The following is a 230,686-nucleotide window of genomic DNA, read 5'->3' on the forward strand; positions in this document are numbered from 1 at the left end:
GCTGCTGCGTATGACCGGCATTACCGGACCGGCCTGGCTGTACGATACCCGGCTTGCCATGCCCGTTGTTATCGTGACCAGTCTCCTGAAAAATGTCGGTTTGAATATGGTGTTGTTCATTGCGGCGCTGCAGCAGGTTCCGGCGCAGCTCTACGAGGCGGCCAGGATCGATGGCGCAGGCAGAATGCGGATTTTTTTCCGAATTACCGTACCCATGATCACGCCGACGATTTTTTTGACCGTGATGATGACCATTATCGGCTCGCTGAAGGTGTTCGGACAAATTTACGTGATGACGCAAGGGGGGCCTTCTGGAAGCACCAAGGTGCTCGTCTACAACATCTGGGAACGAGCCTTTAAGCTGTTCGAGTTCGGATATGCTTCTGCGCTGGCTTATGTGCTGTTTGTCATCACCCTGCTGCTTACGCTGGCACAATGGCAGATGAGAAAAAGGTGGGTTCTGAATGAAAGCTAGTCTATTTGCTAAAAGGGGCAACCCGGCAGGCGGGAACCTGTTCCATTATCTGCTGCTGCTTGCCGTTTCGGTGGTCATGATGACCCCGTTCGTGTGGATGGTCTCTACATCGCTCAAACAGCCGGCTGATGTGTTTGTTTTTCCGCCGCAGCTGATTCCGTCGCCGATACGATGGGCGAATTATGCGGAAGTGCTGGAGACGATCCCGTTCCATCTGTTTTATGGCAACAGCGTATATATCGCCCTTCTGGTTACCGTGGGCACCGTGCTTTTCTCTTCCATGGCGGGGTATTCGTTCGCACGAATTCCTTTTTGGGGGAGAAGCCTGGTGTTTCTGCTGCTGCTGAGCACGATGATGATTCCGAACGAGGTCATTGCCATTCCGATGTTTCTGTTTATGCGTGAGCTGGGTTGGATCAATACGCATTTACCGCTGATTATTTTGCCTATATTCGGCGCTGGCGGTGTGTTCGGGGTGTTTGTGATGCGGCAATTTTTTCTGGGGATTCCGAAGGAACTGGAGGAGGCAGCGATGATCGACGGCTGCTCGCGGCTGCGGATTTATTCCACAATCATGTTGCCGTTAGCAAAACCCGCGATCGCCACGCTGATCATTTTCACGTTTTTGACGAGCTGGAACGATTTTTTTGATCCGCTGATCTTTATTAATGACCGTAAGCTGATGACCTTGCCGCTGGGATTATCGCTGTTTACCGACGAGTCGGGAACATCCTGGCATTTGCTGATGAGCGCTTCGGTTATGGCGACATTACCACTGCTCATTGTGTTTTTCTTTGCGCAGAAGCAGTTTGTCGAAGGGGTATCCATGACGGGTCTCAAGGAATAGGGTAAATAACGCTTAAAAGGAGGAGTGAAAAGAGATGGACAGCAGGACAAGGATCATGGAGGCGGACGTGGTAGTTATAGGTGCAGGGCCGGCGGGCATTGCCGCCGCCATTGCTGCCGGCAGGCAGGGGGCAAGCGTCATCTTGATTGAACGGTACGGATTTGTCGGCGGGATGTCTACGGCTGCCGGAGTTTATCCTTGGATGACGTTTCATACGCAGCAAGGGGAACGGGTCATCGGCGGCATTGCACAGGAAATTGTGGAGCGCCTGATGGAGCGCGGGGGCTCGCCCGGCCATCTTCGCGATACCGTCGGTTTCGTGCATACGCTGACGCCGTACCATCCAGAGATTTATAAGGTGCTTGCCGTCGAAATGCTGCGCGAAGCGGGGGTGAAGCTCGTCTCACACAGCTTCGTTGACGAAGTCGGACGTGAAGGCCAATACATCCAGTCCGTGACCCTTACTGGAAAATCGGGGCGAATCAAGGTGGACGGGAAGATGTTCGTCGATGCGTCCGGGGATGCGGATGTCGCTTATCTGGCGGGAGCGCCGACGCTTCAGGGGCGCGAAAGCGACGGGCTGTCGCAGCCGATGACGATGAAATTCCGTATGCGGGGTGTTGACGTGGACGCGATTCGGAAGGCGATGCTTGCTGATCGCGACAACTTTTATCACAAGACGCCGTTTGCCGAACTAGAGATGGAGCGTATTCCGCTCACGGGGGTTTCCGGCTTTTATAGGGAGTGGAAGGCTGCCGAGGTCCCGATCAACCGCGATCAGGTTCTGTTGTTTATCGGACCGGAGAAGGATGAGGTGCTGATTAACTGTACGCGGGTACAAGGCTTAAGCGCGACCGATGTCGAGGAACTGACTTTGGCGGAGGAGGAAGGGCGCAAGCAGGTGCTGATGATGGCGGAATTTTTGAAATCGCGGGTGCCCGGATTTGCCGAGGCCTCCATTTCTTCGGTTGCCCCCCAGATCGGAATTAGGGAGTCGCGCCGAATCGACGGTCTGTATCGGTTAACGATGGAGGACGTGGTGACGGGACGACATTTTGAGGACGGCATTGCGAGGAGCGGTTATCCGGTTGACTTACATGATCCGTCAGGCAAAGGGATCATGGAGGCTACCATCGAGAATGACGGTTCCTACAGCATTCCTTACCGCTGCCTGGTGGCCCGAGGGCCAGTAAATCTGCTCGCGGCAGGGCGCTGCATTTCCACCACGCATGAAGCACTGGCGACCACGCGCTTGACGCCAAGCTGCATGGCTACGGGAGAAGCGGCGGGCACGGCGGCGGCCCTGGCCTGCAAGGCGGGAATCACTGCGGCGGAAGTCGATACATCGCAGCTCAGGGAGATGCTGCACGCCCAAGGGGCGATTGTGTGAAGAGACGCGGGCTAGCCGTTGATTCAGACGAAGAATTCCAAGAGTGTTTGATGATTCAGAAGTTACGAATTGTCTAGAAAATCTATGTAATCGCCATCACCTGTGTTCCGGATTTTTCAATATAGGGTGACTACCCTCCATACATTCAATTAAAAAGCGACCGTGACCGGTCGCTTTTTGTGTGCCAGCTCAATACAATTCGGAAACAAGGGTTGCTGCATATTTATGGCTGAGCGAGCTTCGCGTCAGTCGTGCGGGACATTTCGTCAAGCGGACAAAAAATTTTTCGAAGAAGACGGGTCACCTTTCGTTGTTCAATGAATTTTCATTCTCTTTGTGCTTTTAATCACAAGCCGTGGAGCATGAGGATGCTAGTTTAGAGATGTAAATAGAATCGAACTTCATCTTTATATATTGAAACAAAACAGAGGTGATGAACATGAGTGAACTCATTAATAACCGTGAGGAAGGAATTTCTGCTCATCGAACGGCCCGTATCCATTTGCTCAAGGAAATCATTAAAGAGCTGCACCATGGAAAAAGCGTGGAGGAAGTGAAGTCAAAATTTAATCAAGCTGTAGGCGAAATATCGGTTGATGAAATTTCGGAACTGGAACAAGTACTGATGCAGGAGGAAGGAATACCTGTAACCGAAGTACAACGACTGTGCAGCGTGCATGCTGCGGTATTCAAAGGTTCCATCCAAGACATTCACAGAGCTCATCAACCTGAAGAGCAGCCGGGACATCCTGTGTTTACGTTTAAGAGGGAGAACCAAGAAATCGATCGACTGGCAAATTTCACAATCGCGCTGCATCTGGATCAATTTCTGAAGGATCAAGGGGAGGCCAATCGCCTCAAATTGCTGGAGGATTTCAGTCTCCTCTATGATGTAGACAAACACTACAGCCGCAAAGAGAATTTGATCTTTCCTTTTCTCGAGAAATACGGAATTTATGGACCGACCAAGGTCATGTGGGCAGTCGATGACGGTATCCGAATGGGAATAAAAGAAGTGAAAGCCAAACTCACTGATTTTGAGGGCAATGCGCAGAGCGTAGTGGACCTTGCCAAACGCGTCTTAAATGAAGTAACAGAAATGATCTATAAAGAGGAACATATTTTATTGCCAATGGCTCTGGAGAAGTTGACGGAAGATGAATGGCTTCAAATTGCTGCCCAAAGCGAAGAAGTCGGTTATTGCTTGGTTGCGCCGGATCAACCATGGATTCCTGAAAGGGCAGCTGAACCTGGCGCAGATCAGGGATTGGGGTCTTCTCCGCTGCAAGAAGGTTACATCCGGATGAGTACAGGCATTTTATCGGTCAAACAGATGGAATCCATCTTAAATCATTTACCGGTCGACCTAACCTTTATTGATGAACATGATATCGTTCGATATTTTTCACAGGGCAAAGAACGAATCTTCGTTCGTACCAAAGCGGTGATCGGCCGAAGTGTTCAGAACTGCCATCCTCCGCAAAGCGTTCATGTCGTCAATCAGCTGCTCGCTGATTTCAAAGCAGGTGTCAAAGATGCAGAAGATTTCTGGATCCCGGTTAAAGATAAATTTGTCTACATTCGTTATTTTGCCGTAAGGGATGAAGAAGGAAACTACTTAGGCACGCTGGAATTCACTCAAAACATTAAGCCGATCCAGGAGCTCACCGGTCAAAAGCGGATCCTCTCACCGTAAGTTTCGTATGTTCAATTTAGTCAAAATGCGATCCGGCGAACTGTGGTTTCTAACAGCCACGCTTCGCCATCATACATACTAAAAGGGGCTGTCTCAAAAGTCATCGTAAATGACGGAGACAAGGCCTCTTTTTCATCTAGCCAAACAAAAAGAAACGGCTCTTTGATACAATAGAGGTATCACCACGGCACAGCTTAAGCAGTCGAAAGTGGAGTTAGCTGGATTAAAGGACTGTTCAAATCATTTTAGAAAGGCGCTAAATCATGAACGGGATATCTTATCGAAAATCCGTGGCATGGGGCAAAGCACTTGGTAGTTTATTGTTTGTGCTGGCCTGCCTGTTTCTGCTGTACGCGGCCTTTATTATGGATACTTCCTTTATTCGTAAGTTTTTTTGTATCACATCAGCCATAATAGGGATTCCGTTTTTTGGAGGTTATCTATATGTCAGCTTGCCAAAGGCGCTGAAATCAGACACGCAGCTGTTGATCTACGATCAAAATTCCATTTCAGATGGAACGCGGACCATGGCCTGGACGGAGATTACAAGTGTCAGCTATAGCGGCCCTTCCATTCGGAAGTGGCTGCTTCCGAAATTTCCTGTGCTGATTTTTCACTTGAACAACAGAGAGATCTGGACTGTGAATACGTATTATTTGTTGACCGATACCGAAATTCAGTCTGTCATGAAGCGCCTGCGAGGGTTGATCAGCCGTAACGGAAAGAAAACGAAATAGATCTGATCGAATCAGACCAAGAGAGCATCCTTTCGGTGCTCTTTTTTTGTTTTTCAAACAGACCGTCTTACACCAAGCATCTTCCAAATCAACCCAGCGATGTCTGATTCTGAACTTTGCGCAGTACTAGAATCTCCTCTATAATAATAGGCTAATCTTAAACTGCGTCAGGAGGAAACAATGGACTTTATCAAAAATCAACTAGACGGATATGGCATGAGCGAACAAACCATTGGATATCTCTCGAATATGATCATGGTCGTTTTTATCGCGGTGGTCTCCATACTGGCCAATTTTATTACCAAAAAAATCGTGCTGAAGACGATTATTCATATCGTCAACAACAATCGGTACACATGGGACAATATCATCGTGGAGAAAAAAGTGTTCCACAAGCTGTCGCATCTTGTGCCGGCAATCATTATTTATTTTTCGGCGTCCATCTTTCCGGCGTACCAAATTCTGATTGAAAAAGCGGCCATGACGTACATGATTATCGTCACCATCACGGTGTTGAATGCGCTGCTTAATGCTTTTGATGACATTTATCGTTCATTTGAAGTTTCCAAGATCCGACCGATTAAGGGATACATTCAGGTGGTGAAAATCGTTCTGTTCATCATCGGAGGCATTGTAGTGATCTCGAACCTCATCGGGCAGAATCCGTTGATCATTCTCAGCGGGCTTGGTGCTCTATCGGCCGTTCTTATGCTGGTGTTCAAGGACTCCATACTGGGCTTGGTGGCAGGCGTTCAATTATCATCGAATGATATGGTGCGCGTCGGCGATTGGATTGAAATGCCGAAATACAATGCGGACGGCGACGTCATCGACATTACGTTGAATACGGTAAAAGTGATGAATTTCGATAAAACGATCACGATGATTCCCAGCTATGCCCTCATCTCGGACTCGTTCAAGAACTGGAGAGGCATGCAGGTATCCGGCGGCCGAAGAATTAAGCGAAGCTTCTATGTCGATACGAGCAGCATCTGTTTTTGCACCAAGGAAATGATCGAGGAATTTCAGAAGATACACTACCTTACCGATTATGTCACGACAAGACTACATGAGATTAACGCATACAACATCGAGAATCAGATCAATACGGAAAGCAACGTGAACGGCAGACAGCTTACGAATGTGGGCGTGTTTAGGGAATATATCCATCAATACCTGCGGAATCATCCGAAAATCCATAAGGATATGACGCTGATTGTCAGGCAGTTAGCGCCGGGAGATAACGGACTGCCCTTGGAAATCTATGCGTTCAGCAATGATACCAACTGGGGCGTGTATGAATCGATTCAAGCGGATATCTTTGACCATATCTTTGCCGTTGCGCCGACCTTCGGGCTTCGTGCCTTCCAAAATCCAACCGGCCATGATATCGTCCATCTCAAAGAAAGCCCGGAATATTCCCGGGGATATTGAGAACGATTCCGGGGGTAGTTCAACGAGTTACAAGGATTTCACGCGGGAGGAGATTGGCTATCCGTTGTAGAAGCAATGGTAGAACGAGGCTATCGCTCAATCGAGCGCCATTGGTCGGGGACGATGCCCTCTCGCTCGAACTCGACATTGCCAGCACAGGAAAGGAGTGTCTACCATTGAACATCAACAATCCGATCATACCCGGCTGGTATGCAGATCCCGAAGCCAGAACGTATGAGGGAAAGCACTGGATTTATGCAACGCGGTCCTTCACGGAATATACGATGCAGATGAATTTGGACGCATTCAGTTCCGACGATCTGATCCATTGGGAGAAACACGAAGGCATTATCGAAATGGCGGATTTCCCATGGATATGGAGGGCGGTTTGGGCACCGACCCATATCGAGCACCAAGGGAAATATTATCTCGTGTTTGCATCGAACGATATCCAATCGGACGAGGAAACCGGCGGCCTGGAGATTGCCGTTGCGGACCGTCCGGAGGGGCCGTACAGAGGCTACTTAGGGAAGCCGCTCGTGGATAAGTTCATTCATCAGGCACAGCCGATCGATGCGCATCTATTCAAGGACGAAGATGGAACGATCTATCTGTATTATGGCGGATGGGGGCATTGCAACGTTGCGCGGATGAATGAAGAGATGACGGGATTCGTTCCATTGGCCGACGACGGCAATGAAATTTTCCGTTCCATTACGCCGGAGGGATACGTGGAAGGTCCTTGTATGATTAAGAAGGACGGACTTTATTATCTGATGTGGTCCATGGGCGGATGGACGAATGGAACCTATCGCGTAGCCTATGGCGTAAGCGACAGCCCGCTCGGTCCATTCAAGAATGAAGGCACGATTCTGGAGCGGCAGGAGCCGATTGCCGAAGGACCCGGCCACCATGGCTACTTGCATTTGCAGGAGAAAGATGAATGGCTTATCGTGTACCACCGCCGAATCATTGGGGACACCGAGCCGGGCCATCGCCAGTTATGCATAGATCGAATGCGGATCGGCAACGGCAAGATTGAGCCGGTCATCATGACTTGACTTAGGGGAATCAATGGTGAAAAAGCGACCCGTGCAGTCGGTCGCTTTTTTGCGTCTTCGTGAGGGTTAGGTGTCAGGAAAATACCGGAAATAATCCGTATGCTATAATCTAGTTATATCTTATTTCTTATGACCATGGCAGGAGGAAAGAACCCGAAATGGCGATATTGAAGAATGACTGGGCGACATATTTAGAGCAGGAGTTCACGAAGCCATACTACTTACAGCTGCGGGAATTTCTTATAGAGGAATATCGGACGAAGACCATTTTTCCCGATAAATACGATATTTTTAACGCGCTGCACTATACGCCGCTGGCCGACACCAGGGTGGTCATTTTGGGCCAGGATCCTTATCATGGACCGGGTCAGGCCCACGGCCTAAGCTTCTCTGTCAAAGAGGGCGTCAGCACGCCTCCTTCCTTGCAAAATATGTACAAGGAGCTTCAGGATGATCTGGGCTGCTTCATTCCCAATAACGGCCATCTGATAACATGGGCGAAGCAGGGGGTACTGCTTCTAAATACGGTGCTCACCGTAAGGGCCCATGAAGCGAATTCTCATAAAAACAGGGGATGGGAAAGCTTTACGGATAAGGTTATTGAGACGATCAACCGGAAAAATGAACCTGTCGTGTTCCTGTTATGGGGAAGCCACGCCCAGAAGAAGGCGGAGCTCATTACGAACCGGCAGCATAAACTGATTCGTTCGCCGCATCCGAGTCCGTTGTCTGCGCCTCGAGGCTTTTTTGGCAGCAAGCCGTTTTCTCGCGCTAACGAATTTCTACGCAGTATGGGGCTTCAGGAAGTGGATTGGCAGATTCCGAACTTGTAAGCGGAAGGAGAGGGCATTAGCGAAACCTCTGCATTCCGCAAGCGGTAGTATCTAAACAAAAACCCACATCCGCATGAGGATGTGGGTTTCGTTTACTATTAAGGATGGACTCTTGCTTTTCTAACGGCCCGATTCGAAAGCGTAGGCCCACAGATATCCTTTCGATTCCAATAGAAGGGCCTCCGGCCTTTCTTTCGGCTTCATGACGATGCTGTTGTTCGCATTCATGATATAACCATCATTCACTCGTTCGATGACGATGGGAATATCGAGCTCCATAAACAGCTGACGCATCCGGTAAATCGTATTGTACATATTGGAAAGCGCACGTTTTTCCTCCACGTTCGTCCAGAGATCATCGAGGATTCTCCACTTCGGGCACAATTTATTCTCATGCAGCAGCAAATAGTAAAACAGCTCCTCCGTGATGCGGGTTGGCCATTTGACAAGCTGCTCGCCTTTCATAACGGAAGCTTCCCCATATAACTGGACGTCGAGTTCCTTCTTCTGGGCCTGCTTTGGTCTCTGGCCGTAATACTTCTGAAGGCGTTCATCCAGCTGCTTCACCATATTGATGGTCATCGGTTTTAAGAGATAATCCAGGGCTTGCACGCGAAAGGCTTGCACGGCATATTGCTGGTGAGCGGTCGTGAAGATCACAGGCACGTCGATCCCGTTCTCCACCAAGTTCTGAGCCAGCTGAAGTCCCGTCATTCTCGGCATTTCAATGTCGAGCACGAGTGCGTCCATATCCAGCTTCGGTATTTCCTGCAGCGCATCGAACGGCGATTCGTAGCAGCCTACAACCTGAAACGGGCCGTGCGTTTCAAGCAAACGGGCATGCAGGCCCAGAATCGGTTTCTCATCCTCCACGATAATGATCTTCCACATTACCCTTGTCCCTCCTTCACGGGAATCGTTATTTGAATGGTTGTTCCGTTGCCCGGCGACGAGTGAAGCTCCAGGCTTCCTTGGGTAAGATCATGTACGCGCCGGCGTACATTCGTGAACCCGATTCCGGCATTGGCGGCCGTTCCCCCCATCAACTGAGCGCACTGCGCGGCCGACATGCCAACGCCATCATCGGTGACGCGTATGTTCAGACGGGATGCGTGCAGGGAAATGGTGACCTGGACATGTCCCGGACCTTCCTTGTCGAATAGGCCGTGGCGTATCGCATTCTCGACTAAAGGCTGCAGGAGCAGGCTAGGAATCCGAACATGCTCCGCGGCAATGGACGGATCGATGTCATAAGCGAAGGTTAATCGTTCGCCGAATCTGGCTTTTTCCACCTCGACATAGGCCTCGATAATTTCCAGCTCCTTTTGCAGGGTGGAGAATTGTCCATCCCGGCTCGTTTCAAAGATATAACGCAGGAAAGAACTGAGCATCGTTAGAAGATAGGCAGCACGCTCCCCGTCCGTATAACAAAAGGCAATGATGTTGCTAAGCGCGTTGTATAGAAAATGCGGTTTAATTTGGGTCTGCAGAAAGGCCATTTCATACTCAATCGCCTTCAGCATCGATTGCTTCGTTTGTTCCGCAGCGTTCAAGCGGGCCATCAAGGTCTCTTTGGAAAAAGGCTTCACCAAATAATCATTGGCGCCGGCTGCAAAAATCATTTCAACATGTCTGGGATATTCGGAAGAAATCATCATCAAGATCGGCAGATCCATTAAGGATGCCTGCGCCCGGATTTGCCGAAGCAATTCCAGACTATCCATGTCGCCTGGAATGATGTCATCCATGATCATCATCGCGATTTCCGGATGATTCCTGTAGTAGTCAAGCGCTTCTTGAGCCGAATAAGCGATTCGTACCTTGTAAGCATCCCCCAGCATATCCCTCATGACTTCCGCATGCATCACGTCATCATCCACAATCAGGAGCGTTCCTAACGTCCGATTTTCTGCGTGCGCCGCAGACTCTAGAGCGTATTCATGCTCCGCAGCGTTAACCGGCTCTTTACATTCGCTGAAAGCCAGGGTAACCGTAAAGCGAATGCCGCGTTGCAGGCGTTCATATGCGATGCTTCCGTTCATCTGTTGGACGAGTTCCTCCGTCATCATAAGCCCCGAAGAATGCGGGCGTTCCCGATTCGCTGCCATGGATTCGCCGGTTGACCTCACTCGAAGCAGGACTTCCGTGCCCACCTGTACGGCCTCAATGGTCAGCTGATCATCTGCAGTGTCGTGAGAGATCTCGGTCATGATCCGGATGAATACCTGCGTCAGGCGCTGCTCATCCGCCCATACGTAAAGCTGCTTCGGAATCTGTTCGTTGATTGCGATCTTCTTCTTCGTGAAGGTAAACTGCATCAGCTGAATGACATGGAGCATGACCATCCGAACATTGGTGGACTTGAGCTGGATCGCGTAATCATCAAACCGAATGCGGGTGAAATCATGCAGATCCCTCAATAAATACACCATGTTCCCCATCAGCTGTTCAGCCAAGTACAATTGCTCGCCTTGCTTCTCGCGACGGGGCTCCCGGTTGATGGACCCCACCAGATGAACGGCATCGTGCAGAGGCCTCTGCAGGTCCTGCGTCGTGACCTTCAAGAAGGCATCCTTCGCATCGTTAGCCTTCTGCAGCCTGGTGCTCAGCTTCTCCGATTCCTCGGCCCGGTTCATCAGGCGTATGCCCAGAAAAACATTCATCGTCATGACAAACCCGACCAGCCCGATTCGGTTCATATAGTTGCGCCCGGTGAAGAATAAGCTGTCCGATGAAGCGCTTATCGCGAATACGGCTAGAAACAGAAGCATCGACATGAGAATGACGGCTTCATTCTTACGGATGTTAATTCGCTTCTTCATCGTCAGATAGAAGATGCGAATAATAATGCCTAGGATTAGTCCATCGTTGTAATAAAAGAGCGGATACTGCGTAATCGACATGGTTCTGGCCGGAAGAACCGCATTGAAGAACGCGTAGGCCAGGATCGGCAGAAACAGCAGATACATCGTCTTTCGGCTCATGATGGAAGGAATCATTTTGACGATAAAGACAATCAGCAAGGTGGAGGCCAAGAAGGTCAAGCTGTCCTGCAGGCGAAAATAGAGCTCAAAGGGAAATGACGGAAATTCCCGAATGAACAGCCGCTCTCCTCGCAGCACGATGACCCATGCCAATAGCAGAAAGTGCAGACCGCTGTACAAGAAGGCCTCGTCCTTCGTTCGCAGCATGTAGATCGTGATATGGAACATGCTGAACATCAGCAAACATAAGGTAGCCGTCCATTCCAAGGAAAGATCCCGCTGTACGTCTTCCTTCATCTGCTCGGCGTCGCCGAAATCGATCGGCAGGACGATGCCGCCTCTCGTGTTATAGAAATTGGAGGCATGAATGGTAATCAGCAGCTGCCGGCCCTCCGGTTTAAAATACGCTTCATAGGCAGGATTGTCCGGGGTTGTCGCATGTTTGGTTGCTGCCACGGTCCCTATTTTCGATAGGGGTACGCCATCAATATAGATGGTATGGGCAGACCAGATATTCCGAACACGGAGACCGATCTCATCGGTCCAGTGGTCCGGCAGGTAGACGATTAACTGATAGGATCCCCACTCGACATTCGATGCCCAGGGACCGGGTACTGAAAGATAATCGGTTTCGCTTGAAAAGTCGGCCGGGTCGACAAAAGATTCGGCGGTGAATTTCCAATCGCCGGCTAGCGATACAAACGGCGAATCCTTGAGCTCTCGCAAGTCAAGCACGCCGTCTACGGCTTTGATATGGACGGCACCCGTGTCCCGGTCGCTGAAAATCATATAGAGAATGGCGATTAAGGCGCAAATTGCACCCAGATAACCCATCCACTTTTTCATGTATAGTCACACCCTTATGGACTCTATCATATGGCAAAGATCTCTCAAAAATCTACCTGTCGATAATAGTCGAAATTTGAGAGATTTTTGAGAGATGCTTCTGATATGTTAAAATTAACAATTTTTACAATCTGCTTCGTTGGAGGGAGTTATCCGCACAAATTTATATCTGAATGGGACAAGGGGTCAAGGGTCGTTGTTGGATGTCATACGGTTACTAACTTACAGGATGGGTGAAATAGTTGAAGAAAAAGATAATTTCAATGATCGTGGCAACGCTGTTAATTGTTACGAATATGCCAATGGCATATGCGCTCTCGCCGGTAGCAGAGGTTTACTATAATGCCGGAACGAGCATCTATGATTCCAGTGATTTTGAGAGCCAGTTGAATGATGCAATTAAAGCCCGGTTGAGCGCACAAGGCGTAAATCCTAAATATGTGTCCATCATGGACGCGAGCGCAGACCGGACAACGGTAACGGATACGACGTATGTGCATGCCGGATATGACAGCTGGTATATAGACCAATTTGGCTATGCGATTCCCCCGGCGGTTGAAACTGCCGATTACAATCACGTTCAAGCTTCCAACGGCGGCAACACGTTAACCTTCTATGGTTATACCTCGCCCGCGTATAAGGATTTCATGCTGACGCAGGGAAGCCCTTCAGGCAAGAAGATCATTACCTTCGACATGGATGAATCCAAAGTGGATTACCACAGCATGGAAGGCGGCGGTTTTCTATTTAATACCCAAATCGACGTCAGCGGGAAATTAAGCGGGTATGCGATTTTATATGTTCAAGGTGCCATCAATGTATATAAGATCGATGGCGTAGACGCATCCGCTCTGCACAATGAAACGTGGAGTCCTTTGAGTTCCATGTCAGGCGTTACCTCCATCGGAAGTTTTCCGAAAGGGGCATCCTCCCACCACAGCATTAAAATCGTGGTAACGGATACGACGCTGAGCATGTGGGATAATGGCGACCAGATCATTCGTAATCTAGTCCTTCCGGACGTTTACGGAGATGAATTTGGTCCGATCGTCAGCCATATAGGCCATGGCTGCGAGATCATTTCGATTTTTTCATTCGACAATATGAAATTATATTCAACTTCGAGCAAGCCGTTGGATGTAGCGGTCGATAATATCCTGTGGGGGACGTCGCCGCTGCGCTATGTCGTGAACATTAACGATGACCCTCGCGGGGATTTGGATCAGGGATCGAATCAATCCAAGCTGACGGAAGCGTTCAATAACAAAGGCACACAGTATATCGGCGTAACGGAGTCGACTTATACGGGCACCAACGATGATTTTATCCGCGGTTTGAACGAAGGCGGACTGCATGTCGATTCCGACAAATCAACCGACGACATCATTCAAGAAATTGCGAATCGGATCGCGGATCAACTGGTTTCCGATTATAAAGAAGCCATTCAAGCCATTGAAACGGCAGAGGACAAAACCGATGTCGAGTATCATCCCGGCGACATGAAAAATTCGGTGAAAAACAATCTAACATTCAAGCAAGACGATGACGTCACTACTACCTGGTCCTCCGACCAGCCGTCGGTCATCGCACCTGATGGAACCGTGACGAGACCGGTTACGAACCAGTCGGGAACTTACGTGACCTTGACGGCAACCATCACCAAAGACGGGCTGACAAGCGAGAAGACGTTTACCGTCTATGTTCTTGCCGCAGATCCGGCTCCCTTAAGCACATTGAGCGCTGTTGCGGGCAATGGGCAAGCGACATTGAAATTCCCTGCTTTAACCGGTGCAACAAACATCGTGGTTGAACAGTCTACCGACGGTACCAACTTCACGCAGGTAAGACCATCGGAAACGCTGGATGCGTCTTCAACAAGCGCAACCGTAACCGGATTAACGAACGGTGAAACCTACTATTTCCGACTGAACGTCGAATCCGGACTATATGACGGCGTATCCAACGTAGTCCAAGCCTCGCCGTCGAAATCGTTAACCACGTTATCGGCAGATGCAGGCAATGGGCAAGTGACATTGACTTTCCCGGCATTAACAGGGGCAACGAGCATTGTGGTTGAACAATCTGCGGACGGCACCACGTTTACTGCGGTTAGCCCGTTGGAGACATTAGATGCTGCTTCTACAAGTGCAACCGTAACCGGATTGACGAACGGCGAGACCTATCAATTCCGATTGAAAGTCAAATCGGGTCCATATGCTGGCTTGTCCAATGTGGTCCAGGCTTCCCCTTCGGAACCGATCACCACGTTGTCGGCCGTTGCGGGCGTCGGACAAGTGACATTGAATTTCCCTGCTTTAACGGGGGCAACGAACATCATTGTGGAAAAATCTACGGACGGCGCCACCTTTACGCCGGTCAGCCCGTTGGAGACGCTGGATGCCGGATCAACGAGTGCAATCGTAGCCGGTTTATCGAGCCGCGAAACCTACTATTTCCGACTAAATGTCGAATCAGGTCCACATGCAGGTTTGTCCAATGTGGTTAGCATCAAGCCAAACGCGCCTGCGGTACCGGCTGAAGATCCGCCTGCAGGGAATACAAACGTTGTACAGCAGCCTGCACCTACTATGAAAACGGACGTTGTTGTTTCCGATCAAGCCAACGGGGGCAAAGTCGTTCAGGACAAAATTACAAAGCTCGTCGGAGACAGCCTGAAAGTATCGGGGAAAATAATATCGGCAAACGGTCAAGAATTGAATCTGCCGAATATCGCAATGAACCAGGACGGCAGCTTTACGCTTCCGAAAGTTGTACCTGGCGAATATACGTTGTCGCTGAACGTGATCGCGCCTAACGGGGAGAAGCTGGCTGGTCCTGCCGGCAAGCTGAGCGTCGATAGCAATGGAAATGCCAAGTTATCGGTTGATCTAGTCGATCCATATGGCACGATTCTCGATAAGGTGACGGAACAGCCAGTTGCAGGCGTGAAGATGCAATTGTATTGGGCAGATACGGAGCTGAATCGTTCCAAAGGCAGAGTGCCGGGAACGCTTGTCCATTTGCCTGAGCTTCCGGATTTTGCACCCAACAAGAACCATAACCCGCAAATGAGCTCAGACAGCGGTCAATATGGCTGGATGGTTTACGCCAATGGCGATTACTACTTCTTGGGCGAGAAGAACGGATACGTTGTTTTTGACAGCCGTACCGATAAGCGTGAAGAGCGCTTTGGCGCTGACAGCTATATTAAGGACGGAGTCATCCACGTCGGCGACACGATCGTGAAATTCAGCTTCTCCCAGGAGCCGAAAGTGAAAGCCGCAGGCGATCATCGCGCATACATGGTCGGATATCCTGACGGCACGTTCCAAGCGGATCGTGGCATTGTCCGGTCCGAAATGGCTGCGATCCTGTCCCGTTTGTATACATCCGCAGCGAGCTCGAAGAAAGTATCGTATTCGGATGTGAGTGCGAAACATTGGGCAACGAACGCGATTACGACCGCAACCAACAATAAATGGATGGTCGGTTTCGGCGACAATACATTCAAACCGAAGAAACAGATCACGCGGGCGGAATTTGCACAGATTCTCATGAATTTGTATAAATGGGACGCTGTCCAGGAGAGCACATACACGGACGTAGCTGGACACTGGGCTGAAAAAGCGATTGCAACGGCTCAGGAGCAAGGTGTGCTGTTCGATTTCACGGAGGAGACCTTCCATCCGAATCAGCCGATTACGAGATTAGAGGTTGTTCGAATCCTGAACCAACTGCTGGATCGTAAACCTTGGGATATCAAGGTTGAACCGAAGTTGACCGATGTTCCGGAAAACCACGACTACTATTCAGACATCATGGAAGCTTCGATTCCGCATGGGTTTGAGCAGCTTGAGACAGGAATTGAAGATTGGAAGGAATAGGGGCGTCAGCGAAATGTGGCTGTAAATAGTCACGGTTCGCCTCCACGCATACTTTAAAGACCACCTTTTTAAGGTGGTCTTTTGCCGTTGGATATACATTTTGGTACTGCGAAACGACGTATATATAATTTGAAGACGACAGCATCATAAGGCCGTCGCCTTTAAGTTTTAGAGTTGGATATAGATGCAGATATATTAATATCTTTTTATTCTTATAAATAAGTGATTGGTCCAATACTATGTTCTCCGTCGGTCATATGATACCTAGAATACGATTAAAGGAGGACTTATCATGGCTGAACAGGTTAGAGTGAGCCCGCAATTCAAACGGCTTTGCAACCAATTTGGAAGAATCCTAGGCGGCGAATCGGAAATTGAAGAAGGTCCGGTTTGTTTTGTCACGCGGATGACGAACTTAAGAGAGACGATTTTGGGAAGAAGAACGCGTTCCCCTTTGGTTCAAATGCAAATGTTTTCGTTTGAATCGCTTGATCAGTCGGGCCGCGCGCTTTGTTTGGGTGAGACTGCCGTGCATCAAAACCAGGTGAATCGATTGATGTCGAATCTCCGCAAACGGGGGATTAAAGTAACGGCGCTCCATAATCACTGGCTAAAAGAACAGCCTCGTTTAATGTATATGCATTGGGAATCGATCGACAATCCGGTTGCGTTTGCCAGAAAAACAAAAGAATCCATTGCATTCTTGGGTTAATGCGGTTGAGTCATATCGCTCATATTTCTATCATTTCATGAGAGGATGATTACGTATGGCGGAAGTGCAAGCAAGTCCTCGCTTTAGAAGATTATGTGACCAATTCTCAAGTATTTTAGGCGGAACGGAGCATGAAATTACAAAAGGCCCGGTTTGCTTTGTCTCCAGAAATAGAAGAGTAAACGCATCTATCTTAGGTAGACGTACCACTTCTCCTTTGATCCGTTACCAACTCTTCTCGTTTGAATCGCTGGACAGTTCCGGTCGCGCGCTTTGTTTGGGAGAAACGGCTCTCTTCCAAGGCCAAGTGAATCGATTGCTGTCGAATCTTCGCAAGAACGGGATTAAAGTAACGGCCGTCCACAATCACTGGTTGTTTGAAAATCCCCGCCTGATGTATGTGCACTGGGAGTCCGTCGATGATCCCATTGCATTTGCAAGAAAAGTAAAGCGTTCTATTGCATTTTTAGGTTAACTATCGGATGGGAAAATATTAGAAAAGCGACCGTAATCGGTCGCTTTTTTACGAGTTTATATCTCTAGTGATAGTTCTTGGACTCATTCTCCTTGTATTTGCCGTCGCTGTCATGCAGAGCCTGTTTACGGCGATCATTGCGGGCTTGCTGCTGTTGCTGGGCCTCATGGCTGTTCACGGGTGTCTCTGCCAATTGTTCCACCGTGTTGATCAGGTTCTTGTCCGGTTGGTTCGTGCTCAATGGAAAGGTCCTCCTTATTTACTGGAATCGATTGTGATGTTTATTATGTGCTGGCGGTCATGCACCTATTCGTAACTACACGCTTTGGCTTGAACGAGGGGCTGGACTTGTTCTCTCCAGGCATAGAAAAAAAGACCCGGCGGAAGCCGGGTCTTCTACATATGACATCTTCGATCGTCACAAAATTACATTTGATCTTTCGGGGCAAGCTCAATGGCAGAACGAATCGCAGCGAGCATACTCTTGTCATCGGCGATGTTCTTCCCTGCAATATCGAAGGCGGTGCCATGGTCGACCGAGGTGCGGATGATGCCGCCTTTCAGTCCGACCGTAATGTTCACGCCCTCTTCGATGCCCATGACCTTGATCGGCGCGTGTCCCTGGTCATGGTAGCAGGCCACGACGATATCGAAATCGCCTCGGCCGGCTCTGAAGAATAACGTATCCGCAGGGAGGGGGCCGACTACATTAATGCCTTCCTGCTGGGCGCGTTTGATGCCCGGAAGCAGCTTTTCTTCTTCTTCGCCGTTGCCGAACAATCCGTTCTCGCCCGCATGCGGGTTGATTCCGCAGACCGCGACTCTTGGATTGTCGAAACCGGCCTTCTTCAAGGTATCGTGGGCCAGTTTGACGACGGTATACGTTCTTTCCGGGTTGATGCTCTGAATGGCCTCGATCAATCCCATATGCGTCGTCAGGTGAATGACCCGTAGGTTCGGCGTCGTCAGCATCATCGAGAAGTCTTTGGTATCCGTGAGATCAGCCAAAATTTCGGTGTGACCCGGGTACATATGTCCGCCTTGATGCAGAGCTTCCTTGTTCAGCGGAGCCGTGCAGATGGAATGGATCTTCCGCTGCTTCGCCAGATCGATGGCTCTTGCCAGAAACTGAAAGGCGGCATCTCCCGCAATTGCTGATACTTCGCCGAATGAAAGGTCAGCCGGCACGAGGTCCAGATCGATAACGTCCACGGTGCCGAACTCGTATTTTGCCTCGGCGGGCTCTTGAATGGCGTTCACCTTCAGGCTTGAGCCGATAATCGGCAGCACGCGTTCCAATATTTTGGCGTCGCCGATCACGAGCGGGTTGCAGTTATCGTACATCTCCTGATGGGATAAGGCCTTCATAATGATTTCGGGTCCGATGCCTGCCGCATCGCCCATCGTAATTCCAACCGTCGGTTTCATGCTGGATTACCTCCTTTTATCGTTTGAATCGCGTGGATAAATACGTCCGGCTTGCCGAATCCGCCTGCCTTGGTGACCACATACAGATCGTCGATCCCCAAGAATTTCGAGATCGGCACGCCGATCTCCAGCTCGTCCAGCAATTCGAAGCCGCTAATGCTCCATTGCATGCAGATTTGTTTGGCCGTGTCTCCGCCTGTCATGGATACGCCCTTGAAATAACCCTGCTCCAGCAGTTGGGCACAGATTTCTCCCATCGCGCGGACAATCTCGTTACTGACCTCGGTGTGATTGAGCCCGCGGGCTTCGCCTACGGCACGGGCCTGTTCGATATCGGAAGACTCCGCCGTGGAATAGATCACGATATCTTTGCCTTCCAATGCGTGCAGCTTGACTTCTTGATAGACGCGATCCATTTCTTCCGTGCGCTCCGCCGAATCGGACACAGCCTTATAAGACACGAATTGCACGGGGACCACGTCGGTATGCTCAAGCAAAAGCTTCAGCTGGGCACGGGAGTTCTTGTTCACGCTGCCGACCACGGTAAGGATGGGTCCCTGATTCTGCGCGATAGCAAGCTCCCTCGGTTTGGACGAAATATGATAATGGGCCGGCAGATAATTGGCGATGCCTGCAGAGCCGGCCCATGCGAACTTGTATGGGAGCTGCCCGGTGATGTGCAGGATGAACTCCAGATGAGCTTCTTCCGTGGAATCGATCAGCACATACGGTATGTTATGTTCTTGAAACTCTTTTAATTTGCCTTCAATGCGGCCTGCTCCAGCCTCCAGATCACGGACTGAGATCTCGCCGACGGCATACTTGGTTTGCAGCTTCAGCAAGTCGGGAAGATAGGAGTGGGTGACAGGCGTTTTGGGATCATGGGCAATCTCGGTTTCGGCTAACGGTACTCCATTCAAGTAATGGGTAGCGTTAAGAATGGTTCGATTGTTCTTGGGATAACCCGGAGCGATCATCATAAAGTCCGGCTTCGCCACATCATACAGCGCATCAATTTCGGTCCCGATATTGCCGCGCATGGTGGAGTCCATTTTTTTGAAAATCGTATCAAACCCGGCATCCGTTAAAAATCGAGCGGCCCGGTTTACTCGCTGATAAGCTTCTTCGGGTGTTATGGAACGGCTGTCCGTATCGAAAACAACGGCATCGTAATGACGAATGTTGTCTTTGTCCATATCGAACAGAACGCTTGTTTTAAGGCCATGACGAGCGAGTTGGACCCCGCTGTCATTGGCGCCAGTCAAATCATCTGCAATGATGGCTAATTTCATGCCTTGCGTAAAGGACACTCGTGACTTCAGTCGTGAGAGGAATTGACTTGCTCTATCATCTTACGAAAGATCATAGTTCCCTTACTTCCTCCCTTCAATATAGTGGATAAAGCCTTGGTCTGCTGCTTTAAATAGGAACAAATGTTTGGTATAATTGAAATAAGGATATTTTTGAACTCCGTCCTTATTTCCCTTATTCCAGCGAATCGTGGTGTTTTTTTTGATGGAAAAGGCAAAGGTTACAGTTACGGTGAAAATAAAGCTTACTCCGACTCCCGAGCAATCAGAGCGGATGCTTCAAACCTTGCATGCTTACCGCCAAGCGTGCAACTTTGTCTCACAGCATGTCTATGAGACAAAGAAACGTTCCGTGATTTGTCTGCATAAGCTTCTATATCGCGATTTGCGCGAGGCCTTTAGCCTTCGCTCTCAGATGGCCCAGTCTGTCTTGAAGACCGTGGCTGCTCGGTATCAGTCTATAGTCAGCAATGGACATCCTTGGACGCAAATTCACTTCAAGAAACCTGAATATGACCTGGTTTGGAACCGCGACTATTCACTAAGTAAGCAAATATTCTCTATCAACACCTTAGAAGGTCGCATCAAGGTGCCCTTTGTCATGCAAGGGATGGAGATCTATTTTGATGGTACATGGATCTTTGGCACGGCTAAGTTGGTGAATAGACGCGGGAAGTGGTATCTGCACATTCCAGTGACGAAGGAAGTGGATAGAGTTACTCTACCCTCGATCCATCAAGTTGTCGGTATTGATTTGGGCATTAACTTTGTAGCAACCACCTATGACATAGCAGGGAAGACCGTATTCTACCCCGGCAGACCGATCAAAGATAAACGGTCCCAGTATAAGCATCTGCGCAAAACATTGCAGCAAGTCGGCACACCTTCTGCCCGCAGGAAACTGAAGCGGATCGGTGAACGAGAAAACCGCTGGATGACCGATGTGAACCATCGCATCTCAAAGGCACTCGTGAGTCAGTATGATCCATTCACCTTATTTGTGGTTGAAGATTTAACTGGTATTCGCACGGCTACAGAACGCGTGAGAGTTCAGTATCGCTATGAGAACGTATCGTGGTCATTTCTTCAACTAAGGAAGATGATCGAATACAAGGCAGCGCTACGCGGAGCGAGAGTGGTTGCAGTCGACCCTAGGTATACGTCACAGACTTGCCCGAAGTGTGATCGTAAAAACAAAGCGAATCGGGACAAGAAGAAGCACCGTTTTTGTTGCATGGCTTGCGGCTACCAATCTAATGATGATCGGATCGCTGCGATGAATCTTCAGCGACTTGGAATCAAGTACATCGCTGAAGTGGCTAAGTAGGTATACCTACTTAGTTGGGCAGCAGTCAACCTGCCTCATGTAACGCCATCCAAAGGAAGGAGGTCTAACGGCCGTTCTCACTTCCGGGCAGTTACAAGCTCGTGACTTCAGTCAAGAGTTGTTGATGCAGTTACCTCCTCCTTGAGAAAACTATGCTGCAGGGTTGTTGTATTTTTCGACGCCGCCTGATTTCTCCAGTCGCTTGGACAGGAATCCAATAAAGACAGGCAGCAGTATGGCGGTCGTCACGACGCTCGCGGCGATTTGCACGGTCGCGATTTCGGCAATCGGCGCGAAGGAAGCATTCGCGGCGACGATCGCAGCCGGCGTGCCTACCGCATTACCCGCTGTGGAGCCCTCGGAAGCACCGACAATCGGATTCCAGCCGATCGCCTTGAACAGAAGAAAACCAATACCGCCCGTGAGCAGGACCGTCAGCACGCCAAGCAGAATACCGCTCAGTCCGCCTTGAATGATGGATGAGAAATTGATGCCCATACCGAGCGAGAAGGCAAAGAACGGAACCAGCTTGTCACTGCCTTTATGCAGCCATTCTGCCATATTCCGGTCCAGGTTCCCGATGACGACGCCGACGAGCAGCGGAAGCAGTACGGCAACTAAAGACATCGCCGAGAACATGCCGTTGGCAAAACCCATGGCACCGAAGATCGAGAGCGCGACCATCGTCAAGAACGGTCCGTCGCTTAATGCCAGGAAAGGATAGGCTGCTTTGTCATCCTCTTTTCCGTATTGTCCGGCTAACGCAATATACAGTCCGCCGTTTGAATTCGTCATGGCCGCGATAATGGCCAGAGGGGCAAGGCCCAGGAATAATCCGTTGGAATCCGCAAACAGGATGGCGACCAAGCCTAATAGCGCGCCGATCGTCCACTTAAACACAAGCAGCGTGACGCCTTTTCCCACCGACGAACCCGCCGTTTTGAACGTGATCTGCGTGCCGGCAATCAATAAGAAAAGAGCGATGAGCGTACTCGAGCTGTTCACGAATAAGGCTTCCGTAAACCCGCCGATCCGCAAAGCGTTTGGTGCGAATGTATTGATGCACGCTCCGATGAGGAGGGGAACAACCATCATACCGCCAGGGATACGATCTAATGTCGCTTTAATTTTCATAATGTTAGCTCCTTGTGTAATCGTTTTATTGAAGCGCTTGCAGTAATTATACTAGTTCAAATTGTTTATTTTAGCAACATATAATTTCTGTAAATATGATAAATCTAATAAATTGTTTAAAATTGCAACACTAAAGATGAAAAAAAAGCGTAAACTTAAATTTATTCTTTAAGTTTACGCCAAAGCGTGGCCCGATTAATCCCTAATCGTTCGGCTGCTCTAGATTGGTTATTCTTTTCCTCGTGGAGTACGTATTGAATAATGTCTTTCTCGATCTCCTTCAGAGTCCCTTTCAACGGAATAGGGGTTGAGGCTGGAGGCTGATGATCGAGCAAGCGTGCTAGCGTATCGGCTGAAATCACATAGTCCGTTTCGTTCATCGCAGCCTGTTTAATGAGCTGCTTTAATTGGCCGATCGTCATGTGCGAAGCATTCTGCCTTATCAGCTGCAAGGCCTCTTCCTTTATTTTGACCGCCGCCGTCCCGTATTTTTGATGGTATCGGCTTAAAAAGAGCTGAATAAGCGAAGGCAGATCCTCCAAACGGTCCGAAAGCGAAGGCATGATGATCGTATTCAGGCTCATGTTCGGGGTTTCGTGTAGGTCAATCGCCCGATCGCTAAGTATGAATACGCCAATCCGCCTATTTAGGCAGGTCTCCACAAAGGCTATCAAATTCGGATCCTGTATGCATTCTTCCACATGGATGAATTCCACGGTCCTGGCTTTGGTCAGCGGAAGGGTTCCTAACTGATCCGGGGAAACTTGGGCTAGATCGATCTGGAGCAGCAAACCGCCGTCCGAGTACAATTGATGAATATACTTCACGATGAAGGACTTGCCCGTATCTTCCCGGCCAAGCAGATGGATGGGCTCATGATGTTGATACAGAGCTTGGATGCTAGCCAACGTGGTGCGCATGGCAGCGGATTCGGCAATTATCGGCTCTGCTAATGATTCAGCGTAGGCTTTGATGCCTGACTGCGCAAATTCATAGGGCCGCCCTTTTTCCAAGGAGTATACTTTATAGCTTCTGTTCTCCAATGAGGTTTCATAGGCTGTGACGGAAAGCTGGTAATCGTCCATCGTAAAAACATTCTGCACTTGGGATTTGTGGAATTCCACATTAGTATTGATCAGATAGATATGGTTATCCGTCAAAGGGCTGTGCTCAAAATCGGCCAATTGCTCATATACGATTTCATTCTGATCGTTAAAAATCACGAGATTGGGGTGCTCTTTGGCAACCAGATCGTTCAGAATGGCCGAGACGGTATGGTTGTTGCTCAGGTAGCGGTAGATGAGCTGGGCATCGTCCAGGGCTCGCATGATGGATTCCTTGCCGGAATGGATGAGGAGTCCCTTTAACCCGTAAGCCTCGGCCGTATGGACGGTGATGACATCCCCGACTACCTGCCGGTATCCGGCAGCTTTCAGCTCCAGCAATAACCGTGCAACATCTTCGGAGCTGTGTATGGTATACACTTTTAAAGGCAGATCCATTAAATCAATAATCGATTGGGCGCCCGATGTGATATTGGAAAAGCCGACAATGGCGGTTTTTCCGTTAAACTGGCTCGCCAGCGTCAAGGAACGGATCATGTCGTATCCGGACAGGTGGACGTCAATGACGGGGATCGATACCGCGGCTTTAATCAGCTGGGCCGTTCCGCCGCGGCTGATAATCACCTCGGCTCCGTTGTTTTGAGCCGAAGCTGCCAGCTCGGCCCCTTTTTGCAAGTCGCCGACGGCGTATTGTATGTCTAACTGGGGAAACAGAGGAATGCACTCTTGTATGATGGGAACCATCGCTTCATAAGGAGCGATCATATGGACACGTATACGCATAACTGATCCTGCTTTCATTCAAAATCATCCAATCGCATATCCCGTGATCGCGGAATATCGATGTTTACATTATTATAGCCAACTTCATCGCATCCTGCGAACATTGCACTGTATTCCCCTACGGAATTTGTTACTATGATAGTACATAGATGCCTAATACCTATTGTTGGAATTCGTCAGGCATTTACAATCTTTCTTCATATGGCTTGGTGATTTGGAGAAACAAACAGGAGGGAACATATTGAATACACAGAGAGTGGGAGCTCCTTTGGAAGGCTTTGCGGAGTTCAGCCGAAAAGTCGCCGCCGAAGGTGCCGTACTGTTAAAGAATGAAGGACAGGCTCTGCCCCTGCAGCCGAACGAAACCGTTTCCGTTTTTGGCAGGACGCAGATCCATTATTACCGCAGCGGTACGGGGTCTGGAGGCAGCGTTCATGTTTCCCATACAACGAATCTGCTGGGCGGTCTTCGGGATAAGAAGGGCATCGCCGTCAATGAAGAATTGGCTGCCGTTTATGAGCAGTGGATCGAGCAGAATCCTTTCGATAACGGCGGGGGCGGCTGGGCGGCTGAGCCGTGGCATCAGAAGGAAATGCCTTTGACCGATGAACTGGTCTCCGCGGCAAGACGCGCATCCGACAAGGCGATCGTTGTCATCGGACGGACGGCCGGAGAAGATCAGGACAACGCCAATGAGCCGGGCAGCTACCAGTTAACGTCCGAAGAAAAAGCCATGCTGCAGCAGGTAACCAAGCACTTCGAGCAAACCGTTGTGGTGCTGAATGTGTCCAACATTATCGATATGAGCTGGCTGCTCGATGAAGGTTATGGGCATCCGATTTCTTCGGTCATTTATGCTTGGCACGGCGGCATGGAGGGCGGCAACGCCATTGCAGACGTATTGGCGGGCGAGGTGACGCCCAGCGGCAAACTGACGGATACGATTGCTTATTCCATCGAGGATTATCCATCGACCCGCAATTATGGCAATGAGCTTAGGAACCTGTATCAAGAGGATATTTATGTGGGCTACCGTTTTTTCGAAACGTTTCGACCCGCAGCCGTCCAGTATGAATTCGGGTTTGGATTGTCCTATACGCAGTTCCGAATCGAGCCGCAAGAAGCCAAACTTGCGGTCAGAGAGGGAGCGCCAACCGTTGAGATCGGCGTGAAGGTGACTAATATCGGGACCGCCTATGCAGGTAAAGAGGTTGTGCAAGTTTATTATGAAGCACCGCAAGGATGGCTGGGCCAGCCTGCCAAAGTTCTGGCCGGTTTCGGGAAGACGCAGGAGCTCCAGCCGGGGGAATCGCAGCAGCTAACGCTCCAGTTCCCGGTTCATGCCATGGCCTCCTATGACGATGCAGGCGTGACGGGCCACCGTTCAGCCTATGTATTGGAGGCCGGAACGTACCGTCTGTACGCGGGAACCAGCGTGAGAAATGTGCAGCCTATCGGCTTGGATGGTCAAGAAGGTTATGTTGTAGAAACGCTGCAAGTTGTCGAGCAGCTCCAGGAAGCCATGGCGCCAACGGAGAGCTTCACGCGAATGAAGCCGGGCGATCGCAGGGAGGACGGCTCGTACGAGCTTACTTTTGCGGAGGTGCCGAAGCGCACGATTGCCATGGAAGAGCGCATTCACCAAAACCTGCCGCCGACCTTGGAGCAAACGGGCAATCGAGGCTATACCTTAAGGGACGTCCATGAGGAGAAAGTCAGCATGGAGGCTTTCATCGCCCAGCTTAGCGATCAAGATCTGGCGGTCATCGTCAGAGGGGAAGGGATGAGCAGTCCGCTGGTTACGGCGGGGACGGCATCGGCTTTTGGCGGCGTGAGCGACCGTTTGCTCGACTACGGCATTCCGGTGGCTTGCACCGCGGATGGACCGTCCGGTATTCGGATGGACAGCGGGCAGCAGGCAACGCAGGTGGCGATTGGCACCCTGCTTGCAGCAACGTGGAATACGGAGCTGGTCGAAGAGCTCTATGTGATGGAAGGCCGGGAGCTGCTCAGCTACAACATCGATGCGTTGCTGGGCCCAGGTCTGAACATTCGGCGCAGCCCGCTGAACGGTCGCAATTTCGAGTATTTCTCGGAAGATCCGCTCATCTCCGGCGCCTTTGCTGCGGCGTGCACGCGCGGGATTATGAAGGGCGGCTCCAGCGCCACGCTGAAGCATTTTGCATGCAATAACCAGGAGAAGCATCGGAGCAAAGTCGACGCCGTCGTATCCGAACGGGCCCTTCGGGAAATTTATCTGAAAGGCTTTGAAATCGCGGTGAAGCAAGGCGGGGCGAACTCCATCATGACCTCGTATAACCCGATCAATGGGCACTGGGCGGCATCCAATTATGATCTGAACACCACGATTCTGCGCGGAGAGTGGGGATTCCAGGGCATCGTCATGACGGATTGGTGGGCCATTATGAACGACGTGGTAAACGGAGGCCCGGCCGATCGGAAAAACACGAACTGGATGGTCCGTGCCCAAAACGATTTATACATGGTGGTCATGAACTACGGAGCGGAAATCAACGCCTGGGAAGACAACACGCTGGCATCCTTGGAAAATGGCACGCTGACCCGCGGAGAGCTGCAGCGCAGCGCCATGAACATCTGCCAATTCCTGATGCATGCGCCGGTCTTCTCCAGAAAGCAGGTGATCGAGGAAGCCGTGGGTTCATTTAAAGCCGATCCTTCCCTTGGGTCGGTACCAGCCCAAGCCTTATCGGAGAGCACGCAAGTGAAGCCGGCTGCAGCGGGATCGACTTATGTGAAGGTGGAGCAGTCCGGCGAGTACCGGATCATTGTGCGCATCATGTCGCCGGAATCGGAACTGGCCCAAAGCGCCTGCAACGTCACGCTGAACGATCAGCCGGTAACCACGATTCAAACGAATGGTACCGACGGCAGATGGATTCGGCAGAAGCTTGTCAAAGTGGAACTGGAAGCCGGTTATTACGAGATGAAGCTGGACTTCGTCAAGCCGGGCTTGCAGATCGAGTGGATTGAATTGAAACGAGTTTAGATCTAGAACACAGGGGCATCCGGCAGATCTATGATCTTTGGATGCTCCTTTTTCCACTTACCGGAAATCATCATATATGATTCTCCTGCTGCTCCGCTCCATGCCAACATGTGTGACAAATGTCCTCGAAATTATATTTGAAATTTGAATAATAAGAATGATGTATAAACATAAAAAGATGAAAGGGCGCGGACGCTTGGCCGCAACGTTTCGTGATTGCGTGGAGCAAGATTATGTTATCGAGCACGTGAAACAACGATTTCACTGTACGGTACTATGGTGTGAAGGGCGTGCATGCTTGGAATATAACGGCGAGGAAGAGCTGGGACGAATCTCGGATTACGTCAAACAAACATTTGACAAAGAGCTGCTGGACGTATTTTTCACAGCCGTTGAAAGCCTTCCGCCAGAGGAATGAATCGTGATGAGACCGTGCCATTTTTTTGCCGTCTTCGGAAAGGGGAGACGACGAATCCGCCTTCATGGATTACTTTAAAACCCGTTCAGAGAGCGGGTTTTGTTTATTCATGAACATACTTATGGGGATTAAAGGTACCTGTATAAGTAAAAGAGAGTAAAAGACGAGAATTCATCGCCTTTTACTCTTATCATTTTGCGATTGCAGTTAGTACCATCTCCGTTAGTTGATGAACCGTCAATTGATGTTGAGGACGTTGCAACTGGTATACGTCGACATTGCCTGCCATGCGCGAAGTAAAGTCAAAATGCCACTTGGTTAAACCGCTATCGGCGAGGAGTAAATTTCGGTAGGTATGGCGATATAGAAGCGGGAGCCGTTCTAATTTTTCAACGGAACGCATCTCGACATGACTGCAGTCGCACTTGATAAGCTCAAAGATACCGGCTAGGGGGAGAGTTCCATCAGAAAAGTGGGTGGTCACGGGAATGGCATACTTGGTTTCGCGGTCAAATAAGGGACGGAATCGATCGGAATTCATGCCAAAGACCTCCAAGCTTTCCTGCCAAAGCTTCTGTTGGGGATAAGCTGACGTCACATAGGGAACATTCCGGTGATCCAACGTAACCGCGATTACATCATCCGTTAACAGCTGGTATCCTCGTTGCAAAAAGGCGGAGGCCAGCGTTGACTTGCCGTGCCCGGAAAGGCCGACAAATGCATAAGCCTTACCATTAATGACGACTGCACTCCCGTGCAGGGGGAGTATTTGACGCTGCAATAAAATGGCTCCCATACAAGATCCGAGTATGTATAATCGCATTTTGTCATGAACGGCGCCTGGTTCGGGTGAGACAAGGATGGTCTTTCCCTCTTCTATTGCAAAAACAGCAAGATCAGGGACTCTGAACATGACCATATCTTCTCGGCATACCAGTGTTCTATGCGAAGAATCAGACTTCTCAAGCCATGTATCACTCAAGTCAGCATAACGAATGACAATATCGGCGACATCATTAGGTAGTGGGGCGGGCTGTAACTCAGGAAGAGGAATCTCGCTGTAAATCGAAAATCCGAAGGCCTTATATGCGGTTCGTTTAAACGTTTGAAGCATGGTCCTCACTCCAATGATTAATATGCGAATAAAAAAGATAGCCCGTATACCCAATAAGGCGTATAAGGGCTGCACTTTCAAGTATAAGAGCTTTATGTTAGCTGGTGTGAACCATTTCATCCGGATCCGGTTGTACACCGTCCGGAATTGCACTACCAGGACCGGCCATGGTCATTTTGATGTCAAGAATCTCCAAAGCAGGCACACTCCATTCCTTTTTCATTGGACTTCACCTCCTTTCAGAAGTTTTTTTTGGAGAAATCGGTACAGAATGAGGCTGCGCATGAGCAATTTGATCGAAGGATTATACGCTTGATTCGGGCTAATTCCCTGACGGGCTTCGGCTAAGGCGTCGTGTATGACAGGCATGTTAATGATCTGCTGCATTCGGGAATCTCGGTAGACATGCTCCACTTCATTTATAAACAGAGGCCAGTCATTTAGCATGCGGTGGATGGAATCCGCCGCTTGGATCCCTCTCGTTCGATGATTAAGACGAATAGAATCAGGAAGCCAGCCCTTTGTGGAACGGCGGATTAAAGCACGGTCCATCCCGTTCTGAACGAATTGTTCCATTGGTGTTGCTAGGCAGAAACGAATGACCCTTAGATCATTGGAGGGATCATGGCTCCACAGAGAGTAGCGAAGAGAGAGTTTGCAATTACTTGTGCCGGTTGCGCTCCACATGTTGACTCTTTCGTAATGCACTCTTCTCGCTTCCAAGGGGTCGTCTGGGAGATCGTCCGTTGAGCCGATTCCAGTAAAGGTAAGGTCGTTGAGCTTCTCATAAATACCCACTCGCTTGGCATAATCTGAATTGATTAATTGCGGGAATTCACAGGAAGCGATTGAAGTGCTGCGCTGTTTCAATGCCGGGATGGCCTTACGGCTGACAATGGAATATAGCCGTTTGCGACTTACTCCAACGTTCCTGCTATATCGTTTGATTTCTTGAGTTAGCTGAAGCCACTTCAGGTTTTTCAGAAGTTTGGTGTAATATTCGATCGCAGGCCCCCAAGAGATGCTGTAATTTCCTCTAGCGCCATTAAGCAGAATGCCGATATCCCGTTGTTCGGCCTGTTCGTAAATGCCTCGAAGCCAGAACGAATTATCAAAAAACTTATAGGGTGACTCCAGAATATCAAGCCAATCATCGATTTCCGTGAAGGCACTTCTTCCGGAGAAGTCCAAATAGTGGTCGTTAATGTTCCCCACGAACTGCACTGTTTGCTTAATGAGAGGTCTCTCGTCTGCAAGTCTGTGTTTCGGCGTCCAATCCACAAATCCGGCTTCTGGCACGTAACTGAAGGTTTGGAGCGTACGGTTCTCGTTGTGCAAAGCTCTTGCGGCAAAACTAACCACCGAACCTGAATCCAATCCTCCGCTAAGATGAGCTCCGACATTTCGTTTCGTTCGCCGAAGTCGTGCGGTTACGGCTTTGTTGAATACTTCCCGGAAAGCCTCCTCATACTCTTCTGATGATGCCAATTGCAAAGGAATGACATTCAAGAGGCTATGGTATCGACTAACCGATACTTTATCATTCTGGATGATGATTTTATGAGATGGCGGCAGTTGATGGATGTCCTTATAAATCGTAGTGGATACATCCGGAGGTTCAAAAACGCCATGAATGGCCAGAAACTCAGCCAGCCATGTTTCATTGATCTCTTTATGTATAAAGGGTAATGAAAATAAGGGATTAATAGCCGTACAAAAACAAATCTGCTGTTCATCGCGATGGTAATAGAGTGTCCTAGCGCCTGAGAAGTCCCTAGCTCCAAAAAGAAGCTGCTTTCTCTCGTCCCAAATGATGAAAGCAAAGTCTCCGACCAACCGTTCCGGCATACGATCGGACCATTTCTCATAAGCAAGGAGCAGAACTTCACTGTCTGTCATATGAGGCCTCAGGTGATAAGGTACTTGCAATTGATCCATTAATTCATCTCGATTGTCGATTATGGCGTCAGCTGTTATGGCAAGCCCCCGGTTCGAATCAAAGGAAGGTAACCGTTCTTGGACGGATTGCTCTGTTATCCACTGTGCATGACAACCCAGGATAATGTTATTCTGGATCCATACCATGCTTTGGTTGGCCGGATATTGCCTCAATGCCTCCATTAATAGTCCGCCGTGCCCCGACTGGACCGTCTCCCCATTAAAACGATAAATACCGGCGATAGCACTCATAAGACGTTCCTCCAATTAGACCGAAACCAATCACTAATACTTGATACTTAATGTATCGAAGTCATTATATAACACGATACAATATGTATCAATATTTTTTTTCTTCATGTGTTACATGATTGGAATTGGTTGAAATAACAAGATTGAAGTTTCGTTTCTTCCTTGAGCTTTTACGGAACAGGATGAGACAGCAAAGATAAGCCAGGAGAATGCCGAAGGAGTCGTTCATCACATCATAGATGCGGCCACCTCGAAAGAAGAAGAGCTGGAGGATTTCTGTTAATGCAGCGTAGATGACAGACAAGTAAAATGCGGATTTATATTTACCAAAATTCGATGCGAGCAAGGCAAGAATGAAAAAACCGATAAGATGGCCTATTTTTCGAAGAATCCAGTCATGGCTATACCATTGGAAATCCAGCTTGACCAGTTCCAACCAATCAGGACTTGGATTGAGCTGGAAATCAATAATGTGATATTGGACTAAAAGATTGAAGTTAACGGAGCAAGTGAATATAAATAGGACAATTGCCCAGATAACCGTGAGAACGATACGCATAGGACAGCCCCTTTTTGATAATGCCTCACTTATATAGGTAGATTGTTTTAAAATTCAGGAACCAGTATGGTCCCCGATACATAATGTATCTAATCAAGGATGTATACTATAGCAGCTGTAGACATATTTCAAGTTAAAATAAATGACGGTTGAATGAAAACAGGCATGGAGGAGATCAAAATGGCCAACGATCATACGAATTACATGAAGATGAGTAAATGGTCTCCAAACGATAAGTTGTTACTTGAAGACCTAAGTTTCAACTTCGAATTGTTAGATGAGGAAATGAAGAGCCGCGGAATCAATGTCAAATGGTTCGGAGCTGTTGGTGATGGTAAGACCGATGACACAACGGCATTCCAGGCAGCGATGGCAATGTGCGATATGCGTTACAAGCTGTTTGTCCTTGCAGGTGATTATCGAATCAGACAAACTATCGAGAACAATAGTCGCGGGATTTATGGGATTGGCTCTTATGTGGATAGTGGACAAATGGGCACTAGAATCATCTGGGATCCCCTCGACACTACAACAGATTTGCTCCCTTGTATTAGAATCCGAAACGCTGGGATAAAAGCTGTGTTCGAAGATTTTGGGGTTTACGGAATCGTACAATATAGTTCTAGAAGACTCTCCACTTGGGTTAACAAGCAACTATTTGAAGAAAGCTTATACGATATGTTTTCTAAGGGGACTGTCGCAATCGAAGTGGCGGGTACCGCAACACCAATATTTAGGAATATTATAACCTCCGGTGTAAAGGTAGGGCAGTTGCTTAACAGTACCCATGGGCATGTATCCTCATATGATTGTTCTTGGAACGGATTAATTGGTGTTTATTGTCGTATAAATTCTGTTGATTACTTTTACCAAGGTGGTGGTATATCTGGAGCGTTTTGCGGGATTATGCTCGGCACTATATTAACAGCAGGCCATCGTGGGGGCTTTGATGCTACTCTTCATAGAACACATCTTGGATATTCACCTTATGCAATTTATCAGTGCATTGATAGCGGGCTTGATGATTATAACAAAGCCTCTTCAGTTATGGGGTTAGGCGGTATATACACAAATGCACCGTTCGAACAATGTGGAGAAGCAGCAATTAAACTATTGACCAAATCAACCACATCTAACTTGAGGATATTCGGTTTCGGTTTTACATGGTCCGCACCTAAGTATTCCTCGAACTCCTCTAATTGGGAGTACCCACTTCCAGATGAATTGAAAAATCCAAATGAGAAGCAGCAATTTGCGGTATGGTTTGGAACCATTACAGGCACTACATCATTTAATGATAGTTTAGGTAGATTGAGGAAATCAAATGCTGAGGGTGCGGTCGGAACTGCGTTTATAGAGACTTTAACCGGTGATAAAGAGCCGGATTTGTCTGGATTAACGATTGCAGATACGGTTATTCGTAGGAAAGTCTCACCATTATACAAATCCATGGATTTACAGGCTCGCATGCAGGAAAGAGAACATAGAACGCTTATGCCGGTTTCATCACCGAACTTACTAAGAAACCCAGAAGTACTATCGAATTGGTCGATACTGAATGGGGGAATATTAAGTCTCGTGACTGCAAGTCAAGTCCCAATACCCATCACAAATGAGATGAAGCAGGTTATTGGAAGTAATCCAGTTATATTAAAGGTGTCGCCGGATGGGGTCAATTCACCGAGTATTAGAATTAAATTTAATGCGCAGAGTTTACCATATCAAGGGGATGCAAATAGAAACTTGGCGATGCAATATTTCATTCTGGAGACGGAATATGAAAGTTCATCGATGTTTAAATCGATGGGAAATATTATAGCGCAAGATGCAGAGTATATTTTTAATGATGCGATAACGTGGACAACGAGAGGCTGGAAACATATTCGGGGGAGAGAGTTAGCAAGTAAAACGGGTCTGTTGTATGAATTCAATATAGGGTTTATACCAAGAGTAGGTGATACCTACATTACAGGAGTGATGGTGACATGGGATCACATTGGCTCCTATTCACCATATTCCCATAGTTTTATGACAAGTACTTTGGAGATCGGTGGATCAGGAAATGGAATAATATTAACAGATACAGCTACAGGCAGTAGATATCAATTATCAATTCTCAATGGCAATTTGAATATCACACCAGTAATTTGATCGATCAGTATTTATTTATAGTTACCAGCAAAAAATCGGAATCATTGATACTTCAATATCAATGATTCCGATTTTTTGTCAATACAGAACTTTGTGACTAGAACAAGAATGTAAGCGATTTTAGGAAATGAGTCCATTTTCCCAATGATACAAAATGTCACAATAACAAGGAGGAATATAAAATATTGCCTTGACATGATACAAAATGTATCGTAGATTATGGAATATGAACTATACAAATCGTAGCACTGATCTTAAATGATACATATTTGAATCTAAATATACACTTCAATACTATCCCAGATTTTAAGCAGGAGGTTACAAAGCGAAATGGAACTTAAACAAATTTTTAGAATTGTTCAGAAGAAATGGTGGTTGATAGCGACAATAGTAATTATTTCGATTGTAGCGACTGGAGTGAAAAGCTTCTACTTCACAACGCCGATATACGCAGCAAATGCAAAGCTTATAGTAAACCAGTCTTCGGGGGATGGAGGGGCTAGTCTCAATGCAAGCACGATCCAGACGAGTATCTTTCTAATTAACTCATATAAGGAGATCATAAAGTCTTCTGCCATTATGAATAAGGTAGTAGAGGATTATCCTGATCTAGGTCTGAATGCGTGGCAATTGTCAGCGAAGATATCTGTCACATCAGCTAACAATTCACAAGTTATGAATCTGATCTATGAGGATACATCCTATGCCAGAGCTGCCGAAATTGTAAATGCGGTTTCCACAGTGTTCAAGGAGCAAATCCCTCACATTATGAATGTTGACAACATCACGATCTTGAGTGAGGCTGACATGACAGCATCCCCTGTACCAATTAATGTAAACCCCATTATGAACTTGTTAATAAGTTTCGTTGTTTCGCTCATGCTGGCTACCGGACTTGTATTTATCCTCGATTATTTAGATGACACCTTAAAAACAGAAGTTCAAGTTTCTGAAACGTTGGATGTTCCGGTTCTGGCCGTTGTGGGTACGATCTCGAAAAGTGACCTGAAGAAATCGGCAAGAATGAAGTCTAAAGTAAAAACGAAAGTCGGTGAGAGTCCATATGCGACGATCAATCAATGATAGCAGCCTTATAGCATACACGAGTCCTAAATCGCCTATATCAGAAGTGTATCGGCTGCTTCGCACTAAGATTCATTTCTCGTTAAAGGATCAGGAATCGAAGGCGATAGTGGTCACATCTTCTCAATCAGGAGAAGGCAAAACTACAACGATCAGCAATCTAGCAATCACTTACGCACAAGAAGGCAAAAAGGTGATTCTAATTGATGCGGATCTGCGTAAACCTTCGCTTCACCGTGTTTTCTCCATGCCTAATCACCAAGGCTTAAGTACACTGTTGACCGGACTCACTAATATGCAAGATACGATTCAGGAAACGACTATTAGCCATCTTTCACTGTTGACTTCCGGGCCAATACCTTCCAATCCTTCTGACCTTATAGATTCTTCAGTGATGAAGGAATTACTGAAGGATTTAAAGGAACAATATGATGTTATTCTCATCGATACACCATCGGTGCTTGCTGTAACAGACAGTGTTATTGTTAGCGCTTTGTGTGATGGCGTAATTATGGTGGTTGCTTCAGGTAAGGTGAAGAAAGATCATCTAAAGAAAGCTAAAGAACAGTTGGATCATGTGAATGCTCAAATGCTGGGTGTTGTGCTTAATAAGGAAGCTAGATGATCCTTAACCAATGATAGACGGGTTATCAGATCTCAAGCTGCACAAATAAAGCGAGGGTAAAGGTAATGTCTACTGCACCTTTTTCACTGTAGACACTCGGTCACGCTGTGGGTCTTATGACCTTAGACATTATTGTCGAGGGTGTGATGTGAGGATGGGTTGAATGCCCTTATTTGGGAAATCGAGCTATGTGTTTTTTCGGGTGAAATAGCACATAGCTGGGTTTTCTATCATCACAAAACAGTACTAAAGAAAAAAAAAGGATGGGTAGTGAGAGAAGGATGAAAAAAGTAAAAAAAGCAATTATCCCTGCAGCGGGTTTGGGGACTCGTTTTTTACCCGCAACTAAAGCGATGCCAAAAGAGATGCTTCCAATTGTGGATAAGCCAACTATTCAATATATTGTTGAAGAAGCGGTGGCATCAGGCATTGAGGATATTATTATTGTTACTGGGAAAGGCAAGCGCTCAATTGAAGATCATTTTGATCATGCATTTGAGTTGGAAAACAATTTGTTCAGCAAAGGAAAGTTTGATTTACTTGACGAAGTTCGGCGATCTTCTAATGTAGATATTCACTATATACGCCAGAAGGAAGCGAAGGGACTAGGCCATGCAGTATGGTGTGCCCGAAACTTTATTGGAAACGAACCATTCGCTGTTCTTCTTGGGGATGATATTGTGCAATCCCAGACACCTTGCATCGGGCAACTAGCGGATCAATTCGAACAATTACAAAAATCAATAATTGGTGTTCAAGTTGTCCCTTATGACCAAACATCTCGTTATGGCATAATAGCTCCATTGAATAAATCAGGACGAATGTATGAAGTGGAATATCTTATGGAGAAACCACCTGTAGGTAATGCTCCATCTAGATTAGCCATTATGGGAAGATACATTTTGACTCCTGAGATATTTACATATTTGGAACACCAGGAGGAAGGTGCTGGTGGTGAGATTCAACTGACGGATGCTATACAGAAACTGAATGAGAACCATGGTGTATATGCATATGAATTCGAAGGAATTCGTTATGATGTAGGCGAGAAACTGGGATTTATTATGACTACACTTGATTTCGCATTGCAGAATAAGGAACTTCGAATGCCTCTTCTACAAGGGTTGGAAACCATTCTAGAAAGAGAGCATCTGGGTAAAATTAATCGCTAATGAGGTGAAGGTTAAGTGTCTCTCACACCGCAACGAAATGACGTAGAAGCTGTTCTTGATAAAAATACTATTTATACTAAGTCTGCTCCTGATGAAAAATCTAAATTGGTGTATCTTATGATTAAACGAACAATTGATATCATCTGCGCACTCGTTGGTCTTCTTGTGTTAGCACCTTTCTTTCTAATTGTAGCTATTCTAATTAAGCTGGAGGACCCGAAAGGGTCTATTTTTTTTTATCAGACACGCATCGGTAAGAACGAAAAACCATTCCGGATGTATAAGTTTCGCTCTATGGTTTCAAATGCTGAAGAACTTCTAGAGAAGTTGCTTGATCAAAACGAGATCAGAGGAGCAATGTTTAAGATGAAAGATGATCCTCGGATCACAAGGATTGGTAAATTTATTCGAAAGACGAGTTTTGATGAATTGCCCCAGCTATGGAATGTTATTCGCGGAGAGATGTCGCTTGTAGGACCAAGACCGCCTTTACCAAGAGAAGTTGCGGAATACAGTAACTACGATAAGCTACGGCTGCAGGTTACACCGGGTTGCACTGGATTGTGGCAGGTAAGTGGCCGTAATAACTTAAACTTCGACGAAATGTTGAAATTAGATTTGGAGTATATTGAGCAAAGAAGTTTATGGCTTGATATAAAGGTCATGCTTAGAACAGTAAAAATAATGATACTCCCGAATTCAGCATACTAAATCATACTTGCATGATAAAAGGGGAGAAAACGTAAAGTGGAGAAGGTAAACAGAATAAATACCCTGAACTCCAGTTTGAGAAAGATTATCCCGATCTTCATAACACTCTCAGGAGCTATAATTTTAGGGTTAATAATTGGGATTTTATGTTCGGTTAGTTCATTACATATGAATCTGCTGCAGTTCACAATTCTGCTCTTTATGATTTTAATTTCGCTTTATCTTAGTATCTATAGACAAAATCAGTTATTGCCTTTTATAGTTCTGGTTTGGGCACTGAGTCCAGAGGTTAGGCGGATTATCGATTGGTTGTTTCGCACTTATAGTGAGGTTTCAATTATTTCGATTCTTCCCCATTGTGTCAGTTTAACCCTTTTGATTCCAATTATAAAAAATATTGGATCGATAAATAAAAGAGTTAAAATTATAGCTATTATTATGGGGGTAACACTGGCCTATGGGTTTATCATCGGATTCCCAAGATACGGTATGTCATCCTTGTTTGAATTACTAAACTATGCTGTTCCTTTTCTTATTTTCATTTATATAAGTGTTTGTAATTTAAATATTGATGTGCGCTATAGATGGTTACGAAGCATATCTTTTATAGGAGTATTTGTATCGGTATACGGAATATATCAATACCTCATTCTTCCTGAGTGGGATCAATTTTGGATGCTAAACGCAGGAATGAAATCTATAGGGGCACCCGAGCCACAAAACTTTCGGTTGTTTTCAACAATAAACTCTCCTGGACCAACAGGGGTATTTCTTGGGATTACGTTAGCTATAATGACAGTTAATTCTAGATGGAGAGCGTTTGGTTTAATAGGAACGATGTTAGTTGGCTTTGCATTACTCCTTACTCTGGTTCGTAGTGGTTGGATTGCATATATCGTTATCATTTTAGCCTACTTATTTCGATCGCAATTGAAAAATAAAATGATGTTAATCACTGTTCTTGCAGTCATTGGCTTGGCTTACCAATTTTTACTCCCGCTATTACCTGGAGCTTCGAGTATAACTTCACGTGTCTCAACATTAAGTTCATTAGAAGACGATCATTCCTTTAATGAACGAATTAGCTTCGCAAGCAACGTCCTTTCTAGTATTAAGGAAAACCCAATCGGGAGGGGATTGGGAAGTACTGGGATTTCATCAAAAATTAGCAACAATTCTGATGCGGTTACTTCCTTTGATAATGGTTTTTTAAACATATTCTATACATTCGGCCTACCCTTAGGCTTAGCATTGATAGCGACCTTGTTTTATTTGGCGGTTTACTTTTTTAAGTTAAGTCGAATTGAAAAAGAATTTTCTTCATTGTCTTTTGCAATTATTGTAGCAATCTTGTTTCTATTAACAGGCAGCAACATTATTCCAGGTATTGCAGGAGTTTTACTTTGGCTTATTATAGGACTTACATTTATTTCAACCACCAAGTTGCACAGGAAAACTGAGTTAAGGAGGACTCATTAATTGAGAATAAGTGTAATTATTCCAACCTATAGAAGGGTTGAAGATCTTAAACGTTGTTTAAGATCTCTAAATGATCAGATTAGAAAAGCAGATGAAATCATTGTGGTGGTTAGAGATATCGATAGAGAAACACAACTATTTCTGGAAAACTTCGAATATATTTATGGTGTCTATAACACCATTATTGTTAATATACCGGGGCAAGTGCATGCTTTAAATCAAGGTATTGAACAAGCGACCGGCGATATTATTTCAATAACGGATGATGATGGCGCTCCATGGCCAGATTGGTTGAAAAATGTTGAGGAACATTTTATTCGAGATGCCCGAGTAGGTGGAGTAGGTGGAAAGGATTGGCTTCACAATAACTTTGTATTAGAAACTGGAAAAAGGGATACAGTGGGCAAGATTCAATGGTTTGGAAGAGTTATTGGTAACCATCATCTCGGTCACGGAACATTTAGAGAAGTTGATTTATTAAAGGGTGTCAACATGAGCTTTCGAGCAAATGCAATAAAGAACATCAGATTTGACGAAAGGCTTATGGGTAACGGTGCACAAGTTCATAACGATATGGCTTTCTGTTTAGAAGTAAAAAGAGCGGGTTGGAAATTGATTTATGATCCAAATGTAGCATTGAATCATTATTTAGCGGAACGCCATGATGAAGATAAGAGGAATCAAAGTTTTAATTATGATGCGAACTGTAATGCCGTTCATAACGAAACGCTTGTTTTGCTAGAGCACCTTTCCAAAAACGTAAGGGTGTTTTTCTTAGTATGGGCTGTATTAATTGGTACAAGATCCTCATGGGGAGTGGCTCAACTTGTTCGATTCTATTCGAAGGAGAAAAAGCTTGCTATTTTAAAATTTAACTCCAGTATAAAAGGACGGAGGAATGGCTGGAGAACTTGGAAAAACTCCAATATGCTCAATAAGCGAGGTGTGATTTCAGAGAATGTCAATATCAACAATTAAAATCTCTGTCGTAATTATTGCTCAAAATGAAGAAGATAAGATAAGAAATGCAATAAATTCTTCAATAAAAATTGCTGATGAAATAGTAGTAATTGACGGAGGCAGTACTGATAATACGATAACGATCGCAAAGGATCTAGGATGTAAAGTATTCTGTAATCCATGGCCCGGTTATGCAAAGCAGCGTAATTTTGGAGCTAATGTGGCTGAGAATAATTGGATATTCTTTATAGATTCAGATGAAGAAATTGATGAAGGGCTGCAAACTTCATTATTAAAATGGAAGAGTACTAATGAAGGTGATGTCAAAGCTTATTCTGTATATCGAATAGGCGATTTCCTAGGAAAATGGATGGGGAACGGCGAGTATTTAGTAAGGCTTTACAAAAAAAGTGAAGTTAGAATCAAAGATGTATTGGTTCATGAAGGTCCAGATGTAGAGGCAAATGAGGTGACTGCCCTAGAAGGGATCCTGTGGCATCATGGTTTTAGAAGCATTAATGATCATGTTCAACGCTTTAATAAATATACAGATTTAGAAGCGGAGAAGGATTACATTAATAATAAACGATTTAATTTATTTAGATTATTTTTGAGGCCGCCAGCGAAATTAGTATATGTATTATTTATTCGCGGCCTGATAACCAAGGGCATAGCAGGTATTAGTGTGGCTTTCTTTTGGATGTTTTATGAGTTTCTCAGAGAGATAAAGCTTTATGAAATTTCAAAATATAAAAACAATAAAAAGGCCTTGACTAGGAGCTTTCAGGATGGGAAAAGTGTTAGCTAGGAGAGATAAATGGACTCGGAATTTTATGCAAACCTTTTCGAGTCAACTGGTTATAATGTGTGTTAATTTGTTGTCGGGCGTCATATTATCTCGTGGGATGGGTGCTGAAGGCAGAGGACAATTCATTTCAATAACAATGTGGTCAAATCTTCTTTACTGGGCGTTGAGCTTTGGAGTTTATCAAGCAGTATTGTACTTCATGAAGCAACACAATGGTCAAAAGAACGACATATTTAGAACTTTCCTGGTCTATACATTACTTACTTGTATAATTGCAATTGTAGTTGCGGAGACAATTATTGTTCCTTTAGTTACTGATGGATACGATACTGGAGTGATAATAGCCGCAAGAATATATTTTATAGGAATTGTTTTTGCTGGATTTGCCGATATTCTTATGGCGACTTTAGCGAGTGAAGAGAAGTTCGGTTACTCCAATATTATTCGTATGTTGATTCCAGGATTCACAACATTAATTATGTTAGTTTTATTTTTTTTAGATATTCTTACTGCCCAAACGGCCCTGTATACATCATTCATTACGTCAAGTTGTTTATTTCTTGTAAATGTATTTAAGATGATAAATTTGAAGTATATCGGTGGTAAAGTAGACTGGCCACTCATGTGGCAAGCTTTTAAGTATGGGGCTAAATCACATGGGGGCAGTGTGGCCGGGTTAGCATCTAATAACTCAAGCCAAATGACTATATCTGTATTCTTGTCTTCTGCGTCACTTGGTTTATATTCAACCGCACAAAGTTCAGTTAGCCCTCTAAATACTATAACTTCGACTATAGGCATAACAGCACAGCCTATGTTAACAGCAGAGGAAAAAAACAAAGTTCATTTGCGAGTCGTGGAGATCATTCGAAAAACAGCTTTTGTAATTGGTATATGCTCATTTGCATTAGCATCACTTCTTCCTCTAGCTATCCCGATCGTCTATGGTCAAGAATTCAGAGCCGCTATTATTCCAGCATTAATTATATTACCGAGTGTTATGTTTAATAGTATTTCGAATACGTTTAGGAATGCCTTGAACGGTGCAGGAATGACATTTATTAATACAAAAGCAGAGATTATCGTTCTGGTTTTCACTGCTGTATTTCTTTTTGTATTTTTGAGCCGTTGGCAGCTGGAAGGAGCAGCAATTGCAACGACTTTATCTAGCGTTGTAAGATGTATTATTTTCTATAATGAGTATAAGAGGCGTATATATAGTATTTCAGTGTTAGAGATGATACCAACTTGGAAAGATGCGAAAGGTATTTATGCATCGTGGGTTAATCTCTGGAACAAAAGATTAAATAAAGCAACCGCAAGCAAGGGATGATATCAGAGAATTTTTGGGGTGTTAAATGAAAATTCAAATTTCCGTATGTATATGTACTCGCAACCGGCCGGAGGAACTTGTAAAGGCGATTCAATCAATACAGAAATCATCGTACCCAGTGCATGAAATAATTGTTTCGGACGATAGCACAGATTCAAGAACAAAAGATATCCTTGTAGATTTTCCAGATGTTATCTATGTTCAAGGACCGAGAAAAGGCTTGTGCGCTAATCGGAACAATTCGCTGAACCAAGCCACGGGGACTTACGTAATGTTTATGGATGACGATGTAATAATGAGGGAAAATTTTATTGAAAGCATCACTGGAGCGCTATCCCACGACATGCATAATCAAAATCTTATTATCAGTGGAATTGAATTTAATAACGGGGAACATGTGTATCCCAAAGAGCAAACATTTTTAGGTTTTCAACAGAAGCCGTACAATGATGAGGAATTAATGACTATTGTAATAAATAGCACTATATTTCCAAGGGCATTATTTAATGTAATAAGATTCGACGAACAATTAATATACGGGTATGATGAAGTGGATTTAACTACTCGAGCCACGGGTTGTGGATTTAAAATAGTCCTTTGTAAAGAAGCAGTGAATAATCATTACCCATCTATTCAAAACCGAGATTATTACAAGCCTGTTAAAGAAGCTTCCCGCATTTATGTAACATATAAACGATACAAGAAAACAGAGAAAGCTAATCTAAAAGCATACACTTTTATTTTGTTTGCAAGCTGCCATGTAATATTAAGTAAATTGAAAGCAAATGGCTTCAGAGGGTTGAAGGATGCATTCAATACTATTCAGATTTCTCGTCAATACATTCGGAATATGAATAATTTATAATATTGAGTACTGAACGAGGTGATGGATTGAATATTCTCCATATAGCCAATCATGTCAAACAGTCGGGTAACGGAATCGTCAATGTCATGATTGACTTAGCTTGTGAGCAGGCTAAATTAGGTCATAATGTGGCGGTTGCATCGGAAGGCGGGAAGTATGTAGATCTGCTGCAAAAGAATAGTATTCAACACTATAAACTGAATCAGACTAGAAGGCCGGCACAGATGATGCAGGCCTTTTTTAATTTCCGAAAAGTAGTCAAACAACTTAAGCCAGATATTATCCATGCACATATGATGACTGGAGCATTGCTATCACGTGTCGCAAGGGGGTTCCGAAATTATAAAATTGTGACCCATATTCACAATGAATTTCAGAAGAGTGCGGATATTATGAAGGTTGGTGATTCGGTAATAGCAGTAAGCCAGGCGGTTGCGACAGCGATGTTGAACCGTGGTGTTCAGGAGCAGAAACTGCACATCGTACTAAACGGAACTGTCGGAAGTTCCCGAAAGGAAGCAGCCGAAGAGGTATTACTCGACGGGCTATCTATTGTAACTGTAGCTGGTCTTTACGAACGGAAAGGAATAAATGATTTGCTTGAAGCTTTCGAAATCGTTTCTTCTGGATATCCTGAGGCAAATCTATATCTTTTAGGAGATGGCCCGGACAGATCGAAGTTTGAATTGAAAGCTAAACAATCTATTGCGAGAAATAATATCCACTTCTTGGGATTTAAATCCAATCCACAAAATTACATGAGGGCTGCTGATATTTTTGTATTGCCTTCGCATAAAGAATCGTTCGGCCTAGTATTAATCGAAGCCCGGGAAGCAGGCTGCGCCATTGTCGCAACGAATGTTGATGGAATTCCAGAAGCTCTTGATTTTGGTGAATCAGGTATGCTGGTGCCACCCAAATCACCAGATAAATTGGCAGAAGCCATCATGACAATGATTCAGGATTCCGAAATGAGAAACCAATATCGCAAGAGAGCAATGACAGGTCTGGAGTATTATTCTGTAGAGAGAGTAGCGAAAGATACATTAAAGATCTACGAAGGAGTACTCATTAGTTAAATCCTAGGAGAAAAGAGAGATAATCATGAATGTGCTGTCCACTGGAATGGGCTGGATCGATATCCAGTACGGAGGGCTGAACCGTTATTTTGCCGATTACGCTAACGCTATGAAAGAGCATGGACATTCTGAACTGGGCTTTATCGTAGCACCAAAGGGATCCCGTTTAACAACGGATCTTAACATTAAAAATGTTACACATGATAGCGAAGCCAATCATTATCTGCCTCGAATGCGATTGGTTAAGAAGCATACACATCAAGCGGTGAGATCTTTTCAACCGGATGTGTTCAATCCTCATTTTGCTTTTTATACTACGATGGTTAGTAGGAGAGCAATCCCCCCTCATATACCAATCGTGACACATTTCCACGGCCCTTGGGCGTTGGAAACAGAGGTACAACAGACGAAGACGGCAACGAACGCCATCAAAGAAACCAAGTTTTGGCTCAAAAAGCAAGTCGAACAATTAACCTACCGCCGTTCCGACGGTTTCATCGTGCTCAGTGAATATTTCCGTGATGTATTGACCGAAACCTACGGCGTAGATGAGCGGAAAATACATATCATACCCGGTGCAGTGGATCATAACCGCTTCCGTCCGCACCCAGATCGTAATGAACTGAGACTGCAATTAGGCATCTCCTCCTATCAACCTTTACTCTTCTGTATCAGGAGATTAGTTCGCAGAATGGGGATTGACCGACTGATCCATGCCATGGTGGATGTGGTCCGAGTATTCCCTGAGGTCCGACTGTTCATCGGTGGAGACGGACCGATGCGGGCGGAGTATGAAGACTTGATTCTTCGTCTTGGACTGTCTCCCAATGTGAAACTGCTTGGCAGAATTTCAAATGAAGAACTCGTTCAGTACTATCAAGCTGCTGATATCAGTTTAGTGCCGACACTGACGTTGGAGGGATTCGGTCTGATTACCGTGGAGTCTCTCGCTTGTGGTACGCCGGTACTGGGAACTCCATATGGGGGAACGAAGGAAATCCTGCATCAGATTTCGGATGATTTGATGTTTAAAGACGGTACTGCTGATTCGATAAGCAAGAAAATCATCGATGTTCTGAATAAAGACTCATTCCTTCCTTCACGGGAAGCGTGCAGGGATCATGTATTGAATCGGTATACTTGGAGTCGTGTGGCAGAATCGGTAACCGAAGTATTTACCGAAGAAGTCGACAAAAGAAAGGTGTTCAGAACATGAAAATCGCCTTTTATAACCATACAAGCACGGTAAGTGGTGCGGAGATCAGTCTCTTGTTAACTGCAAAATATGTAACGGAGGCACATCCGATTATATTCGCTCCCGAAGGGGAGCTGCTGCAGAAGGCTCGCAATCAAGGAATCGAGGTTGTTGCTCTACCCAGTTATCGGGCGAGAATGACCAGAAATCCATTTTTGCTTGTTGTCTATATGATGGGGATGCTGTGGGCAGGATGGAAGCTTGCTCTTCTCATGAAAAAAAGCCAAGTGGATCTCATCCATGCGAATTCCATACGAGCAGGTATTATGGCTGGACTATTCAGATGGTACCATCGAGTGCCTGTTGTATGGCATATTCGAGACATGCCTCCCCAAGGCTTTATTGGCAATCTAATAAAAAGGCTTGGAGGGAGTACAGCTAAAGCACTGATCTGTATCTCAGAATCTGTTTTACAAAGTATGGATCATCCTTTCGTAGCTGGGCAGTGTCGCCTTGTTCATAACGGTGTAGAGCTAAAGAGTTTTCATAATGAAGAAAGAGAAAGGATTAATGACCGTATCCGTTCGGAATTACAAACTCCCCAGGAAGCGCGAGTGCTGGCCATTATCGGTCAAATTGCTCCCTGGAAAAGGCAAGAAGATGCCATAGAAGCATTTGCCGGTCTTATTCATGAAGAACGGAATGTCGTTTTATGGATCGTCGGGGAAGCCAAGTTCAGACCAGAGAACGAACGTTATCTGGAAAGATTGAAAGAGATGGTTAAAGCTTTTAATCTTGAAGACAAAGTTATATTTACCGGGTTTCGGGAAGATGTATTGGAGATCTGCTGTGCTGCAGATCTCCTTTTATTATGTTCAGATCATGAACCTTTCGGGAGAGTCATTATTGAAGCCATGTCACAAGGGGTTCCTGTTGTGGGAACCAGAGGAGGCGGTGTCCCTGAGATTATTGAACATGGGATGAGCGGCTTCATGTATGAAATCGGAAATATAGATGAACTCGCACTCTATATCCGTCAGGTACTGGATGATCAGGCCATATGGTCTTTATTTAGTCAAAATGGACAGGAAAGGGCAAGGGAGATGTTCTCCATTAAGCAGACATCTCATAAAGTTCAGCAGATTTATAAAGAGCTCTTGGCGAGACCCGGCGTCGAGTTTAAAGAACGCCAGCAGGCGAAGGAGATTGTATAATGCGGAATTTGAAAGTGGCTATCGTACATGATTATCTCAATCAGATGGGAGGCGCCGAACGGGTTGTGGCTGTATTCCACAAAATGTTTCCCGATGCTCCGATTTATACGACGATCGTCGATCAGAATAAACTGCTGCCCGAATTGAAAGACGCTGTGATTCATACCACCTGGATGCAGCGCATACCTGGGATATTGGGCAAATTCAAACTCTTCTTCTGGCTGTATCCTTTCGCGGTTCGATCCATGAACGTGAAAGATTACGATCTGATTCTAAGCTCCAGCAGCGCTTATGCTAAAGGCGTGCGGAAGGGAAGTCAGAGTGTGCACGTTTGTTATTGCCATGCTCCCATGCGCTTTGCCTGGAATTTTGAAGCCTATATGGACAGTGTGCAAGTGCCCAATCTTGTGAAGCGGGTTGCCAAATGGTTCACCTACCCTCTTCAGGCATGGGATAAAAACAATTCCAAGCAGGTGGACTACCTTATTGCCAACTCCAGCATTGTGAAACAAAGGATCAGGCAATGGTATGGATTAAATGCGTCCATTATATTTCCTCCTGTAGAAATTAGCCGATTTAGCATCGATGAAGAGAAGCCGGAAGATTATTTCCTGATCGTCTCCAGACTCGTATCTTACAAAAGAATTGACCTGGCCGTAGAGGCCTGCACCCGACTGGGCAAACGGTTGCTTGTAGTTGGGGATGGACCGGATCGACAGAGGCTTGAGCAGTTAGCGGGTGATACCGTCACTTTTCTCGGCAGAAAAAGCGACGAAGAAGTTGTCCGATACATGCAGCATTGCCAAGCGCTCATCTTTCCGGGAATTGAGGATTTCGGGATTACACCACTCGAAGTGAATGCATGCGGCCGTCCAATTATTGCTTACCGTGAAGGTGGAGCTTTGGACACGGTTGTAGCGGAGAAGACAGGACTGTTTTTTAACGAACAATCGATAGAGTCGCTCTCCGAAACGATTAGACGCTTTGATTTATATGAATGGAATCCGGAGTCGATTCGGCAGCATGCTGAGAAATTTAGCGAGGATGTATTCGTGAAACGGCTGCAGTCCAGCATCGACGGCCTGATTAGAGCAAGAGAGATTAACGCTAAGCTTATGGAAGTTGAAGGGAGCTATTAATCATGCACATTGTTCTATTGTCTGGGGGCAGCGGCAACCGATTATGGCCGTTATCCAATGAGACACGTTCCAAGCAGTTTCTGAAAATATTGGACGGGGAGTCAGGACGTCGCCAGTCGATGGTTCAGAGAGTATGGAGTCAGTTAGGACAAATGGACCTTCAACAATCCGCGGTTGTGGCAACCGGAAAATCACAGGTTGAGCTGCTCCAAAATCAGCTTGGTTATGAAGTGGAAATTATCGTTGAACCGGAACGGAGAGATACTTTTCCGGCTATCGCTTTATCGGCTGGTTATTTGTATTCCGTTAAAGGTATCGGTCTAAATGAGGTTGTCGTCGTACTTCCGGTAGATCCGTTCGTCGAGGATCATTTCTTCGAGAAGGTGAAGGCATTAGAAGCATTAATGCTGGAAACAAAGGCTGATCTAGGGCTGATGGGGGTTTCGCCTGATCATCCATCTACGAAATTTGGTTATATTGTCCCTCAATCGGCATCCATTTTAGAGGATGGTACGGAGTTCTACAAGGTAAGCCATTTTGTAGAGAAGCCTAAAGCAAAGCATGCACTTCAGCTGCTAGAGCAGAAGGCGCTTTGGAACTGTGGCGTGTTTGCTTTCCGGCTTGAATTTCTCATTCATTACTTAATTGAACACTCGCTTCCTATTCAATACGATGAACTGCTTCATCAATATCGACGCATCGAAAAAACAAGCTTTGATTACGCTGTGGTTGAGAAAGCCAAGGACATTGTTGTTATGCCTTATGCAGGAATGTGGAAAGATCTGGGCACCTGGGATGCGTTGACCGAAGAAATTAATACTACTTTGATTGGAAAAGGGACACTAACCGACGATTCCTCCAATACCCATGTCATAAATGAACTGGATATTCCTATAACGGTGATAGGTGCGCCTAATTTGATTGTTGCCGCTAGTCCGGATGGTATTCTGGTTTCTGAGAAAAGCGCCAGTATGCGGATAAAAGAAGTGCTCCAATTCGGAGATCAACGACCTATGTATGAAGAGCGCCGCTGGGGGCGATATCGCGTGCTGGATTACACGAAATATCCAAACGGTAATGAAGTATTAACTAAACGGATATGCATCTTAGAGGGCAAGAATCTCAGTTATCAATATCATTTGCTGCGCAGCGAGGTATGGACAGTGATTTCTGGTCATGGCGAAATGATATTGGACGGTAACCTTCGCATGATCGAAAAGGGGGATGTCATCGTCATTTCGGCTGAAGCAAGACATAGTTTGCGCGCGATCACGGATATCGAAATCATTGAGGTACAAACAGGCAGTGAATTGATTGAGGACGATATTGTAAGACTGGCGATGAATTGGGACGAAATCAAGGTAAGTGTTTTGAATTAGTAGGTGGAATTTATGAAATCCGCTCTAAGAGGAGTGAAAAAAAGTGAAAATTACGGTCATTGGTACCGGTTATGTTGGTTTAGTCTCAGGGATATGCTTCGCCGAGCTTGGGAACGAGGTCATCTGCGTAGATAAAATAGAGGCTAAGATTGAACAGCTTCAGCGTGGAGAGGTCCCCATTTACGAGCCTGGCCTTCAGTCATTACTAGCCGTTAATATGGAAGCAGGCAATTTAAATTTTACCACCGATATGACTGCTTCGGTGAAGCAATCAGACATTGTTATCATTGCTGTAGGTACCCCATCCATGCCTAATGGGCAAGCTAATCTGAGTTATATCGAGACAGCGGCCAAAGAGATCGGGCAGGCGATGAACGGCTATAAGATTATTGTAACGAAGAGCACCGTCCCGGTAGGAACGAATGAAAAAATCAGAGAAATCATTGCGCAGTACACGCATGAAAACTTTGATATTGCTTCCGTACCTGAGTTCTTGCGGGAAGGCACGGCGGTTTCAGACACCATGAATCCTGACCGTATCATTATTGGAACGGACAGCAAGAGAGCAGAGGAGCAGCTTATTAAATTGCACAAACCTTTGACGGAAAATATGATCATAACAGACGTTCGCAGCGCTGAAATGATTAAATATGCCTCTAATGCTTTTCTTGCTACAAAGATTTCCTTTATCAATGAAATTGCGAATATCTGTGAGCGAGTTGGAGCCGATGTGACGAAAGTAGCCTATGGTATGGGTTATGACAAGCGCATTGGCTCCTCTTTTTTGAAAGCGGGTATTGGATATGGCGGCTCTTGCTTTCCTAAAGACACACAGGCTCTCATTCAAATCGCCGGACAAATGGATTATGACTTCAAGCTTTTGAAGGCCGTCGTAGAAGTCAACCGAGACCAACGCTTCAACATTATCCATAAGTTGGTCTCCTTGATGGGTGATCTAACGGGTAGAACGGTTGGAATCTGGGGCTTGGCTTTTAAACCTGAAACCGACGATGTGCGTGATTCGCCGGCACATGAGATTATAACGGAACTATTGGCACGAGGGGCAAAGGTGAAGGCTTATGATCCAGTCGCCTCTGATAATTTCAGGAGAAATTATGATATGGGCGGGATTATTTACTGCCCCAATGCCCGGGAAGCGGTTTGGCAAGCGGATGCTCTTTGTATTCTAACGGAATGGAACGAATTTCAAGAGGTTTCGTTATCTGATATCGAGTCTTGGTTGAAATCACCTTATCTGATCGATGGCCGCAATATGTATGATGAAGAACAATTGGCACAAACGAAGCTTGTCTATTACTCGATTGGTCGGCCAGGCATGAATAAAGGCGTGAGAGAGCAAGTGCCGGCACTTTTGCTATGATCAATTTTTTTGGGGTGAATACCTTGAATATTCAAGATTCTGTAAAGCTGGACCTGAACGATATCTCAAAGGAACTGTCTTTTTTACTCTATCTTCTCCGAAATAACGCTAACGATGAATTACTCATGAAGCAAGATGTATCGGATTTTGATTGGAAAATGTTCATGAAACTTGCGATCCACCATCGTGTTTATCCGCTTATATATTTGCGACTTAAAAGGATGGATGCAACACTAATTCCTCCCGAAATTATGGCGTCCCTCCAGCAGCATTATCATAACAACGTCATGAAAATGCTGCATTTAAGCAGGGAAATGAGTCAGATTTGTGGAGTGCTCAAGGATAGCGGGGTACGTACACTTCTGCTTAAGGGACCTATACTGGCTACGCAGCTTTATGGGGACTTGGCACATAGGACTTCGAAGGATTTGGATATCTTGGTTGACGCGGATGATGTGGAGAAGGTTGAACGGGTTTTGTTACAGCTGGGGTACGAATCGCAGGATGAACGTATCTTGGAAAATTGGAAAAAAACAAGCCACCACTTGTCCTATGAACATAAGCAGCACTCGGCACAAATCGAAGTTCACTGGCGATTAAATCCTCATTATGACAAGTCATTTTCCTTTGATTCGTTGTGGGAACGCCGGAATGATGTGATGCTGTCCCATCAGATCTATCATTATCTGGGGAATGAAGATTTGCTAAGCTATCTGGCCGACCATGGTGCCCGGCATGGCTGGTTCCGGCTGCGTTGGCTGATGGATATAGCAAAGCTGCTCCCTATGATAAACAGCGGTGATATGAGGGTTCACTTTGAGCGATCCGGGGGACAGCAATATGCAGGGCAAGCATTTATTCTCTTATCGCGGCTGTTCTCGGTCGACATACCGCACGACTTGACTGTATTGACTATGAACTCGAAAGCTCATCGCCTTGCGGAAACCGCGCTTTACTATATTAAAAGAATCGTGAAATTGAACCCGGTGCCGGAGAAAAGCGTGGCATGGCACTATAACCGCTATCTTTTCTCGTTAATGACGGGAAAACAGAAATCCCTATATATATTGAATAAGTTTCTGCCTAATTCGCGGGATGCCTCAGTTCTGCCATTGCCCAAATCACTGCATTTTCTATATTTGCCGCTTCGGCCATTTCTTTGGTTCTGGCGGCGATTGAAACAACCATCGATTTAATCGCTTTTATCATTGCAAAAAAGGGGTTCTATCCATGAGTACTGAATTAATCACGACAGACGCTCTTGTCGTCCAATCCGAAGGATTTCTGGTCAGTGATATGGATGGCGAGAAGGTGATGCTGAGCATCGAAAACGGCAAGTATTATAATCTGGGCCGGATTGGCGGGCGGATATGGGAGCTTATTTCGTCTCCTGCGACGATCTCCAATATGGTAGATCAATTGATATTGGAGTATGAGATCGAACCGGAGCTCTGTGAGCAGCAGGTACGATTGTTTCTTAAGCAGTTAGCCGCGGAAGGCCTTGTCCAGGTGGATAAATAGCAATGAGCCTTTACCGGAAAGCACGCCGATTCATGGCTTATCCTGTTAGCATGAAACTTATGTTGGCAGAAGCTTACTTGTATCTGGCCTGGGGAAGAGTGTTCAAGCTGTTCCCTTTTCAAAAGGTATCTCCGTCTCTGGGAGAACATATGAAGGAGACACCGTATGCGGGTTATACGGAGCAGGAGCTTTCACTTGTCCGCCAAATCTCAAGAGCCGTACATACCATGAGCCGCGTCACATGGTGGGAAAGCCAGTGCCTGGTTAAAGCCGTCGCGGCGATGAAGATGCTGGAGCGAAGAGGGATTCCGAGCACGCTTTATCTGGGAAGCGGACGGGACGACAAAGGAATGATGGTGGCCCATGCCTGGCTCCGCTGCGGCTCTTATATTGTAACGGGGAAAGAGGGGCACGAAAGGTATGCCGTCGTCGGGATATTCGGTAAGGATATGGGGGCCGGAGACTTGAACTTGAAGCGGTCATCCGATAAGGAGTTTTTACATTGAAGGATCTCTTTTATTTTATCCGTAAAATGCATGGGATGGCCGGGGTTAAACTCTACCTCAATATGTGCATGATCCTGGTTATTAGTGTCCTAGATGGTATCGGCATCTATCTGATCGTCCCGCTTCTCGGTGTCATTGGCGTATTCGAGACCGATTTGAGCGGGGTGCCGCTCGTCTCAACCTTGATGGACCTTGCGGGTTCATGGTCATTGCAACTCAATCTGCCGATGGTGCTGACCCTCTATGTTGTGATTGTGGGCGGGCAGGCCTTGCTGCAGCGCAGCCAGAACCTGTTAAATGCAAAAATACTGCAGCGATACATTCGCAAACTGCGCATGGAAACGTATCAAGGGTTGCTACATGCCAAATGGGAGTTCTTCCTGCGCCACCGCAAGTCGGATTTCAACCATGTCATGACGAATGAACTCGGACGCGTGAATCAGGGCACATTTCTATTCCTGCAGATGGTTTCGTCTTTTTTGTTCACGATGATTCAGATCGGCCTTGCCCTATGGCTGGCCCCGATGCTGACGCTCATCGTTCTGTTGAGCGGCGGGCTCCTTGCCCTGTTTGGACGCCGATTTATTCAGCGATCGAAGCGGATCGGCGAGCAGACGACGGAGCTGTCGAAATATTATTTTGCGGGCATCAGCGAACATTTCAACGGTATCAAGGATATCAAGAGCAACCGGCTCGAACCGGTTCATATGGACTGGTTTGATCGGTTGTCACGGAAAATGGAGCATAACTTCATCCAATTTGGCAGAATCAATTCTTTGTCCCAGCTGATTTATCGGCTCTCGTCCGTATTGCTGGTTGCGGGATTTGTGTATTTGGCGCTGGAAGTGCTGCGAACGCCTGCTGAGCAGCTGCTGATGATCGTTCTTATCTTTTCACGTTTGTGGCCAAGATTTATCAGTATTCAATCGAGCACCGAGCAGCTCGTATCGAATTTCCCTGCCTTCCGGGCCATACGCGAGCTGCAAACCGAATACGAGGCAGACAGGGAGATCGCCGGATCGATTCCGATGACAGACGCCCAGCGACTTCAGCTGCAGCATGGAATCGATTGTAGTCATGTGGACTACCGGTACGATACCTCTTCCCCCGTCTATGCTCTGCGAAATATCGACCTACATATTCCTGCCAATCGCATGACGGCCATCGTCGGCAAATCAGGTGCGGGCAAGAGCACCCTAATCGATCTTCTCATGGGGCTGATCCAACCGGAGAGCGGGCAAGTTCTGGTGGACGGCGTGTCCATAGAGGATGAACGTCAGCTTATGTCGCTCCGAAGGGGCATCGGATATGTGGCGCAGGATCCTTTTCTCTTCAATGAGAGCATCCGGGATAACCTGAAGCTGGTCGCTCCCGAAGCCTCGGATAATGAGCTGTGGGAAGCGCTGAGGTTTTCAGCTTCCGATGAATTTGTGCACAGACTTCCACTGGGCCTTGATACCGTCATTGGTGACCGCGGCATCCGCTTGTCGGGAGGAGAACGTCAGCGGATCGTGCTCGCCAGAGCTATCTTGAAGAAGCCTTCGATTCTTGTGTTGGACGAAGCGACAAGCGCACTCGACAGTGAGAACGAGCAGCGGATACAGGAAGCGTTGGAACAACTGAAAGGAAGCATGACGATCATCGTGATCGCACACCGATTGTCCACCATTCGCCATGCGGATCAGGTCATTGTGATGGAGCAGGGGCGGGTTATCCAGCAGGGAGGCTATCAGCAGCTGTCCCAGGACCACAAAGGCACTTTTCGGCAGCTGCTCAGTTATCAGACAGGTACTCAGATGTAAACCTTTGTTTGGATCGTTAAATTAATAGTCTTGGTATCGCAAGACATATTGTTAGCAGCAATCCACAGCCATTTCTCGGTATTCTACCGGGAAATGGCTGTTTTTTGATTGGACAGCAGGAAAGATACGCGATGCAAGACCTCCTCATCAACATCTCCGTTTGTCGTGATCGCATCGCTTCAAATACGTCTTACGTATGTTATTGCTACCTAAAATATGTCGTTTGCTATTCCAGATCTGTTGAGGTATAATAAATTTATTGGGATTTTGACCTGAGATTCACATATTGCAGAGGGTTATTATTTTGATTATGAACCTTGTGCAATATGTGAATTTTTTGTTTTTTAACCAAAAATGAGAAAATCATATAAATTTAGGAGGTGTTTCTATGCAAACAGGAACAGTGAAATGGTTTAACGCAGAAAAAGGATTTGGTTTCATCGAGGTTGAAGGCGGCGAAGACGTATTCGTACACTTCAGTGCAATCACTGGCGATGGCTTCAAGTCGCTTGACGAAGGACAACGCGTTGAATTTAACGTAGTCCAAGGCAACCGCGGACAGCAAGCCGAGAACGTTGTAAAACTGTAGACGTGAAAGGATCCCCAAACGTATCGTTTGGGGATTTTTTTTAAGATATCAGAAAGTATGAATTTCGGAGGATCTGCTGCCTGATATCGCAAGAAAAACTACCGCTAATCGCGTCTGTTTTCTTAGAGAGTACGTCGATAGACATTTTTCTTATAAAGGGTAGGCTTGCTGGTTTAAGGTACGAAAGCGTTAAAAAATGTAGCTGAGGGGGAAATGCATTGTCTTATTCTTGGAATAAACCACTGGAAAATCTGCCGGAGGAGATGACCGCCATCTGGTCTTGTACGAAGGAAGGGTGTAACGGTTGGATCCGAGACAACTTCTCGTTCAAGGAAGTTCCCGTTTGTTCACAGTGCGCGTCGTCCATGGTCAGCAGCAATAAAATCCTGCCGATTCTCGTTTCGTCGGATCAGCAAATCAAGCTTTACCGCAAGAATCAGCGCAAGGACGCGAAGTCGTAGGGCAGTTCTCACAGTCCCATCACCATTCTGCCCTCGTTCGTTGCGTACAAGAAAGGTTGAGATTTCATGCAGGCATTCGAAGATTGGAATCTAAAGGTGAAAAAAACGTTTAATGCTACAAGTAACAAGGAGGTATTAACCGTTTCTGAGGCAGGTCATTTGTTAGGTCTGTCCAAAGATCAAATGAAGATCTATGTCGACCGGAATAAGCTGACTAAGGTTCCGATCATGCGAAGCGTGCATCGATACCTTTTGTTGAAAAGTGAAATCGATCAAATTATGGAAAAGCAATAAAAACAGAGCCTCGCGCTCTCCGATCAGTATCGATTTTCCATATGAATATATAAGAGAAGAGAGTGCCCTAAGGGCGCTCCTTTTTATTTCATGCCTCCAGTCGATCGGTGGAATTTTTAAACCAATCACCTTAAAGGTCAAAAAAGGTCAAATTTAAAGATCCAAACAAATTCTGTTGTCAAACCGGCCGATAACGAGCTATTTTAGCGCAAATTCCTGCATCATCGGTTTTGGCATTTAAACGTTCCGGGCATATAATAAAAGCGCAAGGTCAAATAAGGTCAAAGAAAGGGGAATTCATGATGTTTGAATTGATGCCATTCGGCAAGCGCAGAGAGGATGCCTTCGGACAACTGATGAAGTCATTTCATGATGCCTTTAACGACGCTTTTCCTGATGATGTATTCGCGCCGTTCAAGGGTTCGATGATGTCGTTTAAGACGGACGTCAAGGAGACGGAGCACGCTTATCTGGTTGAGGCGGAGCTGCCCGGTTTTCGCAAGGAAGACATCGAAATCAGCTACGCTGACCCTTACTTAACGATCAAAGCCGTGCGCAAGGAAGATCAGAGCGTGGAGGATACGAACCAGCACATCGTCCGCAAGGAGCGCCGTTACGGCGAGTATGTGCGCAGATTTTACGTTCAGAGCATAGCCGAGGACCAAATCGACGCTTCCCTGAAGGATGGAGTCCTTAAGCTTGAAATACCAAAAAAGTCTGACCCTGGTAAGAAACGCATCCAGATCCGGGATGAAATCTAATAAACATGCCCTCCGATCCAAAAGGTCGGGGGTTATTTTTTTTTGTTCCCTTAGTCATAAATTTACATATATGCCAATGAATTTCGGCAAATGAAACCTATCGGGAGTATATAGGGTATTATAAGTTAAATGTAAACTTTTCGAGGGGGACGCACATGATGGGAATCTTATCGAGGTTTAAGGATATTATGAGGGTGAATGTGAATTCGTTATTGGAACGGACGGAAGATCCGGAGAAAACGATCGATACCTATATGCGGAGCTTGAACGGCGATCTGGGTAAGGTGAAGGCGGAGACCGCTTCCGTGCTCTCGGATGAGCGGAGAGCGAAGCGGGCACTGGATGAGTGCAGCGCCGAAATCCAGAAGCTGCAGCGATATGCGGAGAAGGCCGTGGAAGCGGGGAATGAAGGCGATGCCCTGAAGTTCCTGGAGCGAAAAGCGGCGCAGGCCGAGAAGCTAAGCGACCTGCAGGCAGCCCACGAATCGGCTTCCGCAAACGCCGTCAGGATGAAGCAATTGCAGGATAAGCTGGTATCGGATATGAGCCAGCTGGAAGCTCGATATGCGGAGCTGAAAGGGAAGATGGCCGCTGCGAAAACCCAGCAGGAGCTGAATGCCGGCCGATCCTCCTTGGGCGGTGCCAACGCGGCATTCCATACCATGGAGGAGAAAGCGAACCGTGCTTTGGATGAAGCGGAGGCCCTGGCTGAGCTGCGCGCAGGAGCGAAGGAAGATGACCTGGACGATTTGATCGCGGAGTTGGAGAAGAACATGGGCAAGGACGGAGTTGCCCCGACCGCACCTCCTAATGCCGAGGATGAACTGGAAGCGATCAAAGAAAAGCTGAACAAGAAGGAGTAACCATTTCATTGTTATCGAGGTGAGCAAATGCCGGTAATTGAATACAAATGTCCGAACTGCGGCAGCGGCATGGTTTTTGACGGCGATACGGGAATGTTGTCTTGCCCCAGCTGCGGAAGAAAAGACAACATCGAGGAAATCCCCGACCCGCTGAAGAAGCAGGTGTTCGCGGAAGATGAGGTAAAGGAGTACCATTGCAATAGCTGTGGAGCCGTGATCGTGACCGAGCCGGAGACCAGCGCAACGACCTGCAGCTTCTGCGGATCGGCCGTCGTGCTCAGCGACCGCTTGAGCGGCGAGCTGGCTCCGGTGAAGGTCATCCCTTTTTCGATTACGAAGGAAGAGGCGATGAAGGCGTTCAAGAAATGGTGCCGGAACGGCCTGTTGACGCCAAGCGGATTTATGACAGCGGACCGGATCAAGGGCATCACCGGGATCTACGTCCCCTTCTGGCTGTATGAGCTGCATAATCGGGTTGAGGTTCATGGCCAAGGCACCAAGGTGAGAACTTACACGCAAGGAGATTACCAGTACACAGAGACCGAGCATTTCGACATCTACCGGAAGATTCGCTTGAATTATGTGAAGGTGCCGATCGATGCTTCCGAGAAAATGAACGATGAGCTGATGGATAAGCTGGAGCCTTTCCCCTATCAGCAGCTGAAGGAATTCAAGACGCCTTATCTGGCCGGGTACATAGCGGAAAAATACAGCCATGACGACGAGCAGCTTCTTCCGCGCGCTAAGGAAAAGATCAGCTCCTTCATTGATTCGTATATTTCGTCGGCGGTCTCAGGATATACGACCGTGAGTTATACCAACAAACGGATCGATACCACCAAAAAACAGGCGGATTACGTTCTGCTTCCGGTATGGATGGTGCACTATGATTACAACAAATCGGAGTATACGTTTGCGATGAACGGCCAGACGGGCAAGGTGGTCGGCAAGCCGCCGATCAGCAAAGCGAAGGTGGCCGGGTGGTTCGCGGGCATTTCGGGCGTCTCCTTGCTATCCTTGAAGCTGATCTCCTGGGCAATGGGAGGAGGGTTTCTGTGAGAAGACGATATGCGTTATGGACGGTCTTATTTTTACTAACGGTATATTTGATAGCGCCCTCCGGGATCGTCAAAGCCGCGGATGATAAGCCTTTGATCTTTGATGAAGCCAATCTGCTTAGTCCGGAAGAACGGAATGAGCTGAATGCGATGGCGAATGAGTACGGCGCCGAACGCGAGACGGATTTTATGATCCTAACTGCTAACCGTGTAGAAAATGATGAAGTTGAGGCATGGACGGAAAACTTTTACGATGAATACGCACCTGGGTATGACAGGCGGCACGGCAATACCGTCATTTTGACCATCGTATTGGATACCCGCGATGTGCATTTGGAAGGTTATTATAAGGCCGAAAAGTATCTCGACTCCGGTAGGCTGTTAAAGATACAAAACAAGATCACACCAGATTTGTCGAGCGGCAATTACAAGCAGGCTTTTGAAAAATACATCAAAACCGCCCATCGGTACATGGGCTTTGAGCCGGACGTGAATCCGGATAATATTATATTTAATCTCTGGTTTCAGGTGGGAGCTGCCGCTGCCATCGGCGCGATTGCCGTGGGCATCATGGCTTACCGCTCCGGCGGGCGCGTGACGGTCAACAGCCGAACCTATGAGGATGCCAGCACATCGGGGGTCTTGAATCAGCAGGACCGATATATCAGAACGACCGTGACAAAGCGGAAAATAGAGCGCAACACGAGCAGCGGCTCGGGCGGCGGAGGCGGAGGCGGCGTCACCGGCGGCGGCCATTCGCACAGCAGCAGCAGCGGGAAATTTTAATGGGAAGGGATGAGGCATCAATGGGATTTTTCAAGAACCAATTCTCCAACGTAGTGGAATGGGAAGAGTTTAGAGATGACATGATTTTCTGGAAATGGCGCAATCGGGAGATCAAAAAAGGAAGCAAGCTGGTCATTCGCTCCGGTCAGGATGCGATATTCATCAATAACGGCAAAATCGAAGGGATTTTCGAGGATGAAGGCGTATATAATATCGATTCGGATATCATCCCGTTCCTTTCTACCCTAAAGGGATTTAAATTCGGCTTTAACAGCGGCATGCGCGTGGAAGTGCTGTTCGTGAACACCAAGGAATTCACCGTTCGTTGGGGTACGCAGAATCCGGTTCTGATCCCGACGCCGCAGCTGCCGGGCGGCATGCCGATCCGTGCCAACGGCACGTTTAATTTTAAAGTGAACGATTACGTAACGCTGATCGACAGGATTGCCGGGATCAAAGAAAGCTACCTTGTGGAGGACGTGAAAATCCGGATCAGTTCGGTGCTCGATCAATTGTTGATGAAGTGGATCAGCCGCGAAGGCAAGGACATGTTCAATCTGCAGGCGAACGCTTCCGACATCGCCAGAGGAATTCGGGAAGACCTCGACATGGAAGTGATGGACAACGGGATGACGATTACCGGCTTCCAGGTGATGAGCTTCAATTATCCGAAGGAAATTCAGGACATGATCACGAAGACGGCCTCCCATGAAATGATCGGCAATCTGCAAAAGTACCAGCAGGTCAGCATGACGGACGGGATCGCGTCCGGCAAGGTGAAAGGCGGCGGTGCGGCTTCGGATATGGCAGGTATGATGATGGGGATGAACATGGCCAATGAAATGATGAAAAATATGAATCAGAGCCAGGGCCAACACAATCCGAATCAAAGCCAGCAATCTCCGGCCGCGAAGGAGCAATCCGCCCAAGCAGCCTCGTCCTCTTCCGAAGGAAACAAGAAGCCCAATTTCTGCCCGAACTGCGGCGCGAAGAACGAAGGGGCGAACTTCTGTCCGAATTGTGGTCATAAGCTGGGTTGAATGAAAGCCAACAGCACGAATAAATGCACAACCTTGAGATGGACCTAAAGGTTTTGATGTCACGGTTAAAACGATGCGAACTGCGTTATTTCTTCTATTAAAAGTGAATTTAACTCACGACAGCCCCCCTCACTTATGAAGTGAGGGGCTTTTTTGCTATGAACGCCGTAGCTGAGTTATGTTGCTACCTTTCCGCAGAGGGAAGTGGCTCACAACTGGAATGAAGAACAGTCTCCAAGGGCAGGAAGGTGGGTGCTGCAGCGCGAATCCGGAGAAATAGAACTTGACGGACAAATGAGAACTAGGCAAATGGAAAAGGGGTACATTATGATAGGACATATCGGTCATAAGAGAACTCCGAAAGACGAAGGGGGACAGGGGGATACTATGTTCAGATCGACATCCTGGCGCATATTTGTGATTAGCGGCATCTTTTTTGCAATGACCATCATACCGTTCTCGTTGTTTCTGGCCAACCGGTTTTCCCATTTCGCATACTCGCAGATGGGAACGTTTAATCAGGACCGCATCGACGAAATGGCGGAGCGGGTCGAGTACATCCTGGCCAAGCTGAAATGGTACAGCCTGACCATGTACGAGGATCATTCCGTGCAAAACTGGATGTATGCTTCAGCCGACAATCTGCTGCAAAATGCCAGCACGATGGGGGTGTTATCTAAATATTTATCTCATGAGCCTTATATTGAAACCGCTTACTTATTCAGCATCCGCAAACGTGAGGTGATCGACGCCAAAGCTGGATTACTTTCGTTCGAGGAATTTGCCGATCAGGCGATGCTGCAGCGGATCGAGCGCACTCCCGGGAATTTTCTCCGCTATTTTGATCACCGGATAGGAAACCAATCGTATTTGGCGCTTCAGCTTCCTTCGACACATGTGCAGAAAAACCGGGACGGGTATCTTGTCGTCCTGTTCGACAAGAAGGAGCTGCAGAAGCATTTGATCTCAGGCGACGAGAGGGCGGATACGCTGCTTTCGATCGTGGATGATCGAGGAAGATTGATTCTGGGCGAAGGGGATGGTCGGCTCGAGGAGACCATCGATAACATCCAGACGGGGCAGAAGCGGGGATCATTCGAGATGAACAGCGCCGGAGGAAAAGCATTCGTCAACTATGCGCGGATGGGATCGCCGGAGTGGACCATTATATCTGTCACTGAAATGAAGCAATTCCGCGAAAAGGCCGGGGCGTTCAAAACAGTCATCATCGTCTGCTCGCTCCTGCTGCTCGTGGCGCTGCTCCTGGTCGCCTATTGGAATTCGCGCCGTTTCGTCGGGCCATTCCGCCGGCTGGCGGATCAACTGCAGCGGAAGCTGGGCGTGAAGGGGGAGAACGATTACGGCGTTATCGAGCAGGGCGTCGTTATGCTTCGCGATCATTATCCGCTGATCAAGACCGAATATTTGCGGCAATGGCTGCTGCAGGGCAGGCTGAGCGACGGCGCCAGAGCGGCGATTGCGCGCGAATCGTGCCTGCTTGACTATGGGTGGCTTCGGTTGGCTGTTATCAAGATCGATTCCTATTACGAGATATCCGAGCGGTATGATTTCTTCTCTCGCAAGCTGCTCAAGTATGCAATCGGCAATATCGCAGAGGAGCTGCTCGGCACATCAGAACGGCCGATCGAGGTGGTCGATTTTGGGACCGACCATCTGGTCGTGCTGGTTGGCACGGCCAGTTCCCTCCCTGATCCCGAGTTGACCCAAGAGCTCAAGGAGCTTAGCCGTCAAGTCAGCCGTTACGTAAAGCTGGACGTGACGATCGCCGAAAGCGAAGCGCGGCGCGTACATGACGATTTACGCAAAGTATACGACGACATGAACGAACTGACATTATTCAAGTTTGTCAGCGGTGATGACAAAATCTACGTCGAACAAGACTTTGAACGGTATGCCGATTTACAGGCGCCGATCGACTCCGCCGTGCATGAAAGCTTGATCCAGACGATTCGAAGCGGCAAAGAGGAGAAGGTGCTGGCCATGCTGGACGAGGTGTTTACGCGCCTGCAGACGATGAAATATACCGAGTGCCAATTCCAACTGAAGCTGCTTCTGTTTGCGATCGTCAAGTCGTTCAGCAAAGTGATGTCTATCCAGAGCGTTGAAGGGATTGAGCGCCATTTGAGGCAGTTCGCCACGCTTACCGAGGTCCGCGAATGGCTGAAGGAAGAGACCGGGCGGATGATCCGGCAGCTTAGCGACCAAAAGGGATTCAATCGCAAGGAAAAGCTGATTGGGGAAATCATCGAGTACGTCCGCTACCATACCCATGACCCGATGCTGTCGGTAGACGATATCGCTGACCATATCGCTTTGTCGGCCAAATACGTCCGGCAGCTGTTTCACGAACATTACGGCATGCCTCTATCGAATTTCATTTTGAACGAGCGGCTCGGGAAGGTTAAGGAGCTGCTGGAGCAGACCAGCATGCAGATCACCGAAATTGCAGAGCAGTCCGGTTTTCAGACGAAAAGCCACTTTTTCACCGCATTTAAAAAAGCCACCGGCATGACGCCGAGCCAATACCGCGACAGCAAGGCGGGCGAGCGGATGGAGCGGACGCGGCAGATAGCCGGGAACTCTGTGAATTAGAAAGGTCAGCGGGCGATTGAGAACCGGCCAGACCAATAACAACCGGTCGAACGCTCGCGAATCGGCCGCGCGAGAACCGAATCCGGCCAATGAGAACTAGGCAGCAGCAGCCGTGAATGCTACGATGGCTCCGTTCGAATCCTGCAAGCCGAACAAGAAAGGAGGGACGCTCTTTGGAGCGACGTAGAAGGTTCGGCGGGTCGTTTGTGCGCGAGCTGTCGCGGAACCGGTATTTGTACTTGCTGGCGCTGCCTGGCATTGCGTTTCTGGTCGTATTTGCTTATATGCCCATGGCCGGGCATCTGCTCGCCTTCCAGGATTACCGACTATCCGATGGAATATGGGGGAGCGAATGGGTCGGATTTAAAAACTTCGAGTTTTTCTTCAATGGGAAAGACTGGCTGCGGGTGACGCTGAATACCGTTTTCCTGAATGCACTGTTTCTCGTAACCGGTCTCGGCAGCGCGGTCGTGCTGGCTATCTTTCTGAACGAAATCCGTAACAGGCTGTTCAAGCGAATCACGCAATCGTTTATTTTTTTACCGTATTTCATTTCTTGGCTTGTCGTCAGCATGATGACGTTGACGCTATTCAGCACATCCGAGGGGCTGATTAACCGCGCGCTTGCCGCTCTTGGCTACGAAGGAGTGGACTGGTATTTGACGCCTGGCGTATGGCCGTATATCTTAACCGTCATTAGCGCCTGGAAGATTGCCGGCTATAATTCCATTATTTTTTTGGCCGTCATTACGGGCATCTCCTCGGAATATTACGAGAGCGCCCGAATAGAAGGCGCGAGCCGGATGCAGCAGATGCTCTACATAACGCTGCCGTTGATGCGGCCGACCGTGATGATATTGGCGCTGCTTGGCATTGGCCGTATTTTCTACGGCGATTTCGGCATGATTTACGCGATCATCGGAGATAACGGCATACTCTTTCCAACGACAGATGTCATCGATACGTATGCGTTTCGTGCGCTGAGGCAGCTGGGGAACTTCAGCATGTCCGCTGCCGTTGTCGTGTACCAGTCCTGCATGGGGCTTGTCACGATTCTGATCTTCAATGCGATCGCGCGCAAGGTGGACGCGGATTCAAGACTATTCTAAAAGGAAGGTTGGGCGAGTTGGCATGAGGCCGGACTTGGGCTTCCGATCGCTGTTGTCCCCGAATCGTTATGATCGTGTAAGCTCGTTAAGCGGATACGATTCGGGAACAAAGGCGACCACTTGCGTTTCTCCAGCTCCGAACCGGCCCTTTGCTTCAGTCCCAACCAGTTAAGGTGTGATCGAAGTGAGAGAACGGTTGTTTCTTGTTTTGATGTACGCGGTGCTGGGCGCTTTTGCGCTGTTTTGCTTCATTCCGTTCTGGATTGTGTTCATCAACTCGTTCGCCGACGAATCGCTTCTGCAGACGGCGGGGTACCAGTTGCTGCCGAGCAAATTCAGCCTCCATGCGTACAAATTTTTGCTTTCCGGCAAGCAGGTGTTTCTAAGCTACGGCATTACGATTATCGTGACGATCGCCGGCACGGCGCTGGGCGTACTCTTGACAGCCGCTTATGCGTACACGCTGAGCCACCGGAAAGTGAAGTACCGCAATATTTTATCGTTTCTAACCTTCCTGACGATGCTGTTCGGCGCAGGACTTGTCGGCTTTTACATGCTGATCGCCAACTGGCTGCAGCTGAAAGACTCGGTGTGGGCGCTCATTTTGCCCTATCTGCTGAATCCGTTCTATGCCTTCATTCTTGTCTCTTACTACCGGACGCTGCCGTATGAATTGAATGAAGCTGCGACTGTGGACGGCGCCAATGATCTCTATATTTTCTTTCGCATCATCTGGCCGATTTCGCTGCCTGTTATCGCCACGGTGAGCCTGTTTTACGCGCTGCAATATTGGAACGACTGGTACTTGTCATTGCTGTTTATCGACAATCACAAAATGCTGCCGCTGCAGATGATGATCCGCCAGCTTATGTCCAATTTGAATGTTATGGCTTATGTGAGCGGGAGCCAGACGCAGTACAACGTCGTCGTGCCGACCTATGGCATGCAGCTGGCGATCGTCTGCGTTACCATCGGCCCGATCGTGTTCGTCTATCCCTTCATCCAGCGCTTCTTTATAAAAGGTTTGACGCTTGGTTCGGTAAAAGGATAGAGCGGCAAACGTGAGGGGCGTTTGGCCGGTTCGAGCTTTCAATCGCTGCTGTTTATGAACCGGCTCATCCGCCTATTTTCTCTATTATTGATTCAGGGGGAAGGAACCATGAAAAGATTATTGTCCATCGCGCTTGTGTTATTGATCGCGCTCGTCGCGATTGCGGGTTGTTCGGGCAAGAACGAAGGGGAAGGGAAGATGCCCGGACCGTCGGGTCAAACCGGAGACAGCGCCGGCGATGACGCCAAACTTGAAGAGGTGACGCTGAAAATCATGATTCCCGGCGATCGGCCGTCGGATATGGATTTGGTCATCGCCGAGGCAGAAAAGCGGATGAAGGATACGATCAACGTCAAACTCGACGTCGTCTTCGTACCCTGGTCCGATCTGGCGCAAAAGACACAGGTAACGCTTGCTTCCGGCGAAAACATCGATCTCATCTTCGATGCGCCATGGCTGCACATCAATCAGATGATTGCAAACGGATTCTATGAACCGCTGGATGACCTGTTGGCCCAGTACGGCCAAACGGTGCTGGAGAAACGGCCGCAGCAAATGTGGGACTACAACAAATACGGCGGCAAAATTATGGCCGTTCCGCTCGGCGTCAGCTACATGTCCGGCAATTCGTACATGGTGCGTAAAGACATTCGCGAGAAGCTGGGCGTACCGCCGATCAAGACATATGAAGAATTGATCGCTTTCGCATACAAGGTAAAGGAGCAAGAGAAAGGCATTATCCCGATGAGCGCAGGCTCCGCCACTTATTCATTTGTCGCTCACCATGCGCTGAACGATTACGAAACCCATGTCAGACCGACCCACGCCCTGGGCAACAGCCTGATGCTCTACTACAAGAACAATGACGGCAAAGTTTACAATTTGCTGGAGGATCGGGAGCCGATCGGAACGTGGCTGGCGAACACCCACAAATGGTTTAAAGACGGACTGATCTTCAAGGACATTTTGACGACAAAAGATTTTCACCAGCCGATTTCGGCAGGCAAAGTAGCAATCGTCACAAACGGCGCGTTCGGCATCGGCGATTCCCTCAAGAACACGTTCAAGAACAACGTACCGGGAGGCGAGCTGGAAACGGTCACCTTCTTTAACCCGGAAAAAGGCGCGAATTTGACCAATTTTAAACAGTGGAATTTCCTCGCTGTTCCGAAGGTGAGCAAGAACAAGGAGCGGGCGATTATGTTCCTGAACTGGGCGAATGAGAAGGAAAACTACGACCTGCTCTCTTATGGAATCGAAGGAAAGCACTGGGAAGCGGTAGGAGAAGACAAAATGAAAAACCTGGATACATCCGGCTATTCTGCATTCGGCTATGTTTGGCTATGGAATCCGGTCGATGAGCGCAGTGTTGTAGGCGGCGATCCGCAGAATGATGAAATGGATGCCGTGCTTCGCGATGCCGACATGTTCACCACCGACATTTTGGCCGGCTTCGAATTTGACAGTACTCCGGTGCAGAACGAAGTTAGCCAGTACAATACAGTCGACGGGCAATACTACACGGCGTTGTTTAACGGGGTTATTGATCCGGAGGACACATTGAAGAAATTCGAAGCGGAAGCCGGTCCCGCCCTCCACAAGATTCAGCAGGAGCTGCAAAAGCAAATTGACGAGTTTCTGGCGGCGAAGGCGGAATAAAACAGAATCACTTGAACACGGATAAACCGAAGTTTGCTTATCCACTGCCTATCCACGCCTCAGATCGCTTGAAGTGCGGAGTGTTTGGCTGCGCTGTACTACTGCCGTTGCCACTGGAAACTTCGCCCCGCTGGCGGCACTGGACGCGGCGGTAACGGCTTCCTCTTTCCGGAGGAAGCCGATCTTATACGCTTTGCTGCTTGCTTATGGCGGAATTCGGGAAAGGGGGATTAAAATCTAGCGTTCACCCGGAACAGAAATAAGGGTTTAAAGTTTTTGATATTTCTGTACTCGAGAATAAAGAAAAGGAGCTGGCCTTGATGAATTTGAATAAAAAATGGTTATCAGGATTAATGGCAGCCGTATTACTACTGACTCCGCTCTCAGCGGTTCAGGCGAAATCGCTTGATCCGGATGTGACTGTCCTGCAGGCGGCAGGTGCAGACCAGATGGAAGCAGGGAATGATTCGGGTAATCCACAGGTCGATCTAGATCAATTGACGGATGCTGGTGAACCGGCAGCGGAACAGGTACCACAAGCAATAGGCGAAAATCAAGCGGCAGTATCTTCGGCTGTGCAGGAGACGCAATTCCGCAATCTCGCGGCAGGTCTTCCGTATGAATGGTCTGAAGCTCCGGAAGCTTCGCATCCCGATGACGGATACAAGCTTACGGACGGAAAATACGGCGCATTGGATATGAACGACCCGGCATGGGTAGGACATCTGCGCGGAAAGGCTCGCGAAGTTGTGTTCGATCTCGGTGAGGAAAAGTCAATTGGAAAGATCACGGCTAATTTCTTTCAAGATTTTCCTACGAATTCGATTCTCGTGCCGCTGTCGGTATCGATGTATGTCTCCGACGATAAGGAAAATTGGGGGCTGCTTTCCCATAACGCTACGCAGCTTCTGTGGGGAGAAGGACCGCCCAGACAGGAGACCTTTGAATGGGATGGCAGCCGGGATGGAATCAAGGGCGGGAATACGGATGGCAAGCTGGCTTATGCCCGTTATGTGAAGGTGACCTTTTATATGCATCCTACACAGCGGGAATATATTGACGAAATCGAAATTATGGGTATGGACGGCAAGATTGAAGGGGCGGTAAAGGTTCCTGCCGAGCAGCCTCGTTTTTTGGAGCCGGGGGAAGCTACGGCCGGGATCCGGAATCTGAATCTGTTTTATAACGGACAATATGCGAATGGTTTGGGCGATTGGAACAAGGAACGGATTATCCCAAATATCAGTTATGTAAATAAAGACGGCGAGCCGGTCGATTGGCTCTATGACGGCGTTCTATATCTCGGGATTGCTTCGCCTGCCGGCCGCGATTTCGGTCAGGGACAAACGAACCTGGACGATTGGAAATGGTATTTGGATAAAACATTTGCAGCTACGGGCGATATGCAGCAGTTGAATGAGGCTGCCAAGGAAGTTGGGGCCAAGCTGAAACAGCCCGATCATCAAGTCAAGGTTGTGTTAATGATTCCGAATCCAGGGGAATCCTTAACCAATTTTGGCGACATTGACGGCAGCGGCTCCTTGAATTTCAACGACTCCGTCGTAGGCAAAGAAAAAGCGTCTGAAAACAGAGGAAAAGCGGTGCAGTGGTGGCTGGACCAGACCCGGCAAAGATGGCAGGCTGCCAACTACTCGAATCTTGAGCTTGTCGGCATGTACTGGATGCCGGAACAAATCGACATATCCGAATCGGGACCGGACATAGCTCGCATGGTGTCGGATAAAGTGCACGCCATGAACATGAAGGTTTTCTGGATTCCACACTCCTATGCTTACAAAATGTTTATGTGGAAAGACGTAGGGTTCGATGCCGCGGCGCTTCAGCCTAACTATTTCTTCGGCGGAATGGATTCCGACCGTCTGGACGATGCTACGGATACTGCAAAGCGATACGGAATGGGGAACGAAGTTGAATTTGATGACGGAATGCTGACAGATCCCGTACTTCGTCAGCGTTTTGTCGAATACTTGGACAGCGGCGTTAGATCCGGTCTGATGCAAAATGGCTTCAGAGCTCACTATCAAGGTAATAATGCAGTATACAACTTAGGGGTAAGCAAGGATCCAAGTTTGCGTTTAATGTATGACTGGCTGTACCAGTATTTGAACGGAACGTACGCCATCGATAGCAGCCCGGCGCCGGAGACGATGGCGGAGGTTGTACAGCGTTATGTCGCATCGAACGAAATCAAGCCGGCTTTTGGTAATGATTTGACGTATCGATTGCAGACCATCAAACTTCTTCTGGACGATAACAAGCCGAAGGAAGCCGTGACGTATATGCAGGATTTTCTCGCGCACATTCACGACCCGGCCGTCCAAGCGCAAGGGTTGATTTCGGTCCCGGCCGCAACGGTGCTTGATTCCTACGCCCGAGTTCTCATTCATACCTGGTCTGACGAAGGGGGACTCAGCAATCTGGTTCTTGGCCAAAGCTATACAATTTCACAGCAGCCTAACAGCAACTATCCCGATTCCGGGAACGAACTTACGGACGGCCGATTCGGCGGGGCGGATTACCGCACCGAGCAGTGGCAGGCCCATGCGGGAAGCGACTACCCTGACGAACGAAGCCGCACCATCACGTTTGATTTGGGCGGCAACAAATCGATCGGGGCCATTAGAGCCCATTTTCTTCAGGATCAAGGACCCGGCATCTATTTCCCTCAGAACGTCACTTTTTCCGTTTCATCTGACGGCGAGTCCTGGAGCACGCTGGCAACCGTTACTCCGCCACCGGCACAGGATGCTGCCTCGGCCGAGTTGGTGGGTTGGAGCGGGATAACAGACGGTGTGCCGGGGGAATCGGGAGCCGATAAAGTGTCTGCCCGCTACGTTAAAGTGGAATTCCCGGTCAACGTCTGGGTCTTCCTTGATGAAATCGAAGTTCTCGGCGTTGACGGCCATGCGGGGGGTGGCACTACAATCGACGGCGCAAGAGCCATGGTGGATGCCGCTGCGAAGAAATTGACGATCGACGGTCTGGTCGTGAACGGCAGCCAGTCCCAAGTGAATTTGAAAATACTCGATTCGAAAGGGAAAGTTCGGTACGAAGGCCAGACGACCAGTACGGAAACGGGAAGTTTCCAATTCACGATCAAGCTTACCGGCAATTTAAAGGGAACCTGCGACGCCTATCTCTCTATGGAAGGAATGTCGGCTCCCGTTAAGATTTCATTCGAGTACAATAAAAAGGACTGACGAGTTATTCCAGCACGAGCTCAGATTCCGATGGCATGCGGCCTGATTTCCATGCTGTTGATTTAGGATGAGGGCATTCCGTGATAATTTCTGTCGGGGCATAATGCATGATAATTAATTTATGTTTCGTAAAAAAGCCATGGACGCAGCGTGATTTCCACGCTGCGTCCATGGCTTTTATTTTTGAATCGGTCTTGATGACCGCATGGAAAATATGTGGCGCATCACGATGTTTATGAACCGTCTCATCAATGAAGAAATTGCGGGCTATCCGAAAAATTCACACTGCGCAGGTTAAGATTAATGTAAACGCATACTTATTCATGGTATAATGCATCTAATAGATGAAGCTAAGCGACTTAAGTGGTTTGTGTTTGAATGGTTTCGAAACTGCCTGGGGGTGTTGCGAGGATGAAAAGGTACAGCGTGTGGCGTCCGGTCATGCTGATTGCGGTGGCGCTGCTTACGAATAACTTGGTTACGAGTTTGGCGGGCGTGTTTGGCATGTCGCCGGAGTCGGCGAGCAATCTGGGTTTTATCGCGATGATTATTGCCGCATTCATTACATATAACCGCATGATGAAAATCCGTCGCAAGTGAATAATCATTCACAGCCATTCATTGAATGAACAGCATGTTTATAAGCACCTTGCCGAGGTGCTTTCTTTTCGTAAAGCGTATTTATTTTTTACCAAATCAAAGGGTCTGAATCCCTGTCCACGCTTCGTATCACACCGCCTGTAATCCCCGTGTTATCTATAAAAACCGTCAAATCAACGATGCGAAAATTATCTCTCCCTATCTCTACTAGAATTGGAATAAAACATGTCTTAAACGTTTCACCGCGGCACAGATGCAGTTTGACAGATTCACCCAAATTTATGTTGAAAAGGGTCACTTTTATTAATATATTGTAAATAGCGCGAATCTAGTATTCGGGCATATATACCTAGGAGGGTTATCCTTAATGAAAAAAGGGGTCATATCTTTAATCAGTTTGGCGTTATCTGTCACAATGCTGGCAGGCTGCGGCGACAAACCGGCGTCAGAGCCAAGCGGCGGCGCAGGCGGCGACGCACCTAAGGCAAACTTCAAGGTAGGGATGGTTACGGATGCGGGAACCATCGATGACAAGTCGTTTAACCAAGGCACATACGAAGGTATCGTGAAGGCGAACGAGGACTTCAAAATGGAGCATAAATACCTGAAGCCAGCTGGACAGACAGAGGCTGACTATTCGAAGGAAATTGTAAACCTTTACGATGCCGGATTTAAATTCATCGTAACGCCAGGCTTCAAATTCGAGACAGCTGTGTTTAAAGCACAGGAAAAGTACACAGACGCTAAATTCGTTATTATCGATGGATCACCACGCCCTACAGCTGACGCCGATCCAGTCGTTAAGGAAAATACCGTATCCATCTTCTTCGCAGAGCAGGAGTCCGGCTTCCTGGCTGGCGTAGCGACAGCGCTTCATGTGAAGGATGGACAAGCAGGCTTTATCGGCGGCATGGAAATTCCGCCTGTACAGAAGTTCAACTGGGGCTTTCAGCAGGGTGTAGCTTATGCTAACGAGAATCTCGGTACGAAACTGGTGATTAACAAAGAAAACGTTGTATACCAAGGAACCTTTGACGACACTGCAGCAGGCAGCCAATTGGCGGCACAGATGTATGACCGCGGCGTAAATGTTATTTTTGCAGCAGCAGGCGGCGTTGGCGTCGGAGCTATTAACGAAGCGAAGACTCGTGTGCAGCAGGGATCCGAAGTTTGGATCGTCGGCGTCGACGTTGACCAGTATCAAGACGGCGTTTACGAAGGCGACAAGTCGGTTGTCCTGACTTCGGCTGTCAAGAAAATCGACCATGCGGCTTACGATATGATCAAAGCTGAAATAGAAGGCAAATTCCCGGGCGGACAGACGCTTACTCTGGATGCGACCAATGATGGCGTCGGACTTCCTGAGAATAACCCGAACTTGAGCGAGGACGTTCTGAAGCAAGTAGACGAAGTGTTTGGGAAGATTAAAGCCGGCGAAATTAAAGTAGCCGCAGAGCAAGGCGAATTGATTAAATAATTCAAGACACTAAGATTATCTGCGGAGCGTGGATAGGCTTACTTGAAAAGCAGCGATACCGCATGAAAAAAGACGGATTCCCTCCGTCTTTTTTTAAGGTATTATTTCAGCGAAGCGTAAGCAATTCTGTAATCGCATGTATATGTTTTGGGGCCCCCGCAAAGTATTTGCAACAAGCATCGAAGCATAGGCTCCACTTTGTGGGGCTATTTTAGGTATCAGACCGTATCACTGGCGCAAGCGATTGCACCCTGATATTGAATGTAGAATGATCTCTATCGAACTGCGTTCTGGCTGTTTGGAAGTGAGTCGATCCGCGTTTTTTAGCGGTTAATGATGAACAGGAAGATATCCAACAAAAAAGAAGGAGAGGACCCAAAACCATGGACTATGTTGTCGAGATGGTGGGCATCCGCAAGGAATTTCCGGGGATCGTGGCCAATGACGATATCACGATTCAACTAAAGAAGGGCGAGATTCACGCGCTGCTCGGCGAGAACGGTGCCGGGAAGTCGACCCTGATGAGCATCCTGTTTGGCATGTACCAGCCTGACCGTGGCGTGATCAAAGTCAACGGCAAGGACGTGCGGATTTCGAATCCGAACGTCGCGAACAAACTCGGAATCGGGATGGTCCATCAGCATTTTAAATTAGTCGAGCCGTTTACCGTGACCGAGAATATTATTCTCGGCAGCGAGACGCGCAAGTATTACTTTGGTTTAGACGTGAGATCCGCAGCCAAGCGGGTCGAGGAGCTGTCCAAACGATACGGGCTCAACGTAGACCCCTATGCCAAAATCGAGGATATCTCGGTAGGGATGCAGCAGCGCGTGGAAATTCTCAAAATGCTGTACCGTGATGCGGAAGTACTCATATTTGACGAGCCCACGGCGGTGCTGACCCCTCAGGAAATCGAAGATTTACAGGGCATTATGAAGAACCTGGTCAACGAAGGCAAATCCATCATTCTGATCACGCATAAATTGAAAGAAATTAAAGCGGTTGCGGACCGCTGCACCGTCATTCGCCGGGGGAAAACAATCGGCACCGTTGACGTAGCCGATACGAGCCGCGAAGCGATGGCCGAAATGATGGTAGGCCGCAGCGTTTCCTTTAAGGTGGATAAGCAGGAGAGTAACCCTGGCAAAGCCGTTCTTCAGATCCAGTCACTTACGGTAAAAAACAGTAAAAAAGTCGAAGCACTCAAAGGATTTAGCTTGGATCTGCATGCCGGTGAGATCGTGGGCATTGCCGGCGTGGACGGTAATGGTCAATCGGAACTGATAGAAGCCATTACCGGCTTGCGTCAAGCGGAGAGCGGAACGGTGAGCTTGAATGGAAAAACGCTCAACGGTCTATCTGTCCGTCAGCGTAATGAGAGCGGAATCGGCCACATTCCGGAGGACCGCCAGAAGAGGGGCCTCGTGCTGGATTATACGATTGAAGAGAATTTGATCCTTGAGGTGTATAACCGCCCACCGTATTCCAAGAACGGGCTGCTGCAGCCGGCAGCGATCCGCAAGCATGCGGAGCATATCATTCAGAGCTTTGATGTGCGTTCCGGAACGGGCGGCCGGTCGATCGTGCGTTCGATGTCCGGCGGTAACCAGCAAAAAGCAATCATCGGCCGCGAGGTAGAGCGCGATCCGGATCTGCTTATTGCCGTTCAGCCGACCCGGGGCCTTGACGTAGGCTCGATTGAATATATTCACCGTCGTCTGATCGAGCAGCGGGACAAGGGGAAAGCCGTTCTGCTGGTTTCCCTGGAGCTTGATGAAGTGCTGAATCTGTCGGACCGCATTGCCGTTATCAATAACGGTGAACTGGTAGGAATCGTAAAAACCTCCGAAACGAACGAAAAAGAGCTCGGACTGATGATGGCCGGGTATCAAAAAGAGGAGGCACCACATGAATAACAGCGTAAAATCGTTGCTTGCCGTCCTGTTCGGACTCATCGCGGGGGCACTGCTTATGGCGCTGACCGGGCATAATCCGGTAGAAGGATATAAGTATCTCCTCCAAGGCGGGCTTAAAAATCCCGAGCGGATCGGTAATACGCTGGCGACGGCGACTCCGCTTATTTTGACCGGTTTGTCCGTGGCTTTTGCCTTCCGTACCGGGCTGTTCAATATCGGTGCTGCGGGCCAAATGCTGATCGGCGGGTTCTGCGCAACGGCTGTCGGCCTTTCACTTGATCTGCCGCGGGCCCTGCTCCTGTTGGTCATGGTGCTGGTCGGGTTCATCGGCGGCGCACTATGGGCGGTGGTTCCCGGTTTCTTGAAGGCTAAATATAACGTGCATGAGGTCGTGTCCACGATCATGATGAACTGGACGGCCTACTGGACCGTTTATTATGTCATTCCGGGTTACTTCAAAGGGGCGAGCCTCGAGACGGAATCGCGCCAGCTTCCGCCGGAAGCCATGCTGCATCAGCAGTGGCTCACCGATATGTTCCAAGGTTCTTATGTCAATCTGGGCTTTTTTATCGCGGTGATCGCCGTTCTGGTCGTCGCTTTCCTTATTAACAAAACAACGCTCGGATACGAATTGAAAGCGGTTGGATTCAACCGGCACGCTTCCGAATATGCGGGGATCGCCGTTAAACGCAGCATCGTGCTGTCCATGTTCATCTCCGGCGGCCTCGCGGGCCTCGCGGGTGTTGCACAGTATGCGGGGAATGCCTCCAGCATGCAGATCGGCGTGCTGCCGAGCCAAGGCTTTGACGGCATTGCCGTAGCCCTGCTTGGAATCAACGCACCTATCGGTGTTTTGGTGTCGGCCCTGTTCTTCGGGATTCTCTACTCGGGCAGAGGTTTTATGAATGCTATGACGGAGATTCCGCCGGAAATCGCCGATTCGATTATCGCCATCATTATCTATTTTGCGGCAACCAGCATTTTGATCGAGCGTCTGTACCGTAAATTGAAGCTGCGTCGCGCGGCAAATAAAAAGCAGGGGGAGTAAGGACATATGTGGACAACGATTGAACAGATTTTTCCGTATGCCATCGCTTACACGATCCCGCTTTTGATTACTGCGTTAGGCGCACTGTTCAGTGAACGAAGCGGGGTCGTCAATATCGGCCTTGACGGCTTAATGATTGTCGGTTCTTTCATCGGCGCCTTTGTCATTTTCAAAATGCAGGCCCAATGGCCTGGCCAATCGTGGGTATTATGGGTAGGGCTTTTGGCCGCGGCGGCAGCGAGCGCGCTATTCTCGCTACTGCATGCATTTGCCAGCATTAACCTCAGTGCCAATCAGATCATAAGCGGTACGGCGATCAACATGATTGCGGGTGCCTTGACGATTTTCCTTGCCCGTAACATTACGGGCAGCGGCAAGATTACGATCACGAATGGTTTTGCGCCGTTTGATGTGCCTCTGCTCTCCAAGATACCGGTTATTGGGGATTTGTTTTTTACCAAAACCTATGCAACAACCTGGCTTGTTCTATTAGTATTAGTGCTAAGCGCGCTCATATTGTACAGAACACCTTTCGGTCTGCGGCTCCGGTCCTGCGGTGAGCATCCGCACGCGGCTGAAGCAGCCGGTATTAAGGTGCAGTCCATGCGGTATGTGGGCGTCATGATCTCGGGTGCTTTTTCCGGACTCGGTGGGGCTGTCATTCTGTTGACGTATTCCGGCGAATTTACGGGGAACGTTGCGGGACTGGGGTTCCTGGCCCTGGCATCCCTCATCTTCGGACAATGGAAGCCGCTCGGCATCCTGCTGGCGACCTTGTTCTTCGGATTTGCCACGACGGTAGCCAACGTATCCCAAGTCATTCCGTCCTTGGCGGTAATCCCGCCGGTCATTCTCAAGATCTTCCCTTATATCGTCACGCTGATCGCGCTCGTGATTTTCTCCAAATCCTCGAATGCGCCGAAAGCGGTAGGGGAGCCGTTCGATTCAGGTAAACGGTAACGCATTGCGCAAGTCGATGTAAGACAAATAGAACCTCTGATATGCCTATCCAGCTTTGGGTTTAGGTCTATCGGAGGTTTTTTTTACATCCAGCATACTTTAGGTTAGAACTCCCAAAACATATCTGGTATATATAGTAAATAAGGTAAGAAGATTTAATAGAATAGAGGAGTGAACACCTGAATGCGCATTCGATTATATAGGTGCCAAAGGCCGTTAAGTGTGCTTTTGGTTATCGTGATGCTTCTGAGTATCATCGTTCCTTTTAGTCCCGTGAAGGTGGCGGAGGCTTCTCCCCGACATGACCAGGTTGTGATCAGCCAAGTGTACGGTGGCGGCGGGAATAGCGGGGCATCTTTTACTCATGATTTTATCGAATTGTTCAATCCGACCAGCAGTCCGGTCGACCTTACAGGCTGGAAGGTACGTTATGCAAGCGCATCAGGCACTTTTAACGGCACGACCTCTTTAACTGGTACCATAGAACCTTATGCTTATTACTTAATCCAACAGCAGAGTAGCGGCTCGGTAGGTGCTTCTTTGCCGACAGCTGATGCTGCAGGAGCATTGAACCTTAGCGGCTCCAATGGCAAAGTAGATCTGGTGAACGCCGCTGGCGATCGCATCGACCTCATTGGCTATGGGTCCGCTTCAGAGTATGAAACGAGCCCGACCGCAGCTCTATCCAACAGCACGGCAGCGATCCGCAAGGAATTGACCGTTGGTCAAAATGACCGCGGCCGCGACACGGATAACAATGCGGCCGATTTTACCGTTACGACGCCCGATCCCCGGAACAGTGCGAGTCCCGTTACGCCGGTCACGCCTGGCTCGGGCCTGGGAGCGGTAACGGCCAATCCGGAGCCTAATGCCTGGCCAGCCGGAACGGAGATTACGCTGAATCCGCCTACAGTAGGCGCTTCCGTTTATGCGGATGTATATTTGTCCGGCGGGAACGGGTCCGGATTCCAACTCGTCACCGGCCCGATCATCCTTAACGAGCCTACGCGGGTGCATGCCTATGCAGCCCAAGATGACCAGCCGGATGGGCCGGTCTCCTCGTTCCAATACGATATTTTAACGCAAACGTCCGTCGCTGATGCCCGCAGCAAGGCGAAAGGCGAGCATGTTTGGACGGAAGGTATCATTACGCATATCGAAGGGAGAGAGACCTATATTCAAGACGATACGGCAGGTATCGTGCTCTATGATTACCCGCTTAATGCCAGCGTTGGCGACCGGGTGAGCGTGGCCGGCGTGATGGAGATTTACAACAATCTTCAGGAGATCAAACCGCACGCCTTGCTGCCGCACGACGTAACGGGGAACCAAGTCGGAGTGCCGCAGGCTCTCCCAATTACCGGAGCTGATCTATCTTCAGCTGCAGGGGAGAACTATGAGGCAAGACTAGTCTCCCTGAATGATGTCACCATCAAGTCCGAGAATAGACCTGGGGAATACACAGCCGAGCAAGGCGGGCATGAATTCATCATCTATTCCGGCTTGTCCAAGCTGAAGACGGTGAAAACCTTCAGCCGCATCACGGGCGTGGTGAAGCAGTTCGGAAACATCTATGAGCTGATTCCGTTAGGCGAGGATGCCTTAATCGAAGAGATGTTCTCCGTAATCGCAAGTCCGGGTGCCGGACCGATCATTACCGGGGGAACGGTGACGCTGTCCAGCCCTACGCAAGGCGCAAGCATCTATTATACGCTTGATGGATCGGTTCCTACGACAGCAAGCACGCTGTACAGCGCACCGATTCAGATTGACCGTGACACAACCATCAAAGCGATCGTCGTCTCGGGTGCCGATGTGAGCAAGGTATACGAATTTGCTTACAAGGCTACTCAGCAGCCGCGCATCGCGGATATCCAAGGCGAGGACCATGTTTCGCCGTATAACGGACAGACGGTAACCGATATTGAAGGCGTTGTAACCCAGTACGGTTATACGTTCTCTAACGGCAGCATTAAGGGATTCTATATCCAGGATCCGAAGCCGGATTCCAATCCGAATACCTCGGATGCCATTTTCGTGTATTCCACGGATCCAAACCGTCCTCAAATCGGAGATCTGGTAAGCGTAGCCGGTAAAGTGGCCGAGTATAACGAGGGAAGCTCCAGCAACCTGACTTCCACTCAAATCGAGCTGCAATCGTTCAAGAAGCTCGATCAGGCACAGCAGCTGCCGGACCCTGTTCTATTAGGCAAAGGCGGACGTCCGATTCCGGCTGCCATTATCGATAATGACGGCATGACCACGTTCGATCCGGAGGAGGATGCCATCGACTTCTACGAGTCGCTGGAGGGCATGTTGGTCAGACTTCCGCAGCCAACGATCATTAGTCCCTATTGGACAAGCAGCGGAACCTACAACATTGCGACCCGGGTCGAAAATGATGTCGCCGATGTCATTACGCCGGCGGGCGGGCTGGTTCTGAAAGAGAACGGCAATTTCAACCCGCAGCGTCTTTTGATTGCTTACGGCAATCCGGGTCAGGAAGTGAGCACGGGCGATACGTTTGCCGATGATGTGATCGGCGTGATCGGGTATAACGGCGGGAACTTCAAGGTGATCCCTGCCAAAGACAGCTTGCCTGCAATCCAAAGCAGCTCTTTTAAGCAAGAGGTATCTACAATTGACGTGAATGCGGAACACCTCAGAGTAGCGACGTATAATATTGAAAATTTCTACCCGGGCGTAAGCTCCGCCAAAATCAACAAGCTGGCGGAATCGATCGTTAACAACATCAAGTCTCCGGATATTATCGGTCTCGTGGAAGTACAGGATAACAACGGAGAGCAGAACAACGGAACCACCGCGGCCGATCAAAGCTACCAGACCTTGATTAACGCCATCAAGGCAGCCGGCGGACCAACTTACAGCTTTACCGACATTGAACCAGAGAATAATAACGACGGGGGGGCGCCGGGAGCCAACATTCGGGTCGGTTTCCTCTACAACGCGGATCGCGTCCAGTTATCGGACAGCGTTCAGGGCAAGAAGGGATCCCCGACGGAATCCGTGGCGTATGATGCGGCGAAGGATCAGTTAACCCTGAATCCGGGCCGGATTGATCCGCAGAATGCGGCATTCAACGCATCGCGCAAGCCGCTGGCAGCACAGTTCGAATTCCAAGGGGAAAAAGTGATCGTCATCGCGAATCATTTTAACTCGAAATCCGGAGATCAAGGGCCATTCGGCAATACCCAGCCGCCGGTTCTCTCCAGCGAAACCCAGCGCCATCAGATCGCAGCGGTCGTGAACGGATTCGTGAAAGACGTGGTGTCCGCTAATCCTGATGCGAACGTCGTCGTGCTGGGGGATTTGAATGATTTCCAATTTACCGAGACGGCGAACATTTTAAAGGGCAACGAATTAGACAACCTGATCGAGACGCTTCCGCTCATGGAGCAGTACACGTACACGTATGACGGAAACTCGCAGGTGCTGGATCATATTCTGGTCAGCAAGAACCTGACCCGTTCTACGCAAGTCGATATCGTGCATCTGAACGCCGATTTCCCGGCCTCCAAGGGCCGCGTATCGGATCATGATCCGGTCGTCGCCCAGATCGACCTGAAGGAAGAAGCCGTGGACGGCTTCCCGCTGACGATTTTGCATACCAATGACACGCATGCCAATCTGGACACCGTAAGCTCGCCGGATAATATTGCGCGCCGGGTTACGGCAATCAAGGAAGCCAGAGCGAATGCGGTCAATCCACTGCTCGTGGATGCGGGAGACGTATTCTCAGGCACGCTGTATTTTAATCAATATTTGGGACTTGCCGATCTGGAGTTCATGAATTTGGTTCAATATGATGCCATGACCTTCGGTAACCATGAGTTCGATAAAGGATCCGAGGTGCTGAACGATTTCATCGAGCATGCGGAATTCCCGTTTGTTTCCTCGAACGTGAATTTTTCGGCCGATGCTTTATTGACCCAGAAATTCAAAAATGAAGTGACCCGGGATGCCAAGGATGCAACCATCTATCCGGCCATCATCATGGAGGTAGATGGGGAGCAGGTTGGCCTCATCGGACTGACAACCGAAGACACGGCGAACATCGCTTCGCCTGGAGACGTAACTTTTGAGGATGCGGTGCAAAAGGCAAAAGACACCGTAGCGATGCTGAGGAAGGAAGGTATCAACAAAATCGTCGTACTGTCGCACCTCGGTTATGACGTGGATGTCAACCTTGCGAAGGAAGTCGAGGGCATCGACATCATCGTGGGCGGTCACAGTCATACCAAGCTGGATCAGGCGGTCGTGGACCGTACGGACAGCGAACCGAAGCTGATCGTGCAGACAGGTGAAAAAGGTCAATTCTTAGGCCAGCTTGAGGTCGTATTTGATGACGAGGGTGTTCTGCAAGAGTGGAACAGCAGCCTCATTTCCGTTGACGAGAAAGATAGCAATGAGCAGTATGTAATTCAGCCGGATCCCGAAGCTTTGCAAATTCTGAACACCAAATATAAGCCGGGCGTGGAGGAATTGAAACAAACGGAGGTTGGCACGACAGAAGTGAAGCTGAACGGCGTCCGCGCCGATGTCCGCACGAAGGAAACGAATCTCGGCAATCTGATTGCCGATGGCATGCTGGATGCGGCGCAAGCCGCCGGCACGAATGCGGTCATCGCCCTGCAGAACGGCGGCGGCATCCGCGAATCCATTGAAGCAGGCAAAATCACGATGGGTGACGTCATGACGGTGCTTCCGTTTAACAATGATCTCGTCACGATCACGTTAACGGGCGCCGAGATTAAAGAAGCCATGGAGAACGGGGTCTCCAAAACCCCTGCTCAGGACGGGCGCTTTCCGCATATCGCGGGCATGAGGTTCTATTATGATTCGACCAAGCCGGTTGGATCACGCGTCCTGCGCATCGAGGTGAAAGGCAAGAACGGATACGAGCCGATCGACATGAATAAATCGTATGAGGTAGCGACGAACGCATTTACCGCTAAGGGCGGCGATTTCTATGCTTCGCTCGAGAAGGCTTATCTGGAAGGGCGCGTGAACCTGCTTTATAAGCCTGACTATGAGGTGTTCTCGAACTATGTGAAAAAGGTAGGCACCATCACGGCCAAGACCTCCGCCGTGGAAGGACGGATTACGGACTTGAAGGGAGCGCCGCTTCCGGGTGGTCCGGGAGAGCCTGGGCCGGGCAACCCTGGAAATCCGGGCACGCCTGGAACTCCGACGACGCCTCCCGTGAATCCTTCCAACCCTGGCACGACGCCGCCGGCGGAGCCAGGCAAGATTAAGGTGCCGGTGAAGGTGGAGAACGGCGCGGCGGCAGGCAGCGTGACCGGAGTGGCCATGAAGGAAGCCCTAAAACAGCCTGTTGGCGGAAAAGTTACCGTAGAGGTAACAAGCACGCAGTCCATCTCTTCTTCATCCGTTACCATCGAGAATGAAGCGCTGCGTGCGTGGCTTGATCAGACAAGCGCGCAGGTGCTGGTGGTAGCTACGCCTTACGGAAGCTATGAACTTCCGAAGACGGAGATCAATCTTCAAGCGCTGGCAGCCCAAGCCGGCTCGGACATGAACAGCCTTCAATTGGTCATTCAGCTTGCTGTCGATGCGGATGCCCTTAAATCAGCGGCGTCCAAAGGATATAAAGCGCTGCAAGCCGTGAGCCACACCGTGACGGTGAAGTCCGGCAATGGCAAGACTTTCACGCTGGATTCGTTCCAAACGTATGTGAAACGGTCCCTGAATGTCGACAAATCGCATGCGTTGACGGACATTGCGGTTGTTCGAGTGGATGGAAACGGCGAATACACGCCAGTACCATTCAAGGTGAACGGCCAACGTATCGATATCTATAGCCGCACGAACAGCACGTATCTGGTGTTGCAGAACCCGGTAACGTTCCAGGACATCGCGTCGCATTGGTCGAAGGGTGAGGTTGAATCGCTTGCGGCCAAAATGATCGTAACCGGGCGCACGGAGCAGACCTTTGTTCCGAACGCTCCAGTCACTCGGGCCGAGTTCGCAGCGCTTGTCGTCCGGGCATTGGGACTTTCTGCAGACGCTGCGTCAGGCAGCTTCCAGGACGTGGCTTCATCCGACTGGTACGCGGGAGCGATCCAGGCAGCAGTCGATGCCGATATCATTAACGGCTACACGGACGGCACCTTTAAGCCGAATCGGACGATCACGCGCGAAGAGATGGCCGTGATGGCCTACAACGCGCTGGAGTATGCCGGATATAACCCCGTCGACGCGGCAAAAGCTCATTTTGCCGATGCGTCCGCGATCGGTGCTTGGTCTCAGGTGGCGGTGTATGAATTGGAGGCACTTGATATTCTGAACGGAGATCCGAAGCAGCGCTTCCATCCTAAATCGAATGCCACCCGCGGCGAAAGCGCCGCTGTGCTCCATCGTTTGATGCAGGATTTGACGTACGTAAAATAAACAGGTTCTATAGCGGCTGGATGCATAATGGGTAAGCCTCTCGGTTATAAACGAGAAGGGGGAGTCCACCAGCAAATCTGCTAAAGAACACTCCATTGATCAACAAAATGGGAAATAGAAATGGCGGTGCTAAGGAGGCGATCCTTGCACCGCCATTTTCTTGTTTTTTACTTTCGTTGCACCGCTTCTTTCGTAAACGATTCGTACACGGAGCGTCTCCTAACAGAAAGAGGGGCACACGAGATCTAAGAGCTTTTGGGACACCCTCTTTTTTAATCCAAAAAACTTAAAAACAAAATGTGACCGATCCGCGTCCATAACTGTGTTAAGGGTAAAAGGAGGTCTAAAGGCGATGCAGATCGATTCGCTCCGGCCGGGCGGAGATATTACGGAAACCTATGAATTATATGGCGATATGCTTTTTAAAATAGCGATGGTGTACCTTGGGAATAAACAGGATGTCGAAGAAGCCATTCAGGAGACGTTCATTAAACTGATATATAAAGCGCCCGACTTCAGGGATCAGGAGCATAAGAAAGCTTGGCTCATCCGGGTGATTACGAACCACTGCAAGAACATGCAAGGGAGCCTGTGGCGCAAGCGGGTAACCAAAATGGAGCATATGAACGATTATTTTGTCGAACCGTCGGAACGGACGCTGATGGATAACGTCATGAGTTTGCCGTTCAAGTATAAGTCGGTCATCCATCTGTTTTATTACGAGGATTATTCCGTTAAGGAAATCGCCGGGATTTTGCAGATTAATGAGTCTGCGGTCAAGATGCGTCTTCAGCGCGGCAGGAAGCTGCTGCGCATGGACTTGGAAGGAGAGGACGATTGATGAATCGGAGTGACTACAAATCATTGATAGATCGAATCGAACCTGATAAAGGAATGGAGGAGCGGATTATGAAAGGAATGAAACAAAATCAGCGTCAAACGACAAGAATGAGCCGACTGGGGGTCGCCGGCGTCACCGCGGCCATTATGCTGGGGCTGGTGGTAGTGACTTCGCTGGTATTGAATCTTGAGAACGAGCCAGCGGTCAGCGATATCCCGGTGGTTCAACAAGGGACTGGGTCGAATACCCCGCCGACCGCGAAGGTTGGTCACGATCCGGTAACCATTCCGAAAATCGAGCTTCCGGGCGAGAGCAACGTCAAAGCCGACATGATCGGTTTGGTTGTATACCAGGGCAATATCTACACCCAAACCGGTACGCAAATCACGCCGGAAATTGCCAAGCAGCTGCGGGGCGACAAGCTCGGACGGTCGAAGTCGGGGATTACGGAGTGGAGCTCCTCCGATGATTACACGGAGCTTGCCTCGACGATCGGCGAAATGGACATCTTTACGGTTAAGGGATACGACGCCGATTTTAGAATTATGTCCTACATGGAGCACGACGGGGAAGTCTACGCCGAATTGTATGAGCATCTAAACGGGATTACGGTGGCCAAGGGCGAGGATATTATCGGCAAGCTGAATCTGATGGGGAACATGACTTCGGTCAAATGGCAGGATTTCGACAGCTGGAACATGGGCGAGAACAAATTGCGCGAGCTTTCCGCCGATGCGGAGGTGCAAGCCTTCGTTGAAGCTTTATATGAAGCGAAGCCGATCGCGGCCGAACCTTTGTTTGAGCAAGGGATCTACGAGACCGGGCCTAGCGAGCAGAAATTTCTGTATATCCAGCTGCAGGACGGGACGGAAGTCCAGTTAAGACTGTTCAAAGGCGGCCAATATGTGCGATATGCCAATGCGCCTGTGTTCTTTCAATTGGAAGGTGCAGCATTCACCACGCTGTGGAAGCTGATGGAGGAATAGGTTCCTACCGTTTGTAGCCACGAAAAATAGGTATGTAAAAAGACTAGAGGCTATCCCTAATCGGATGGCCTCTTTTCGTTGCTGTAGGATCGATAATGGTGTTCCCTTTATCTTTTATCGTAGGGCGGTTCCTTGTTATTCGCTTGTTCTCGATGATGGGCGGTTCGCTTTCACGAATGCGCTTGGCGTCATTCCGAAATACCGGGTAAAGGCGCGGGAGAACGTAAACAAATCCGAATAGCCCAGGGATAAAGCGGTCTGCGTGATGCTGGTTCCCTCGGCGGATAACAGGCGGGTCGCTTTCTCCATGATCAACTGCTGCATGTAGCGGGACGGAGAGATGCCGTATCGGCGGGTAAACGCGCGGGTGAAGTGACTGCGATGCACGCCGGCCCAGGCGGCAAGCTCCTCCACGGATAGGTTCTCCGTGCAATGAAGCCCCATATATCCGGGGACGGACTCGAGCCAGTCCGAAGCAGCCGAAGCAGCGGGAAGGTGCTGGTCCCGGTTGGGATCGATGCTGTGGATCAACTGGAATCCCAGCGACATCAGCTGAAGGCTATGGTCCTGCTGGGGCTGCCGGAGCAATCGCTGAATGTCCTTGATGACAGCCAAGGCATCGTCCCTGAAGGCATTTTGACGATAGGGCCGTTCCGGACATAAATCGACATGCTTCAATATGGACGGCATCAACTCGCCCATAAAGGCCGTCCAGGTGATCATGGTGGACGGCTCGTCGCAGTCCTTGACATACGTATAGACCGAGCCGGGGAAAAGGCAGAAAAGATCGCCTTCCGAGAGGGAGATGCTGCTGCCGTCCCATCCGAACCGCACCTTGCCGCTGGCAACGAAATGTATACTATAAAATTCGACGGACCGGGGACCGACTTTTTCGGTGAAAAAGGGGTGGGATCCGGATTTGAATATCCATAATCCCAGTTGTGTCTCAAAGTGAGCCGGGTTGTTAAAGTATTCTTCTCGGGATGGCCGCTGATTCACTGTTAAACTCATGTGTCCTCCTTCCACCTATAGCGATCATTTCTTTTGTTATTGCTATGATGCAACATATTGTATAACGATTGCAAGGCTGGAGCATTCCGTATTCGTCCGCCAAAAGGTACGATGATGAGGAACAAGTCGAGCATAGTAGAGGTGAATGGAGATATGAAACAACCGAATTTTATCGTGATTTATTGCGATGACTTAGGGTATGGAGATCTTGGATGCTACGGTTCGGACACCGTGAAAACCCCGCATCTGGACGGGTTGGCTGACGAAGGCATTCGTTTTACGAATTGGTATTCGAATTCCCCGGTCTGCTCTCCGTCACGAGCTTCATTATTGACGGGCAAGTACCCGGCCCGAGCGGGAGTCGGCGAGATTCTGGGGGCGAAGCGCGGCTCGCATGGACTGCCTGCGGACGAGGTGACGTTGGCCAAGGCGCTCAAGCCTGCCGGGTACAGGACGGCGCTGTATGGAAAATGGCATTTGGGCTTGTCCGAGGAAACCAGCCCGAATGCGCATGGATTTGATGAGTTTTTCGGATTCAAGGCAGGCTGCGTCGATTTTTACTCGCACATTTTTTACTGGGGCCAAGCCCATGGCGTCAACCCCCTGCATGATCTATGGGAAAACGAAACGGAGGTTTGGGAGAACGGCCGGTACATGACCGAGCTGATCACGGAACGATCGGTTGATTTCATTCAGCGGTCGCGGGAGCAGGAGCAGGAGGCTCCGTTCTTCTTGTTTGCATCGTACAACGCGCCGCATTATCCGATGCATGCGCCGCAGGAATACATGGACCGGTTTGCGCATTTGCCTTGGGATCGGCAGGTCATGGCCGCCATGATTGCCGCGGTGGACGATGGCGTCGGGGAGATCGTAAAGGCGCTGAAGGAAGCCGGCTGTTACGAGGATACGGTCATTTTCTTCTCCAGCGATAACGGACCGTCCTCCGAGAGCCGGAACTGGCTGGATGGGACGGAGGACGTGTATTACGGGGGAAGCGCGGGGATTTTCCGGGGGCATAAAGCAAGCCTGTTCGAAGGCGGAATCCGCGAACCTGCCATATTGAGCTGGCCGAACGGATGGGAAGGCGGACAAGTGCGAGATGAAGTGGCGGCTATGATGGACATCGCACCGACCTTTTTGGATCTGGCCGGCGTCGATCCGGCGGCAGGACCGCTTAAAGGCATACCGCTGGATGGAAGCAGCCTGAAGGAAATGCTGCAAATGCGCGAGCCGTCGCCGCATAAGCAATTGTTCTGGGAGTATCAAGGCCAACTGGCTGTCCGGGAAGGGGATTGGAAGCTGGTGCTGAACGGAAAACTCGATTTTGACCGCGTGGTTCCGGATCAGATTCACTTGTCCGATCTGTCCAGGGATCCCGGGGAGCGCTCCAACCTGGCGGACCGTTACCCGGAGATCGTGGAACGGCTTAGCCGGGATGTGCGAGACTGGTATGAGGAAGTGCAGCGGCACGGATCCTGAGCGTGAATAGAGCATATCGCCTAAGCCTCAGCGATAAATGCAAAAAAAGCCCCGGCAACCGGGGCTTTTTATTAGGTGTTGATGACAGGGCATCAGCAGAATCCGACAGCCGGAACCCTTAAAAAGGATTCAGGACATGGTAGAACACGTTCGGCGAAGCCATGCGGTAATAATGGCTGCACCAGCCGACGCCCTTGTGGTTGTCGCGGTTGGTTGTGCTGAACACCAGCCGTTCCTGCTCAAGCTCCTCGATACGTGCCGTCCGTCCCTCCACGTAGTCCAGAATGCGGAACGATGCGGTGTCCAGGCGGGTGATGACGCCGCCATAGCGGATGTCGATGACCTCCCAGCCGAAGGGTTTGAACATCCGATGCCACTGCGTACGGTGGGCAATGCGCAGCTCTTGCACGGCTTTGGAGATGGCAGGGAGCACGTTCTTGGCCATATGCCTTAAGGTATCGACGTCCTTGGCATCATAGGCTTGCTTCAGCAGAATGCCGATTTCGCTCTTGCGTTTGAGGACGGCGCTCAGCTTCTCCGGCATCTCGAACAGATAGTCCAGTTCGGCTGTGCTATCGCGCTTCGCGCGCAGGTTTTGCTCCAGCTCGGCATAGTGGTTCGAGAGGTCCAGGCCTTCGATCTGTTTGTCGAACATCCCGAGGAGCACATCCTGGTACAGCAAAAATTTCGACGGGTTGCTCTGCTTGGCGTTGTTCGGCTCCTGGCCGGGAATCTCGTCCAGATCCTTCAGCAGGAGGAACGCCTCCATGTCGATGCCCGTACAGAATTTCACCCGTTCCGCCAACTGAGCCAGGGAAGGCTCCTGTTCCGAGTAGGCATGCTCGGCATAAAGCTGCAGACCGAGCAGCGCCGCGAACGGATTTCCTTCGTTGCCGTCGTCGCCCCACATCGTGGCGTATACCTCGCGGATTCCTTCCTGCTTGCACACTTGAAGCGCAACATTCGATGCGTTCAGGGACAACCCGTAGTTGACGCCGAATGTGTTAAAGATCCAGACGGCTCCGGCAAACACGAGGTTGCAGCCCAGCGGGCGGTGATTGGCGATCAGCTTCTCATAGTCTGCCGGCTCCATGTGGGTGTAATCCCAGTACACCATGTCCACATCCTTCGGGATGCGGCGGGCCATATCCTCCGGGATCGAGGTGTCCTTGTCGTAATACGCCGCATCGCCGCCTCCGCCGGCAGCGAGCTTCAGGAACATGTCGCTCCACATCATCGGCTTCAGGCCGCGCTTGCGGACGGCAGCCAGGACTTTGTCCAGATGGGCGATCATAATGTCGAAACGGCTCACATAACCGTTGTGATCCAAATATTTACCACGTCCGAGCTCCTCCGCTTCGTCCATCCCGATATGAATCTTGTTGCTGCGGAACGGAGCGCTGGCAGCCTCGATCATCCGTTCAATCAGGGAATCGGTCTGCTCGCTGCCAACGAGCAAGGCACCCTTCGTATCGCGGTAATGCTTGATGGGCTCCCACTTCAGAAACTCCTCCAGGTGCGCCAAGGTTTGGATGCTTGGAAAAGCCTCGATCCCGAATTGATCGGCATAATCGTCCATCTCTTTCAGCTCCGCCTGCGTGTAGCGACCGCGCATATAACCGAAATACGGCTCGCCTTCGATCTGGTAGGTGTCCTCCATGTACAGCATCACGCTGTTCATGCCCATCAGGGCCATTTTATTCAGCATGAGCTTAAAGCTGTCCACGGTCAGCACGGCGTTGCGGGACAGGTCGAACATCGGGCCGATTTGGTCAAATTGCTGGCGTTCGTGAAGGTGGAACGAATCGCTTTGGCGGCTATGTTGAACCAGCAAGCCGAGTCCCCGAAAAAATTGATGTTTTCGTCCGTAACGAATATAGGCGCGATCTCGGTCCCTGCCGACCTCCAGATCGCCATCGGACAAGGCTACCTCAACGGGGATGCCGTTTTCCAAAAGTTCGACGCCAAGCTCATCCAGCAGCAGCTCAATGCCTGGCATGACATCCGTAACAGCGCCCTCGAAATGAAATTTCATATGAAATCCCCCTGCATCCATGATTTTGCGAACATTAAACATTATATCATTATAATGTTTAATGTTAGGGGAATCGCCGCTGGAAATCAATCCTTTGTTTGCAAAGTTAGAGGAGTTATCACGGACCTATATCAAACGTACAGCGGTTCGTTGACGAGCTATTCATTTACGAAATAGATAAAATAAGAACAAAAAACAGGATTGACACTGCCGATAACCCGGTGTATTTTATATACAAATCGTTTTTGCAAAAACGTTTTGCATCACGAGAACATCAATCGTTGCGTCATTCGGCGATTCTTTCTTCAACGCGATAACGCCGTAATCGGCTAATACCTGATAGCGTTTACATAAGTGGTTGGAACTCTGCGGTTTTACAGTTCTGCATTTATAGTCTAACCAAATGCTTTCCTATAATTTTGGATAAGGATGATCATGATGGCAGCAACCATAAAAGACGTCGCCCGTGAGGCCGGCGTAGCGGTTTGTACCGTGTCGTTTGCGGTCAATGGCTCCGCGCATGTAGCGGAAGCGACCAAGAAGCGGATATTCGATGCAATCGAGAAGCTGAATTACCGGCCGAACCAATCCGCGCGCGGATTGGTTACGAAGAAGACGAACAACATCGGCCTGGTGGTCGAGGATACGGTGGACGGTTTGGAGAATACCATTCTCCTCGACGTCGTCAAGGGACTTGGGGAGGCGACGGGAGACAACAATTACGATTTGCTGCTGTCCTTTCAGAAGCCGAGTACGAATAAATTGGCGGATCACCTGCTGGACGTCTACCGCAAGCAATCGGCGGATGGGCTGATCCTGATGGGGGCGGCCATTAACCAGCCGTATGGGGAGCTGATCAAGAACCGGTTTCCTTTTGTCCTGCTCGGGAGGCCGACCATGCCCGGGGTGTGTCACAGCGTCAATGCGGATAACGAGCAAGGCGCCTATGAAGCCGTTAAATATCTGATCGGCAAGGGTCATCGCCGGATTGCGCTCATCACCCCATGCTCGCTGGAAGTGGATGCCTCGCTGGACCGGTATAACGGCTACCGCCAGGCCATGGAGGAATTAGGCGACGGGTTCGATGAGCGGCTGGTGGAGATCGGTTCCTTCGAAGAAGACAGCGGGTATACGGAAACGGAGAAGCTGCTGAACAGAGTCGAGCGTCCTACCGCCATCATCGCCGGACGCGACGTGATCGCTTCCCGCGTCGTCGAGAAGGCTCAGGAGCTGGGTTACAAGGTGCCGGAGGACCTGGCGGTGATCGGATTCGATAACACGGCCGTGTCCCAGTTGGCCCGGCCATCCATTACATCGATCGAGCTGCCGATGCGGCAGATGGGCCTGGAAGCAGCGAAGCTGTTAATGCAGCTGATTGACGGCGAAATTCGTTTTGACGATATTCAGACGATCGTTTTGCCGTGTACCGTCATTGAAAGAGAATCGACCTGAAAACGGATATTTTCGTTGGACGATTCTTTTTTTGAAGGGTGCAAAAACGTTTTTGCACCCTGTTAACCTTGAAGGGAGTGATGCGGGTCCAATTTAGACATCTAAGACTTCACATAAATGTAAGCGAATTCATTAAACGCTTAGGGGAGTGAACGTCATGATCCATTTTAGAAAAATCGTAAGCCTCATTTTGATTTCCTCACTAATGATCATCATCGCAGCGGGCTGTACCAGCAGCGGACCCAATACCGCCAGCCCGTCACCATCCGAACAGCCTACCCCAACGGATAACAAAACACCAGCCGAACCAGCCGGAGAAGATACGGAAAAACCTAAAAGCGGCACGCTCCAAATATCCTTGCGCGGTGCCTCAGCCGAGGTTTGGGGCAAGGTAGCCGACGCTTACATGGCTAAGCATCCGGACGTGAAGGTCGTCGTGGATATCAAGCCGGCCGAGGGTTACCGCGAATGGCTGCAGGCTCAGTTTGCCGCCGGAGAGCCGGAGGCCGATTTTGTGAACACGAATGAAAACAGCGACCTGAACGAAGACCAGAAATTCGTGGACTTCAAGCCTTGGCTGGAGACGGAGAACCCCTACACCGGAAAGCTCTGGAAGGAAAGCTTCAACCTGGACGGCATGGGCGTTAATCTGGATGACCCTAACCTACAAACTTTGCAAGCGCTTAACTTTGAATCGGTTCAAATCCTCTGGATGTACAACAAAGAGATGTTCGAGAAAGCGGGGATTACCGATACCCCTAAAACGTTCGATGAACTCATCGCGACCTACGACAAACTAAAGGCGGCGGGTTATATCCCGTTCACGATCGGCGGCAACGCGCTCTCCCTGTGGAGCGGTCAGGCGGGCTGGCTCATGCGCATTTATCCGGACCAGTACTTCCGCGATTACGTGGAGCTGATCAAATCAAAGCCGGAAGATTATACGTACATGCCAAACATCGACGATAACTGGAAGTTCGACCTGAGCGACCCGTACAACGATTCCCGTTCCAAAGTATCGACGAACGAGCTGCGAATGTACCAGGCGATCAAAAACAAAGTCGGCCCGTATAAAGTCGAGGGCAATCCGGCGTGGCGCGAAGTCATGACAAATCTGAAAACCTTGTTCGGTTATGCCCCGGACGGTTTCATGGGCATGTCCGAGGAGCAGGCCTACAAGCTCTTCCTGACAGGCAAGGCCGCAACCATGGTCGCGCTTCCGTCCTCCTATTGGCAGCTTCCCAAGGATTTTGCCGATGCGGAAAAAACGGGAGAGAGCGGCGGCGTGAAATCCTTCGACTTCGGATTCTTCAACATGCCTTCCATGGAAGGGGAGCTGGTCCAGGCTCCGGCGAGAACGATTCACATCTACACCGGCTTCTACGGCTTCGTGAAGAAGAATGCGGAGCAAACGGCCCTGAACGTGGATTTCATGATGTATTTGACCAGCCCGGAAGGATATAAAGTGTACCTGGAAGCTATCCAGAATTCCAAAGACGCCTCCTTGAACGGCGCGCCGCTGCTTAACGACATCGAGCTGCCGGAAGAAATGAAGAAGACGTTCGAATCGTTTGACGCGATCGGGAATACGGAAGGGCTGAACAGCCCGGGCAACGTGTTGGCCCGCGGTCTCCATGACTATCAGCCGTCCGTGCAGAGCTATATCGGCCTGATCTCCAAATACTTCAACGATGAAATCGATGTGGATCAGCTGCTGAAGCAGTACCAGGCGGATATTGACGCCAAATTCGAAGCCATGCTCAAGGAACGCAAAAAAGAACTCTCCGATATCGAGAATCCGGAGCGTCAGCCGCCTGTCAGACAGTAGCATTAGAAGGCTGTAAACGGCTGTAAGGCGCAGGACTTCGCCTTCATCGGTGAAGTCCTGCGGGTTCACTTGGCATGGAAGGGAGTGTGAACACGAAGGTGATGAGAACCATATATTCCTGCCTGCTGGCTTCGCTGCTGCTATTTCTATTTGCCCAGCCGATCCATGCCTCTGAGCCGATCTGGACGATGGAGCAGGGCCTTACGATCAAAGCCTTGTCCATATCGGAAGACGGCGAGCTGGTGGCGGTCGGTACGCAGAACGCGAGTGCCATTCTTCTTCAGCGCGACGGCACCCAGCGATTCGAATTCATGGCAAACAACGTCGTGACCGGTGTCGCCCTCCTGAATGACGGCCGCATGCTCGTCACTTCCGATGACCGGCATCTTTATATGCTGAGTGCTGACGGCAAGGAGCTGTGGAAGCGGGATTTTAAGAAAATGATCAAGAATCTGTCGGCAACGCCCGACGGCAAGCTGGCTATCGTGACGCTGCATAACGAAAGTTTGGTGCATGTCCTGGACGAACAAGGACAGACGCTGCGTGAAATTTCGATCGGCATCGCGGTGAAGAGCGCCGCGGTATCCCCGAACGGGCAATGGCTGGCAGCCGGAGCCGCGAACCAGTATGCCTATTTGTTCAATCCTGCCGGCGAGCTGCAATTCCAGACGCCGCTGGAGGGCGACATTCTTCATGCTTCCGTTGCGGATAACGGAACGATGGTGGTCGGAACGTCCAGCAATAAAGCGGTCCTCTATTCGGCGGAGGGCAGCAGGCTTGGCGAATTGTTGACCAAGGATAAAGTGACCTCCGTTCATGTCACCCATGACGGGGAGTTTATCGGGGTAGCGGATTACTCGGGCAATTATTACGTGGCCAATCAAGACGGCGATTTGTTGTGGAGCACGAAGGAGGCCGGAGCCGGCCAGCAAATCCGGTTCAGCAAAGACGGCACGCGGCTCTTCGCAGGCTCGGACAAAGGAGCCGTCTTCCAATATGAAGTCGGGGCCGTGCTGGAGCAAGGCAAACAGGCGGCGATGGTCAAAACCGTGGTACAGGTAGCGGCCGTGATCGTATTCGTTCTGTTGACGGCCCTGTTATTTTTCTGGTTATGGCGCAAAAAACCTTACATTCTTCACCGGTTGTGGAAGAGCAAACTGGCGTATGCCATGCTGCTCCCCAGCTTTACGCTCATTATTATATTCCTGTATATCCCGGCGTTCTCCGGCTTGATTCATTCTTTGTACGACTGGAATCCCGGGGCCAGAAGCGAGTTTATCGGGCTGGACAATTTCAGGCGAATGGCGAACGATCCGTACGTCACCAAAGGCGTGGGCAATCTGCTCATCCTCATCGTCACCGGATTGTTCAAGGCTCTCATTCCGCCGCTGATCGTGGCGGAGCTGATCTATCATCTGAGAAGCAAAAGGTCCCAGTATGTATTTCGCACGTTTTTCGTCATTTCCATGGTCATCCCATCCGTTGGCATGCTGTTGGTCTGGCAGGACATGTACGATCCGAACATCGGCCTTGTGAACCAGCTGCTGCGCATGATCGGACTCGGCTCTCTAAGCCATCCTTGGCTGGGGGACCCGAATACGGCGCTGTGGGCCATCATTATGATGGGCTTTCCGTTTGTCGGCATCCTGCAGCTGCTGGTGATGTACTCGGGGCTGATTGCCATTCCGGAAGAAGTGATCGAAGCGGCGAGAATCGACGGCGCCAAATCCTTCCGCATTATCCGGGCGATTCACCTGCCGCTGCTGGCAGGGCAATTCAAGCTGCTGATCGTGCTCGCGCTGATCGGCATCATTCAGGACTTCGGCTCCATCCTGATCGTGACCGGCGGGGGGCCTGCCGATTCGACCTACGTGCCGGCGCTGCAGATGTATTTTGCCGCAACGAAATTCAATGACCTGGGCTATGCGTCGGCGCTTGGCGTCAGCATGTTTGCCATCATCATGGTGATTACGGTCATCAATATGAAATTCATCAAAACCAATACGGATTAGGAGGGAAACGGCATGAATGCTAAGGCTAGACTCGTTCAGCAGTCGGCGCTTTATGTGCTGCTTATCGTTTTTGTTGCGTTGACCCTCGCCCCCATCGCTTTCACCTTGATTTCATCCTTCAAAAATAACGCGCAGATTCTGGGAGGCATCTGGACGCTGCCCATCCCGGCGCAGACCGCGAATTATGCGGAAGCCTTCGCGGCGATCTGGCGGTATACCTTGAATACGGTGTTCTATGCGGCGGTGGGCGGCACGCTGGTCGTGGCCCTGTCCGCCGTTGCGGGCTATACCTTTGCCAAGAAGGACTTTCTCGGCAAGGAGGTGCTGTTCATGCTGATGCTGGCCATCATGATGATACCGGGCGTCATGACGCTGATCCCTTCTTATGTGCTGTATGCGAATCTGGGGCTGGTGAATACGCCGTGGGTCATCATTATCAGCGCGGCCGCGGGCGGACAGATTTTCGGCACCTTTCTGTGCAGGAGCTTCATGGCGGGCATTTCCAACGAGCTGTTTGATGCCGCCAAAATCGACGGTGCGGGAGAGTTCGTGGTGTTCACGAGAATGGTGCTGCCTCTGTCCGTTCCCGTCCTCATGACCTTGATGATCATGCAGTCCGTCGGGATCTATAACGATTACATCTGGCCGCTTTTGACCATTAAATCGAACAGCATCCAGATGATTGGCGTCGGGCTTACGCAATTCACGAACCAGTTCGGCATCTCCAACATGGGCGTGGAATTCGCGGCGTACATCATTTCGGCGATTCCGCTGGTGCTGCTGTTCAGCTTCGGGATGAAGTATTACATTCAAGGCGTTACGCAAGGGGCTTTAAAAATATAAAACGACGGACCAAATGGAGAGAGATGGATGAATATACACAGGCAAGCGGAGAAGATACCCAGCTGGATCTGGCACAGGGAACGTGAGGGCCGGCGGCATGTCGTACTGGAAAAAACCTTTGTCCTGCATGCCGCGGTTGAGCAGCTTGAGATGAGAATCGCCTGTACGGGAGAAGCCGAGATCAGGCTGAACGATGACGTGATCGGCCATTTCCCGGAGCATGCCAGGCATACGTCCGCATTTTATCCGGTAGAGGGGCTCCCCGGCAGTTTGGAGCCTGGAGCCTATACGCTCCGAATCGAGCTCCGAAATACGGAGCCGATGCCGATGCATCCCATCAATATGCATCTGCATGACCGCTCGGTGGGATGCATCGCCTACTTGAGCGGAAGCGAAGGCTTATGGCTGGCAACGGATGATACCTGGGAGGCCGGGGACGGTCCGGCAGAGGTGGTATGCGTTTGGGGCGAGGAGCCCTTCGGAGACCTGGATCATGCGCCTCCTTGGTTTATTGCCGGAGGATACGGCGATATCGTGGTCGAGCCTGTTCAAGGCATAAGAGTCATGTCCGCAGCCGGAGTGGAAGCGGTCAGCGGCATAGATGGTGTAATTCAGCTGAATGGAACGGCCGGAGGGCGAATCATCCTAGGCAAAGTGGAGTCCCGGAATGAACGGCATATTTTTTATCATCTTCTGAAGCAGGGCGAATGGAAGGAACGCAGGACTCAGCAGAAAGGGCTGGATTTGAGCCGGATGCCGAAGCTGCTGCTGGAATTGCCCCATGAGCTCAATGTTCGGATGCAGGTGACCAACCACGGCGATTCCGAGATCGGTTTGCTGTGGAATGGCGCTGAATCCTTGCAAGAGCTGCGGCATTATGACGGATGCATGACCGAGTGGTTGGCGATTCCGCCGGGGAGCCTGTCGGCAACGAATCCCCAGGGCATGCGGTACGTGCAAATTTACGTAAGCGGGGACGATGGAGGAACATTCCATCTCGAGCTCCGATTGGAGGCTGCCGGTGCAGCGCTGAACCAGGCGGGGCAGCTGCAGACGGACAACAACCTTCTACAGCGCATCTATGACGTGTCGGTGCATACCAGCCGGGTCTGCCATCAAATCGGATTGTGGGACGGCATCAAGCGGGATCGCCTGAATTGGGCTTACGATATTTACCTGGCCGCCAAAACCGAATACTCGCTCTGGGACGATTATTCGGTTTTGAAGCGGTCGCTCCGGGAGCTGGGCCGGACCCCTTACGGCTATTGGATGAACAATCTCCCCTCCTATACGCTGTGGTGGCTCAGCAGCATATGGGATTACTACTTCGAGACGGGAGACCGCGAATTCGTATGGGAAATCCGTGAGGATCTGCAGCGGCATATCGCTTGGGTGAAGGCGAATGCGGATCCGTGCAGCGGGATTTTCATGCCGGATGCCAGAGAGGCACATTCCTTTATCGAATGGTCGCCCATGGGGGCGTCTGAATCGTGGGCGTGCCTGAACGCGATTTACGGCATGGCGAAGAGCCAAATGAAACAGCTGGCGGATTACATGCCGGAGCTTGGGCTCCATTGGGATGAACCGCAAGCGGAGCTTAAGGAGGAGCAGTTCATCGGGCCGTCATACGCGCTGCTCACCTCGGTCATCGGCATTAAGAGCGGGTACGTGGGAGAAGACAGCGCACGCAGATTTCTCCTCGACTATCGGCTGAGGGACCCGCTCACGCCATTGTCCGCCTACTGGCTGGCGGAATGCTACTCGGAGTACGGCATGCACGAACGGGCGTGGGCGGTTATCGCTACGGTCTGGGGAACGATGCTGGATGCGGGAGCAACCACGTTCTGGGAGGGGATCAGGCTGACGCCGAGCAGCGATATTCACCATGCCCTGACCACGTATACCGCGTACGATTCCTATCGGATGAGTCTGTGCCACAGCTGGTCGAGCACGCCGGTGGTCTGGATTGCCAGGTATGTCCTGGGGATTCGCGCGCTTGAGCCCGGATATGCCCGCATCGCTTTCGAGCCTCATGCGATCGGAGGGCTCACGGCCGCACGGGGCGTGATTCCAAGTCCCAGGGGCTTGATTAAGGTGGAATGGAAGCTGGAGCATGGCCGCATGATCAAATCAGCTCGCATCGGGGAAGCCGAGCTGGCAGGGAGGGCATGATGAAAGAGCACTGGCAAGCGAGCTGGATCTGGGGAGATTTCCCCCCGAATACGGCCAACGTGTATCTGGAAGCGAGAAGGAGTTTTGACTTGCAGGAAGCGCCGATGGCGGGCCGATTGTACGTGTCAGCCAACCAGGAGTACTTGCTCTATGTCAATGGTACCGTGGTCGGGAGGGGGCCTTCACCTGCCGACCAGCAGTGGAAATATTACGACGAGATCGATGTGACCCCGCTGCTGGCGAAAGGTAGGAATGTGCTGGCCATCGTCGCCTACAATTTCGGTTCGACCGATATCGTGACAGGCCAGATGCAAGGGCCGGGGGGATTGATTGCCGAGCTTGAGATCGAGCAGGGGAACGGAGTGTTCTGCGTGGCCGCCACGGATGCGGATTGGAAGGTCCGGCGATCGCCAAGATGGATGGCCCGGGTGTCGCGCCAGCATCAGTGGAACGGATTCCGCGAAATTTATCTCGCGGAGCAGGAGGACGGATGGGAGGAATCCGCTTACGACGATTCCTCCTGGAGCGGGGCGGTGGTTATCGCCAAAGCATTGGATCCGGATTCGCCATGGCCGCGACTGCTTCCGCGGGAGATTCCTCCGCTGCACAGGGAATGGGTCAGTCCGGCCGCGATCGTGCGGACCGAGACCAATTTCGGCGTCAGCCTGGGGGAGTCCGGCATGCTGCGGAATCGCTTAGGCAGCACGGAAGCGTTCGGTACGCCGGAGCATGCCCCTTCGAGTCAAGAAGTTATTGGCTTGCCAGAGGACTCAGCGGGAAAAGAAAGAGATCCAGGCGGGTTAGCGGCAGGTACAACGGACTGGACGCTTGATGCCAGTATGCCCGGCTCGCTGCCGGGTGTTGTGTATGACTTTGCTAGCGAAATCGTGGGGTATCCCGAGCTGGAGCTGGACGCACCCGAGGGCGGCGTGATCCAGCTGTCGTACGGAGAATCGCTGGAGCTGCAGTTGTATGACACTTTCATCCTGCGCAAGGGGCGAAATCGGTTGAAGCCCTTTGGCCGCCGGGCTTTCCGTTTCCTTCAGGTTACGGCACAGGCGACGCCGGCCGCGCTGACGATATCGCGCTTCGGCGTCGAATCCGTCCACTATCCGTTTGACGAATCCGGCTTTTTTCGCTGCAGCGATGAGCGTCTGAACCGGATTTGGGAGGTCGGGGCGTATACGACGCTGGTGAACAGCCAGGACCATCTGGAGGATTGTCCGCTGCGCGAGGAGGCGCTCTGGGTAGCCGATGCCGTGGTCATGGGCAAAGTCATCTACCATGCGTTCGGAGACGATCGGCTGCTGCGCAAATGTCTCTTGCAAGGGGCGCGGATTCAGAACGACGACGGCTCCATACCCGGTACCGGCCCGGAACGAAACTCGTTTCTGCTGCCCGATTTCTGCGCGCATTGGTTGTTCGGCGTGCATTCCCACTGGCTGTATACGAAGGACCGCGGTTTCCTGGAAGAAATCTGGCCGGCCATTACGCGGTTGATGGCGTGGTTCGCGCTGCAGGAGGATCGGGATGGCCTGTTTGCCGGCGCCGACCGGCCTGGCTGGTGGTGCTTTATCGACTGGGCCGATTACATCGACCGGCGCGATCGGGTGACGGCCGTCTCCTGCTTCTATTACAAGGCGCTCGGGTTGGCGGCGGAGCTGGCGCAAGAGGTTGGACACGGTGAACTGGCAGGGCAGTGGAACGACCAGGCGGTCCGGCTTCGCGCTGCCATAAGGGAGCAGATGCGGCCCCCTGGCGAGATCGTGTTTGCGGATTGCATCGGATCGGACGGATTATCGAAGCAGATCACGGCTCAGACCAACTTTGCGGCGATATGGTCCGGCCTGATGGACCCGGCGGAAGAGGACCGCTTCCTGGACGAATGGTACGACGGCGGAAAGCTGCCGCCGTTAAGAGGCGCTTTTTTCTATCATGTGGTTCTGGAGACGCTGATGAGCAAAGGACGCGTAGACCGCGCCCTGGAAATCATAAGAAGCTATTGGGGCGGCATGCTGGACCGGGGAGCGACGACCTGGTGGGAGACGTATGATCCGTCAACGCCGGCCTGTACCGTGCCGAGCGCTTATCAAGGCAATACGCCAACTTATTTAGTTGATCATATTCCCGTGAGCTTTAGTCACGGCTGGGGCGCATCGCCGAGTTATATTTTGACGCAATCCGTGTTGGGCCTTGATTTAAGCAGACTCGGCGATCAGGAGGTATATCTTGCTCCGCATGCCGGTGATCTCGATTGGGCGGAAGGCGCTGTGCCGACGCGCTTTGGCATGATGGAAGCAAGCTGGAAGAGAGGGAAGGGAGGGAAGCTGAAATACGAGCTCACGATTCCGGAGGGAATTACCGTGAAAGCGATCGACGGGACGGAGCTTGTGCTTAGAATCAGAGATTAAGGCGATCGGCTTGGAGACGAGCGAATAGGGGTTTGGAAAGGGGGTGAATGGCGTCGAACTGCGGTAATCATATCAACAGAATCCATTTTGAGGAGGAACAAGCGTAATGAAGTTGAAGGGGTTTAAAAGGCTGCTGCTGTATTCCGTCCTGCTGGCGCTCACCCTGCAAGCGTATCCCGCCGGGATCGCGTTTGCGGGCACGTATGATCCGGATTTAAAGGCATCACCCCATGTGCTGAACGTGACGGGTTACACGCCTTCGATTGTCATTGACGATTTTAACGAGCCCGATGCGGTAAACCAGCCGGGAAAATGGACCAGCGGAGCGGGGGCGGAAAAAGTCACCTACGCCGACCGTTATGCCAACGGCCCGAATTCTCCATATGAGGGAAGCCATGTGCTCGAGGTATGGTCGGATGAAGTCAAGGCTTATGAATGGAGAACGGTATCCAGGGATTTCGATCAGCCGCTCGACTTGTCGGGCGTGAACTATCTGACGTTTGCGGCCAACTGCTACGGGTGGCAGACGGAGGACTATCTGATCAAGGTTACCCTGTTCAGCGGCGAAGATTCCTATGAGAGCATTGCCCAAATCAATCCGAACAGCTGGAGTAAAGTGGCGGTGCCCGTCAAGGATTGGGCCCAGCGGGACCACGTCACCAAGATCGAATTCGCGTTCATGCTCAACTTCGATCACGGCGGACTGAAGCCGGGCGATCCGGGATACGAATTCTGGGGCGGCAATTACCAGATCGATTATCTCAGCGGATCGAACGCCATCGGCATGGATTTTAACGTGGACGGGGAAACGGAAGGGTTTACCGCCCAAGGCGCCGAGGTGGACGCAGCCGGCGGAGAGCTCCGATTGACACCGGCGGGTGCCGCTCCCGTATTGCAATCTCCGGTGATCATCCAGGATATCGATCATTACAATACATTAAGCGTCAAATGGAGGAACGAGTCGCCATTCAACAAAGTGAAGGTCGAATGGATTACGGAGGAAAGCCCCGATTGGGATGAAGCGAAGTCGGAGGTGTTCGACATCGAAGCGAATAACAGCCAATCCGTTGAACAGGAATTTAATCTGTCGCTGCATCCGGAGTGGAGCGGCAGCCTGAAGCAGTTCCGGTTGACGTTCTTGAGCGACGGAGGGGCAAGCACGGGAGAGGTCGGCATCGATCAGATCCGATTCAAACAGCTGGCACCGATCGAGGTTTTCCCCGGGGAGCTTACGAGGCATGAGATCACGGCCTCCCGGGATCGGATCGTGATCGAGGGCGCATTAAAGCCCGGGGAAGCGGAGCTTTATGAAGGCGGAGAGCTCCAATTGTTTGAGCTGCAGCCCTATGAATCCGAAAGGGATCTGGCGAATCGAGAGCCGATTGCCGAACATGGGATTCAAGAACGATTTATGTTTGAGCTGGATCTGGCAGGAGAAGAGGGACGCACCCGCCTGCAATCCAAATTTGCGGTCGCGGCCATGCTTCCGGACGGATCGCTGGAGCTCCTGGACCGCGCCAAATACGTAAGCAATCCCGAGATACTTGCGCCGAATACGTATCCGTTCCCAGTGGCGAAGAACAAGAAGGGGCTGCAGGTGCAGATGGTCGGCGATGCGGAGGACCTCGGCATCAGCCATGCCGCACTGAACGTGGATTACAATAACGCCCTGTACATGAACGGGGCCGTCAATCCGGCCAATACGTTCGAATATTCCTACGAAGGGGAGACCTTCTACTTCAAGAAGGATTGGATCGAGGAGCGGGATAATTCCATCAAGAGTTTGTCCGATAACGGAGTGACGGTATCCCTGATCCTCCTCATGTATAAGGGGGGTATGGACGATACCACGCCTAACCGGTATTTGCTCCATCCGGATGCCACGGAAGGCATCGTCTATGCATTTAACACGACGGATGAGCTAGGGACGAAGTATTATAAAGCCATCACCGCTTTCCTGGCGGAGCGCTACTCGCGCGAGGACGAGAAATACGGCAGAGCCGTCAATTACATCGTTGGCAACGAGGTGGACGCCGGGGAGACCTGGTACAATATGGGCAACGATAAAACGGTCAGGGAATTCGTTCAGGACTATGCCCGGACCGTGAGAATAACGAATACCGTCGTAAAAAGCTTTTACAGCAACGCCAGAGTGTATATTTCGCTGACGCATAACTGGGATCAGCAGCTGCCGTCCACGCAGATCGGCTCGTTCGACGGCCGATCGATCATCGATACGCTTCAGGCGGAGATCGCCGCAGCGGGCGACATTCCGTGGCATATCGCTTATCATCCTTACCCGGAAAACCTGTTCGATCCGAGAGCTTGGGTTGCGCCGCAGTCGCTCGAGCAGTTCGATACGCCGAAAATTACGTTTAAAAACCTGCACGTCCTCGTTGATTACATGAAGCAGCCGAAGTTCATGTACGGCGATGAGGCGCGCCGGATTATCCTGTCGGAGCAGGGCTTCCACAGCGGCGACAATTCGTCGGAAGGCCAGCAGCTGCAGGCGGCAGCCTATGCGTACGCCTATTACATTACGGACTTCCTGGACGGCATCGACTCCTTCATTCTGCACCGGCATGTGGACCATGCCGAAGAGTACGGCTTGAATCTCGGATTGTGGACGCATGATCCGGATACGAGCAGGGGCGCCAGCATCCCTGCGGAGCACAAGCTGGTGTATGATGTCTTTAAGTATATCGACACGGAACGTTCGCTGGAGGTGACGGAATTCGCGAAGCCGATCATCGGCATCGCCGACTGGCAGGATATCGCGCCATCCTTCGATGCCGGCATGCTTGCTCGGCGGGAGATACCGGATACGGGGCAAGCAACTGTCATTCCTCCGGAACAGCTGGAGGGCGCGGAAATGCTGTTTGATTTTGAGAACGGCGATGAGGGCTGGACCCATGCAGAGTATGTATCCGGCGTCGAAACCGATGCTTCCGTCACCTGGACCGGCAGTCAAACGCTCAAAGCTACGGTGATGACCAGAGAGCAGCTGGGCGACAGCAAAGGCATCGCCAAGCGGTTCGACGAGCCGCTGAATGCCGAGGGCAAACCCTACCTGTTCTTTGGCATCAATCCTTCGAACGGGCCTGCGGCCGAATCCTATACCGTTCGGGTAAAGGTGTACAGCGATCAGCATGTGCTGGAAGCAGAGGCGAATGTTCCGCCGAAACAGTGGAGCAATCTGGCGGTTAACTTAGGGGATTGGGCCTTTAAGGACCGGATCACCAAAATTAAAATCGGGCTTGTGCCGGCAAGCCGGGTGCATTGGCAAGGAGGATATTTCCATGTGGACGGCATCGGTTTGGCCGACGGCATGGAGGCGGCAGAGCTTACCGCCGCTTTGACGCCGGAGCAGCCGGATGGCAACGACGGCTGGTACCGAAGCCCGGTAACCGTGAAGCTCGGCGCAGCGAATGGCATGCCGGACGGCTACGGCATTCAGTATCGCGTGAATGACGGAGAATGGCAGACGTACGGTTCCGAAATCATCATGGATACGGACGGGATTCATGGGCTGGACTATCGGACGATGAGTCCAGCCGGGGAACCGGGTTCCATCAAGTCGTTGACCTTGAAGATCGACCAGACCGCGCCCGTGGCGACCGTAACGGCGGATCCGGTTAAGTTGTGGCCGCCTAACCAGAAGCTGGTCCAGGTCACGGCTTCCGTTGACGCCAGCGATTCGGGCTCGGATATCGGTTCCGTCGTGCTGTCCTCCATTACAAGTAATGAGGAGCTGCAAGCGGAGGATATTCAGGGTGCGGAGCTGGGCACGATGGATACCTCGTTCAGCTTGCGCGCGGCAAGATCGGGTGCAGGCTCCGGCAGGATCTACACGATCACTTATACGGTCACGGATCAAGCCGGCAATGAAACCGCGGCCGTGACCGAGGTGAACGTGCCGCATGATCAATCGAATCCATAATGGATGGATTCTAACGCCCGATAGACAGTCTGGAAGGGGAGAAGCAGCGTGCTTACGATACAAAAACCGCTTGTGCATGGTCTGGAGAATCCATTGGGGCTGGATGTGTCTTCTCCCCGTTTTTCCTGGCTGCTGGAGAGCGATCGGCGCGGAGAGGCGTGCGCGGCTTACAGGGTGAGGGTGTGGGTGTCCCTTTCCGCGGAGGGTCTCTCTAACAGGGACGACGAAGATTTGGTGTGGGACAGCGGCAGGCGGAGTGGCCAAAGCCTAAGCCTTCTGTATGATGGTCCGCCGCTGCAGAGCAATACGCGTTACTGGTGGCGGGTTACGGTCTGGGACCATCAGGGTAAGGAAAGCGAAAGCGTACCGGCATATTGGGATACGGGCTTGTTTCCCGGCGATTGGAGTGCCGAATGGATATGGCGGTCCGAGGAGATGAAGCTTAATGATTTTGCCTATTTCCGCAAATCCTTTGATCTCCGGGGAGCCGTTGCGCGGGCCAAAATATTCGTATCCGCCCACCATGTATTCCAATTGTTCGTTAACGGACAACGGGTTGGAGGCTATGGTTCACCCACACCGACGGGGGTGCCTCACCGCAAATATTATTTGGCTTATGATGTGGACTCCCTCTTGTCGACCGGTTCCAACTGCATCGGCGTTGCCGCTCATTATTTGGGCGGAAGCGGCCAGAACTACGTGAACGGCGTCCCGGGAATGCTGCTCCAGCTGCACGTGGAGCATGAGGACGGGACGGAGCAGCTGGTTGTATCGGATCTGACATGGCAGGCCTTAAGGCAGATTCCGCATCGCATCGGGTCTCCTTATCAGCAGAACCGCCGCTTATCGTCCATAGAGGACTATGATGCGGCTCTTCTGGAACCCAACTGGCTGCAGCCCGATGTTGGAGAGGAATGCTGCAGTTCGGTTGTTCTTGCTCATCCATCCGCACAGCAATGGTCACTCCATTGGCAGCAGCTCCCCGAGGCGGAAGAGCTGGAGACCATCATTCCATCCGTGGCAGCGGCGCCGTCGTTCGTAAACGGGGAGGAGGGGCTCATTCAGGTATTCGACGCTGGCAAAATCATATCGGGCTGGCCGCAATTGGCCTTGCCCGGTATGGCAGGCGTCACGGTACGGCTGCGGTATGCCGAAACGCTCGATGGCAGCGGGCGGGTCGTTCATCAAGTGTGCAACGAGACTTCGCATCATTATTACGACCTGTATACGATGCATGGACGCGGGGGGATCGAATATTGGCAGCCGGATTTCAGCTTTAAAGCCTTTCGTTATGTGGAGGTTACCGGCTATCCGCAACCGATTGAGGAAGGCCAGCTGCGAATTTGCTCAGCGGGTACGGCCATGGCACGTACGGGGCATTTTCGGTGTTCGTCTGACTTCTTAAACAAGCTGTACGACGTTTGCCTGCAGACGCAGCGCAATAATGTGCTGGGCCAAGTGGTCGATTGCCCGCATCGGGAACAGGCGCAGTATCTCGCGGATACCGATCTCCAAGCCGAGACGCTGCTCTATAACTTCGATGCCTATCCGGTGCTGGATAAGACGCTGCAGGACTTTGCGGACGGCCAATTGGAAGACGGCTCCTTCCCTTTTGTGTTCCCATCGAACTACGAGCATCCAGACTTTTTCATTCAAATCCCGGAATGGGACCTGCATTATGCGACCTTGCTGTGGAAGCTTTACCAGTTTAGCGGAGATACGGAGCTGCTCTCGCGATATTATGAACCGCTCCGGGTCATGATCGAGGGTTATCTATCGCTGATATCGCCGGCAACAGGCCTGATTCCGGTTGGCCGCGGATGGCATATTAGCGATTGGCCCTACCCAACGGTTGAGCATGAAGGCGAACATCTGACCGTGCAGCAGATCAAGGCATGGCAGGCGTTGCGGATTCTGTCCGAAGCCGCTGCCTTGCTGAACCGGGCAGATGACAGTGCAGCGTATGCTGCCCATGCCCAGAAGCTGCAAGTCAGCGTCCTGAATGGGCTGCACGATGGTTCCGGCAAGCTGCTGCATGACAGCTCGGGATCGACTGCCACCCACCAAGGCGTTAATGCGTTGGCATTATATGCAGGGCTGCTGCCGCAGAAGGACCGGGAGGCTGCATTGAAGGCCGTGGCAGGCAAACCGTGGGAGAGCAAGACGGTATTGTCGCTCCCGCTGCTCCGTCTTTTGTTCGAGGAGGGATTGCAGGATCAGGCCTACCATTTGCTGAGTAAACCGGATTATCCGGGGTGGGGCTACATGATTGCACAAGGAGCCGAGACCATGTGGGAAGGCTGGGATGATATCGAGTCCCATTGCCATGCATGGAACGGTTATCCCGCCCGCTTGCTGCAGGAGTATGTCTGCGGGATTCAGAGTGGAGCTCCCGGATTCGCGACGGCACGAATTCGCCCCTTTTTCGCGCCGGATCTGGACTTTGCCGAGGCTTCCGTTTCCACCCTAAGAGGCAAGATCGCTGTGCGCTGGGAGCGGGTCAGCGAATCCGGCATTCGGATGCAGCTTGAGCTGCCCTGCACGATGAGCGCTACCGCTGCACTGGCATCACCGAGCACCCGCCCCATTACCGGTCTCCTGATCGATGGCGTAGAGATATGGGGAGGAGCAGCTTCTAGCTGCATGCCGGATGGCATCGTCCGCTGCGAACTGGATGATAGCATGATTGAACTTGAGCTGCTGTCCGGACGTTATGAGTTAACGGTTCGCTATTAGGCAGCGTTGTGCTTGCGGCCGACCAGCTTCAGCAATTCCAAGCCCTATTTACAGGCAACGGCCATACCATACACGTAAACCTTAGTAGGGGAATCCGTCATCTGGATGACGGATTCCCTTTATTTGTTAGAGCTAGATGCTGCTGGAGAAAACCCGCTTGAGCCGCAAAATTCATGATGAAAACAGGTCAAAATGTGGTTGACGAGAAGGAGACTCGATACTACAATAAATGATGCAAACGTTTCCATTGTAATTGCTTTCATCTATATTTGTTTCATTCTATATTTCGAACATATTCTCTAACTCTTGTCAGTAATTGTCGTACTTTACTTGATGGAAGCTCAAACCTGTTTATGCAAGCGTTTGCGCAGTGATTGGCATCAACATCGTATCAGCTGTACCTAATCCAAGAACAGAAGGAGGCTATTTGTTTCATGAGAATGACGGTTTCAAGCAAACGAACCTGGTCCATCATCATGATTGTTTCGCTGATTTTCTCCATGCTCGGCATTCCGCCATCAACGGCCGATGCCAATAGCGCGCCAAGCCAGGTTACGCTGGTGGGGACTCTACAATCCGAATTAGGCCATAGCGCGGATTGGGATCCGGCTGCCGCCGCGACAACCATGAACGATATGGGTAACGGAGAATACAGGTTCACCGGCAGCTTGCCCGCGGGATCGTACGAATACAAGATCGCGATCGACGGCAAGTGGGACGAGAATTACGGCTCCGCCCATTATTCCAATCCCAGCGGAGCAAACAAGGATGGCAACATCCTCATAACGCTCGCTCAAGATTCCCAGGTTACCTTTTATTACAATCATGGGACGCACCGGATCGCGGATTCTACATACTACGCTCCGATCGAGGCGGATCAGCTTCCCCGAGTGATCGGCAGCTTCCAATCGGGCATCGGCGAAGCGGCCGACTGGTCGCCTGCGGATGCGAGATTAATCATGCAGGATTCCGATTATGACCATGTATACACGGTGACGGCCGACGTGTACGAAGGGGATCATGAGTACCAAATCGCTTTGGGCAGCGATGCGGCAAGTCCGGTTCACCCCGCTAATCGGGAGTCGCTTCAGCTGCCGCAGGACGTTAAGGTTACGTTCAGCTACGATGCGGCCAATCACGGCGTTGCCGCTCATTTCACGGTACCCGCCGATCCGGGAACGCCGGTGCCGGCTAACCATCTGCGCGTCCATTACAACCGGGCTGACGCGAATTACGGCAGCGTCGGACTGTGGATATTCGATGACGTTGCATCTCCGTCCGCCAATTGGCCGGCAGGCGCAACGCCATTCCCTGGCGGACAGCAGGACGCCTACGGGGCCTTCGTCGACATTCCGCTCAAGGACGGCGCCCAAAAAGTCGGCATCGTCGTTGTCGATCGCATCAGCGGCAATAAAGACGGCGGCGACAAGAAATTCACCCTAGCCTCGCCGGACATGAACGAAGTATGGCTCAAGGAAGGCTCCGATACGGTATACAGCTTTGAGCCTGTTGACCTGCCGGCGGATACCGTGCGTATCCACTATCAACGGCAGGATCAGAACTATGATCCGTACGGTTTATGGTTATGGGGCGACGATGTCGCTGCGCCTTCGAAAGACTGGCCGACGGGGGCTACCATGTTCCCTTCAGGCCAAACCGACCGATATGGCGCTTATGTGGACATTCCAATGAAGCCGGGAGCCCAGAAGATTAACTTCCTCGTGCTCGATCCGGCCAAAGGAGACGCCGGCAAAGACGGGGGCGACAAGGGCTTCTCCCTGGTGGATCGATACCAGCATCTATTCATTCAAGAAGGCGACAACACCGTCTACACATCCCCGTATGGGGAAGTGCCTACCGGGTTGGTCTCGGCTGAAGTATTGGCTCCAGGAAAGCTCCAGCTCGGATTTACCATGACCGATGGTTTGGAAGCGGATACGCTGAAGAATGACCTGCTGATTAAGGATAAGGACGGCCATCCGGTTGCCATTCAAAACGTGAAGATTACCGGAAACACGACCATCGAAGTGTCGGCAACATTTCAGCTGGATCAAATACCGCTAAGCGTAACTTACGCCGGAAAAACCGTATCTGCCTCCACCGGCTGGAGAATGCTGGATGAGATGTACGCTTACGACGGCGATGACCTCGGGGCGACTTATCAGGCTGGAGGAGTCGAGCTTAAGCTGTGGGCACCGACGGCGACCGACGTCACCGCAAATGTGTACAGCAAGGATGATGCCACGCAGTTTATCGGCAATGCCGCTCTCCAAAAGGGTGATAAAGGGGTATGGTCGGTTCAATTGAAACCGGGAGACCTCGGTATCCAAGATTTTAGAGGATATTATTATCAATACGAAGTGACCAACAACGGCGTGACGAAAACCGTGCTGGATCCATATGCCAAATCCATGGCGCAATTCAGAGTGAACACCAAGGGCGAAGTTGGACCGGACGGCGATGCCGTCGGCAAAGCCGCGATCGTCGATTTGAGTCAAACGGATCCCGCCGGCTTGGATTTTGCGGACATTCCGGGCTACGAGCAGCGGGAAGACGCCATCATCTGGGAGATTCACGTCCGGGATTTCACGTCGGATCCGACGATTGAGAATGACCTGCATAACGCGACTTGGGGATCCTACGACGCGTTCAAAGAGAAGCTCGAATACATCAAGTCCCTGGGCGTCACCCATGTTCAGCTGCTGCCCGTGATGGCTTGGTATTACGGTGACGAAGCGGCCATGAAAAACAGGGAGCTGGATTATTCGGCCAAAGACAATGAGTACAACTGGGGGTATGACCCGCACAGCTATTTCTCCCCTGACGGTGCTTACTCCGAGGATCCGACGGATCCCGAGCTTCGCATCAAAGAATTGAAGGCGATGATCAACGCCATTCACGAGGCGGACATGGGCGTCGTATTGGACGTGGTCTACACCCATATGGCCAAGGCCGATTTCTTGAATGATATCGTGCCGAACTATTATGCATTCCAGGATGCCAACGGCAATTTCATCGGCGGCTTCGGCAACAATCTGGCGACCAACCACAAGATGGCCGAGAAGCTGATGGTGGACTCCGTGAAATACTGGTTCGACGAATACAAAATCGACGGCATGCGCTGGGACATGATGGGCGACGCCACCTATGAAGCCGTGCAGAACGCCTATGATGCCGCTGCAGCCATCAACCCGAAAGCGCTGTTTATCGGCGAAGGCTGGGTCACGTTCCGCGGTCATTTGTCGGATCCCTCCCTGGCAGGCAAGGGCGCGGACCAGAATTGGATGGATAAAACGGACGACGTCGGCGTTTTCTCCGATGAGTTCCGCAACGAGCTGAAATCCGGCTTCGGCAATGAAGGCGAGCCTCGATTCATTACGGGCGGCGCGCGCGATATCCAAACCATTTTCAACAATATCAAGGCGCAGCCGAGCAACACGAAGGAAGACGATCCGGGTGACATGGTTCAATACATCGAAGCCCATGACAATCTGCCGCTGTACGACATTATTGCGCAGTCCATCAAAAAGGACCCGTCGATAGCAGCGAATGATCTCGAGATCCATAAGCGCATTCGCCTGGGCAACCTGCTCACCTTGACCTCTCAAGGAACGGCGTTCCTCCATGCAGGACAGGAGTACGGGCGGACCAAGCAATGGCTGGGCCCAGGGGTTCCCGAGCAGAAATACCATGAATTAGAGGATGAGGCAGGAAACCGCTTCGGTTATTTCATCCATGATTCCTACGACTCCTCCGATGCCATCAACATGTTCGATTGGGAGAAAGCGACGGATGAAGCCAAATATCCGGAGAATAACAAGACGCGGGAATATACGACCGGACTGATCGAGTTAAGAAAATCGTCCGACGCTTTCCGCCTTGGCGATCAGTCGATGGTGAATTCAAACGTAACGCTGCTGCAGATTCCCGAAGTAAAGGCGCAGGATCTGGTCATTGCATATAAGAATAAAGCGACGGACGGAACCGGCCATTATTATGTGTTCGTTAATGCGGATAACGTGTCGAGAACGTTGACGCTTAACGAGGATCTGAGCTCCGGCACGGTGGTGGTCGATAACGATGAAGCCGGCACGACCGGCGTCAAAGCGAAGTCCGGCTTCACGTTAACCACCGGCTCGATCACGCTTGAGCCTCTGACGGCCGTTGTGATCAAGACGGACGCCGCGGCGGCCGTACTCCGCGCGATATCGGTAGATCAAGAAAGTTACTCTTTGCAGACCGGTAAGACGCATCAAACCGCGGTATACGCTGAATACGAGGACGGCAGCAAACGAGCCGTAACGAAACAAGCAACCTATGCATCCAGCAACCCGCAGGTGGCTTCGGTAACGGCCGCAGGCGTGGTGAAGGGAGTCGCGGAAGGAACGGCGGTCATAACCGTTTCCTATCGGGGGTTCCAGAAAGAGATTACCGTAACCGTTACAGCCGATGAAGTGGACAATAAACGGTATGTGCAGCTTAACTACATTCGGCCGGATCAGGATTATGCGGATTGGAATTTATGGGTTTGGAATACGGGGGTAACAAACGGTGAGATTAAGTTTGAAAAGATAGAGAATGGCGTGGCTACCGTACAGATTGAGGTGGCACCCGAAACAACAGGCGTTGGTTTCGTTCTGCGCAAAGGAACGAATTGGGATACGGCCAAGCAGGATATCCCGGATGACCGAATCATTCCGCTTCAGCCAGGCGAGGCCTTCACGAAGGTGAATGTGACCAGCATGGTACATGAGCTGGAGATTTTGCCGAGCATTACGGGGCCGACGCTTGAAGGCGGTAACATTACGTTCCATTATCGGGACGATCAATTGTTCAGGGACGGCCGGATGGATAGCATCTCTGACGTGAAAGTGAAGATTAACGGGAAGCTGGAAACGATGGTCTACGTTCCTGACAAGGAATGGTTCAGTTATACGCTTAAGGGCGTTGCTCCCGGAACGTACGAATACACGTTCATCGTCAATCATAACGGAACCACGAAGGAGGTCACCGATCCGAAAAACACGGTGAACGGAAAGTCGCAGGTGGTTTACCGCGATCCGACCGTGACCATCGGGGCGAAGGTAACCCCTGGTTCCATCTCTTATGATGAAAATGCGGTGCTAAAATTGAATGTAACCTCTTCGGAGCCCGTTGCTTACAAGGAGGCGTTCGTCGACCTGACGGAACTGGGAGGACCGGCCCGAGCGAAGGTTGATACCGAGCTGCTGGAGCACAGCATTGCCGTAAAGGATACGGTCACGGCCGGCAGCAAGAAAATTGGAATCACGCTAGTCGACCAATACGGCAATAGGCATACCGGCGAAGCCGCGGTAACGGTGAAGCCAAGAATCGCAGGCGGCAAACTCGATTTCGATTGGGACGAGGCGCGCATTTATTTTGTGCTGACCGACCGTTTCATGGATGGGGATGCTTCCAATAATGCAAATGTTGACAAGGATCACCCGGAAGCCTATCATGGCGGGGATTTCAGAGGACTGATCGATAAACTCGATTACATCGAGGATCTGGGCGTGAATACGCTGTGGATCACGCCGATTGTGGATAACATTGATTTCAATCAGGGTGCAGGCTTCGGCGGCAAGCAATATGCGTATCACGGCTATTGGGCCAAAGATTTTACGAAGATCGATGAACATTTGGGCGATCTGGATACTTTTAAGGAGCTTATCGATAAGGCGCATGACCGGGGCATCAAAATTATGGTGGACGTCGTGGTCAACCATACGGGATATGGCCTGAAGCCGGGAGACAGTGCGCCCGGTATCACGCAGGAAGATAAGGACCGGTTCAAAGATATGCTCCGTACAGACGGTCTGTCGGCCGATACGGACCCGATCAAAGGCGAATTAGCGGGGCTTCCTGATTTCATAACGGAGAATCCGGCTGTTCGCCAGCAGATCATCGATTGGCAGGCAGGCTGGCTGGAGCGTGCCAAAACCGACCGCGGGGACACGATCGACTACTTCCGCGTGGATACGGTGAAGCACGTGGATGAAACGACATGGAAGGCGTTCAAAAATGCGCTGACCCACCTCGATCCGAGCTTCAAAATGATTGGCGAATATTTCGGAGCCACGGTTGACAGCGATGGCGGAACGCTTCAGAGCGGCCAGATGGACAGCTTGCTGGACTTCGGTTTCAAAGGAAAGGCCAAGGAATTCGTGAACGGCAGCGTGGAATCGGTTGAGGCCTACCTGGCTGACCGCGAATCGAAGCTGGATAACACCCGAATGATGGGGCAATTCCTGAGCAGTCATGACGAGGATGGCTTCCTGTCCCACTACGTGGATGGCGACAAGGCAAAGCTGATGGCGGCCGCAGCGCTGCAAATTACATCCAAAGGCCAGCCGGTCATCTATTATGGCGAAGAGCTTGGGCGCTCCGGTAAGAATGCCGGTAAAATGGAAAACGGCGAATTTTCCGAGAACCGCGGCGATATGCCATGGGACCAACTGGAGACCGAGAAGAAGCTGCTCACGCATTACCAGAAGCTCTTGAACATTCGAGCGGCAAACTCGAAAGTATTTTCAAAAGGAACGCGCACATCCATTGCGGCTTCGAATGCCGATGGTTATATCGCATTCGACAAGCAGTATAACGGAGAGCATATCGTTACCGCGATTCATGTGAAGAACGAACCGAAAGAAGTCGTCCTGTCTGTGCCGTTTAAGGCAGGCAGCAAGGCGAAGGACTTGTACGGCGGCAGCGTGTATAACGTAACGGCCGATCAGAAAGTGACGCTAAGGCTCCCTGCCATGTCGGATGGCGGTACCGTCATTCTGGCTGCAGTGCCAACTGAAGGCGGCGGCAACGGCAGCAACCCCGGCAGTGGAAACGGAAGCGGAGGAGCAGGCGGCAATCCGCCTACCGATCCGGGAACGAAACCAAATCAGGGTCAGCGGATCGTTAACGAAGAATCGCTGCGCGGCGGGCAAGAGAAAGTGACGATTCAGCTCGGTGCCGAGGATATCGAAGTTCTCCTGCCGCTGACGGCAGGGGATATTCTGGGGGCGAAGCCGCTGGAGCTGAAGCAGGACGGCGTGACGGTACAGCTTCCGTCGGCGCTGCTCAAAGCGCTGCGCCAGCTCGTATCGGCCGAGCAGGCTAAGGATGCGGTCATCTCGTTTAAGCTGAAGGAGGTTGGGTCGCAGACAGCCGCCTCTCTCGTAGCCAAAGCAGCTGCTGCCGGGAAGGCCAAACTGAAGCAGGGCAGCAAGATGTACGAATTAGATCTTAACGTCCGTACGAAAGACGGCAAGGCATATAAGCTGGAGCATTTCATAGCACCTGTAACGATTGCCTTTCCCGTCGACAGCGCCATTCACGGCGAGCTGGCCGGCATCTACGGCATTTCGGAATGGGGACCATTGAAATATGCCGGCGGCAAGCCGGTAAACGGGCAGCTGACGGCTGAAGTCAGTCAATTGAGCTACTATGCCGTGCTGGAATACGACAAATCGTTTGCCGACCTTGCCGGCCATTGGGCGGAGCAAGCGGTAAAAGAGTTGACAGCCAAGCATATTGTGAATGGGACCAGCGATACGAAATTCAGTCCGCATCAGCCGCTGACGCGCGCGCAGTTCGCCGCGATGCTCGTTCGTGCCCTGGGCCTTGAAAGCACCCAAGACACGACCTTCACGGATGTGGACGGCGATGCATGGTATGCTTCCGCGGTTGCGGCGGCTTCCCAGCACGGGCTGGTGAACGGCAGAGGCAAGGAGACGTTCGCGCCGAACGCGGCCATCACCCGCGAGGAGCTGGCCGTGATGCTTTATCGTGCTTACCAGACCAAGGGGGACGCTTCCTCTTTAGAGGAAGCACCGGACCTGAAAGATAAGCAGCAAATTTCTTCATGGGCACACCAAGAGGTGAATGAAGCCTTGGCCCTTGGCTTGATGAAGGGGCATGCCAATGGCATGTTTACGCCTCAAGCCAAGACCACCCGTGCGGAAAGCGCGCAAGCCATGCTGAATCTGTTGGATCGACTGCAAGTAATTCCGCCCATCCCGCCGATTCGTGCAACGCTGGAATGGGGTTAGAGAGCCGGTTCGGACGGGAATGACATGGGATCGAGTCGCAATGAAACAATCTTTCGGAAACGCAAGGAGCCTGGACATGGATACATGACCAGGCTTCTTTTTTCGTACATGAATGTAAATGAATACACGGCGGGGGGGGCCTATCGAACTTTGGCGTAGTTCACGTTTCACTAGCTAGATGACGGCTGAGGGGGACTGGAGCCGGATGATCTCCTTCATGAGCTTTTTCAGCATGACGGATGCTTTGACCTTAACAGGCAGGCTGTCCGAGACATGAAGCTGGTAAGCGCCTTGCATAATGGCATCCTTGAGCTCGGCGGCGGATTCGCAAGGCATTTGCAGCTCGTTATAGACGCTTCCGAATTGGAGGCATTGATGCGTATCGCTTCCCGCCGTAACAGGTTTGCCGAGATCGGCGGCGAAACGTTGAACCTGATCTTGATTGGCTTCGCTGCCGTATTGGTACATATCCTTGGCATTGAGATCGAAGGCGTCCAGGCGGCTCAACTGGCTGCGCGTGAGATGGTGGAGCGGCGTGCTCTCCCGGAACGGATGGGCTCCGATCTTGAGCAGCGGGAAGGCTTCGGCCAAGTCCATCAGATCATCGAAAGGGATGAAGGCGCCCTTCTCCGTATACCCGTCCAGGCGACGGCGGGTTTCCAGAATGAACTCCTTTCGGCCGATCAGCAGAATGTGTCCGGTTTCCCGGATGTCCACTTCCATCCCCGGAAAGATCTTCAATCCGCCTGCATCGTAGTATTCGCCATTATAGGGAAACATGCAGTCAAGCTGCCGGTACACCTCGTCAAAATGGCGCGTGTTAAAATGCTCGGTCAAAGCGAGTGCATCAAGTCCGTTGTCCAGCGCCTCCCGGATCATCTCCTCATAATAATTTTTAGAGAAATCGGACGCTTTGGACAATTTGGCGTGGGTATGGAGATCAATTTTCATATTCGAACACTCCTTGTCGAAGTCAGTAATTTTAAGGTTAGCCGAACCAGAACAATAATGCGGTATATGCTGCCGTTCCGATCAGGAACACCACATCCCGCGCCGACAGGGTCAGGTGGGACAGCTTCAGCTTCTTGGCAGCCGGATTCTTCATGCCGTAGGAGAACCCGCGGGTCTCCAGCGCTTCTACCGTCGTGCGGGAACGTTTGGCGGTGGCCAGCATCAAAGGGAAAAAGGATAGCATCAGCAGCTTCATGTAATAGGACGCGAGCCGCCAGTAGAGAAAACCGGGATGTTCCGGCGCTTTTCCCCGAAGCCGGTAAGAAAGCAGCACATGGCGAAATTCTTCGAACAATACGGGGAGTATCCGATAGCCGTACGACAAGCTGAACGAGAAGGCGGCAGGCATGCCGAGCGCAAGCAGGCCGTCGCTGATTTTCTCGGGATCCATGCCGGAGAACACCGTAATGCTCGCAAGCGATACAACCGACAGCTTTAAAGTGAGTTTCAGCAGCGGAAGCGCCGAGCTGACGTCCCCGCCGAAAAAGAGGGACACCACAAACAGCCAGCCGACCTGGCCGATCAGGCCCAAGCAAAGTACGACGATAATAAACGGTGTAACCCGCGACAGAATGGTGGTGACCACCATCATGAGAAACAATCCGGCCAGCACGGTCATGCTTGAAATAAACCAGGGCGCTATGGCAAAGAACAGGTACCAGATCAGCATGCATCGGGGATCGAGCCGGGAAAGGGCGGCATGGCCGCTCCCGTAGGCGGTATTCATCAACTCGAGCTGAATCCGTTCAATCGAAATCTTGTTAAACCAGTTGCGGACTAGCTGCATGGCAGTGAATCTCCTTTCCGCTCAGAATGCCGTACATATGGCGGGCAAAATCTTCCGGCGAGCTGGTTGCGGGCACGACGCCCAGCCTTATAGATAAATCCATCATCTGGGTCGGTGCGAGCCCGGCCCGGGAAATAAGCTCCGAATCGGCGAAAATCTCGGAGACGGTGCCGTCGCCGGCCACGACGCCTTGATTCAAGACGATCACTCTGGTCGCCCATTCGTGAACCAGCTGCATATCATGGGTGGCGATGACAACGGTGCGGACATGGTCCTCCAGCTCCTGCAGCGTATCCAAAAGCTCTTCGCGAGTGGACATGTCCAGATTGGCCGTCGGCTCATCCAGCAGAATCAGCTGGGGCGACATGGCAGCTCCAATAGCCAGGGATACGCGGCGCTGCTGACCACCGCTGAGGAGACGGGCATCCCGTTCCTGGAGAGGCTGAAGCCGGAAATGGGTCAGCATGCGATGAACCCGATCCTCGGCTCCCGGGTAACGGCGGCTCTTCAAGCCGTAGGCCACTTCTTGATACACATTGTCTTCAATGAACATATCCTCGGGATTCTGGAAGACGTAAGCCACGTTAGCGGATATTTGCTCCATCGATACATCCTTTGTATTCCTGCCCATGATTGAGACAGAGCCGCCGGAAGGCTTGGCGATGCCGGCGATCAGCTTCAGAAGCGACGATTTGCCCGCGCCGTTGTTGCCGACAAGCGCGATGCGTTCGCCTTCATACAGGCGAAGATCAATGCCTCGGAGCACCTCGTGCTCCGTTTTATGAATCGTTCGGTATCGAAGTACGGTATGGTGGAACTCCACCAGCGCGCCATGCTCCCCTTGCCGTTCTGATTCATCGCCCTGCTGGATGCGGTGCTGGTCGGAATCCGGGTCCTTCGCGGTTGAGTCAGCAGATGAAGCATCATCAGCTCTTGCGTCGGTTGGTGGATGATCAAGCAGCGACGGGGTATCCGCGTGTCTGTGCAGAAGCTTTCCAAAATAGGCTTCTGCTTCCTCAGCGGTAATAGGGTAAGGCTGCTTCAGCTGATATCCTGACAATCCCATAGAATGAGAGCCGGAGCCGACCGTTATCGAGTGTCCATCCTGCGGACTGCCGGGGGCCAGGTCGCCCTTCAGCAGAATCGCAGAAAGCTGTACCGCGGCTTTGGTCACCAGGGGCGGCTGGATGCCCAGCCGCTCCAGATCTTCAAGGCTGTTCAGCGCTTCAATGACCGGGCGCTGCCACAGCACCTTCCCTTGCTCCATCAGGCACACTTCCTCGCAGTAGTCGGCAATAAACTCCGCATGATGCTCAATCACGATAACGGTCTTTCCATGAACCTGATTCAATTGGCGGAGCACATCATACACTTGCCTGGCGTGCTGGGGATCGAGCTGGGATACCGGCTCATCCACCACGAGAATGTCCGGTTCCAGCGAGAGGGCTCCCGCCAAGGCGAGCAGATGCTTCTGCCCCCCGCTCAGTTCCCATATATAGCGGTCCTTCAGATGGGTTAATCCGCACATATCGAGTGCCCTGGCGCCCATGGCCCGGTAGTCCGGAAGCCCGTAATTGAGCGGAGCGAAATGGGCTTCATCCATGACGGTGGGGCGGACCAGCTGGTTATCAAAATCCTGATAGACATACCCCACCATGCGCGATAGCTCGGAGACTGTCCGATTCTCGGCGGAAACCCCGCAGATTTCGACGGTACCGGTGAAATCGCCTGAATAATAGTGGGGAATCAATCCGTTGAACAGCTTGCAGAGCGTGGATTTGCCGCAGCCGTTCCCTCCGATGATCGCCGTAAAGCTGCCGCGGCGAATATGAAGGGAGACTTCCTTCAGCACAGGCTGCTCCGAACCGGGATAGGCAAAGGTGACGCCTGCGATTCGGATGGCCAGATGGTCATGAACGAACGGATTAGGCATAAGGCGGGTTCTCCGGCATTTTCTCTTCCTGAAGGCCGCGGTTTCTTCTGGCCCGCATGAAAGCCAGTACGGCAACGGCCACGATGGCGGCTGCACCGATGCTGATCCAGATCGCGCCGATGCCGAACCGGTCTGCAAATCCGCTGTCCCACTCGCCGAGGTTCCAGTCCGTTTCCGAAAGGGATTCCGCTCCGAAGGCAATCAGTGCCAAAACGATTCCAGCCAGGACCAGCTTGGGCGAGACGATGCCGGCGGCTTCGTATTGGGTAAGCTTCTGGCGGGGTTTGATGCCGAGCAGCGGCTCGATTTTTCCATACAATCTTGGAACCAGATATAATGTAGGCAGAAGAGCGAACAGAATGCCGGAGAACAGCACATCGTTCAGGAAACCGATGCCTTCGACAAGGACCACGCTTTGTGCAAGCCCGGGCACGGCTTCGAATTCCTCGACGCCGATCCAGACCTTGCCGATATCCACCAGAGAGCTGCACAGCTGGTGGATGATGACGCCCGACATGGCAGCGATGCCGACCTGAGCGCGGCTGAGGGGGTTTTTGACCAGACGGCCGGCAACGTACATGGCGAAGGAAAAGGTAAGAAACTTCTCCAGCTCTCCGAGACCGCCGAATTGCCCGAGCATCAGTTCACCGAAGATAACCTCGCCGAGCGCAGCCCCTACAGCAGCATAAAAAGGATGAAACAGCATGCAGAGGGTTAGGGGAATGAACGCGAAATATTCGACCGAAAGCTCGATCGGACCCAGGCGAAACGCGGGAATGAGCTCGGTGAACATGTTGGACAGGCCGTACAGCGACATGGACAGCACGAAAATCATCATTTTCTGCGAAGAGGTCAGGGTATAGACCCGTGAATTGCTTGCCATTAGAGAGAAGCCTCCTTGGGAATGGGATTTGCTATCAGTATAGGAGGCGATTATTAAAATGAACGGAGTACTATGTCAACGCATTGTAATATTTTTTACAAAAATATAATCATGAAATAAAATTTACATAACAATCACAGCGTATGATGAACTCATGCTCAATTACGATGATTTCATTGCAGAAGGAGTGTAGCATCATTGAAGAATTGGTTTCCCGATACATCCGGGCTGTCGCCGAGCCAGCTCAAAATCGCCGATTTTATCGAACGTAATCCCGAGGAGATGCTGTTCATGACCGAGCAGGAAATCGCCGACAGGCTTGGCACCAGCATTGCGACCGTTTCCCGGTTTTGGCGTGCCGTCGGGCACGAGAATGCCAAGGCGTTCAAGCTGAAGCTGCGGGAATCCTCGGATACGACGCCTGCCGTAAAGCTGGAAAAAACGATATCCCGGCTGGACGCGTCCAGTCTGCCCGCGAAAATGCTGGAACAGGCGAAGCATCATCTGCAAGACACGATGGAGAAGAACCGCCCGGACGAGCTGGAGGAGGCAGCCCGTCTCATGGCCTCGGCAAGACGCGTGTATGTGCATGCGCCTGGTCCGTCCCTCTCGCTGGGCGAGCTGTTATCGTATCGTTTATCCCGGTTTGGCATGTCGGTGCGAATCATGGCCGGCAGCGGTCATGAACTGCTGGAATCGCTCGCGCATGTGGAGAGAGAAGACGTCGTGCTGATCTTCAGCTTTACTCGGATGCTCCCGGAAACGGAGGTCATCCTGGACTGCGTAAGACGTGTCCGGAATGAAGCGATCATGATCACGGACCGGGAGGAGTTCCGGTATGGAACGCCGGCACAGATCTCCTTTTTTGTCAGTCGGGGGGATATGGGCGAATTTCATTCCATGGTGACGCCATTGCTGCTGATCGAGCAGCTCATCCTGAGCATGGGCATGCTGAATAAAGAGAAGGTGCTCGGCAAGCTGGATTACTTGGGCGAGCTGCGGGCCCGATATGCGGATAAGCTGCCAAGAGGCAAAGCTTGAAGGTTTATAATCCCCGCCGGCAAACATCTATAATAGAAGTCGTTCAGGCACGCCCTGAAGGACTTTTTTTATGTCTTTTGTCGCAGAACCATTGGATTATTTATGTAATTTTGATATAGTAGCCCTACCTCTATGAACTTGCTTGCCTCGGCTTGGCCCCTCTGTTTTGCCGCCGTTCTCTGCGTATTCGCCATGGCTTTCTTAACTCGGGACGGCCATGCCCGCATTATGTTATCCAAGGGAAAATCCGATAAAGAAATGAATGGATTGGATATCGGCAGGGCTGCCTGGAGAGGAAAATGCATCTAACTTCGAATTGAGACGTAGTATGTGTTATATCCTTCAATTACCTATGTTTTTACGGATGTTTTATAAGCGGTTATAGGTCGAATCAGTCATCGCTCTATAGGAGCAGGGGAGGTGTTAATTCTTGAATGGCTCGAAGTCCGCGAAGCTGCTCCTGCTAATGGCGGTTATCGCGATCGTGAATATTGTCCTGGTTTCGCCCGGGCTGCTCGGCTTCCAAGTCGGCGGCGATAACGCTTTCCAGTCTGCACTGGTCATCACCGTATGGGTGGTCAGTGTTCTTGCACTCTTTTATGGAAGTTATGTTTTGTTGTTCAAGTCTCCGGCTGCAAAACCGATCCAAACGATTCAGACCCGCGAGGATTACATAGAGGCGCTTCACCATTACCGCAACGTGAAAGTGCTGAAGAATGATATCGCTCTTGCCCTGGACCAATTGGAGCGAATCGAGAAGAAGAGAAACGCGCTGCTGGGCGTTCTGGGTCAGCGTTTTCAGCCAACGGAGCTCAGTTACAAGAAATTCATGGGGGTCATCGATGAAGTCGAGAAGCTGTTCTACCTCAATATCCGAGGGATACTGAACAAGCTTGGCGTCTTCGCCGCATCCGATTTCGCCCGCATGGCGGATCAGCCGAAAGCCTCCCAGCTGTCCAGCAAGGTGGCGCAGAAAAAAACGGCGTTATACCAAGAGTATTTGGCTTACGTGACCGGTTATCTGGAGGCGAACGAGGAAATCATGCTCAAGCTTGATAAGCTGCTGCTGGAGATCTCTTTGCTCGGCAGCACCGATTACCGGGATGTGGAGGATATGCCGTGCATGAAGGAAATCGATGCGTTAATCAAGCAAACCAAATTATACAAGCAATAAGAGAGGGAGATGATTATGCGAAGCAAGGGTAGTGCCTTTGTCGTATTAGTGGCCATCGCAGTGGTCGTGTTTGTTCTAGTGTACGCGGGGATCACGTTAACCTCCAATCTGGGCAAAAGCCAAGCCGAGGTCGATTCGGAAGGCGCGGCTAAAAAGATCAACAAAATCTACAAGGATATAACTGTCACGACAGCCGATCCCATCAAAGGCCAAGTCGATCTGGACCCGGTGGCCGTCGCGGATTCCCTGCCCGATATATCGAAGTTCCCGATCTCGGTCGAGAATACGACGGACTTGTACGTGGAGATTTTCTCCTCGCCGGAGAAGGCGGGACCGGGCATTGACGGATGGCTGAACGAAGTGGCAGAGGAATTCAACCAATCCAAGCCGGTAGTGAACGGCAAGCCGGTATCCGTGAAGATCCGCAATATCGCTTCGGGAACCGCAACCGATTACATAACATCCGGGAAGTACGTGCCGGACGCTTTTACGCCTTCCAATGAGCTGTGGGGGGAGATGGTCAAGGAATACGGCGTCAAAGCCGAGCTTGTATCCAAGCGCCTGACGGGGAACGTCACCGGCGTCGTCACCCGAAAAGCCAAATACGACGAGCTGGTAGAGAAGTACGGCTCCTTGAACGTCAAGACGCTGACGGATGCGATAGCGAATAATGAATTGGCGATGGGGTACACGGATCCTTTTGCCAGCTCCACGGGACTCAACTTCCTGATCACGGCCCTTGAAACGTTCGACAGCAACGACATACTGGGCGAGAAGGCGGTACAGGGCTTCGAGAAATTCCAAGCGAACGTTCCTTTCACGGCTTCCACCACGATCCAGATGCGCGATGCGGCGAAGTCCGGCATGCTGGATGCCTTTGTCCTGGAGTATCAGACCTTTGTCAACGCGGCGGATATGAAAAGCGGTTACGTCTTTACCCCGTTTGGCGTAAGGCACGACAGCCCTTTGTACGCGCTCGGGAAATTGCCGAAGGAGAAGCTGGACATCATCAAGAAATTCGCGGAATTTGTTGAGCAGGACAAATACCAGCAGATGGCCGACAAAAAAGGGTTCAACGGTCTTAACGATTACCAATCCGAGCTAGAGGTCGTTGACAGCAGCCTGCTGCCGTCCGCCCAGAAGCTGTGGAAGGAGAAGAAGGACGGCAACAAGCCGGTAGCGGCCGTGTTCGTGGCGGACGTATCGGGGAGCATGGACGGCGAGCCGTTAAACCGTCTCAAGGAATCGCTGTTGACGGGACAGAAATATCTGGGCCGGGACAACAGCATCGGCTTTGTATCGTATTCCACGGACGTTACGATCAACCTTCCGATCGGCAAGTACGATTTGAATCAGCAGTCGATGTTTGTCGGTGCGATCAACAGCCTCGAGGCCAGCGGGAATACCGCGACCTTTGACGGCATCGTCGTGGCGATGAAGATGCTGCAGGACGAGATGGCGGCGAATCCGGACGTGAAACCCCTGATTTTTGTGCTGAGTGACGGGGAGACGAATGTCGGGCATTCCCTAGACGATATCCGCGGACTGATCCAAGCCTTCAAAATCCCGGTGTATACGATTGGCTATAATGCCGACATTCAGGCGCTCCAAAGCATTTCCAGCATCAATGAAGCTGCCAGCATCAACGCCGATACCGATGATGTCGTATACAAAATCGGCCAGCTGCTGAATGTGCAGATGTAGCAATTTTTCATAACGATGTGAACCTGGTTTATCAGAAACTTGTAGGAGGGGTTATATTGTCATTTACGATGGAAGTCATAAGTCCTGAGGAGATCAAGACGGCGATCGAGGAGCAGGTGAAGCCTGAGCCGGAAGAAGTCACGCAGCTGAAGGAGCTGGCGGCTAACAATGTGCAGGCCATCATGGAGCTGGATATTGAATCGCTCGAGAAGCGAAGACAGGTGCTGCAATCCATTGAAAGCTTTGGCATCAGCACGATGAGATCATCCTCGGAGAAGAACGCGCTCCTGCAGGTTCAGGTGGGGAGATTATCGAAAACCGGGGACGAAGGCGGTCAAGTGGCCAAAGGGTTAACGGAGCTGCAGCTGCAGCTGAAGGATCTGGATCCGAGCGTCGTCGATTTTGCGAAGAGCGGGCTGCTGGGCATGGTGTTTAATCCGCTGCGCCGATATTTTGCCAAGTTCCAAAAGGCGGATGCCGTCATTTCGGACATCATCATTTCTCTGGATAAAGGAAAAACCGTATTAAAGAACGACAACACCACGCTGGAGATTGAACAGCAAACCCTCCGCGAGCTCACCAAAAAGCTGCAAAAGGAAATTCAGCTGGGCATGCTCATGGATGCAGAGATCGAATCCCAGGTCGAGGCGGCCAAAATACGGCAGGAGTCGGAGGATAAAATCCGGTTTATTACCGAAGAGGTGCTGTTCCCGCTGCGCCAGCGCGTGATGGACCTGCAGCAGATGCTGGTCGTGAACCAGCAGGGAATAATGGCGATTGAAGTCGTCATTCGGAACAACAAGGAGTTAATCCGTGGTGTGGATCGAGCGAGAAACGTAACGGTAACGGCGCTGAAAATATCGGTCACGGTGGCAAGTGCCCTGTACAACCAGAAGATTGTCCTGAAGAAAATCGAGCTGCTGAACGAAACCACCAACAACCTGATCAGCGCCACCTCCAAAATGCTGAAGGATCAAGGTGCGGCGATCCACAAGCAGTCGCTGGAAACGAGCATTTCCGTTGATACCTTGAAGCAAGCGTTCACGGACGTGCTGTCAGCGCTTGATTCCATCAGCACTTACAAGCAGGAGGCTCTCCCGCGGATGCGCGAGACGATCCATCAGTTCAGCGAGCTGGCGGTCACGGGCGAGCAGCAGATTCAGCGCTTGGAGCGGGGGCAGAAGCTGGGCCTGTAGGAGTAGCCAGGGATACCAACAAGAAAAGAGTGTGCAGTCGTGATGCTGCGCACTCTTTTTATTTGGATCCAAGCCCCTTATGCCCGCAAATAATTAAGCAGAATGTGCTTGAGAATCGCCAGCTGCTTCTCCGGCGCGAGGTCCGGCTCGACCACCAGAATGTTTTTCTGGAGGGACAGCTTTCTGGCAAAAATGCCGAATGTATTCACGATGGTGGTCAGCGTCTCGGCAATCGGAAGGTCGGCTTGAACCGATCCATCCTCGATGCCCTGCTCCACGATGGTCGAGAATACCTGGGATATATCCCGGTAGACGGCGTTAAACAGCTCAATGTCTTCGAGAGGCTCTGTAAACTGAGCCGCATAACTCTCGAAGTTCTCGAGCAGCTTCACGTTCGAGCTGGTCTGCTGCTCCAGCAGGGAAATAAAGTGGTCGAACAGCAGCTCCAGCTTCTCCATACAGGAAATCGGCTGTTCCGCGACGGAGCGGAAGGTCTCGAGAACGGTTTCCAGCATTTTCGTGGCAACGGCAACGACGAGTTTCTCTTTGCGGGGAAAAAAACGAAAAACGGTGGCTACGCCCATGGCAGCCTCGGTGGCTATATCCTGCATGGTGGCTTTTTCAATGCCTTTATGTGTAAATACGCGCTCGGCTGCTTCGATGATGAGTTGGGTTCGGGCGTTTCGGGTTTCGGGATTCATAATAAGGCCCTCTTTCTTGCATGACGATTTTATTTTATCCGTATTATATCCTCCCGCCCTTTTGACGACAACAAGAGCGTATACATCGGGGGAGAAAGCGGCCCGCACAAGGACGGCTGTTTGATGGCGTTATTTCAATGGAATATACATGAGGGCCGGGCTTTGCATGCAGGAGCGGCTTACATATTTGCAGAATCATTCATCATTGATTTCAATATCATCCGGCTTGAAGGGAGGCGCTGCAATTGGAACGACGGAACGAGCTTATGGCCGCAGCTGCAAGCAGGTTCGGACTTTTGGAGCGGGATAGACTCCAGACTCATTTTTCCGAACACAGCCTTGTCCGTTCTTATCGAAGGGACGAGGAGACCGTGTATGTGCGCTTGATCGACGAATCCCACAAACCCTATGCGAAGATTGCCGGCGAGGTGCAGTGGGTAGAGTTTCTTGGGAGTAAGGGCATTTGCGTTTCGAAGCCGCTCCATTCGGCAGCCGGGAACCTTGCGGAGCGAATCCGGATGGAGGATCGTGAATATACGGCGGTCTGTTACGAGGAAGCCAAGGGGCGTCCGGTTGGGGAGAACGAAGCCGGCGAGGATTTATACAGGCGAATGGGCCGATTCATGGGAGGCATGCATCGTATCACCCAAGAGTATATCCATCAGGACCCCTTCACGAGACGGCCGAATTGGTCGTACGAGGCAGAGAAGGTTCGACATCTCGACTTACCGCCGTCTGAGAAGGGAATTGCCTTTCGTTATCAAGCCTTGTGCCAGTATATATCGAAGCTCCCGGTTTCTAGGGAGACTTATGGATTAATCCATGCCGATTTTCATTACGGCAATTTTTTTGTCCAGGGGGATGCGTTGTGCCTGATTGATTTCGATGCGAGCCGTTATTCCTGGTTCGTGGATGATATAGCGGTCGCCGCTTTCTTCTCGGGTTTGACCGAGGGGGGCCGATCCGGACAGAGGTAAGTTCCTAATCCCTTTCCTGGAAGGTTACCGTCTGGAGCATCGCCTGGAGGAGGAGTGGCTTCGGGAAATCCCCTATTTCATAAAGCTAAGAGAAATGGGGCGGTATATGAAGCTGTTCCATGCCTGCCGCGGAAATTTCGACAAACTTCATCCCTGGGGACAGTGGTATATGAAAGGACGCAGGGAAAAGATTTTGCAAAGCGATCTGCCACTTTAATAAAGAGCCTTGGTGCGAAAGTGGTCAAGACCCCATTTAGTGGACATTGAAAAAACACCTAGGCTGTAAACTGGCGTCGGTACTCTACCGGCGTCAGTTTATTTAATTTGCGCTGTGGTCGTCTTCGATTATAAAATCGTATGTATTTCTCAATTCGGCTTTGTGCCTCCGCTAGATTTCGGATATCATAAGGATAGAGCCCTTCCGTTTTGAGATGCGAGAAGAAGCTCTCCATGGAGGCGTTGTCTAGGCAATTGCCCCGGCGAGACATGCTGATTTGGGCGCTAACCTTTGGCAGCATGTCGTGATAGGCATGAGACGTGTACTGGAACCCTTGGTCGCTGTGAACGACCAATCCGGTCACGTCTTTTTGCTTAGCAAACGCTTTGGCGAACGTCTGCAGAACCAATTCATTGTCGTTACGCTCGCTGAGCTGGTAGGCCACAATCTCGTTGTTGAATAAGTCTTTTACCGCCGAGAGATACAGCCAACGCTCACCCACCCGGTATTGGGTTATATCCGTTACCCATTTTTGGTTTGGTCTCTCCGCCGTAAAGTTACGCTTAAGCAGATTCTCCGCCACACGCTCCGCGGCCTTGTATACCATGTTGAATTGGCGCTTCTTGCGAATGCTAGCTTGGAGCCCAAGTTCTTGCATGAGACGTAGCACCTTTTTGTGATTCATCCACACACCGTGATCCTGCCACAGGAACAGTTGGATTTGTCGGTAACCATACTTTCCTTCGTAGCGTTTGTATACTCTGCGGATCAGCCGTTTGTCTTCGGCATCCCGGTCGTTCTCTTTACGCTTTAAATAGGCGTAATAGCCACTTCTAGAAACACCAATGAACTGGCACAGTTCAGCTACTTGCCCTGATTTTGCTGCTTGTTCGATCATGGCGAAGCTTTCTTTCTTACCTCCTTCATCCAGATTTCCAAGCACTTTTTTAGCATTTCATTCTCCCTTTTTAGCTTTTGGACATAGCGATCTTGATCCAAATATTCTTCTCGTCTTCCTCGCTGATCCAATAATCCAAACTCACCTAATTCCCGATACTTTCGCATCCACTTTTTTACACGATCTTTATCTTGAATCTCAAAGTGCTCGGTAATTCGCCTATATGTCCACTTTTCCTCAACATGAAGGCGAATCGCCTCTTTTTTCACTTCATCTGAATATGATTTATACTTTTGACCTTTCTTTGCCATAAAAAATGCACCCCTTAGAATTTATCGGAATAACCAAGGGGGTTTTCCAATGTCTATTCTAAGGGGGGCACTTCAAAAGACGGACCAGGGCTTTTTTATATTTCGGGGGGAAGGCTGGCTGCGGCGGTTAAGGCGATGGGGAGGAACGAAGTCCTTGCAACTCAGATCTATTAATTTTCACCAATAGGAAATTAATTCTAGTACGATCAATTATTGCATTGACAGCCCATAGCGAATCTATTAGTATGTGCATAGCTTATTAAACCTACCAGATAACTTAGATTTATGGGGGGCGTTCGTTTTACGAGTTTTTGACAGAGCATGATGCATTACATTTCGTATGCATATGTCTACTACATGGGGGGATTACAATGAAAGCCAGAAAGTTAGGTTTACTCTTATCGTCGATCATGCTGATGCTGTTGATCGCGGCATGCGGCAACGGCTCCGATCCGGCGGCAGAGGGCGCAGCCGAAGACAAAGGAAGCGAGAAGCAAGCCGAACAACAAGAGTACAAAGACGAGCTGAACATCGCGCTTACGGCTCAGCCGCCAACGCTGGATACGGCCTTGACGGTATCGGCGGTTGCACTGGATACGGCCGGCAATATCTTCGAACAGCTCTACACGCTGAATGCAAACTATGAACCCGTACCGGCTCTGGCAGAGTCGGTTGAACGAAGCGAGGATGGTTTAACGTATACGTTCGCTCTTCGCCAAGGCGTGAAGTTCCACAACGGGAAAGAGATGACGTCCGAGGATGTTGTAGCCTCGATGAACCGCTGGCTGGTGACTTCGTCCCGGGCGAAGGTGCTGCTGACGAATGCCAAATTCGAAGCCGTCGATGCGTATACCGTGAAGCTGACCGTAGAGTCGCCTACGTCGGACGTGTTGATTCTTATTGCATCGCAAGCGCAGTTCCCTTCCATCATGCCGAAAGAGATCGTGGACGCAGCGCCGGCTGACGGAATCAAGGAGTACATCGGTACAGGACCTTATAAATTCCAGGAATGGAAGCAGGATCAGTACATCCATTTGGTGCGAAACGACGATTATCAGCAGGTGTCGGATGCGGAGCCAAGCGGATTTGACGGTCGAAAAGAAGCTCCCGCCAAAGACCTGTACTTCCATTTCGTCACGGACCACTCCACGCGCATTGCAGGCGTGAAGACCGGCCAGTACGATGTGGCGGACAGCATTCCGATCGAAAGCTATGATGAGCTGGCTGCCGACAACAACATCAACCTGCTCTCGTTCCCTGGCGGTGCCCTGACGGCATTTTTCAATACCAGCGAGGGATTGTTAAAGGACGTGAAGATTCGCCAGGCCATTCTCGCCGCGTTCAATAATGAGGAGATCATGTTGGCGAGCTTCGCCAAGCCGGATTTGTACTCTTTAGCGCCGGGTTACCTGAATACGAATCAAGTCCAATGGTCGACCGAAGCCGGAGCGGAGTATTACAACCAGTCCAATCCGGAGAAGGCCAAGCAGCTGCTGCAAGAAGCCGGGTATAACGGCGAAGAAATCACGCTGCTGACGACCAAGGATTATAACGAGATGTACACGGCTACCTTGGTCATCCAGGAGCAGCTTCGTCAGATCGGCATGAACGTAAAAGTGGAGAACTTCGATTTCCCGACGTTCCTGGAAACGAAGAACGACCGTTCCAAGTGGGATATCTTTGTTGCCAGCACGGGCTATCAGCTTACCCCGCCGCAGCTGCTGGCCGTTAATCCGGATTGGGCCGGACTCGAGAATGAAACGGTCAAGCAGGCACTGATTGATATTCGCGGCGCAGCCACGCCGGAAGCCGCCAAGCAGGAATGGGAGAAGCTGCAGGGCTTCCTGTACGAATTCGCTTCCTCCACCGTAATCGGCCATTATAATGGCGTCGTCGCCACAACGAAGAAGCTTGAAGGTTTCGAGCTGTTCGAAGCTCCGGTGGTTTGGAATGCCAAAGTAGCGAAGTAAGCGTGTAAGGAGGGTGTTACAAGTTACCGGAGTAACTTCGATAACACCTTCCTTTTTTGAAATTGGATTCATAGACCATGTACAAATGAGGGATTTGCCGTGCTGGCTTATATTACGAAAAGACTTTTGTCGCTGATTCCCGTACTGGCCGTTGTCACCATCGCTATATTTCTGATCATCCACATAACGCCAGGGAATCCGGCGGCGGCCATCTTGGGAATGGAGGCGTCGCAGGAGGAAATAGAGCAGCTGAATCAGGACCTTGGACTGGACCGCCCGATACTCGAACAATATACGAGCTGGGTAGCCAACGTGTTCAAGGGGGATCTGGGGGATTCGATTTTCATGAATCAGCCGGTCAGCGAAGCCATTGCGGAGCATATTACCCCCACGCTATCGCTGGCCATTCTGGCACAGGTCATCGCGATCCTGCTCGCGATTCCCTTCGGGATTATCGCCGCTTACAAGCGAGGGTCCATCGCCGATTATACATTGATGGGGATATCCTTGCTGGGCATGGCCTTGCCCAGTTTCTTGCTGGGACTATTCCTTATGCTGTTCGTGGGCGTCAAGCTGCAGTGGCTGCCGGTCGCTGGATATGAACCGCTGAGCAGCGGGCTATGGGAACATATGAAGTATCTGATTCTTCCCGGCATTTCCCTTGGAACCATACAGGCGGCCCTGATTACGCGGATGACCCGTTCGTCCATGCTGGAAGTGCTGAATTTGAATTTCATCAAGACAGCCAGATCCAAAGGCCTGCATGAAATGAAGGTGCTGTTCAAACATGCGTTTCGGAGCGCGTTTCTGCCCATTCTGACCGTCATTGGACAAACCTTCGGCACGTTGGTGACGGGAGCGGTGGTCGTGGAGGCCATATTCAACATTCCCGGTCTGGGTCAATTGATCTTGAATTCCATTGCCAGAAGGGACTTTGTGGTGATCCAAGGGGTGGTGCTCGTCGTCACGCTGATGTACGTCACCATCAACTTGATCATCGACTTGCTATACGGCGCGGTTGATCCGCGCGTTCGATTGGATCGCAAATAAAAGAGGTGTAACGGGATGGCTACAGTTCAGGAAAAGGAATATGTCGCTCAAGTCAGCAAAAAGCTGAAAAAAGAGCAGCGAGCCTTAGGATATCGCCGCCTGAAGTCCAACTACGGGCTATTGATTGGAGCGACTATCTTTGTGGTATTGGTGATTCTGGCGCTGATCGGACCGCTCTTCACGAACTACGGTCCGTACGACATGAAGGTTGTGGACCGTTTAACTCCGCCAGGGGCCGAGCATTGGCTTGGTACCGACGAATTCGGACGGGATTTGCTAACGAGGCTACTCTACGGTGCCAGGGTATCGATTAGCGTCGGACTGGCGGTTGCGCTGCTGTCCTCCGCTCTGGGACTCGTGATCGGCGTCTATGCAACGTATTATAAGACGTTGGATCATATTCTCATGCGCATTTGCGACGGGTTGATTGCGATTCCGGGAATCCTGCTCGCCATTGCCTTAATGGCCGCGCTCGGCGCATCCGCCTTGAACGTTATCATTGCGCTGACGATCGTGTTCACGCCGAATATTGCCCGAGTCGTCCGCTCGGCAGCACTGGTAGTGCGTGAGCAAACCTACATCGAGGCCATGCATGTCCAGGGGGCCGGCTCCACGCGCATTATATGGCAGCACATCGTGCCTAACACGCTGTCTCCACTACTGGTACAAGCAACTTTCGTATTTGCCGAGGCGATTATCTCGGAGGCCGCGCTCAGCTTTCTCGGTGCGGGCATTCCTGCGCCTGAAGCCAGCTGGGGGAACATTTTGCAGGCAAGCAAGCTTGTAATTTACAAGGCATGGTGGATGGTCGTATTTCCCGGGGCCACGCTCGTCCTGTCCGTTCTTAGCCTGAATTTGCTGGGAGACGGGCTGCGCGATTTGCTGGACCCCCGCGTGAAGCAAAAGTTTAGAAAGCGATGAATATAAGGCTGGAGGTGTTTCCATGAATAAAGAGCCTCTATTGGAAGTGAAAAATCTTAAAACGCATTTTCATACCGAGCGCGGAAGAGTGACGGCGGTGAACGGAGTGAGCTTTTCCATGAATACTGGCGACATCATCGGTATCGTCGGAGAGTCCGGCAGCGGAAAAAGCGTGATGTCCCAATCCATCATGAGATTGCTGGATCATACGGATGCGATCGAGTACGAGGGTGAGGTCGTATTCGAGAATCAGAACCTGCTGTCCCTCCCGCATTCTAAATTACGGGCGATCCGGGGTGATCGAATATCCATGATATTTCAGGACCCGCTAACCTCCCTGAGCCCTGTCTATACGATTGGAAACCAAATCGGAGAAGCCATTCGCCTCCATCAGAAGAAATCCAAGAAGGAAGCCCATCAGCAAGCCATCGAGATTTTGCGGATGACGGGCATTCCTTCGCCCGAAATCAGGGTTAACGAATATCCCCATCAGCTGTCGGGGGGGATGCAGCAGCGGGCGATGATTGCCATGGCGCTCTCCTGCGAGCCGAACCTGTTGATCGCGGATGAGCCGACAACCGCGCTCGATGTGACGATTCAGGCCCAGATCCTGGAATTGATCGCCGACTTGAACCGCAAAATGGGCATGGGCGTGCTGTTCATTACGCATGATCTGGGCGTGGTCTCGGAAATTTGCACGGGCGTGAAGGTGATGTACTTGGGACAGATCGTGGAGGAAGCTCCCACGGAACAGCTGTTCCAAACGCCGCTGCATCCTTATACCCAAGGGCTGATCCAATCCATCCCCAAGCTGGAAGGGGACAGGGACGATGAGCTTTACGTCATTGAGGGAACGGTGCCGTCCCTGACGGATATTCCGCAGGGCTGCGGCTTCTCAACGCGGTGTCCTTATGCCGACGAGCTGTGCCGTACCTCCGAGCCGCCGATGCAAACGGCCCAAACGGACCATCGAGTAAAGTGCTGGCATTATGAGGCCCTAAACAAGCAGGAAGGGAGGGAGACAACCGTTGGAACAAGCAGCTGATCGTTCGATTTTAAAGGTAAGCTCCCTTCACAAGCAGTTTCCGGTGTACGGATCATTCGGCAAATTAGGGGGCGCCAAAGCATACGTCAACGCGGTCACGGACGTTTCCCTGCAATTGAACGAGGGAGAAACCTACGGCCTGGTCGGCGAATCAGGCTCCGGCAAAAGCACCACGGGACGCACCATCCTCGGATTAACGCCGGCAAGCCAAGGGCAGGTCCTGTATCGGGATCGGGAATTGGCGGCCATGACGAGGGAGGAAATGCGGAATTTCCGCAAGGACGTGCAGCTTGTTTTTCAAGATCCGTTCTCTTCGCTCAATCCGAGGAAACGAATCGGCCGGATGCTGGAGGAGCCCTTGATCATTCATAAAATGGGGGACAAGGCGGAGCGTCAGGAAACCGTGTTCCGCATCCTGAAAACCGTCGGCCTGCAGCCGGAGCATGCCTTTCGCTTTCCCCATGAATTCTCGGGCGGTCAACGCCAGCGGCTGGGCTTGGCGCGCGCGCTTATCATGAATCCGAAAATCATCGTGTGCGACGAGCCGGTCTCCGCCCTGGACGTATCCATCCAGTCGCAAATTCTGAACATGCTCAAGCGCCTGCAGCGCGAAATGAAACTAACGCTATTATTTATAACGCATGATATCAGCGTGGTTCGGTATATTTCGGATCGGATCGGCATTATGTATCTCGGAAAGATAATGGAAGAGGCTTTGACGGACGATTTGTTCCATGAGCCGTTGCATCCCTATACGAAGGCGCTGTTCTCGGCCGTACCGGATTTTAACCGCAGCCGATTAAAGGAACGGATCATGTTGCGGGGGAAATCCCGTCCCCGATATCGCCGCCGAGCGGCTGTGTTTTCCACACGCGCTGTCCCTATGCAACCGATGTATGCAGAACAGACATACCGGCTGTAAGAGAAGTGCGGCCGGGCCATAAGGTCGCCTGTCATCTTGTTGACTAGAACAGATAAGATCGCACCCCCAACCAAAAGGAGAGAAGGACCATGACAACGTTACAAATCGTAGAAGGCCAGGATCGGATATTCAATGAGGCCGGGTTTCAGATTGCAGGAAACCACGGCCCGAATTTGGAGGGCGGCTTGTCTCCGAGAGAGCTGTTGGAAGCGTCCCTGGCGCTGTGCGTATCCATCTCGCTCCAAAAAATAATGGCTTACGACGGCGTGGAATATGATAAGTCTTCCATTCATATCGAAGTGTCATCGGTAAAAGCAGAGGATAAAAGCAATAAGTTCTCGCATTTCAACGTCCTTGTCTCGCTGCCGCCAACGCTGGAGCCTGCCTACAAGGAGAAGCTGAAATCCGTCGTAGAGCGTGCATGCACGATCGGCAATACGCTGAAAAGCGAGGCCGTCGTTGAACTGATCGAAGTGAATGAGCCTATCGAAACGAGCAGCAATGCGTAAAGGATTAGATGAAATATTAACCATTCAAGTCGATTCAACAAGAAGAGCCTTAGTCCGGGTTTCACCGCGGACTAAGGCTCTTCTGTTCTTAAGGGACCGTACGAATAAAATACGGAGACGTGATGCTTCTTCATTTTTATATTGTAAACGCGTCCGGTCACGACTGCGGCTGCAAATTCCGCTCAAACGCGACGATCCAGTCGCCCTGGATGGCGGCATAGCCGGTATCTCCCTCCACGACAAGACCGTACAGATTCTTGACGTCAAGATACTCTTTTCGTTCTCCATTATCAAATTCGAGGGTGATGTAATAATACGTACGGGATGAATGGTTGGCGTGCATCATTCCGTTATCGTTGTTGTGGTGATTGGTATGATGGCGGACATCCATGCGTTTGGAGACGACCCGGGCAAACTCGGAAGTGCGCGGGGACTTGGCGTTCTTAACATAACGAGCGCCATTGGAGATGAAGCCCACGATCACAATGACGAATACAATCCCGATCAGAATGGGAACCAGCGTAAACATAAAATCAAAACCTCCGCCAAAAGACGGGCCTTGGGGCATCATCGACGGCACTCCTCCTGTTCCGTTATTTTTCCATTGATTATATGTACGGTAAAAATGACTAAAATGTTTCAAATTTGGGTTGGGGCAATGGATGTTCCGAGCAAGTAATGACCAACGGTCGAGTTGAGGCCAACCTGGATTTCGCCGTTCCATATTGACGTATCAATGACATGAAAGCGAGCGATCCGAAGGCGGTTACATAAAAATCGGCCTCAAGAGCGAGGCCGATTTATTATTATTGTATGAACAAAGATCTAACTCCACTAGGGAGCCTTCACTTCACATGTACTCCCGAGCCCGCATAATGCAGCCCCAGTTGATATGCCCGCTCCAGCAGGCTCTCCATGTGCTCCGGCCTGCCCTCTAACGTATCATAGAAGAATTCCACTCGGGAATTTTCGATTCCGGAATAGTTGGCCATGCCGACGTTGAGGGAATGGGACAGCATCGTATCATAGCTCCGCTTGGCAAAATGGTCCTCCGACGCTCCTGCCAATGCGATCCATAACGCCTTCTTGTGATGGAGCTTGGAACCGCCGCCATATGCGAAGCCGTGATTCCAGACACGGTCGATATATCCCTTCAGCATGGCCGGAACCCCGTACCACCATACCGGGAAAATATAGGCCAGTGCGTCGTGCTGTTTCATTCGCGCGATCTCGTTTTCAACCTCAGCGGAGAATACCTTGCCGGCATCAGACCAATCGGGTTCGTCCGCCTCCCACAGAACCGGATCGAAACCGATGCGGTGAAGATCCAGAACCTCCGTCTCATGTCCGGCATCTTGAAGCCCCTGCACAAATCGCTCCGTGACAGCAAATGTAAAGGAGTTCACTCTAGGATGAGTGACAACGGTCAGTACTTTCATCATGAATCACCTTCGCTTTCTTCTATAATGTGTTGAATGTGCTTTGTTTTCTTGCAGTACTGGTATAAGGGGATTATGTATCATATAATGGCTGGAAGGAAGTACGCACTTATTTGTTCTATAGGTACCTAAAGGTGCTATTAGCACCCTAAAGTGCCCTTCATAGTCGCAGTATTTTTACGTCCGGGAGGTGAGAGGATCTTATGAATCGCGATCGGCAATACCATATTCCGTCCGAAGCCACCATGGAGGTGATCGGCGGCAAGTGGAAGATCGTTGTGCTGTGCCACCTTAGTTATGGGCCCAAGCGTACGAGTGAAATTAAGAAAGAGATGCCGGATATTACGCAGAAAATGTTAACCCAGACCCTTCGGGAGCTGGAGGAGGATGGGATTATTACGCGAACGGTCTTTAATCAAGTGCCGCCGAAGGTCGTTTACGAGCTGAGCGAATTGGGCGTTTCAACTGCAGCCCATCCTGGATCAAATCTGTGAGTGGGGCGAGAAGTATATGAATGGAGAAACGAAGGTAAGTGCTCCATGAAGTCATGATAAAAGCTGCTGACCTGAGGGAATGAGTCGGCAGTTTTTTTTGTTTTTCACGATATCCATCCGGCTGAAATGCCCGTTCTGCGTTCCATTATTTTTAATCGGTTAGAAGGAAAGGCAGGAATATTGTGGAATATATAGTCCTTTGGACTCATGCAGGTTCCGAAAGTTTCGGCCAAAACGGAGTTTGTCGAGAAATTGAATAGTTACTAAAGATATAATAAGTAGAAGACTCAGGGCCGGGCGGGCCGTAACCATAAGAATTATCATTTTGGGTATGCAGGGAGAGCCATCCTTGAATTAATAGAAACGTTTGTCTCTCGGGTAACGTATGAATTTCATAGGACCTAAGGATTACTCACAAAAGGAGTGTGCACAGCTCAGATGGACGGCAATTATAACTTGTATATTGTTGGGCTTTCAATTGCGATCGCTATACTTGCTTCATACTCGGCTTTGAATATTACGTCCAAAATTTCGGACGCGAACGGCAAATCCAAGTTTTTTTGGCTATTCGGGGGAGCCATGGTCATGGGAAGCGGCATTTGGTCCATGCATTTTGTCGGCATGCTGGCGATGCACATGAATATGAACGTGAAGTACGATGCCTTTCTGACCATCATGTCGATGCTGGCCAGCGTGATTTCCTCATTCATCGCGTTTTATATCACCATGCCCAAGGATATTAACTGGTCCAAAATCGCCATTGGCGGTTTCGTTATGGGAAGCGGCATCGTGACGATGCATTACATGGGAATGGAAGCCATGGTCGTACACGCCGACATTCGTTACGATCCCGTCTTTTGGATATTGTCCGCCGTCATTGCGCTGGCGGCCTCCTATGCGGCCTTATTATTGTTTCTTCGTTTTCGCAACCATTCCAAGTCCAGCTTTCTCAAGTGGGGCTCGGCGGTTGTCATGGGATTCGCCGTGTGCGGGATGCATTATACAGGGATGAAGGCGGCGCGCTTTGAAGCGCATGCCGGCATGATGACGCATCAGCCGCAGTCTGTGGATTTCTTCCTTTTGTACTGCGTGACGGTCGCGATTTTTGCTATTCTGTTGATTTCCTGGGGCGCGATGTTCTTTGACCGGCATGTGCTGGAAAAGCTGGCCTACCAGGATACGATCACGGGATTGCCCAACCGCAATGAGATGAACCGGTTCTTCAGGACGAATGCCGAAACGGATAAGATTACGATCCTGTTTCTGGATCTGGACCAATTTAAGGCCATCAACGATACGCTGGGTCATAATGTCGGGGATTTGCTGGTCCAGGAAGTGGGCAAGCGGCTGCGTCAATTCATTCGAAGCGGCCAACAGGTGTTCCGGATCGGGGGGGACGAATTTCTGGTTATTTTGAAGCAAAGCGACCCGAATTATGCCCAGCGCTTAGCCGATGATATACTCCAACAAATTAAAAAGGTGTACCATATCGACGGCAACGAGCTGTATGTGACGGTTAGCATCGGCATCAGCATCGGTTCCGTCCATAGCTCGGATCGTACGACGCTGCTGAAGAATGCCGACACCGCGATGTATAAAGCGAAGGGGCTAGGCAAGAATCAGCAATGCCTTTATGACGAGGAGATGGGTCTTCAAGAGGTTCGCAAGATGGAATTGGAGAAGGACCTGCAAAGAGCGCTGGAGATGAAGGAGTTCTTCATCGTGTATCAGCCGAAATGGAATGTGCAAAGCGACCGCTTGGTCGGATTCGAGGCGCTGCTCCGCTGGAAGCATCCCCGCCTCGGCGTGATTTCCCCTCAGGAATTCATTCCGATTGCGGAAGAGACGGGGCTGATTATTCCGATGACCCGCTGGACGCTTGAAGAAGCATGCAAGCAGTGCAGGGTGTGGCAGGATAGCAGGGTTGTCCAGCCCGTCTCGGTGAATCTATCGGTCCGTTTATTTCATGGCGACAATCTGCTGGAGCTGATTCAAAACGTGCTGCATAAGGCGGATTTGGAGCCCCGGTTGTTAGAGCTGGAGATTACGGAGTCCATGGTGCTGCACGATGTGAACGATATCATCCGGCAGCTTGGGAGTATCCGATCCTTAGGGGTTAAGGTCTCCATGGATGATTTCGGAACCGGCTATTCCTCGATTGGGCTCTTGGACCGGATTCCGATTGATGCCCTGAAGCTGGACCGCCAGTTCACCAATGATTTGGACACGCCCAGCAAGCGCGCCATCGTCAACGCCGTCGTTCTTATGGCGGAAAAGCTGAATCTGGACGTGATCGCCGAAGGCGTGGAGAATAAGGAGCATATCGACTTTTTGACGGGGCTCGGGTGTCATGTCATGCAGGGTTACTATTACGGAAAGCCGATGGATATCCATGAGATTGAGGTCTGGATGTACGACCAAGATCACAAGGCCGAAGAGTTCGCGGCCCTTCGATGAAAGAGCGGATACGAATGCATATGGTTCATAAGAATAACGGGCACCGGGAGTGTCCGTTATTTGTTGCTTTTGGGTACATCAAATGACTGGCGTTCCCGGGTATTTTAGACAAAATAGGCAATTTCCGCGCGCGGGAAATATTCTTGGATTCCCTTTTCGAACAGCTGCTGAAACTCCTCGACGGTTTCGGCCTTATAGACATACTTGAATTTTCCATACCTTCCCCACTTTAACTGCCGGTCCTCCTCATCCATGTCCAGCTTGGTTTTGGGGTACCGTTTCAAAATGGTGTTTTTGGCCGTTTTGGTAAACCGGTGCTGAATGAGCTCAAACGTCAGATCCTTAACCTCCACATGGCTCAATCGCTCATGGAGCTTCTCCAATAAATGCCAGTATCCTTCCTGCCATCCGTCATATTTGACGATCGGGGCAATGATGAAACCTAACGGATATCCGGCTTCGGCAATTTTCCCCGCGGCTTCAATGCGTTCTTCGAAGGAAGAGGTACCCGGCTCGAAATAACGGATCACATAATCGGAATTGATGGAGAAGCGTACCCTGGTATGGCCGCCGTGATCGATATTCAGCAGGGAATCGATGTTGGCGAATTTCGTCACGAATCGCAGTCGGCCATGGTCCTGCTTAGCCATAAATTCAATGTAATAGGCCAGTGCCCCGGTCAAATGCTCCAGAGATACGGGATCGCCGGTACAAGCGGCCTCGAACCGGGTGATTTCGGGCGACCGCTCAGCGATGTATTGCTTCGCTCGGTCCAAAATTTCATCCAGGTTGACATAAATCCGGACATAAGGCTTCGAGCTCATGGTGGTTTGCAGGTAGCAGTAATGACAATGTCCTGCACATCCCGTCGTCAGCGGGATGGCATACTCCGCAGAAGGCTTGGACGTGTCGAAATCCAAGGTCTTCCTAATCCCAACGACTAGGGTGCGTTTGGCGTTCCGGTATTTTTCGGTTTCGGTCTCCCCCGGAATGCCGGTTACCCGATTATGGGAGGTGGTCATTTTGATGGGTGTGCCTAATTCCTCAAACCATGCTTGCAGCTTCTTTCCAAGCGGATACTCCAACGCATCCGGCTCAAAAAAGACGAGTTCCGGGTCAAAACGCTCCAACGAATCTTCCTCCCCCGCAAAAATTTAAGTATATGGATTATAGAATGGGCAATGGTCGGGTTGATCATGCATTGTTCAAGTTATGAGTTTGTATGGTGCTGTTTCAAGCAAATAGGGGATGTGATGAATCTGTGAGCGATCATCGTTCAACATGGACAATTTAAATATATCATGTTATATTGTTATATAAATTAGCAGGTTTTGGAGTACCGTTGGAGGGATATCAATTTGAAAGATGCAGCTTCCACGAAGCCGATGTATGAACAGATTTTTAACGAGATGAAGCGAAAGATCTCAACCCATATGTTTCGGATTGGAGATAAAGTTCCATCAGAGAAGGAACTTGCGGATGAGTACGGAGTTAGCCGAATCACGAGCAAGAAAGCCTTGGATCTGCTGGCGGCAGAAGGCGTGATCGTGCGCAAGCCGGGCAAGGGATCGTTCGTAGCCGATCCGGATGAGCCTGTGGTACACAGGGAATCCATCTCCTCAGAGAGCGCAGAAACGGGAACGGCCGGCCGGGAGAAAATGATCGGCCTGGTCATCACGGATTTTTCTTCAAGCTACGGAACGCGGCTGATCTACAGCATGGAGCAGTATTCCAGGGAGAATGACTGCTTTCTGGTCCTGCGCAGAACGTTCGGGGACCAGGATAATGAGGAATTGTCCATCCAGAAGCTGCGCAATCTCGGCGTGAACGGTCTTATCGTATTTCCCGCGCAGGGTGAATATTTTAATGCCGAAATATTGAAAATGGTCATTGCCCGCTTCCCGCTCGTCCTGATTGACCGCAAGCTGAAGGGGGTCGCTGCGGCTTCCATCAGCACGGATAATCTTGGGGCAGCCGTGCAGGCGGTGGAGCATTTATTCGATTTGGGTCACCGCCATATTTGCCTGCTGTCTCCTCCGCCGAGGGATACGACGGCGGTCGAAGAGCGGATTGAAGGATTCGTTCAGGCTCATGCCGCCCGGGGCATCGCGTTTGACAAGGAAATCTGGATCAGTGACGTAACGGCCACGCTGCCCAATGCTTTCTACGAAAGCAATATTGAACGGGAAATACAGCGGATCATGCAGCATTTGCAGGATCATCCGTCGATTACCGCTTTTTTTGCGATTGAGTACAATATTGCATTGCTTGCTAAGGTTGCAGCTGAACGTCTCGGTTTGCGGGTCCCGGAGGATGTATCGATCATATGCTTCGACAGTCCGCAATTAAATATCGGTGAGGGATACTTGTTTACCCATATGCGACAGAACGAGGAAGAGATGGGAAGGCTGGCGATCGAGACGGTGCTGGGCATCATGAACCACGACGCGGTTGCGGTCGAGAAGAGATTGCCTGCGGAATTGGTGGTTGGCGCATCTACCGGTCCCGTCAAGGAATAGCAGAAACTTGTTCAAACGTCTGCGCAGCTGGCGCAGCCTTCGATGCATGGTGTGCTGGAAAGTGACCGGCGCATTGGTAATTCCCTGACCGACCAAAGGGAAATTCGAATTCGATAACGAAAACCTTGGAGGTTGAACCTTACAAACAGGAAACGTGAATACGGAATGTTTGTAATGTTTTCACTTACCCTTGCACGAATGCAAACCATGCGCTCACGAACCTGTGAGCGCATGGTTTTTTTGTTCTTAATCCGGTGAGGAGCAGCGTTGGTTTTGTGTCGACGTTTACCCAACGCCTAATATAACATTTAATTTATTTTATATATTGACATATTAACTAGATAACAATATACTGATTCGTGATAACGGTTTCATAATTCCATCAAGCGAAAGGGGAACATCACGTGCAATCCATAACTGAACTGCCGGAGGCCATTAGGCGGATATCGGACATGGTTCGGGCGAAGCAGCCGAAACGAACGGCTGACATGTTCGAGAGATGCCTAGCCAATACCTGGAATACCACCTTGAAGCGAATGGAGGACGGCACGACGTTTGTCATAACCGGGGATATTCCTGCCATGTGGTTGCGCGATTCGGCTGCGCAGGTCAGGCCCTTCCTGGTGCTTGGAGAGGACCGCGAGATCGGCGACATGATCCAGGGCGTGGTCAGACGCCAGTTTGACTATATTCTGCGGGATCCGTATGCCAACGCGTTCAATGAGTCTGCGAACGGGATGGGACATCAGGATGATGCAACCGAGATGAGCCCGTGGATTTGGGAACGCAAATACGAGATCGATTCGCTGTGTTATCCGATCCAGCTCAGCTACCTGCTGTGGAAAAACTCCGGAAGAACCGGCCATTTTGACGAGACCTTTCGGGCAGGCGTGCGGCAGATTATCGAGTTGTGGACGACAGAGCAGCACCATGAACAGAAATCGGCTTACACCTTCGAGCGGAGCAACTGCCCTCCGTCGGATACGCTGGTCCGTGGCGGAAAAGGAGCGGAGACAGCATATACCGGCATGACCTGGTCCGGCTTCAGGCCGAGCGACGATGCTTGCGCCTACGGTTACCTGGTTCCGTCGAACATGTTTGCGGTCGTTGTGCTGGGGTATGTGACGGAGATTGCCGAGGAGATTCTGAAGGATCGCGAGCTGGCAGCGGCGGCGGAGGGGCTAGCGGCACAGATCGAAGCCGGCATACAGCGGTACGGCATTGTGGAGCATCTGGAATGCGGCCCTATCTATGCATACGAGGTGGATGGATTGGGTTCGGTTAACCTGATGGACGACGCGAATGTGCCCAGCCTGCTGTCCATTCCGTACTTGGGATACCGAAATGCGGAAGATCCGATATACGCGAATACGCGGAGGTTTATCTTGAGTGAGCGGAACCCGTACTACTTCTCCGGGACCGCTGCATCCGGCATCGGCAGTCCGCATACGCCCGATCAATACATATGGCATATTGCGCTTGCGATGCAAGGGATGACCGAACAGGATGAAGCCGAGCGGCAGCGCCTCCTTGAACTGCTGCTGGCAACGGACGGAGGAACCGGGCTCATGCATGAAGGGTTCCATGTGGATCGGCCGCAGGAATATACCCGGCCTTGGTTTTCATGGGCCAATATGATGTTTTGCGAACTGGTGCTGTTGTGCTCCGGTATCGCGGTTAAACGGTAAAGCTAGCAGCGGGATGAAGCGGCGAACCGAGCTTGGAATTCATAAGGGAGGGTTAACGAATGAAGAAGCAGTGGAAGATCGTATGGTCGATGATAGTTGTGATTGGGCTTCTGGCGGGCTGCTCAGGGGGCAGCGGCGGCTCCTCCGGCGGAGAAGCCAGCGGCGGCAAAACGGTGCTGACCTTCTGGGGAGACTGGGGCGGAGAAGGGCAGGAACAGATCCAAACGATGGTGGATGCTTTTAATAAATCCCAAGATAAAATCGAGGTGAAATATGCCCTGCAGCAGGACGTGGTGACGAAGTTTCTGACAGCGGCCACGAACGGGGGGACGCCGGATGTCGTGTTCTGGGACCGGTGGCGGACCGCGCTCTATGCACCTAAGAACGTGCTTCATCCCGTGGACGAATACCTGGAGCGCGACGGCGTCAACAAGGGGGATTTTTACGAAGAGGCTCTGAAGGAGCTTACCTATGAAGACAAGCTGTACGGATTGCCGTTGACGGTGGATGCGCGGGCCCTGTTCTACAACAAGAAAATGCTGGAGGAAGCCGGGCTTGAGCCGCCAACGACCTGGGATGAGCTTGAGGCGGCAGCCAAAGCCACGACCAAGTGGAACGGAACCAAGCTCGAAACGGCGGGGTTGTCGATGGGCGATCCCGGACTGTTCAACATGTATTTGCAGCAGGCGGGCGGAACGATGCTGACCCCGGAGAACACGATGAACGTGAACAACGAGAAGGGCAAAGCGGTATTGGACTTCTGGGGACGTTTGTTGAATGAGGATAAGGTGTACAAGATCGGTTTCGAGGACGGCTTGGGCGAAGGAACGGATGCGTTTGTAACCGGAAAAGTCGCCATGCTCTACACCGGCCCGTGGATGCTGAGCACCTATGATAAATACGGCAAAGACCTGGAGTATGGCATCGTGCCGCCACCGGCCGGACCGAACGGCGATAAGGGAAGCGTTATGGGCGGCTTTGGGCTTGTCATTCCGCAAGGCTCGAAGCATCCGGAGGAGGCTTGGGAGTTTATCAAATGGTGGACGGCCAACAAGGACAATGCCGTGTTATGGGCCAAAACGAGCCTGAATATGCCGGGCTTCAAGCCTGCCTTTGAAGATCCGTTCTTCGCGGACGATCCGAAATGGATACCGTTTATGGAAACGCTTGAATTTGCCAAAACACGGCCGACGCATCCGGGTTACTCCGTCATGGAGGAGAACGCCGTCATTCCGAATCTGGAGCTGTTCATGCAGAACAAGCAGAGCGCCGAAGAGACCCTCCGGCTCAGCCAGGAGCAGGGCGATAAGCAGCTGAAGGAAAATGCCGTTGCCCGTTAACGCATCGGGGATTCTAGGAGCTACAGAAAGGAGCATGAGGATGATTTCCGCCACAAAGCCAGTCAGCGCCAAGCCTGCTTCCGTCACGAGGCTCGGCAAACACCAGGCCAGGATGGGCTACCTGTTCATTATGCCGACGATGCTGTTATTTGCGGTATTCATGGTGATCCCGGTTGGAATGGCGCTATACCTGAGTTTTACCAATTATGACGTGCTCAGCTCGAACGACTGGGTCGGCATGGACAATTACAGGCGACTGTTCGGCGATGATTTGTACTGGAAAACCTTCGTTAACGTGATGATCTATGCGGTGGTGTTCGTGCCGCTCAACGTACTGATCTCCCTTCTGCTGGCGATCCTGCTGAACCGGGCGGCGAGGGGAGTCAAGGCGCTGCGGACGTTTTACTATCTTCCGACCTTGACGTCGGCGGTCGCGGCGGCCACCGTCTGGATCTGGATGCTGCATCCCGAATACGGGCTCGTTAACGGGATCCTGTCGCTGTTCGGGATCACGGGCCCGGCCTGGGTGTCCCAGACCGATACCGCCATGCTGTCGATTATTATGATGACGCTGTGGCAGAGCGTAGGCTCCAATATGATCATTTACCTGGCCGGACTTCAGGGCGTGCCGGATTATCTGTACGAGTCCGCTCGTCTGGACGGTGCCAGCAAATTCGATTGCCTGCGTTACATTACCTGGCCGCAGCTGCGGCCGACCACATTCCTTGTCAGCACGATGTCGATTATCGGCGCGCTGCAGCTGTTTGATCAGGCATTCGTGCTTACGCAGGGCGGACCCGCCAATGCAACGAAAACGCCGGTTTATCTCATTTATCAGCAGGGCTTTAACCAGCTGCAGATGGGGTATGCATCATCGCAGGCCTTCGTGCTGGCGATGGCGATTCTGGTCTTCTCGCTGATCAGCATGAAGATCAATAAATCGGAAGAATCGATTGTGTAATCGGGGCTTAGAGGAGGAAGACAAGAGATGAGAGCAATTGAGAGTCAGGCCAAGCGGCAGCGAATCCTTACCGCGAGCGTCTTCTATATCGGTGCCATTCTGATCGCCATCGTCATGTTTCTCCCGTTCTACTGGAGCGTGATGACCTCTTTTAAGCCGGATGAGGATATGTTCTCGATGCCGATCAAATGGTTCCCTACGGACATCACGCTGGAGCACTATAAAAAGGCGTTCACAACCGTACCCTTCGGCCTTTATTTCTGGAATTCATTCTTTCTGGCCATTACCGGCGTGCTGCTCAACCTGTTCTTCGGTTCGCTCAGCGGCTATGCTTTTGCCAAGCTGAAGTTCAAAGGCAACTCGGGACTCTTCCGCGTGCTGCTGGCCGCGATGATGGTCCCGGGCATCGTCACGATGATCCCGAGCGTGTACGTGCTGCGCCATATACCGCTGATGGGAGGCAACGACCTGTTCGGAAGCGGGGGCATGGGGCTGATGAATTCCTTTTGGGGGATCATTCTTCCGGGAGCTTCCGGCACGTTTGCGGTGTTTTTCATGCGGCAGTTCTTCCTGACGCTCCCCTCCGACATGATGGAGATGGCGCGGATTGAGGGCTGCGGCGAATTCAAAATTTTTTGGCGCATCTATTTGCCTCTGACCAAGCCGGCGCTGGCAACCCTGAGCATCTTCACGTTTCAGGCGGGCTGGAACAGCTTCCTGTGGCCGATGATCGTGCTGAACGATCCGAACAAGGCGACGATCCAGATGGGGCTCCAGGCGTTCTCGTTCAATTTCCAGACGGATTACGGCCCGATGATGGCCGGGGCACTGGTGGCTATTTTGCCGATCCTTGTCCTGTTCCTGGCTCTGCAGCGGTACTTCATTCAGGGCATCGCATTTAGCGGGATCAAAGGCTAGCGGGCTGGAAGCTGGATATGGGTGACGCATGGACAAAAAACTTGCATATTGAGATGTCAGGAGTGATTTCGACAATGATAACGGTGTCCGGTATATGGACCAAAAGGGCCGATGAGGCGCAGCGCGCGCTGGAACGTCATTTCTGGAATGATTCGATCCGTATGTACAATATAGAAACGCCGTGCCCGGACGGGGCGTGCAACACGATTTTCCATTATTGGTGGATGGCGCATGCGGCGGATGTGCTGGTGGACGGTTATGTTCGCACGGCGGATCCGTTGTATGCGGAGCGGCTGGAGCAGCTGTATGAGGGAGTGCTCCGCCGGAATGAGGGCGCATGGCCGAATGAGCTGTACGATGACATGGAATGGATGGCGCTGGCATGGCTGCGCGCCTATGAGGCGACGGGGCTGGAGAAGTACAAGCAAGCGGCGCTGACGCTCTGGGAGGATATTCAAACCGGCTGGAACGATGTTCAAGGCGGGGGAATTGCTTGGCACAAGGAGCAGCTCGGTTATAAGAATACCCCGGCAAATGCGCCTGCGGTTATTTTGGCGGCACGGCTGTATCGGGCTTTAGGCAACCCGGCTGACCTGGAATGGGCTCGGAAAATCTACGCATGGCAGAAAAATGCCCTCGTGGATCCTGCCACGGGTTTTGTCTGGGACGGAATGAACCGTACCGGGGACGGGGCCATCGATAAAGATTGGAAATTCACGTATTGCCAAGGCGTATTTATCGGAGCAGCGGTCGAGCTATTTCGGGTTACGGGTGATTCGGCGTACCTTGAAGACTCCAAGCGGACCTTTCAAGCGATGCGCGTAGAGCTGGCGGATTCGGCGGAAGGCATCCTCCCGGACGAAGGCGGAGGCGATGCCGGATTGTTCAAAGGGATCCTGATCCGTTATGTAACGGAAGCTATCAAGGTGTGGCCTGAAGCAACAGAAGCTGCAGGGTGGCTGAGCCGGAACGCCAATGTGCTCTGGGAACAGGGAAAGACTGCAGATGGCGCGTTGTTCGGGACCGATTGGAAGAGCCGCCGAACGTCTGAGGCTATCGTTCAGCTCAGCTCGCAGCTGAGCGCCGTGATGCTGCTTGAATGTGCGGCCGTGCTGGAATCCGCAGGGCAGGCCGGGGGGAGCGATGGTCGGCATTCTGCGACGAACTGGGATGAGAGAGCGGACCTGCTGCAGGAGGCCATGTACCGAAATTACGGAAACCCGGACAGCGGCATTATGGATCAATGGTTTCCGCGGGAACATGCCGCGGCAGGCGAGAATTTCTATTATTGGTGGCAGGCGCATGTGCTGGATGTGCTGGTTGACGCTTATAAGCGCACGGGAAAACCGGTGTATGCCGACCGAATGGAAGCATTCAGCCGAAGCCTGTACAAGTACAACGGCCATACGTTCACCCACAATTACTACGATGACATGGAGTGGACGGCACTCGCGCTGCTGCGTGCGCATCAGGCTACCGGTAGCGAGTGGTATAAGGAGCAGGCGCTTACGCTGTGGGAAGACATCAAGACCGCTTGGAACGATCACTGCGGGGGCGGCATGGCGTGGAAGAAGGATCAGCTGGATTACAAAAACACGCCGGCTAACGCGCCTGCCGCCATTTTGGCGGCGAGGCTGTATCTTTTGGAGCGGAACGAAGAGGATTTGATCTGGGCAAAGCGCATTTATGAATGGAACAAAAGCCAGCTTGTCGATCCATCGACCGGGTTTGTGTGGGATGGCATGAACCGGCTCGGCGACGGTGAGATCGATTACGATTGGAAGTTCACGTATTGCCAGGGCGTGTTCCTCGGTGCCGGAGTGGAATTATACCGTTGTACGGGGGATAAGTCCTATCTCGATGACGCTAAACGGACCGCTGACGCGTGCATGCTGGAGCTGTGCGATCCAAAAACCCGGCTTCTGCCCGATGAGGGCATTGACGACACGGGTCTGTTTAAAGGCATCCTCATCCGTTATCTGCTGGTGCTGCTTGAAGAGGCGCCCGAAGAGGACGCCGTACGCCGAATGGTCCAGCGTAACGCGGAAACGCTGTGGGAGAAGGGAATGCTTGAGGATGCTGGTTTATGCGGCCCTGCCTGGGACGCTCTGCCGACTCTTCCCGTTCAACTGAGCGTGCAGCTGAGCGGAATGATGCTGACGGAGGCGGCGGCCGTGTTGAGCAAATAGCTTTGATTCGCTGTCAGCGATGATGGCGTCTTGTGAATGATTGGAGAAGAGGACGCAAATCGGCGTGCTCTTTTTCATTTTATTTCCTATTCCACCAATTCGAGATGATTGTCATATGACAATATTCATGACAACACACACTGTTGGTCGCACGGGCCATGCGTTATATTTATGAGGTAAATCACATCCTGGCTTGGATACGAAACATGATTTCAGATGCTCTGTGAAGTAAGGTCATATCCGTTCATGAGGTGATGTATGTCCATTAATCTGAAAATAGAAGACGTTTGTATTCAGCTAGGGATTGACATTCATAAATTCAACTTGGAGAACCCTGAAATCAAGACCGAACCCGAAGTCCCCTACCCAGGTTACCCTCATCAACCGTCACCGCGATTTGGCAAACCCCTGTCATTACCTAAAATCTGATCGATGTCATATGACAATTTAATGACACCACTCACTATTTGTCGAGCTGCCCTTCTATTATATTAAATATGTTCGGTACAACAACGACGATCGTCATGAATAGGCAGTGCTTGTTGCAGATGTTTCACATCGTCAATACATACGGCAAGCCATGAGAACAGACCACCGAAGGGGAAGGTCTGTTTTCCCCATTCGTTCTGTCGAACGGAACCGAGCCTACTGCATATCAGAAGAAAAGAAATGCCGCAAGCTTTTTACGATTGATATAGCACGGCAATGACGAATGCTATAATAGCCTTAATTAGCCTGCGATCATTAAATACGCTGTTACATATAATCAGGGAGTGGAACTTTATGTTTGAAATGCCAGGATATCAAACATTGGACGTAATCCATACTAATGGAGACATTCAACTCTTTAGACTTTCGCGTTCTATCGACGGTTTGCGCGTCTTAGCCAAGACAACGCGCGATGCAGGTCCGGAATCGGCCATGGTGGCTGCTTTTCGATACGAGTATGACGTATTGAAGAAGCTGGATGGCCGTGGAGCCTTGGAAGCGTACAGTTTGGAGATGATCGCAGATCGGCCGGTTCTTCTCCTGAAAGAGATGGCCGGGGTTACATTGGAACAGCTGCTGCGGGCATATTCTGACGTTCCGGAACTTCCGGATCTTCTGCGCATGGCTGTTGCCATAACTGATTGTCTTATTCGGATTCATCGAGAGAATATGACGCTGAACGAGATCACGCCCTCTCATCTGATGGTCAATCCCCGCACCTATGAAGCGAAGCTGATCGATATCCGTATGTGTTCAACCGAAGCGGGCAAAAGCCCGTTGTCTTCCTTAAGCCGGCCGGATGCGTTTCTTCCTTATATATCGCCCGAACAGACACGCAGAACGGGAATGACGCCGGATTACCGATCCGATTTTTATTCCCTCGGGATCATATTATACGAGTGGTTGTCCGGTACTTTACCCTTTGAACATATCGACCCTGTAAATACGGTATACCGCCATCTTGCCGGCACCCCTGAGCTTCTGCACCGCAAATTCCCCTCCATCCCCAAAATAGTGTCCGATATTATACAGAAATGCATGGAGAAGATGCCCGACGATAGGTATGTCAGCGCATTCGGTATTCAAACGGACCTTGAGGAGTGTTTCAATCGGCTTCAGGTTACAGGCGAGGTGGAACCATTCCGACTTGGAAGCCGGGATATACCGGAACGATGGGTGGAATCGGCCCAATTCTACGGACGGCAAGCCGAGCTGCAAGATGCTGCAGGATGCCGTGCGGAGGGCGGCTAACGGGTCTGTTGTGCTGGTTGGCGTTAGCGGTACGGAGGGGATAGGAAAAACTTCTTTTCTCATGGAAGCTCTGGAACAGGCTGCATCTATGGACTATTTCTTCATCAGGGGCAAGTTCGGCACCCATCAGACGGCTCAGCCTTACGATATTTGGATTCAGGTGATCCGTAAACTGATTCGTCAACTGCTGACTCAGGGCAAACTGCAGGCCGAAGTATGGAAACTGCGGATTCTTCAAGCGGTTGAGGATTACGGGAAAATTCTGATTGAACGGGTTCCCGAGCTGGAACTGCTGATAGGCCAACAGCCGCCTGTTCAACCGCTGCCGCCCGTGGAAGCCCAGGAACGGTTTCATCTGATCATGAACCGATTTATCCAGTTGTTCCTTCGTCCGAACTGTCCCCTGGTTCTATTTCTTGACGATCTTCAATGGGCGGACGAAGCATCTCTTCGATATCTGGAATTTCTTCTGGACGACAGAGCAACCAAGCATTTGCTGGTTGCATTGGCTTACCGTGATCAAGATGCCGACCCGATCCGTCGATTAGAAAACCGTTTGACTCATGATCGTATAATACGGAATCGTATCGACCTGCAGCCGCTTGCCTTGGAGGATATAAACCAGCTGTTAAAGGATGTCATGCGTCATAAAGATGACGATGTAGAGGAGCTGGCTGTTGCCTTGCTTAGGAAGACAGACGGCAATCCCTTCTTTCTCAAGCAGTTTCTTGGAGATTTAATTGCCCATGGCCATGTTTTCTTTGATCCATCGAGCAAAAGCTGGTCATGGGATTTGCCGTTTATTGCCGAAATGAACATTCCCGATAATGCAGTCTCCTATCTGACGGATCGATTGCAAGTAATGCCACCATCCACAAAGATTGTAGTGGGCTATGCTTCATTTCTCGGAAGCCGATTTGATCTGGAAACCCTCTCCATTATATCCGGGCTCCACATAACGAAACTGGCGAAGGAACTGGAGATGGCAGAAAGGATGTCATTGGTGCAGCTCATCAACGACGGTAGCCGAAGCTCCTATAAATTTCAACACGACCGCATCCAGCAGGTGGCTTACACGCTTGTTCCGGAAGAAGAACGCTCGGAATTGCATTGGAGCATCGGCTTGCTCTTCCTTGACCGAATGAATCTCGGTCAGGGAGAAGGTACGGAGGCTTTATTTGAAGCTGTTAATCATATGAACCTTGCCGGGGAGGGGAACCGTCAACCTGAACAGAGAACAAGGATGGCGGAGCTGAACCTTAGGGCAGGCTTGAAGGCAAAAGAATCGACCGCCTATGAGACTGCTCTGCGATATATGCGCCTTGCAACGGCTTATTTGGAGGCGGACGGGGATAACTGGGGGACAAATTATGAGCTCGCTTTTCAGGCTAACCGGGAACGAGCCGAATTGGAATATTTATGTGCAAATTTCCAGCTCGCCCACGACTTGTTCCAATCTTTGATGGAGAAGGCGGTTACCCCTTTGGACAAAGCATCGGTTTGTGTACTGAAGATGCATCTGAAGGCAAGTCAGGACCATTATGGGGAAGTGATCTCGTTAGGTCAAGATGCCTTAAGGCTGCTGCAAGTTGATTTTCCGTCTGATTTCGGTTCATTCGGATTGACTCTCCAGTGGTTACGGCTAAAGCGGAAATTAGGCAAGTATTCGATGAAAGAACTGGATCAATTGCCTCCCATGACGGATGCGTCCCGGCAGCTGGCCATATCCGCGTTGGTTCATATGAGCAATGCCTCGTTCTATGTCAATCGGAAGGGATGGCTTTCTTATACTCTAACGATCGTCGATATGACGCTGCGTTACGGCATGACCCCGGAGGCCTCCATCGGGTTTATGGGCTACGCCCTGTTCATGTATTATCGCTTTCGTCATGAAGAGGCATTTAAATGGGGAATGCTCGCATATCGCTTGTCGAAACCATACCCGCAGCTGCATGTGAGAACGCTGACCGCATTTACTTTGTGTTCCGATAGTTGGCGGCGATACGACCCGGCTCTGCTCGGGGTATTTACCGAGAAGGCAGGCAAGATCGGGTTAGAATCCGGCGACTTGTGGCAAGGGAGTCAAAGCGTGCTGATCAATTGTGGTTCCCTCTTACAGTTTGGTCATCCGTTAGGTGAGATATATGACCGGCTAATCGCAAGCTCAGGGAATATCTTAAGACATCATAATCATCTTCATTCCAAGCAGCTTAAAGTATTTATTGCGCTTCTCATTCGGTTGACGGGCGTTCGATCACCTGATGATCCCTTCGATACCGGGCAGATTACGGATGCGGAGTTTGCCGAGTCGGTTCACGGGGATTCATTCCATGTGATCGAAGAGTTAGTATGCATTTACCGATATTTGCCGGGGTATCTGTTTGGCGAGTATCGGGAAGCGAATGAAGCGTTAGCGAGGTCAGCTGTTATCTTGGAAAAGCGGAAAACGGCTGGTGATCCGATTCTTCAATACTATTACGAGTCGCTGGTATGGGCAAAGCTTTACGAAGAAGCGCCGATGGAAGTGCAGAACGATTATATGGGGAAATTGCGCAAGCGGCTAAGCAAAATGAAAGAATACGCCATTCGCTGCCCAGAAAATTATCAGCATAAATATTTGTTGATGAAAGCGGAGATATTTCGGTTGATGCGGAGGAACCGTCAAGCCGAGGAGTTATACGAGCAATCGATAGAGGCTGCCCGCCAATATGGACATATTCACGATATGGCGATGGCGGCGGAGTGTTACGGCAAATATGGCTTGCGTCAAGGCAAGCCGCGTCTGGCCAGAATATATATGGCGGAGGCTTATGAAGCTTACGTGCAGTGGGGGGCTTTGGCGAAGGCTGCGGTCCTTAAGCAGGAGCACCCTCATCTGCTGCAATTGAGGCCCGAGTCTGGATTGGAACGCGTGGATACGCTCTCGGTCATGATGTCCGCACAGGCTTTATCGGGTGAAATGGAGATGAGCCGGCTGTTGGATTCGCTGATGCGAATTATGCTGCACAATGCGGGCGCGGAGTATGGAGCGGTTATTTTCGACGATGAGGGCAAATGGACAATTGAGGCTTGGGGCACATCAGCGGATATCCTGATCGAGTCCGTGCCGTTGGGGGAGGAATCCGAAATCGTACCTGCCCCCATTGTCGGTTATGCAGCCAGAACGCAAGAGGTCATTGTTCTCCATGACGCGTCGAATGAAGGAATGTTTGTACGCAATACGTATGTCAGGAACAAAGGGTTAAAATCGGTGCTGTGTCTACCGATTATCCATCAGAATCAACTGACTTGCGTTCTATATATGGAGAATAAATTATCGCGCAGCATATTTACGCCCCAGCGGCTCGATATATTGAAATTGCTAGGCTCTCAATGCGCAATTTCGATCAAAAATGCCAAGCTGTATACCGGGATTCAATATTTGAAGGAAAATCTGGAGCTGCAAGTGGAAGAGCGAACGCGAAGTCTGGAGCGATCGATGAGGGAAACATCGGCCGCGCAGGCTGAGGCCTCAGTCTATGAGGAACGGAATCGTATCGCGCAAGAGATTCATGATATTGTTGGGCATACGCTTACTTCGACGATTCTGCAGATTGAAGCAGGCAAAAGGCTGCTTCATAAGGATATGCAAGCCGGAGTTCAGCGGCTGAACGAGGCACAAGATTTGGTGCGCCACAGCCTCAATGAAATCCGGGGCTCGGTACACATGTTAAGGGAGGACAAGTATGCCCATCTTCCCAATATGCTTCAGGGATTAATCCGGGATACGGAGCGAAACGCTGGAGTTACTATCCATGCGTCTATCCATGATCTGCCCGAATGGTTGTCTACAGCATGTAAGAAGACGATCTATCATGCGCTGCAAGGAGGGATTAACTAACGGAATACGACATGGTGGAAGCAAGGTGTTCCATTTTAATCTGATGCTCGTGGGGTCGGAGCTTGAGTTCAGGCTTCAAGACCAAGGTATCGGGGTTCGCACAATCGTTAATGGTTTTGGACTGAAAACAATGAGAGAACGCGTTGAACAATTGGGAGGCAGCTTGACGGTGGATTCCAGACCCGGTCAAGGTTGTCTGCTTCGGATTAATTTGCCTTACCAAAAGCAATGGATTGGGGAAAAGGAATGGAAAAAATCACGATTGTAGTGGCTGACGACCAGCTGTTAACACGCGAAGGGCTACGGACGATACTGGATCTGGAAGACGACATGGAGGTTGTAGGGGTAGCCAAGAACGGGGAAGAAGCTTGTGAATTGGCGGATGCCCTCCAACCAAAACTTGTACTGCTCGATATTCAAATGCCCGTCATGGATGGAATCCAAGCGCTGAAGCATATAAAACAGAGCCATCCGGATATCTTTATTCTTATTTTAACTACGTTCATTGAGACGGATTACATCGTAGAAGGAATGGCGCACGGAGCGAACGGATACATGTTAAAGGATATGGATGCGGATAAAATGATTGCATCGATTCGGGATACGATTGCGGGACAGTTCATTCTTCCTGCTCCGGTTGCTGCTAAATTGGCGGCAAGAATGAACAGAATGTCAGAAGGGCATTCTGGTATGCTAAGAAATCGGTTGGATCGAATCCGGTTGACCGAAAGGGAAGAAGAACTGGCAAGACTGATGGTCCAAGGGTTGAACAACCGGGAAATCGCAGATATGCTGCATATTGCGGAAGGCACAGCCCGTAATTACATTAGCAATCTCTATAGTAAATTGGAGGTTGTCGATCGGGCACAGGCTATCGTCCGGCTTCAGGCGATGTTGTGAACATTGGTAAACGAGAATTCACCAGTTGAGTTTTTACTTGTGACCATTGTTTTTATTCTTGCTAAACTAATCAATAGAAGTAATAATTAAGGCGATACCGTTGAACACGAATCTTTCGGACGGAGTCATACTTCCATTTTTTGAAAAGGAATTAGAAATGAAAGGTACAAACCAATCTTTGACAGGGCTTAGAGGTCTGCTTTCCTTATCTGTCGTTATCTATCATATATTCGGTTCAGCCATACTAGAAGGATATCTGCCGGAGGTTGCAAAGGAATCCCCTCTGTATTGGATCAACTATGCCGGACCTATCTCAGTTAACTTATTTTTCGTGATCAGTGGATTATTAATTACGCAAAGTCTGCTGAACAAGCGAACATTGGGGCAATTTGCTCTTAATCGTATTTGGCGTATCTATCCCGTGTTTATTACGATCCACATCATTATTTTCGCTGTAGGTCCCTTTATCGGATACAAATGGATGGATGGCATTGGATTCGTAGATTATATTACTAACTTCATAACGAATGCACTGTTACTTCCCGGCATTTTTCCTTTGCCTATCGCTCAGATTGTTGCATGGTCATTAAGTTATGAGTTGTTTTTTTATATCATTGCGGGCTTGGCTTGGTTTGGTTATCGTAATGAGAGACTTTCTATGGTTTCTAAATGGGTTCTGTATGCTTTAGTCATCGGGTTGAGCATAGTCATTGTGGTTTATCACAGTAATTTCCTGTTTTTTGCAGTAGGTGTTCTGCTCTTTATATGTCAAAATAAGCTGCGAAATAGGTGGAAGCCTAATAAGATCTTTTATTTCAATGGATTGATATGTTTCATACTCATGTATGTCGCTTATCATAAACTTACTGTGCCAATTGCTGTCGCTCTCCTGTTAAGCTTCCTGTTGTTTATTCCAATCATTAAGGAATATGGGTTATTATCTCGCGTTCTTCGTACTGGTTTTATGAATTATTTAGGCAGGATTAGCTATAGCTTGTACATGTGGCATACGATGGTTATGTTTCCGTTAAAAATCTTTGTTCCTAAACTTAGTAGTATGATTGGCAGTTCATCTTTGTCCTTTGCGATATATGCAGTCTTATCCCTTTTCTTATCCCTTGTCGTTTCACATCTATCCTATCAATTTATAGAACAATGGCTAACAGGTCAACTAAAGTTACGGATCAGAAGAAAAGATATTCCTGTAGAAACCGGAGTAATCATGAAGACAAGTTGATCGTCGATTTGCATTTAAATTAATTGTAATTATTAAACTTAGTATGTAAAAATAAGTAATTCGGACTTCTTTAATTAGAAGTCCTTTTTTGTTTCATTCATGGTTATCCCTTGTCATTATTTCTCGGGAAATAGCATCTGCTAGCGAATGATCCGAAATAAATAGTAGTTTCATCCAAATCATTCCATTAAAATAGGACTGTTGAATCAACAATCTAGGGGGATACAAAATCAGATGAGCGCATTACAGCTACGACACGTGCAGAAGACATCCGGCAGTACCGTATTAATTCCACACATCAACCTTGAGGTGAGCGCAGGTCAATGCGTTGCCATTCAATGCAATCACGAATTAGGACATCAATTGCTGCTAGCCATGATCGGGCAGACGCCGATATCGGAGGGCTCCATCCGGATTCAGGGAGAGGCGCTGACACCGGAACATACACGGAATATTAGAGGAAAAATAGGGATTCAGCTGTTATCGGATACGGCATACGAGCGTCTGAAGGTTCGTGAATTTCTCCATTTTTATGCTCGTCTCTATGAGACGAAGCCGGACATGGAGCTGTTAATGCAGCGTTTAGGACTAGCAGAGAAGCAAAACAGCCGGGTGTTGCAGTTGACGCCTTCGGAATTGCGCCGATTGTCCATCGCACGTGCACTCGTACATAATCCGCCGGTTTTGCTCATGGAAGACCCGGAGCAAAATGTCGATCTTGAGACAAGTTATATCATTCTTAATCTGATACCGGCTCTAATAGAGGAAGGCAAAGCGATCGTCATCACGACCATGGTGCTGGAACAGGCCATATCGATGACCAATGATGTGTATTTATATAGCCATGCCGGTTTTAAAAAACTGGAGACGGCTGAAGAAGAGTTGGATCTCCTTAGCGATAGAGATGAAAATCAAAAGACATTCCATTCAATAGAGGTAGAGGACCAGGAAAGTATAAATACAGCAGCGGATTCCCGGATTGAAAATATAATGCCCGCTGAGGCTGCTGCGGAGACTGTAATTCAAGAAACAGAAGCACAGGCTCCGTTGACTGCGCCTAAGACCGCAACAGAAACGGAATCCGCCGAGGCTAAGCCCAAATCCGCCGAGCTAAGCGCTTTCCCTGATCATTCGCAATCTTCCGAAACCTTTGACGAAGCCGGGACTGGAGGACAATCGGTCCCCGCGGGAGCTCAAGTGCCGGCCTTCGTCCAGCCCGTACGCTTCGAGAAGATTCCGGCCAAGGTGGGGGACAAGCTGATTCTGTTTGATCCGACAGAAATTGATTATATCGAGAGCCATGAAGGCGTCGCGAATCTCCATGTCCTCCAAGGGATCTATGCCTGCTCCATGTCGTTAAGCGATCTGGAAGGGAGGCTCAAGGGGTTCGGCTTCTATCGCTGTCACCGCTCGTACCTTGTGAATCTGCAGAAGGTCCGTGAAGTCATCACATGGACACGGAACAGCTACAGTTTAATTCTGGACGACCATTCCAAGAGTTCCATCCCGTTATCCAAAGGCAAATACGATGAGCTAAAAAAGATCATTGGCATTTGATTTGCGTTGCATTCATCCGAATGTTTGCTCCGTTCAAGGCTGATATTGCAGGTTTCGATAGCGGATATACTCCTTTCATCCCTATTATAATGCGGCGTTTTCGACGTTACCTTAACATGAAGGGTGTAAGGCGACAACGACAACCTGAAGGGATGGATCAAACGTGCAACCAATCATTGAAGTCAATCAGCTGCTGAAAGCTTTCGGAAATAAGAGTGCGTTACAGCATATACAATTTAATGTTTATCAAGGCGAAATATTCGGATTCCTGGGTCCAAGCGGATCGGGCAAAACAACGACCGTGAAGATCCTGACTTCCCAATTGCTGCCAACCTCCGGCACCGTGAAGGTGTTCGGTCAACCTATAAATAAAATGAACGATGCCATCCATAAGCGCCGGATCGGGATACTGACCGATAACAGCGCATTATATGAGAGACTCACCATTCAAGACAATCTGGAACTGTTCTGCAGGCTGTATGACGTGGAATCGAAACGGATTGCCGAGGTGCTGGAAGAGGTTAATCTGGCCAATGATCGTCAGACGATGGTGAAAAAGCTCTCCAAAGGGATGAAACAGCGAGTGATGCTGGCACGTGCTATTCTCCACAAGCCGGATCTGTTATTCCTGGACGAGCCGACGTCAGCGTTGGACCCGGTTAACACCCTTCATATTCATGAGGGCCTGCGGAAATTGAATCGGGAAGGAACCACCATTTTTCTGACGACCCACAATATGATGGAAGCGGAGAGCCTCTGTGATCGCGTAGCCTTTATCCATGATGGCGTGATCAAAGCGATCGATACCCCGCAGCAACTGCGGCTGGCGCATGCCGATCAATCGATGACGGTTCTGGTGAAGGGCGAGGGCAAGCGGGTGCTGCAGCAGAATGAAGAGAGCGCGCAGCGCATCGGACAATGGATGCTGGAAGGCAGGCTGTTATCGATCCATTCCAATGAACCGACGTTAGGCGATATTTTCGTAAAAATGACTGGGAGGGAATTGCAATGACATTTTCCATGAAGAGACTGCAAGCCATCATAAACAAAGAGTGGAAAGATAGTATCCGCAACCCGCAAATCCTGTTGATGATGGGAATGCCGATCATGTTTGCCTTCCTGTTCAGCAAGATGGGGGGCGATGGGACAAAGGGCAATGACATGATGATCTTGAGCTTCCCGATTCTGCTGGCCTTATCGATGACAGGCGCATTCGTGCTGGCGATGATGGTGGCGGAAGAGAAGGAAAAGCATACCCTGCGCGTATTGATGCTCTCGCCTGCGAGCACAACCGAGATTCTGATGGGCAAAAGCTTCCTCACCTTCGTATTGACCCTGATCGCGGTGGTCGCTTCGGTAGCCGTTTCGGAGGTGCCGGAGGTCAACTGGGGAATTCCGTCCCTGCTGATTCTCGTCTCGCTCGTCATGTTCATTGCGCTTGGTTTAATCATCGGCTTGATGTCACGTACCGTACAGGAGTCCTCCATTATCGGTTTGCCGGTACTGATTGTCTTCGTTATGGGCCCGATGTTCGCTCCCATGTTAGGCAATGAATGGATCATGAGCATCGTGGATTACTTGCCTACGCAGAAGTTTATCGATGTGATGGGCAGCGTCAGCCAAGGTGCCGCTATCAGCGAAATGACCCAGGATCTGCTGATCTGTGCAGGATGGTCGGCCATCTCCATCGTTGCAGCTGCCGCGGTGTACAGCCGTAAACGGTTCGATCGATAGCGCTGGCTGTCGTCGGTACCGGCCATTAGGTCCAATTAAAAAAGGTCTTTCCCAAAGCGAACCGGGGAAGACCTTCTTGCCGTTCAAACTTCCCTCAACCGGATCCGGCGACCGCAATGCCGCTGAAGGAGACCGGACCGCTGAGCAGCAGTGAATTTTCGCCGGGGGAGACTATATAGAGAGTATACCGGATCCATCCTTGGTTAACGACCGCGGCGGGAGGGAAATCACCGGCCGTCAGGGAGATGGGAAACATATTGAACGAGAGGTTCCCGGGATCGACGACCTGCTCGTAAATGATCGTTCCGGAACCCGGCGTTCCGCTGCCGTCTCGCTCAATCAATAGAGTCATGGAGGAAGGCGCTGCCTCGGTTGTGGCCGGACGTAACAAGGATACCGTGCCGGACAGCCATACGCGCACGTCCGTGACGTTGACCGTTCCAAGCGCCGGGATGGTTTGAAGTCCGATATCTCCGATAAGGAGCGGCTCGGAAATATCGATGGGTTCACTATCGCTGGCCCGCATCGGCATATGGACGGATAGACGCATGTCCAACAATTGAATCGGCATGGAGAGAAAACACCTCCTTTTAGGATAGTATATGATCCGCTTCATCGAAGGTGTGCCAATCTGCAAGTGTTCGGTCCATCTGCGGCCGTCCGGTGGCCAAGTCCATAGAAAAGGCAGCCTCCTGGGCCGGGAAGGGCCAAGGGGCTGCCGAGAGCATGATTATTCGAATGTGATAAGCCCCGTGGTATGAAGCAGCACCAGAAATACGAGAACCGGCGCAATATAACGGAGCATGAACAGCCATACCCGGAACCAGCCTGCTTTAAGACCAGCGGCATCTGCCGCCTTCTTCCAGAAGTATCCCGCGAAGATGGTGGTGATCAGGCCCCCGACCGGAAGCAGGATGTTGGATGTGATGAAATCCAGCCAATCAAAGAAATTTTTGCCGCCGATATCGGTAAGTCCTGGCACGATGCCGAATGACAACGCGGAGGGTAAGCCGACCAGCAGAACCAGTGAGCTGATAACCACAACGGCTTTGGTGCGTCCCCAATGCCAGCGGTCCATGACATACGAGGTCGGAACCTCCAGCAAGGAGACCGCGGAGGTTAAAGCGGCGATGGCTAGAAGGACGAAGAACAATCCTCCGAAAAAAGCACCCAGCGGCATGGCCGAGAAGGCAGCCGGCAAGGCAATGAAGACAAGGGAAGGGCCGGCATTCGGCTCGATCCCGAACGAAGCGGTTGTCGGGAATATGATAAGCCCGGCAATAAATGCATAGATCAGGTCGCCTGCGCCGATGGCGAGGGTAGCCGGACCAAGGGATTGCCGCTTATCGACATAAGCCCCGTAGGTCAACAGAATCCCCATCCCAAGCGAGAGGGAGAAGAAGGCATGTCCCAGCGCGACGAGTGCCGCTTCCGGGCTCAGCTTCGAGAAGTCAGGATTCAAGAAGAACGATACCCCTGCTCCGGCCCCTGGCAAGGTTACCGCACGGATCATTAACACAATTAACAGAATGATCAGTCCCGGGATCAGGACCTTGTTGAATTTTTCGATTCCGCCGGAGATGCCTTTGGCCACTACCCATCCTGTGATCGCAATAGCGACAATCTGCCAAATGATCGGCATGTAGCCTTCGGTAAACGCGGTGAATTGACCGCCGAAATCGGTGTTGCTGTACAGATTGCCGCTAAACGACATGACGGCATAATGAAGCGTCCAGCCTGCCACAATGACATAGAAGGTCAGGATGAGAAACGGCGCGATAACCTGGAGCAATCCAAGCTGTCCGAAGACTTTCGGTCCGCCCGCTTTAACGAAGGAAGTCGCGGCACTCCCGCGGCCGGCTCGTCCGATGGCAAGCTCCGCCAGTAGGACGGGCAAACCGATCACGATGAGACAGATAATGAAGAGCAGGAAGAAAGCTGCGCCGCCGTGTTCTCCCGTAATGTACGGGAACTTCCACATGTTTCCGAGGCCGACAGAGCTCCCGATCGCGGCCAGGATGAATCCAGCAGAGGAAAAACGATCGCTTTTCCCCGGTGAAGCTGGGTTGTTAAGCTGAGATTTCATAGATGTTCCCCCAGTTGTTTAAAGTTAAGTTCCTCTATTATATTTCATGTGCTGCCAGAAAGGCATAAGCAATTTTTCCTAAGGGATGAAGACCTGCATTTGTATTATGCTGCGAACACCAAGTTTTCAATACTAACATTAACCACGATTTGTAAATAAATAAACCTTAAACACCAAGTTTAAGGAAAGGAAGGGACTTTCCGATAGGAAAATAATCACAAATGCGCCTGATGGCAATGAAAGTTGGCAGGGGTTGACAAATACCTCTAAATAATATATCTTTATATTAAGATAAATAAACAAACAAATAACGGAAAAGAGGGATATCATGATCCAAAGCTTAACCCGGATTAACGAATTGGCACAAAAACAGCGGGAAGGAGTGCTCACTGCTGCGGAAAGAGCCGAACAGCAAGTTTTGCGCACGGAATACCTGCGCGAAATTCGCGGACAGGTGCTGAGCACCTTTTCGGGATTAAGCATCGTGGATCCCGCCGGTAATGACGTGACGCCTGAGAAACTTCGCAATGAGCAAAAGAACTGGAAAATCGAATAGCCATGACGATGTAAATGCTTTTACACAGCATGGTGAACATAGTGGAACAAGAAGAAGGATCGCCATGACATGGCGATCCTTCTTCTTTTATTTTTCTAACACCAAATATAAGTGGCGCCCTCTATCCAAACCGCTCCGTCTTATACCACTTGGATTCCCTGCCCGTAATCTTGTCCACGATCATGGAGTAAAACGCCTTAATGGAGATGACGAGGAACAGCTGAGCGTAGGTGAAGTACGACACGCAGGATAGAATGAAGTTGCGCGTGGTGCTTTGGCCGATGTCCGTTGCGAGCGCCAGGTTAATCTGCAGGACGTAGATGTAATACATTAAGGCCCAGGCAATGACGAGATACATGTAGACATCCCCTTCAAACCGGAAAGGGGAGACGACGGCCGGATTAAACAGCGCGATGATCTGATACACGATATTGGCGATAAATATAATATCCGAGATGATGATGGCAATCATAAACCAGAAGTAACTGGCCGCGTAATACAGCACATGCAGCTTAATCCGCCAGCTGCTCCGGTCGAACAGATGATGAATATTATCCGTGACGACGCTGTAGTTGCCTTTGGCCCAGCGTTCGCGCTGCTTCATGTACACCTTCAGATCCTCGGGCTCCTGCTGATAAGCTTCGGCTTGGGGAGCCAGGGCAATCAGCTGCCCTCTCGTCAGGATCTCGAACGAAATCGCGGTATCTTCGGTGATCGCATGCTCATCCCATCCGCCGATGTCCTGAATGAGCGCGGTTTTCACGATAAAGTTCGTGCCGGGAATGGTACCCAGCTTAAATAGCTGCCATAACCCGGTATGATGCACGCGCTGAATGGTCACCAGCTCCAGATTGATGCAGCGGGACAGGAAATTCTGCCCGCGGTTTCGGGCCTTGTTGCGTCCGAAGACGGCCCCGTAGCGTTCGGGCTGCTCCATCGCCTTCTGCGTGAGGAACAACAGCGCATTTTTCTCGGGAGCGGCGTCCGCGTCGTAGACACAGATCCATTCGCCGGTTGCCTGCTTGAGCGCGTCGTTCAAAGCGCCCGATTTGCCGCCGGTTCCCGTTCTCTCCAGGATCTGAAAGTCGCGGTCCCGGTAACGCTCATTCGCTTTCAGCGCTTGTAACCGCTCGGCCGTATGATCCTTGCAATTGTCGGCGATGACAATCAGCTGCATTTTGTGGTGAGGGTAATTCATCTGCAAAATGTGCTCGACCGTTGCCTGGATGACCAATTCCTCATTGTGCGCGGGCACCATGACCGTCACGGTGGGATAATCCTCCAAATTGCCGGGATTCACCAGCTTCTGCCGGCTTTGTTTATGAATGAACACGATGGCGCCGGCCATGATAATAATCGACTCCAGTACGGCAATCCATATGCTGATGATGGAGATAACAAGGAAAAAGTCAGTCACTAAACTTCCCCCGATCGTACTTTCGTTTGATTTTCGAACGGAAGCTTAAGGTTGCGATCGTCAGGATCATGATGGCGGTGGAGAACACGATGCTGACCCCGATGCTGACCCCGATGCATAGAGGGATAAACCAATGGGTATACGACATCGGCTGCAAGCCTCCTTTTTCAAGGTGATGATAACTTCGTTAAATATATTCACCGATGAGGTCGGTCTCGGTATTACGTTCTAAAGCGGAGATGACATCATCGATCTGTTCGTATCGGCTGAACTGCTCTTTCTGGAATACGAGGCCGCCGGCTCTTACCACTAGCTTGAGGGACATGCCTTTTTTATCCCGGAAGGGGACGTTCATCATGGCGACTTTGATGCGGTCCATGAGGCTTTTGAGGTATTCCGGCTTGGTGAGCGGACATAGAATGATAAACCGCCCTTCGCCGATGGAGAACTTATAGTCTTCGTAACGGATCTGCTTCTGAATCGTATTGGACAATTCCACAATCAGCCTGGCAAAGCGGTGGGAGCCGACGTTTTCTCTGGTCAGGGGGAGGAAATCGAGCTTGAACATCATAATGCAGAATCCGTATTGATCGGAGTACCGGTTTGCCAGATTTGCTTGTTTCACCAGCGTGCTTTCAAAAGCCTCCTTGCTGCCGAGCGAGGTATCGATGTCGATGTCCGGGTTGGTTTTCCTCAGTTGCTCGAGACGGCGGATAAATCTTCGGCTTCGCACGAGGGCCAGCTTAATGAAGACGGCAATGGCGGTATTGGCGGGCAGCAGCAAAATCCAGGACAGCGTAAGCGCGTGGATTGGAGCCAGCGTGGACAACCAGACGAAATACGTGACCAAATACACAAAAACGGCAACCGTCGAAACGCCGACCGGCAGAAAGAACCCGATAAGTAAAGCGGCCAGCGAGCCGGCGCTAAACATAAATTCCATGAAAGTAAAACTTTGGTTTACATGGATGTGCCAAAATAATAACGCCTGCTGGACGATGGCAAGAGCAATCAGCAGAAAATAACCGAATTCGACGCGACGTAAAGGGGTGGATTTTTTCATGTGTTTCCCTACTTTCTAAGCTCTTGAACCTTTTACGTTTGTGGTGAGGTCATCCCATATGTTATTTAAAAATTACCCAAATGTCGATAGATTTATCGTACCTTGTCCACAATGTTCATATTGGATCGCGAACGCAGCGTTCGTTGACCCTCAAACTCTCCGATAAACTGCCCCTTTTAGAGATCGGGATCTATAGGATAGAGTAGGATTAGGGCGTCTTGATGTCACAGACGGTAGTGTTCATCTGTCTTATATGTGGTGTAGCTTACTGCCGACAATATACAGAGTAAGAAGGTGTGCCTGATGTTATGGGATCAAATCTATATCGAATACAAGCCGATGATGTTCGGCCTGGCCTACCGGATGCTGGGGAGTGCGGCGGATGCCGAGGACATCGTGCAGGATGTTTTTTCCCAATTCGTGCAGATGGATCGGGGAGAGGTGATAAACGAGAAGGCATATTTGGCCAAAATGACAACGAACCGCTGCATCAACCTGCTGAAATCGTCCAGGCGCCAGCGCGAAACGTATACCGGCCCCTGGCTGCCGGAGCCGATGCCGGATTATGACATGATAAAGCGGTCCGATCCTGCGGAACGCCGCGAGAATATCGGCTATGCCTATCTGGTGCTGCTCCAACGCCTGACGCCGCTGGAGCGTGCCATCTATATCGCCAAGGATACGCTGGGTCTCGAATATCATGAAATCTCGGAGATGCTTGGCAAGACGGAGATCAGCTGCCGCAAGACCTTCAGCCGTGCCCAGCAAAAAATGGGCCGACATACGGAGAGGGCGGTGGGAGAAGGGACCCGTACGGAAAAGCAGGAACGCTTCGTTGAAGCCTTCCTGCGGGCGTCCGATATGGGTAATTTTAAACCGCTGCTCTCTTTCCTGAAGGAAGAGGTTACGCTGCTGTCGGATGGCGGCGGCAAAGCGAAAGCAGCCATCAATCCGATACTGGGCGTGAAGCGGGTACGGGCTTTCTTCGAGGGATTGTCTGCCAAAGGCTCGTTTCGGGAAGGGTTTGAATCCGTCTCCATCAATGGGGAGCCCGGTGTATTGCTGAAGCGGGAAGGCAGGGTCTCCATGGTGCTAACGGCAGAGTGGGAACCCGATTTGTCCCGCATCAGCCGGATCTTTCTTGTGGTCAATCCGGATAAATTGCAGCTGTTTAATCAAAACAGCCCGGGAACAGCCCTGTAGCAACGCCGATCCGGTTCCAGGCATTGATGGTCGTAATCGCCATGACCAGATCGACGAATTGCTTCTCGTCAAAATGCTTGCGCACGCGTTCGTATACCTCGGCGGGAACGCCGGCTTCGGACAGCTTGGTCACGCACTCCGTCAATTCGATGACGGCCTGTTCCTCATCGGAATAGATCGGCACTTCGCGCCACATTGGCAGAAGAAGGAGGCGGTCCACGCTCTCGCCCATGGAGAGCAGATCCTTCGAATGCATATCCACGCAGAAGGAGCAGCCGTTGATCTGGGACGCCCGGAGCTTAATGATCTCGTACAGCTTATGATCCAGTCCGCTTTTTTGGGCTGCTTGCTCCAGGGCTAGCAGGGTTTTGAAGGCTTCGGGATTGGCCGACCGGTAATTCATTCGCAGTTCCATGTTCAGTTCCCCTTTACGGTTGATGGTTGATGTTCACCAATATGACAGTCTGCCGCCCAGAATTGTGACATGTGAACGAAAAAAAAGAAGAAACCCTTCATTGACGGAGAACGAAACATCCGAAAGGGCGGCATTTCTAGGTAGAAATGCCGCTTCGGGTAACGTTTTCGTCCTCTGCATGGGGTTTCTTTATCGTTTATAACGCTGGATAGGTTTATTTTCCGGTTTTGAGCGGAATGCGCAGGACGTCGTCCCGCTTATGGGTGGTATAGTTCCAAATATAAACCTCGAGCTCGGTCTTGTCGAAATTCTTATACACGTCCATATGTTTATTGCTGTCATCGCCGAGCAGGCCGATGATGGCCGGCATGCCATAGTTCCGATCTTCGCCGTCCAGATAATAAGTCTGGTTGACGCCGCCGAACTCCGGGTCGGAGCTCAAGGATTCCACATAGAGGTTGTGGTCCTTCATGTAATAGGTCCACGTGATCGGATAGCCGGCGATGCTGGACGTTAAGGTCTGATGCTCAGCCGAAATATCGGTCAAGCGGATCGGATTCTTATCTCCGGCGAATTCGTCGACGCGGTGCTTGGCGACCAGAGACACGGGGCGGTTCGCCAGAGAGGCTGCATCCAGTCCGGTCATTTCAAAGCGCAGCTCCGTTTTCTTGGACTGGCCGGGCACATGCCACATGCTTCCGCTTAACAGCGTTCCGCCTACGTCCAGCTGATAGTCCATGTATGGAAAACGGGCATGCTTTTCCTTATGGGTCAGGATCAGCCGGACTTGGGTTGGCGTCACGATCATTTCATGGATCTTCGATTCGCCAGGCACCTGATCTACAGGGATATTCAGCACGTCCTTCCATGTGCCGTTGGCCATTTGTTTCTTGGATAGAGCCATATTCAAGCTCCAGGTATCATCGACGCTTTGCAGCGTGCGATCATAAGCCAACTGGAATGTCGTACCTTCCGCACGCAGGGAATCGGACTTGAATATTTGCTGGCTCAGGTATTCTCCGGTGGCTGCCGGAGTTCCGAAAGTAGAAGGTTTAACCTCCTTAATCATCTCATTCTTGTCATCGGCTGCTTGAATTCGCACCCAGCTTCTGCTGTTCATTTCAGGGTCCGTAAATCTAATGGCCGATTGAAGCAGGACATTGCCTTCGGCCTGCTCGAAGGACTGCAGGGTCACGCTGTCAATGCCATCCTTTTGAATGGGGAATACTTGCGTATTCGGGTTTTGAGGGTCGTAAGGGATGGACTGTTTTCCATCGCCGGTAAAACGAATATTCTCCATCGCAAACTCGATATCCGCGATCTGGCCCTCAGCAACCCAATCGGTCTCGAAATACCCCTGGAATACGCCTAACTCCTCGCTCCACTGATGCGAATAATGACCCTCGACGGAATGGCCTTCCTTATCTTTAAGCCCGATTCGATCAAAAGCGATTTGTTCGCCGGCCCGCTTCGAGCCAGGATCCAGGCTGTAGAGCAGGAACGTGCGGTTCTCATCGATAAACGCCGTGTGCACCGTTAGCGTGATGCCATCCTTCGTAACGGATTTCTCAATTGCCTGGCCAAGCCCTTGTTCTAGCGCAGTCTGGATCCCGGCCTTGTAAGACAGAAGATGGGACCAGTCATAATTCAAGGCTGCATAGACCGGCGTAGCCATCAGGGCGACGGATATCCCGGTAATGATCGCAATTCGCTTTCGCTTACGCGGACGAAGCGGAGTCGATTCCCCTCCGGCCACCTTCAATTCGTCCTGCTGTATGCTGCTCCACATCCGGTCAAAATCAGGATAAGACACGTTATTCGCTGTGTTCATCTGATTTTTCAGAGTATTCTCAAAACGTTCCAAATTGTTTCTCCCCCTTCAGCCAAAAGCCGTTATGATGCTCGAGCTTTTTGCGCATGATTTTCAATGCTTTGTGAAGCCTTGATTTAACCGTTCCTACAGGGATCTTCAACGTTTCGGCAATTTCCGCCATCGACAGCTCGCCAATATAGCGGAGCGTGACCACGGCCATCAGCTTGTCCGGGAGCTGCCGGAGCAGGCTCTCCCATTCCGCCGCCGCTGCTTTTTCCAATACGATGGTGTCCACGGATTTAACCGATGCCGCGGTCTGCTCGTGGAGCCAAGCGACCTGGCTTTGCTTTTCCCGCTGGGTCTGATTCCTTTTAAGCAGGTTCAGGCAGTGATTCATCGCGATGCGCATGATCCAGGCGCGTGTATGCTCTACGCTTCTCCAATCCTGGCGAAATACGGTGACGAATACGTCGTGGCAGAGATCTTCCGCATCTTGGGCGTTCCGCAGCATGTAGTAGCAGGTACGGTACACGTCCTTGTTGTATGAATCGAATAACTCGCGTTCCGTCAATCCAAGGCACTCCTTTCTTTGCGTTATGTCTAATAAACAAATGACCCTTGGAAAGGGTTCATATTTTTTTGCGGAGGTGGCCTTATAACGAAGGCGGAGACATTTTCTTATATTTTCGGATTGACTTCATTCTAACAAAAAAGAACATCTGCCCATCGTATAAAACGTAGGGCAGATGTTCTATGGATATTTGTAAGATAGGGTGCCGCTGACAGGCTCGTTAGAACCGTAGATTAAGCATATTACAGAGGGTTATCACTAGATCGCTGGCGGCTTAAGCTATGCGGAACCAGCTGATCTGTACCTCGCCTTTCATGATCAGGAAGACGTCGGACCGTCCTGCTAACCCCGTCAGATCGGCCTGAACCGTCGTCCAGGCCTGGCGCCCTCCGGTCGGCAGGACCCTGCAGCTTCCGGCTGCGGGGCCATCCGGGCTGCCGGTCGTAACGACGATGTCGCCGCCCTTGATATGTCCGCTCACCCTGGCCTCGAACGTGGCCGGAGAATCGCCGAGATCGGCGTCATGGAAGGCGATCCATCCCGAGTCGCCGATTAAACGGATGCTTTCGCCGCCTTCGCGGCATTCATCGAGGAAGACACCCTGGTAGTCGTCATAATTCACTGCTCGAACAGGCTCCCGCAGCGTGCGTGGCGGGATCGTTTCTCCTTCGACTTGAAGGACTGCGGTGACCGGCAGCCGGCCGGAGGATGGTCCAGCCATGAGCGTATAGGTCCCGCTTTCCACGCAGTAGCGCTCCCGGGTGACATCCCAGAAGGCCAGATCCTCGGCTTTGAGCTGAAAGGTTACCGTTTCCGAAGCGCCTGGAGCCAGATGAACGCGGCGGAAGCCCTTCAACGTTTTGAGAGGACGAATGACGCGGGAGGAGTCAGCCTTCACATACAGCTGAACCACCTCATCCCCGGCCAGCTGGCTCTCGTTCCTAACCGCAACGGTGACGGTTACGCTGCCTTCGGCCGTGATCTGCGGACGGCTAAGCGATAGACCGCTGTATTGGAAGCGGGAATAGCTGAGGCCGTGACCGAACGGGTACAGTACATCCCCCTCGAAATATTGATAGGTCCGCTTCCCTTTGATAATGTCGTAATCCATGATGTCCGGAAGCTGTTCGGTTGACTTATACCACGTCATGTTTAAGCGGCCGCCCGGATTATAATCTCCGTACAGAACGTCGGCCACCGCGTGGCCCAGCTCCTGCCCGGCGTGAGACGTAAAGAGGATGGCCGGCACATGCTCCTGTTCCCAGTTCACCGCGAACGGATACCCGCCTACGATGACCACCACCGTATGGGGATTAGCTTCGAACACCGCCTGTATCAAGGCCTGCTGTGCAGGCGGAAGGGTGATGTCGGGTCGGTCGATCGTTTCCTTGCCGTTAATGAACGGGCTGTTTCCCACGAAGACGATGGCGGTTTCAGCCGATGCTGCCGCTGCAGCGGCTTCAGCGATGCCGTCCTTTACCGTTTCGATGGTAAACGGCGTTCCCGTTTCCTCGATGCCGCCAACAACAAGCCGGCCATGCTCATCGAGCAGGATCGGTTTGCCTTCCCAGTTTTTCATCAGGAAGCTTCCATCCGGCAACGCTTCGAAGCCGAAAGCCTCCTTCACGAACCAGCCGCGAGCTTCGTCGGCCGCTGCTTGCAGTCCCGTCTCCGTTTCGGTTACGAATTTGCCGCTGCCGACCAGGCGGAGCGTGACAGAGCCCCAGCCCCAGTCGTTTCGCTCGAATACGGCGGCATCGGCGGATGCTGACGTGCCTGCAAACAGGATGCCCTGCTCCTCGGAAGACAGGGCGACATACGTGCCGCTGACGGCAGAACGAAGGCGCACCTGATCCAATCCCGTATGGAATTGAACGTTGCGGTCTCCCGCTTTGGCCTGCACGCCCTGAAGCGGCGTAATCCGGTAGGGAGGCGTGCCGCTGTACCAATCCGTGAACGCTTCGTTGGCGAGCGGTCCGATCACGGCCGCGGATTTGAACGGATCACGCGGAAGGGGCAGCAAACCGTCATTCTTCAGCAGCACAATCGACTCACGGGCGGCTCGAAGAGATAATTCGGCATGCTCCGGCGCGCAGAGCTTCGTCTCCGGTACGCGGCTGTAGGGATTCCGCTCCTCCGGGTCGAATTCGCCAAGGCGGAAGCGGACGCGGAAGGTATTGCGGAGGGCATGGTCCAGATGCTGCTCCTCAAGCAATCCTTGCTCCAAAGCATCGCGGAGAGCGCGGAAGGAGATGTCCTGATCGTCGGTGATGCTGTCGATTCCGGCTTTGACGGAACCCGCAACGGCCTCTGCGTAGGAAGCGACATAATGATGGTCCATGACGGTACCCAGCACGTCACCCGCGTCCCCTACTACGAATCCGTCCATGCCCCATTCCTGCTTGACGATATCGTTCACTTCATGGTTCAGGTTGCACGGCGTACCGTTGATGCCGTTATACGCGGTCATCATGGAACCGGCTTTCCCTTCCCGGAACGGAGCCTCGAAAGCTTTCAGATAATATTCGCGTTTGTTCCTCGGATCGATGCTTACCGAGGCGCTGCCGCGGTCGGCTTCATTGTTATTGCCGTAGAAGTGCTTCAGGGTAGCTACCGTTTTGTAGTAGAAGGGATGGTCTCCCTGCATGCCCTTCACCAGCCCGGTGGATAGCTCCCCGGTCAGGTGCGGGTCTTCCCCGTAGGCTTCTTCCGTTCGTCCCCACCGGGGGTCGCGTTCCAGATCCACTGTCGGCGCCCAGATGGTCAGTCCGTTGATGGCCCGGTCGCGCTGGTAATAGACCCGGGCTTCCTCTGCGATGACCGAGCCGATTTCACGCATCAGCTCGGGATTCCACGTGCACGCAAGTCCGGTGTTTTGCGGAAAGACGGTCGCTTCGCCAAGCCATGCCACGCCGTGGGCGCCTTCGGTGCCATGCTTATATTTTTGCACGCCGAGACGGGGGATTTCCGTCTGGTATTGGCACATTAATTCGATTTTTTCGTCCAAGGTCAATCGGGTTACCAGATCGTGAACCCGCTCTTCCAGCGGTAGATCCGGATCCTGGAACGGATATTTCATGAGCAAAACCTCATTTCTAAGCAGAGTTGGAATGGAAACGCTCTCAGATATACATGCAAAAAGTGTGCGTTTCCCTTAAACCGTTAAATCAACTCCATCATAGCGCGCAAGGCGGAGTCATGATACACCGAGAATTAGCGCAGTTTTCATGTGGAAATTTCGAATGTTTGCCGAACCTCTGCATGCTTGAAGGGAGGTCGTTAATCAGACGGCAGTATCATTTCAGGAGAGAATTCGCTTTCTAGAGCGGGTAATGGTAATGGAATCATGTGGTGATCACGAAAATCCTTGGGTGCTGGCGTGTAAATGAAATTCATGAAAGGGGCCATGAGAATAAGAAACCTCTGTTTAGATGCGGGTTAGAGTACTGCTGTTGACTCCGTGTTCCATTCAGAGGTTTTTTTGTTTGATGTCCGTTACATTCGGCAAATCTCTTTGGGGCAGTCCTCGCAGTGGCAAATATTCCGCAAATAGGCGGGGTCATTCAGAACGATGCGCCCCCGCTCGGTAGAAATCACGCCAAGATCCTTAAGCTCGTTCAAGATACGGTTGACGCTTTCGCGAGTAGAGCCGATCATCTCCGCCATCTCCAGATTCGTGATCCGCTTGCCGATGATAGCCCTGTGATCCTTGGCGGTCCCGCCGGTGCCGTACATATTGTACAGCCGCAGCAGCAGAGAGCATAGGGCGCCGGATTTGCCATGCAGCAGCAGATCGCGCAGTTTGCTCTGCGTGGTACGCTGCATGAGCGCCATCCAGCCCATATATTCCACGGCAAAGTCACCGTTGATGCGGATGATTTTATCCAGCTCGGTCTGGGGCACGACGCCGACCTCGCTATCCTCCATGGCCCTGGCTTCGAAATGATGCACGGCTCGTCCGAACGGATCGGGCTCACCGAACAGATCGCCCGGGATGTGGAGCGACAAGGTTGCCGACAATCCGCCTTCCAGCAGCTTGGATACCTTCAGGCTTCCCCGGTTTACGAAGTACAGCCGGTCGGCAGGATCGTTCTCCTGATACAGACAATCGCCGGCAAACAAACCGATTGGCTCGGCCATTTCCCGGATTAAAGCGAGATGCGGCGGCGAAAAGACGAAGGAAGTGCCCGCAGGAAACAGCCCTCCATCCTTCGCATCGGACCTTGCAGCTCGATTCTGTTTCATACGATCTTCTCCTTTTCGTAACTTATTCGGCAAGCTGATAATTGTCATTCGTTAGTTTGAATGTATCGGCCAGACCTGAGGTGAGATAGATTTGATGGTCGGTGGTGACGAAAATGGCATCGGCGTCATCCCGGCTCTCGACGAACTGCCGACCTTCCGTAAGCCCAAGCGAAAAGACGGATGTCGACATGGCATCGGCGTCCATGGACGTGTCGGTCACGATCGTCACGCTGAGCAGGTCGTTATCGACCGGATAACCGGTGAAGGGGCTCAGGATATGGTGATACACGGTTCCTTCTGCTTCGAAGAAGCGCTCATACACGCCGGAGGTCACGATGGTCTTGTTGACGGCTTGAAGGGTACCCAGGGATTGCCCGCGATCCTTCTCAGGGTCCTGGATGCCGATATTCCATGGTGAGCCGTCCGGCTTTGAACCCATGGCCAGGATGTTGCCCCCGAGGTCAATGATGGCGGAGCGGAAATCCTGCTGCTGCAAATAGTCCGCGATGACATCTGCGGCATATCCTTTGGCGATGGCGCCTAGATCCAGCGACATTCCCTCCTTCTCCAGCCGGATGGCATTCGATGCCGGATTTAAAATCACATCCTTGTAGTTCATTCGCTGCATGGCGGCGGCGAGCTCATCTTCTTTCGGCACTGCGGGGTGTTCGCCCCCGATGCCCCAGAGATCCACCAGCGGGCCTACGGTCGGTTCGAAATGTCCGCCGGAAGCCGCCGCGTAATCGATGGCGGTCTGGACCACCTTGAAGGTCTCTTCCGAAACGCTGACCTCGGATTTGCCCGCCGCTTGATTGACCTGATCGATCTCGCTGCCGGCCAGCTGCCGGTTCATACGCTGGTCGATCCGTTCCAGCAGAGCCCTAACCTCGTCGAAATGCCGGGGTGTCATCCGTTCATCGTAAACGCGGAGACTTACAATGGTATCGAATATAAAGTAACGTTCGGCTGCCGGTTCGGTGCTGGCGGCTGTCTTCTGATCCGCTTTGGTTGTGCAGCCGATCGCTCCCGTCATCAGCAGGGCGAGCATGATCAACAGGCTGCTGCAGGAAAGAAACTTCCTATACATGATAGTGCCTCCTCTTCGAATTCTGATGCTGTTTTTGCATCGAGTTCCGATGATCTCAGCGTATCAGACCCTTATCCCGCTGAATGTGAGAAAAATCATTTCTGGCACTTGGAGCAGCCCTGATAATGAAGATAAGCAAAGCGAAGTGGAGAGATGCTGATGAAACGCGGAGATATTGGAATAGCGCTTGTGCTGATAGCGGCTGTCGCCTGGTTTGGAATATCCAAGTTTATGGGGGAAGACGGAACGGCAAAGGGAACCTATGCCATGATCGAGGTGAACGGAAAGCATTATGATACGGTGGCGCTGACGGAAGAGCCCCGAGACATAGAAATCCGGACGGAGCGGGGATACAACCTCTTGAGGATCTCGCGCGAAGGGATCGAGATGGTGGAGTCGGATTGTCCGGATCAGCTCTGCATCGGGTTCGGCCACGTTCACGACATCCATGGCACCATCGTATGTTTGCCTAATCGCGTGTTCGTGGAAGTGACCGGAGAACAAATTAAAGGAAGTGAGCCGGATGCCGTTGTCTCCTGATCCGTATGCGCTCCGCAAGCTGGTCGTGATCGCCATCTGCGCATCATTATCGGTGGTGCTGGGCATTGTGGAAGCCCTGATTCCGTTCGCGGTCACGATACCCGGCGCCAAGCTGGGGCTCGGCAATATTATGGTTCTGACCTGTCTGGTCTGCCTTGGGGGCAGGGATGCCCTGTGGCTCATTGTCTTAAAAACATTGTTGACCGCCTTTATACTCGGCAGCTTCTCGACCTTTCTGTTCAGCATGTTCGGCGCTCTGGCGAGTTATCTGGTGATGTATGTCATGCTGAGGCTCGGGGGGAGCAATTTCAGCTTAACCGGCGTGAGCATCGCTGGCGGCATCGCTCATAATATCGGGCAATTGACGGCAGCCTCGCTGGTATTGGGAACGGCAAAAATTTATTATTACCTGCCCTTTCTGCTCGGGGCGGGCGTGGTGACCGGGATCTTCGTCGGATGGGCCGCAAAATATCTGATCGAATCCCTGCGGCGTATTGATCCGTTCGGCATGTTTCACACAGAAAGCTAAGGGGGAGGCGTTAGGCATGGCGGGCATAACCGATAAGTCAGAGCATGCAGTAAAGCTTAAGCATGTATATTACGGGCAGGGCTGTACGAACGTGCTCAAAGATGTCTCGCTGGCGATCCCCCATGGACAGTGGGTATGCATCGCCGGAAGAAACGGGGCAGGCAAGTCCACGCTTATTCGGCTGTTGAACGGCCTGCTCCTCATGAGCCGGGGACGCATTCTGATCGATGGGTTGGAGCTGAACGGCCGCACGCTGGGCGACATTCGCCGTCATATCGGCATGGTGTTTGCCAACCCGGACGATCAGTTTGTCGGCCTCACCGTAGAGGATGATATCGCGTTTGGCCTGGAAAATCTGTGCCTGAGCCGGGAAGAAATGCAGCAGCGGATTCGAACCTATGCGGAGCGGCTGGATATCGTCCATCTGCTCCAACGGCATCCGGCCACTCTGTCCGGCGGACAGAAGCAGCGGGCGGCCATCGCTGCCGTGCTGGCGATGGAGCCTTCCATCGTTGTCATGGACGAGGCGGCCTCCATGCTGGATGAGAAGGCCAAGCATGAGCTGCTGGGCCTGATGCGGGCCATGCACGCCGAAGGCAGGTACACGCTCATCTCCATCACCCATGATGTGGAGGAGATGGCCGAAGCCGACCGGATGGTCGTGCTGGACGGCGGCATGGTGGCAGCGGACGGCAGTCCAAAGGAGCTGCTTCTGCAGGACGACTTGCTGCGGCAGTGCAGGCTGAAGGCGCCTTTTGCCCTCCAGCTGTGCAGGGAGCTGAAAGCGAGAGGAATCGATATCGGCGAGCTGGTCAGGGAGAAGGAGGTGCTGGAGGCATTATGGTCATATCATTCGAAGAGGTTTCTTACCGCTACCGGGACCGGGGGATGAGTCCTATTCTTGGGCTCGACGGCCTGAATCTGGAGCTGGAGGAAGGCCGAATGATTGCCGTCCTCGGTGCGCCGGGCTCGGGGAAATCAACGCTTCTCCAGCATATGAACGGTTTGATTCGGGCGGATGACGGCCTGATTCGCATTTTGGATTTCCGCCTTGAATCGGGCGACGGCAAGAAAATTCCCGCCGGGCTGCGGCAGCGGGTCGGCCTGGTGTTTCAATATCCGGAGCAGCAGCTGTTTGAAGAAACGGTGGAGAAGGATCTCTTGTTCGGACCCCTTAATTTCGGACGGAGTCCAGCTGAAGCCGCAGAGGCGGTCCGCAGAGCGGCATCCTTCGTCGGATTGGATGAGGAGCTGCTGGGGCAGAGTCCCTTCAAGCTAAGCTCGGGCCAAATGCGGAAAGCGGCGGTCGCGGCCGTATTGGCGGCCGATCCCGACATTTTGGCTTTGGATGAGCCAACGGCCTCCCTCGATCCTGCCAGCCGGGAGGATCTGATGCAGCGGCTGCATGGGTTAACGAGGTCGCAAGGCAAAACCGTCCTCGTCGTCACTCACCGATTGGAGGAAATCGTGGCCTTTGCCGACGAATTCGTGGTAATCAAAGACGGCAAGGTCCTGTTTCAAGGAACGGCCGGGGAGCTCGTACAACGGCAGGAGGTGCTGGAGCAGGGAGGTCTGATGGCTCCTTCCTCCATGCGGATGGCGGGTATGCTGGCCGCACAGCTTGGAATCGAACCCGCGGAAATGCTTCCGGATGCGGCAGCATTGGCGGAATGGTATGCGGAACTGCTGGGATCATAGGACAGGGCCGGCAGGGCTAGGCAGAGGAGATAGGAGGGAGCCGACATGAAACGAAAAATCATCCTGGGCCGATATATGGAAGGCGATTCATGGGTTCACCGTCTGGATCCCCGCGCCAAGACGGCGGCCATGCCGCTCTTTATGGTGGCGGTGTTCCTGGTGGACGGATATATGGGGGTACTCGCGCTGCTGCTGTTCACTGCGGTGGTGATCCGGACCACGCGCATCCCGTACCGCTATTACATCAGAGCCATGAAACCGCTGATGTTCCTGCTGTTGTTCATCCTGGTATTTCACATCCTTTATGATGCGGGAGGCGGGAAACTGCTGGATGTGGGCGCGTTCAAGGTATATGCCGGCGGATTGGAAAAAGGGATCGTGTCCGCTTCGCGGATGGGACTCTTCATCATGCTGGCGGCGGTGCTGACCTTCACGACCCAGCCGGAGCAGCTGGCCCAGGGGCTCGGCAGCCTCCTGCGGCCGCTGACCTGCATCGGAGTGCCGACGGATCGGCTGGTGCTGATGCTCGGCATTGCCCTCCGGTTCATACCGACCATCTTCGAGGAAGCCGAGCGGCTGTGGAAGGCCCAGCAGTCCCGGGGACTGGACCTGTCATCCCGCCCGCTGAGGGAGAAGGCGCGGCTGATCATTGCCCTGCTGGTCCCGGTAACGACAGGCGCTTTCCGGCGCGCGATCGGGCTGGCCGATTCCATGGAGGCCCGGGGCTATCGCCTGGGGGCGCGGCGAAGCAGGTTCAGGACGTTTGTATGGAAGCGGGCGGACACGTTATTCGTGGCGGCATTTCTGCTGCCCGTGGCCGCAGCCGCGCTGCTGTAACGGCGGTCTGAAGAGCATGAAAACCGCAGTCCTTAAGGACTGCGGTTTGTGGTTTATTGTTACTCGAATTGGATAGGGAAGGTCCCGCAAACGCTGGTGGACGAGTTGCTGCAGCCTTCTGGCTCTGATTCGTTTTCAATGTCTTTTAATAGCTTTGAGAATTCGCCTAGATAAGGCTGCAGGACATGCTTCTTGTTATTGATTTTCCCTTGAACGATCTCGGCAAACCGTCCGTTCTCCGGTACTTCTCTTGCAGAGACGAGTCTCCCGTTCTTGTAATTCTCTACTCTAAAGTACTCTTCGTCCTCGAAGCGTTGATTCAGTCCAGTATGGAGCTCCATCATCCCATAGTCACCCGTTCGATATACGCCTTCGCTGATGGAACTCCCGTAGTCCTCCATAACGTTTGCATATGCGAACCCTTTGTAGTCAGGCGTGGACTTATCCCTTTTATAATAATTCAGCAGTTGAATGCGGCCGCGGGCCAATTTGGATTGCATCAATTCATTTGCCTGCTCCTGGTCCGATACGGAAAACTCCAAGAGAGTGTTCCCATTCCGGTATTCAAACCCAAGGATGTCCAGGGATTGCATCACCGTATAACCTGACAGCAAGTCATGATCCTTGAAAATGCCCTTCGAGATTACATGAAAATCAAAATCAGGGTTGCTTTCGCTCCGCATTCCCGTTCCGTTAGGACGATCGTTTCGCCATTCCCCTTCGTAGACGATTTTCATATCCTCGGGAAGCTTGTCCGATATGTATTTGCCTGTACCGGATCTTTGTCCATTGTACCACTCGCCGCTGTATACTTTGGATGGTCCCCATCGCATCGTACCTTTTCCGTGAGGTTTGTTGTTCTTCACTTCACCATAGTAGGTGGCCCCGTTAGGGAGGGTCAAACTAACTTGTTGGCTGGAGGCTTCCGTCTCTTCATGGGTAAACATAAGAAACAGCAATGCCAGCGTAAAAAAGCTTAGGTATGTTCTGATCACGTTGTAATACGTCTCCTCTAATCTGCCGATTTTTAATTTTGGCGTATCCCATAAGGTGGATGATTTACCCAGTCAAATCATAGATGAGATGCATGTCTGCCGTAAAGTTATAATATGGGAATTATATCAGTGAACTGGGATTTGACCGATCTTTTTTGTAAGTTTTACAATGCATCTCATAGAAAATATAGACAAAAAACACCTATCCTTTACGGAACGGTGTTTTTGTCATACCTATTCATTCATCGGCATCGGTGTATCCGTCGGCTCGATCCCCTCGTAGGCCCGGTCCACGGACTGCCGAATTTCCTTCAGGCTCAGCCCCTGCTGCCTGCCGTCGAGGTACATGTTCGTAACGTCCAAGCAGGTTTGGCAGAATTTCGCGTGCGTGGTTGGCGTGAGCCTGCCGTCTTCCTCTTGAGCATAGTAGCAATTGAGGTTGCTGCTATGGCCGGCATCGCCGCATCCGCAGAAGCAGGGCATGAAGGCCAAGTGGCTGGCATGGAGGATGGCTGCATTGTATTCCTTCACGCTGGACATATGTGGTAGAGGCGTATCGGGATGCAGCAGGTAGTCGGTTTTGCCGTCGGAATGGCCAGCAAGGGCTTCCGCATAGAGGATGTCGCTGCGATACGCGCCGCTTACCACTTGAACGCCGTTCACGCCTTCAAAGGTTTGCAGCGTAAGCGCAATGGCTTCTACCGCCCGTTCTCCCTCCTCGGAGCCGGTAAAGGCACGAAACGATGGGGACAGTTCCACCACGGTCACCCCGTGTTCGGTTCGGATTTCTACGAAGTTTACGCCGGCCGGGATGGCACTTTCAAGTTCAGGCGGCAGCAGATCCGAAAGCTGGGTCAGCATCGTCATGGCACTGACTTTGGGATAGTTGACGGAGGTATCCGTCTGCACGTACTGGGATACCGGCGTGAATAAACCGGTATGCGGGTCATAGGCATGGAGGGTTACGCTGGGCATCGTGCTGGGGATGGCCGAGAGAATCGTTCCCTTGGGCTGACGTGTACCGTTCGCAGCGATATCTTCCAGCTCCCGTAGGATCACGTCGCTTGATATATCATCGGTCAGTCTTCCGAGTTCTTCCTCCTGAGCGTTCAGGAACAGGATGGTCGGGTGCTCCGTAATACCGTACCGGTTAACGGCTTCCGTATCCTCCGAAATGCTGAAATACTGGTAACGGTAGTCCGGCGAGGTTGCTTCCATCTGCTCCATGACGCCCAGCGCCTTGGAACAGCCGCCGCAGCCCTTGAGCGCAAAAATGGCGATGGAGCTCACTTGCGTGTCAACGGTCTCCTGTTCCGCAAGAGGAGATGTCCTGAATAGCATGAAGCCCCCGGCAGCAAGCAGGAGCAGGAAGGCCGTCAGCGCAATTCGCCACCGCCAGATTCGTGTGCGATGCATGTCTATTAAACATCCTTTCATATCGAACAGGGATGCATCCATGATGGACGTATCCCTGTTCGTTTGGAGTATATGGCTTCATGTCTGTCTTTAGGGCAGGAAATAATGGAGCAATGCCTGCAGATCATGCTGAGCCGGGTGATCCGCGAAGTCGCCGATCATGCGCTGGGCATGTTCCGCATAGGAACGGGCAAGCTCTTCGCTCTGCTCGATCGCGCCGCTTGCGGCGATGCGGTGGATGACGTCATCCATGTCTGCCGCGGCGGAATGAGGGCCGAGCTGCCTGATTCTAGGTGCAAGGGCAGGATCGTTTAGGGCGTAAAGCACCGGCAGTGTAATGTTGCCGTTTCGCAGGTCTGCGCCAGCCGGCTTGCCGATGGCCTCCCTGGGCTTCGTGAAATCGAGCAGGTCATCCCGGATTTGAAAGGCCATGCCGAGCGACTCCCCGAATTGAAAGAGCCGTTCAGCGGTTCCGGCATCCGCATGGGCTGCTTCCGCGCCCGCTTTCAGGCAGTGGGCCATCAACAGGGCCGTTTTGCAGCGCGTTTTCTCCAAATACTGCTCCATCGTCAGTCCGAAGTCGAAGCGGTGTTGAAGCTGATCGTATTCTCCCATGCAGAGCTCGGTGACCAGCGCCGCAAGCTCGGCTAATCGGTAGGCCTCGTCTTCGGAGACGTCTTCGCTGTTCCCGTCCGGGTCGCCGCCCGGATGACCGGCGGCCCATTCGATGGCACGGGCAATCATGTAGTTGCCGATGTGCACCGCCGTCTGGACATCGGTCGTCTCGTGCAGGGTCGGCATGCCGCGCCGCATATCGGATTGATCGATAATGTCATCGTGCACCAGCGAGGCCATGTGCAGATATTCAAGCAGAACGGCGGTTTTCATGACGGCCGGCTCATGGCCGCTTTCCCCGAAACGGCTGCCGAGCACGACCATAAGCGGGCGCAGCCGCTTGCCGCCGGCATTAATGAGATCCATGACGCTGCTCAGCACCACGGAGGAAGGGGGAGGTCGCGGTCTGAGCTGACGACCTCCCGGAGCAGGCGATCGAAGGAAGCGAGATCCACTCCGATTCGGTTATGAAGGTTCATCTGTATCCGCGCCCCTTTCCATGGATGGCCCCTTACGCGCTCCGCTGCTCCAGATAGCTGCGGATTTCGCGCTTAAGCTCGTTGAATATCCTTTCGGGTGAAACGTTCCTGAGCAGGCTGAGCTGCATGCGCTTATGAAAGGGGAGAAGCCGGGACAGCAGCTTCCATTCCTTTCGCTTGACGGCAATCCGGTACATGAGTCCGGTCAAATAATCGCCGTCCAGCAGCAAACGCGTCAGTCTCTCGTTATCCTTCGCTTGCAGCTTGCCATGCTTGTTTAGCGCAGTATGAATCAGGATGCAGCAAGCCAGCACCGTCATTTTGCGTGAATAGGCGAGTTCATAAGCATTGAGCATATCGGCGATGTCCCTCACCGGTCTGTTATCCATCTCCATCCAATCGATATCCGTTCCGGAATCGATATGCGACCGAAGCAGGTCGATCGTATCCTGTAATAGCTTCATATCCATCGTTATTGACTCCTTCCGGAAGGCTCGTGTTGATCAGAGTGATACCGGCAGAGCGGTTAGGGCTTGAGCTTGATTCGGCAAAGCGCGATACGATCAGCCGTTCTATTGAATAGAGAAGAATTAGTCCGTATACACGTACCAGCGCCTTACGATCGGTATTCGCTTCCACACCTTTTTCAGCCAAGGATACACATAGTAGTCAAGTCCGAACGTGCTGCCCGATCCGCCGATCAAGGCGATTCCTGCTGCCAGATACCACAGCATCTCGTTAGGCGCCATACCCGATACCCAAACCATGGCGCCCATGGCGACGCTGGCTACGGCTGCAGGTGCCGTGAACAATCCGACGATCAGCAGGATGCCGACGATCAGCTCAGCCAATACCATCGAGGTCTGAAACACATAGGCAAGCGAAGTATAGCCGCCGTCTCCGGTATAGAACATCAGGTCCATCGACCAGTCGACGATGGATTTCAAGAAATCCGGCACCGGAAGGGCTGTGACCGCTTCTGCGGTATAAGCGGAGGCGGCGGATACCGCGTCTGCCGCTCCGGCTCCGGCTGCATCGGCGCCTGCAGCGGAAGCTGCGCTTACGCCGTCGGCTGCTTTGGCAGGAATGAGGAACATTTTATTCGGATCGTCAATGATCTTATGAATCTTATCCCACCCTTGGGACAGCCACATCCATCCGGCAAAAATCCGCAGCGGAACGAGCCAGAAATTCGGCGAGCGTTTGGCAAAATGCCCGCCCACGAAGCTGCGGTTGTTCCGGACATGGAAGAATTCATGCAGCATATAATGGTATACCTTGTTGAAGCCGCAAACCTGGAACAGATAGAGCATGTTGATCAGATGTTTGACCAGCATGGCCGGGAAGCCGCTGAGCCTGAACATATGGCCCGGCACGCCGACGTTGGCTACCCCGTAGCGGCTGCCGATACAGACCATCGTGCCGTGGAACGTCGGCTTGTAGGATTTCATCGGTTTGTTCGATAATTCAGCGACGATGTTATGCGCAATGACCGGGGCCGCGAGTTCCGCGTTTTCCACCATTTGAGGTACGGGTGCAGCCGCGCCCTCAGGAATGTAGAAAATATTGTCCCCGACGACGTATACGTTCGGATGAGCAGGAACTTGCAGCTTGTCGTTGGTCAAAATCCGCTTGCGGCCTTTTTGCTCGACATCCATGCTGCCGACCACATCGGAGCCTTCCACCCCCGCGGTCCAAATAACGGTGCGGGATTTGATGTCGCTGCCGCCGACGGTAACGCCGTCCGGCTTAACCTCCGTAATCTTGGAGCCGGTGATGATGTTGACGTTCATTTTGCGCAGCCGCTTCTCGGCTTTGCGTATTAACGGCTCCGGCAGGATTGGAAGGATCTTGTCGACCATGTCGGCAACGTGAAGCGTAACCTCGCTTGGATCCACGTAGAATTCCTTGCATAACTGCTGCGTGAACTCGGCCAACTCGCCGATCATTTCCACGCCGGTGAATCCGCCGCCGACAACGACGAAGGTCAGCATTTCCTTGCGGACCTGCGGGTTGCGCTCAAGAACCGCTTTGCGGAACATATTCAGGGTATGTTCTTTCAGGCGGACCGCATCATCGTAAGACCACAGGGTAAAGGCGTGTTGATCCGCACCCGGTATGCCGAAGAAGGTCGGCTTGCTGCCTGTACCGATGACTAAATAGTCGTAGTCGTAGGTCTGTTTCTCTCCCTGGAGCGTTTGGCCGTCAAAGTCGATGCCGCCGATTTCATCCAGCACCACGTCCACGTTCCGGAACCCGGAAAATACTTTTTTCAGATCGATTTTGATGGAATCCTCCTCGACCCGGTTGGCGGCCACTTCATGAAGCTCGGTCAGCAGCGTATGGTACGGCTTGCGGTCGATGAGCGTTATCCGCAAATCCTTCTGTTTGCGCAGTCGTTTAGCCAGCTTCTTGGCGGTAAGTATACCGCCGTATCCGCCGCCCAGCACGATAATCTGTTTCATGCGAATCTCCCCTCAAGGAATAGTTGTCTTCTTTCTATCGTACTTGTGGCTTATTTGGCGCCTTCGAGCGCCTTCGCTGCCAGTTCTACGAATCCGTTGACGTGGATGGATACACCGGAGATGGCATCGGTTTTGCCGTCTTCACCCGTTACGATGGCCTGCGGATCTTGCTTTTCGATCAAATACTGCTCGGCTTGATAAGCCTGCTCGTGCCATTCGGATTGAGCCCCGCCGTTCTTCATGCCGTACTCGCCCGATTTGGAACGGGTGACTTTGTCGGTGCCTCCGTCTTTATGAACGCCGTTCCAGCTGACTGCGGCGATTTTACCGTTAATTACGGTAACGTCGACGGTTTCCTTCCAGCCGGATTTGGCATCGAAGTCAGCCGCTTCCGCGTGGTAGCTGCCGTCTTTGTATGGTCCTGCTTCAACAGGTCCCGCGGCCAGTGCTTTTGCTGCCAGTTCCGTAAATCCGTTGACATGGATCGATACCCCGGATACGGCATCCGTACGGCCCTCGTCGTTCAAGGCGAGGCCTTCAACCGACTGCTGAGCCACCAGGTATTCCTCCATCTTGGCTGCCTGCTCATGCCATTCCGCTTGAGCGCCGCCTTTTTCCTTCATGCCGTAGAAGCCTTTTTCGGAAAATGTCTTTTTGTCCAACCCGCCGTCCTTATGAAGACCGTTCCAATTGGCGCTGACGATTTTACCGCCTTCGACTTTAATCGCGACGAGTTCCTTCCAGCCGGAATCCTCGGCAAATTCGCCTTCGGCGTAATATAAGCCGTCCTGCAGGGCCGTTCCTTCTTGGGCCGGTTGCTCCGCGTTTCCGGCATTATCCGTGTTTTGGCTCTCTGCCGGTTTGTCCGTGGTGACAGGCTCTTTGTCTCCGTTGCCTCCGCAGCCTACGAGCAGCGCGAACATCAACATGACGGAGAGGGATAGAGAGAGTGTCCTTTTCATTCTGGTTTCCTCCTATAATTTTGTGAATTACTTCACAAATATTGTTCTTGAGTTCATTGTATTCTGAAAAAGAATAGTTATCGGTGAAAAAAATCACAAACTGACGCGGTGCTTCATGTTCAGGCGAGCATGCTGAATTTCAGGAAGTTGAGCATCCGTCAAATAATGCCTCGAATGTCATCCAGGGATTGAATGCCCTCGTTCTCCATCAGTTGAATCAGTTCTTCAGCCAGGGTATCTCCCGCACGGAGGTTGATGAAGTTGTACGTACCGATTTGTACAGCTGCGGCGCCTGCCATGATGAATTCGAGGATATCCTCGGCACTGCAGATGCCGCCGATTCCCACCACCGGGATGGACACCGACCGGGCCACCTGATGGACCATCCGCAGGGCGATCGGCTTAATCGCCGGCCCGGATAATCCGGCGTAGGCTCTGTCAAAAACGCTGCGACGTTCCCGAATATCAATCGCCATCGCTTGAATCGTATTGATTAGCGAGAGGCCGTCGGCCCCTTCGGCTTCACACATCCGTGCCATTTCCCTCAAATCCTTCGCCCCGGGAGAGAGCTTGACGAGCAGAGGCAGCGTGGTGGCATTGCGGACTGCGCGAACCACCTCTCGAGCCTGCTCATTCTCGATGCCGAAGGCAAGCCCGCCTTCCTTGATATTGGGACAGGAGATGTTAAGCTCGATCATGTCGACGGCCCGTTTGCCGGCTGAGCGCAGCTTGCGGCCGGCTTCGGTAAGCAGCTCGGCGCCCTCCGCATATTCCCGTACAGTGCCGCCGCCGAGATTGACGATGACCGCTGTCCCGTGCGAAGTCATGTCGGATAATTCGTGCTCCAGAAAAGCCCGGATTCCCGGATTCTCCAGGCCGATGCTGTTCATGATGCCCGATGGCGTTTCATAGATCCGCGTACCCGTATTCCCAAGCCGCGGGGTCAAGGTCAATCCCTTGGAGACAATGCCACCGAGCTTGCGAAGCGGATACAGATCCGCATACGGTTTGCCGAAACCGAACGTGCCCGAGGCTGCTAATATCGGATTCGACAGCGGCACTCCCGCCAGTTCACAATCGATGGAGATCATTCCAGTTCACCTCCTTCGCCAGAAATACGGGGCCGTCGGTGCACGCCTTGCGGTTCGAACCCGCGGCAGTTAACGTGCAGCTGTTGCATGCCCCGATGCCGCAGCCCATTCGCTTCTCGATGGAAACGTGGAGCTTGGCGTTTGTACCTTCGGCTTTTTGCGCCAAGCTGTGCATCATCCCAACCGGGCCGCAGGCAAATATCGTGTCATAGCGACTCGGGTCCACTGCATCGACGATGGTGCCGCCGGACTTCACCGTGACATCCCGCCTGATTTCGTGGAATCCGTTGACTCCGAAGGGAACGCCGGCGTATCCCAGATACACGCTGGCTTCGGGAATTTCCTTAGCTGCGAGCAGCAGCGGAGCCACTCCGATACCGCCTCCCACCAATGCCGTCCGTCCTTGGGGGTCAGGAAACCCTTGCCCGAAAGGCCCTTCCAGCTGTATTTTGTCACCCGCTTGAAGCGCCGACAGCAGCCACGTACCGGTTCCCTGCACGCGATATAAGAAGGAAACGGAATCCTCCGTCAGGTTATGAACGCTGATCGGCCGTGACAGCACGGGATAGGCATCCCAGCAGCGAAGCATGAAGAACTGTCCCATTCGTGCCGAATAGCTGCCTTGAACGGTAAGTCGATAGATGCGATGGGCCAGTCTGACATTTTGAATAACAAGGGCCACGTTCTCATTCTCCTCCCTTGGCGTACTTTTTCCGCCCGCTATGTTCCTTGCTACAGTATCACAGACGGATAAGGCTACCTGTGACATTTCTCATATTCGGGCGTTGCCGAGGCTTGATACTTTTTGTATACATAACGCTAGGCGAGAAAAGGGTGGGGATCATACATGAAAACACTAGTGATCGTTGCACATCCGGGTCTGCATGAGGGATCACGGATCAATCGCGAGCTAACCGAAACGGTGGGACATCATCCTGAGGTGACGGTGCATGACCTGTATCAGCGGTATCCGGATGGCATCATCGACATCGCGGCCGAACAGCAATTGCTGCTTCGACATGACCGCATCGTGTTTCAATTCCCTTTCTGGTGGTACAGCTCGCCGCCTCTTCTGAAGCATTGGTTCGACGAGGTGCTGACCTTCGGATGGGCTTATGGCCCGGGCGGCGACAAGCTCCGGGGGAAAGAGTGGGGCGTGGCCGTGACGACCGGCGGAGCAGCGGAAGCCTATGGGAACGCAGGATATAACCGATACACGGTGGAAGAGCTCACCCGGCCTTTTGAAGTGACGGCCAGTCTGGTAGGGGCGGTCTACTTGCCGGTATTTACTGTGCATAATGCCATACAGCTGACAGATGAAGAGCTGCGGCGTCATGCTGAGGATTTTGCGCTGCACGTGACAGGCGCGGTGAGGGCCGGATAAGGGCTACTAATGAAAACGAAAGTTCCTGTCTTCTAAAGTGATGGTTCGATTACCGGTATGATGGGCAAAACGGCAGGTTGTATGCTCCAAACTACAATTGGTGATTATGGGCGGCGGATGCTCATTGAAAGTGAAGAAATGAATGGCTGATACATGAGCCTGGCGGCAAAAGCTGCCGGGCTTTTCGGTGTTCTGGCAAATTGACGAATCGCCCAATAATTTGAAAACATGCGTTGCATTATGGAGACGCTTATTCTATACTCATATACATAGTTATACGATACATAGATTATCTGGGTATTGGAGTGATAGGGAAATGGGCATTAACAAAGAGCTGCTGAAAGGCAGTACCGTCATTTTATTGCTTACCGTCTTGAACAAGCGGGAAATGTACGGGTACGAGCTGATCAAGGAGATTGAGCAAAGCTCAGATGGGGTGTTCCTGATGAAGGAAGGCACGTTATACCCGATTCTGCACACGCTGGAGGCGGAAGGTTGGCTGGATTCCTCCTGGAGCCAGCACGATGGACGCAAACGGAAATATTACCGGATTACCGAACGCGGCAGGGAGCAGCTCCATGAGAAGACCAAGGAGTGGGTCAAATTCCGGACGGCGGTGGATACGGTCATCGGGGAGGGAAGCTAGCGTGCGACCGGTTGAAGAATACAAGGTTGTCCAAGACTTCCTGACTCAGGTGTGCAAGCAGGTACGCGCAAGAGCCATGCATCCGGAAATCCGCGAAGAACTGCTCGGCCATATTGAGGAGCGGACGGAGCTTCTGATGCTGGAGGGCAATGCGGAGGAGCCGGCGGTGCAGGAAGCGGTGAAACAGATGGGGGATCCGGGGGATATCGGCAAAAGCCTGCATTTGGCCCATCGGCCTCAATTGGATTGGAAGCTGCTTATCCTGCTGGCTTTACTTTCGCTGATTGGGTTGTTCGGGGCACTGAGCGTGGATTATTCCGGTACGGAAAAGATCACAGATATGTTCGCGAGAAAAGTGGTGTTCTTCGGTATCGGCTTGATCCTTCTCATCGGTTTCTATTTCTTTGACTACAGAAAGCTGAAGAAATATTCCGGGGCTTTGTTTTTTATCATGCTATGCCTGATGGCGATGACGGAATTTTTCGGGACGAATATAAATGGAGCCAACCTCTATCTTCACGTCGGGCCTATTGTGATTCCCATGCTTGGAACGGTTTCCGTCTTTATTCTCCTCTTCTCCTTGGCAGGCATGAAGCCTGCGAATCGGTGGGGACCATGGGAGGCTGTATTCCACATCCTGTATCGGGGTGGGCTGCCGATCGCACTCTACAGCATGAGTGGTTCGATGGTGTATATGTTCATTTATTTGCTGGGATTCCTGATACTGACCTGGACGACGAAAAGGAATATTAAACAATTTGCGGTACTAACATTACTGTCGTTTATTGGTGTGGTCTATATTCTGTTTACTAAAAGGATATACCTCATGTGGAGATTGGAGGGACTCGCAGACCGCGAGGGGGATGGCGGTTATTTCATGCGGGTCATCGCGGATGCCGTTTCTTCCGCTGGCTGGTTCGGTCAAGGCTTTGCTGCGCCGAATCCAGGGATCCCGTACGTTTATAGCGACTCCATATACCCCTATCTGATTTATTGCTTCGGTTGGATGTTTGGCATCTTGGTGGGCATGGTCGTTCTTTTGTTCCTCGCCAGAATGTGGAGCATAGCCCATGTACTTCACGATTCCTACGGAAAAAATATCGTGACCGGCGTCATCGTGGTCATGGGACTGCGCCTGCTCATGCCAATCCTGATGGGACTGGGAGTGGTACCCATTGTGAGCCTGGACTTTCCTTTTATCTCGTATAGCGGCGTCAACAACATGCTGGATTTTGCCATAGTCGGCCTGCTTCTCTCCATTTACAGACGCAAAAACATGATCCCAAGCGAGATGGGAGAAGCGGCTCCGATGAAGGTAGCTTAGTGAAGGTGGCTGAAGATCATTCTTCGATTTCGGTTAGCAGGCTAAAATTTATTAAAAAGAAAAAGCGAGATCTTGGGCTCTCGCTTTTTTCTCGTTTATAGAGAAGCTTCATAATCAGTTCGGTGGCGTATAAGCTACACCTTCTCCAACGTACCGGCCGAAATCTCTTCAATATAGTGGCAGGCCGCCTGATGACCTCTTTGCTCTTCGACTTCCCGAAGTAACGGCGCCTCGGATCGGCAGCGATCCGTGGCATACATGCAGCGGGTATGAAACCGGCAGCCGGAAGGCGGGTTGATCGGGGACGGAACATCCCCCTTGAGAATGATGCGTTCCTTCTTGCGGTCGGGATCCATTGTGGGGATGGCCGATAACAGAGCGCGGGTGTAGGGATGCTGCGGGCGCCGGAAGAGGGAGTGTTTATCCGCGATTTCCACGATCGTCCCCAGATACATCACGATAATTCGGTCCGAAATATGCCGGACGACCCCAAGATCATGAGAGATGAACAGATAGGTCAGCTTGAATTCGGTTTGCAGCGATTTCATCAGATTGAGTACCTGTGCCTGGATGGACACGTCGAGCGCGGAGACCGCTTCATCACTGATGATCAGCTTGGGGTTCACGGACAAGGCACGGGCGATCCCGATTCGCTGCCTTTGTCCGCCACTGAATTCATGAGGGTACCGATTGGCTTGATAGGCGGCCAGGCCGACCGTTTCCAAAAGCTCAATGGCACGGGACCGACGATCCTTCTTTGGCACGACATTTTGGATGTCCATCGCTTCTTCGAGTACTTGGAGGGCTGTTTTTCTGGGATTAAGCGAAGCGTAGGGGTCCTGAAAAATCATCTGCAGGTCTTTACGCCTTCGGGTCATCTGCGCTTTGTTCAGGGTGAGCAGATCGGTTCCCTCGAACAGTACCTCGCCGGAGGTCGGTTCGTCCAGTCTCAGAATAGCCCGGCCCGTGGTTGATTTACCGCAGCCGGATTCACCCACGATACTGACCGTTTCCCCCTCGTGCACAGAGAACGAAATGTCATCCACGGCTTTGACGACGTTGACGGTACGGCCCAAGATGCCGCCTTTGATCGGAAAATACTGCTTGAGGTTTTTGACGGTTAACAGCTCTTTGCTCATGACAGAACGTTCACCTCGCTTTCCGGTTCCCACTGATCGGTGTATTTCCAGCACCTGACTTGTTGGTTATCATCCAGTACCTGAAGCTCCGGCAGTTTGTCGTAACACAGCTTGGCTGCATGGGGGCAGCGTGGGGCGAAGCGGCAGCCTTCCTGCGGATCATAGGGGCTCGGAACCGAGCCCTTAATCGGCTCGAGCGTTTCCTTATCGATATCATGCCGCGGCAGCGAGTTCATTAGGCCGATGGTGTAGGGGTGCTTCGGATGCTTGAACAGGGTCCGCACATCGGAATATTCCACCACCTTTCCGCAGTACATGACCGCCACGTCATCGCAGGTTTCCGCGACGATGCCCAGGTCATGGGTGATAAAAATAATCGACATCTGCAGCTTTCGCTGCAGCTCCTTCATCAGCTCCAAAATTTGAGCCTGAATGGTCACATCGAGCGCCGTGGTCGGCTCGTCTGCAATGAGCAGATCCGGATTGCATGCCAGCGCCATGGCAATCATGACACGTTGGCGCATACCCCCGGACAGCTGAAAAGGGTACTGCCGGACTCTTTTTTCCGGGGAGGGGATGCCGACCAGCCTCAACATCTCGACGGCTTTGTCCATGGCTTGTTTTTTACTCAGATTTTCATGGATTTGATAGGCCTCCGCGATCTGGTCGCCGACGGTGAAGACCGGATTGAGCGAAGTCATCGGCTCCTGGAAGATCATCGAGATTTGATTGCCCCGGATTTTCCGCATCTGCCGGTCCGATTGTTTGAGCAGGTTCTCGCCGTTATACAGGATTTCGCCTCCGACGATTCGCCCCGGATCAAAGATCAGCCGCAGGATGGACAGGGACAGTATGCTTTTTCCTGAACCGGATTCGCCCACGATCCCGAGCGTCCTCCCCTTGCGTACGGTTAGGCTGATATCATCCACGGCTTTCACTTCGCCCAGTTCGGTAAAAAAAGAGGTGCGCAGGTTCTTGATCGTCAGCAGATTTGATGCGTGCTCTTCCATCTGTCGTAGCTCCCTTCGCTTTCAATTGGTCTGACTGTATTTGCGATTATGAGGACTATGGTTTTGCTATTTTTAATTTTCCGCTTTTGTGTGCATGGACTGAAAACGGCTCAGTTGGCCGCTTTAGCGTAGTTGAGGACTCTGGTTCCGCTATTACTTGATTTTCTGCCTTTTAGCAGCAGGTTGAGGACACCAGATCCGCTATTGCGAGATATTTCAGGATTAATCGGTGACTTCGGGCGCATTAACGGATCGTGTGTCCGCATGGACTCGAAAATAGGTCGATTATCAGCAAATAGCGGATCGTGTGTCCGGATGGGCTCCCTCGAACGGCTCAATTAAAGTAAATAATCGATTATAAGCACGCAGTGGCCCGTAGCTTCTGTAATCTCGGGTGCGCATGGACTGAAAACGGCTCAGTTGGCCGCATTAGCGTAGTTGAGGACTCTGGTTCCGCTATTTCATTAAATTCCGCCTTTTAGCAGCAGGCTGAGGACACCAGATCCGCTAATGCGAGATATTTCATGATTAATCCGTGATTTTGGGTACATTAACGGATCGTGTGTCCGCGTGGATTCGAAAATAGGTGGATTATCGGCAAATAGCGGATCGTGTGTCCGGACGGGCTCCCCAAACGGCTGGATTACAGTAATCAGCGTTTATAATATAAGTCCGCAATGGGCCCCGAACAGCTCGATTTTCGGCAGACAGTGAATCCCGCCGTGTCCGCCTACACTCAACCCGCGATCGACGAAAAATCGCCAATCAATCGAAATCAATGCGCTTGTTGAAGTACCGGTAGGAGATGTCCACGAGCAGATTCACGAGCACAAACATGATCGAGAGCACAAGCACGGTTGCCTGTACGACCGGGAAATCCCGTGCCCGGATCGAGTCGATGACGTACCGTCCCATGCCGTTCACGGCAAATACGGACTCGGTCAGCACCGCCCCGCCCAGCAGGCCTCCGAATTCCAGGCCGATGACGGTAATGACGGGAATCATGGCATTTTTCAAGGCATGCCGGTAGATGATGACGCGCTCTCGGACGCCCTTCGCCTGGGCGGTACGGATGTAGTCCTGGCCGATGACCTCCAGCATGCTGGACCGGGTCATTCGGGCAATAATCGCGGCGCCCCCGGTCCCGAGCGTGATCACGGGCAGGACGGTTTGCGACCACGTGCCCCAGCCGGAGGGACGGAACCAGCCCAGATCCACGGCAAAATATTGGATCAGCATAAGCCCCAGCCAGAAATTCGGCATCGACAGCCCGAACAGGGCGATGAACATGACGCCGATATCGGCAGGGGAGCTTTTTTTGACGGCGGAGATGATGCCGGCCAGAATGCCGAGGAATACGGCCAGGATCGTAGAGTACACGGCAAGCTCAACGGTGATCCAGAACCGGCTTTTGAATATTTCATCGGCGATGGGGCGGCTGCTGCGGATCGAATCTCCCAAATCCCCCTGGAGCAAGCCGCTGACGTAGTTCCAATACTGAAGCGGCAGCGGATCGTTCAATCCCAGGTTCTCGCGGATCTTCTCGACCTGCTCCTTAGGCGCCCCTTCCCCGATAATGACCTGCGCCGCATCTCCCGGAATGAGGTGCATCAGCAGGAAGACAACGATGGTCACGCCAATGACGACAGGTATCGTTTGAATCAGCCTTCGAATGGAATAGATGAGCATGGCCCGGCAGCTCCCTTCATTATTTTTTCATTTTCGGGTCAAGGACATCCCGCAAGCCGTCACCCAGCAGATTAAATGCGATGACAACGAACACGATCGACAAGCCGGGAAACAGGGCCACATGAGGGTGGTCCATGATATAGTTGCGCCCATCATTCAGCATGGCTCCCCACTCCGGCGTGGGCGGCTGCGCGCCAAGACCGAGGAAGGACAGGCCGCTGGCGGTCAGGATCGCTACCGCAATCCGCAGCGTCGCCTGCACGATGATAGGGGATGTGATATTCGGCAAAATATGCCCGAAGATGATTCGGCCGTCGCTGGCGCCCAACGAACGCATGACATCAACATATTCGAGCTTGCGGACGGCCAGCGTGGAGCCCCGAACGACTCTGGCAAAGGTAGGGATCGAAAAAATACTGACGGCAATGATCACGTTGAACAGGTTTTTTCCAAGGACGCTGACAACCGCCAATGCCAACAGAATGCCGGGAAACGCCAGCATGACATCGGTCACTCTCATAATGAGCGCATCCCATTTACCTCCGTAATAGCCCGAGATGATTCCGAGCACGACACCAAAGGCTGCACCGATGATCACCGAGATAAAGCCGACCGAGAGCGTGAGACGCATGCCATGAATAATCCGCGTGAAAATATCTCGACCGTTGTGATCCGTACCAAACCAATGGTCGGCGGACGGCTTCAGCAGTTTCGTAGAATAATCCACTTTGGTCGGATCATACTGGGTGAGCAGGGGGCCGAAAATCGCGATAAGGATCATCAGCAGGAGAAAATAGCCCCCGAATAAGGCCGCTTTGTTCTTCTTCAGACGGTGGTAGAAAGATTTCCATTGTACAAGGCGGGTTCCACTAGGGAGCGATTCTGGTGTTCTGGCATCAGCGGTCATGTTAGGCACGTGAAATCATCCTTTCTCCAAGTATGGATGTCAGAATTGGTGTCGTATAAACGTGAGGTAAATCTGGCTTCTTCTGGTATAAATATCAAATAGTAAAATATATGTTAACTGTGTATAAAATATTTTCCTATTTTGATTGAGAAGGGGGAGTTTGTTTCACATGACAGGTAATAGAAGATTCAAGTGGCTTGTCTGCATTCTGGTCATGCTTACCGTACTGCTGTCGGCGTGCGGCAGTCCAAGCAAGAGCAGTAACCCGGAAACGCCGCCAAGCGGCACCAATACGCCGGCACCTGAACCGGGGGCTAAAGATCCTCCCGAAGGAACAACCGACACCGGTGCGAATGAGCTTGTGATTGCCTGGCTTTCTGATCCGCCATCCATGGACCCTCATATGTCGACGGACCAGCAAACGAGCGTAATGACAACGCATATTTATAACACGTTGGTGATTCATGATAAGGATCTGAATATTCAACCGGGACTCGCTGAGAGCTGGAAGGCAATCGATGAATTGACCTGGGAGTTCAAGCTGAGACAAGGCGTGAAGTTTACGGACGGCTCTCCATTCAATGCAGAGGTGGTCAAAGCCAACATCGACCGTATGCAGGATCCGGAGGTTGCTTCTCCGCGCGCTTCGCTTGTGGGCATGATTAAAGAGGTTAAAGTCGTTGACGAATATACGGTACAACTCGTGACCGAGTATGCTTTCTCGCCGCTGCTTGCCCATCTGGCCCACTCTGCGGTCAGCATGGTTAGTGCGGAAGCCATCAAGCTGGATTACGAGAAGCTGAAGGCAGGCGAGAAGGCAGGCGCTTATCTGGCGCAGAACCCTGTTGGCACGGGCGTATTCAAACTAGAGAGCTGGAACCCGGGACAGGAAGTCAAGCTGGTGGCGAACGCCGATTATTGGGGAGATAAAGCGAAGGTTGAACGGGTCACGTTCAAGGTGGTGAGCGAAGAGGGAACGCGGATCGCGGAGCTGGAAACCGGTTATGCGCATATTATCGACCCGGTGTCGCCGAGCAGCATCAGCCGTATCGAAAGCACGGACGGCATGTCCTTGAACCGCCAGGCTTCGCTCAGCTTGTCTTATATCGGATTTAATAACAACAAGGAGCCGTTTAACGATGTGCGGGTGCGGCAAGCCTTGTCGATGGCCATCAATAAGGATGAAATCATCTCGGGCATCTACGAAGGCACGGGCATTCCTGCCGTCGGTCCGCTGGCACCGGACGTGAACGGCTATGATGCTACCGTTAAGCCGATCGAACATAACATCGACAAAGCGAAAGAGCTGTTGAAAGAGGCCGGATACGAGGGTGGCTTCTCAACGACCATCTGGACCAATGACAACCCGGAAAGAATTAAGATCGCCGAGTACGTACAATCCAAGTTGAAGGAATTGAACGTCGAAGTCAAAATCGAAGTGGTCGAGTGGGGTGCGTATTTGGCCCAAACCGCAGAAGGCAAGCACGACATGTTTGTTCTCGGCTGGTCCACGGTAACGGCCGATGCCGACTATGGCATGTATGAGTTATTCCATTCCAAGAATGTAGGGGAGCCGGGCAACCGTACCTTCACGAAGGATCCGGAACTGGATAAACTGCTGGATGCCGGGCGTAAAGAGAACGATCCGGACCAACGCAAGCTCATCTATAAACAGGCGCAGGAGAAGCTGGTTGAGTTAGCGCCGATGCTGTATATCCATCATCAGGAGTATTTAAACGGAGTCAGCAGCAAGGTGGAAGGCTTCTGGCGGCATCCGAACGGCATCATGCAGCTGCACCAAGTGTCCATTCAGCCATAAGGATGTCCTGAAAGCTTTATAGCTTTGAATCGTCATGATATAAAGAGGATTTACAGCAAGAGGCTCCTATCCGGGGGCCTCTTTTTTGATGTTGTTCGGTGCTGGGACAGGAGATAGGGTTAACCAGCCAATGGTTCATGATCATCCTCGTCGGGCATCCGATAGATCATGCAGCTTGCGAGCGAAGGGAGTTGATGTGCTGTCTTGTTTTTTGATGTCAAAAGCATGTTGAAAAAATAGTATATACGTTGACACGTATATACGCATTAGTGTATATTATAGCCATGAATACTTCAGCTATGCAATTAACCCTCTTCACGATCTCGGAGCCGAACCGCTTCAACATTGTTGAACTCTTAAAGCAAGGGTCGAGATCGGTCAGCGACATCGTAGAGGCTTTGGGAATCGGCCAGCCTCAAGTATCCCGCCATCTGCGGATACTGAACGAGGCCGGGCTCGTGAAAGTCCGCAAGAACGCACAGCAGCGCATTTATAGTCTCGAAGCCCAGCCGTTCCAGGAGCTGGACGTCTGGCTCGATTCGTTCAGCCGATTGTGGGAGGAGCGACTCGACAAGTTCGAGGACTATATGAGCGACTTTAACGGAGAGGAGAGTTAAGCCAATTCTTTTACTAGCTCCACAGGAAGATGCGGCTCTGCACGCAGAGCCGATTTCACAGATAGGAGGAATTCACATGGGCAGGAAGACCATCATCACGAAAGACCGGGAGCAGCGGAAGCTGACCGTGGAGCGTGTCGTATCGATACCTCTGAAGCTGTCCTGGCAGGGATGGACTAAGCCGGAACACATCGAACGCTGGTGGGGACCAAAAAACTGGAATGCCACGGTATATGAGATGGATGTCAGACCGGGCGGCGTATGGCGCTACAGACTGGCTCCCGATGCGACGGGAGAAGGGAAAGAAGCCTTCTGCAAGGCGACTTACTCCGAAGTGGCGGAGTTATCGAAGCTCGTCTATACGGATACATTTACCGATCAGGACTGGAACCCCGTTGCAGGCAGCGACATGTTGACCTCGGTTACATTCGAAGCAGTCAAGGATGGGACCCGATTAAGCATCATCACCCATTTTGCGAGCGAAGAGCAGCTTGAGGCTGCTGAAGGCATGGGAATGGTTGAAGGATACGCGGATACGCTGGAACGGTTTGAGAACGAAATAAGTTTGTACATAAAGGACAATAAAAGGAGAGATGATCATGAATTACGTGATGTCTAATGACGGTACCCGTATTTTTTATGAAAAGAAAGGGACTGGTCCGGCTGTCATTCTTGTAGCTGCCGCAGCTTCGGATCACAACGACACAACGCGTCTTGGAGAGTTTCTGTCTGAACATTTCACCGTCTACAATTATGATCGGCGAGGACGGGGCAGCGGTACGGATGCGGCTCCGTATGCCGTTGAACGTGAGATCGAAGATATCGATGCCCTTATTCAGGAGGCGGGCGGCAGCGCGTATGTATTCGGAAGTTCCTCGGGCGCTGTTCTGGCCCTGGATGCGGCGAGCAGACTTGGCGGCAGTAAAGTTAGTAAACTGTTTCTATACGAGCCGCCGTTTATCATTGACGACAGCCGTGCACCCGTACCGGCGGAATACGTGCAGCGTTTGAATGCGCTGATGGCAGGAAATCGGCGCAGCGAAGCCGTAGAATATTTCATGACAGCCGCGCTGGGGATCCCGGCGGAATATGTAGAATTCATGAAGGCAGATCCTTCTTGGCAGGTCATGGAGGGCATGGCGCATACATTGGCCTATGACGGCATGATTATGGGGAGCACGCAATCCGGTCAACCGCTGCCGACGGATCGCTGGGATGTCGATGTCCCGGTCATGGTGATGACGGGCGAGAACAGCGGAGCCATGTTCCATGGGGCCGCGAGCGCATTGGTCGACTTACTCCCTCAGTGCGAGCACCGAATGCTGCCTGGTCAGGACCATTCTGCCGTCGTGATGGCGCCGGAAGTGCTGGCTCCCGAGGTGTCGGATTTTCTGTTGCCTTCGGCAAATCGAATTCCGGGATAAGCGTGCTTGGCTCATCAAGAAACCGTGACCCTTAGGGCCACGGTTTCTTTGTTTCCTGTTCCGGTCGAAGTATTTATTCGGTCTTCTCAAACGGCTCAATAAAATGATTAAAGGCGCTGGTGCGAAACAGGTCGCGTCGGAATACAAAATGGACTTTGGAGCTGCGGTAACGCTTGGGAATTTGGAAGGCCTGCAATTTCCCGGCATCCACCCAGTCCTGGACGGAAGAACGCGTTAACAGCGAGATACCCAGCCCGGCGGCCACACCGCCCATGATGGCTTCCAGCGTGCCAAACTCCATAATGTTCATGGGCCCCACATTCTCCTCATGGAGCCATTGCTCCAACCGTTTACGGTGGTAGCAGCCCTTGCCAAAGAACAGCAGCGGTTTGGTGAGCAAATCGCGAAGCGCAGCCTCCGTGGGTTCCGAGATGAGGACAAGCTCCTCGTCAAAGGCCCGGATTTCGTTAAAGTCCGGGTAATCCAGAGGTCCGCTGATAAACGCCCCGTCCAGTTCATATTCGTTCAGGGCTCGGATCAAGTCGGCCCTGTGGCCTGTAATCAATGACAGTTTCACATTAGGGTACCGTCTATGATAATCCAGCATGATACCGGGAAGATGTACCGCCGCTGTGGTTTCCGATGAGCCAATCCGCAGCGGCCCCGACGGTTCTTCCGAAAATTGCGTCGATTTCACGGCCTCGTCAAGCAAACGCGTAATCTGATCGGCATACTTGAGCAGATTACAGCCGGCCGAGGTTAAGGCAACGCCGCGACTGAGCCGATAGAACAGGGGCGTGTTCAGCTCGGCTTCAAGCTGCCGGATTCTAGCGGTCACGTTCGATTGCACGTAACCCAGGCTTGCGGCAGCCTTGGTTATGTTTCCTTCACGGGCAACGGCCTGGAATATCTTCAGATCCCCACTCTCCACCTTAGCAGCCTCCTTATATCCATCATTCAAAGTGATGGTTCGAATCTTATTTAATTATTTTACATGATACGAAGGTCGGAATAAACTGAGGATACACTTGGTTAAGGAGAGGGGAATTCATGGCATGAGCAAACCGCGTATGCTGTTACTGACGATATTTACGATGCTGGTCGCGGGACTTAATTTCCCGATCGGCAAAATTGCGCTGTCCTTCGGTTCCCCATTCGTGCTGCTGGCGATCCGGTTCGTGGGAGCGGGGCTTCTGATGCTGCCCTTCATTGTAAGACGGCCCCATCCCAGGAGCGGCGCTGCCTGGCTGAAGCTGGCCACGATCGGTCTGTTTCAATCGGCACTCGTGATGAGTGGCATCTACCTGAGCATGCAGACCATTTCCTCCGGCAGCTCCTCGGTTTTATCCTCCAGCAACCCGATCTGGTTCATCGTGTTCAGCTTCCTGATTTTCGGTATAAGGTACCGTCTTCTTCAGTGGGCGGGCGTAATCATCGGTTTTGTCGGCGTGTTCATTACGCAAGGCTTGGAGATGCAGATGGAGAGCGGATTCTGGTTTGCGTTGGGCGCGGGGATGGCTTGGGGCATGGCGACGCTGCTAAGTTCCCGTTGGGGCAAGGAGTTTGACGCTTGGGTCATGGCTGCCTATCAGATGTTGATCGGAGGCATCCTCCTGCTCATCGCAAGTCCGCTGCTGGAGCAGCCGCATTTTGTATGGGATTCATCTCAGATCTTGAAGGAGCTCTTTGTTCTGGGCTGGATGATTCTGATGAGCTCGATTGCCCAATTCGTCACTTGGTATTATGTGCTGCGCAACAGCGATCCCGATAAAGCCAACGTTTATCTATTCCTCATTCCCGTGTTTGGCGTATTATCCGGATGGCTTATACTGGGCGAGCAGCTGCACTGGTACACTTTGGCTGGCACAGTGTGCATTGGGCTTGGCATTTATCTGGTGAACCGGCCTGGACGAGTGGACGCCACAAAGGATCCATTCATGATCAAGGAGCGGTGCGGTACCGTATAAAGGGCAAGAATTGTAATATAATCGAATTTAGCAGGTCGCGACGATGCCATTCGTGCGGCCTGCTTTTTGCCATGACATGCAAAGGTTTTCTGGCCTGAGCAGGTATCACGATAAGTTATGACAAGGGGAAAATCGAAGAAAAATCTTGTCCCAGCAAAATAAGTAAATTTTATTAAAAATAAATCCATGTTATATTAAATTTACTAACGCCTTTGGAGAGGGGATAGGATTCATGAGTGGTTTGAAGGAAATTGCAAAGCTCGCGGAGGTCTCGGTGTCTACGGTGTCCAACGTGCTGAACGGGCGCAAGAACGTGGGGCGGGAGACGAGGGAGCGGGTGCTGAGGTTATGCTCGGAGCACGGCTATTTTCCGCATAAGTCAACCAAATCCGATAAAAGCAACACGATTATATTCGTCTTCAGCGACTTTGATCGCGATTATTATTTAAAAATCATCAAGGGGATCAGCCATTGCCTCACGGAGAATGGATACGACCTCATCATCTGCACGAATAAATCCAGCACCAATTTTATGCGCAGCAAGTTTGCAAGCGGTACCATAAGCCTCGACCGGAACATGACGGACGAATATTTAGTCTCGGTAGCCACGCCGCAGTTCCCCGTCGTTCTCATGGACCGGATTATCGATAACGAGTATGCCAATACCAAAAGCGTGATCGTGGACAATTACCCCGTGATGTGCGAAATGGTCCAGGCGCTGGTGGATAAACAGTTCAGAACCTTTGGATACATTGGCGGACTGGAGTTTACCCTGGATCATAAGGAACGCTTCGCCGGATTTATGGATACGCTTTCGAAGAATGTCATCGCGTTTGACAGGCGGAATTACTTCCATGGCGATTACAGCGAGGAAAGCGGATATCAGGCGGCCAAGATCCTGATCCTTAGCAACGCATTGCCGGAAGTGCTGGTCTGCGCTAACGACAATATGGCACTGGGCGCAATCAAAGCTTTGGAGGAGAATGGCATACGGGTGCCGGAGGACATATCGATCACCGGCTTCGATAATTCGGACGCGGCGGCGATGGCCGGCTTGACGACCATTGCGATCCCGCGTTATGAAAGCGGTTATTTGGCGGCGAAGGAGCTGCTCGAGATGATCAAGGGCACGACGGGCAGGGAGCCCTTTAAACTGAATGCCACGATCCAGTGGAGAAAAACGGTGAGATAAACTTTATTTTTACAGCTAGTAAAATATCATAGATTTTACTAGTTTTTTTACTTAGTATTTTTATGAAAACGTGTACATTTTTTATTGACATTCTAGGTAAACCGCCCTATGATGGGTTTGTAAACGTTTTACTTTATAGAGTCCTTGAGGGGGAGGCGTGTCACTTGAAAAAAGTAAAAAAGGTATTGAGTATACTTACGGCAACGGCTTTGGTTGCGACACTCGCGGCCTGCGGCGGTACATCTGACAAAGATTCTGGAGCAGCAGCCGGAGGAGATGGGGGAGATAAGCTGAAGAAGATAACCCTCTTCCAATCGAAAGTCGAAATTACGGAACCTCTTGAAGCCTTGGTTAAAACCTATAAAGAAGAAACCGGCAACGAGGTTGAGGTATGGGGTGCCGCGGGCGATGCTTATTCGCAGCAGCTGGTGGCGAAGCTCAGCAGCAACCAGGGCCCAACGATATTCAGCGTGGCTCCTGGACCCGAGTCCGAGAAGCTGAAGTCCTATTTTTCCGATTTGAGCGGTGAAGAGTATGTTAAGAACATTGCGCCCGACATGGAATTGAAGGTCGAAGATAAGACCGTCGGCGTTCCGTACGGCGTAGAAGGCTTCGGTCTCGTATATAACAAGGATCTGGTGGATCCGGCCAACATGAAGGACCTGGACTCCTTCACCAAGACGCTGGAGCAGCTGAAGGCTGACGGCAAGAACGGTTTGAGCCTGTCCCAGGAGGCTTACTTCCTGATCGGACACATCATCAACACGCCGTTTGCGCTTCAATCCGATCCGCTGGCCTTCATCGACCAGCTGAACAAGGGCGAAGTGAAGATGGCCGACACGAAGGAGTTCCAGGAATGGGCGAAATTCATGGATGTCATCAAGGCCAACACCAAGAATCCGCTGGAAGTGAAATACGATAGCCAGATGGGCGACTTTGCAACGGAAAAAACGGCTATGGTGCATCAGGGCAACTGGAGTTATTCCATGCTTGCGGACTTCGGCGATTTCGGCTCCAAAGTCGGCATGATGCCGTTCCCGCTCGCCGACAACGATAAGATCGCCGTAGGCGTAGCCAGCTACTGGGTCGTCAACAATCAGGCGGACGCTGAGGAAGTCAAAGCCGCAAACGCTTTCCTGAACTGGCTCTTCACGAGCGAGACAGGCAAGAAGGCCATTGTGGACGATTTCAAATTCATCCCGGCTTTAACGAACATTGAAGCAGGCGATCTGGATCCGTTGTCTCAAGCGGTGCACGAAGCAACCACGAAGGGCGAGACGATCACTTGGGCGCTGAACTACTTCCCATCGGGTATCATCACCAACGATTTGGCTCCGGCTACGCAGGAGTACTTCATGAATCCGGGCATGACAGGCGAGCAGTTCCTGCAGAAACTCGATGAAGTATGGGCGAAAGCATCGAAGTAATCTAATTGAAGCCGAAAGGCAATCATCTGACATCACAATTCCATGAAAACGAAAGCCTAGCCTCAGACGTTCTGATGATGAGCGTTAGGCTTTTGTTTTTTCTAACACGACTTCAAGGTTTGATGCCGCCTTGCGGGAATCATCCGGAACGGAAAGAAGGTATGGATTATGAGCAAAAGAAAGGATAAAGCCTGGTTTGCCCTGTTTACGGTGCCGCTTCTGTTTATTTTCACGACCGTGGTCATCATCCCGTTCATTATCGGGATCGTGTACTCCTTCGTCAATTGGGACGGCATTCCGGCGAATCCGAAAGTATTCGTAGGGTTCGACAATTACGTTCAGCTGTTCCAGGACGACCGATTCCTGTCATCGGCTTGGCATACGGTTCAATTCACTCTGCTCGCGCTGGTATGCGTCAACGTACTGGGACTGGGCTTTGCGCTGCTGGTGACGACAAAGCTCCGCTCGAGAAATGCGGCGCGGACGATGTTTTTCATGCCGAACCTGATCGGCGGCCTGATTCTGGGTTACATCTGGCAGTTTATTTTTACGGATGCGTTCAGCTTCCTGGGCGAGAAGACCGGATTCGACAGCGTGTTCTTTAACTGGCTGCTGCATCCGCAGTTTGCGCTGTATGCGATCGTTGCGGTATTCACCTGGCAGCTGGCAGGTTATACGATGATCATCTACATCGCGGGCATCCAGGGGATTCCGGATGAACTGATGGAAGCGGCGAAGGTCGATGGCGCCAACCTGTGGCAGCGACTGAAGAGCATCGTGTTCCCGCTGTTAATGCCTTCGTTCACGATCTGTCTGTTCCTGACGCTGTCCGGGGCGTTCAAAATCTATGACGTGAACCTGTCGTTGACCAAGGGCGGTCCGAGCAATGCGACGGAGATGTTTGCGATGAATATTTTCAACGAAATTTTCGCTTACGGTAATTATGGTTTAGGTCAGGCGAAAGCGATCATCTTCTTCCTGATTGTGGCCGGACTCACGCTGACGCAAGTCATCATCACGAAGAGAAGAGAGGTGCAGATGTAATGAAGAAATCAGGCAAATGGCTGCTCGATATCCTGCTGTTCCTCGCCTCGCTGGTCTTCTTGTCTCCTGTCTTCATCATGCTGATCAACTCCTTTAAGGATCGTGCCGAGCTGTATGAAAATGCGCTTGCGCTGCCTTCTTCCTTCAGCTTTGAGTATTATAAATCCGCGATGGAGAAGATGAATTTCTTCACGGCACTAGGTAACTCGCTGTATGTCACCGTCATCTCGGTGATCATCGTCATCGTGCTCGCCTCCATGACGGCATGGATGCTGGTACGGACGGACAATAAGCTGAGCAAGGTCATTTTCTTCACGTTTGTGGCGACCATGCTGATTCCGTTCCAGACGCTGATGATGCCGCTGATGCAGGTGATGGACTGGATTCGCACCAATCTGCACATTCCGATGCTCAACACCCATGAGGGCTTGATCTATATGAACGTCGGCTTTACGTCCAGTATGGCGGTCTTCCTGTACCACGGGTTCATCAAATCCGTGCCCGTCGCGCTGGAGGAGGCGGCTACGCTTGACGGCTGCTCCAAGCTGGGCGTGTTCTGGCGGATCGTGTTCCCGCTGCTGAAGAACATCAGCGTGACCATCGCGATCCTGAACGTCATCGCGCTGTGGAACGACTATCTGCTTCCATCACTGACGCTGTCGGACAAAGGGCTGCGGACAATCCCGCTCTCGACCTTCTATTTCTTCGGAGAATTCACGATCGTGTGGAACCAGGCGATGGCCGGCTTGACGCTGACGATCATCCCGGTTGTCATTTTCTACGTTTTCGCACAGAAATACATTATCAAAGGGATTGCCGCAGGTGCTGTGAAATGAGGCGGATCATTACGAGAGCCGACGATTATGCTTCAAGCCGTTCCGCCAATGCTGCGATTGCCAGGACCGTTGAGGCCGGATTCATCAAAAATGTGTCCATTATGGCGCCCGGTCCTTATCTTGCCGAGGCCGCGCAGCTGCTGGCGCATCGCAAGGACATCTGCTTCGGCTTCCATATGACGCTGAACGCCGAATGGGATAACGTACGCTGGGGGCCTGTTGCCGCGAAGGAACAGGTTCCTTCGCTTGTCGATCGGGCCGGGTACTTCTATCAGGACCCGAGCTTGTTTCAACATCATTCGCCTTCGCTGCAGGAGATCCTTATGGAGTGCGAAGCGCAGCTGGATAAACTGACTGCGGCTGGCTTCAACATTTCTTACGCGGATTCCCATATGCTGCCCGAGCGCTTCATTCCCGGGCTGCAAGAGGAGCTGGACCGCTGGATGGAAGCGAAGGGGCTCATCAACCACCGATATTACTACAACTTTTTCCCTGGCGGCGTTCCGGACGGGGCCGAGTCGTTTGAAAGGCTGCTTGGCGGCCTGACGGACGAACAGTACTTCTTCCTGTCCCATCCGGCGCTGTATTCGGAGGAAATGGTGCAGTGCGGCAATGCTCAAGTGGATGGGGAGGAGCTGGCACGAGGGCGTGATCAGGAGGCCGCTTTCCTTGCTCGGGAGGACTTGAACGAGATTAGCGAACGTTGGGGCTTCCGTGCCGTGCGATATGATGAAGCGGCGCCGATATCTGGTGTATAATGGAAGGGTCATGATGAATTTATCTTGTTATACAGGGAGAGGCGGAATAGGATGAACACGAACACGGTTCGATTATTGCCAAGAAGTACCCCCGAAAACCAAGGAATCTCATCTCAGTCCATCAAACGTTTTATCGGCTCGATTCAGGAGAAGGAGCTTGAGCTGCACAGCTTCATGCTGGTTCGGCACGGGCATTCCGTCGCGGAGGGCTGGTGGAAGCCGTACGGCGCGGACAAACCGCATATGCTGTTCTCGCTAAGCAAGAGCTTTACCTCTACCGCGATTGGACTCCTGGTCCAGGAGGGCCGGATTACGCTGGAGGATCGGGTGATCGGCTTTTTCCCGGAAAACAAACCGGAGGATCCGTCCCCGAATCTGTCCGCGATGACGATACGCGACTTGCTGATCATGGGCACGGGACATGCCCAGGAGCCTGCCATCCAGTCCGATATTTGGGCGGATGATTTCTTCAAGCAAGCAGTCGAGCATGAACCTGGAACCCACTTTGTATATAACAGCGCAGCGACGTACATGCTCTCGGCCATTCTGCAGAAGGTCACCGGCATTACGCTGCTGGATTATTTGCAGCCCCGTCTGTTCGAACCGCTCGGCATTCAGGGGGCTGCATGGGAAAGCTGCCCGCAGGGAATCAACACCGGCGGCTGGGGTCTTAAGCTGAAGACCGAGGACATCGCCAAGTTTGGCCAGCTCTATCTTCAGAAGGGAGAATGGGATGGCCGGCGCCTGATTCCGGAGGCTTGGATTGAAGAAGCGACCTCCAAGCAGATATCCAACGGACCTGCGGATTCCTCTTCGGACTGGACCGAAGGATACGGCTATCAATTCTGGATGTGCCGCCATGGAGCATACCGCGGCGACGGCGCGTTCGGACAATTCTGCATCGTGTTCCCGGAGCAGGATGCAGTCCTGGCGATTACCTCCGGCCTTGGAGATATGCAGGCCGTGCTGAATGAGGTATGGGAGCATTTGCTGCCGGCGATGGGAGCAGATCCGCTGCCGGCCGATGCGGACGCGGCCTCATCCCTTGCCGGAACGCTGCAAGCGCTTAAGCTGGATCCGCCAAGCGAGGAGGCTTTATCTCCGATGGAGAAGGACGTATCCGGGATCGTCTATGATCTCGAAGAGAACGAGGAGAAGCTGCATTCGTTCTCCGTCCGGTTTGAAGAGGATGGCGGGGTGATGGAGCTTACGGGGGAACATGGCGTCAACTCGATTGCACTTGGCCGGAGCGAGTGGAAGTCGGGAACCACGAAGCTGATCATGATGACGGATCAAGCGTATGCTGCCTCCATGACCTGGAAGGATGACCGGACGCTGCAGCTGACCGTCAGGCTGACCGAGACGCCGTTCTACTTAACGACGGAATGCACCTTTGGCGAAGACGGGATTCAACTTGCGTACTGGATGAATCAATCGTTTGAAGGCAAGGTAGTCCGGGAGATTCGAGGCAAGGTAAGATCATAGATAGAAATGGTAGAGACATTCATCCCTTGAGCCCTATTAGCTCAAGGGATTTTTTAATGAATATCTTTTTTGGCAAATGCCACAATTTGACTTCTATTCGTATAAAAGCCGTGTTGAAAGAGAGAACCTTCCAATACAATATTCTATCTTATTGGGAGGTGCATAGAAAATGAGCCCAAGTCCTCTTTGCAGACAATTCGCCGAAATATTTGGCGGTGATGCACAGGTTGTCAATGGGGTTTGTGTAGCAACTAGACTGCGTACCAATATCAAGGTGAAAATACTAGGCAGACGTTCCCAGGGCTTATTCACGATTCCCTTCGGCATTTCATTTGAGAGCATGGGGAATGACGGAAGGGCATTATGCCTCGGAGAGTCTGTGATACTCACCCGGGAAATCAATCCGTTTATTTCTCAGCTTCGCAAGGCGGGCTTCAAGGTTACGGCGCTTCATAATCACTGGCTGTTTACCAATCCGAATATCTGGTACATTCATTGGGAGGCCATTGAAGAACCGCTGGTCTTCGCTCGAAAAGTTCGAAACGCCTCCAGGGTGTTTACTAACAGACCCGTGGGTCCACTCGTTTGCAAACCGGTCAATCGGAAACGATAGTCGCAAAGTTCATCCATTTGCTAGAATTGCTGGAATGGAAGATGGCAGTTTGCACCAATCTAAAAGATAGTTTAATAAACACAACAGACAGCCCAGGGTCTGTTGTGTTTATTTGTGATCCGGAAAGATTCAGAACCGCTCCGACACGACCTTCGGCTGCGTGAACAAGAGCAGGTAGTCGCGGCCGCCGGCTTTGGAGTCCGTGCCGGACATATTGAAGCCGCCGAACGGATGGGTGCCCACCAAGGCGCCGGTGCATTTTCGGTTCAAATACAGGTTCCCGACATGGAAATCGCGCCGTGCCTGTTCCAGGTGCGCACGGTTGTTTGAAATCACTGCGCCGGTCAGACCATAATCGGTATTATTGGCGAATTGGATCGCTTCGTCGAAGGAGGCTGCCTTCGTGAAAGCCACCACCGGTCCAAAGATTTCCTCCTGGGAAATACGGGCGGTGCTGTCCACATCAGCAAAAATCGTAGGCTGAATGAAATACCCCTCCGGATCGCCCGGAAATCCGCCGAGCACCAGCCTGCCTTCGCTATTCCCGATTTCGATATAGTCGAGAATTTTACGGTACGCCTTATCGTCGATGACGGGTCCTACCTGAGCCTCGGCATGGGAGGGGCTTCCGATCACCAGCTTCTTGGAGCGCTCGATGACCTTCTGCAGCACGGTATCATAGACGTCCTTATGCACGATGGCTCTGGAGCAGGCGGAGCATTTCTGGCCGGAGAAGCCGAATGCGGAAGCGGTAATCGCATCCGCAGCAAGATCCAAATCGGCTTCGTTGTCCACGATGATCGCGTCTTTCCCGCCCATTTCGGCGATGACGCGTTTGATCCATCGCTGCCCCGGCTGCGTCTTGGCCGCTCGCTCTTGAATCCGCAGTCCAACGTCGCGGGATCCCGTAAAGCTGATGAACCTGGTCAATGGGTGATCCACCAAATAGTCGCCCACTTCCTGACCTGGACCAGGCAGGAAATTTACGACACCCGGAGGCAGGCTGACTTCTTCCAGAAGCTCCACGAATTTGGCGGCTATGACCGGGGTGGTGCTCGCCGGTTTCAGCACAACGGTGTTGCCGGAGACGATGGCCGCCGTGGTCATGCCGGCCATAATCGCGAGCGGGAAGTTCCATGGCGGAATGACGATGCCGACGCCAAGCGGGATGTAATCGAGATGATTCTCTTCCTCCTCGTGGACCGTCAGCGGCTGGGGTTCGCTCAGGCGCTGCATTTCGCGTGCGTAAAATTCCATGAAATCGATCGCTTCGGCCGTATCCGCGTCCGCTTCGGCACGGGTCTTGCCGGCTTCAAGGGTCATTAGCGCGGAGAACTCGAGCATGCGCCGCCGCATGATCGCCGCGGCCTTGAACAGGTAGCGTGCCCGCTCGCCCGGCTCGATGTGCTTCCAGGACTCAAAGGCGCGCGCCGCCGTCTGAATGGCTTGCTCGGCAAGCTCGGTATCCGCTTGGGATACGACGCCGATGACTTGGCGTTTGCGCGACGGATTGACCGAATTTACGGTACGTTCCGTATGGATTTTGGTACCGCCGATAACCAGGGGGTACGATTGGCCAAGCTCGGCTTCGACCCCCGATAACGCCGCATCGTATAACTTGTTGTTCCACTCGTTGTTGAAGTCCATAAAAGGTTCGTTGCGAAAAGGTGCTCGCATGGGGAGGCTCCTCCTTATCATGATATGAATCGAAGCTTCAGGCCAATGGTCCGGCTGCGGATCGCCATGGTGGCATGGTTAGGATCTCCTGGTGAAAACCTCTATTTTAATATGTATGTCTTCCTGCATGCCGTCATGATTTTTGCATATGAGTTAGATAGAGTGCATTTTGGTTTACCTTGCAAAGGGGGCGCACGCATGGACGGAACCGAGCTTTACCGTAAAGTGATCCTGACGGTGTCCGGCAATAAACTCGTGAAATGGCTGTCGATCAAATACGGCCGGAAATTGGCTGGCCGATTCATTGCCGGCGATACCTTGGATGAGGCGCTGGACGAAATCGAGAGGCTGAACGCGAAGGGCATACTCGTTACGCTGGATCATTTGGGGGAGGGCATTACGACGCTGGACGAAGCCGCCGGATACCGAGAAGAATATTTGAAGCTGGTGGAAGGGATAGCGAAGCGCGAAGTGCAATCGAACGTATCCTTGAAACCGACGCAGATGGGCATGGCCCTGGACCCCGAGAAGGCTTACGAAAACATCAGGTCGGTGGTAAGAAAGGCTAAAGAGCACCGGAACTTCGTTCGCCTGGACATGGAGGATTCGCCGTATACCCAGGCGACCATCGATATGACGCTCCGCCTCCATAAGGAGGGGCTAACGAATGTGGGAACCGTAATGCAGGCCTACTTGTTCCGCACGGAGGAGGACGTGAAGAACCTGCTAAGGGCCGGCGTTAACCTGCGGCTGGTGAAGGGGGCTTACAAAGAGCCGGGAACCATCGCCTTTCAACAGAAGCGGGAGGTCATGGACAACTACAAGAAATTGATCAAAATGCATTTCGACCAAGGGGCCTACGTCGCGATTGCCTCGCATGATGACAACATCATCGACTGGGTGAAGGTATTTGCCGAGCAGAGCCGCATAGACAAACAGGACTATGAATTTCAGATGCTGTACGGACTGCGGATGAACGATCAGGCTGCGCTTGCGCAGGACGGCTACCGTATCCGGTGTTATATGCCCTACGGAACGATGTGGTACCCGTATTTCACCCGGAGGCTGGCAGAGAAGCCGGCCAACCTGATGATGGTGCTCAAAAATATGTTCAAGTGAGCTCGCTCGTTATTCCGTCTTTTTCGGATGTGACGAACGGAAGCCTTACGGAAGCATAGGCGCCATGATTGCGGATTGACCCGGTAAATACGCAGTCCTCAATCGCGATTTGGAATAATAACAACCCTAAAATTAGCGTTTTGGGATTGTGGATCACGGCCTTTATGACGGTAAATAACCGTAATGGAGGTCGTTTTTATGTCTTTGAAGAAGCGCACGAAACGAATCAGTACCGATAAGAGTTACCCGCAATTAACGTCCAAGCAAGCACTCGACATGGCAATCAGCGCGAAGAAGGCGGAGGGATTACGTTCGCGAACGATAAATGATTACGAAAGCCACTTTGAATATTTTGTTAAGTGGTTAGGCGACAATTATCCGGACATAGAGTACGTAGATGAAATAACAACAGCCATCATTCGCGACTTTATACTGTACATGAAGCATGATGCGCGTAGATACGACGGACATAAGTGACCTTACAAACGGATTAACAGACGAAGAGGACGGCTATCCTTGCGCAACTTGCCATCCGCCCATTTTTTGCAACTTGAAACGGTAATCTATGAGCGGCCGATTATTGACGATCCCGGTCCGGAGCTTCCGGTAATAACAGAATATTTTTAAATTGAGTAGCCCAGAACCTCCGACCAAAGAGATGGGTTACTCTTTATTTTTTTGTTAAGGCGATTAAATCAATAATTACCCCGAATAACACTACTACAAAGGTCATTGCGGTAAATATAAGACTTAAAAGATTCTTGTTCAAGCGATCACCTCTGGGCCGCTTACCTCGCATAAAACATTCTACCATGTTCGGTGAATGTTTGGGATGCTCGTTTATCACTCGTTTCTATACATAAAATGCTCATCGAATGAAATGTGTATATCCTCATTCTTTAAGCGAATGCAGTGAAAAATAGTTGTAACGTGAAGTATCCCGCAATATTTACATAAGCAGATGACGGCATTTCAGTTGAATTTCCGGATCTCCCAGGCGCATTAACCAGCGGCGACGACGAGGTCGAAGCGCTACGTATGGCGAAGGATTGTCTCGCGCTGCATCTTTACGGAATGGAAACGGACGGAGACGAGATACCTGCACCGACAACGCTGCAGATATCGTTCTTGGTTCGGATCAGAAGGTCGTTATTGTCGACGTATAGCCGTAAAATTCTAACGGTGAAGGAGCTAAGTATGGTAAAGAAACCTGTACTTAACGAACAATTGTATCAATTTTTAGAGCATTACGAAAAATCGATCGAGCAGGGAAAAGTTATTACAAGTTTAGAATTAGTCGATGCATTTAAGAAGTCCGGATACGACAGACAGGAATTTGATTCCTTGAAAAAGTCCAGGTCAAGTGCAATGTGGTGGGCATTACGACGGAGTGGAAAGTGGACAATGCTTAAAAGAGGAGTTTATCAGAAGAACTATGATCAAGGACCGCGGCCAGTTGCCTAGCGGTCTTTTTTCATACGGACAATCATGTCGCAATATGGTAAAATTTCGGTTATGGGACGATTTATGAAACCGCTGACCGCCGATATTCATTTTTATACCGCGATGCTCGATCGGACGCCTATAGTTGTGTTTATCGCGGGCGAGCTGGTAGGTAGCGGAAAATACAGGAAATAACGGAGAATAGCGTAAAGATCGGGGGCGAGTGGTTTATGCGAGAGGTTTGTATTATAAAATATGCGAATAATTAATATGATTAGAGAAGCTAAGAATAAACTTAAGAGTTTGTATAAGGTTGCGGATTTACCTTCAAAAATCGTGATTTGGTTGGGTATATCATTTATAGCTTCAATTATAGTATCAATATGGATTCTTATTGCCTCACATATTAAATTTCCGACTAGTTGGGATTTCCTAGCTTTTTGCGGTTCGATTATCGGTGGTGCTATTACTTGGTTCGGAGTTAAAAGAACTCTAAATCACGAAAGACGATTAAGATTCTTAGATAGATATGATATTGAAATGAGAGAAATTTCACTTTTCATCGAAGATATTAGATTTATAATTAACGCAAATTTTGTAGCTGAAATAACCTATGAAACACTTAAGAAGAACGGTATGGACGAGTATTCCGCTAAAATGAATATGCTTGTCGAGTTAGGAAAACAAATCGAGTTGTTTCTAAATAGAGTAGAAAAAAGATATCCTGATTTAATCGGAAGAATAGACTGGAACGTAATTATTAAGTTAGATATGTATTTAAAATTAATGCAAGACTTTAAGTACCATTATAAATATATCCAAACTTATTTTATAAATGACGAACTCGATAAAATTAGTCAGGTGTTTACAAGCATCGATGAAGCCCTTTCGATTTATCAATTAATTGAGAATCATAAAGAGAAGATAACTAATATATATAACATTGAAAAAGATATACACAAAAAATAAACTCCGTAAACACCGGACTTCGCAGCATTCCCGATTTCGTCCAATTCCGCATCTTCACACGCGCTCTAATACGCGGCTCCATGTAAACGAAATTGCGATCCTCTCCGGTAATTAACGGCTTCACAACGTTATAAAACGCCTTCTTATGCGTAGGATTTGCGTCTAGTTCGATAATACCGGCTGGGCGCATTTTTGCGTTGTCTAACGCCGGCACGGCGGCCAGCCATCCGAACTCCTCTTTACGGTAGCCGGTAATAAATACGTCCACGTAAGACCAGTTAATCACCTTGCGCCACTTATCCGATCGGCGACCCGTTTCGTATACGCTATCCTTTCGCTTATCGACAATGCCCTCCATCGCGCGCGTCTCAATCTGTTCAAATAGTGCTTCGCCGGCGCCTTCAATGTGCGGAACAATGCCGAAGCTGGTGGACGGTAACGGGATAGTCGCGAGTATTTCCTTGCGCTGCATTAGCGGCAGCCGGCGCAAATCCTTACCGTTATACTGCAGCACGTCAAAGATGACGAACGTGGACTGTAAAGAGCCGGTTAATGCCGCAATTTTATCTGCCTTCTTAGCCTGGAAGCGTGTCATAACGGATTCGAAATCGGAAATGCCTGTCGCCGGATCAACGCAAGCGATCTCGCCGTCCAATACGATGTCATGCGGGAAGCCATCGATTCAAATATGAAGCGCGAGTCTGAGAACGGAGCCGGTGCAGTTGCGAGTAACATCGGATGAATAAAAATAAAAAAACCTCTATACCGATTATAGCGATAGGCTATGCGGCATAGAGGCAGTAAGTATTGGAGACAACAAATAATCAGTAACTACGCGTTTATAATTTCAAAATACAATCCACATTCCTGCAGTTCTAATGTAGTAACGTTGCCGAGACTAATCAGTTATTCCAAACTGGGCCTTTAATTCCTCTTTAAACTCATAATTTTTCTCTTCCTGTGGAACTCCTGTTTTTTCGCCATCATTACCAGATACATCAATGTTTTGTTTCCCTTCGTTGACACCTGAAATAACGTATAAATCATCATATTTAACATCTTGCGTGAGTAGTAGCATATACTCATTATTTTTATTCATTAATTGATATTCATTGATTGCATATATCGTTTTGCCCGGTTTAATGCCGTTATCAAAAACATAGGTAGGTTCAGCTACTTTAATGACATCCCCTTCATTATATTCATTGCCTGATTTATTCTCTAGGACTTTGTTAATCTTAATCTTGGTTACAGTATATGCATCTTCCGTATAACCATTTTCATCGAATGTTACAAAATTCTCACTTTCAAGCGGTTCTCCTGTAATAATTAGTTCAGAAAAATTTATCATTTCGTCGACTGTTTTAAAAGAAACCTGTTTAGCATCGATTGATTGATAAGTGATTTTTTGATCTGCTATTTTATACCATGAAATTGAACTAATGGTAATGACACCTAAGACGATTGTAAAAATAACAGTTTTAGATTTTCTATTCATCATGATTAACCTCCTTATTGAAATTATTAATTACCCCATTTTTGTTTCAGATGATCTTTATCTGTTTGCTGTGGTGTTCCATATGTGGTCAGTTCAAATTCTTTCATTACAGATGCTCCGGAGTCGTCGTTATGTTTTAAGCTAAGGGCGTGTCCAAATTCATGTATCATGACATCCAATGACTGTGTTGAAGATAATTTGTTCATCTGAGGAGTGTTAATTCTGATTCTTGTTCGATCTCTCGGATCTCCTACACCAACTTGCTGTAATCCAAATAAACCGTAAACATAGTAGTCAGCTACTGCATAAACAGTTGAGCCTGAGATAGGGCCGGCATAAACAGCGATACTTCCGTATTGTGGTTCAGTAGTATATTGGGAGATATTAACGTTTGTTGAAATGTTATTCCATTTCGAATAAGCCGAGTCTACCCGATTATGGTACCCCGCAGATTGAACACTAGCATCACGCCAGTATTTTAAGACTTTGGCGCCTGCAAATCCGCCAGGGTTATAATGACCATCATGTGCGCTCACTAAAATGGTAGGTAATAATAAAGCAATCATTAAAGTAAGCAGTATCACTCTCTTAAATTTCATAATTTTCAATCCCTTCTTAAAAATATATTATATAGAGTAATTATACAATTAGACATATATTTCCTTCTTTTTTTAAAAAAGAGTATTTATATTAAAATTTACGATTGTTTTTACAAATGATTAACTTATTTTAGCGCTTCTAAAGCGGTGTTCCTTCTCAATACGATGACAACACTCTGGTTTAACGCAATTCACTCCGTCTGTATCGTATCTGTCCGCCAGACGTATCGTATATTCTTTTTCATGGCGACGTTACTCTTGCCGACCGCTCATAAACGGATATTCATTCCGCGTATTCTTGTCCGGATGGCGGTCCGTTATATAGTCGGTCAGAGGCACGAGCTAGGTCCGATCCGGTACTCCGTCGTTTTATTCAATATAGCGGTCGATTAACGCCTGCACGGCCGCCATACGTTCCGTTATAGCTCCCTCACTGTCATCTCATCCGGAGTCTTCACCGCACAACAGCGTATGTTCAAGCTCACGTTCTTAGGGCGGCAGCGTGCAATTTCGTAGAGGGCCCGGAATCCTATATCATGCCACGTGGCCTGGTTTGTAAGTGGTATGCGTCCACATATCGCAATGAACTTTCGTGCAGCGTCAAATCCACCTTCTTCACAGCTCACCGTACCCACTCACCGTGCGCCAGGTCGTTCTCCTTAACGTGTTTCAAGCGCCGGCCAATTTCGAATATCGCTTTGCCTGCAATACGTTTGTATGCGTTGATTTCGGCGGTTATCGCCTCGGATAACGGTTCCACAGTGTTAAATGATTACCATAGTTTGGCATAGGACACGCTTATCTTTCGCTGGTATAATCGTATTCGCGCATAATGTTAACGTAAGATAAGCGGATGTAAGAGATGACAACAAGAAAAACAAGAAAACAGTACTCAAAGGATTTCAAACAAGAAATGTTTCAACGACTAGCTGCTGGGGAAACACCCGAGGCACTAGCCAAAGAGACCGATGCCGAGAAGAGAACACTTGAAGGCTGGAATACGATTGTCAAAAAACAAGGTAACCTCAGTCAAAAGCCAGAGGCAGAAGAACTACATAGATTAAAAGAAGAAATTTCCGAGCTCAAAAAGGAAAATATTGATCTATTAGAGAAGTGTAAAATGGTTGAAAAAGAGTGGAACTTCTCTAAAGGAGAAATTGAGTTCCTTTCGAACATGTGCGTAGCGTGGCAAGAAAGGTATCAATCACTTCTTATTAAATACAACGAAGACCGCGCCCAATAAGGATGGCGGTCTTTTTCTTCGTTTATATTCGCTTGAACATCAAAGTATCCCGCGATTAATGAACAATTTTCGCAATGTTATATAACTCGGCAACTAACTCCTTGCAAACGCACGATCACTTGGGTAGATTTGGATTATCGTAATACACCGTCATAAATTGACGTGAATATTAATCCTATCGCGCATTATCAATCTCGTTTCTAACGTGGGAATAGCGTAGTGACGACGTTTATAGCCTTCCGCAAGCATACTGCGGATGAACGATCAAGCAGCGCTTGCGCAGGACGGCTACCGTATCCGGTGTTATATGCCTTACGGAACGATGTGGTACCCGTATTTCACCCGGCGCCTGGCGGAGAAGCCCGCCAACCTGATGATGGTGCTCAAAAATATGTTCAAGTGAGCGGGATCCGATTGCAGAACCCCGTCAAAATGCCTGGTGAAATAAGTGGCTTTTTGACGGGGTTCTTCATGGTTTCAAAAAACATCAGGCTGCTTAGAAGTGCCCAATCCAAAGGAAACGGGGACAGTGGCTCTCTGTAGCTGCTGTCCCTAGAAATGATAATACGCCTCCGAGCAATTCATAAGGAAGGAGCGCTCCAGCGGCAGTCCGCCTAACCGCTCTCGGGTGATGTGCCGATGCAGGTTGATCTCCAGATCGGCGAGGGCCGATACAGCAAGTTGCATCCGTGCGGGTCCCCACTGCTGCTGCTTTCGGGCATAGCGAATGGCCTCAGTCACGGACATGCCTCTCAGCCTTGAGAAGACGGATGCCCAGCGGACCAGGTCCGAAAATTCTCTCGTGCTTGGCAGGGCATATTCGACATATCCTGCCGCGTCTTTGCAGCTGACTTTGAACAAGCCGCAGTTCCAGCCATGATCGCTCCATGGGATAAAGCGTTCGGCCGAGCCCCGGTCGAAACGAAATATCTCCATATGGCCGATAGTCTCTTCACCTAATGCAGGCACTGCGGTTTCGATGACGGGTGTAAGCGCTGCCTCGATGAGTTTCGTCATGATTTGATCTACGCTCCTTTATAAGAATGTTATATGCACGGCAAATAGGCCTGGTGAGCAGAGAAACCCCGCTCTCCAGGCCTATTTATGGTTAGAGCCCCAATTCCGGCGGCCGCTATGCCAAAGCTTGGATGGTATTCTCTCTCAACAACGCGCCTACGAGGTTAGCTGACGGATTCGGACTGAGAGCACCCTACCGCTGGGCCCTTCGATCCTAGGCGCAGCGGATTCACCCCATTCACCAATCGAAGACTGGTGACTTTGGTTCCCCCGTCTCCCGGTCTGTCGGGAGCTCGGCGTATCACGTGTTTCGAATAGATGGATGAATCATACGCCGGAGGAAACGAAAAGTAAATGACCGTATGGGACGAATAGATTCCGAAATGTGATGAAAACGGTAAAAGAAAACGCGTACAATCGGCCGTGTCATCTATTATCGTGGCAAAATCTCGGTATCTCGTTGGATTGCGATAAATAAGAGAAAACAAGAGAAATACATAGTATAGAGCAGTATTCGGAAGATAAAGACGAAATACTGCTTGGTTCCTGTTCGACATAACGCCAGATGTGTTTTTGCTCACATTTACATCCTGCAGGGCCGGACGTATGATACGAACTATGAATTGACGGTCATCAACGACCAAGGCATACGGGCAGCCGTTTCATGAAGGTCTAAAGGCAGTGTGAGAGCTGCCCCTAAGCCTTTATGGATCGATGGCGAAGGCACCATGGGCCTTGCTGAGATTTGAAGGTAGAGGCGACTCTCACCGCGTGAACCTCCTGTTGCTGTGCTGTTATGCCCAGTCTGGATGACAAGTCAATGGCTAATAGAATAACATGCTACTCGTTTTTAATTTTCGCTGAGTCCTTGAATGGAAAAGGAACGGGGGAACCAGTCGGGAGATGAACCTGATCTCTCTGGGGTGAATCCTGTAGACAAGATAACGGTCTATGGGTAGGGCGACTCTCACGCCCGAATCCGTCAGCTAACCTCGTAAGCGTATCGAGAGAGGCAACGATTGTCGTGGACTTGGGCCACGGTGTATTTCACCGTGTCCTGTAAGAAGCCTGCGGGAAGAGTTCTTCTCTTTCCGCAGGCTTCTTTGTTGTTGCCTTCTCTTTCTGACCTTAGGAGGAGAAACGAAGATGGAGAAACCACAGGAATTCATCCTGGTATCCGCGCCGAACAAGGCCGGGGAGGAATTCGTCCGCCAGCTGATTCACAAACGTGTTCCGTTTGCGGCTATAGCCAACAACCGGGCTGAGCAGCAGAGGCTGCGAGAACTGGGCTGCAAACCCATCATTTTGATTGATACAAGAGACGAGCAGACCTGGATCATTCCCGAGTTTCCCGTCAGCAAGGTGTTTCTGTTCGAAAGCAGCTTGAATCTGTGCTGCCGCTACTTGCGGATCTGCCGGACATGGACCTCGGAGTCGATTTACGTGATCACCCATTCCGGCAATCCGCGCTTGATATACAAAGGGCTGGGTGCCGATGTGGTGCTTCATACGAATCATCATCAGGTGTCCTTTCTGATGGCATCCGTTATGAGCTAAGCGTTTGGACTGACGCCACAAGAGTTAGGGGAGGTTACATTCATGCAGGATTTAGTTATGGTGCTCATTTTGGGAGGAACCTACGGACTGCTCATGCTGTTTATGTCCTGGTGCGGGCGCGTGGTTTCGGAACCGGAGGCTGATCAGCCGTGATGATCATGTTGATATTCACGATTTTTATTTTTCTCTATTTGATTTATGCGCTGATTCACCCTGAAAAATTCTAGGGAAACGGCTGAAGGAGGAAGGCATTCGTCATGGGCATTTTACAAATTGCCATCGTTATACTCGTTCTGGTGCTGCTGGTCAAGCCGCTGGGAACTTATCTATATCAGGTGTTTCGTTATGAAAGCAATGGTACGGACAGATGGTTCTCCTGGGCGGAGAAACCGATCTTTGCTCTGATCGGCTTGAAAGAACGCAAGGGGATGACATGGAAAGGATATGCCGTCAGCTTTGTGTTAACGAATATCGTGCTGGTTGCGGCGGGCTACTTGATTCTGCGGCTGCAAAAAGTGCTGCCGTTGAACCCGAACGGCATCGGCCATATGGAACCGACCTTGTCGTTCAATACGATGATCAGCTTTATGACCAATACGAATCTTCAGCATTACAGCGGCGAGTCGGGATTGTCTTATCTGGCCCAGATGGCCGTCATTACGATGATGATGTTTACGTCCGCAGCGACCGGGCTGTGCGTGGCGATTGCTTTTATCCGGGCGGTGACCAGCAAGGGCACGACCGTCGGCAACTTTTTTGAGGACTTCGTTAAGGCGCATACCCGGGTATTCATTCCGGCTGCTTTCATCATTGCGATGGTGCTGGTGGCGCTGCAGGTGCCGCAGACCCTGAAGCCTACGCTCAGCGTCACGACGCTGGAAGGAAGCGAGCAGCAAATAGCGGTGGGTCCGGTAGCCGCGCTCGAATCGATCAAGCATCTGGGCACCAATGGGGGCGGTTTTATGGGGGCCAACTCGGCGCATCCGTTCGAGAACCCGTCCCCGCTGACCAATGTGATCGAGATTCTGTCCATGTGGAGTCTCGGGGCGGCGCTTCCTTACACATTTGGTTTGTTCGCGAAGAGCCGTAAGCAGGGCTGGATCATATTCTCGGTAATGATGACCTTGTTTATCGGCTTCCTGTCCTTGAACTATGCCGCGGAAACCAACGGCAACCCGGCATTAAACCAGCTGGGCATCGACGCCTCGCAAGGCAGCATGGAGGGCAAGGAGGTCCGGTTCGGGATCGCCCAATCCTCCCTGTTTACGACGGTGACAACCGCGGCCACGACCGGGTCGGTCAACAACATGCATGATACGCTCACGCCGCTCGGCGGGATTACGCCGCTGTCCCTGATGATGCTGAATTCCGTTTTTGGCGGAAAAGGCGTCGGGCTGATGAATATGCTCATGTACGCGATCCTGGCGGTGTTCCTGGCCGGTCTTATGGTTGGCCGTACCCCCGAATTTCTCGGCAGAAAAATCGAGGCCCGGGAGATGAAGCTGATCGCGATTGTCATTCTGGTACACCCATTGATCATCCTTGCTCCGACGGCGCTCGCGCTCATGACGGATGCGGGACAGGCGGGCATTGCCCATTCGGGCTTTCACGGCATCTCGCAGGTGCTTTACGAATACACGTCATCCGCCGCCAATAACGGCTCCGGGTTTGAGGGCCTTGCGGATAACACGCCGTTCTGGAACATCAGCACCGGACTGGTCATGCTGATCGGGCGCTATATTTCGATGATTGCCCTGCTGGCGGTAGGCGGCTCTCTGATGCGGAAGCAGTGGGTTCCCGAGACGCTCGGAACGTTCCGGACAGATAATAAGCTTTTTGCCGGCATTCTCATCGCGGTGGTCCTGATCATCGGTGCTTTGACCTTCCTGCCTGTGCTGGTGCTGGGACCGATTGCCGAGCATCTGACGATTCGTTAAATAGAAAAGGTGGCCTATTACCATGAATAATACGAGAAAAAAAGCGATGTCCCAAGAGATGGTCCGTCAGGCGCTGAAGGACAGCTTCACGAAGCTGAATCCCGTCCTGATGATGAGAAATCCGGTCATGTTTGTCGTGGAGGCCGGGACTCTGGTTGTGCTGCTTATGACGATATTTCCGTCCTATTTCGGTACCGAGGGCAGTATCGGATTTAACCTGACCGTATTCGTCATCCTGCTGTTCACGCTGCTGTTCGCAAACTTCGCAGAGGCGCTTGCCGAAGGGCGCGGCAAGGCGCAGGCCGATTCCCTTAAGCAGTCGAAGCAGGAAATGACGGCTCGCAAAGTGATGGAGAACGGCGGGGTACAATCCGTGTCGTCCACGGCTCTGCGCAAAGGAGATATCGTGATGGTCGCGCAGGGCGAGATGATTCCCGGGGACGGGGAAGTGATTGCGGGCCTTGCATCCGTTGACGAATCGGCGATTACGGGGGAATCCGCCCCCGTCATTAAAGAAGCCGGCGGCGATTTCAGCTCGGTCACGGGGGGACCCGGGTTGTCAGCGATACGATCCGCATCCGGATTACAAGCGATCCGGGGGAATCGTTTATCGACCGGATGATCTCGCTGGTCGAAGGGGCCTCCCGGCAGAAGACGCCAAACGAAATTGCGCTGAATACGCTGTTGATCGTCTTAACGCTGATCTTCCTGATCGTGGTTGTGACGCTGGCACCGATCGCGAAGTATCTTGGCATCGAGTTGACCGTTCCGGTGCTGATCTCGCTGCTGGTATGTCTGATCCCGACCACGATCGGGGGGTTGCTGTCATCGATCGGGATTGCCGGCATGGACCGGGTAACGCAGTTCAACGTGCTGGCGATGTCCGGCAAGGCGGTTGAGGCCGCCGGTGACATCAACACGATGATTCTGGATAAGACGGGTACCATTACGTTTGGTAACCGGATGGCCAGCCGGTTGATTCCCGTCGGCGGCGAGTCGCTGGCATCGGTGTCCCAGTGGGCCGCGGTGAGCTCGCTGCAGGATGAGACGCCGGAAGGACGGTCGGTGTTGGAGCTGCTGAGGAAGGAAGGTTTCGCAGTGGATGAGGGCATGGCGGATGGGGCGGAATTCATCGAATTTAAGGCGGAGACCCGGATGAGCGGCATGGACCTGAGGGATGGCCGGAAAGTCCGGAAGGGCGCTGTGGATGCCGTCAAGGCGTGGGTGCAGTCGCAAGGAGGCGCCATCCCTTCGGATTTGTCGCCAAATAGCGACGCCATCGCCACAGAGGGGGGAACCCCGCTTGCGGTCGCCGTGGATAACCGCATCTTTGGTTTGATCTACCTAAAGGATACCGTGAAGCCGGGCATGAAGGAACGGTTTGACCAGCTGCGCCGGATGGGCATCAAGACGATTATGTGCACGGGCGACAACCCGCTCACCGCGGCGACGATTGCCCGTGAAGCGGGCGTCGATGATTTCATCGCGGAGAGCAAGCCCGAGGATAAGATTGCCGTCATCCGCCGAGAACAAGCCGAAGGCAAGCTGGTGGCGATGACCGGGGACGGGACGAACGATGCCCCGGCGCTGGCCCAGGCCGATGTCGGGCTGGCGATGAACAGCGGTACCACCGCAGCCAAGGAAGCGGCCAATATGGTGGATCTGGATTCGGATCCGTCGAAGATTATCGAGGTGGTTGCCATCGGCAAGCAGCTGCTGATGACGCGCGGCGCGCTGACCACCTTCAGCGTCGCGAACGACGTCGCCAAATATTTTGCCATCATTCCGGCGATGTTCGCGGCTGCTATTCCAAGCATGAACGTTCTGAACGTCATGGGACTGGGTTCTCCCATGTCGGCGATTCTGTCGGCGCTGATCTTTAATGCCATTATCATTCCGCTGCTGATTCCGCTTGCGATGAAGGGTGTGGGCTATAAGCCGATGAGCTCGTCGAAGCTGCTGCAGCGCAATGTGCTGGTCTACGGATTAGGCGGCGTGATCGTGCCGTTCATCGGGATTAAGCTGATCGATATGATCGTGCATCTCTGGATTTAGGCCGGAAACAGCAGCCGTCCTATCGAGATATCCCGGAGGCTGCTATTTTAGGAAGATATGAAAGAAGGGATCGAGGAACCATGAATAAGCCATTGCAGAAATCATCGCCGGCCCCTCGCGCCGGGGTGGGCGCGGCCCGTGTCTCGCTGGGCATGGCCCTGAGAACAAGTCTTGTATTTATCGTGTTATGCGGAATTCTTTATCCGCTGGTCACGACGGGAGCGGCGCAGCTGCTCATGCCGAAGCAAGCCGGCGGCAGTTTGGTCACGGATCGGGGCGGAAAGGTGGTCGGATCGGAATTGATCGGCCAGGACTTTACGGAGCCGCAATATTTTCACGGCAGGGTATCCAGCATTGAATACAACGGGGCCGGCTCAGGCAGCAATAACTATGCCCCTTCCAACCCGGATTTGATTGAACGAACGAAGGCATCAATTGAAGCGTGGACGGAGAACAACCCGGACGTTCCGGTGAGCGAGGTGCCGATCGATCTGGTAACGAATTCCGGCTCCGGGTTGGATCCTCACCTATCGCCGCAGGCCGCGTATATTCAGATTCCGCGGATCAGCAAGCAAACCGGAATTGCGGAAGCAGAGCTTGATCAGCTGGTAAAGGAGCATACGGAGGGACGGGATTTGGGCGTATTCGGTGAACCGCGCGTGAATGTGTTGAAGCTGAATCTGGGGCTCCAAAAGCTTCTTAACCTTAACTGATCATGAATCCCTTTCGGAGAAAATCGCCGGAGGAGCTCTTAAGGTCGATTTCCAAGCTCCATCAGGGACGGCTCAAGGTATATATCGGGGCTGTGAGCGGATCGGGAAAAACCTATCATATGCTTCGAGAAGGGCAGACCTTGAGGCTGCAAGGCATCGATGTCGTCATATGCGCGGTATCCACGATGCAGCGGCCGGAAACGGTGGAGCAGGTCCGTGATCTGGAACGGGTGCCCAGCATTCATTGGATGGAGGACGGCGTAGAGAAGAAGGATCTTGATCTTGATCTGCTGGTGCAGCGCAACCCGGAGGTAGTGCTTGTCGATGGGCTTGCCCATCGCAACCGGAAGGGAGCGCGGCATGCTGCGCGGCTGGATGATATCCGATTCCTGTTAAGCCGCGGAATCAGCGTCATCACAACGGTCAACGTGTATGAGCTTGAGGATGTGCAGGACATTGCCTCCAAGCTGACGGGCATTAAAGCCAGCCATACGGTACCGGCCGATACGCTGGAGAGCGCCGACGAGGTGGTGCTTATTGACGTAACGCCCGAAACGATGCTGGAACGGGCACAAGGCGGCCTGCTTGGAGACGGCAGCCTATGGAAGCAGGGCAATCTGGCGGTGCTCCGGGAGTTGACGCTCCGCCTCGTTGCCGAAGGCGTGAGCCATTCCCTGGAGCGGTACCGCAAAGAACAGGGACTCGTCGGCCCATCGGGAGCCGATGAGCGAATACTGGTGTCCACCCAATACCATTGGAACGGTTCCATCTATATGCGGCGCGGGCAGCAGATCGCGAAGCGTTTAAACGGCGAACTGTTGGCTGTTACGTTTGTGAAGCCGGAAGTAGAGCTTACGAAAGAACAGGCCGCCTTTAAGCGCTCCATGGTGAAGCTCGCGGTGCGGATCGGCGCCAAGCTGGAGGAGCTGCCCCTCCGTTCCCGGAGGGAGCTCGCTGACATGCTGGTTCAGTATGCGCTGGAGCACCACGTTACACGCATTGTGCTTGGCCATTCGAAGCAGACGCGCATGCAAGAGCTTTGGCAGGGTTCGATTATTCAGGATCTGCTCAAGAAAACGCGCGGGATTGATATTTTTATGGTGGCGGATCGGGCGGAACATGACGGGGAGCGGATCATTCCGGCCCGGCTTCATCCGCTGCGGCTTCCTTCCGAATCGTTTCACCGCTTGAACGAACAGGAGCTGGATCAGAAGATTGAGCAGGTCAAGCGGGGATGGTTCAAGGTATATATCGGCGCCGCCCCGGGCGTAGGGAAGACCTATGCGATGCTGCGGGAAGGCAACGATCTGCTGAAGAAGGGATTGACGGTTCTCGTCGGTCTGCTGGAGACGCACGGCCGGAAGGATACGCTGTCCCAGGTGGGCAATCTGGAGGCCCTTCCGCGAAAAAGGGTGGACTACAAGGGATCGCGCCTTGAGGAGATGGATACCGATGAGATCCTTCGCCGGAGGCCGGACGTGGTCCTCGTGGATGAGCTGGCGCATACGAATGTGCCCGGAAGCAAGCGCAAGAAACGGTATGAAGATGTGCAGGATATTCTGTCGGCCGGCATCTCCGTCATTACGACCGTGAACGTGCAGCATCTGGAGAGCTTGAATGATGCCGTCGAGCAGATTACAGGCGTCCGTGTCCGCGAGACGATACCGGATCATATTCTGCAATCGGCCGATGAGGTTCAACTGGTCGACGTGACGCCGGAGTCGCTGCGGCAGCGGATGAAGGATGGGAACATCTATGCGAAGGAGAAAATTCATCAGGCGCTCAGCCATTTTTTCAAGACGGGAAACCTGATCGCCCTAAGAGAGCTTGCCTTAAGGGAGATTGCGGATGATGTGGACGAAAGGCTGGAGTCCTGGCAGCGCAGCGGCTCGCTTCGGGGGCCGTGGCGGCGCGAGGAAATTATCTATGTCGTGGTCGGCAGGGGGCCGCAAGCGGAGCGGCTCATTCGCCGCGGCTTCCGGATCGCCCATCGGCTGAAGGCAGCCTGGTATGTGGCATTCCCTCTGGAGCGTCATGACAGCCTGTCTCATGACGACGAGCAGCGCTTGACGGCGCTTCAGACGTTAACGGAGCGTCTTGGAGGCACCTTCACGATGCTGCCGCTGCCGGTAAAAAGGGAACCGGCATGCACCTGTTGTGGCCGATTGGTCGCCGCAGCAGACGAGGTCAAGGCGACCCAATTCATTATCGGCCAGCCGCAGATGGACGGATGGAAGCTGTTCGCTCGGCGAAAATGGATCAGGAGCCTGCTGCGATCCTCAAGGCATATGGACGTGCTCGTGGTTGCGGATTACGATCCGCGCGTATGACGGCTGAAGCGCCGGGAACTGAATGTTTTGAGGGGACCGGTGACGCAGGAGACTTGGGAATGCTGAAAGTGCAGGAAAAGCAGTAAACGCAGGAATCGCAGAAAACGCGGATAATGCGGATAACGCAACATTCCGGAGAACAAAAACACCGGACGTACATTCCGGAGAAAAAGAACGCACAGACCGCAGAACGCTCGGAAACGGAAGAATGCAAGCCATACGCGCAGGCTGGCTTACTAGCGCGTAAGCGAACGGACAACGTCAAGAAGCCCGCTGACCTGTCATTACAGATCGCGGGCTTTTTTCATGCTGCCAACATGCCTAAAGGCTGACGTACAAGCTTGTCTTATGATTCGCCCGACAGCGTGCGGTCGCCGGTCAAATATTTCTCGGTCAAGACGGAAAGCAGGCGAATGCCGACTTCATTCTCTCCGCCTTCGGGAATGATCAGGTCGGCGTATTTCTTGGAGGGTTCGATGAACGCCTCATGCATCGGCTTGACGGTTGTCAGGTATTGATTATGGATCGACTGGATGGTCCGGCCGCGGTCCTCAATATCGCGTACGACCCGGCGAAGCAGGCGCACATCGGGATCGGTATCCACAAACACTTTAATGTGAAGCAGCTTGCGCAGATTCTCATCGGACAGCACATGCAGGCCTTCGATGATGACGATGTTGTTCGGCTTCAGCTCGATGGTCTGATCCGTGAAGCGGGCATGGGCTGTAAAATCATATACCGGCGCGAAAGCGGGTTGTCCGCTTTTTAAAATGCCGAGATGCTCGACGAGCAGCTCGTTGTCAAAAGCGAACGGATGATCATAGTTAATCGCTTCGCGTTCCTCGAAGCTGAGCTCTTTATGATCCTTGTAATAGTTATCCTGCGAAATAAACGTGACTTTATCTGAACCAAGACGGTCAATGACAGAGCGGGCAACCGTTGTTTTGCCCGATCCGGTGCCGCCGGCGATACCAATTATGAGCATGGCGAATCCATAACCCTCCCTAGAGTTTGCAATTTTATTATTGTAGCACAGCATGCGCTTCTTTTCACTATGGGAGCATAGAACAAAAGATGGGATTTCCGTATGTTCCTTATTCTTACCACGGAATAGCGAACCGAATCTGTATGACTTATCATAGAGGATATCATGACTACAATTGAAAATGTTTCGGAGGGATGATCATGCGTTATACCGCTATTTACCCATGCAAGCCCGCCATATACCTTCAACAGGGAGAGAATCGGGGAAGCGTCGATTGGAGCCGCTATGAAGCTGTGGCCCTGAGCGACACCGTGACCGGGCTTGCCGCGAAGGAAGCGACGGAGGTGCGCGCCTGCTGGAGCGCCGAATGCTTCTACGTGCAGTTTGTTTGCCAGGATTCACATATCGTCTCGGAGTATCGGCATCGGGATGACCCGCTGTATGAGCAGGATGTCGTGGAGCTGTTTATGGATGAAGCAGGGGAAGGTTTGGAATATATCGAGCTTGAGGTGAGCCCGAACAATGTTGTATTTGATGCGCGGATCCGTAACGATGGGCAAAAGTCGATCACGGACAGCGATGTCGAGTGGGACCTTACCGGCCTTCTGACCACGGTAGAGAACGACGGTAAGGGAAATTTGGTTTACGAGATTCGCATTCCGGCGCAGAACTTTCAGAATCCGCCGCAAGCGGGACGATGCTGGAACGTGAATTTTTACCGCATTGACGAGGACGACCAAGGAAACCGGGAATATCAGGCATGGAGCCCCACCGGAGAGGTCAATTACCATATCCCCTCGCGTTTCGGAAGGCTGGAGTTTGTGGATGCCACATAGCATGCACGCCCGGAATCGATTGAACGATGCCGGGCGTGCAGCATTGAATATAGCTTTTTTGGTTTGGTGATGCCTTACGGGTCCCGCTTAAGCTTACTTAAACCGGTAAGCACGCGGTTCATTGAACCAGAAGCTGCCGTCCTGGGAGAAGTCCCGGTATGGGCTTGGGGACACCTCGTCCACCAGCTTCAAATCTTCTTCGGTCAGCTGCACGTTCAGTGCATTCAGATTGTCCGCAAGCTGCTGCTCGCTGCGGATGCCGACGACGGGAATGATGCTGCGCTGCAGCAGCCATGCCAGCGCGAACTGCCCCAGTGTGATCCCTTTGTCCTCTGCACGCCGGGCGAGCCATTCAACCTTGTCCAGTTTGGCACGGTTGCCGGGAGCATCCAAATCCATGCGCTCGCCCCGCGAATTGACCGGCAGCGGCTGCCCGGCACGGTATTTGCCGGACAGCCAGCCGCCGTCCAGCGGGGAGTAGGCCAGCGTAGCCAGGCCGTGGCGCTGTGAAGCCGGCAGGATTTCTTGCTCGATATATCGGTTGAAGATGCTGTATGAAGGCTGATTGGTAACGAAGCGCTCGAGGTTCATTTTCTCGCTGGTCCACAGGGATTCGACGATACGCCAAGCCTCGAAGTTCGAGCAGCCGATATATCTCACCTTTCCTTGGGCAACCAGATCATCGAGCGCGCGCAGCGTCTCGTCCAGCGGGGTATGAGGATCCGGTCTATGCACTTGGTAGAGGTCGATGTAATCCGTATTCAACCGTTTCAGGCTGGCCTCAACCTGTCTCATGATGCGGTAACGGCTGGCGCCTTCTCCGTTCGGTCCTTCGGCGGTCCGTACCTTGAATTTGGTCGCGACGATCACCCGGTCTCTTCGTCCTTGAAGGGCTTTGCCTATAATTTCTTCGCTCGTACCCTTGCCATAGGTATCTGCCGTATCGATAAAATTAATCCCCGAATCCAGCACCTTGTCGATAATGCCGAGCGAGGTCTTCTCGTCCAAATCCCAATCTCCGTAAGTCATGGTTCCCAGACAGAAGCGGGATACTTCAAGTCCGGTTCTTCCCAAGTAGACGTATTCCATCGTTTAGCCTCCCCATCTCCAAGTTTTCTTCGTGATCGAAATCTGCTTCCATTATCGGCCTTTTATGTATGGATGACAAGCGCAGCAGCCGGAAGCGAAAATACCCGGGGTTTTTTCATAAAAGAACAAAAACGGACATCTCAACAGGGATTTTGTCCCTTTTTTTGCATGCCGCTGGACATGTTGTTTTCATTGGGGCGGGTTCTATATACTTTTTAGTAAAGGGAAAGCCTGCCGCTTGGAATGAGCGGACATGCTCTAAAACGGAGGGAATGTTTATATGAATGCTGTCATCGATGGTCTGATGACCGAGCTGGAGCAGCTGCTGGAGGAGAAGGTGGCCGAAGATCTTCGGGATCTGCTGGGCGAGTATAAACAATTGGAGGGAGCGGCCTCGGATCGATTGAAGCAATTTGAAGAGGAGTTCGGGATCGCTTTGCCGGAGGATTTCCGTTCGTTCTACAGCAAGAAGGACGGCAGCGGGTACGCATTTCACGTGCTCTATCCCGGTAACGAGGGAGATGGCGAATACACCCCGTTCTATCTGATGAGCCTGGATGAGATGAGGGAAATCAAATCATATTTCTGCGAGCGGGACGAACGGCTCGATGCGTACTACGGTCCAGAGGAGGTACAGCGGCTGGATCCGGAAATTAAACCGTACCTGTTCCACAAGGCATGGTATCCGTTTGCCACGATGGCGGGCGGCTCATTGTATCTGATGCTGGATTTCGATCCGGCTGAGCCGGGAACGTCCGGGCAGATCATCATGTACGTGCATGATCCTGATTTTGTTTACTATATCGCGCCTTCCTTCACGGAGCTGCTTCAGGCGTCCAACCGCAATCTGCGCACCGACATTGAAGAAGTGGACTACTAATTGAAGCAGAAGACATAGAACCACTCCTAATGCCCATAACTTTGCCTAAAGGCGGTGTGTTAGGAGTCGGATGAAGAACCAGCGAGGGGAGGTGACAGCATGAACAACAGACGGGTCCTCTGGGGAGTCATCCTGTTGGTGGCGGCCGTGTTGTTGACACCCGGCTATTTTATTGCGCGCACGTATGGGCTTTTTCAGCATGAGGTCGTCTTGACCAAATACCAGCTCGCCGTTGATGTGGATGGTGAACAAGTGGATGCTTGGCCGCTGCTGGCTGGCTTCGCCGCAACCGATAAGAAGGGGGAGCTGCGCCCGCTCTATTATAGACTGGAAGGGTCGGATCTCAACATGCTGTATCAATTGGCATATGGGCAGTTCGAGGTGGAGGCTTCGGAGGACAATCCGTTCTTGGCAGGGAGGGTCCAGTATGACCATCTGGAGAACGACTATATCGAGACCCGGAAAGAGTATGTGAACGCAAAGGAATATCGGCAGGACATCATCTTTTATAATGACCGTAAAGAGCCCATATTTACATACGACCCGGCAGCCAAAGCGGACGGGGATATGGTGAAGGAGATTATCACCGCAGGCATGACGCGCTCCAACGGCCAAGGAGGGTCGGGCGTGGTGGAGGATAAGTATCTGAATGTTACCCGATTGTTCGAGGAGAAGCTGGGCGTCAGCATGCGGGTTCGGGTGGATAAAGAGCGCAGGCTGGCCACGATCCATATGGAGCAGCTTAAATAGAATTTTTTCAAAACGAGGTGCCGTACAATGCAGCATACAAAATTGACCCAAGAGGTGGATCTCACCATCTCGCACCATCAGATTCAAATCCGCTCGCGGGATTTTGACGAGGAGTTGTGCCAGTGGGGAGAAATCAATATCAAGCAGGGCGCGGTCATTCATCCCGGTTATCTGACCTTTGATCCGATTCCTGACGATGCTTTCGGCGCTTGGGTGAAGCTGGCCCTGACAGAGGCGTTCACGGAAGACCCGAACGCGCAGCGCCGAATGGTCGTGCCGTTTGACGTTTTGGATCCTGGCAAGCTGGAGCTGCTATCCGTCATGTCGGACGCCGTCATCGAGCTTCCGCTGCAAGAAGGGCGGTATGCCTTGTATTTTGAGATTTGCGAGGATGAAGAGGTGTATTACCGTCTGACTTTCGTGCGTGAAGGAGAGTATGTCCAAGCCCGATTTTTGATGGACGATGAATGGGGCGGCAGGGCTGGAGAAGCCTTGGCGGAGGGGTATTGTTGACCCATAAATTGCAGAAAACGGGGTACTGAAGGCCGCGTAAGGCAATTCTCCCTATTATTGATATAAGAAGAGGCCTTCTCCGTGTAGGAGAGGCCTCTTTTGTTGCCGCCATGCTGCTGTGCCGTTGTCCCGACTTTACCAGCTCTTTATGGAAAGCAGAAACGATCTGACTGCGTGGAAAATAGCTATTGTGCTGCCGTCACCGTAATGTCGCCATATTGGCTTTGGTCTGCCTGCAACTGCAGAATGTCCGTGAGGAAAGCGAGCGGAACATAGACATGGCCGTCTTTCATTGCAGGAGACGCGCCTAGCGAGCGCGGAGCCATTTTACCCAAAGCGTACGCATCCTTGTTCAGCGTCACCGCGCTCCAGACGGCGCCTTTGGAGATTTCCGCGGTTTTGCTCTTGCCGTTCCACTTGACGTCGAATTGGAGCTGACGCAGCACGCGGGCCGCGGGAACCATCATCTTGCCGTTGTTATCCTTGTAGTAAGCGCCTGGCTTCAAGACGGCGGAAACGGGCTTTTCTTCGGGTGCTGTATCCGGCAGCTTCACGGCAAATTCCGGCGTTCCCGTGGATCCTGGAGCGATGCTGTATTTTTGGAATACGATGTAGGCTGTTCCGTCCTCTACATAGAAGGATTGCTCCGCGTCTATGCCTTGAAATCCGTCTTCGTTCGCGAAGTAATGGTCCTGATCCGCGGCAATCGCGGTTTTGACCGCCGTATCCACGATCGATTTGTAATTCTTCCCGAACAGGTCCTCCAGCGTCACGCGCTGGGCTTCGGCTTCGTTCGTGAAGTTATACGTATCCACGCGGGGATCGCCATTGTTCATTCCCATGCCTTCCGTGATGACCTTAAGGGATATCAGGTTGTCGTCCGTGCCATCCGATGTAAGCTCATAGGTGATCGTCAGCTGATAAGGGTGCATGGTATAGCCGTTCAGTTCCGCATTTGCCGCAGCCTCGGAGGCCTCCTTTTCCCATTTGGCGATATCCTTGGAAGCATGGGATTCGATGATGTCATTTAGCTGATCTTGGTACTTGGTATCAGCCAGACCCTGGAATACAGGAATCTTGATATCCGTTTCGAGCCATTTTTCCTTGGAGTGCAATGTTTTGAACGTTATCCGTTGCGGGGCAGCAGTCGAAGTCTTCACCTGATCGGTGCTCGCTGCAGTTTTGGTTTCGGCATGGACATGAGCGGATGGCAGACCCGAAGCGGAAATCATCAGGACGCCCGCTAATCCGGCAGCCGCGAGTGTTTTGGCCAGTGGGCTTGTATGCTTCATTGTTTTCATCGTGATTACCTCCAGGTTTAGGTTTGATATCTTTAAAGTGAGAAGACAGAAGCGTTTTGGAGAAGCGAAGCGGTCTCCTTGTCCTCCGGATTCCCACGGACTCCTAAAATTTCAACAGAAAATTCGGGGGCAACGGGGATCGGAAGAACGATCTGCACTCGTAGGTTGGTGATGAATGGCGGATCTATCGAATGTATTCGTTGCTGACGAGCTGATCCGCGATGGCCTCCGTAGGGATCGTAAATTCCACGACGCCCATATAGCCGGGAGCCACATCGTATTCGTTGAAGCTGATGACCAGTTTGCCATTCTTATCAATATAGAAATTGTGATCCTTGGCGATCGATTGGAATAGATCCTCCGGTATATCGGATTCGACGCCAGGCTGCTCTACCCAGTAGGTGATTTCGGGATTATCCTGCATCTGCCGGCGCATTTGCTCCTTGATATTGTCGCTGATGACTTGGATGTAGGAATCATCCTTGAACAGGCTTGGCAGCGTGATCACCAAATGGTTGATCTTGTCGATCGTATCGTATTGTCTGGACTCGGCGGAGCCACCGGCGGATTCTACGACGTAGCGGGAAAGCGTCAGCAGCTGTTCATTGTCGGTGATCACTTCATAACCG

General features: G+C 51.2%; 181 protein-coding genes, 6 pseudogenes and 2 riboswitches (2 of these 189 running past the window's edge). Of the genes and pseudogenes, 131 read left to right on the top strand and 56 right to left on the bottom strand.

Annotated features, from left to right (window positions below; translation table 11 throughout):
- The 8 genes from P0X86_RS01165 to P0X86_RS01200 all read left to right on the top strand — a co-directional run.
- Nucleotides 1-475, top strand: the 3' portion of a protein-coding gene (locus tag P0X86_RS01165) for a carbohydrate ABC transporter permease (RefSeq protein ID WP_277747542.1). The gene continues 473 nt to the left of window position 1, outside the view; 475 of the gene's 948 nt are visible here — the last part of the coding sequence; its start codon lies off the left edge, out of view; it ends in the stop codon at nt 473-475.
- On the top strand, nt 465-1,322 hold the full coding sequence (locus P0X86_RS01170) for a carbohydrate ABC transporter permease (RefSeq protein WP_009593372.1): 858 nt from the start codon (nt 465-467) through the stop codon (nt 1,320-1,322). The genes P0X86_RS01165 and P0X86_RS01170 overlap by 11 nt, the downstream gene beginning before the upstream one ends.
- 34 nt (nt 1,323-1,356) lie before the next feature.
- Nucleotides 1,357-2,712: an FAD-dependent oxidoreductase gene (locus P0X86_RS01175; protein WP_277747543.1), complete on the top strand. Its 1,356-nt coding sequence runs from the start codon at nt 1,357-1,359 to the stop codon at nt 2,710-2,712.
- Nucleotides 2,713-3,151: 439 nt separating this feature from the next.
- Nucleotides 3,152-4,408, top strand: coding sequence for a DUF438 domain-containing protein (locus P0X86_RS01180; protein WP_277747544.1), 1,257 nt, complete (start codon nt 3,152-3,154; stop codon nt 4,406-4,408).
- 263 nt (nt 4,409-4,671) lie between these two features.
- Complete coding sequence (locus P0X86_RS01185; RefSeq protein WP_277747545.1) at nt 4,672-5,145, top strand: DUF5381 family protein; 474 nt, start codon at nt 4,672-4,674, stop codon at nt 5,143-5,145.
- A gap of 180 nt (nt 5,146-5,325) precedes the next feature.
- The gene (locus P0X86_RS01190) at nt 5,326-6,579 is read left to right on the top strand and encodes a mechanosensitive ion channel family protein (protein WP_192570030.1); all 1,254 of its coding nucleotides are present in this window, start codon (nt 5,326-5,328) and stop codon (nt 6,577-6,579) included.
- Nucleotides 6,580-6,755: 176 nt separating this feature from the next.
- Nucleotides 6,756-7,640, top strand: a complete 885-nt coding sequence (locus P0X86_RS01195) for a glycoside hydrolase family 43 protein (protein WP_277747546.1) — start codon at nt 6,756-6,758, stop codon at nt 7,638-7,640.
- A gap of 158 nt (nt 7,641-7,798) precedes the next feature.
- Entirely contained in the window at nt 7,799-8,473 is a 675-nt protein-coding gene (locus P0X86_RS01200) for a uracil-DNA glycosylase (protein WP_277747547.1), read from the top strand.
- A 120-nt stretch (nt 8,474-8,593) separates the two neighbouring features.
- Here P0X86_RS01200 and P0X86_RS01205 read toward each other — a convergent pair whose 3' ends face one another.
- Together P0X86_RS01205 and P0X86_RS01210 are read right to left on the bottom strand one after the other, a co-directional pair.
- Entirely contained in the window at nt 8,594-9,364 is a 771-nt protein-coding gene (locus P0X86_RS01205; RefSeq protein ID WP_277747548.1) for a response regulator, read from the bottom strand.
- Nucleotides 9,364-12,303, bottom strand: a complete 2,940-nt coding sequence (locus P0X86_RS01210; RefSeq protein WP_277747549.1) for an ATP-binding protein — start codon at nt 12,301-12,303, stop codon at nt 9,364-9,366. The genes P0X86_RS01205 and P0X86_RS01210 overlap by 1 nt, the downstream gene beginning before the upstream one ends.
- A 242-nt stretch (nt 12,304-12,545) precedes the next feature.
- Between P0X86_RS01210 and P0X86_RS01215 the strand changes: the two genes are divergently transcribed.
- The 3 genes from P0X86_RS01215 (at nt 12,546) to P0X86_RS01225 (ending at nt 17,374) form a co-directional block, all read left to right on the top strand.
- A complete protein-coding gene (locus P0X86_RS01215; RefSeq protein WP_277747550.1) occupies nt 12,546-16,187 on the top strand; it encodes an S-layer homology domain-containing protein in 3,642 nt (1,213 codons plus the stop codon).
- A 292-nt stretch (nt 16,188-16,479) separates the two neighbouring features.
- Nucleotides 16,480-16,899 (top strand): DUF1259 domain-containing protein, encoded by a 420-nt coding sequence (locus P0X86_RS01220; protein WP_012818536.1) that lies wholly within the window; start codon nt 16,480-16,482, stop codon nt 16,897-16,899.
- 55 nt (nt 16,900-16,954) lie between these two features.
- Nucleotides 16,955-17,374 carry a DUF1259 domain-containing protein gene (locus tag P0X86_RS01225; RefSeq protein WP_012818537.1) on the top strand — a complete coding sequence of 140 codons (420 nt, stop codon included), beginning with the start codon at nt 16,955-16,957 and terminating at the stop codon, nt 17,372-17,374.
- Between the two features lie 64 nt (nt 17,375-17,438).
- Here the strand turns inward: P0X86_RS01225 and P0X86_RS01230 are convergent, their stop codons facing one another.
- The 3 genes from P0X86_RS01230 to P0X86_RS01240 form a co-directional block, all read right to left on the bottom strand.
- On the bottom strand, nt 17,439-17,615 hold the full coding sequence (locus tag P0X86_RS01230; protein WP_012818538.1) for a hypothetical protein: 177 nt from the start codon (nt 17,613-17,615) through the stop codon (nt 17,439-17,441).
- Nucleotides 17,616-17,800: 185 nt separating this feature from the next.
- A complete protein-coding gene (pdxA, locus tag P0X86_RS01235) occupies nt 17,801-18,802 on the bottom strand; it encodes a 4-hydroxythreonine-4-phosphate dehydrogenase PdxA (RefSeq protein WP_277747551.1) in 1,002 nt (333 codons plus the stop codon).
- The gene (locus tag P0X86_RS01240) at nt 18,799-20,112 is read right to left on the bottom strand and encodes a four-carbon acid sugar kinase family protein (protein ID WP_277747552.1); all 1,314 of its coding nucleotides are present in this window, start codon (nt 20,110-20,112) and stop codon (nt 18,799-18,801) included. Before P0X86_RS01240 ends, pdxA begins: the two co-directional genes overlap by 4 nt.
- Before the next feature lie 205 nt (nt 20,113-20,317).
- Between P0X86_RS01240 and P0X86_RS01245 the strand changes: the two genes are divergently transcribed.
- Nucleotides 20,318-21,439: an RNA-guided endonuclease InsQ/TnpB family protein gene (locus P0X86_RS01245; protein WP_277747553.1), complete on the top strand. Its 1,122-nt coding sequence runs from the start codon at nt 20,318-20,320 to the stop codon at nt 21,437-21,439.
- A gap of 150 nt (nt 21,440-21,589) precedes the next feature.
- Here P0X86_RS01245 and P0X86_RS01250 read toward each other — a convergent pair whose 3' ends face one another.
- Together P0X86_RS01250 and P0X86_RS01255 are read right to left on the bottom strand one after the other, a co-directional pair.
- Nucleotides 21,590-22,573, bottom strand: a complete 984-nt coding sequence (locus P0X86_RS01250) for a 2-keto-3-deoxygluconate permease (protein ID WP_277747554.1) — start codon at nt 22,571-22,573, stop codon at nt 21,590-21,592.
- A 161-nt stretch (nt 22,574-22,734) separates the two neighbouring features.
- A complete protein-coding gene (locus tag P0X86_RS01255; RefSeq protein ID WP_277747555.1) occupies nt 22,735-24,420 on the bottom strand; it encodes a sigma-54-dependent Fis family transcriptional regulator in 1,686 nt (561 codons plus the stop codon).
- 241 nt (nt 24,421-24,661) lie between these two features.
- Between P0X86_RS01255 and P0X86_RS01260 the strand changes: the two genes are divergently transcribed.
- Nucleotides 24,662-27,448, top strand: a complete 2,787-nt coding sequence (locus P0X86_RS01260) for a glycoside hydrolase family 3 C-terminal domain-containing protein (protein WP_277747556.1) — start codon at nt 24,662-24,664, stop codon at nt 27,446-27,448.
- 196 nt (nt 27,449-27,644) lie between these two features.
- Nucleotides 27,645-27,866, top strand: a complete 222-nt coding sequence (locus P0X86_RS01265; RefSeq protein ID WP_347177531.1) for a hypothetical protein — start codon at nt 27,645-27,647, stop codon at nt 27,864-27,866.
- Between the two features lie 190 nt (nt 27,867-28,056).
- Here P0X86_RS01265 and P0X86_RS01270 read toward each other — a convergent pair whose 3' ends face one another.
- The 4 genes from P0X86_RS01270 to P0X86_RS01285 form a co-directional block, all read right to left on the bottom strand.
- Entirely contained in the window at nt 28,057-28,980 is a 924-nt protein-coding gene (locus P0X86_RS01270) for an aldolase (RefSeq protein WP_277747557.1), read from the bottom strand.
- A 97-nt stretch (nt 28,981-29,077) separates the two neighbouring features.
- The gene (locus P0X86_RS01275) at nt 29,078-29,203 is read right to left on the bottom strand and encodes a paeninodin family lasso peptide (protein ID WP_119850459.1); all 126 of its coding nucleotides are present in this window, start codon (nt 29,201-29,203) and stop codon (nt 29,078-29,080) included.
- Nucleotides 29,200-31,170: an asparagine synthase-related protein gene (locus P0X86_RS01280; protein WP_277747558.1), complete on the bottom strand. Its 1,971-nt coding sequence runs from the start codon at nt 31,168-31,170 to the stop codon at nt 29,200-29,202. The genes P0X86_RS01275 and P0X86_RS01280 overlap by 4 nt, the downstream gene beginning before the upstream one ends.
- A gap of 88 nt (nt 31,171-31,258) precedes the next feature.
- The gene (locus P0X86_RS01285) at nt 31,259-31,729 is read right to left on the bottom strand and encodes a VanZ family protein (protein WP_277747559.1); all 471 of its coding nucleotides are present in this window, start codon (nt 31,727-31,729) and stop codon (nt 31,259-31,261) included.
- Between the two features lie 180 nt (nt 31,730-31,909).
- Here P0X86_RS01285 and P0X86_RS01290 point away from each other — a divergent pair, with 180 nt between their 5' ends.
- The 41 genes from P0X86_RS01290 (at nt 31,910) to P0X86_RS01490 (ending at nt 83,897) form a co-directional block, all read left to right on the top strand.
- Entirely contained in the window at nt 31,910-33,880 is a 1,971-nt protein-coding gene (locus P0X86_RS01290; protein WP_277747560.1) for a glycosyl hydrolase family 28-related protein, read from the top strand.
- Between the two features lie 330 nt (nt 33,881-34,210).
- Nucleotides 34,211-34,963 carry a YveK family protein gene (locus tag P0X86_RS01295; RefSeq protein ID WP_277747561.1) on the top strand — a complete coding sequence of 251 codons (753 nt, stop codon included), beginning with the start codon at nt 34,211-34,213 and terminating at the stop codon, nt 34,961-34,963.
- Nucleotides 34,944-35,588 carry a CpsD/CapB family tyrosine-protein kinase gene (locus P0X86_RS01300; protein ID WP_277747562.1) on the top strand — a complete coding sequence of 215 codons (645 nt, stop codon included), beginning with the start codon at nt 34,944-34,946 and terminating at the stop codon, nt 35,586-35,588. Before P0X86_RS01295 ends, P0X86_RS01300 begins: the two co-directional genes overlap by 20 nt.
- A 281-nt stretch (nt 35,589-35,869) precedes the next feature.
- On the top strand, nt 35,870-36,760 hold the full coding sequence (gene galU / locus P0X86_RS01305; RefSeq protein WP_277747563.1) for a UTP--glucose-1-phosphate uridylyltransferase GalU: 891 nt from the start codon (nt 35,870-35,872) through the stop codon (nt 36,758-36,760).
- Nucleotides 36,761-36,829: 69 nt separating this feature from the next.
- The gene (locus P0X86_RS01310; protein WP_277748977.1) at nt 36,830-37,471 is read left to right on the top strand and encodes a sugar transferase; all 642 of its coding nucleotides are present in this window, start codon (nt 36,830-36,832) and stop codon (nt 37,469-37,471) included.
- A 36-nt stretch (nt 37,472-37,507) separates the two neighbouring features.
- Entirely contained in the window at nt 37,508-38,950 is a 1,443-nt protein-coding gene (locus tag P0X86_RS01315; protein WP_277747564.1) for an O-antigen ligase family protein, read from the top strand.
- Nucleotides 38,951-39,928 (top strand): glycosyltransferase family 2 protein, encoded by a 978-nt coding sequence (locus P0X86_RS01320; RefSeq protein WP_277747565.1) that lies wholly within the window; start codon nt 38,951-38,953, stop codon nt 39,926-39,928.
- Nucleotides 39,909-40,718, top strand: a complete 810-nt coding sequence (locus tag P0X86_RS01325) for a glycosyltransferase family 2 protein (RefSeq protein WP_277747566.1) — start codon at nt 39,909-39,911, stop codon at nt 40,716-40,718. The genes P0X86_RS01320 and P0X86_RS01325 overlap by 20 nt, the downstream gene beginning before the upstream one ends.
- Complete coding sequence (locus P0X86_RS01330; protein WP_277747567.1) at nt 40,699-42,051, top strand: lipopolysaccharide biosynthesis protein; 1,353 nt, start codon at nt 40,699-40,701, stop codon at nt 42,049-42,051. Before P0X86_RS01325 ends, P0X86_RS01330 begins: the two co-directional genes overlap by 20 nt.
- A 25-nt stretch (nt 42,052-42,076) precedes the next feature.
- Nucleotides 42,077-42,916, top strand: coding sequence for a glycosyltransferase family 2 protein (locus P0X86_RS01335; protein ID WP_277747568.1), 840 nt, complete (start codon nt 42,077-42,079; stop codon nt 42,914-42,916).
- A 26-nt stretch (nt 42,917-42,942) separates the two neighbouring features.
- On the top strand, nt 42,943-43,995 hold the full coding sequence (locus P0X86_RS01340) for a glycosyltransferase (protein ID WP_277747569.1): 1,053 nt from the start codon (nt 42,943-42,945) through the stop codon (nt 43,993-43,995).
- 25 nt (nt 43,996-44,020) lie between these two features.
- Nucleotides 44,021-45,211 (top strand): glycosyltransferase family 4 protein, encoded by a 1,191-nt coding sequence (locus P0X86_RS01345; RefSeq protein ID WP_277747570.1) that lies wholly within the window; start codon nt 44,021-44,023, stop codon nt 45,209-45,211.
- Nucleotides 45,208-46,404, top strand: a complete 1,197-nt coding sequence (locus P0X86_RS01350; RefSeq protein ID WP_277747571.1) for a glycosyltransferase family 4 protein — start codon at nt 45,208-45,210, stop codon at nt 46,402-46,404. Before P0X86_RS01345 ends, P0X86_RS01350 begins: the two co-directional genes overlap by 4 nt.
- Nucleotides 46,404-47,543: a glycosyltransferase gene (locus P0X86_RS01355; protein WP_277747572.1), complete on the top strand. Its 1,140-nt coding sequence runs from the start codon at nt 46,404-46,406 to the stop codon at nt 47,541-47,543. Before P0X86_RS01350 ends, P0X86_RS01355 begins: the two co-directional genes overlap by 1 nt.
- Before the next feature lie 2 nt (nt 47,544-47,545).
- The gene (locus tag P0X86_RS01360; protein WP_277747573.1) at nt 47,546-48,922 is read left to right on the top strand and encodes a sugar phosphate nucleotidyltransferase; all 1,377 of its coding nucleotides are present in this window, start codon (nt 47,546-47,548) and stop codon (nt 48,920-48,922) included.
- Nucleotides 48,923-48,965: 43 nt separating this feature from the next.
- Nucleotides 48,966-50,303, top strand: a complete 1,338-nt coding sequence (locus P0X86_RS01365) for a UDP-glucose dehydrogenase family protein (protein ID WP_277747574.1) — start codon at nt 48,966-48,968, stop codon at nt 50,301-50,303.
- Nucleotides 50,304-50,428: 125 nt separating this feature from the next.
- A complete protein-coding gene (locus tag P0X86_RS01370) occupies nt 50,429-51,499 on the top strand; it encodes a nucleotidyltransferase domain-containing protein (protein WP_277747575.1) in 1,071 nt (356 codons plus the stop codon).
- 34 nt (nt 51,500-51,533) lie between these two features.
- Nucleotides 51,534-51,824, top strand: coding sequence for a lasso peptide biosynthesis PqqD family chaperone (locus P0X86_RS01375; protein WP_277747576.1), 291 nt, complete (start codon nt 51,534-51,536; stop codon nt 51,822-51,824).
- A 2-nt stretch (nt 51,825-51,826) separates the two neighbouring features.
- A complete protein-coding gene (locus P0X86_RS01380; protein WP_277747577.1) occupies nt 51,827-52,330 on the top strand; it encodes a lasso peptide biosynthesis B2 protein in 504 nt (167 codons plus the stop codon).
- Nucleotides 52,327-54,132: an ABC transporter ATP-binding protein gene (locus P0X86_RS01385; RefSeq protein ID WP_277747578.1), complete on the top strand. Its 1,806-nt coding sequence runs from the start codon at nt 52,327-52,329 to the stop codon at nt 54,130-54,132. Before P0X86_RS01380 ends, P0X86_RS01385 begins: the two co-directional genes overlap by 4 nt.
- Before the next feature lie 388 nt (nt 54,133-54,520).
- Nucleotides 54,521-54,721, top strand: coding sequence for a cold-shock protein (locus P0X86_RS01390; RefSeq protein WP_006207692.1), 201 nt, complete (start codon nt 54,521-54,523; stop codon nt 54,719-54,721).
- Nucleotides 54,722-54,939: 218 nt separating this feature from the next.
- On the top strand, nt 54,940-55,182 hold the full coding sequence (locus P0X86_RS01395) for a cold-shock protein (protein ID WP_096774876.1): 243 nt from the start codon (nt 54,940-54,942) through the stop codon (nt 55,180-55,182).
- A gap of 66 nt (nt 55,183-55,248) precedes the next feature.
- Nucleotides 55,249-55,476 carry a MerR family transcriptional regulator gene (locus tag P0X86_RS01400; protein ID WP_277747579.1) on the top strand — a complete coding sequence of 76 codons (228 nt, stop codon included), beginning with the start codon at nt 55,249-55,251 and terminating at the stop codon, nt 55,474-55,476.
- A 302-nt stretch (nt 55,477-55,778) separates the two neighbouring features.
- On the top strand, nt 55,779-56,237 hold the full coding sequence (locus P0X86_RS01405; RefSeq protein WP_277748978.1) for an Hsp20/alpha crystallin family protein: 459 nt from the start codon (nt 55,779-55,781) through the stop codon (nt 56,235-56,237).
- A gap of 158 nt (nt 56,238-56,395) precedes the next feature.
- Nucleotides 56,396-57,100 carry a PspA/IM30 family protein gene (locus tag P0X86_RS01410; protein WP_277748979.1) on the top strand — a complete coding sequence of 235 codons (705 nt, stop codon included), beginning with the start codon at nt 56,396-56,398 and terminating at the stop codon, nt 57,098-57,100.
- Between the two features lie 27 nt (nt 57,101-57,127).
- Nucleotides 57,128-58,159: a TFIIB-type zinc ribbon-containing protein gene (locus P0X86_RS01415; protein WP_009593950.1), complete on the top strand. Its 1,032-nt coding sequence runs from the start codon at nt 57,128-57,130 to the stop codon at nt 58,157-58,159.
- Nucleotides 58,156-58,944, top strand: a complete 789-nt coding sequence (locus tag P0X86_RS01420; RefSeq protein ID WP_277747580.1) for a TPM domain-containing protein — start codon at nt 58,156-58,158, stop codon at nt 58,942-58,944. Before P0X86_RS01415 ends, P0X86_RS01420 begins: the two co-directional genes overlap by 4 nt.
- A gap of 20 nt (nt 58,945-58,964) precedes the next feature.
- The gene (locus P0X86_RS01425) at nt 58,965-59,984 is read left to right on the top strand and encodes an SPFH domain-containing protein (RefSeq protein ID WP_277747581.1); all 1,020 of its coding nucleotides are present in this window, start codon (nt 58,965-58,967) and stop codon (nt 59,982-59,984) included.
- 387 nt (nt 59,985-60,371) lie between these two features.
- Nucleotides 60,372-62,597: an AraC family transcriptional regulator gene (locus P0X86_RS01430; protein WP_277747582.1), complete on the top strand. Its 2,226-nt coding sequence runs from the start codon at nt 60,372-60,374 to the stop codon at nt 62,595-62,597.
- A gap of 173 nt (nt 62,598-62,770) precedes the next feature.
- Complete coding sequence (locus tag P0X86_RS01435; RefSeq protein WP_113059096.1) at nt 62,771-63,706, top strand: ABC transporter permease; 936 nt, start codon at nt 62,771-62,773, stop codon at nt 63,704-63,706.
- Between the two features lie 184 nt (nt 63,707-63,890).
- Nucleotides 63,891-64,757 carry a carbohydrate ABC transporter permease gene (locus tag P0X86_RS01440; protein ID WP_192570017.1) on the top strand — a complete coding sequence of 289 codons (867 nt, stop codon included), beginning with the start codon at nt 63,891-63,893 and terminating at the stop codon, nt 64,755-64,757.
- A 108-nt stretch (nt 64,758-64,865) separates the two neighbouring features.
- Nucleotides 64,866-66,416, top strand: a complete 1,551-nt coding sequence (locus P0X86_RS01445) for an extracellular solute-binding protein (RefSeq protein WP_192570016.1) — start codon at nt 64,866-64,868, stop codon at nt 66,414-66,416.
- Nucleotides 66,417-66,736: 320 nt separating this feature from the next.
- Nucleotides 66,737-69,637 (top strand): DUF4855 domain-containing protein, encoded by a 2,901-nt coding sequence (locus tag P0X86_RS01450; RefSeq protein WP_277747583.1) that lies wholly within the window; start codon nt 66,737-66,739, stop codon nt 69,635-69,637.
- 411 nt (nt 69,638-70,048) lie between these two features.
- Nucleotides 70,049-70,237 carry a hypothetical protein gene (locus tag P0X86_RS01455; protein ID WP_012818556.1) on the top strand — a complete coding sequence of 63 codons (189 nt, stop codon included), beginning with the start codon at nt 70,049-70,051 and terminating at the stop codon, nt 70,235-70,237.
- Between the two features lie 367 nt (nt 70,238-70,604).
- The gene (locus P0X86_RS01460) at nt 70,605-71,714 is read left to right on the top strand and encodes a BMP family lipoprotein (RefSeq protein ID WP_192570014.1); all 1,110 of its coding nucleotides are present in this window, start codon (nt 70,605-70,607) and stop codon (nt 71,712-71,714) included.
- Nucleotides 71,715-72,097: 383 nt separating this feature from the next.
- A complete protein-coding gene (locus P0X86_RS01465; RefSeq protein ID WP_192570013.1) occupies nt 72,098-73,630 on the top strand; it encodes an ABC transporter ATP-binding protein in 1,533 nt (510 codons plus the stop codon).
- The gene (locus P0X86_RS01470) at nt 73,623-74,678 is read left to right on the top strand and encodes an ABC transporter permease (RefSeq protein WP_192570012.1); all 1,056 of its coding nucleotides are present in this window, start codon (nt 73,623-73,625) and stop codon (nt 74,676-74,678) included. The genes P0X86_RS01465 and P0X86_RS01470 overlap by 8 nt, the downstream gene beginning before the upstream one ends.
- A 6-nt stretch (nt 74,679-74,684) precedes the next feature.
- On the top strand, nt 74,685-75,638 hold the full coding sequence (locus P0X86_RS01475; RefSeq protein ID WP_192570011.1) for an ABC transporter permease: 954 nt from the start codon (nt 74,685-74,687) through the stop codon (nt 75,636-75,638).
- A gap of 183 nt (nt 75,639-75,821) precedes the next feature.
- On the top strand, nt 75,822-82,070 hold the full coding sequence (locus P0X86_RS01480) for a 5'-nucleotidase C-terminal domain-containing protein (protein WP_277747584.1): 6,249 nt from the start codon (nt 75,822-75,824) through the stop codon (nt 82,068-82,070).
- Nucleotides 82,071-82,422: 352 nt separating this feature from the next.
- Complete coding sequence (locus tag P0X86_RS01485) at nt 82,423-82,911, top strand: RNA polymerase sigma factor (RefSeq protein ID WP_009593946.1); 489 nt, start codon at nt 82,423-82,425, stop codon at nt 82,909-82,911.
- A 68-nt stretch (nt 82,912-82,979) separates the two neighbouring features.
- Nucleotides 82,980-83,897: a hypothetical protein gene (locus P0X86_RS01490; protein ID WP_277747585.1), complete on the top strand. Its 918-nt coding sequence runs from the start codon at nt 82,980-82,982 to the stop codon at nt 83,895-83,897.
- 135 nt (nt 83,898-84,032) lie between these two features.
- Here P0X86_RS01490 and P0X86_RS01495 read toward each other — a convergent pair whose 3' ends face one another.
- A complete protein-coding gene (locus tag P0X86_RS01495; RefSeq protein WP_277747586.1) occupies nt 84,033-84,908 on the bottom strand; it encodes an AraC family transcriptional regulator in 876 nt (291 codons plus the stop codon).
- 153 nt (nt 84,909-85,061) lie between these two features.
- Between P0X86_RS01495 and P0X86_RS01500 the strand changes: the two genes are divergently transcribed.
- Nucleotides 85,062-86,387 carry a sulfatase-like hydrolase/transferase gene (locus P0X86_RS01500; protein ID WP_277747587.1) on the top strand — a complete coding sequence of 442 codons (1,326 nt, stop codon included), beginning with the start codon at nt 85,062-85,064 and terminating at the stop codon, nt 86,385-86,387.
- 118 nt (nt 86,388-86,505) lie between these two features.
- Here P0X86_RS01500 and P0X86_RS01505 read toward each other — a convergent pair whose 3' ends face one another.
- Complete coding sequence (locus P0X86_RS01505) at nt 86,506-88,422, bottom strand: beta-N-acetylhexosaminidase (protein WP_277747588.1); 1,917 nt, start codon at nt 88,420-88,422, stop codon at nt 86,506-86,508.
- Between the two features lie 435 nt (nt 88,423-88,857).
- Between P0X86_RS01505 and P0X86_RS01510 the strand changes: the two genes are divergently transcribed.
- From P0X86_RS01510 to P0X86_RS01550, 9 genes are all read left to right on the top strand, one after another.
- Nucleotides 88,858-89,874: a LacI family DNA-binding transcriptional regulator gene (locus P0X86_RS01510; protein ID WP_277747589.1), complete on the top strand. Its 1,017-nt coding sequence runs from the start codon at nt 88,858-88,860 to the stop codon at nt 89,872-89,874.
- Nucleotides 89,875-90,031: 157 nt separating this feature from the next.
- The gene (locus P0X86_RS01515) at nt 90,032-91,702 is read left to right on the top strand and encodes an ABC transporter substrate-binding protein (protein WP_277747590.1); all 1,671 of its coding nucleotides are present in this window, start codon (nt 90,032-90,034) and stop codon (nt 91,700-91,702) included.
- Between the two features lie 101 nt (nt 91,703-91,803).
- The gene (locus P0X86_RS01520; protein WP_228469018.1) at nt 91,804-93,714 is read left to right on the top strand and encodes an ABC transporter permease subunit; all 1,911 of its coding nucleotides are present in this window, start codon (nt 91,804-91,806) and stop codon (nt 93,712-93,714) included.
- Nucleotides 93,715-93,726: 12 nt separating this feature from the next.
- On the top strand, nt 93,727-94,557 hold the full coding sequence (locus tag P0X86_RS01525; RefSeq protein WP_277747591.1) for a carbohydrate ABC transporter permease: 831 nt from the start codon (nt 93,727-93,729) through the stop codon (nt 94,555-94,557).
- 27 nt (nt 94,558-94,584) lie between these two features.
- Entirely contained in the window at nt 94,585-96,729 is a 2,145-nt protein-coding gene (locus P0X86_RS01530) for an alpha-L-rhamnosidase C-terminal domain-containing protein (RefSeq protein WP_277747592.1), read from the top strand.
- Nucleotides 96,729-99,140: an alpha-L-rhamnosidase-related protein gene (locus tag P0X86_RS01535; protein WP_481858289.1), complete on the top strand. Its 2,412-nt coding sequence runs from the start codon at nt 96,729-96,731 to the stop codon at nt 99,138-99,140. The genes P0X86_RS01530 and P0X86_RS01535 overlap by 1 nt, the downstream gene beginning before the upstream one ends.
- Before the next feature lie 106 nt (nt 99,141-99,246).
- Nucleotides 99,247-103,080 (top strand): DUF5722 domain-containing protein, encoded by a 3,834-nt coding sequence (locus P0X86_RS01540; protein ID WP_277747594.1) that lies wholly within the window; start codon nt 99,247-99,249, stop codon nt 103,078-103,080.
- 48 nt (nt 103,081-103,128) lie between these two features.
- Complete coding sequence (locus tag P0X86_RS01545) at nt 103,129-105,816, top strand: alpha-L-rhamnosidase (protein ID WP_277747595.1); 2,688 nt, start codon at nt 103,129-103,131, stop codon at nt 105,814-105,816.
- Nucleotides 105,817-106,250: 434 nt separating this feature from the next.
- A complete protein-coding gene (locus P0X86_RS01550; RefSeq protein WP_277747596.1) occupies nt 106,251-113,879 on the top strand; it encodes a pullulanase in 7,629 nt (2,542 codons plus the stop codon).
- Nucleotides 113,880-114,053: 174 nt separating this feature from the next.
- Here the strand turns inward: P0X86_RS01550 and P0X86_RS01555 are convergent, their stop codons facing one another.
- The 4 genes from P0X86_RS01555 to P0X86_RS01570 are packed head-to-tail and all read right to left on the bottom strand — an operon-like array spanning nt 114,054 to nt 118,493.
- On the bottom strand, nt 114,054-114,830 hold the full coding sequence (locus tag P0X86_RS01555) for a PHP domain-containing protein (protein ID WP_277747597.1): 777 nt from the start codon (nt 114,828-114,830) through the stop codon (nt 114,054-114,056).
- Nucleotides 114,831-114,867: 37 nt separating this feature from the next.
- Nucleotides 114,868-115,677: an energy-coupling factor transporter transmembrane component T family protein gene (locus P0X86_RS01560; RefSeq protein ID WP_277747598.1), complete on the bottom strand. Its 810-nt coding sequence runs from the start codon at nt 115,675-115,677 to the stop codon at nt 114,868-114,870.
- Nucleotides 115,652-117,610: an ABC transporter ATP-binding protein gene (locus tag P0X86_RS01565; RefSeq protein ID WP_277747599.1), complete on the bottom strand. Its 1,959-nt coding sequence runs from the start codon at nt 117,608-117,610 to the stop codon at nt 115,652-115,654. The genes P0X86_RS01560 and P0X86_RS01565 overlap by 26 nt, the downstream gene beginning before the upstream one ends.
- The gene (locus tag P0X86_RS01570; protein ID WP_192569996.1) at nt 117,603-118,493 is read right to left on the bottom strand and encodes a DUF8171 family membrane protein; all 891 of its coding nucleotides are present in this window, start codon (nt 118,491-118,493) and stop codon (nt 117,603-117,605) included. The genes P0X86_RS01565 and P0X86_RS01570 overlap by 8 nt, the downstream gene beginning before the upstream one ends.
- Nucleotides 118,494-118,691: 198 nt before the next feature.
- On the opposite strand from P0X86_RS01570, the gene P0X86_RS01575 reads away from it, so the two are divergent.
- The 4 genes from P0X86_RS01575 to P0X86_RS01590 all read left to right on the top strand — a co-directional run bounded on the left by P0X86_RS01575 (nt 118,692) and on the right by P0X86_RS01590 (nt 123,608).
- Nucleotides 118,692-119,534 (top strand): MurR/RpiR family transcriptional regulator, encoded by an 843-nt coding sequence (locus P0X86_RS01575; RefSeq protein ID WP_277747600.1) that lies wholly within the window; start codon nt 118,692-118,694, stop codon nt 119,532-119,534.
- A gap of 430 nt (nt 119,535-119,964) precedes the next feature.
- A complete protein-coding gene (locus P0X86_RS01580; RefSeq protein WP_192569994.1) occupies nt 119,965-120,708 on the top strand; it encodes a hypothetical protein in 744 nt (247 codons plus the stop codon).
- 15 nt (nt 120,709-120,723) lie between these two features.
- Nucleotides 120,724-122,412: a vWA domain-containing protein gene (locus tag P0X86_RS01585; RefSeq protein ID WP_213579994.1), complete on the top strand. Its 1,689-nt coding sequence runs from the start codon at nt 120,724-120,726 to the stop codon at nt 122,410-122,412.
- A 56-nt stretch (nt 122,413-122,468) separates the two neighbouring features.
- Nucleotides 122,469-123,608 (top strand): toxic anion resistance protein, encoded by a 1,140-nt coding sequence (locus P0X86_RS01590; protein ID WP_194540536.1) that lies wholly within the window; start codon nt 122,469-122,471, stop codon nt 123,606-123,608.
- 77 nt (nt 123,609-123,685) lie between these two features.
- On the opposite strand, the gene P0X86_RS01595 is transcribed toward P0X86_RS01590, so the two are convergent.
- Nucleotides 123,686-124,309: a TetR/AcrR family transcriptional regulator gene (locus P0X86_RS01595; protein ID WP_192569991.1), complete on the bottom strand. Its 624-nt coding sequence runs from the start codon at nt 124,307-124,309 to the stop codon at nt 123,686-123,688.
- A 245-nt stretch (nt 124,310-124,554) separates the two neighbouring features.
- Here P0X86_RS01595 and P0X86_RS01600 point away from each other — a divergent pair, with 245 nt between their 5' ends.
- Complete coding sequence (locus P0X86_RS01600) at nt 124,555-125,286, top strand: phosphotransferase enzyme family protein (RefSeq protein WP_277747601.1); 732 nt, start codon at nt 124,555-124,557, stop codon at nt 125,284-125,286.
- Nucleotides 125,287-125,561: 275 nt separating this feature from the next.
- Here P0X86_RS01600 and P0X86_RS01605 read toward each other — a convergent pair whose 3' ends face one another.
- Complete coding sequence (locus P0X86_RS01605) at nt 125,562-126,401, bottom strand: IS3 family transposase (RefSeq protein ID WP_277746116.1); 840 nt, start codon at nt 126,399-126,401, stop codon at nt 125,562-125,564.
- The gene (locus tag P0X86_RS01610; RefSeq protein ID WP_277746115.1) at nt 126,398-126,712 is read right to left on the bottom strand and encodes a helix-turn-helix domain-containing protein; all 315 of its coding nucleotides are present in this window, start codon (nt 126,710-126,712) and stop codon (nt 126,398-126,400) included. The genes P0X86_RS01605 and P0X86_RS01610 overlap by 4 nt, the downstream gene beginning before the upstream one ends.
- 371 nt (nt 126,713-127,083) lie before the next feature.
- Between P0X86_RS01610 and P0X86_RS01615 the strand changes: the two genes are divergently transcribed.
- The 6 genes and pseudogenes from P0X86_RS01615 to P0X86_RS01640 all read left to right on the top strand — a co-directional run bounded on the left by P0X86_RS01615 (nt 127,084) and on the right by P0X86_RS01640 (nt 133,129).
- Complete coding sequence (locus P0X86_RS01615) at nt 127,084-128,682, top strand: ABC transporter substrate-binding protein (RefSeq protein WP_096774844.1); 1,599 nt, start codon at nt 127,084-127,086, stop codon at nt 128,680-128,682.
- A gap of 99 nt (nt 128,683-128,781) precedes the next feature.
- Nucleotides 128,782-129,732 carry an ABC transporter permease gene (locus P0X86_RS01620; RefSeq protein ID WP_096774843.1) on the top strand — a complete coding sequence of 317 codons (951 nt, stop codon included), beginning with the start codon at nt 128,782-128,784 and terminating at the stop codon, nt 129,730-129,732.
- 15 nt (nt 129,733-129,747) lie between these two features.
- Nucleotides 129,748-130,653: an ABC transporter permease gene (locus tag P0X86_RS01625; RefSeq protein ID WP_277747602.1), complete on the top strand. Its 906-nt coding sequence runs from the start codon at nt 129,748-129,750 to the stop codon at nt 130,651-130,653.
- A 22-nt stretch (nt 130,654-130,675) separates the two neighbouring features.
- The gene (locus tag P0X86_RS01630) at nt 130,676-131,698 is read left to right on the top strand and encodes an ABC transporter ATP-binding protein (protein ID WP_277747603.1); all 1,023 of its coding nucleotides are present in this window, start codon (nt 130,676-130,678) and stop codon (nt 131,696-131,698) included.
- Nucleotides 131,682-132,667, top strand: a pseudogene (locus P0X86_RS01635) (ABC transporter ATP-binding protein). Before P0X86_RS01630 ends, P0X86_RS01635 begins: the two are co-directional and overlap by 17 nt.
- A 42-nt stretch (nt 132,668-132,709) precedes the next feature.
- The gene (locus tag P0X86_RS01640; RefSeq protein ID WP_009593933.1) at nt 132,710-133,129 is read left to right on the top strand and encodes an OsmC family protein; all 420 of its coding nucleotides are present in this window, start codon (nt 132,710-132,712) and stop codon (nt 133,127-133,129) included.
- A gap of 157 nt (nt 133,130-133,286) precedes the next feature.
- Here the strand turns inward: P0X86_RS01640 and P0X86_RS01645 are convergent, their stop codons facing one another.
- A complete protein-coding gene (locus P0X86_RS01645; protein WP_277747604.1) occupies nt 133,287-133,700 on the bottom strand; it encodes a DUF2500 domain-containing protein in 414 nt (137 codons plus the stop codon).
- A gap of 274 nt (nt 133,701-133,974) precedes the next feature.
- On the bottom strand, nt 133,975-134,568 hold the full coding sequence (locus P0X86_RS01650) for an NAD(P)H oxidoreductase (protein WP_277748980.1): 594 nt from the start codon (nt 134,566-134,568) through the stop codon (nt 133,975-133,977).
- 203 nt (nt 134,569-134,771) lie between these two features.
- Here P0X86_RS01650 and P0X86_RS01655 point away from each other — a divergent pair.
- Together P0X86_RS01655 and P0X86_RS01660 are read left to right on the top strand one after the other, a co-directional pair.
- Nucleotides 134,772-135,111 (top strand): annotated as a pseudogene (locus tag P0X86_RS01655) (winged helix-turn-helix transcriptional regulator).
- 389 nt (nt 135,112-135,500) lie between these two features.
- Entirely contained in the window at nt 135,501-137,519 is a 2,019-nt protein-coding gene (locus P0X86_RS01660) for a bifunctional diguanylate cyclase/phosphodiesterase (protein ID WP_277747605.1), read from the top strand.
- 104 nt (nt 137,520-137,623) lie between these two features.
- Here the strand turns inward: P0X86_RS01660 and splB are convergent, their stop codons facing one another.
- On the bottom strand, nt 137,624-138,649 hold the full coding sequence (gene splB / locus P0X86_RS01665; RefSeq protein WP_192569987.1) for a spore photoproduct lyase: 1,026 nt from the start codon (nt 138,647-138,649) through the stop codon (nt 137,624-137,626).
- A gap of 228 nt (nt 138,650-138,877) precedes the next feature.
- Here splB and P0X86_RS01670 point away from each other — a divergent pair, with 228 nt between their 5' ends.
- The 14 genes from P0X86_RS01670 (at nt 138,878) to P0X86_RS01735 (ending at nt 158,182) form a co-directional block, all read left to right on the top strand.
- Nucleotides 138,878-140,038, top strand: coding sequence for a GntR family transcriptional regulator (locus tag P0X86_RS01670; protein WP_096774834.1), 1,161 nt, complete (start codon nt 138,878-138,880; stop codon nt 140,036-140,038).
- 452 nt (nt 140,039-140,490) lie between these two features.
- Nucleotides 140,491-141,726 carry a glycoside hydrolase family 125 protein gene (locus tag P0X86_RS01675; protein ID WP_277748981.1) on the top strand — a complete coding sequence of 412 codons (1,236 nt, stop codon included), beginning with the start codon at nt 140,491-140,493 and terminating at the stop codon, nt 141,724-141,726.
- Between the two features lie 59 nt (nt 141,727-141,785).
- Entirely contained in the window at nt 141,786-143,066 is a 1,281-nt protein-coding gene (locus tag P0X86_RS01680) for an ABC transporter substrate-binding protein (RefSeq protein ID WP_277747606.1), read from the top strand.
- Nucleotides 143,067-143,106: 40 nt separating this feature from the next.
- Nucleotides 143,107-144,027: a carbohydrate ABC transporter permease gene (locus P0X86_RS01685; protein ID WP_213580239.1), complete on the top strand. Its 921-nt coding sequence runs from the start codon at nt 143,107-143,109 to the stop codon at nt 144,025-144,027.
- 27 nt (nt 144,028-144,054) lie between these two features.
- Nucleotides 144,055-144,945 carry a carbohydrate ABC transporter permease gene (locus P0X86_RS01690; RefSeq protein ID WP_009593907.1) on the top strand — a complete coding sequence of 297 codons (891 nt, stop codon included), beginning with the start codon at nt 144,055-144,057 and terminating at the stop codon, nt 144,943-144,945.
- Nucleotides 144,946-145,019: 74 nt separating this feature from the next.
- Nucleotides 145,020-147,134 carry a glycoside hydrolase family 76 protein gene (locus tag P0X86_RS33105; RefSeq protein WP_347177532.1) on the top strand — a complete coding sequence of 705 codons (2,115 nt, stop codon included), beginning with the start codon at nt 145,020-145,022 and terminating at the stop codon, nt 147,132-147,134.
- 783 nt (nt 147,135-147,917) lie between these two features.
- Nucleotides 147,918-148,874, top strand: a complete 957-nt coding sequence (locus tag P0X86_RS01705) for a serine/threonine protein kinase (protein WP_277747607.1) — start codon at nt 147,918-147,920, stop codon at nt 148,872-148,874.
- Nucleotides 148,771-152,754, top strand: coding sequence for an AAA family ATPase (locus tag P0X86_RS01710; protein WP_277747608.1), 3,984 nt, complete (start codon nt 148,771-148,773; stop codon nt 152,752-152,754). Before P0X86_RS01705 ends, P0X86_RS01710 begins: the two co-directional genes overlap by 104 nt.
- 43 nt (nt 152,755-152,797) lie before the next feature.
- A complete protein-coding gene (locus P0X86_RS33110) occupies nt 152,798-153,022 on the top strand; it encodes an ATP-binding protein (RefSeq protein ID WP_347177548.1) in 225 nt (74 codons plus the stop codon).
- Nucleotides 153,001-153,654, top strand: coding sequence for a response regulator (locus P0X86_RS01715; protein WP_213580002.1), 654 nt, complete (start codon nt 153,001-153,003; stop codon nt 153,652-153,654). Before P0X86_RS33110 ends, P0X86_RS01715 begins: the two co-directional genes overlap by 22 nt.
- Before the next feature lie 100 nt (nt 153,655-153,754).
- Nucleotides 153,755-154,891 carry an acyltransferase family protein gene (locus tag P0X86_RS01720; RefSeq protein WP_277747609.1) on the top strand — a complete coding sequence of 379 codons (1,137 nt, stop codon included), beginning with the start codon at nt 153,755-153,757 and terminating at the stop codon, nt 154,889-154,891.
- 234 nt (nt 154,892-155,125) lie between these two features.
- A complete protein-coding gene (locus tag P0X86_RS01725; protein ID WP_277747610.1) occupies nt 155,126-156,448 on the top strand; it encodes a LytTR family transcriptional regulator DNA-binding domain-containing protein in 1,323 nt (440 codons plus the stop codon).
- Between the two features lie 163 nt (nt 156,449-156,611).
- Nucleotides 156,612-157,460: an ABC transporter ATP-binding protein gene (locus P0X86_RS01730; RefSeq protein ID WP_277747611.1), complete on the top strand. Its 849-nt coding sequence runs from the start codon at nt 156,612-156,614 to the stop codon at nt 157,458-157,460.
- On the top strand, nt 157,457-158,182 hold the full coding sequence (locus tag P0X86_RS01735) for an ABC transporter permease (RefSeq protein ID WP_277747612.1): 726 nt from the start codon (nt 157,457-157,459) through the stop codon (nt 158,180-158,182). Before P0X86_RS01730 ends, P0X86_RS01735 begins: the two co-directional genes overlap by 4 nt.
- A gap of 94 nt (nt 158,183-158,276) precedes the next feature.
- Here the strand turns inward: P0X86_RS01735 and P0X86_RS01740 are convergent, their stop codons facing one another.
- Together P0X86_RS01740 and P0X86_RS01745 are read right to left on the bottom strand one after the other, a co-directional pair.
- Nucleotides 158,277-158,753 (bottom strand): hypothetical protein, encoded by a 477-nt coding sequence (locus P0X86_RS01740; RefSeq protein ID WP_277747613.1) that lies wholly within the window; start codon nt 158,751-158,753, stop codon nt 158,277-158,279.
- Between the two features lie 159 nt (nt 158,754-158,912).
- On the bottom strand, nt 158,913-160,268 hold the full coding sequence (locus tag P0X86_RS01745; RefSeq protein WP_277747614.1) for a sodium-dependent transporter: 1,356 nt from the start codon (nt 160,266-160,268) through the stop codon (nt 158,913-158,915).
- Nucleotides 160,269-160,596: 328 nt separating this feature from the next.
- Here P0X86_RS01745 and P0X86_RS01750 point away from each other — a divergent pair, with 328 nt between their 5' ends.
- A complete protein-coding gene (locus tag P0X86_RS01750) occupies nt 160,597-160,824 on the top strand; it encodes a DUF896 domain-containing protein (RefSeq protein ID WP_012818607.1) in 228 nt (75 codons plus the stop codon).
- Nucleotides 160,825-160,945: 121 nt separating this feature from the next.
- On the opposite strand, the gene P0X86_RS01755 is transcribed toward P0X86_RS01750, so the two are convergent.
- From P0X86_RS01755 to P0X86_RS01765, 3 genes are read right to left on the bottom strand one after another with little or no spacing between them, the layout of a single operon-like run.
- Nucleotides 160,946-162,241 carry a glycosyltransferase family 2 protein gene (locus P0X86_RS01755; RefSeq protein ID WP_277747615.1) on the bottom strand — a complete coding sequence of 432 codons (1,296 nt, stop codon included), beginning with the start codon at nt 162,239-162,241 and terminating at the stop codon, nt 160,946-160,948.
- Nucleotides 162,234-162,389: a hypothetical protein gene (locus P0X86_RS01760; RefSeq protein ID WP_277747616.1), complete on the bottom strand. Its 156-nt coding sequence runs from the start codon at nt 162,387-162,389 to the stop codon at nt 162,234-162,236. The genes P0X86_RS01755 and P0X86_RS01760 overlap by 8 nt, the downstream gene beginning before the upstream one ends.
- A 39-nt stretch (nt 162,390-162,428) precedes the next feature.
- The gene (locus P0X86_RS01765) at nt 162,429-163,304 is read right to left on the bottom strand and encodes a GGDEF domain-containing protein (RefSeq protein ID WP_277747617.1); all 876 of its coding nucleotides are present in this window, start codon (nt 163,302-163,304) and stop codon (nt 162,429-162,431) included.
- 303 nt (nt 163,305-163,607) lie between these two features.
- Here P0X86_RS01765 and P0X86_RS01770 point away from each other — a divergent pair, with 303 nt between their 5' ends.
- The gene (locus tag P0X86_RS01770; RefSeq protein ID WP_277747618.1) at nt 163,608-164,507 is read left to right on the top strand and encodes a sigma-70 family RNA polymerase sigma factor; all 900 of its coding nucleotides are present in this window, start codon (nt 163,608-163,610) and stop codon (nt 164,505-164,507) included.
- Here the strand turns inward: P0X86_RS01770 and P0X86_RS01775 are convergent.
- From P0X86_RS01775 to P0X86_RS01800, 6 genes are all read right to left on the bottom strand, one after another.
- Entirely contained in the window at nt 164,476-164,922 is a 447-nt protein-coding gene (locus P0X86_RS01775) for a carboxymuconolactone decarboxylase family protein (protein WP_277747619.1), read from the bottom strand. The two genes, P0X86_RS01770 and P0X86_RS01775, sit on opposite strands and share 32 nt — an antisense overlap.
- A gap of 214 nt (nt 164,923-165,136) precedes the next feature.
- A complete protein-coding gene (locus P0X86_RS01780; protein ID WP_277747620.1) occupies nt 165,137-166,786 on the bottom strand; it encodes a DUF4179 domain-containing protein in 1,650 nt (549 codons plus the stop codon).
- Nucleotides 166,773-167,306 carry an RNA polymerase sigma factor gene (locus P0X86_RS01785; RefSeq protein WP_277747621.1) on the bottom strand — a complete coding sequence of 178 codons (534 nt, stop codon included), beginning with the start codon at nt 167,304-167,306 and terminating at the stop codon, nt 166,773-166,775. Before P0X86_RS01785 ends, P0X86_RS01780 begins: the two co-directional genes overlap by 14 nt.
- Before the next feature lie 274 nt (nt 167,307-167,580).
- Nucleotides 167,581-170,385, bottom strand: a complete 2,805-nt coding sequence (locus tag P0X86_RS01790) for a glycoside hydrolase family 3 protein (RefSeq protein WP_277747622.1) — start codon at nt 170,383-170,385, stop codon at nt 167,581-167,583.
- A gap of 416 nt (nt 170,386-170,801) precedes the next feature.
- Nucleotides 170,802-171,551 (bottom strand): Crp/Fnr family transcriptional regulator, encoded by a 750-nt coding sequence (locus P0X86_RS01795; RefSeq protein ID WP_096774817.1) that lies wholly within the window; start codon nt 171,549-171,551, stop codon nt 170,802-170,804.
- Between the two features lie 22 nt (nt 171,552-171,573).
- A complete protein-coding gene (locus P0X86_RS01800; protein WP_277747623.1) occupies nt 171,574-172,638 on the bottom strand; it encodes an FAD:protein FMN transferase in 1,065 nt (354 codons plus the stop codon).
- A gap of 159 nt (nt 172,639-172,797) precedes the next feature.
- Here P0X86_RS01800 and P0X86_RS01805 point away from each other — a divergent pair, with 159 nt between their 5' ends.
- Genes P0X86_RS01805 through P0X86_RS01825 form a run of 5 tightly spaced genes read left to right on the top strand, consistent with a single transcriptional unit; the run spans nt 172,798 to nt 176,242 of the window.
- Nucleotides 172,798-173,178: a NusG domain II-containing protein gene (locus P0X86_RS01805; RefSeq protein WP_009593819.1), complete on the top strand. Its 381-nt coding sequence runs from the start codon at nt 172,798-172,800 to the stop codon at nt 173,176-173,178.
- Complete coding sequence (locus P0X86_RS01810; RefSeq protein ID WP_009593823.1) at nt 173,162-173,707, top strand: Gx transporter family protein; 546 nt, start codon at nt 173,162-173,164, stop codon at nt 173,705-173,707. The genes P0X86_RS01805 and P0X86_RS01810 overlap by 17 nt, the downstream gene beginning before the upstream one ends.
- A gap of 16 nt (nt 173,708-173,723) precedes the next feature.
- Entirely contained in the window at nt 173,724-174,599 is an 876-nt protein-coding gene (locus P0X86_RS01815; RefSeq protein ID WP_277747624.1) for an energy-coupling factor transporter ATPase, read from the top strand.
- Nucleotides 174,548-175,405, top strand: a complete 858-nt coding sequence (locus P0X86_RS01820; RefSeq protein WP_277747625.1) for an ATP-binding cassette domain-containing protein — start codon at nt 174,548-174,550, stop codon at nt 175,403-175,405. Before P0X86_RS01815 ends, P0X86_RS01820 begins: the two co-directional genes overlap by 52 nt.
- 45 nt (nt 175,406-175,450) lie before the next feature.
- Nucleotides 175,451-176,242 carry an energy-coupling factor transporter transmembrane component T family protein gene (locus P0X86_RS01825; protein WP_192569971.1) on the top strand — a complete coding sequence of 264 codons (792 nt, stop codon included), beginning with the start codon at nt 175,451-175,453 and terminating at the stop codon, nt 176,240-176,242.
- A 59-nt stretch (nt 176,243-176,301) separates the two neighbouring features.
- Here P0X86_RS01825 and P0X86_RS01830 read toward each other — a convergent pair whose 3' ends face one another.
- From P0X86_RS01830 to P0X86_RS01865, 8 genes are all read right to left on the bottom strand, one after another.
- The gene (locus tag P0X86_RS01830) at nt 176,302-177,237 is read right to left on the bottom strand and encodes an MORN repeat-containing protein (RefSeq protein ID WP_277747626.1); all 936 of its coding nucleotides are present in this window, start codon (nt 177,235-177,237) and stop codon (nt 176,302-176,304) included.
- 234 nt (nt 177,238-177,471) lie between these two features.
- The gene (locus tag P0X86_RS01835; RefSeq protein WP_277747627.1) at nt 177,472-178,653 is read right to left on the bottom strand and encodes a PCYCGC motif-containing (lipo)protein; all 1,182 of its coding nucleotides are present in this window, start codon (nt 178,651-178,653) and stop codon (nt 177,472-177,474) included.
- Nucleotides 178,654-178,743: 90 nt separating this feature from the next.
- Entirely contained in the window at nt 178,744-179,634 is an 891-nt protein-coding gene (locus P0X86_RS01840; RefSeq protein ID WP_277747628.1) for a polyprenyl synthetase family protein, read from the bottom strand.
- 145 nt (nt 179,635-179,779) lie between these two features.
- A complete protein-coding gene (locus P0X86_RS01845) occupies nt 179,780-180,217 on the bottom strand; it encodes a hypothetical protein (RefSeq protein WP_277747629.1) in 438 nt (145 codons plus the stop codon).
- Nucleotides 180,218-180,337: 120 nt separating this feature from the next.
- Nucleotides 180,338-182,212, bottom strand: a complete 1,875-nt coding sequence (locus tag P0X86_RS01850) for an FAD-dependent oxidoreductase (RefSeq protein WP_277747630.1) — start codon at nt 182,210-182,212, stop codon at nt 180,338-180,340.
- Nucleotides 182,213-182,262: 50 nt separating this feature from the next.
- Complete coding sequence (locus P0X86_RS01855) at nt 182,263-183,174, bottom strand: FMN-binding protein (protein WP_012818625.1); 912 nt, start codon at nt 183,172-183,174, stop codon at nt 182,263-182,265.
- Between the two features lie 158 nt (nt 183,175-183,332).
- Nucleotides 183,333-184,265 carry a dihydroorotate dehydrogenase gene (locus P0X86_RS01860; protein WP_096774807.1) on the bottom strand — a complete coding sequence of 311 codons (933 nt, stop codon included), beginning with the start codon at nt 184,263-184,265 and terminating at the stop codon, nt 183,333-183,335.
- Entirely contained in the window at nt 184,246-184,947 is a 702-nt protein-coding gene (locus P0X86_RS01865; RefSeq protein ID WP_277747631.1) for a dihydroorotate dehydrogenase electron transfer subunit, read from the bottom strand. Before P0X86_RS01865 ends, P0X86_RS01860 begins: the two co-directional genes overlap by 20 nt.
- A 165-nt stretch (nt 184,948-185,112) precedes the next feature.
- Here P0X86_RS01865 and P0X86_RS01870 point away from each other — a divergent pair, with 165 nt between their 5' ends.
- The 3 genes from P0X86_RS01870 (at nt 185,113) to P0X86_RS01880 (ending at nt 187,619) form a co-directional block, all read left to right on the top strand.
- Nucleotides 185,113-185,649: an NAD(P)H-dependent oxidoreductase gene (locus P0X86_RS01870; protein WP_277747632.1), complete on the top strand. Its 537-nt coding sequence runs from the start codon at nt 185,113-185,115 to the stop codon at nt 185,647-185,649.
- Nucleotides 185,650-185,965: 316 nt separating this feature from the next.
- Entirely contained in the window at nt 185,966-186,295 is a 330-nt protein-coding gene (locus tag P0X86_RS01875) for a PadR family transcriptional regulator (protein ID WP_009595865.1), read from the top strand.
- Between the two features lies 1 nt (nt 186,296).
- Nucleotides 186,297-187,619 carry an FtsW/RodA/SpoVE family cell cycle protein gene (locus P0X86_RS01880; protein WP_277747633.1) on the top strand — a complete coding sequence of 441 codons (1,323 nt, stop codon included), beginning with the start codon at nt 186,297-186,299 and terminating at the stop codon, nt 187,617-187,619.
- Nucleotides 187,620-187,753: 134 nt separating this feature from the next.
- Here the strand turns inward: P0X86_RS01880 and P0X86_RS01885 are convergent, their stop codons facing one another.
- From P0X86_RS01885 to nikC, 4 genes are all read right to left on the bottom strand, one after another.
- Entirely contained in the window at nt 187,754-188,758 is a 1,005-nt protein-coding gene (locus P0X86_RS01885; RefSeq protein ID WP_277747634.1) for an ABC transporter ATP-binding protein, read from the bottom strand.
- Nucleotides 188,755-189,768, bottom strand: coding sequence for an ABC transporter ATP-binding protein (locus tag P0X86_RS01890; protein ID WP_213580022.1), 1,014 nt, complete (start codon nt 189,766-189,768; stop codon nt 188,755-188,757). The genes P0X86_RS01885 and P0X86_RS01890 overlap by 4 nt, the downstream gene beginning before the upstream one ends.
- A gap of 765 nt (nt 189,769-190,533) precedes the next feature.
- Nucleotides 190,534-191,457, bottom strand: coding sequence for an ABC transporter permease (locus P0X86_RS01895; protein ID WP_012818632.1), 924 nt, complete (start codon nt 191,455-191,457; stop codon nt 190,534-190,536).
- Between the two features lie 19 nt (nt 191,458-191,476).
- Complete coding sequence (gene nikC / locus P0X86_RS01900) at nt 191,477-192,373, bottom strand: nickel transporter permease (protein WP_277747635.1); 897 nt, start codon at nt 192,371-192,373, stop codon at nt 191,477-191,479.
- 160 nt (nt 192,374-192,533) lie between these two features.
- Here nikC and P0X86_RS01905 point away from each other — a divergent pair, with 160 nt between their 5' ends.
- The 4 genes from P0X86_RS01905 to P0X86_RS01920 all read left to right on the top strand — a co-directional run bounded on the left by P0X86_RS01905 (nt 192,534) and on the right by P0X86_RS01920 (nt 196,224).
- On the top strand, nt 192,534-194,183 hold the full coding sequence (locus P0X86_RS01905; protein ID WP_277747636.1) for a glutathione ABC transporter substrate-binding protein: 1,650 nt from the start codon (nt 192,534-192,536) through the stop codon (nt 194,181-194,183).
- Between the two features lie 284 nt (nt 194,184-194,467).
- A complete protein-coding gene (locus P0X86_RS01910; protein ID WP_249732835.1) occupies nt 194,468-194,800 on the top strand; it encodes an ArsR/SmtB family transcription factor in 333 nt (110 codons plus the stop codon).
- A gap of 76 nt (nt 194,801-194,876) precedes the next feature.
- Nucleotides 194,877-195,419 carry an SRPBCC family protein gene (locus P0X86_RS01915; RefSeq protein ID WP_192569961.1) on the top strand — a complete coding sequence of 181 codons (543 nt, stop codon included), beginning with the start codon at nt 194,877-194,879 and terminating at the stop codon, nt 195,417-195,419.
- A complete protein-coding gene (locus P0X86_RS01920; RefSeq protein ID WP_277747637.1) occupies nt 195,400-196,224 on the top strand; it encodes an alpha/beta fold hydrolase in 825 nt (274 codons plus the stop codon). Before P0X86_RS01915 ends, P0X86_RS01920 begins: the two co-directional genes overlap by 20 nt.
- Before the next feature lie 73 nt (nt 196,225-196,297).
- On the opposite strand, the gene P0X86_RS01925 is transcribed toward P0X86_RS01920, so the two are convergent.
- Nucleotides 196,298-197,155, bottom strand: coding sequence for a LysR family transcriptional regulator (locus P0X86_RS01925; protein WP_096774794.1), 858 nt, complete (start codon nt 197,153-197,155; stop codon nt 196,298-196,300).
- Nucleotides 197,156-197,279: 124 nt separating this feature from the next.
- Between P0X86_RS01925 and P0X86_RS01930 the strand changes: the two genes are divergently transcribed.
- The 8 genes from P0X86_RS01930 (at nt 197,280) to P0X86_RS01965 (ending at nt 205,546) form a co-directional block, all read left to right on the top strand.
- Nucleotides 197,280-198,191: a DMT family transporter gene (locus tag P0X86_RS01930; RefSeq protein WP_277747638.1), complete on the top strand. Its 912-nt coding sequence runs from the start codon at nt 197,280-197,282 to the stop codon at nt 198,189-198,191.
- 232 nt (nt 198,192-198,423) lie between these two features.
- Nucleotides 198,424-199,383, top strand: coding sequence for a LacI family DNA-binding transcriptional regulator (locus tag P0X86_RS01935; protein WP_277747639.1), 960 nt, complete (start codon nt 198,424-198,426; stop codon nt 199,381-199,383).
- A 164-nt stretch (nt 199,384-199,547) separates the two neighbouring features.
- On the top strand, nt 199,548-200,810 hold the full coding sequence (locus P0X86_RS01940; RefSeq protein ID WP_277747640.1) for an ABC transporter substrate-binding protein: 1,263 nt from the start codon (nt 199,548-199,550) through the stop codon (nt 200,808-200,810).
- Nucleotides 200,811-200,978: 168 nt separating this feature from the next.
- Nucleotides 200,979-201,854 carry a carbohydrate ABC transporter permease gene (locus P0X86_RS01945; RefSeq protein ID WP_012818642.1) on the top strand — a complete coding sequence of 292 codons (876 nt, stop codon included), beginning with the start codon at nt 200,979-200,981 and terminating at the stop codon, nt 201,852-201,854.
- Nucleotides 201,854-202,690, top strand: a complete 837-nt coding sequence (locus P0X86_RS01950) for a carbohydrate ABC transporter permease (protein ID WP_009595886.1) — start codon at nt 201,854-201,856, stop codon at nt 202,688-202,690. The genes P0X86_RS01945 and P0X86_RS01950 overlap by 1 nt, the downstream gene beginning before the upstream one ends.
- On the top strand, nt 202,687-203,448 hold the full coding sequence (locus P0X86_RS01955) for a polysaccharide deacetylase family protein (RefSeq protein ID WP_277747641.1): 762 nt from the start codon (nt 202,687-202,689) through the stop codon (nt 203,446-203,448). Before P0X86_RS01950 ends, P0X86_RS01955 begins: the two co-directional genes overlap by 4 nt.
- Before the next feature lie 51 nt (nt 203,449-203,499).
- Entirely contained in the window at nt 203,500-204,933 is a 1,434-nt protein-coding gene (locus tag P0X86_RS01960) for a serine hydrolase domain-containing protein (protein WP_277747642.1), read from the top strand.
- Nucleotides 204,934-205,102: 169 nt separating this feature from the next.
- Nucleotides 205,103-205,546, top strand: a complete 444-nt coding sequence (locus P0X86_RS01965) for a DUF1259 domain-containing protein (RefSeq protein ID WP_119851311.1) — start codon at nt 205,103-205,105, stop codon at nt 205,544-205,546.
- 129 nt (nt 205,547-205,675) lie between these two features.
- Here the strand turns inward: P0X86_RS01965 and pruA are convergent, their stop codons facing one another.
- Nucleotides 205,676-207,223, bottom strand: a complete 1,548-nt coding sequence (gene pruA / locus P0X86_RS01970) for an L-glutamate gamma-semialdehyde dehydrogenase (protein WP_277747643.1) — start codon at nt 207,221-207,223, stop codon at nt 205,676-205,678.
- Between the two features lie 198 nt (nt 207,224-207,421).
- Between pruA and P0X86_RS01975 the strand changes: the two genes are divergently transcribed.
- The 5 genes and pseudogenes from P0X86_RS01975 to P0X86_RS01995 all read left to right on the top strand — a co-directional run bounded on the left by P0X86_RS01975 (nt 207,422) and on the right by P0X86_RS01995 (nt 210,754).
- Entirely contained in the window at nt 207,422-208,342 is a 921-nt protein-coding gene (locus P0X86_RS01975; RefSeq protein ID WP_277747644.1) for a proline dehydrogenase family protein, read from the top strand.
- 198 nt (nt 208,343-208,540) lie between these two features.
- A complete protein-coding gene (locus P0X86_RS01980) occupies nt 208,541-208,819 on the top strand; it encodes a hypothetical protein (protein WP_277747645.1) in 279 nt (92 codons plus the stop codon).
- A gap of 492 nt (nt 208,820-209,311) precedes the next feature.
- Nucleotides 209,312-209,401 (top strand): annotated as a pseudogene (locus tag P0X86_RS01985) (type II toxin-antitoxin system HicB family antitoxin); the annotation flags it as partial.
- 138 nt (nt 209,402-209,539) lie between these two features.
- Nucleotides 209,540-209,806, top strand: a complete 267-nt coding sequence (locus P0X86_RS01990) for a hypothetical protein (RefSeq protein ID WP_277747646.1) — start codon at nt 209,540-209,542, stop codon at nt 209,804-209,806.
- Nucleotides 209,807-210,055: 249 nt separating this feature from the next.
- Complete coding sequence (locus P0X86_RS01995; RefSeq protein ID WP_277747647.1) at nt 210,056-210,754, top strand: hypothetical protein; 699 nt, start codon at nt 210,056-210,058, stop codon at nt 210,752-210,754.
- Here P0X86_RS01995 and P0X86_RS02000 read toward each other — a convergent pair.
- The 3 genes and pseudogenes from P0X86_RS02000 to P0X86_RS02010 all read right to left on the bottom strand — a co-directional run bounded on the left by P0X86_RS02000 (nt 210,714) and on the right by P0X86_RS02010 (nt 212,851).
- Nucleotides 210,714-211,504: pseudogene (locus tag P0X86_RS02000) on the bottom strand (ATP-dependent DNA ligase). The gene P0X86_RS01995 and the pseudogene P0X86_RS02000 sit on opposite strands and share 41 nt — an antisense overlap.
- Nucleotides 211,505-211,652: 148 nt before the next feature.
- On the bottom strand, nt 211,653-212,255 hold the full coding sequence (locus P0X86_RS02005) for a hypothetical protein (protein WP_277747648.1): 603 nt from the start codon (nt 212,253-212,255) through the stop codon (nt 211,653-211,655).
- A 23-nt stretch (nt 212,256-212,278) separates the two neighbouring features.
- Nucleotides 212,279-212,851, bottom strand: a complete 573-nt coding sequence (locus P0X86_RS02010; protein ID WP_277747649.1) for a zinc metalloprotease — start codon at nt 212,849-212,851, stop codon at nt 212,279-212,281.
- Nucleotides 212,852-213,713: 862 nt separating this feature from the next.
- Here P0X86_RS02010 and P0X86_RS02015 point away from each other — a divergent pair.
- The gene (locus P0X86_RS02015) at nt 213,714-214,094 is read left to right on the top strand and encodes a transposase (protein ID WP_277747650.1); all 381 of its coding nucleotides are present in this window, start codon (nt 213,714-213,716) and stop codon (nt 214,092-214,094) included.
- 250 nt (nt 214,095-214,344) lie between these two features.
- A pseudogene (locus tag P0X86_RS02020) lies at nt 214,345-214,497 on the top strand (proline dehydrogenase); the annotation flags it as partial.
- 149 nt (nt 214,498-214,646) lie between these two features.
- Here P0X86_RS02020 and P0X86_RS02025 read toward each other — a convergent pair.
- Complete coding sequence (locus P0X86_RS02025) at nt 214,647-215,111, bottom strand: hypothetical protein (RefSeq protein ID WP_192569952.1); 465 nt, start codon at nt 215,109-215,111, stop codon at nt 214,647-214,649.
- Nucleotides 215,112-215,247: 136 nt separating this feature from the next.
- Nucleotides 215,248-215,420, bottom strand: a riboswitch (cyclic di-AMP (ydaO/yuaA leader).
- Nucleotides 215,421-215,959: 539 nt separating this feature from the next.
- A riboswitch (cyclic di-AMP (ydaO/yuaA leader) is annotated at nt 215,960-216,128 on the top strand.
- A 129-nt stretch (nt 216,129-216,257) separates the two neighbouring features.
- On the opposite strand from P0X86_RS02025, the gene P0X86_RS02030 reads away from it, so the two are divergent.
- From P0X86_RS02030 to P0X86_RS02050, 6 genes and pseudogenes are all read left to right on the top strand, one after another.
- A complete protein-coding gene (locus P0X86_RS02030; RefSeq protein ID WP_090910188.1) occupies nt 216,258-216,668 on the top strand; it encodes a hypothetical protein in 411 nt (136 codons plus the stop codon).
- A 158-nt stretch (nt 216,669-216,826) separates the two neighbouring features.
- On the top strand, nt 216,827-216,895 hold the full coding sequence (locus P0X86_RS33255) for a potassium-transporting ATPase subunit F (RefSeq protein WP_353057785.1): 69 nt from the start codon (nt 216,827-216,829) through the stop codon (nt 216,893-216,895).
- A 30-nt stretch (nt 216,896-216,925) separates the two neighbouring features.
- Entirely contained in the window at nt 216,926-218,605 is a 1,680-nt protein-coding gene (kdpA, locus tag P0X86_RS02035; RefSeq protein ID WP_277747651.1) for a potassium-transporting ATPase subunit KdpA, read from the top strand.
- A gap of 22 nt (nt 218,606-218,627) precedes the next feature.
- A pseudogene (gene kdpB, locus P0X86_RS02040) lies at nt 218,628-220,660 on the top strand (potassium-transporting ATPase subunit KdpB).
- Nucleotides 220,661-220,740: 80 nt separating this feature from the next.
- Nucleotides 220,741-221,373 (top strand): potassium-transporting ATPase subunit KdpC, encoded by a 633-nt coding sequence (kdpC, locus tag P0X86_RS02045; RefSeq protein ID WP_213580030.1) that lies wholly within the window; start codon nt 220,741-220,743, stop codon nt 221,371-221,373.
- A gap of 2 nt (nt 221,374-221,375) precedes the next feature.
- Entirely contained in the window at nt 221,376-223,703 is a 2,328-nt protein-coding gene (locus tag P0X86_RS02050) for a histidine kinase (protein ID WP_277747652.1), read from the top strand.
- A gap of 346 nt (nt 223,704-224,049) precedes the next feature.
- Here the strand turns inward: P0X86_RS02050 and udk are convergent, their stop codons facing one another.
- Nucleotides 224,050-224,688 (bottom strand): uridine kinase, encoded by a 639-nt coding sequence (udk, locus tag P0X86_RS02055; protein ID WP_012818654.1) that lies wholly within the window; start codon nt 224,686-224,688, stop codon nt 224,050-224,052.
- A 200-nt stretch (nt 224,689-224,888) separates the two neighbouring features.
- On the opposite strand from udk, the gene P0X86_RS02060 reads away from it, so the two are divergent.
- The gene (locus P0X86_RS02060; RefSeq protein WP_090910183.1) at nt 224,889-225,524 is read left to right on the top strand and encodes a carbohydrate-binding family 9-like protein; all 636 of its coding nucleotides are present in this window, start codon (nt 224,889-224,891) and stop codon (nt 225,522-225,524) included.
- A gap of 93 nt (nt 225,525-225,617) precedes the next feature.
- On the opposite strand, the gene P0X86_RS02065 is transcribed toward P0X86_RS02060, so the two are convergent.
- A complete protein-coding gene (locus P0X86_RS02065) occupies nt 225,618-226,613 on the bottom strand; it encodes an aldo/keto reductase (protein WP_096774781.1) in 996 nt (331 codons plus the stop codon).
- Nucleotides 226,614-226,893: 280 nt separating this feature from the next.
- Here P0X86_RS02065 and P0X86_RS02070 point away from each other — a divergent pair, with 280 nt between their 5' ends.
- From P0X86_RS02070 to comJ, 3 genes are all read left to right on the top strand, one after another.
- Nucleotides 226,894-227,493: an SMI1/KNR4 family protein gene (locus P0X86_RS02070; protein WP_192569946.1), complete on the top strand. Its 600-nt coding sequence runs from the start codon at nt 226,894-226,896 to the stop codon at nt 227,491-227,493.
- A gap of 99 nt (nt 227,494-227,592) precedes the next feature.
- Entirely contained in the window at nt 227,593-228,243 is a 651-nt protein-coding gene (locus P0X86_RS02075) for a hypothetical protein (protein WP_277747653.1), read from the top strand.
- Between the two features lie 27 nt (nt 228,244-228,270).
- Nucleotides 228,271-228,756, top strand: coding sequence for a competence protein ComJ (comJ, locus tag P0X86_RS02080; RefSeq protein WP_096774778.1), 486 nt, complete (start codon nt 228,271-228,273; stop codon nt 228,754-228,756).
- Nucleotides 228,757-228,941: 185 nt separating this feature from the next.
- Here comJ and P0X86_RS02085 read toward each other — a convergent pair whose 3' ends face one another.
- Nucleotides 228,942-230,057 carry a stalk domain-containing protein gene (locus P0X86_RS02085; protein ID WP_277747654.1) on the bottom strand — a complete coding sequence of 372 codons (1,116 nt, stop codon included), beginning with the start codon at nt 230,055-230,057 and terminating at the stop codon, nt 228,942-228,944.
- A gap of 184 nt (nt 230,058-230,241) precedes the next feature.
- Nucleotides 230,242-230,686, bottom strand: the 3' portion of a protein-coding gene (gene rsiV / locus P0X86_RS02090) for an anti-sigma-V factor RsiV (protein ID WP_192569943.1). The gene runs 437 nt beyond the window's last position; 445 of the gene's 882 nt are visible here — the last part of the coding sequence; the start codon falls outside the window, past its right edge; it ends in the stop codon at nt 230,242-230,244.

Origin of the sequence: Paenibacillus sp. BR1-192 (assembly GCF_029542445.1) — a bacterium.
GTDB lineage: Bacteria > Bacillota > Bacilli > Paenibacillales > Paenibacillaceae > Paenibacillus_AQ > Paenibacillus_AQ lautus_A.

Excerpts from the sequence above, each read along its gene's own strand:
- P0X86_RS01510 (WP_277747589.1), top strand. The coding sequence starts at position 88,858 with ATGATGGCAGCAACCATAAAAGACGTCGCCCGTGAGGCCGGCGTAGCG.
- P0X86_RS01770 (WP_277747618.1), top strand. The coding sequence starts at position 163,608 with ATGTTATGGGATCAAATCTATATCGAATACAAGCCGATGATGTTCGGC.
- P0X86_RS01225 (WP_012818537.1), top strand. The coding sequence starts at position 16,955 with ATGGCGGAAGTGCAAGCAAGTCCTCGCTTTAGAAGATTATGTGACCAA.
- P0X86_RS01585 (WP_213579994.1), top strand. The coding sequence starts at position 120,724 with ATGCGAAGCAAGGGTAGTGCCTTTGTCGTATTAGTGGCCATCGCAGTG.
- P0X86_RS01535 (WP_481858289.1), top strand. The coding sequence starts at position 96,729 with ATGAAAGAGCACTGGCAAGCGAGCTGGATCTGGGGAGATTTCCCCCCG.
- kdpC (WP_213580030.1), top strand. The coding sequence starts at position 220,741 with ATGAATAAGCCATTGCAGAAATCATCGCCGGCCCCTCGCGCCGGGGTG.
- P0X86_RS01465 (WP_192570013.1), top strand. The coding sequence starts at position 72,098 with ATGGACTATGTTGTCGAGATGGTGGGCATCCGCAAGGAATTTCCGGGG.
- P0X86_RS01190 (WP_192570030.1), top strand. The coding sequence starts at position 5,326 with ATGGACTTTATCAAAAATCAACTAGACGGATATGGCATGAGCGAACAA.
- P0X86_RS01840 (WP_277747628.1), bottom strand. The coding sequence starts at position 179,634 with ATGGATCTCATTAATGCCGGCGGCAAGCGGCTGCGCCCGCTTATGGTC.
- P0X86_RS01540 (WP_277747594.1), top strand. The coding sequence starts at position 99,247 with ATGAAGTTGAAGGGGTTTAAAAGGCTGCTGCTGTATTCCGTCCTGCTG.
- P0X86_RS01760 (WP_277747616.1), bottom strand. The coding sequence starts at position 162,389 with ATGTCGTATACCCATTGGTTTATCCCTCTATGCATCGGGGTCAGCATC.
- P0X86_RS33105 (WP_347177532.1), top strand. The coding sequence starts at position 145,020 with ATGATAACGGTGTCCGGTATATGGACCAAAAGGGCCGATGAGGCGCAG.
- P0X86_RS01740 (WP_277747613.1), bottom strand. The coding sequence starts at position 158,753 with ATGCCGATTCAATTGTTGGACATGCGTCTATCCGTCCATATGCCGATG.
- pdxA (WP_277747551.1), bottom strand. The coding sequence starts at position 18,802 with ATGAAACCGACGGTTGGAATTACGATGGGCGATGCGGCAGGCATCGGA.
- P0X86_RS01170 (WP_009593372.1), top strand. The coding sequence starts at position 465 with ATGAAAGCTAGTCTATTTGCTAAAAGGGGCAACCCGGCAGGCGGGAAC.
- P0X86_RS01520 (WP_228469018.1), top strand. The coding sequence starts at position 91,804 with ATGAGAACCATATATTCCTGCCTGCTGGCTTCGCTGCTGCTATTTCTA.
- P0X86_RS02050 (WP_277747652.1), top strand. The coding sequence starts at position 221,376 with ATGAATCCCTTTCGGAGAAAATCGCCGGAGGAGCTCTTAAGGTCGATT.
- P0X86_RS01660 (WP_277747605.1), top strand. The coding sequence starts at position 135,501 with ATGGACGGCAATTATAACTTGTATATTGTTGGGCTTTCAATTGCGATC.
- P0X86_RS01855 (WP_012818625.1), bottom strand. The coding sequence starts at position 183,174 with ATGAAAAGGACACTCTCTCTATCCCTCTCCGTCATGTTGATGTTCGCG.
- P0X86_RS01330 (WP_277747567.1), top strand. The coding sequence starts at position 40,699 with ATGGGAAAAGTGTTAGCTAGGAGAGATAAATGGACTCGGAATTTTATG.
- P0X86_RS01885 (WP_277747634.1), bottom strand. The coding sequence starts at position 188,758 with ATGAGCAAAGAGCTGTTAACCGTCAAAAACCTCAAGCAGTATTTTCCG.
- P0X86_RS02085 (WP_277747654.1), bottom strand. The coding sequence starts at position 230,057 with ATGAAAACAATGAAGCATACAAGCCCACTGGCCAAAACACTCGCGGCT.
- P0X86_RS01850 (WP_277747630.1), bottom strand. The coding sequence starts at position 182,212 with ATGAAACAGATTATCGTGCTGGGCGGCGGATACGGCGGTATACTTACC.
- P0X86_RS01905 (WP_277747636.1), top strand. The coding sequence starts at position 192,534 with ATGACAGGTAATAGAAGATTCAAGTGGCTTGTCTGCATTCTGGTCATG.
- P0X86_RS01550 (WP_277747596.1), top strand. The coding sequence starts at position 106,251 with ATGAGAATGACGGTTTCAAGCAAACGAACCTGGTCCATCATCATGATT.
- P0X86_RS01470 (WP_192570012.1), top strand. The coding sequence starts at position 73,623 with ATGAATAACAGCGTAAAATCGTTGCTTGCCGTCCTGTTCGGACTCATC.
- P0X86_RS01475 (WP_192570011.1), top strand. The coding sequence starts at position 74,685 with ATGTGGACAACGATTGAACAGATTTTTCCGTATGCCATCGCTTACACG.
- P0X86_RS01685 (WP_213580239.1), top strand. The coding sequence starts at position 143,107 with ATGATTTCCGCCACAAAGCCAGTCAGCGCCAAGCCTGCTTCCGTCACG.
- P0X86_RS01605 (WP_277746116.1), bottom strand. The coding sequence starts at position 126,401 with ATGATCGAACAAGCAGCAAAATCAGGGCAAGTAGCTGAACTGTGCCAG.
- P0X86_RS01950 (WP_009595886.1), top strand. The coding sequence starts at position 201,854 with ATGAAGAAATCAGGCAAATGGCTGCTCGATATCCTGCTGTTCCTCGCC.
- P0X86_RS01980 (WP_277747645.1), top strand. The coding sequence starts at position 208,541 with ATGTCTTTGAAGAAGCGCACGAAACGAATCAGTACCGATAAGAGTTAC.
- P0X86_RS02010 (WP_277747649.1), bottom strand. The coding sequence starts at position 212,851 with ATGAAATTTAAGAGAGTGATACTGCTTACTTTAATGATTGCTTTATTA.
- P0X86_RS01380 (WP_277747577.1), top strand. The coding sequence starts at position 51,827 with ATGAGCCTTTACCGGAAAGCACGCCGATTCATGGCTTATCCTGTTAGC.
- P0X86_RS01820 (WP_277747625.1), top strand. The coding sequence starts at position 174,548 with ATGGTCATATCATTCGAAGAGGTTTCTTACCGCTACCGGGACCGGGGG.
- P0X86_RS01205 (WP_277747548.1), bottom strand. The coding sequence starts at position 9,364 with ATGTGGAAGATCATTATCGTGGAGGATGAGAAACCGATTCTGGGCCTG.
- P0X86_RS01185 (WP_277747545.1), top strand. The coding sequence starts at position 4,672 with ATGAACGGGATATCTTATCGAAAATCCGTGGCATGGGGCAAAGCACTT.
- P0X86_RS01425 (WP_277747581.1), top strand. The coding sequence starts at position 58,965 with ATGGGATTTTTCAAGAACCAATTCTCCAACGTAGTGGAATGGGAAGAG.
- P0X86_RS01445 (WP_192570016.1), top strand. The coding sequence starts at position 64,866 with ATGAAAAGATTATTGTCCATCGCGCTTGTGTTATTGATCGCGCTCGTC.
- P0X86_RS01450 (WP_277747583.1), top strand. The coding sequence starts at position 66,737 with ATGAATTTGAATAAAAAATGGTTATCAGGATTAATGGCAGCCGTATTA.
- udk (WP_012818654.1), bottom strand. The coding sequence starts at position 224,688 with ATGCTCATAATTGGTATCGCCGGCGGCACCGGATCGGGCAAAACAACG.
- P0X86_RS01640 (WP_009593933.1), top strand. The coding sequence starts at position 132,710 with ATGACAACGTTACAAATCGTAGAAGGCCAGGATCGGATATTCAATGAG.
- P0X86_RS01595 (WP_192569991.1), bottom strand. The coding sequence starts at position 124,309 with ATGAATCCCGAAACCCGAAACGCCCGAACCCAACTCATCATCGAAGCA.
- pruA (WP_277747643.1), bottom strand. The coding sequence starts at position 207,223 with ATGCGAGCACCTTTTCGCAACGAACCTTTTATGGACTTCAACAACGAG.
- P0X86_RS01500 (WP_277747587.1), top strand. The coding sequence starts at position 85,062 with ATGAAACAACCGAATTTTATCGTGATTTATTGCGATGACTTAGGGTAT.
- P0X86_RS01945 (WP_012818642.1), top strand. The coding sequence starts at position 200,979 with ATGAGCAAAAGAAAGGATAAAGCCTGGTTTGCCCTGTTTACGGTGCCG.
- P0X86_RS02015 (WP_277747650.1), top strand. The coding sequence starts at position 213,714 with ATGACAACAAGAAAAACAAGAAAACAGTACTCAAAGGATTTCAAACAA.
- P0X86_RS01570 (WP_192569996.1), bottom strand. The coding sequence starts at position 118,493 with ATGGCAAGCAATTCACGGGTCTATACCCTGACCTCTTCGCAGAAAATG.
- P0X86_RS01815 (WP_277747624.1), top strand. The coding sequence starts at position 173,724 with ATGGCGGGCATAACCGATAAGTCAGAGCATGCAGTAAAGCTTAAGCAT.
- P0X86_RS01745 (WP_277747614.1), bottom strand. The coding sequence starts at position 160,268 with ATGAAATCTCAGCTTAACAACCCAGCTTCACCGGGGAAAAGCGATCGT.
- P0X86_RS01415 (WP_009593950.1), top strand. The coding sequence starts at position 57,128 with ATGCCGGTAATTGAATACAAATGTCCGAACTGCGGCAGCGGCATGGTT.
- P0X86_RS02060 (WP_090910183.1), top strand. The coding sequence starts at position 224,889 with ATGCGTTATACCGCTATTTACCCATGCAAGCCCGCCATATACCTTCAA.
- P0X86_RS01370 (WP_277747575.1), top strand. The coding sequence starts at position 50,429 with ATGAAGCAAGATGTATCGGATTTTGATTGGAAAATGTTCATGAAACTT.
- P0X86_RS33110 (WP_347177548.1), top strand. The coding sequence starts at position 152,798 with ATGCTCGTGGGGTCGGAGCTTGAGTTCAGGCTTCAAGACCAAGGTATC.
- P0X86_RS01280 (WP_277747558.1), bottom strand. The coding sequence starts at position 31,170 with ATGAGTGCTATCGCCGGTATTTATCGTTTTAATGGGGAGACGGTCCAG.
- P0X86_RS01960 (WP_277747642.1), top strand. The coding sequence starts at position 203,500 with ATGAACACGAACACGGTTCGATTATTGCCAAGAAGTACCCCCGAAAAC.
- P0X86_RS01255 (WP_277747555.1), bottom strand. The coding sequence starts at position 24,420 with ATGCGTATACGTGTCCATATGATCGCTCCTTATGAAGCGATGGTTCCC.
- P0X86_RS01515 (WP_277747590.1), top strand. The coding sequence starts at position 90,032 with ATGATCCATTTTAGAAAAATCGTAAGCCTCATTTTGATTTCCTCACTA.
- P0X86_RS01175 (WP_277747543.1), top strand. The coding sequence starts at position 1,357 with ATGGACAGCAGGACAAGGATCATGGAGGCGGACGTGGTAGTTATAGGT.
- P0X86_RS01955 (WP_277747641.1), top strand. The coding sequence starts at position 202,687 with ATGAGGCGGATCATTACGAGAGCCGACGATTATGCTTCAAGCCGTTCC.
- P0X86_RS01325 (WP_277747566.1), top strand. The coding sequence starts at position 39,909 with ATGTCAATATCAACAATTAAAATCTCTGTCGTAATTATTGCTCAAAAT.
- P0X86_RS01350 (WP_277747571.1), top strand. The coding sequence starts at position 45,208 with ATGAAAATCGCCTTTTATAACCATACAAGCACGGTAAGTGGTGCGGAG.
- P0X86_RS01245 (WP_277747553.1), top strand. The coding sequence starts at position 20,318 with ATGGAAAAGGCAAAGGTTACAGTTACGGTGAAAATAAAGCTTACTCCG.
- P0X86_RS01250 (WP_277747554.1), bottom strand. The coding sequence starts at position 22,573 with ATGAAAATTAAAGCGACATTAGATCGTATCCCTGGCGGTATGATGGTT.
- P0X86_RS01910 (WP_249732835.1), top strand. The coding sequence starts at position 194,468 with ATGAATACTTCAGCTATGCAATTAACCCTCTTCACGATCTCGGAGCCG.
- P0X86_RS01615 (WP_096774844.1), top strand. The coding sequence starts at position 127,084 with ATGAAAGCCAGAAAGTTAGGTTTACTCTTATCGTCGATCATGCTGATG.
- P0X86_RS01610 (WP_277746115.1), bottom strand. The coding sequence starts at position 126,712 with ATGGCAAAGAAAGGTCAAAAGTATAAATCATATTCAGATGAAGTGAAA.
- P0X86_RS02025 (WP_192569952.1), bottom strand. The coding sequence starts at position 215,111 with ATGACGAAACTCATCGAGGCAGCGCTTACACCCGTCATCGAAACCGCA.
- P0X86_RS01410 (WP_277748979.1), top strand. The coding sequence starts at position 56,396 with ATGGGAATCTTATCGAGGTTTAAGGATATTATGAGGGTGAATGTGAAT.
- kdpA (WP_277747651.1), top strand. The coding sequence starts at position 216,926 with ATGGGCATTTTACAAATTGCCATCGTTATACTCGTTCTGGTGCTGCTG.
- P0X86_RS01690 (WP_009593907.1), top strand. The coding sequence starts at position 144,055 with ATGAGAGCAATTGAGAGTCAGGCCAAGCGGCAGCGAATCCTTACCGCG.
- P0X86_RS01405 (WP_277748978.1), top strand. The coding sequence starts at position 55,779 with ATGTTTGAATTGATGCCATTCGGCAAGCGCAGAGAGGATGCCTTCGGA.
- P0X86_RS01345 (WP_277747570.1), top strand. The coding sequence starts at position 44,021 with ATGAATGTGCTGTCCACTGGAATGGGCTGGATCGATATCCAGTACGGA.
- P0X86_RS01810 (WP_009593823.1), top strand. The coding sequence starts at position 173,162 with ATGCCGTTGTCTCCTGATCCGTATGCGCTCCGCAAGCTGGTCGTGATC.
- P0X86_RS01270 (WP_277747557.1), bottom strand. The coding sequence starts at position 28,980 with ATGCTTCAAACGTTTAAACGAACCGCATATAAGGCCTTCGGATTTTCG.
- P0X86_RS01495 (WP_277747586.1), bottom strand. The coding sequence starts at position 84,908 with ATGAGTTTAACAGTGAATCAGCGGCCATCCCGAGAAGAATACTTTAAC.
- P0X86_RS01990 (WP_277747646.1), top strand. The coding sequence starts at position 209,540 with ATGGTAAAGAAACCTGTACTTAACGAACAATTGTATCAATTTTTAGAG.
- P0X86_RS01775 (WP_277747619.1), bottom strand. The coding sequence starts at position 164,922 with ATGGAACTGCGAATGAATTACCGGTCGGCCAATCCCGAAGCCTTCAAA.
- P0X86_RS01525 (WP_277747591.1), top strand. The coding sequence starts at position 93,727 with ATGAATGCTAAGGCTAGACTCGTTCAGCAGTCGGCGCTTTATGTGCTG.
- P0X86_RS01400 (WP_277747579.1), top strand. The coding sequence starts at position 55,249 with ATGCAGGCATTCGAAGATTGGAATCTAAAGGTGAAAAAAACGTTTAAT.
- P0X86_RS01890 (WP_213580022.1), bottom strand. The coding sequence starts at position 189,768 with ATGGAAGAGCACGCATCAAATCTGCTGACGATCAAGAACCTGCGCACC.
- P0X86_RS01460 (WP_192570014.1), top strand. The coding sequence starts at position 70,605 with ATGAAAAAAGGGGTCATATCTTTAATCAGTTTGGCGTTATCTGTCACA.
- P0X86_RS01965 (WP_119851311.1), top strand. The coding sequence starts at position 205,103 with ATGAGCCCAAGTCCTCTTTGCAGACAATTCGCCGAAATATTTGGCGGT.
- P0X86_RS01805 (WP_009593819.1), top strand. The coding sequence starts at position 172,798 with ATGAAACGCGGAGATATTGGAATAGCGCTTGTGCTGATAGCGGCTGTC.
- P0X86_RS01680 (WP_277747606.1), top strand. The coding sequence starts at position 141,786 with ATGAAGAAGCAGTGGAAGATCGTATGGTCGATGATAGTTGTGATTGGG.
- P0X86_RS01825 (WP_192569971.1), top strand. The coding sequence starts at position 175,451 with ATGAAACGAAAAATCATCCTGGGCCGATATATGGAAGGCGATTCATGG.
- P0X86_RS02005 (WP_277747648.1), bottom strand. The coding sequence starts at position 212,255 with ATGATGAATAGAAAATCTAAAACTGTTATTTTTACAATCGTCTTAGGT.
- P0X86_RS01795 (WP_096774817.1), bottom strand. The coding sequence starts at position 171,551 with ATGAAACAGAATCGAGCTGCAAGGTCCGATGCGAAGGATGGAGGGCTG.
- P0X86_RS01790 (WP_277747622.1), bottom strand. The coding sequence starts at position 170,385 with ATGAAATATCCGTTCCAGGATCCGGATCTACCGCTGGAAGAGCGGGTT.
- P0X86_RS01295 (WP_277747561.1), top strand. The coding sequence starts at position 34,211 with ATGGAACTTAAACAAATTTTTAGAATTGTTCAGAAGAAATGGTGGTTG.
- P0X86_RS01285 (WP_277747559.1), bottom strand. The coding sequence starts at position 31,729 with ATGCGTATCGTTCTCACGGTTATCTGGGCAATTGTCCTATTTATATTC.
- P0X86_RS01490 (WP_277747585.1), top strand. The coding sequence starts at position 82,980 with ATGAAAGGAATGAAACAAAATCAGCGTCAAACGACAAGAATGAGCCGA.
- P0X86_RS01750 (WP_012818607.1), top strand. The coding sequence starts at position 160,597 with ATGATCCAAAGCTTAACCCGGATTAACGAATTGGCACAAAAACAGCGG.
- P0X86_RS01715 (WP_213580002.1), top strand. The coding sequence starts at position 153,001 with ATGGAAAAAATCACGATTGTAGTGGCTGACGACCAGCTGTTAACACGC.
- P0X86_RS01210 (WP_277747549.1), bottom strand. The coding sequence starts at position 12,303 with ATGAAAAAGTGGATGGGTTATCTGGGTGCAATTTGCGCCTTAATCGCC.
- P0X86_RS01630 (WP_277747603.1), top strand. The coding sequence starts at position 130,676 with ATGAATAAAGAGCCTCTATTGGAAGTGAAAAATCTTAAAACGCATTTT.
- P0X86_RS01560 (WP_277747598.1), bottom strand. The coding sequence starts at position 115,677 with ATGCAGCTAGTCCGCAACTGGTTTAACAAGATTTCGATTGAACGGATT.
- P0X86_RS01800 (WP_277747623.1), bottom strand. The coding sequence starts at position 172,638 with ATGTATAGGAAGTTTCTTTCCTGCAGCAGCCTGTTGATCATGCTCGCC.
- P0X86_RS01625 (WP_277747602.1), top strand. The coding sequence starts at position 129,748 with ATGGCTACAGTTCAGGAAAAGGAATATGTCGCTCAAGTCAGCAAAAAG.
- P0X86_RS01200 (WP_277747547.1), top strand. The coding sequence starts at position 7,799 with ATGGCGATATTGAAGAATGACTGGGCGACATATTTAGAGCAGGAGTTC.
- P0X86_RS01530 (WP_277747592.1), top strand. The coding sequence starts at position 94,585 with ATGAATATACACAGGCAAGCGGAGAAGATACCCAGCTGGATCTGGCAC.
- P0X86_RS01565 (WP_277747599.1), bottom strand. The coding sequence starts at position 117,610 with ATGCCTAATCCGTTCGTTCATGACCATCTGGCCATCCGAATCGCAGGC.
- P0X86_RS01275 (WP_119850459.1), bottom strand. The coding sequence starts at position 29,203 with ATGAAAAAGGAATGGAGTGTGCCTGCTTTGGAGATTCTTGACATCAAA.
- P0X86_RS01290 (WP_277747560.1), top strand. The coding sequence starts at position 31,910 with ATGGCCAACGATCATACGAATTACATGAAGATGAGTAAATGGTCTCCA.
- P0X86_RS01650 (WP_277748980.1), bottom strand. The coding sequence starts at position 134,568 with ATGAAAGTACTGACCGTTGTCACTCATCCTAGAGTGAACTCCTTTACA.
- P0X86_RS01220 (WP_012818536.1), top strand. The coding sequence starts at position 16,480 with ATGGCTGAACAGGTTAGAGTGAGCCCGCAATTCAAACGGCTTTGCAAC.
- P0X86_RS02075 (WP_277747653.1), top strand. The coding sequence starts at position 227,593 with ATGAACAACAGACGGGTCCTCTGGGGAGTCATCCTGTTGGTGGCGGCC.
- P0X86_RS01485 (WP_009593946.1), top strand. The coding sequence starts at position 82,423 with ATGCAGATCGATTCGCTCCGGCCGGGCGGAGATATTACGGAAACCTAT.
- P0X86_RS01505 (WP_277747588.1), bottom strand. The coding sequence starts at position 88,422 with ATGAAATTTCATTTCGAGGGCGCTGTTACGGATGTCATGCCAGGCATT.
- P0X86_RS01300 (WP_277747562.1), top strand. The coding sequence starts at position 34,944 with ATGCGACGATCAATCAATGATAGCAGCCTTATAGCATACACGAGTCCT.
- P0X86_RS01930 (WP_277747638.1), top strand. The coding sequence starts at position 197,280 with ATGAGCAAACCGCGTATGCTGTTACTGACGATATTTACGATGCTGGTC.
- P0X86_RS01935 (WP_277747639.1), top strand. The coding sequence starts at position 198,424 with ATGAGTGGTTTGAAGGAAATTGCAAAGCTCGCGGAGGTCTCGGTGTCT.
- P0X86_RS01180 (WP_277747544.1), top strand. The coding sequence starts at position 3,152 with ATGAGTGAACTCATTAATAACCGTGAGGAAGGAATTTCTGCTCATCGA.
- P0X86_RS01675 (WP_277748981.1), top strand. The coding sequence starts at position 140,491 with ATGGTTCGGGCGAAGCAGCCGAAACGAACGGCTGACATGTTCGAGAGA.
- P0X86_RS01735 (WP_277747612.1), top strand. The coding sequence starts at position 157,457 with ATGACATTTTCCATGAAGAGACTGCAAGCCATCATAAACAAAGAGTGG.
- P0X86_RS01355 (WP_277747572.1), top strand. The coding sequence starts at position 46,404 with ATGCGGAATTTGAAAGTGGCTATCGTACATGATTATCTCAATCAGATG.
- comJ (WP_096774778.1), top strand. The coding sequence starts at position 228,271 with ATGCAGCATACAAAATTGACCCAAGAGGTGGATCTCACCATCTCGCAC.
- P0X86_RS01375 (WP_277747576.1), top strand. The coding sequence starts at position 51,534 with ATGAGTACTGAATTAATCACGACAGACGCTCTTGTCGTCCAATCCGAA.
- P0X86_RS01390 (WP_006207692.1), top strand. The coding sequence starts at position 54,521 with ATGCAAACAGGAACAGTGAAATGGTTTAACGCAGAAAAAGGATTTGGT.
- P0X86_RS01860 (WP_096774807.1), bottom strand. The coding sequence starts at position 184,265 with ATGATCTCCATCGATTGTGAACTGGCGGGAGTGCCGCTGTCGAATCCG.
- P0X86_RS01975 (WP_277747644.1), top strand. The coding sequence starts at position 207,422 with ATGGACGGAACCGAGCTTTACCGTAAAGTGATCCTGACGGTGTCCGGC.
- P0X86_RS01765 (WP_277747617.1), bottom strand. The coding sequence starts at position 163,304 with ATGAAAAAATCCACCCCTTTACGTCGCGTCGAATTCGGTTATTTTCTG.
- P0X86_RS01845 (WP_277747629.1), bottom strand. The coding sequence starts at position 180,217 with ATGGATATGAAGCTATTACAGGATACGATCGACCTGCTTCGGTCGCAT.
- P0X86_RS01725 (WP_277747610.1), top strand. The coding sequence starts at position 155,126 with ATGAGCGCATTACAGCTACGACACGTGCAGAAGACATCCGGCAGTACC.
- P0X86_RS01645 (WP_277747604.1), bottom strand. The coding sequence starts at position 133,700 with ATGATGCCCCAAGGCCCGTCTTTTGGCGGAGGTTTTGATTTTATGTTT.
- P0X86_RS01555 (WP_277747597.1), bottom strand. The coding sequence starts at position 114,830 with ATGAAAATTGATCTCCATACCCACGCCAAATTGTCCAAAGCGTCCGAT.
- P0X86_RS01875 (WP_009595865.1), top strand. The coding sequence starts at position 185,966 with ATGGGCATTAACAAAGAGCTGCTGAAAGGCAGTACCGTCATTTTATTG.
- galU (WP_277747563.1), top strand. The coding sequence starts at position 35,870 with ATGAAAAAAGTAAAAAAAGCAATTATCCCTGCAGCGGGTTTGGGGACT.
- P0X86_RS01895 (WP_012818632.1), bottom strand. The coding sequence starts at position 191,457 with ATGCTCATCTATTCCATTCGAAGGCTGATTCAAACGATACCTGTCGTC.
- P0X86_RS01995 (WP_277747647.1), top strand. The coding sequence starts at position 210,056 with ATGATTAGAGAAGCTAAGAATAAACTTAAGAGTTTGTATAAGGTTGCG.
- P0X86_RS02065 (WP_096774781.1), bottom strand. The coding sequence starts at position 226,613 with ATGGAATACGTCTACTTGGGAAGAACCGGACTTGAAGTATCCCGCTTC.
- P0X86_RS01915 (WP_192569961.1), top strand. The coding sequence starts at position 194,877 with ATGGGCAGGAAGACCATCATCACGAAAGACCGGGAGCAGCGGAAGCTG.
- P0X86_RS01835 (WP_277747627.1), bottom strand. The coding sequence starts at position 178,653 with ATGCATCGCACACGAATCTGGCGGTGGCGAATTGCGCTGACGGCCTTC.
- P0X86_RS01360 (WP_277747573.1), top strand. The coding sequence starts at position 47,546 with ATGCACATTGTTCTATTGTCTGGGGGCAGCGGCAACCGATTATGGCCG.
- P0X86_RS01430 (WP_277747582.1), top strand. The coding sequence starts at position 60,372 with ATGTTCAGATCGACATCCTGGCGCATATTTGTGATTAGCGGCATCTTT.
- P0X86_RS01920 (WP_277747637.1), top strand. The coding sequence starts at position 195,400 with ATGAATTACGTGATGTCTAATGACGGTACCCGTATTTTTTATGAAAAG.
- P0X86_RS01870 (WP_277747632.1), top strand. The coding sequence starts at position 185,113 with ATGAAAACACTAGTGATCGTTGCACATCCGGGTCTGCATGAGGGATCA.
- P0X86_RS02070 (WP_192569946.1), top strand. The coding sequence starts at position 226,894 with ATGAATGCTGTCATCGATGGTCTGATGACCGAGCTGGAGCAGCTGCTG.
- P0X86_RS01480 (WP_277747584.1), top strand. The coding sequence starts at position 75,822 with ATGCGCATTCGATTATATAGGTGCCAAAGGCCGTTAAGTGTGCTTTTG.
- P0X86_RS01335 (WP_277747568.1), top strand. The coding sequence starts at position 42,077 with ATGAAAATTCAAATTTCCGTATGTATATGTACTCGCAACCGGCCGGAG.
- P0X86_RS01455 (WP_012818556.1), top strand. The coding sequence starts at position 70,049 with ATGAAAAGGTACAGCGTGTGGCGTCCGGTCATGCTGATTGCGGTGGCG.
- P0X86_RS02030 (WP_090910188.1), top strand. The coding sequence starts at position 216,258 with ATGGAGAAACCACAGGAATTCATCCTGGTATCCGCGCCGAACAAGGCC.
- P0X86_RS01705 (WP_277747607.1), top strand. The coding sequence starts at position 147,918 with ATGTTTGAAATGCCAGGATATCAAACATTGGACGTAATCCATACTAAT.